Below are 226,316 nucleotides of genomic sequence, written 5' to 3' on the forward strand. Positions count from 1 at the left end.
TTAACCGGCCTGGAAACGATGCAGAACGGCGCCCGCAACGTGCTGATCAACGGCGGTATCTCGCGCAAAGAAGGCCGCGATGCGCTGGACATGCTCGACCGCAACATGCTGGCGCTGAATGCTTCTCCGGGTGGTGCGGCAGATTTGCTCGCCGCCACGCTTCTGCTGGACTGCATCGCTAACGATGCCACCCCGCTTCACTCACTTATTTAACGAGGGCGTTATGGAACACATTACGTTGTCATTTCCGGCAACCCGCACGGTCACAGGTAAAGCTCTGGCTGGCGTGGTGGGCTCCGGTGATATGGAAGTCCTTTTTTCTGCCGCACAAGGGCAGACCCTGACCATCGACATCACTACTTCCGTCGATAACAGCGAAAAACGCTGGAAAGCACTTTTCGATCGCCTGGCCGCGCTGAGCAGCCTGCCCGCCGGGCAGCTAAAAATTCATGATTTTGGTGCGACGCCGGGCGTGGCGCGTATCCGTATCGAACAGGTCTTTGAGGAGGTGGCTCATGCGTGATGACAGCAGCTTTATTGAATTAAGAGCCCGCGAGCGTGCACGCCTGCTGCTGGATGAAGGCAGCTATCGTGAACTGCTCGACCCATTCGACGGCATTATTTCGCCCTGGCTGGGGCTGCAGGGCATCGTGCCTCAGTCCGACGACGGGATGGTCGTTGCCAAAGGCACGATTAACGGTGGCCCGGCGGTGGTGATTGCCATCGAAGGTGCATTCCAGGGCGGCAGCATGGGCGAAGTGTCCGGGGCGAAAATGGCGGCCGCGCTTGAACTGGCGGCAGAAGACAACCGCAGCGGCATTCCTACTCAGGCTGTGCTTTGCCTGGAAACCGGTGGCGTGCGCCTGCAGGAGGCCAACCTCGGTCTGGCGGCGATTGCCGATATCCACGCGGCGATTGTCGATTTACGTCGCTACACGCCGGTGATTGGCGTCGTGGCCGGCACCGTGGGCTGCTTCGGCGGGATGTCGATCGCCGCCGCGCTTTGCAGCTACTTGATTGTGACCCGTGAGGCACGTCTTGGCCTCAACGGCCCGCAGGTTATCGAGCAGGAGGCGGGCATTGAAGAATACGACTCCCGCGATCGGCCGTTTATCTGGGGCATGACTGGCGGCGAAGTTCGCTATCAGAGCGGGCTGGTGGATGCGCTGGTTGGCGACGGCATTCATGCCGTGAAGCAGGCGGTCAACGAAGCCATCGCCAAAGGCGTTCCGGCTCAGCACCGCACCGATAACTACGCGTGGTATCTGGATCGCCTGACCCATTTTGACACCAGCCAGCAGGCTGATGCCGAACAAATCAAACAGCTTTTTGGGGAGAAACGCTAATGAGCCAGAAACTGAATCGCGCCGCCGTTTGGCTGGACACTTTGGTCCCGGATGCACCACGTATGGCGGGGCTGTGCGCCTCCGTACAGGTCGCCGACGGCAACGTTGACGGGAAACCTGCACGCTTTATCGCCGTGGTGCCCGATGCCAATAACCATTATCCCCGGGCGGCTGGCGGCGAAGTAGGGCTGTTAGAAGGCTGGACGCTGGCAAAAGTGGTCAGTGAAACCATCGCTGAAGATGCCGATAAGGCTGAAAAGCGCGCCATCGTCGCGGTGATTGATGTCCCAAGCCAGGCCTATGGGCGTCGCGAAGAGGCATTCGGTATTCACCAGGCGCTGGCAGGTGCCGCAGGCGCTTACGCCAATGCCCGCCTGGCCGGGCATCCTGTTGTGGGCCTGATTGTCGGCAAAGCGATGTCCGGGGCGTTCCTCGCCCACGGTTACCAGGCTAACCGGCTGATTGCCTTTAACGACAAGGGCGTGATGATCCACGCGATGGGAAAAGAGTCCGCCGCGCGTATCACCTTGCGCACCGTGGAGGCGCTGGAAAAACTGGCCGCCACCATTCCACCGATGGCCTACGACATCAGCAACTATGAAACCCTGGGTCTGCTTTCCGCGCTGCTGGATATCAACAACCCGGATGCTCCGCAAAGTGACGATGTGGCAAAAGTGCAGGCAGCCCTGAGCACAGCGGTGAAAGAAGCACGTAGCGAGACTTCGCTGAAATGCCGTCTACTGGCGAAAAATCGCCACAGTTCGGCGCTGGTTCGTGAACGTATGCGCGCCAGCTGGTAATAAAAAAGACAAACCTGCCGGACTCTATAACCGGGCACGGTAAGCCGTGCCTGAGTAAAAAAAACGTCCGAAAATAATAAATATCGCGACCGTGCTAACTCTCTTTATTGACTCAAGGTGAAGTTATGACTTACGTGATCGTTCATGCTCTGGCCCCTATTTTTGTCATCATGCTGCTGGGATTTTTCGCCGGCAAAGCGAAAATGGTCGATAACAAAAATGTCTCGCTGCTTAACATTTTTGTGATGGACTTTGCTCTACCCGCCGCGCTGTTTAGCGCGACAGTTCAAACGCCGTGGCTTGGCATTGTTCAGCAGTCTCCACTGATTGTGGTGCTGGTGCTTGCGATGTGGATTACCTACGCGGCGATTTACTTCCTTGCGACCAACGTATTTAAAAAGTCGCCGCAGGATGCCGCCGTGTTAACCCTTACCGTGGCGCTGCCTAACTATGCTGCGCTCGGCCTGCCAATATTAGGCAGCGTGCTCGGGGAAGGCTCTTCGACTTCACTTTCCGTGGCGGTATCTATTGCCTGCGGTTCCGTCCTGATGACGCCGTTCTGCCTGCTTATCCTTGAGCGTGAAAAAGCGCGTGCGGCCGGTGAAAACAGCGGCTCTACGCTGGCTATGCTGCCGGTGCTGATGTGGCGCTCGGTGAAAAAACCTATCGTCTGGGGGCCGTTGCTGGGGGTTGTGCTGTCGGCTATCGGTATCCGTATGCCTGACCTTCTGCTGGCTTCGATTAAACCGCTGGGCCTGGCCGCTACCGCCGCCGCGCTGTTCCTGACCGGGGTGATCCTGTCTGCCCGTAAGCTGCAGATCAACACCATGGTTATCTCCGCGACCGTCACCAAGCTGCTTATTCAGCCGTTTATCGCCTGGGGGATCGTGCTGGCGTTTGGTCTGACCGGCCCGGTGGCGATCACTTCCATTCTGATGATTGCTCTGGCTGCTGGTTTCTTTGGCGTTGTTTTTGGTAACCGCTTTGGCGTGCAGTCGCCGGATGCAGAAGCCGTGTTGTTGCTGAGCTCGGTACTCTCTATCCTGTCGCTACCGCTGTTTATTACGCTGACTTCAGGACTTTAAATTATGCCGACATTACGCCCCCACGATCTCCTTTGGCTCACCGACCGCGAAGCGCTGGAAGGGGTGAGCGAAGAATGGGTCACAAGCCAGTGGCGACCTGCGCTGCCGGTGGTGGTACGGCGTGATGTCGAGCGTGAAGGCCGTGTGCCGGTAGGCGTGCGGGGAATGCGGCGCGACCAGCGCGCGGCGGGCTGGGTGCATCCGGCGAGCGTAAAGAGCGTTGTTAGCCCGGAGATGTTATCCAGCCGCGAGCTGCTGCTCAATTCTGCTTTTGTTTCCATGCCACCGGTGCAGGCGGCTATTCAACTGGCAAGTCGCCCGTGGACATGGTGCTGGGGTATTACCGGGAGCGTAGGCTACGCGCTGGCAACAGAAGTGCCGGTAATGCATGCCGCGAGCGACCTGGATTTGCTGATTCGCAGTCCGCAGCCCCTGGCAAAAGAGGTGCTGGCAGAGTGGCAGAGCCTGACCGACAAACTGCTTTGCCGGGCCGACACGCAAATCGAAACGCCCTATGGCGCATTTGCGCTGGCGGAATGGCTAAGGGAAAAACGCGTGCTGCTGAAAACCAACCAGGGGCCGCAGCTCGTGGCCAACCCCTGGCAGCCGGAGGATAACGGATGAAGATACTTTTTACTTTTCCCGGGCAGGGAACGCAGCGCGCTGGCATGCTGCAACATTTACCCGAGCGTGATGCCATCATGGCGCAGGTGAGGGTGGTTTTAGGGGATGAAACCGACCAACTGGATAGCGTTGCCGCGCTGAAACACACTCGCGCCGTGCAGCTTTGTCTGCTAATCGCTGGCGTGGCCTGGGCGCAGGAGCTTGAGCGTAACGGCGTGAAGCCGGACATGGTTAGCGGCCTGTCTATTGGTGCATTTCCGGCGGCTGTCGTCGCCGGGGTAATCAGTTTTTCCGATGCCCTAAGACTGGTGGCACTTCGCGGCGACCTGATGGAGCAGGCTTATCCCGAAGGTTACGGCTTAACGGCCATCGTCGGGCTGCGCCTTGAGCAGGTTGAAGCCCTTGTCGCGGGGAGTGGAACCTATATCGCGAATATCAATGCCGAGCAGCAAATCGTCATTGCCGGGAGCGAGCAGGCTATGGCGAAGGTGGCGCACAGAGCGCTGGAGCAGGGCGCGCAAAAAGCTCGCCCACTGGCGGTTAGCGTGCCGTCCCATTGTGTGCTGCTGAACGAACCTGCTCAGACGCTTAAGCAGGCGTTTGCCGATGTAGCCTTGAACCGCCCGTCCTGCGCTTATCTCAGCGGTAGCACGGGCCGCGTGCTTTGGTTACCCGAACAAATTGCGGAAGATCTTGCGCTCAACATGGCGCGCACGGTGCGCTGGCGAGAGGCGATGGTTGCTGCCAACGAGCGGGACGTGCGTCTGGCCATTGAAATGCCGCCGGGCAGCGTGCTTTCGGGGCTGACGCGACAGGCGTTTCGGGAGGGAATCACCGTCTGCCGCGAACAAAACAGCGTGGCGGCTATCGTTCATCTTGCGGAAAAAACTAAGGTGGCGCGTTAGGCGTATCGATAAACGAGCGGGCGTACATGCGCCCCTCGGCGGCCAGCGCCAGCAGGTTCGGATCGAGTTCGCGATTACGGGCGAAGACGATAGCGATGGTCTGCTTCATCTGGTATTGCTCGGCGAGTCGTAAAAGCTGCACCGAATTTTCATACACCTTCTTCATTCTTCCGGGCATCAACGTGAGCCCGACGCCCGCCTGTACCAGGCTGACCATCGAGAAAATGTCGTTTACCCGGGTGACGATTTCCGGTTCGAAACCGGCGACGCTAAAGGCTTCCTGAAAGCCCGCGTAGGTCGCAAAGCCTTCCGCCAGAGAAACGAATTTCTCACCGTGGAATTCGCGCAAATCTGCCGGATGGCTGGTGTCGAGCGGGAAGCTGGTCGGTGCCGCCAGGAAAATATCGTCCCGGAACATTGGCAGGACTTCCAGCCTTGAGCGATCGACTTCGCCTTCGGAAATAGAGATCAGGATGGCGTCCAGCACGCCGTCTTCCAGCATATTTAGCAGCACCTGATTTGAACCCATAGTGAGATCCATTTCCAGCTCTGGCCGCCTGAGTTTCATGCCCATGATCAGTTTTGGCACGGTTTCGAGCGTCAGGGAATAGAGGGTGCCGATGCGCAACCGTCCCTGGCCTACACCCGCAGCCTGACGGGTTTCATCGATGCCGCGCGTCATCAGCGCAACCACCTCTTTGCTGTGCTCCAGAAGGGTAAACGCAGACTCTAGCGGCACCAGGTTGCGCCCTTTATGGATAAACAGCGGGCAGCGCACACCCTCCTCCAGGGTATGCAATGCGCGATGCACGCTAACCCCGCTGATACCTAGCGCTTCGGCGGTGCGCGCAATGTTCCCTTTCTCCATAAACTCCATGAATATCTCAAGCTTACGGAAGGTGATTTCAGCGTCGATTTTCATTACCCGGCGATAACCCCAGTCGGAAAAATTATGCCATTAAGGTATAGCAAACGAGACCGAACGGCACTGATGAGCCGCAATAAGCAGCAGGATTTACTGTTACACCACGAACGTATCCGTCATAAGCAACGCCAATGATGGCGGTAAAACGGTCCTTTCATCACACTTTCAAACAAAAAACGCCGCTGGAAAAACGGTCTTTTATCACCTGGTTATGTGAGCCATTTCACGGTAAGCCAGCGGAAAAGCGTCATTCCGGCTCTTTATGTGGAACAGATCACTATTGCAGCTGCGATTTCCACTTCGAAGTGGAAAACAACTCGCTACAAACCTTTCCCCCCGCCAGGTAGCTTAAAAAACAGATTAGTTAACGAGGTACCCAGGGTGAATAACGGAGCGGTAATGGTTAATGAAGCCGAGGAGTTAACGGCGCGTATTCAGGGTTTTATTGACGCGCTGTTCAAAAGTAAACACATCACGCCTAACGCGGTACAGGAACAAATGCTGGCCTCTCACGTGAAGGCGATGATTCATCGCTCTCTGACCGGAGAGCCGTTACCAGAAGTGGAAGAGAGCTTGTTCGAGGAGATCTCCGCGGAGTCGATGGAAATGGCGCAGGCGGTGGTCGATCAGTTCGGGAATCTGCCGGTAGAAGAAGCGTGGTTGCTGTCAGTGCATTTCGAAGTGGCGAAAGACAATCTTTGAATAATCAGGAGAAAACAATGGAACAAATTACCGTAGTCATTGGTGACCGTCTGGGCAAAGGCCAGAAAGTTGCAGCAGGGATCGAAAAAGCGGGCGGTCGCGCCGTGGTTATTCCAGGCGTTGCCGCCGACATGAAGCTGGGCGACGTGATGAAAGCAGAAAATGCCACCTTTGGTATCTCCTTCTGCGGCAGCGGCGGCGCGGGTGCCATCACCGCACAAACCAAACATGGCTACAAAGCGAAGTACGGCATGCGCTCCGTTGATGAAGGTGTGACGGCGATTAACGAAGGCAACAACGTGCTTGGCTTTGGCTTTATGGACAAAGAAGAGCTGGGTGAGCGCCTGGTACAGGCGTGGAACAAGAAGTACGGCAGTTAAGTATGAAAGAAAAATTCGCTACCACGGTGCGAGTTAGCGGGCGCGGCGATACCAAAGCCAAAGCCTTTTCCGACGCCCTGAATCACGTTCAGGGCACGGTGCTTAAATCCACCAACCACATTCTTCTGCGCATTGAGCCACAGGACGTGCAGGTTGTTCAGGCGCAGGTCAGGGTGCGCAAAGAAGCTTTTCTGTTCTTCTTCCTGCGCCGGGAAAGGCGGAGCTACAGCGTGGAGCTGGATGTTTCCGTCAACGTGACGGCTCTTAACCTCGATGAGGTGGATTTCGTCTCTAATTAATTCAAACATTTATACCCAATTAGCTGGTGTTGTAGTTCACGCGTCTACAGCGACAGATAAGCAGGGTAGAAAAGGGCAGATACATGTTCTTAATCATACTATTCAAATCACTCATTATCGGCGGCCTCGTCGGTGTGGGCGTTGGTGCCGGGGCCGCGCGTATGTTCCATGCGCCAACCTCTCAGGGCATGGGCGCATTTCGTACACTCGGCGAGCTGAACTCCTGCGAAGGGGACCCGGCTTCTCACTTCTCCTTTGGGCTTGGCTTCTTCTTTAACGCCTGGGCATCTTCCGTCGCGGCGGGGGCATTCACCCAGGACGTTGACCACCGCATCATCCCTAACTGGGGCGCGGCGGCACTGATGGTGAAGAACCGTAACGTGGCGGAAACCCTCCACGACCCGAAAAAAATGGCTATCGCCTGCGGCATCATCGGCATGATCGTGGTGGCGTTCCTGAACTCTACGGCCTCTGCGGTGCCAGCGGCGCTTCAGGTCACGGCAGTCAAAGTGCTGGTGCCTGCGGCTAATTTGCTGGTGAACACTGTGATGCCGGTTATTTTCTGGCTGGCGGCTATCGATGCCGGTAAAAAATCTGGCTTCTGGGCAACCATTTTCGGCGGCGCAGCGCAGCTGATCATGGGCAACGCCGTGCCGGGGCTGGTGCTGGGTATCCTGATCGGTAAAGGCGTTGAAGAAAGCGGCTGGCACCGCGTCACCAAAGTGATGATGACGGCTATCGTGGCCCTGTTTGTGCTGAGTGCCTTCTTCCGCGGGTTCGACATGAAGATGATCGAGTCTTTCCACATGACCGTGCCGAACTGGCTGGATCTGCTGCATAACTCGCTGAGCGGCAAATAAGGGGATAACGCATGGAACAGAATAAAGGCTTTTGGTACGCGGACTGGTCATTCCCGATCTTTGTCGGCCTGCTCTCCTCCGGCGTGTTTGCCGGGACACACATGTACTACCTGTACGGTATCGGCGCGTTTAACGAAGTGGCCTTCGTGGCGATGCTGAAGTCCGGGATTGATACCGGCGTTTACGGCGCGGTGGCGGCGTTTGGCGCCAGCTTCCTGTTTGCCCGCATCATCGAAGGCTCTCTGGTCGGGATCCTGGATATTGGTGGGGCGATTCAAACCGGCGTAGGCCTCGGCGTTCCGGCGCTGCTGCTGGGCGCGGGCTTTGTCTTCCCGGTGGCAAACTTTGCCGCATCGCTGGTGACCGGCCTGGTGATTGGTCTCGCCATTGGCTACATCATCATCCTGGCACGTAAGTTCACCATCAATCAGAGCGACTCGACCTACGGGGCGGACGTCATGATGGGCGCGGGCAACGCCTCCGGCCGCTTCCTTGGGCCGTTGATTATCCTCAGCGCCATGACGGCTTCGATTCCTATCGGCATCGGCTCGTTGATCGGCTCTCTGCTGTTTTACCTCTGGGGCAAACCGATTACCGGCGGGGCGATCCTGGGCGCAATGATTTTAGGTTCCATTTTCCCGGTAGCGTTGTAAGTCGTATTTCCAGGGCGGACGGGCTGCGGCTCGCCCGCCAGTTAAGGAGAAAGATATGTTTGACCTGATCCTGCGCCAGGCGCGGCTGGTGGACGATACCGTGATCGATATCGCCCTGAAGGACGGCAAGATTGCCGCCTTAGGCAAGATAACCGGCGAGGCAACTGAAGAGCGCCAGCTGAACGGCAGGTACTACGTCAGCGCCGGCTGGATTGACTCCCACGTTCACTGTTATCCCAAGTCCCCTATCTACCACGACGAACCTGACAGCGTAGGGATTCATACCGGCGTGACCACGGTCGTTGATGCCGGAAGCACCGGGGCCGATGACGTCGACGATTTCTATCAAATCACCCGCAGCGCCGCGACGGAAGTTTATGCGTTGCTCAACATCTCCCGCGTGGGCCTGATTGCCCAGAACGAACTGTCCAATATGGCGAATATTGACGCTGACGCCGTGCGCGGCGCGGTGAAGCGCCACCCGGACTTTATCGTGGGCTTAAAAGCGCGGATGAGCAGCAGCGTGGTGGGAGACAACGGAATTACGCCGCTGGTGCGCGCTAAGGCTATCCAAAAAGAAAACGGTGACTTGCCGCTGATGGTGCACATCGGCAACAACCCACCGGACCTCGATGAAGTGGCCGAGCTGCTGACCAGCGGCGATATCATCACCCACTGCTATAACGGTAAGCCGAACCGCATTCTTAATCCGGCCGGGCAACTGAGAGCCTCCGTGGCGCAGGCGATTCAGCGCGGCGTGCGTCTGGATGTCGGGCACGGCACCGCCAGCTTTAGTTTTGACGTGGCGCGTGTCGCTATTCAGCAGGGCATTCTGCCGCACAGCATCAGTTCGGATATCTACTGCCGCAACCGCATCAGCGGCCCGGTGCATTCACTTGGCGCAGTGATGTCGAAATTCCTCTCCATTGGCCTGTCGTTGCCTCAGGTTATCGACTGCGTGACCGCTCACGCTGCCGATGGATTACGTCTGAAAAATAAAGGTCGCCTGGCCGTGGGGCTTGATGGCGATCTGACCGTCTTTGAGCTGCGCCGCCAGCCAACGGTATTTACCGACGCAGAGCAGCAAACGCTGACGGGTGACCAGGCGCTGGTGGCGTTGGCCGCAGTGCGCGCCGGGAAATGGTTTACTACCGAACAAGGGAAAGCTGAACATGTCTTCGATCTATGAAAAATACAATTTAAAACAGGTGATTAACGCATCTGGCCGCATGACTGCCCTCGGTGTGTCTACGCCTCGCCCGGAAGTGGTGGACGCGGTCACCACCGGCATGAATCACTACTTCGAAATGAAGGATCTGGTCAACAAGACCGGCGCCTACATTGCCGGGCTGCTCGACGTTGAAGCGGCGACCGTGGTGTCCTGCGCTTCTGCCGGTATTGCCCAATCTGTAGCTGCGGTGCTGGTAAAAGACAATCAATGGCTGATCGAGAACCTGCATGCCGCCCCGCTGGAGAACAACGAGATTGTGCTGCCGAAGGGCCACAACGTTAACTTCGGTGCGCCGGTCGGCACTATGGTGAACCTGGGCGGCGGCAAAATCGTTGAAGCGGGCTACGCCAACGAATGTTCAGCAGACCAGCTGGCTGCGGCCATTTCTCCACGCACGGCGGCCATTCTTTACATCAAATCCCACCATTCGGTGCAGAAAAGCATGCTCAGCGTTGAGCAGGCTGTTGTCGTGGCACGTAAGCACAACCTGCCGCTGATTGTTGACGCTGCAGCAGAAGAAGATTTGCAGTGCTATTACCGCGCCGGGGCTGACCTGGTGATTTACAGCGGGGCGAAAGCCATTGAAGGCCCAACCAGTGGGCTGGTGATCGGCAAAGAGCAGTACGTCGAGTGGGTGAAGCTGCAAACTGGCGGCATCGGGCGTGCGATGAAAGTCGGTAAAGAAGGCATTCTCGGCCTGACCTGCGCGATTGAGCATTACCTGAGCGCGGCCAAAGAGAGCGGGGCCGAAATGGTCGCCAAAATGACGCCGTTTATCGACAGCCTGAACACGCTGAACGGCGTTACCGCGCGCGTGGTGTGGGACGCCGCTGGCCGTGATATCGCCCGCAGCGAAATCAAGTTCGATGAAGCGACCGTTGGCATCAGCACCGGCGAACTGGTCAGCAAGCTGAAACAAGGCGAATACGCCATCTACTTCCGTGGCTACAAGGCTAACGAAGGCATTATTGAAGCGGATGTGCGCAGCGTAAGTGCGGCACAGCTGGAGATTATTTACCGCTGCATCAAAGCGCTGGTAAGCAAGGAGAAATAAGCATGAAACTGACCCCGAATTTTTACCGTGACCGCGTGTGCCTGAACGTCCTGGCCGGCTCCAAAGAAAACGCCAAAGAGATTTACCAGGCGGCGGAAGGCCATGTGCTGGTCGGCGTGTTATCTAAAAACTACCCGGATGTAGCAAGCGCGGTCGCCGACATGCGTGATTACGCGGCGCTCATCGACAACGCGCTGTCCGTTGGCCTTGGTGCAGGCGACCCGAACCAATCTGCCATGGTGAGTGAAATCTCCGGCCAGATTCAGCCCCAGCACGTCAACCAGGTGTTTACCGGCGTGGGCACCAGCCGCGCGCTGCTGGGCCAGAATGACAGCGTGGTCAACGGCCTGGTTTCACCGACCGGCACCGTCGGGATGGTAAAAATCTCCACCGGCCCGTTAAGCTCTGGCGCTGCAGACGGTATCGTGCCTGTGGAGACCGCGATTGCGCTGCTGAAGGATATGGGCGGCAGCTCAATCAAATATTTCCCGATGGGTGGGCTGGACTGCCGCGAAGAGTATCAGGCGGTAGCGGAAGCCTGTGCGAAGCATGATTTCTGGCTGGAGCCGACCGGCGGCATCGATCTCGAGAACTACGAGGAGATCCTGAAGATTGCGCTGGATGCCGGCGTTAGCAAAGTGATCCCGCATATTTACAGTTCGATTATCGACAAGGCCAGCGGCAATACGCGTCCGGCAGATGTTGCCACGCTGTTGGCGATGACGAAGAAGCTGGTGGGGTAAAGCGCTCGCTGTTTCCCCTCTCCCAAAGGGGCGAGGGGGAAAATAAAGACTGATGTGACTAAGAAAGATCCCCTCTCCCTTTTAGGGAGAGGGTTAGGGTGAGGGTATAATCCTCATCAACCACACTTCGAGGACAAACGCATGTCTGCACGCACTCTGCTTGTTGCTTCATTTGCCTTACTCGCCGCTGGCAACAGCGCGGCGCAAAGTCATTACGCTTGGGTGGGAACCTACAACCCGAACGGCGAAGGACTTTACCGCTTCCAGGTTGACACCAAAACCGGCGCGCTTAGCGAGAAAACGCTGGTCAGCTCGCTGCCGAACGCCGCACAGCTCACCGCGTCGCCGGACGGTAAAACGCTGTATGTGGCCAGCGAAGCCGAGAAAGGCGTGGTAGCGGCATTGCGCGTGGGCGATGACGGAAGTGTGACCGAACTGAATCAGGTATCTTCCGGGGGCGCGGGCCCGGTTTATCTGTCTTTAACGCCGCAGGGCAAGCACCTGCTGGTGGCTAATTACGTGAGCGGCTCAATCTCCGTGCTGCCGATTAATGCAGATGGCAGCCTGCAGGAAGCCAGCGACAAGCATCAGGACAGCGGTGAGCCGGGGGCGGCGAAACCAGAAGCTGCGGTAGAAGGCAGCTTTGCCGCCAGCGATCATAACGGCCCGCATGCCCATATGATTGCCGCCGATCCGAGCGGCAAGTTTGTCTTCTCCACCGATCTTGGCCTGGATCGGATCTACCAGTATCGCTTTGATCAAAACAAAGGTGTGCTGGAGCCAAACGATCCGCCGTTTATCGCCGCCTCTTCAAAAGGCGCAGGACCGCGCCACTTTGTCTTTGCCGCAGACGGCGCGAGCCTGTGGTTGATTAACGAAGAAGCTTCTACGCTTACCCATTACAAGCTTGACCGAGAGAAAGGCACGCTGACCGAAGGAAAGACGATTTCTTCCCTGCCAAAAGGCTATAAGGGCACGAGCTTTGCCGCGGGCCTGGTGCTGAGCCACGACGGCAAGCAACTGTATGTGGCCAACCGCCTGCATAACAGCATCGCGCATTTCAGCGTGGGCGCTAATGGCGAGCTTACGCACCAGGACGATATCTGGACGCGAGGCGACTATCCACGAGGCCTGACGCTGGATAATACCGGCAAACATCTTTATGCCCTGAACCAGCGCAGCGATAACATTACTCGTTTTAGCGTGGCACCGGGCAACGGTAAATTAACTTTTATCGAGGATTATACGGCGGTGGGAAGCCCGTCACAGATGGTCTTCACCCCGTTTAAGTAAAGCAGGACGGGGCGCTTAAACGCCCCGATAACCAAAGGAAGCGGTAGTGAGATTCCCCAATCAACGGCTGGCTCAGCTTTTTGAGATGCTGCAAAACGAAACGCTGCCCCAGGATGAACTGGCGCGGCGTTTGTCCGTTTCTACTCGTACGGTTCGGGCCGACATCACGGCGCTTAATGCGCTGATGTCAGGCTTCGGGGCTCAGTTTACGCTTACCCGCGGTGCGGGCTATCAACTGAATATCGAGGATACTGAGCGTTACGGCGAGCTGGTGCAGCATCGCCCGCGTCAGCTTCGTATTCCTCGCACTTCGCCAGAACGCGTGCATTACCTTGTGGTGCGTTTTTTGACGGCGGCGTTTTCACTGAAGCTGGAAGATCTGGCCGAAGAGTGGTTTGTCAGCCGGGCCACGCTGCAAAGCGATATGGCCGAAGTGCGGGAGTGGTTTAACCGCTATCACCTGACTATTGAGACACGCCCGCGCCACGGCATGAAGCTGTTCGGCAGCGAAACGGCTATTCGCGCCTGCCTGACCGATCTGCTGTGGCAGTTAGCCTTAGAGGACAGCGAAAATCCGTTATTGACGGAAGAAGCGCTGAACGCGGGTGTCCCGGAGTTGCTCGCCGGTTCGCTGCACGATTGCTTTACCCGCTGCCACATCCGCCTGACCGATGAAGGCGAGCAGTTTATTCGCCTCTATTGTTCGGTGGCGGTTCGTCGCATCAGCGAAGGCTATCCGCTCCCGGAATTTACGGCGGATAACGTTGATGTCCAGGTGAAAGAGGCGGCCAGACAGATTGCCGCTCTTCTTCAGCAACTGGCGGGTAAGCCGCTTTCCGAAGCTGAAGAGCAGTGGCTGCAGGTGCATATCGCCTCGCGGCAGGTGCAGGAAGTGGCGCCGAGCGCGATCAGCGCCGACGATGACGAAGCGCTGGTTAACTACATCCTGCGCTACATCAACACCCACTATAACTACAACCTTCTTAGCGACGAGCAGCTGCACGCCGACCTGCTGACCCACATCAAGACGATGATCACCCGGGTGCGCTACCAGATAAACATCCCGAACCCCCTGCTGGCTAACATCAAACAGCATTATCCGCTGGCTTACGACATGACGCTGGCGGCGGTCTCAAGCTGGGGAAAATATACCCCTTACGCCATCAGTGAAAACGAAATTGGTTTTCTGGTGTTGCACATCGGCGTGGGTCTGGAACGCCATTACAACATTGGTTACCAGAGGCATCCTCGCGTGCTGCTGGTTTGCGATACCGGGAATTCGACGGTGCGTATGCTGCAGGCGATGCTGCTGCGTAAATATCCGCAGGTGGAAGTGACCAACATTATTTCTCTGCGCGACTACGAGCAGCTCGAAACCGTGGATGAGGACTTTGTGATCAGCACGGCGCGCATCAATGAGAAAGAAAAGCCGGTGGTGGTGATGGCGCCGTTCCCGACGGACTATCAGCTCGAACAGCTTGGCAAGCTGGTGCTGGTGGACAGAACAAGGCCTTACATGCTGGAGAAATTCTTCGATGCCAGCCATTTCCGCATTATCGATCGGCCTATGACTCAGCAGCAGCTGTTCCTGACACTCTGTGAGCAGCTGGAGCGGGAAGGCGTGGTTGATGCAGATTTTCATCCGTCGGTGGTGGAGCGCGAGGCCATCGTCAGTACCATGCTGGGCGAAGGCATTGCGCTGCCGCACTCGCTGGGCCTGCTGGCGAAAAAAACGGTGGTTTACACCGTGCTGGCGCCGCACGGTATTAGCTGGGGGGATGAGACGGCACACGTGATCTTCCTGCTGGCGATTAGCAAAAGCGAATACGAAGAGGCGATGGCGATTTACGACCTGTTTGTGACGTTCCTGCGTGAGCGAGCGATGGTTCGGCTGCGCGAGAGTAAGGATTTTGACAGTTTTAAAGCGGTGGCGATGGAGTGCCTGAGTAAGCTGTAATTGCAGTTGACCCTCACCCCGGCCCTCTCCCTGGAAGGGAGAGGGGGAATTCAGTGGGCGAATTTATCCCAGCTTTAAGGAATATTGGGATTAAATGGGCGGGCTTTTTTATCCCCTCTCCCCTGTGGGGAGAGGGTTAGGGTGAGGGGCCGTTATTTCAGGATCGTGAACGCGGTGGTGACGTGCTTCACGCCGCTAACCCGGCTGGCAATATCCGCCGCGGCTTTACCTTCACGTTCGGTTACCAGACCAAGCAGGAACACTTCGCCATTCTCCGTAGTGACCTTCACGTTAGACGATTTCACCTGGTCGCTGGTGAGCAACTGAGAGCGAACTTTTGTGGTGATCCAGGTATCGCTAGACGCAACGCCCAGGCCGACCGGAGCCATAATTCGAATCTCGTTATAGACTTCGGTTGCGCCGTCTACGCCCAGCGCAATTTGCTTCGCGCGAGAGGCGAGATCCGGATTAGGAGACTGACCGGCCAGTAACACTTTGCCCTGGTAAGCCGTCACGTTAATACGCGCTTCTTTCTTGATTTGCTCATCCTTGTTGAGCGCGCTGTTCACGCGTAATTCAAGCGTGCCGTCATCAACCTGAGTCCCAACGGTGCGTGGGTCTGTCGCAGTTTTTGTCGCTACGGCGGCGCTTCCCACAACAACGGCACCGACGCAGCCCTGTAGCAACAGCGCGGAAATAAGAACTGCGACTGGCGTAATGGCCTTCATGTTCATTCCTTCTCCTTTCTCAAAATTAGCTATTAGCCATCCTGGTGGGGAAATAGCGTATTGTCGATCAGATCGCATAAACAGTTTACCGTCAGCATATGCATCTCCTGGATGCGGGCGCTGCGATGAGAAGGGATTCGGATTTCAACATCCTGTGGCCCCAACAGTCCTGCCAGTTCGCCGCCGTCATAGCCCGTCAGCGCGACGATGGTCATGTCGCGGGTGACAGCGGCCTCAACCGCTTTGACAATATCACGGCTATTGCCTCGGGTGGAAATCGCCAGCAAAACGTCCCCGGCGTGGCCCAGCGCACGGACCTGTTTGGCATAAACTTCTTCATGCAGACGGTCGTTAGCGATCGCGGTTAAGACCACATTATCTGCATTAAGTGCAATGGCCGGTAAACTAGGGCGCTCTGTTTCAAAACGGTTGATCATGCTGGCAGCAAAATGCTGTGCGTTGGCGGCGGAGGTACCATTGCCACAACAGAGGATTTTGTTGCCGTTCAGCAAAGACTGAACCAGCGTCATCGCGGCACGGGAGATGGCGTCCGGCAGGGCTTCCGCTGCGGCAATCTGAGTTTGAATACTTTCCGTGAAGCAGACTTTGATTCTTTCGAGCACGTTGATTCTACCTGGAGTTTTTTAGATATCGGCGGCAAACGCGTTGGTCAGCCACGCTATTTCATTGCCGGTGAAAGCTAACACATCGAAACGGCAATCTACAGTATCAAAACTTTGACCTTTGCCGCTAAGCCAAACCTGAGCGGCATGCAGCAGGCGCAGTTGCTTGCTGCGCGTTACGCTGGCGGCGGCTCCGCCGAACTTATCGTTACGCCGAAAACGCACTTCCACAAAAACGATAACCTGCTGCTGTTGCATGATGAGGTCGATTTCGCCGCCGCGAACATGCACGTTCGCGGCCACAAAGCGCATTCCTTCGCGCTCAAGATAGCGACGCGCCTGCTGTTCATAGTGCGCGCCGCGTTGCTTGCGGTTCAGGAGACCGGAACGATCTGGCCCTGACTGAATTGCAGCCAATTTAACTTCCTGTTAATGACGCAGTCCTGGCTGGCGGTGAGCTGCCCGGTGTTGCCGTTGACCTGGTAGCCCGGCACCTGGCGTATCTGCGAGAAGTGGCTGGCCAGCGTCCAGGCATCAACGCCCATGGCATACAGACGCGCTAGAGAGTAGTCATTATTGACGCTGCTTAACGCCTGCTGCATCAGCTGTGGATTGCCGCCGGAAAGCATCGGGATTTCGCTAAACTGCAAACCTTCCATTTCCAGGCGGTAGTCCGGGCCGTTCACGCCCTGCGAGCTGCGCGAGCTGGCATACAGCTGAGCGCTGCTGCGGCTGCCGGTGCGCATCGCAATCATCGGTTTGATCAGCGCCACTTCTTCAGAGGTCGCAATGATATAGACCGCATCGACGTTGCCGCTGCTGCCTGCAGTGATTTGCGCATCAGTAGGTGCAGCCGGAATAGTCAGCCCGCCAATGGTGACGCCTGGTGGCGTATTGGACGGCGTACTTACCGGGGTGCCAGTCAGGGCAATCCCGGAACCGCTGTTAATGCCGCGCTTCAGGTCGCTCACTGAACCAAATTTCTGCTGCAGTACCAGACCGCCGCCGAGTTTCTGCCATTCGGTAGCAAAGGCTTTCGCCACCCGGTCGCCCAGAGCGTTTGAAGGGATCAGCATCAGCGGATTGCGGTGGCTTTGCTGCCAGATGTGATCCGCGGCGTCGCGGGCTTCATCCTCTGGAGACAGCGCGAAATAGCAGATGTTAGGGCGATTCTGCACGTTTTCAGGCTGGTTAAGCGCCAGAATATTTAACGGGCTGTTGGTGCTGGCCAACTGGTCAACATTGTTTTTTAGCAGCGGGCCAACGACCAGCGTGGCGCCGTCCTGCTGTGCCTGGGCCAGAACTTGAGAGAGCGGCTGGCTGCTAGTGTCGTAAATCTTAATTTCTGCCGACGGGTTCGCGGCAACAGATGGTGCGGTTTGCGCGTCTGGCTGGGCAACCGGTGCGGCAGGTGTTGCGGTTTGCGGCGTTGCGGCCTGTGCCTTCTGGTCTGTCAGATCGCTGACGGACGCGCTTGCCGGACTCACTGCAGCATTAGGATCTGCGGGGGCCTGAGGCTCTTGCGGCTGAGGCTGTTCTTGAGGCTGAGCAGACTGTTGTTGCGCATTAGGATCTACGGGCTGAGCGGCAGGCTGAACGGCTGCAACCGGTGCGACGCCGTTGTTTTTTGCCGCTTCAAACCCTTGTTCAATCGCGCGGCCAAACACTGCAGCCTGGCCGTTGAGCGGCAGCAGGAGAGCGATTTTACCAGTTGAGGCCGGTTTGAAGTTTTGAACATTCACCAACTGAGTCGGCAGCGTTTTTGAGCCTGGATTATTCGGGTAGCGCGTTTGCCAGTCCTGAATCCCGGCTTTCAGCATGTTAGGATCGTTACGGTTATCGCTCCAGACGTGCTGCAGATCCAGCCAACCCTGCAGGGTATTTTCGTCGGCGTTAATTACCAGGCTGTTCATTTGCTCTGGGGAGAACTGCGACAGAACCTGCCAGGTGCCATCAATGTTCTTTTGATGTGCATCGCCTTTCAGCAGCGGTTCCTGAGCAATGTACGCGCGCAGCAGCGCTAAAGACGGGCGTCCCTGAGAAGCGTCAATCACAGCCTGGTAATAACGGCTCTGTTGGCCCTTGTCGAGTGCGCTCGGATCAATCTTTTCCAGCAGGGCAGAGGCGGCGCTGAAATCTTTCTGCGCAATCTTCACTTCCGGCACCAGCAGTTGTTGTTCACGAGCTTGAGCATCGTTGAGCTGCTGCGGCAGTTGGTTATACAACGCCACGGCCTGCTGAGGTTTGCCTTCCTTTAGCAGGGAACGAATGGCGAGTAATTGCCAGTTGGTCTTGCTATCATCTGCACTTTGCTGCATTTGCTGCAGATAGTAAGCGGACCCGGCGGTGGTGTCGCCCTGCAGCAGCGTGGCGGACTGATCCGGCGCCTGGGTTGAACAGCCGGCAAAAATCAGCGCCGCGAGCAACACAGGCAGGCAGCGCCCGGCTTTTGAACGATTCAAGGTTGAGGGTAGCATTCTGTATCCAGTGGTTTTATTTCCCAATGTACAATATTAAATCGGCAATACGGATGAAACAATGAAACAACACGAAACGGCGGCGATTTCAGCCAGTACGCTCTACATCGTCCCGACGCCTATCGGCAACCTCGGGGATATCACCCAGCGGGCCCTCTCGGTGTTGCAAAGCGTTGATCTGATTGCCGCAGAAGATACCCGTCATACCGGACTTTTGCTGCAGCATTTTGCGATTAATGCGCGACTCTTCGCACTTCACGATCACAATGAGCAACAAAAAGCTGAAACGCTGCTGGCGAAGCTGCAGGAAGGCCAAAGCATTGCGCTGGTGTCCGACGCCGGTACGCCGCTGATTAACGACCCGGGTTACCACCTCGTGCGCACCTGTCGCGAAGCGGGAATTCGCGTCGTGCCGCTTCCTGGCCCATGCGCCGCTATCGCTGCACTCAGCGCCGCTGGCTTGCCGTCTGACCGCTTTTGCTATGAAGGTTTTCTGCCTGCAAAATCCAAAGGCCGCCGCGATGCGCTGAAGGCGATTGAGCAGGAACCGAGAACGCTGATTTTCTATGAATCCACCCACCGCCTGCTCGACAGTCTCGATGATATCTGCACGGTGCTGGGCGAATCCCGCTACGTGGTGCTGGCGCGCGAGTTGACCAAAACCTGGGAGTCGATCCACGGCGCGCCCGTAGGCGAGCTGTTGGCATGGGTGAAGGAAGATGAAAATCGCCGCAAAGGCGAAATGGTGCTGATTGTTGAAGGCTTTAAAGTCCAAAGCGATGACGAACTGCCCGCCGAAGCGCTACGTACGCTGGCGTTGCTGCAGACAGAGTTGCCGCTGAAAAAGGCGGCAGCGCTTGCCGCTGAAATTCACGGTGTGAAAAAGAATGCCTTGTACAAATATGCGTTAGAAAACAGCGAGAAGTAGTTTTCTCGAGCCGGCTCCTGGTTTTCACATCGCAACGCGGTTAGCGTTTAAAAAACGAACTCCCTGGTGTTAATTTGTGCATGACTGAATGACTTTAAGGGAGTTAAAGTTTATGCCGGTATTGATACCAGGAGATTCAAGGATGGTCGTTTACCCCATCAGTTACAGCCCTGCAGCATTAGAAAGAGCATTCGAGATTTCTGGAACCACGGAAATTCTTGGTGAACCCGCTTTAATCATTTTTCGCAGAGATAAAACTGCGGCGGCGATTATCTATGCTGAACCGACTCTTGATGACAACAACGAACTTCGCCATCTCGTGGTAGCTAAGTTGGATCTTGTTCCTCGTAAAAGCACCAGGCAGGAAGAATCTATTGTTGCCGTGAAGCGCTACTGGGAAGCGAAAGCCGTGACTCAGGTTGAGGGGGTGGTTGTGGAGAGCCCGGCACGTGATACGCGAGTCGCAACTACGCTTTATGAGCATCTTATCCTGGCTAAGGATCTGATCTTAATGAGCGATCATGAGCAGTACTCTGGGGGGCAGGGAATTTGGCGGCGTATTGCACGTTCATCGAAGCACGTTAAGGTGTTTGTGCTGAATACCGAGAATGGGCACTTCTATCCCTATGACGGAGAGCGTGTTTGCTATGACGGTGAAAGCATTCCTGAATCTGAGATTTGGAGCCTGTCTCCTGATGAATCCCGCCGTGGTATTGTGCTGGTGGCAGAGAAGGCTTGTGAATAACAGCGTGAATAAGGCCCGATATATTCGGGCCTTATGATTTTGTTAGTTTACCGGCGTTGCCTCAATCACCAGCGTTTCCAGCGGTTTCAGCGTCACAACCAGCGGCTTGCGGTAGTCGTTGGTTAATGTTCCGTTCTTGCCGTAAACCTGCTTCAGCGTAAAGCGCGTGGCCTCGCCGTTCGGCACTTCAAAGCTCTTACTCAGGTCGAGATAGTAGCTTTGCGGCTTATCCGACGGGTTCCGCAGGCCCAATATCGCTTTCTCTTTACTCCACGATGCCCAGCCGTAAACCTCAAGCTGCGTCGGGTCGCCGCCAACCCAGTGGCTGTCGACCAGCACGCTGCTGTTCGCCCTTGACCACTTCGCCGCGTCGGCAAGCGTGTCCCATTTGGCGTTGTTCAGCATTGACGGCGTGATGTACAGCTCCTGCAGCTGCGTGCCGGTGGCGAAGTAGCTCCAGGCCTGGTCCGCAAAATCCTGGTCCGTTTGTACTTTTTCCAGCCCAAAATAAGCATGTTCGGCGCTGACGATACCGTGATACATCAGTGAGTTAATCGGGAACAGTGGACCTTTACGCACGATGGAGCGATAAGTTTCCGCGTCGCGATAGGTTATCCACTGTTGCACCGGCGAACCTTTGCCATAAACGTTGATGTCATCGCCCTGGCGCCAGATGGAGTCGGCGTAGAACAGCCAGGAGGGGCTGGCATTGGTACCTGTTGTCAGGTTTATAAACAGGTCTTTGTTGGCGGCGCGCATGTTCTTGATAAGCTCGATAGAAGCATCAAAATCAGAGGCGTAGGGGCTGCCCTTGATGTACGAGTTGGCGTTGCCCATGCCGTCGAGCTTAAACGAGGTGATATGTTCGTTTTTGATAAGCCCGATGATTTGCTGATTAAAATTGCGGAAGTAGTTGGGGCCTGAGAGGGCAAATTTGCCGTCCACGGTTTCAAAGCCGTTCTCTTTGGCGTGTGAAACGCGCACGTCGCGTGGTTTGTTATAGCCACCCCATGGTGAGAGCCACAGCCCAACGGAAGTATGCAAACTGTCTGCTTTTTCTTTGATAACACCAAATCCGTGCTTAAACGCCGGGCCAAATAGCCACTTCCCGGTCAAATCGTCCCAGCCGTCATCCAGCAGGAAGCCGTCGAGCTTCACGCTCCGCTTGCTTATCAGTTCGCTGGCGTATTCATCCATGCGGGTCAGCACGTCCTTCTCGGTGTAGGGCGTAAAGAAACCGATGTCCATCCAGCTGTTGTAGTGCAGATAGGGCTGGTAAGGGCGCGGGCGCATGGCGTTGATAAATTCATTAAAGCTACGGCGAAGCTGGTCTGTTGCTTCAAACGTGCCGAAGTAGACCGTATAGGTCACCGGGGCATCGGTTTTAATCGGCGTTTTGAGTTCAACATTCAGATTAGTGGTGGTTTCGTAGGCGTAGGTATTCACGATCGGTTTTTGCGGCAGCATATAGAAACTGTCCGCCACGATGGGGGAACTGTTGATGGCGCCGCTGACATAAGGTGCCTGAGCCTGGCCTTTGGTTGGGAAGAAGGTGATCTTCGCGACTTCTCGAGGCTGGCCTTTGGCCTGCAGCGTATAGTCTACCGCCGCGTATTTGCCCTTCAGCAGCTTCAGGGTCACGTTGACCGAGAAATCGTCCCGCTCGTAATCAATCTGAATGGCATCTGCGGTTTTGCTGACGTTTTTGATTTTAAAGTCGGCGGTATGGATAACTTTTTCGTCCGGCAGCGTCAGGAAAAATAGCTCGATGGGTGCCAGTTTATGGTCGGACAGCTGGTCTTTCACCACTACCGCCGAGCCTGAATCGTCGAAAGAGACGGCAAGGTTGGTGTTTTCCAACTGGTACTGAGCCGCCAGCGCGGCGTTGCTCATGAACATAATAAGCAGGGAGCTTTTTATTATTGTCTTCATCAGAGGTCCTTACGTCAGAGAGTTAAAGCGCCGCTGCTGATTCCGGCAGCAACTTATTCGCCGAGCCGCATACAGCGACTTTGCTACGCACCACTTCTTTCATCGCGTCCATGCCGACGCGCATGTAAAAGCGTGGGTCGTTGCCTTCCGGGTTAGCGCCAAACCATTCTTTCACCGCTGCGGCGAAGGCGATTTTTAATTCCGTGGCGACATTCACTTTGCAGACGCCAAGCTCGATGGCGCGGCGAACAAACTCGTCAGGCACGTCACTCGCGCCGTGCAGCACTAGCGGGATGCTGACGATGTCGCGGATCTCGCCCAGCCGTTTGAAGTCTATTTTCGGGCGTTTGGTATACAGGCCGTGCGCGGTGCCGATGGCAACCGCCAGGCTATCGACGCCGGTGAGCTCGACAAAACGGCGGGCCTCTTGCGGATCGGTCAGAAAAGCGCTTTCTTCATCCACATCCATGTCGTCTTCCACGCCGCCCAGACGGCCCAGTTCGGCCTCGACGCTGCAGTCGTTGCGGTGGCAAAACTCGACTACGGATCTCACCAACTTCACGTTGTCAGCAAAGGGGAAGTGGCTGCCGTCAATCATGGCGCTGCGCACGCCCGCGTTAACTTTGCGGCTGATGTCCGCCAGGCTTTCGTGATGATCGAGGTGCAGCGCCAGTGGTATGCCGTAGCTTTCGGAATAGGCGTGGCACAGCGCGTAAATCTCTTCGAAAGCGATATGTTTAAAAGTGCCCGGTGTACCGGCGAGGATCACCGGGGAATGCAGTTCTTTGCATACTTCAAGAATCGCCTGGATGGTTTCGGCATTGTGGATATTAAACGCTGGTACCGCATAGCCTCTGGCCTGCGCGTCCTGAAGCAGATACTTCGTGGAGATAATGCTCATGATGAACCTCTCAGCCTTTCCAGGGATGAATGACGACGCCTTTAACTACGCGGTTAACCGTGCCGCTGGCGGAGGGCGTGTCCGGCGTAATGCCTGCTTTAACAGAGGAGGTGAGGGCGAAAACCTGGGCATACATCAGGAAGCAAAACGCCTGCTCAACATCGAGGAACGTGCGATCTGCCGCAGGCATCAGGATGTGAGGACCTGATGTGATTTCAGGGCTGATGGAGGCTGAAATGGCGATCGTTTGCATGGCCAGGCCGTCGCGGCGCAGCTCCGCCAGAAGATCCAGATCGTACTGGCGAGTGTACGGATCGCTTGAGACCAGCACGATCGCCAGCGTTTTATTATTGACCAGGGATTTTGGACCGTGCCTGAAGCCGGTGGGTGTGTCATAAAACGCCGCCAGCTTGCCAGCAGTGAGCTCAAGCACCTTCAAAGAGGCTTCTCGCGCCACGCCCTGCAAGCCACCGCTGCCAAGGTAGACCACGCGTTCGTAGGGAAGATCGCCAAACGGGATTTCGCTGAAATCGCCTTGTGAATGAATGATTTGGGCACAGCGGTGAGCGACATCCTGAAATGACTGCGTGTTGATAACGTCCGGGGCGAAAACCCCAAGGCAGCTGGCCATCATGGTCGTGATGCTGCTCGTCATAGCAAAACCACGATCGTGAGTTTCCGCAGGCATCAGCAGCGGCAGTGAACGGTTGTCCTCCAGCGCGCTGCGGTAGAGGCTACCGCCCTCGTTACAGGTGATGGTTATGTGATAGCAGGATTTCACGAGCTGGTTGGCAAGTTCCACCGCCGCCACGCTCTCGGGGCTGTTACCGGAGCGAGCGAAGGAAACCAGCAGCGTGGGCTGTTCAGGGGAGAGATAGTCCAGCGGATTGGTCACCAGATCCGTAGTCGGCACGGCAACAAACTGTTTGCCGGTGTGACGAGACAGCCACGGTGCAATGATGTCGCCGATAAATGCCGAGGTCCCAGCACCAGTAAGGATAATTTTTAACTTGTCGTTCGCAAGTAGCGGATTAAGGAAGGCGGCGATCTCGTCGCGCGTGCGGTCTATCTGTTGTAGGGAACGGATCCAGCTCACGGGCTGCTGGCGGATCTCTTTTTCAGTCCAGGTCGTGTGGCTGCGATCTGTGGCCGTGGAAGTTTCACTCATGACTCAGTCCTTAGCATTACAGCGTCAGATGTCGGCTTTTTATCGCCATAATCTTTCGTTTTGTTTCATTTGATGGTTTACAGTGCTTTATGAAAATTTATAGAAAGGAATCGACAAGATCAACATGCAAAATGAAATAAAACGAAAATCATGACGCAGATCTTCGTTTGTGTCTAACATATTGTTTTTAATGATTTTAATTGAAAATAAAACAATTAAGAAAAGAAAAAGAAAGGCCCGTAGCGGATCTCGCCACAGGCCAAAGTGATGCATAATGAAAGCAGCAGGAGCCGCCGCCTGCATTAAACGGGGGGCGAAACTGGAGATGAGCAATCCGATCTTTTACTTCAGATGCCTTCTTCGCTGGCTTCCGTTGCCCGGTGGCGCGCCATCTCGTCGACCAGGCTGGTCAGGCCGCGATGCCCGCATTCCAGCGCCATCCGGCGAAACTCGCTGCCGTTTAGCCCTTCGCGCTCCAGTACCATCTCCAGCAGTAGCTGCAGATTGACGCCTGTAACGACCTCGCGTCCCGGCTTCTCAAGCGCCAGCGTCGAGGCAACACGAAAAGGCGTGCCACCCAGCAAATCCGTCAGAAAGACCAAACCTTCGCGTTCATCCAACTGGCCGATAGCGGCTTGAAATTGTTCCGTCAGCCGTGCGGTGGAGGAGGTTTCTGGAAAGTCGATGGCAATAATCTGCGGCTGCTCGCCGAGGATCTGCTTCATTGCCTGCTCCATCCCACTGGCAAAGCCTCCGTGGCCGCTCAAAATGATGCTTAACATCTGCTTTTCTCCTCAGAGGAAGTGAAGGAACTTCCCAACAACGGCTAAAACGACGGTGATGCAAATCAGACGCAAGGGGCTCCAGCCACGGCGCACCAGGGCGTACATTGCCAGGGTATAGACCAGCGGCAAAAACGCCGGCATCAGTTTGTCGATGACGTCAGCCTGAAGCTTAACTACCGCATCCCCGGCCGTAATTTCAAGCGTAGTGGATAGCCGAACATAGGTTGCCACGAGGGCACCGATAACGGTCATCCCGACGATGGAAGCGGCATGCCCGACCTTACGTGTATTGGCCTTAATTAACGGAATGGCCGCCACGCCCATGCGGTAAGCGTAGTGCGCCAGGCCGAAACGCAGACCCAGATGCACCACGTTAAACAGCACGATAAACACGATGGCACCGAGTATCGATCCCTGAAGCGCCAGGCTGGCGCCGATGCCGCCGCAAATTGGCAGCAGCGTCAGCCAGAACATTGCATCCCCGATGCCGCCGAGCGGAGCACCAACGGCAATTTTTGTGCTCTGGATGCTGTTTACATCCTGCTTCGAGCGTTCCATCGCCAGAATAATGCCGATCACAAAGGTGACCAGGAACGGATGGGTATTGAAGAACCCCATATGCCCCTGCATCGCCCGCGCCAAATCGCGTTTGTTGGTGTGGATCTTTTTCAGGGCAGGCAGCAGGCCATACAGCCAGCCACAGGCCTGCATACGCTCGTAGTTAAACGAGGCCTGCAGCAACATTGAACGCCATGCCACGCGGTTGATGTCTTTCCGGGTTAGCTCCGCGCCAATCTTCTGATCTTCATAAATATTATCGTTTGCGATGATGTTATCAGACTCAATGGCCTGTGAAAGCGTTTGGGTATCAGATGCCATCTTCGAATTCCTCTTTCTGGACGCGAGCGGGCTGCGGGGGAGTAGGGTCTTTACGCATCAAATCCATCAGGGCCAGCGCTAGCGCGGCGGCGGCAATCGCCAGCACCGGTAATTTCAACCAGGCTGCGCCAACAAAGCCGATGATGAAGTAGGGGATATAAACGTTTTTCATCATGATTTTCAGCAGTACGGCGAAACCGATAGCCGGCATGATGCCTCCGGCGACGCCAAGCCCGTCAATCAACCGCGCGGGCAGCATGTCGATGGCCGTTTTGGCATGTTCAGCGCCAAAATAAATGGGTAAGAAGGCACACATAAAATAGAAGATGCCGAGTGCGAGCATCGCCAGATAGTTAATGCGCTCGATGCCATTGGTGTCGGCGTTTGCTGCCATGCGGTCGGCACGCGCCATGACGCCGGACATCACGGAGAACAGGAAGGTGATGCCCATCTGCACCGCAACTGCAAAAGGCACCGCGACGCCGACGGCGACTTCGGGCTTCACGCCGGTGGTAATGGCAAAAGTCGTGCCGACGATGGTGCCGATAATGACGTTAGGCGGCTGCGCGCCGGCGAGCGGAGCCAGGCCCATCCACACCAGCTCCAGAGTGCCGCCGGTGAGAATACCGGTGTGTAAATCGCCAAGAATAAGGCCAACCAGCGGGCCAAGGACGACGGGACGGTGCATATGGGTCAGGCCGTTGAACATATCCAGACCGGCGATAAAGGCCAGCAGGCCCAGGGCTATCGCTTGCAGTAAGCTGATTTCCATAGCAAATACCTCAGAGAAGTTTATAGAGATCCTGAGCTGATTCCGTCGGTACACCCTGCACAAAACATTCGACGCCGGCCTGTTTCAGGCCGGAGAAGGCGGCAATGTCCTGTTCATCAACCGACACGGTTTTAGCCACCTGCTTTTTGCCTTCGACGTAGTGCATGTTGCCCACGTTGATGCGCGTAACCGGCACGTTGCCGTTTACCAGGGTGAGGAAATCCCGCGGATTTTTGCAGACCAGCAGGATCTTCTGGCGATCGGCAGCACGATGAATGTTGTCGATGACTTTTTGCAGCGGCCAGAAGCGCACCGCAATTCCTTCTGCCAGCACCATCTCCATCAGGTTCTGCTGGATGGGATCTTCCGCCACCTCATCATTCGCGACCAGAACCAGGTTTGCGCCGGAAAACCCGACCCACTGCACGCCAACCTGACCGTGGATCAGGCGCTCATCAATGCGGCTTAAGACAATATTTGGCATGGTATTTCCCTTATTATCATTGTGTTAATGAGGATTTTGCTCACCGTGACAGGCCGCGTGATACTGGCGCAGCACATCCTGAATATGGTCGATAATCAGTTCATGAGGTTTAGCCGCCAGCTGTGCTTCCCGCACTTTGGCGTACTGAAGCGGCAGGTACTGGCTGATTAACGGCAGTGGAATAGGCTCGTGGGCAAGGTTCCTGACTAGCACATCGTAAGCCTCATCGATATCGCGATCCGGCCAGTAGTAGCGTACGCGGTCAGAGTAGCTGTAGCCGCGTGCCAGACGTAGCGCATCGCCGTTGCCGTGATAGTGCTGCTGCCAGTGCTCCGGGTGATCAAGCATCACGCTTTCCAGGACGTCCCTCAGGCCGGAGCATTTGTGTGCCGGGAGCAGTTCTCGCTCAATGGCTGATAGGGAAAAAAGGGCTTCACGCAGGGCAAAAGTCAGGGCCGGGCCGACTTTTAGGATCGCAAAGTGATCTTCCACTAACTGATGCAGCGCCTGAGTGGTCTGGTAATCCGTTGAATGCGCTTCAAAAACCATCGTTGGTGAATCTGCGATGAGTTTGCTTAGTGCCCGGGCTTTTTCCGGCTGATAATCAATCACCTGGGTGTGGTCGAACTCGACGCCGGGTTGAACAACAAGGCCAATAATTCGCGGCCAGATCTGACTCAGCCCTTGTTCTGCAAAAGCCTGGCGGTGAGCTTCCAGCGTGGCGTCTGCGGCCTGCGGCGTGGTGACGGCGAGCTCAGCGAGAGTTTCATGGGCACCGCCAGGGACTGGCACTTCAGTACCGATGATGTACACCAGATCGGCATGGCCAAAGTGGTCGATACAGGTTTGCTCGGCAATCAGCGCCAGTCTGGCTGCTCGCCCGGCAACGACGTCATCCGTGAGCGGCACGGGATCGTCTGCACAAGACATGCTGCAGTCGAGGTGTATTTTCTTGAAGCCTGCGGCGACATAGCTACGGATCAGCTCTTCGGCATGGGACATTGCCTCTTCGGCTGGCCGGGTTTGCCAGCGGTTTGGCCCAAGATGATCGCCGCCGAGTATCAGGTTGGCATAAGGAAAGCGGTGTTGTTCCGCGAGTTGATAAACGAAACCGCAGAAATCCGCAGGTGTCATCCCCGTATAGCCGCCGTACTGATCTACCTGATTAGAGGTCGCTTCAATAAGCAAGCTGGTGCCGGCTTCACGAGCGTGGCGCATGGCGGCCTCAAGCACCAGCGGATGCGCGGAGCACACCGCAAAGATCCCGCACTGGTTGTTCCGTTTATGGTTAGCGACAAATTCGATCAACTGTTTCACTTTCCTCTCCACGGCGATGGGTTAAAACATTTTCTTTCGATTCATTTCATTTAATCGTGCCTGAATGACGTTTGAGAATAAAAAGAAAGATACTGGAATTGCGATCTGTTTCGCAAAAGAAACATAGTGAAAGTCGATGGTGTGCTTACAGCACCTTTTGAACGAAGATTCCTGGGGCTTGCTTTCTGCTAAAAGAAAGGTGTTAATAGGCAAATAGAAATGAAACGAAAGATATATTGAAAGGTTACCCTATGAGCAACAGCGATACCGCAACGGACAAACGTATTCCGGGTACCAGCGAAAGGCGCGAGCAGATTATTCAGCGCCTTCGCCAGCAGGGAAGCGTGCAGGTAAATGATTTATCTTCTTTTTTTGGTGTTTCTACCGTCACCATTCGCAACGATCTCGCGTTTCTTGAAAAGCAGGGCATTGCGGTTCGTGCCTACGGCGGAGCGCTGATTTGTGAGCCCGGCAGCGTGGTAGCAGAGCCTTCGGTGGAGGATAAAAGCTCGCTGAATACGTCTCTGAAGCGCAGCATCGCGCGTGTGGCTGCGGACTTGATCCAGCCCGGCGACAAGGTGATTCTTGACTCCGGCACCACGACATATGAAATCGCCCGGCTAATGCGCCAGCATAAAGAAGTGATCGCCATGACCAACGGTATCAACGTGGCTAATGCGTTGTTAGAAGCTGAAGGGGTTGAGGTGCTGATGACCGGCGGGCACCTGCGCCGCCAGTCGCTATCGTTTTACGGCGACAGCGCGGAACAGTCGCTGCAAAATTATCATTTCGACATGCTGTTCCTCGGGGTGGATGCTATCGACCCGGAACGCGGTGTGAGCACCCATAACGAGGATGAAGCGCGCCTCAACCGCAAGATGTGCGAAGTCGCCGAGCGTATTATCGTGGTGACAGATTCCAGTAAATTTAACCGCTCCAGCCTGCATAAAATCATCGATATCCAGCGCATTCACCGGGTAATCACCGATATAGGCATTCCTGCAGATAGCCTGAGCGCGCTGCGTAAGAGCGGGATTGAGGTTGTGCTGGTGGGCGACTAGCTTTTCGTTTCTGGCGGGCCCGCGTGACAGGGGAGATGAAACCCTCTATACTGCGCGCCGAAGCTGACCAGACAGTCGCCGCTTCGTCGTCGTCCTCTTCGGGGGAGACGGGCGAGGGGGAGGAAAGTCCGGGCTCCATAGGGCAGGGTGCCAGGTAACGCCTGGGGGGGAAACCCACGACCAGTGCAACAGAGAGCAAACCGCCGATGGCCCGCGCAAGCGGGATCAGGTAAGGGTGAAAGGGTGCGGTAAGAGCGCACCGCGCGGCTGGTAACAGTCCGTGGCACGGTAAACTCCACCCGGAGCAAGGCCAAATAGGGGTTCACATGGTACGGCCCGTACTGAACCCGGGTAGGCTGCTTGAGCCAGTGAGCGATTGCTGGCCTAGATGAATGACTGTCCACGACAGAACCCGGCTTATCGGTCAGCTTCAACTCATTCATATCGAAACGCCCCGTACAGTGAAAGCTGGCGGGGCGTTTTGTTTTCAGAAACAACAAGATGAATGACTGTCCACGACGCTCTTCATAGAAAGAAAGCGGCTTATCGGTCAGCTTCAACTCCTTAATAAACGCCCCGCAGGTGCAAGTTTGCGGGGCGTTTTGTTTTCAACACAGCCTATTTCAGCGTTTTAAGCATGCAGATCTCACAGCTGTTGTGGCCGGTGTTGCCCAGGTTGCCGTCCAGATGCTTGAAACCGAACGCTTCGTAGAGTGAGACCGCCGAGCTGAGTTCATTTAGCGTTTCCAGGTAGCAGTATCGATAGCCGAACGCTTCGGCTTGCTCTATCGCCAGCGCCATCAGGCGTCTTCCCAGGCCCATGCCCGTCACGCTGCTGTCCAGATAGAGTTTCTGCAATTCACAATATTCTTCACCTGCGCCCTGCAGCGGGGCGATGCCAACGCCGCCTAAAATCTTGCCCTCGTGTTCAACTACCCAGTAGCCGGAACCGGAGTTTTGGTAGGCGCTGGTCAGGTCATTCAGCGCCGGATCGTGCAGGCTCACGCCTTCGAGATGATCGATTTTGTTATCGCGAAAGCTTTGGCGGATCACGTCAGCGATAGCGAGATTGTCCTCTGCGCGAATGGGCCGGATCTTAACCTGAAGATCCCTCTGGCTGCGGGCATTGACCAGCGCGCGAGTCAGCGATTTGACCGACTGATAGATCTGCTGCTTTTCGCTGTCTGATGCCAGAGAAAGGGCCTGGGCCGTGAAGTCGTTAGCGTGTTCGGTAAGATCTTTCAGTGCGGCAATGCCCTCCTGGCTAAGGTTGAACACAGTGGCTCTCCCGTCGCTTTCATCCTGCGTTCTTGCCAGCAGATGGGCACTTTCAAGACCGCGAAGCGTTCTGCTAATGCTGGATTTTTCCACGCACAGGCGGCGGGCAAGCTCCGTTACCCCGGCAGGCTTGCGATCGAGTTCGATCAAGATATGGCTTTGTAACGGCGACAGATCGGTCCCGCTGCTTTTCCTGTTCAGCATGCCCAGCTCGCGCACCATCTCGCGCAGCGCGGCGCGGAATTCTTCAATTTCGTTGGTCTGCATAGTAACTCACATCAATGAGGGAAATGTATTTGGTTAACACTGTTAACTAGTTTGTGTATCATACCGAAATTAAACAGGCAGACAAGTGACCAGGAGGGGCAGGATGCAAAACAGAGAACCGGATGCAACGGACAGAAGGATTGTGATCGGCACGATCGTTGCCGTGCTGTGCTTTTACATTGCGGTTGCGGTGGGATCGCTTTGAGCCTCTGGCGGCAAACAAGTGCGCTTTGGCGGGTATTTGTCATAATGCTCCTCAAGTTTCACTGTGGCGAAAAATGATGATCAAATCCCTGTACATCGACAACTACCGTTCTGTGCGTAAGCTTTCCATTGATTTGGGCAGGTTGAATGTGGTGTTTGGGCCAAACGGGTGCGGTAAGTCTAATATTTATAAGGCGATCCATCTGATCCACGGCGCGGGGAGTGGGCAACTGTCTCATTGGCTTTCTGATGAAGGCGGGATCCAGAAAGCAATGTGGGCGGGCGATCGTGCCCGCGGCTACGCCAGCGCGCCGCGCAGGCTGACGCTGGCAGTCGAAACCGACACGTTTGAATATGAACTGCAGGTGGGCTTCCCTGAACCGCTGCCGTACCCGACGATGTTTGGCCTCGATCCTATCGTCAAAGAAGAGCAAATCTGGCTCAGCGGCTACCGGCGTCGCCCTTCATCGTCGGTCATGCAGCGCCGCAACCAGACGGTCTTTCTTAATAACGTCAACGGCGAAAAGGTCACTCACGCCGCCACGCTGTACGAAAATGAATCCCTCTTTGGCCAGCTTGGCGAGCCGCATTTGTACCCGGAAGTCTCCAGCGCCAGGGAGACGCTGCGTAACTGGCGCTTCTACCACGAGTTCGATATTTCCAAAGGCGCTGGCCTGAGGCTGCCGCAGGTGGGCTATCGCTCTCCGGTGCTGTCCGGCGATGGCTTAAACCTGGCCGCCGCATTTCAGACCATCGTCGAAATTGGCGACAGCGAGCTGATGTTTACCGTGCTGGAGCAGGCTTTCCCGGAATGTACGTTTTTCTGTGATAACAGCGGCGGGCGCTTTCAGATGATGATGAACCGGCAGGGGATTAATCGCCCGCTGGAGTCCGCGGAGTTTTCAGACGGCACGCTGCGCTTTCTCTGCCTGACGGTGGCGCTGCTCAGCCCGAGGCCGCCGCAATTTATCGCGCTTAATGAGCCTGAGAATAGCCTGCATCCGCAAATGCTCCCGGCGCTTGCCCGCCTGATTGCCGAGGCAAGCCGTTACACGCAAATTTGGCTCACCAGCCACTCGCCTGAACTGGCAACCCTTATTGAAAAACATACGGCGTTTACGCTGTACGAGTTAGGCATTGAGAAAGGGGAAACCACGATGACTCAGCTGGCCTGACGTCGTTTCCCTTCCCCGTAAGGAGAAGGGAAACGTAAGGTTACAGGCTACCGGCGATGGTGATGTAGTCGGTATAAAGTTGCGGGGCACCAGAGAACGAAGCCAGTTCGCGCCATTCGTCGTACATTCTTTCGCTTTCCTGATGATCCTTCACAAACTGCAGCGATTTCTCCGTGGAGACGTCCAGTTCCGGGTGGAATGAGTTCAGCGAGGCCAGGCTTTCTATCTCGAGCATCACCAGATATTGCTCGATGCGGTTGCCGCCGGTGCCTTTCAACATATGGAATTTCCAGCCTGGGTAGTCGTCAATACGGTGAACGTTGTCGCGGATAAATGCATCGAAAGTCTGCGGGGAAACACCTGAACGCAGCGCCAGATTGTGTAACCCGACGACACGTTTAATCGGTTCCTGCCCGTCGCGTAGCTGGTAGTTTGGCCCTTCTGCCAAAGAGCTATGTTCGTTTTCAGCGAGCTGCTGATAGGTGGAGAAAATTGTTGGCAGCTCGCCAAACGTCGCGAAGGTTTTCCAGGTGTTGATAAGCTCAATGCCCGCAGGATGATCGCGCCAAAAAGCACGAGCCTGCTCCGTTTGTTCCCCCTGGCTATCGATATAGCGCGCGTAGCTGTCGGCATTTTCTGCTTCGTACAACATCAGGTATTGGTTCTGACGCTCTCCGCGCAGGCCTTTCAGCAAGGTCCAGCGCCAGCCCGGATAGGCGGGGATATGCACGCCTTTGGCTTGCACAAAGGCTTCGAACGTCTCTTCGGTGACGCCCTTTTTCAGGTTAAGGCCCACATAGTGAAGACTGAATACTGCCGGTGATGACTGACTCATACAAACTCCTGTTTCGTTAACGCTGGCGAGAAATAAATGGCGAACCTGAAGCCACAAACAAAAGCAGCAACAGGGCACCGCTGAAGGTCAAACTGAGCCCAATGTGATGGGCGATAAAGCCAATCAACGCAGGCCCTGCGAGCAGGCCGCTGTAGCCAAAAAGCGTGACGGCAGGGATGGAGAAATCTGCTGAAACTCCCGGCTGGTTACCGGCAGAGGTAAAGAGAATGGGAATAATGTTGGCGAGCCCGGCTCCAACCAGGATAAACCCCGGCAGGGTGCCCCACTGGGTAAAGACGAGCAGGACAATCCCGGTGCCAGCAATGGCGCAGCCGAGGAGCAGCACGAGCTTGCCGCCCAGGGCGCTGACCAGGCGATCGCCGCTGAGCCGCCCAAGCGTGACGGTAATGGAATATAAGGTGTAGCCGAAGCCCGCTAGCGAAGCACTCATACCGCGCTCCGAGGTCATAAATACTGCCGACCAGTCCAGCATGGCGCCTTCAAGCATAAAGACGAAAAAGCAAAGAACCGCGATGACCAGCACGGGCGGATGGCTCAGCACTTGTAACGTCTCGCCTTTGCCGCTCGTGGCTTTATTCTGTTTAGGCAAAATGTTGCGGGAAGAAGCGAAGAGCAGCAAAGCCAGAAAAATGGCAATAGCGGACACGGCAAGCAGCGGAGTCGCCCCCAGCCACAGAAAGAAGCTGACGCTACCCGCACCGGCAATGCTGCCGATGCTGTAAAAGCCGTGAAAGCCGGACATTTTTGCCTGCTCACTTTCCTGTTCGACTACCACTGCGTGGGCGTTCATGGCAACGTCGAGCAGACCGTTGAAGGTGCCGAAGAGCAGCAAAGCCAGCGCCATGGCTTCGCGCTGGTCAAACAGCATCAGCAGCGGTAAATCCGCGGCAAGCCCCAGCACGCTGAGGATCATCAGGCGGCGGCCACCAAATTTTGTGATCAGGCGGCCGGTAAACGGCATGACGAGCATTGAGCCTGCGGCGATGCAAAAGAGCAGTAGCCCTAAAGCGCCGTCGTTAATATCGAGCCTCGCTTTGGCGAAAGGAATTAACGGGGCCCAGGACGACATGGCTAAACCGGCCATAAAAAATATGGCACGTGTGGCGTGCTGTTCCCGCGACTGTACGTCCGCCAGGGTTGGGGTTGAGTTAATCGTCATAGTAATTTCGTGACTCAGTGTGTGGATTCACTCGCGTGAATGCGTTGTGCCCGGTCCTTCGGGCACGCGCGGCGGTAAGCGTTAATTGAGGCTTTCTGCTACCGAGAGGTAATCTGTATAGATTTGCGGTGACCCGGAAAACGAGGCGAGTTTTTTCCATTCCTCGTACATTTGTTTGGTATCGCGGTGCGCTTTGGCGAATTTGGCCGCTTCGTCGGTGGCGATATCCGGCTCGGGGTAAAAGACATCCAGCGCCTTCAGGCTGGCGATTTCCATCAGCACCACATACTGATCGAGCCTGTTACCCCGCTCCCCTTTCAACAGCCGGAATTTCCAGTCAGGGTAATCTTCAATCCGGTGATGGTTACCCTCGATAAAACTTTCAAACTGTTCGGCACTGACGTTGGGGCGCAACGCCAGGTTGTGAATACCAATCACCCGAGCAACCGGGGGCTGCTGCTGATAGCGGGGACCCGGCTGGACGGTGCTTTTCTTATTTTCCGCCAGCAGGCGATAATCGGTGAACAGGGTTGGCAGTTCGCTGAACGTGCCGTAGCTACGCCATTCTGCCAGCAGCGCTTCGGCTTCAGGATGCTGCCGCCAGAACTCACGAGCCTGTCCGGTCTGGTTGCCGTCTGCGGCCATATAGCGATCCCGCATTGCCGCATTTTCGATTTCAAACAGCATCAAATATTGCCCGGCACGTTCGCCGCGCAGCCCGCGAAGCAGCGTCCAGCGCCAGCCTGGATAGCAGGGAATATGCACGCCTTTGTTTTGCACAAAGGTTTCAAATGCCTGCTGGGTAATGCCTGCTTCGGTGTCGATAGCGATGTAAAACAGACTGAAAACCGGCGTAGTTGAAGAGTGGCTCATGGGTTACTCCTGCTCTGCGTCGGCTGAGATAAATTGGGTGTTAATGATGGCTTCAACCAGCGTGACGCCAATGGGCGTCAGCGTGACCACGCCTTGCTCAATCACCACCAGTTCTTTTGCCTGCAGTTTTTCCAGCGTCGGCTTGATGATGCGGTTTTCAAAAAAACTGTTGCCGTTGAAGCGGGTTGCGAACACGGCGTCGTCCACCGGAATCAGCGTGGAGAGGGCCATTTTGAAGGCGTTAACTTCGCGCTGTTCCGGTGAAATACCGTGGCTTTCTTCGATAGGCAGACGGCCTTCGTCGAGGTACTGCTTATATTGCTTATAGCCGGTGATGTTGATGGCTTCGGCGCGGGTGCATTTCGAACTACCACCCAGGCCAATGGCGACCTCAGGATATTGCTTGTCCAGATCGGTGATCAGCCCTTTCCACTTTTCAGCTTCCAGGTGGTTCTGGTGGAAATACATCGTGGGGTGTTCGCGATAGCCCTCGGTGAGGTATTTCTCGACCAGTTCACGCATTTGGTATTGCTTGCCCAGCCCCGGGAACGTCATGTTGTTCATGTTGATCAGCCCTTTTTTCTGCCACAGGCTTTCACGTTCGCCGGATACGCCGGTGCGCGTTTTCATGAACTCTTCCATGTGCAGCTTGGTGCAGACGACGTGGGAGAGATCCAGCTCCAGGGTGCGCTCCATGTCGTACTTCACGTCATCCACGGTTTGGCCCAGCATGCCGTAGATAAGATCGACGCTGACCCACTCGATGCCCTGTTCCCGCGCGCTGCGGATGGTTTCTTCACACTCGTCGGCGGTGTGCTGGCGGCCACAGGCGGCAATAATGGCGTCGTTGAAGGATTGGGTGCCGAAGCTGATTTTGCTGAAACCCAGCTCTTTCAGAATGCCGATGTATTCGCGGTTTAATGTCCCGGGTTCGCCTTCAAAGCGGAGCGTTGCCGCCGAGAAATTAAAGTGCGTGTAATAGAAGTCCATCAGCCGGCGCAGTTCCGGTTCCGGGAGCAGGGAAGGCGTGCCGCCAAAGATGTTGAATTCGCCAATTTCCGCTTTTGACAGACTCGGCACTTTTTCCAGCCACATCTTCGCTTCTTTAATGTTGTAGTCCACCAGGTCCCGGAAGACGCCTTCCGCCGAAGGTGATTTCGGGTTGAGGATCACCGTTGGATACTGACAGAAGTGGCAGCGGTAACGGCAGGTGGGAATATAGGCCCACAGATGGATCTGTTTCGCAGCCCGGATGTCGTGCTCCATATCGGCAAAAAACGACTCCAGCGGGTAGTGCTCAATGTCACCGGGAAAAACATGGCAGCCAAAAGGATCTTTATGGACGTAGTCCAGAAAAGCCTCGTTCTCCGGTTGGGAGAGGAAGCCGTAAACTGCCGGAACCGGATAGGCCGGATCGAGATCTTTTAAGGACGCGAGAGCTTCGGTATTCATCAGAAAACACCTCCGTTGGCAAAGTAGTTGTGGGCTTCACCGGACTCGCGATCTTCACAGAAGTACCAGACAAAGCGTTCGAAATCTTTTTCCGCGACGCTGTCAAAGCAGGCCGGAAGCGGTGGCGCAAAACCAATATCCTCCCCGACGGCGTTACGCAGCGCGGTGAATATCTCGTGGCGGAACTCGAAATAGAGCCGGTAGGCCGGCGTTTTGTAGCTATGGATCGGCTTGAAGTCGATGATGCTCATCTCACGCTTTATCGCGTGAATGCGCTGGTAAAGCCGCTCAGCAACCTGCGGCGAGAAAAAGGCTCGTACCCGCTCGTTCTCCAGCAAGATGTGCGGATTCAGCAGGGCCGGAAGAACGATGTTTTTCGGGATGTAGTCTTTGATGGAGTATTCCCAGCCCTGCCTGGCCTGCTCCTCGGTGAGGTCAATCAGCGTGTTTTTTTGGATTGAGACATCCGGGCGCACGTCTTTCATGATGATGATGCCGTCGCTGCCGTAGGCGATGCCGTTGATCACATCGTCAATAATGGTGTCCACGCGGCGGCTGTTGATCTCCACAAAGGATTCTTTGGCGTAAACCGGCTTGCCGCCCCAGGCGATGATCTTGATGCCGAAATCCCAATCGTCCGAAAGGTGTTCCACGAAGCGGCCTTTTTCCAACTGGTAGAAGATCTCGATGCCGCCAATTTTTTCGTACAGGCTGCGCTCCACGGCGAAGCCTTTGCCATCCGGGAAGCCACCGAACAATGAGAACGACACGTCGCGGCAGCGCAGGGTTTTTTGAATTTCACGGAAGAGGTTAGGGCGCTGCTGGAAAGCCTCACGGTCGTAGTAGTAATTGCAGGTCCCAAGATCGCCGTCGTCGGCAATCATTTTTTCTATCAGAGTATGCAGCCAGTAAGGATCCACGGTGCAGTCGGCATCGGCGGAGACAATATAGTGTTTATTGCTTTTGCCCAGCCTGGCATCACGCGCTCTTGAGCGCAGGGCGGCGTAATCCATACCGCATTTACGGGCCGAAGATACGCCCTGAATCTTCTCCTGGATAATGTGCACATCCATCGCCGGATGTGTTTCTTTGAAGCGGTTTATCTTTGCCACGGAATCATCGCGGGAGTTGTTATCCACGATGATCACTTCATAAGCGTCATGGGTTACCAATCGGCCATGCGTTTGTTGGCCAAATAATGAGGCTAAAACTTCATCAATTCGGTCGCTTTCATTGTAAACAGGCAGCACTACCGAGACGAAAATGTTATCGCGCATATCTACTCCTGGGGCGGTGATATTCAGAATGTCCATCACGTTGTTAGAAAGGATGTTTTTGCCGATGGCGAAGTTCTTTGCGGCTATACGATCCATTTCAGGTTTATTGGTCAGCAGCAAAAAGACTTCGTTGATAAAGGCTTCGTCAGGCAGGCCGTCCTGCCCGTCCGAGATAGGCATCACCGGGGCTTCAAAGCCGTGCTGGCCGTAGACTTCCGGGTAGTATTCGTAGCGGGTAGTGATGTAGCAGCGCTGGCTGCTGATCGCCTCACCAATGGGATTGCCGTAGCTGTCGTAGTCCCACGAGGTCAGGAACGACACCAGGTCGCAGGAATGGTAGAGATCCTCGATGGTGATTTTTCCCAGACTCATGGGCATGAAGTTATGGTGTAGCGGGCCAAGAAACTTCACATAAGGGGCAATGTCCAGTTCCTGTGCCAGCTGTTCCAGCTCGCCAGTATGCGTGGCGTGCTCACGGGTATCACCGGCGATCAAAAGCCAGACGGTTTTATCAATATTGTGCTTTCTGAACAGGTGGTTAAGGCGTTGTACCAGCAGTACGTCACGGTCCAGGCGCTTCTGCGGAATGATGCGCGTCGTTCGGGCAATGACTATGTCATCGGCGGAAATATCCAGGGATGACCGGATGTTTTTCAGCGCCTGTTGCCCGGTAAAGCTGTAGGTATTTTTCACTACGTGAATATCGACTTCCCGCTGGCACCAGTGTTCCAGCTTTTCTTTGAGATCGTTATTCAGCGTAACGTAGCTAATAAAAGGGGATTTGACAGGTTTAATGGCATGGTTATACGGCGGTAAACCATACTTCATGATATTTTTCTCGCTGTTCCACATGAGGTCGTGATCCCGCCAGATAACAAAATTTCCTAACTGGTGACGGTGGCCGTATTGTTCGATAGCGAGATAAAGTGCGCGGGTGTAAATAATATTCTCTGGCAGTGTGCCGTTTTCGACAATCACAGTGCAAATTCGTAGTTGTTCCCATTGAAGTAAAATTCTTTCGGCCAGGCTTTGGGCGGAATATTCAACGGCACGGATTATTTCTTCTTTTTCTTCAAATGAAACAGAAAGCCTTTCACTGATAAGTACGGCGTGTGCTTTTTCAATAAACGCTGGGGAGTAATGGGGGACAGATGTAATCCCACTGATGCGCGTTAAGGTAAATGCATCGCGATAAATTTCGGGTTCATGATCGTAAGGCTTATTAAAGTTGCCTTTGTCAACTTTAATGTCATACCCAAGATCGAGATAAGAATTGATGCCTTTTTGTTTAAGGCTTTGCGAGACTTTTAATGCTTCTACCGTAATACCCGAGACGGCAACAGCATCAAAAGAGATAAACATGGCATATCTTTGACCATAAACGTCCATGGCGACTACCCCTTTTAAGCGAAACTGCTACGCTTATTTGTTGTAAGCAATTGATACATCCCGAATGACTGCGTTTTCGATAACGCCCGAAGCCATTCAGAACCGGCAAATTCAGAAAACATCGCCAGCAGCCGTGTCGGCGCTGACTTTCAAGTGCTGTATGTATCAAAGTGCCTGCAAGAATAAGCTTGCGGGATAGCTAAACGCTGTGGCGTTTATCAGTGTTATATTTTATTTATTTTTAGGCCGAGAGCGTTCGCCGGTTTTCTTAATTTTTCCGGTTCGCTTTGTCTGGCATTTTTCTGATTTTGTAATTGTCAGTTTTTTGATTTTTTTAGTGTTATTGGATTCCGAAAAAAGTTGTTCAAAAGACCACGCAATCTTAAACATCTCTATTTTTTACCGTAAAGCGGGAACGTTCCAGTTGGTGAGCGTTATCACACATTCTGTTTTTGTTTTTAAAGCTGAATTTTTAATAACTAGATGAGCGTTAATATCCATTTTAGGCCTTTGAAATAATGAACTACGTAAACGTGTAGATACTGATTTTAAAAAATGACAAAAATTGGGAATGTTCCCAATGTGGTGCGAATTTGCTGCTTCTGTGTCTACTGTTCCGACTGTCACAAGGCTGACATCTGCGAAATATAAAAGGAAATTTACCGCTTTACCCTAATAAAAGAGCGCTCTCAGATATAGCGAACCCTTAACTTTGGTATGGGAAGAGCAAAATTCCCATACGGTATTCGTAACTCATTATAAATATTAGGTTATTATTTAAATCATGATAAATAGTAAGTGTTAGATGAAACGCAACCGCTAAATATTTACTTACCATATGGGGCTTTTACAGAATTGGAATCGATAGTCTACGCGCGCGCTGGTTACAAGGTTGAATAATAATTTATCGAAATATTTGAATGAGTTAACGGTTGCATCGATCATGCTGGTGAGGATTAACCAAAGTAATAAAGCACCAAAACCAATGAGAATATATCGGGGATGTTATTCGTAGGCGTGACAATATTTCGCCGCATGCGGCTTGTGTCCTGGATGAGACGGTTTTCTACAGAATGAATGTTGTGGAGAAATACCCAGGGATCGAGGGATGCTGCCCCTTTCAGGACGAAAGAGGCAGGCGGTAGGTTAGACCGGCAGGTCGATCAGCAGGCCGCGCAGCGGCGTATCGGCGACCAGGGTGATATTGGCTTCATCGCGAATAAACGCGCCATCGCCGCAGGTCAGTGCTTCCTTCTCTTCTGATGGCGTCACCGCATGCACCGTGCCGTGAATCGACTGCAGATAAGCTCGTGGGCCGTGAAGCTGGAAGCTTAGCTGCTCGCCTTTTTCCATCTCAATGTGGTGGATCCACACTTGTTGACGCAGCTGCAGGCTGTGATTGCTGCCGTCCGGCGAGGCAATCAGCTGATGTGATGCTCCCGCTAACTGGATCTTTTGCACCAGCGGATTTTCGCGATCCGGGCAGGCATCCAGCCACAGCTGCATGCGCGTCAGCGATTTCTCTTTGCTGAGGTTGTGCTCGCTATAGCTGATCCCCGGCTGGGTGGAAAGCAGCAGGACTTCACCGGCGCTGGCCTGGATATGGTTGCCTTCGCTGTCGCGGTATTCCGCTTCCCCTTCCAGAATCAGGTTGAGGATGTCTACTTTCGGGTAGCCGCGCGGTTGAAACGAGGCTCCAGGGGCCAGTACTTCCTGGTTGAGCACGCGCAGAGAGGCGTAGCCCAACAGTTTAGGGTCGAAGTAGTGTCCAAAAGAAAAGGTGTAGCGAGCCTGCAGCCATCCGTAGTCAGCTTTACCACACTGTTTGGCTGTTCTTGTCGTAATCATAATTCTTGACCTCTCTTTACACTAAACCCATGTTAAGGGTCTGGACGCTGCATTGTTAGCCAGTTAATCTGCTCGGTATGTTCAAATTTCCTGAATGAGAACGAAATGGCGAAAGAAAGGGCGTTGACGCTGGAAGCGTTAAGGGTCATGGATGCGATCGACAGACGCGGAAGCTTTGCCGCTGCGGCCGACGAGCTGGGACGTGTACCGTCCGCGCTCAGCTACACCATGCAAAAACTGGAAGAAGAGTTGGATGTGGTGCTGTTTGACCGCTCGGGGCATCGCACCAAATTTACCAACGTGGGACGTATGCTGCTGGAGCGAGGGCGCGTGCTGCTCGAGGCGGCGGATAAGTTAACCACCGACGCGGAAGCGCTGGCGCGGGGCTGGGAAGCAAACCTGACTATCGTCACCGAAGCGCTGGTGCCGACGGAAAAACTGTTCCCGCTGGTGGATAAGCTGGCCGATAAAGCCGACACCCAATTATCTATTTTCACCGAAGTGCTGGCCGGGGCCTGGGAGCGCCTGGAACAGGGCAGGGCGGATATCGTTATCGCGCCAGATATGCACTTCCGCAGTTCCTCGGAGATTAACTCCCGCAAGCTTTACAAAGTGATGAGCGTTTACGTTGCCGCACCGGATCACCCGATTCATCAGGAGCCGGAGCCGCTTTCTGAAGTGACCCGCGTGAAGTATCGTGGCGTGGCCGTGGCGGATACCGCCCGTGAAAGGCCGGTGTTAACGGTGCGCCTGTTGGACAAACAGCCGCGCCTGACGGTGAGCTCTATCGAAGAGAAGCGGCTGGCGCTGTTGGCCGGGCTTGGCGTGGCCACAATGCCGTATCCGCTGGTTGAGCAGGATATCGCCGAAGGCCGCCTGCGGGTAGTGAGCCCGGAATATACCAACGAGATTGATATCATCATGGCGTGGCGGCGCGACAGCATGGGCGAGGCCAAAGCCTGGTGCCTGCGCGAGCTGCCTAAACTGCTGAAATAAAAAAACGCGTTGGTTTTTGCCAACGCGTTTTTTCCCTTCCTTAAAATTACAGGCTGCCGGGCGTTCTGGCGGCTCTGCCCGCGGATTTAATCGTCTTACTGCTACGCTGCCCGCCGAGGCTCTCCAGACGCATCTGGAACGGTGGGAACGGCATTTCGATGTTGTGCTCGCGGAAGCCCTGCAGAATCAACTGGTGGATTTCGTGGCGCAGCGGCATGCGGTGGCCCATTTCCGCCGCGTGAATACGCAGCTCGAACACCTGGATACCTTGCTGGAGATCAACCAGGAAGGCTTCCGGCGCTGGCGTATCGAGCACCAGCGTGCAGCGGTGCGCGGCTTCCAGCAGGACCTGGGTGACCTCTTCTGTATTCGCTTCTGACGGGGCCGGAATGGTGAGCACCACGCGCGTGACCGAGTCCGAAAGCGACCAGTTGATGAACTGTTCGGTAATAAAGGCCTGATTCGGCACGATGATTTCTTTGCGGTCCCAGTCGCTGATGGTTGTCGCGCGGGTGTTGATTCGCGTGATGGTGCCCGTCAGATCGCGGATGGTGACCGTGTCGCCGATGCGTATCGGCTTCTCGAACAGAATAATCAGGCCGGAGACGAAGTTGGCAAAGATTTGCTGTAAACCGAAGCCTAAGCCTACGCTGAGTGCCGCTACCAGCCACTGCAGTTTAGACCACTCAATCCCCACCATCGAGAAGCCAACCAGTCCGCCAATCAGCAGCAGCAGGTACTTCGTGATGGTCGTGATCGCATAGCCGGTGCCGGGAGTTAAGTTCAGGTGCTGGAGAATAGCCAGCTCCAGCAGTGCGGGCAGGTTACGCACCAGTTGGGTGGTAATAATCAGCACCAGAATGGCAATCAGTACCGCGCCAAGCGTAATCGGCTCGATGCTTTCCACACCCTGAACCGTGGAGGTGACATCCCACAAGGTGATGTTACCGAGGAAGCCAAACGCCGAGTGGATTTCCGACCACAGAACGATCACCGACAGCAGGGCGATCAGCGTCAGAATCGAGCGAACCAGACGCAGGGACTGGGCGCTGATGGTATCCAGATCGACTTCCGGTTCGTCCACGGTTTCGGCCGATCCTTCAGTGCTGTTGGCATGCGCAGTTTCTTCTTCGCCACGCGCTCGCTGGGCAAGGATTTCAGCCCGACGGTGTTTGGCACGGTCAAAGGCCAGTCGGCGGCGCTGAATCAGCATCCAGCGGCGAATAATGTGGTAAATCACCAGCAGCAGGAACCAGATAGCCACGGAGGTTTCCAGGCGCGCCAGTAGCGCCTGAGCCGTCGCCAGGTAGCCAACGATAGCCGCCAGAATGGCCATCAGCGGGGCGCAAAGCAGCAGGTTCCAAAGGATGGTGTTGACGATGTTGTCGCCATCGCCCTGCTTGTCGAGATAGAGCGGCAGTCCGGCGCGTTTCAGGCTGAGGGTGACGATGGCCAGCGCGCCGCAAATCATGATGAAGCAAAGTCTACCCAACGAGGCTGAAAATTCCCGGTCGTTGAGATTATCGAACATAATCAGCGCCATGATCAGCGGCACAATCAGGCCGATGCTCATGATGTAGTAGCGCATGGCCCGGCCTACACGCTCGCGCGGCCAGCCGAAATGCACCACAAACAGCCCGGTAGGGCGCGCGAAGGTCGCACAGATCATCACCCCCCAAAGCAGGGGAACCGTCGCGGTAACGCCGTCGCCAATCGCCACTGCGATAGGGTAAGGCCATGCCTCCTGCAAACCATAGCCGAGCGTCGCCCACAGCACGGGGAGCGGAGAGGCGACCAGAATCGACCAGAACACGGTGCGCAGCGTCAGGCGGAAGTGATCCTGGGTCACTTTACCTACTTTGGCGCTGGAGCGTTCGAGGAAGGCCGTGAAGTGGCGGCGAGAGCTAATGCTAAACCCAACCAGAATCAATGCGCCAAAGAGCGGCAGCAGGGTCTCTTTGCTGGTCACCATCATGATCGCAGCCTTACCCAGCTGGCTAAAGGTATCCAGCGACACCAGACGCCGCAGATCCTGGACGATTTCCAGTGGCCAACTGATGCCTATTGGGCTGACGTCCGACGTCCAGAACAGGTAGCGGTGGGTCGCTTCGTTCACCTCTTTCAGGGCATCTTCCAGCTGGCTGTTGGCGACTTTCAGCTTGGTGAGTTCAAGGATCAGGGTATCACCACCCTGCAGCAGTGAATTCAGTAGCTCACGCTGGGTGCGAAGCTGGGCCTGCAGGATCTTATTTTGTTCCGACGTTAACGGGCTGCCGTCTGCCTGGCGAACCTGCCGCAGTTGAGCATGCTTATTGAGCAAATCTTCATAGTGCAGTCGCTCTACGCGCAGCTGAGCCAGCTCGGTATCCAACTGCTGCGGTTTGGGCATGTCCGGCAGGCGGGCGACCTGGGCACGTAGCGCTTCACCCAGTACGTTGGAAACGCCGAGCCACTGAGACTGCTCGCGTAGCGTATTCAGCGCCTGGCGGACCTCCAGCGTCTGGTTATTGGCCTGACGCTGCTGCGAGGCGACCAGATCCATACGCTGAGCTTGCTGATTAAGGGCCTGGGAGAGTTCGCGGTTATTTTTGAACTGCTCGACGATTTCCGGCGGCAGGTTAGCGCTGGTTTCCGCCAGCAGTTCGGTACTTTCCAGCGCCTGTTCCGCCTCACGCTGGCGCTGGCTATTGAGCTGATTTCTCAACGCCTGGAGATAGGCATCCAACTGGGTGCTTTGCTTTTGCGCCAGTTCGGCGCGCATGCGCGAAAGCTCCTGGCGGTTGTTAGCGGAAAGCTGAGCCAGTTCGAGTTCATCAACCTGCGCTTTCAGGCGTGCTGATTCAGCCTGCAGCAGGAAGTGCTGGGCTTGGGCAAGCGGGGTACTGCCGCTTTGCTGGGCACCGGCGCGGCGCTCGATATCGTTCAACTGGCGGCGTGCATCCGTTTGCTGCTGAGGGAGCTGGCTTAACGAATCGCTGATGTCCCGGGTTCTTTCCTGTTCCTGCTGAGCAAGGCGGCTTTTGTCCAGAAGCTGGCTGCTGACCTGCAGGATTTCCTGGTTCAACGCATCGCTGCTCATGCCCGGGGAAACCTCCTCGGGTTCATCACGCAGGTTGGTCAGTTGTTTACGCAGGGTTTGCGACAGTTTAGGGAAATTATCAATGACTTGTTGGTATTGTTCGGCGCGTTCGAGCGAGGCTTTACGCTCGTCCAGCGCATTCAGCGCCGACTGGAGTGCTTCTACAATTTCCGCCTGGTTAGGCGTGTTTTTGGCGGCCTTAGCCTGCTCCAGTTCCTGCGAGATTTGTTTTGCGTCGGGAGCTGTCGCTGCGTATGCCCCCAGGCTGAGGCACCAGGCCATCAGGAAAGTGATAATCAGGCGCACGTCAGTTACCTATAACGTTGCTGGGAAAGAGGGAAAACTATGTTTCCCTCCTGGATGTTTTAGCAGAAAATCAATGGGTTGATTTTCGTGGTTAAGTGCTGTGAGCTTTCAGGCTTCGGGGTGACCCGTCGCCTGATTTTAGACGTTATTCTGCGGTTTTTGGCGCTTCGGATTCGTCTGCTTTGGTGTCCAGTACCTCGGCAGGGATTTCGCTCACCGGCACTTCAGGCTCAATGACAGGTTCGCTTGAGACAGCCAGCACTTCGCCGATTTTGGTGGCCGACAGGTTTTTCAGCTGTTCTGCCAGGTTTACTTTGCCTGGCGCAAACAGGTTAATTACTGTCGAGCCCAGCTTGAAGCGGCCCATTTCCTGGCCCTTCAGCAGCGCAACGGCACCTTCACTTTCGCCTGCAGGCCATGTCCAGCGTTTAATCACACCTTCACGCGGTGGCGTAATGGTGCCCGCCCAGACGGTTTCGATGCTGCCAACAATGGTAGCACCAACCAGAATCTGCGCCATTGGGCCAAATTCGGTGTCGAACAGGCAGATCACGCGCTCGTTACGGGCAAACAGGTTCGGGACGTTTTGCGCCGTCAGGTGGTTGACGGAGAAAAGGTCACCCGGAACATAGATCATTTCACGCAGAATGCCGTTACATGGCATGTGCACGCGGTGGTAGTCGCGAGGTGAAAGGTAAGTTGTGGCGAAGCTGCCGTTACGGAACAGGTCGGCCATCAGGTAGTTACCTGCCAGCAGCGCTTCCAGACTGTAGTTATGGCCTTTTGCCTGCAGGATTTTATCTTCTTCGATGCGGCCCAGCTGGCTTATCACGCCGTCAGCAGGCATCACCAGCACGTTAGGGTCGGTATTTACCGGGCGCACGTCATCACGCAGCGGACGCACAAAAAAGTCATTGAAGGTGCGGTAAGCGGCGGTGTCCGGCTTTTGCGCTTCATTCATGTCGACTTTGTAGTATTTGACGAACAGATCGATGACCAGTTTGGTCAGCCAGCCAGCACGTTTGCTTGCGCCCCAGCCCGCCAGGCGAGTCAGCCACAGTTTTGGCAGAATGTACTGCAGCGAAAGTTTAATGTTGTCTAACAAAATAGCCTCCTGGCTAAATGCCCTGCATGTGGGCCGATACAGAAAAGGGGCGATTCTAGCGACGCCCAGCTTAATTGTCAGTTGTCAGTATCAGAAAAGCTTTTACGCGTTTTTACCTGCGCCATGCTTTCCAGAATACGGTGGTAGTTTTCGAAACGTGTTTCAGCGATCTGGCCTTGTTCCACGGCTTCACGCAGGGCGCAGCCTGGATCGTTGTCATGGCGGCAATCGCGGTATTTACAACGGCCTAAATAATCATGGAATTCGACAAACCCGTGGGTGATTTGTTCAGGCTCGAGGTGCCAGAGACCAAACTCACGCACGCCGGGGGAGTCAATGACATCGCCGCCGCCAGGGAAGTGATAAAGTCGGGAAGCCGTGGTGGTGTGCTGACCAAGCCCGGAGACGTCGGAAACGTCATTCACCAGAATTTGCTTGTCGGTGAAGCCTAACAGGTGGTTCAGCAGGCTTGATTTGCCTACGCCGGACTGGCCCGCAAAGATACTGATGCGGTCTACTAGCTCGGCTTCGAGCTCTTTAAGCCCTTCTGCTTTGTAGCTGGAAACCATCAGCACGCGATAGCCAATTTTGCGGTAGATATCCATCTGTTCGTTAACGAAGGCCCGGCCTTCATCGTCCAGCAGATCGGTTTTGTTGAGCACCAGCAGTGGCTCAACGTCGAGGGTTTCGCAGGCGACAAGATAGCGGTCAATAATGTTCAGTGACAGCTCCGGCAGGATGGCCGAAACGATAATGATTTGGTCGATGTTTGCCGCAATCGGTTTTACGCCGTCGTAAAAGTCTGGGCGGGTCAGAACGGAGGTGCGCTCATGCACGGCCTCGACAATCCCTTTTTTCGAGATGCCTTCGGCGGCCTCTTTCGCTAAGCGCCAGACTACCTTGTCGCCGGTAACCAGCGAACGAATGGTGCGACGAATGTTGCAGCGGTGTACCGTGCCTTCATGCGACTCGACGTCCGCATGCTGGCCAAAGCGGCTGATGACCGTGCCTTCGCGCGGTTCACCAAACTGGGCATCGTCATAATCGGCTTTCTCCACGGTTTTTGTCAGACGACGCTGGTGGTTCGCGTTGACGCGGCGCTGCTGCCCTTTGGAGAGTTTATTTTTGCTCAAGCGTACTGGCTCCTGGTCGCCCCTGGTGGGCAAAACCTCTATGATACACACTATTTTATACGAATTAACCCATCGTCAAGGGTGGGCGACGCACAAGAAGGGTGGAAAATAGCATGAGTGGAAACGAAAACAATCTGATTTGGATTGATTTAGAAATGACCGGTCTGGATCCCGAGCGGGATCGCATTATTGAGATTGCTACCCTGGTGACCGATGCCAACCTGAACATTCTGGCAGAAGGGCCAACCATCGCGGTACATCAGTCCGATGAACAGCTGGGGCTAATGGATGACTGGAACGTTCGTACCCATACTGCAAGCGGGCTGGTTGAGCGCGTGAAGGCAAGTACGCATGACGATCGCGCGGCTGAGCTGGCGACGCTGGAGTTCCTGAAGCAGTGGGTGCCGGCGAATACTTCTCCGATTTGCGGGAACAGCATTGGGCAGGATCGCCGCTTTTTGTTTAAGTATATGCCCGAGCTGGAGGCCTACTTCCATTATCGTTACCTCGACGTGAGCACGTTGAAAGAGCTGGCGCGCCGCTGGAAACCGGAAATTCTGCCTGGCTTCAAAAAGCAGGGGACTCACCAGGCAATGGACGATATTCGCGAGTCCGTAGCGGAGCTGGCTTACTATCGCGAGAATTTTATTAAGCTTTAAAAACAGTCCCCTTACCGAAAGGTGAGGGGAAAATAACCAATTTCGACGATAAAATAATCATCATGGCGATTTAACCAGCAGTCAGACGAAAAACGTGAAAAAAAACGTTTGAGGGCTTGCGACAAAAACGAATTCTCGTATAATGCGCCTCCCGTACCGATGCAGAATTTGCAGCGTTACACAGAGCGGGAATAGCTCAGTTGGTAGAGCACGACCTTGCCAAGGTCGGGGTCGCGAGTTCGAGTCTCGTTTCCCGCTCCAAAATTTGATTTGGCTTTTACAGCCATGCACCACCCAAGCGGGAATAGCTCAGTTGGTAGAGCACGACCTTGCCAAGGTCGGGGTCGCGAGTTCGAGTCTCGTTTCCCGCTCCAAAATTTGATTGGCTTTTACAGCCACGCACCACCCAAGCGGGAATAGCTCAGTTGGTAGAGCACGACCTTGCCAAGGTCGGGGTCGCGAGTTCGAGTCTCGTTTCCCGCTCCAAATTTTCCTTTCAAGAACAAATTATCCACAGCGCTTAACAGGCGTTGCCGGTGGCTTTTTGCTGTCTTGCAATACAACTATGAACAGACTTATCCACAGCCTTCTCCCTTTCCACACGCCTTCTACAAATGTAATATTTATTACATCAATATTTTAACTTATTGATAATTAATAAGTTAATTTAGTGTCGAAATATTAATGTAATGCTTGCAGAAATTTTGACACTTGAATGACAACGTGTTTTTGAATGTTATGCACACGCTGTGGACATATCATGCGTCGCGCGGAAGCCCTTTCTCAATCACCCTCACCAGGCGCTGTTTCTTCGGTAACTGAACCTCAACGGCCTGCTCGCTTCGTCTGGCTAATTGTTGCGCAATCGCCCATTCAATGTGTTCATCCAGAAGTGGGTGCTCACCTTGTCTCTGTTCAAGCGCGGCCAGATTCGCTTCATCCCAGGGGGCGTTGCCCAGCGCAACGGCGATATTACGCAGCCAGCGAAGGTGGCCGATACGGCGGATCGCTGAGCCTTCGGTCACGCGCAGGAAATGCTGTTCACTCCAGGCAAACAGCTCAGTCAACGGCGGCGAATGGAGCGCCTTACGTGGGCTGAAGTCATCTTCTTCGCTAAGCTGCGAGTAGCGGTTCCATGGGCAGATGAGCTGGCAGTCATCGCAGCCGTAGATACGATTGCCGATAAGCGGCCTGAATTCTTCCGGGATTGCGCCTTCAAGTTCTATGGTCAGATAGGATATACAGCGTCTGGCGTCCACCGTGTAGGGCTCGACGATGGCATTGGTCGGGCAAATGGTCATGCAGGCTACGCAGCGGCCGCAGCCCTCCTCAACAGGGGAGTCAATTGGCAGCGGAATATCGACCAGCAGTTCGCCAAGAAAGAAGAACGAACCTGCCTCGCGATTAAGGATTAGTGAGTGCTTACCTGTCCAGCCCAGCCCGGCTTTTTCGGCCAGCGGGCGCTCAAGAAGCGGCGCGGAGTCAACAAAAGGTCTAAAATTCAGCGTGGAGCAGTGGGACTGAATCATTTCTCCCAGCTTTTTTAAGCGGTTACGCAAGACTTTATGGTAGTCACGGCCCAGCGCGTAGCGGCTGACGTAGCCCAACTGTGGGTTTTTCAGCGTTGAGGCAAAGGCGGCATTGGTGGGAAGGTAGTTCATGCGAACGCTAATGACCCTGAGCGTACCGGGCACCAGCTCGTGTGGGCGCGCGCGCATCATGCCGTGCCGGGCCATCCAGTCCATTTCACCGTGATATTGCTTGTCGAGCCATTCCTGCAGCTGCGGCTCGCTGGCGGTGAGATCGGTATCGGTTATACCGACCTGCTGGAAGCCAAGATCTTTGCCCCATTGTTTAATGTTTTGCGCTAACTGATTGTAATCGAGGGGCTGTGACATGACGGACCATAACCTGGAAAAGTACGGCAAAAGTATACCACATTCGGTCTGGCCAGCAGACTGGCTGCGTAACGCTGAAAAAGACGCAGCCGATAGCCTGGGCATCACGCTGTATGAGCTGATGCTGCGCGCCGGTCAGGCGGCATTTCAGATTGCCTGCACGCGTTATCCTGACGCTCGACATTGGCTGATTGTCTGCGGGCATGGGAATAACGGCGGGGACGGGTATGTCGTTGCCCGGCTGGCGCAGGCGGCGGGTTTTCAGACAACGGTGCTGGCTGTAGAAAGTGAAAAGCCTTTACCCGAAGAAGCCGGTCAGGCGCGTGAAGCGTGGCTTAATGCAGGCGGCGTTCCGCACGATCCCGATAAATTCTGGCCTGCTGATGTTGATTTAATTATCGATGCCTTGCTGGGCATTGGTTTAAACAGCGCGCCGCGCGAAGGCATTGCCCGGTTGATTGAGCAGATGAACGTTCACCCTGCGCCGGTTATCGCGTTGGATATCCCTTCTGGCCTGATGGCAGAAACGGGCGCTGTGCCCGGCACGGTGGTTCAGGCGGCGGATACGGTGACGTTTATCGCACTCAAGCCTGGTTTACTCACAGGGAAGGCGCGGGATGTGGTTGGCAGGCTGCACTTTGCCGCTCTGGGGCTTGAACCCTGGCTCGAAGGGCAGGCCGCACCCATTTCCCGGTTTGATGTTCAGCAGCTTGCCGGGTGGATTAAACCGAGGCGGCCGACGTCGCATAAAGGGGATAACGGGCGGCTGGTACTGATTGGTGGCGACAGCGGCACTGCCGGAGCCATTCGTCTGGCCGGTGAAGCTGCATTGAGAGCGGGGGCTGGTCTTGTTCGGGTACTTACTCGTGCTGAAAACGTTGCGCCACTGCTTACCGCTTGCCCCGAGCTAATGGTTCATGAGCTGACGCCGCAATCGCTTGATGATGCTCTGGAGTGGGCCGATGTGGTGGCCATTGGGCCAGGGCTCGGGCAGCAGGAGTGGGGTAAAAAAGCGCTGCAGAAAGTCGAAAACAGCCGTAAACCGATGCTTTGGGACGCGGACGCGCTTAACCTTCTGGCAATCAACCCGGATAAACGTCAGAATCGCGTGATTACGCCTCATCCCGGCGAAGCGGCAAGGCTGCTTAATTGCGCTGTGTCACAAATTGAGAGTGACCGCTTACTTGCAGTAAGGCGGTTGGTTAAACGTTATGGCGGAACCGTGGTCTTAAAAGGTGCCGGCACGCTGGTTGCCAGCCACGATCGGCTGGGCGTTATCGACGTTGGCAACGCCGGGATGGGAAGCGGTGGAATGGGGGATGTGCTGTCGGGGATCATTGCCGCATTGCTGGCACAGAAGCTTAACCCTTATGATGCTGCCTGTGCAGGTTGCGTAGCTCACGGCGCGGCGGCTGATGTATTAGCCCGCCAGCGAGGCATGCGCGGTATGCTGGCAAGCGACCTGCTTTCAACGCTTTACCTGTTTGTTAACCCGGATTTGAATACCTGAAGCCATGATGAATCGAGTTATTGCATTACCTGAAGAAGCGGCAACGTTAGCGCTGGGCGAGCGCCTCGCAAAGGCCTGTGAGGGCGCGACGGTGATTTACCTTTATGGCGACCTCGGCGCGGGTAAAACCACCTTTAGCCGCGGCTTTTTACAGGCGCTGGGGCACAAGGGCAACGTTAAAAGCCCAACGTATACATTAGTTGAGCCGTATCAACTTGATAACCTGATGGTTTATCACTTTGACTTGTATCGCCTGGCTGACCCGGAAGAGCTTGAGTTTATGGGGATCCGTGACTACTTCACCAACGATGCAATTTGCCTGGTGGAATGGCCGCAGCAGGGGACAGGTGTGCTCCCGGACCCGGATGTCGAAATTCACCTGAGCTACGAGGCGCAAGGTCGCGAAGCGCGCATTGCCGCCGTTTCCTCATCTGGTGAAGCGTTACTGGCGCGGTTAGCCAAATAGCAAGGATGACGGGATGATCTATCGCGTGAAAGGTTGGTTGATGGCCGGATTCCTGCTGCTGTGCTCTGTACAAGCGGGAGCGGCAGCACTGTCGGATATTCAGGTTTCTAACGGTGAGAATCAGGCTCGTATCACTTTTAGTTTTATGGGCGACCCGGAATACACTTTTTCACAGGATAATAAGCGAAGCGTTGCGCTGGATATCAAACAAACCGGCGTGATTCGCGGGCTTCCCTTGCAGTTTAGCGGCAGTAATCTGGTGAAAAGCATCAGCGCCGGGCAGCCAAAAGACGATCAATCTTTGCGTCTGGTCGTCGATTTAACCCAGCCAGGCAAAACCCGTGCCGTGAAACAGCAAAACGGGGCCAGCTATACCGTTATCTTTACGATCAATGCTGATGCTCCACCGCCTCCACCTCCGCCGCCAGTTGTGGCTAAGCGCGTTGAACCAGTTACCCCCGTTCAGGCTCCTGATCCGGCTCGTAATCCCTTTAAGCCTCAGCAGGTCACCGGCGTGATAGGTTCTAATACCGTGACTCGCCCGGCGGCTCGTGCCAAAAACAGCGGCCCGTCGGATACCGTTGTGGTTGCCATTGACGCCGGTCACGGCGGTCAGGATCCCGGTGCGATTGGCCCTAGTGGTACGCAGGAAAAGAACGTCACTATTTCTATCGCGCGGAAGCTGAAAGCCTTGTTGAACGATGACCCGATGTTCCGTGGTGTGCTGACTCGCGATGGGGATTACTTTATCTCGGTCATGGGGCGTTCAGACGTAGCGCGTAAGCAGAATGCAAATCTGCTGGTGTCTATTCATGCGGATGCAGCGCCGAATCGCGATGCCACTGGCGCATCCGTCTGGGTGCTTTCTAACCGCCGTGCGAACAGTGAAATGGCGGGCTGGCTGGAGCAGCATGAGAAGCAATCTGAGTTGCTGGGCGGAGCGGGAGATGTGCTGGCAAACAGCCAGGCCGATCCCTACCTGAGCCAGGCTGTGCTGGATTTGCAGTTCGGTCATTCTCAGCGGGTCGGGTATGATGTGGCGACTAAAGTGCTGGCTCAGCTGCAGCGTGTAGGCTCTTTACATAAGCGCCGCCCGGAACACGCGAGCCTGGGCGTGCTGCGTTCACCGGATATTCCTTCTCTGTTGGTTGAAACTGGCTTCATCAGCAACAGTTCCGAAGAGCGCTTGCTTGGCAGCGACACTTACCAGCAGCAAATAGCTCAGGCCATTTATGAGGGGCTGCGGAACTATTTCCGCGAGCACCCGCTGCAGTCTGCTCCATCGAATGAGCAAACTGCCCATAGCCAACTGGGTTCGCCGCAGCAGGTCGCGGTGACCAACTAAGGAGATAACATGCCGATTCAGGTTCTGCCGCCGCAGCTTGCGAACCAGATCGCCGCTGGCGAGGTTGTAGAGCGTCCTGCGTCGGTAGTGAAAGAGCTGGTTGAGAACAGTCTTGATGCCGGGGCCACACGCATAGATATCGACATTGAGCGTGGTGGCGCGAAGCTCATTCGTATTCGGGACAACGGCTGCGGCATCAAGCAGCAGGAGCTGGCACTGGCGCTGGCTCGCCATGCCACCAGTAAAATTGCCTCGCTTGATGACCTGGAGGCCATTATCAGTCTCGGGTTTCGCGGCGAAGCGCTGGCAAGCATCAGCTCCGTTTCCCGCCTGACCCTGACATCGCGTACCGCAGAACAAAGTGAAGCCTGGCAGGCCTATGCTGAAGGGCGTGACCAGGCTGTGACGGTCAAACCAGCCGCGCACCCTGTCGGGACGACGCTTGAAGTGCTCGATCTGTTTTACAACACGCCCGCGCGCCGTAAGTTCATGCGTACCGAAAAAACCGAATTTAATCATATTGATGAAGTGGTGCGCCGCATCGCGCTTGCGCGGTTTGACGTTTCTATCACGCTCAATCACAACGGCAAAATGATCCGCCAGTACCGTGCCGTTCAGGAAGGTGCGCCACGCGAGCGTCGCCTGGGGGCCATTTGCGGTACGCCATTTCTCGAACAGGCGCTGGCCATTGAGTGGCAGCACGGTGATTTGACGCTACGTGGCTGGGTTGCTGAGCCTTCTGCAACCACTTCGGCCCTGGCGGAGATCCAATATTGTTATGTTAACGGGCGCATGATGCGCGACCGCTTAATTAACCATGCGATTCGCCAGGCCTGTGAAGACAAATTGGGTGTGGATCAGCAGCCGGCCTTTGTGCTGTATCTGGAGATCGATCCGCACCAGGTGGACGTTAACGTTCACCCGGCGAAGCATGAGGTGCGTTTCCATCAGTCACGGCTGGTGCATGACTTTATCTATCAGGGTGTGATCAGCGTATTTCAGCAGCAGGGTGAGAACGCCCTGGCGTTGGAAGAAACGGCGGAAACGCCCGTTGAACGTTGGCAGCCGGAAAACCGTGTTGCCGCAGGGCGCAATCAGTTTGCCACGCCAGCCGTCGCGCGTGAGCCCCGTGAGGCTGCGACAAGGCAGAGTTCGCCTACATCGGGCAGCGGTGGCCGTCCAGCCGGGGCCGGAGTCACACCGCTTTGGCCACATGCAGCACCTGGCTATCAAAAGCAGCAGGGTGCCCTTTATCATCAGTTGCTTGAGACGCCCGACGTCGAGCCCAAACCTGCCGATCGTGCTGAAGAGCCGGCTGCGTTAGAGGGACATTCGCAAAGTTTTGGCCGGGTGTTAACGGTTTTACCGCCGGATAAAGCTTTGCTGGAGCGACAGGGCAAACTTTCGCTGCTTTCGCTGGTGGTTGCTGAACGGTGGCTAAAACAGGCTCAACTGGCGCCGGGGAGTGAAGGTCTGCGTGCTCAGCCGCTGCTGATTCCGCTGCGGCTGAAAGTCAGTCGCGAAGAACATGACGTATTGGTTAAATATCAGGCGCTTTTGAAAGAAATGGGCATTGAGTTTGATACTGATGCCCGGCAGATAACAATTCGCACGGTACCTTTACCTTTACGCAAACAAAATTTACAAATCTTGATTCACGAACTGCCAGGATACCTGGCGCAACAGGCGGACGTTTCGGCGGGCCAGCTGGCTTTGTGGATTGCTCGTCATTTGGCAAGCGATCACGAACAGTGGAGTCAGGCTCAGGCGATCACCCTGCTGGCAGACGTAGAACGTCTTTGCCCGCAGTTGGTGAAATCCCCCCCCGGCGGTTTGCTGCAACCTGTTGATTTACAATCGGCGATGAACGCCCTGAAAGATGACTGAAGATAAAAAAAGGCCACAGGCGATTTTTTTAATGGGGCCAACGGCCTCAGGCAAGACGGCACTTGCTATTAATTTGCGTAAAACTTTGCCGGTAGAGTTGATAAGCGTGGATTCGGCCCTCATCTATCGTGGAATGGATGTCGGTACCGCTAAGCCAACGGAACAAGAGCTCGCCCAGGCGCCTCACCGGTTACTGGACCTGCTTGACCCGGCTCAGGCGTACTCTGCGGCAGATTTTCGCCGCGATGCGCTGGCCGAGATGGCTGAAATTACCGCCGCCGGGCGTATTCCGCTGCTGGTCGGCGGGACTATGCTCTATTTTAAAGCGCTGCTGGAAGGGCTTTCGCCACTGCCGTCGGCGAACCCGGAAGTCAGGGCAAAGATAGAGCAACAGGCGGCAGAGCAAGGGTGGAATGCGTTGCATCGTCAACTGGAAGAAATCGATCCCGTTGCCGCTGCCCGGATTCATCCAAATGATCCGCAAAGGCTTTCCCGGGCACTGGAAGTTTTTTTCATTTCGGGTAAAACTTTAACGGAACTGACGCAAACGTCAGGAGAAGCTCTGCCGTATCAGGTGCATCAGTTCGCCATCGCCCCGGCGAGCCGTGAACTGCTCCATCAGCGAATTGAGCAGCGTTTTCATCAGATGTTAGCTTCAGGTTTTGAAGCAGAAGTGCGGGCGCTTTTTGCTCGCGGAGATTTGCATACGGAGATGCCTTCCATCCGTTGTGTGGGCTACCGCCAGATGTGGTCTTATTTGGCCGGTGAAACGTCATACGATGAGATGGTTTATCGAGGTATTTGCGCGACGCGTCAATTGGCTAAGCGCCAGATGACCTGGCTGCGTGGCTGGGAAGGTGTTCACTGGTTAGACAGTGAAAAACCAGAGCAGGCATACAGCGAAGTGCTACAGGTTGTTAGTGCGAAGCATGGGTGAATGTGTACAATTGAATCGTCAGCGTGCGCAAATTTTTACGCAGTTTTTCAGAGCTAATCGCTCTTGAGTGACAAACAACAAACATATAAGGAAAAGATAGAATGGCTAAGGGGCAATCTTTACAAGATCCGTTCTTGAACGCACTGCGTCGTGAACGTGTTCCAGTTTCTATTTATTTGGTGAATGGTATTAAGCTGCAAGGGCAAATTGAGTCTTTCGATCAGTTCGTGATCCTGTTGAAAAACACGGTCAGCCAGATGGTCTATAAGCACGCGATTTCTACCGTTGTTCCGTCTCGTCCGGTTTCTCATCATAGCAATAACACCGGCACCGGCGGTTCTGGCGGCTACCATCACGGCGGCAGCGCTCAGGCTGGTTCTGCGCCGCAACAAGACAGCGAAGAAACCGAATAAGGTTGCTTGCTGTTTTCCCGGTCGGGGGACCAGTTCAGCTGCGTTCCCCGCTGGTCTTTTTGAGAGGTTATACGCTTGTTTGACCGTTATGATGCCGGTGAGCAGGCGGTACTGGTTCACATCTATTTTTCGCAAGACAAAGACATGGAAGACCTGGCGGAGTTTGAATCCCTGGTCTCTTCAGCCGGTGTCGAAGCACTGCAGGTGGTAACCGGTAGCCGCAAGTCCCCGCACCCAAAGTATTTCGTAGGTGAAGGCAAAGCCGTTGAGATTGCCGAGGCCGTTAAGGCCACTGGGGCGTCGGTTGTGCTGTTTGATCATGCGTTATCCCCCGCCCAGGAACGTAACCTGGAAGCCCTGTGCCAGTGCCGTGTTATCGATCGCACCGGGTTAATTTTAGATATTTTTGCCCAACGTGCACGTACCCATGAGGGTAAATTGCAGGTTGAGCTGGCCCAGCTTCGCCATTTGGCTACACGCCTGGTACGCGGCTGGACCCACCTTGAGCGCCAGAAAGGCGGGATCGGTTTACGCGGTCCGGGGGAAACCCAGCTCGAGACGGACCGTCGTCTGCTGCGCAATCGTATTATGCTGATCCTCTCGCGTTTAGAACGCGTGGAAAAACAGCGCGAGCAGGGGCGGCGTTCACGTAATAAAGCAGATGTGCCAACGATTTCATTGGTGGGCTACACCAACGCCGGCAAATCTACGCTATTTAATAGAATTACCGCGGCCGATGTTTATGCCGCGGATCAGCTATTTGCCACACTCGATCCTACACTGCGCCGTATTGACGTCGCCGATGTGGGCGAAACCGTGCTGGCAGATACTGTCGGTTTTATTCGCCACCTGCCGCATGATTTGGTAGCGGCGTTTAAAGCCACTTTGCAGGAGACACGTCAGGCCACGCTGTTGTTACACGTGATTGACGCGGCCGACTTCCGGATGCAGGAAAACATTGCAGCAGTCGATACCGTACTGGAAGAGATTGAGGCGAATGAAATTCCTACGCTGTTGGTCATGAATAAAATCGATGCGTTGGATGAGTTTGAGCCGCGTATTGACAGGAACGACGAGAATGTGCCGATCCGGGTCTGGCTTTCCGCACAGACCGGTGCCGGTGTCCCACTGCTTTTCCAGGCTCTGACGGAGCGTTTGTCTGGTGAAATTGCGCAGCATACGCTGCGTTTACCCCCTCAGGCAGGGCGTTTGCGGAGCCGTTTTTATCAGCTTCAGGCAATAGAAAAAGAGTGGACAGAGGAAGACGGCTGCGTGGGGTTAGAAGTCCGTATGCCTATCGTGGACTGGCGTCGCCTTTGTAAACAAGAACCGGCACTCGCGGATTACATCGTTTAGATGTCATCAGACTGGTTCATATACCCTAAATAATTCGAGTTGCAGGCAGGCGACAAGAGCGAGAGTCCCAAGGAGCATAGCTAACTATGTGACTGGGGTGAGCGGGCGCAGCCAACGCACCTGCGGCTTTAAGTATGACGGGTATAAATGTCCTGAAGACTATTTCCCCCTCGGGGGATATCACCGCACAACAAATATGGAGCATAAACATGGCGTGGAATCAGCCCGGTAATAACGGACAGGACCGCGACCCGTGGGGAAGCAGCAAGCCTGGCGGCGACTCTGGGGGTAACAAAGGAGGGCGTGATCAGGGGCCACCTGATCTGGATGATATCTTCCGCAAACTGAGCAAAAAGCTCGGCGGCCTTGGCGGCGGGAAAAGCGGTGGCAGCGGCGGTGGTAATGCATCGCAGGGGCCGGGCAATCCTATTGGCGGTCGTGTGGTCGGTATTGTTGCCGCTGCAGCGGTCATTATCTGGGCTGCAACCGGGTTCTATACCATTAAAGAAGCCGAACGCGGTGTTGTGACCCGCTTTGGTAAATTCAGTCATCTGGTTGAACCGGGTCTGAACTGGAAACCGACGTTTATCGACAGCGTTCAGGCAGTGAACGTTGAGTCGGTACGTGAACTTGCAGCGTCCGGTGTGATGCTGACTTCTGACGAAAACGTCGTGCGCGTTGAGATGAACGTGCAGTACCGCGTGACCGATCCACAGCGCTATCTGTTCAGCGTGACCAGTGCGGATGACAGCCTGCGTCAGGCCACCGACAGCGCGCTGCGCGGCGTTATCGGCAAATACACTATGGATAAGATCTTGACAGAAGGTCGTACCGTGATTCGTAGCGATACCCAGCGTGAGCTTGAAGAAACCATCAAGCCTTACAACATGGGTATCACGCTGCTGGACGTAAACTTCCAGACGGCACGTCCGCCGGAAGAAGTTAAGGCCGCCTTTGATGATGCGATTGCCGCTCGTGAAAACGAACAGCAGTACATCCGTGAAGCGGAAGCTTACAGCAACGAAGTACAGCCGCGTGCAAACGGCCAGGCTCAACGTATTCTGGAAGAAGCGCGTGCTTATAAAGCACAGACCGTTCTGGAAGCGCAGGGTGAAGTGGCTCGCTTCGCGAAGATGCTGCCAGAATATAAAGCCGCACCGCAAATCACCCGCGAGCGTCTGTATATCGAGACCATGGAAAAAGTCCTTAGCCACACCCGTAAAGTGCTGGTTAACGATAAAGGTGGCAACCTGATGGTGCTGCCGTTGGATCAGATGTTGAAGGGCGGCGCTCAGCAGCCGGCCGCAAAGAGCGATAACAGCGCAGCGAACAATTTGCTGCGTCTGCCGCCAGCGTCCAGCTCAAGCAGCAGTGCCAGCACCTCTTCGTCCTCCTCGAGTGGCGATATCATGGATCAGCGTCGTGCTAACGCACTGCGCAACGATACCCAGCGCGTAGGGAGTGAATAACGATGCGTAAGTCTTTTGTTGCAGTAATTATCATCGTGCTGGTCGTGATCTACACCTCGCTGTTCGTGGTGCATGAGGGCGAGCGCGGCATTACATTACGCTTCGGCAAAGTTCTGCGTGATGACGAAAACAAACCGGTCGTGTATGAGCCGGGTCTGCACTTCAAGATCCCGTTCATTGAGACCGTGAAAACCCTGGATGCTCGTATCCAGACGATGGACAACCAGGCCGATCGCTTTGTAACCAAAGAGAAGAAGGACCTGATTGTTGACTCCTACATCAAGTGGCGTATCAGCGACTTCAGCCGTTACTACCTTGCTACTGGCGGTGGTGATGTTTCTCAGGCAGAAGTGCTGCTGAAACGTAAGTTCAGTGACCGTCTGCGTTCTGAAATTGGTCGTCTGGATGTGAAAGACATCGTGACCGATTCCCGTGGTCGCCTGACGCTGGACGTCCGTGACGCTTTGAACTCCGGTTCTGCGGGCACGGATGATGAAGTTGCTACGCCGGCAGCGGATGATGCTATTGCGTCTGCCGCAGCGCGCGTAACTCAGGAAACCAACGGCAAAGTGCCGGTGGTTAACCCGAACAGTATGGCGGCGCTGGGTATTGAAGTTGTGGACGTGCGTATCAAGCAGATTAACCTGCCTGCTGAGGTGTCCGAGGCGATTTACAACCGTATGCGCGCAGAGCGTGAAGCGGTTGCCCGTCGTCACCGTTCACAGGGCCAGGAAGAAGCTGAGAAGCTGCGTGCAACTGCAGACTACGAAGTTACCCGTACGCTGGCAGAAGCCGAGCGTGAAGGGCGTATCTCTCGTGGTGAAGGTGATGCTGAAGCCGCGAAGCTGTTTGCTGATGCGTTTAGCCAGGATCCAGACTTCTACGCCTTTATCCGTAGCCTGCGCGCTTATGAAGCCAGCTTCCAGTCTAATCAGGATATTATGGTGCTGAGCCCGGACAGCGACTTCTTCCGCTACATGAAAACGCCAGCAAATAGCGCACGCTAATTGCTGAGTAATTTGAAAGAGCCGGTTTACCGGCTCTTTTTTTATGCCCGCAAAGGATGATTATGAATTCAACAATCTGGCTGGCGCTTGCGCTGGTTTTGGTACTCGAAGGCCTGGGGCCAATGCTGTATCCGCGCATTTGGCGGCGAATGATTCTGGCTATGGCACAATTGCCGGACACACTACTGCGTCGTTTTGGCGGTGGTCTTGTGGTTGCTGGCATCGTGATCTACTACATGTTGAGTCGCGCAAGTAGCTGAGTGAAATTTATCCGGCAGAAACTGATTTTGTATACTAAAAGGGCTGTTCATCTGAGAAACCGATGGTAGAATCCATTTTTAAGCAAACGGTGATTTTGAAAAATGGGTAACAACGTCGTCGTACTGGGCACCCAATGGGGTGACGAAGGTAAAGGAAAGATCGTCGATCTTCTGACTGAACGGGCTAAATATGTTGTGCGCTACCAGGGCGGTCACAACGCAGGTCACACTCTCGTAATCAACGGTGAAAAAACCGTTCTTCATCTTATTCCATCAGGCATTCTTCGCGAAAACGTCACCAGCATCATCGGTAACGGCGTTGTGCTGTCTCCAGCTGCGCTGATGAAAGAGATGAAAGGTCTGGAAGACCGCGGTATTCCAGTACGTGAGCGTCTGCTGCTGTCAGAAGCTTGCCCGCTGATCCTTGACTACCACGTTGCGCTGGACGTTGCGCGTGAAAAAGCACGCGGTGCAAAAGCTATCGGTACTACCGGTCGCGGCATCGGGCCAGCTTACGAAGACAAAGTGGCCCGTCGTGGCCTGCGCGTTGGCGACCTGTTCGACAAAGCCACCTTTGCAGACAAGCTGAAAGAAGTGATGGAATATCATAACTTCCAGCTGGTGAACTTCTACAAAGTTGAAGCCGTTGACTACCAGAAAGTGCTGGACGATGCGATGGCGGTTGCCGACATCCTGACCAGCATGGTTGTTGATGTCTCTGACTTGCTGGATCAGGCGCGTAAACGCGGCGACTTCATCATGTTTGAAGGTGCCCAGGGTACACTGCTGGACATCGACCACGGGACCTATCCGTACGTAACCTCCTCTAACACCACCGCAGGTGGCGTTGCGACTGGCTCCGGCATTGGTCCGCGCTATGTGGATTACGTTCTGGGTATCATCAAAGCTTACTCCACTCGCGTGGGGGCAGGTCCGTTCCCAACTGAGCTGTTTGATGACATCGGCGAATTCCTGTGCAAGCAGGGTAACGAATTCGGTGCGACCACCGGTCGTCGTCGTCGTACCGGCTGGCTAGATGCGGTTGCCGTGCGTCGTGCGGTGCAGATCAACTCCTTGTCCGGCTTCTGCCTGACCAAGCTGGACGTCCTGGACGGCCTGAAAGAAGTGAAAATCTGCGTCGGCTACCGTATGCCGGATGGTCGCGAAGTCACTACGACCCCAATGGCTGCGGATGACTGGGAAGGTATCCAACCGATTTACGAAGTGATGCCTGGCTGGTCTGAAACCACTTTCGGCGTGAAAGAGCGCAGCGGTCTGCCGCAGGCAGCGCTGAACTACATCAAACGCATTGAAGAAGTGACCGGCGTGCCGATTGACATTATCTCAACCGGCCCAGACCGTACTGAAACCATGATTCTGCGCGATCCGTTCGACGCATAATGATGTCGCGGGGTGTGGTATCACACCCCGTATTGCTTTCTTCCCGCCGCTTTATTCATCATTCCAATCAAATAAATTAGCTGGCAACCATATGGCTGGTTTATCATCAATATGTACCTGCTTTAAGGTGCAACTTGCCTTGCGCAAAGCGTTTCCCCTCCCACCCATGAGGTTGATGTGCAGTTAACGAGTTTTACTGATTACGGTTTACGTGCTTTGATTTATATGGCTTCTCTTCCCGAAGGGAGAATGACCAATATCTCTGAAGTCACAGAGGTGTACGGCGTGTCCCGTAATCACATGGTGAAAATCATCAATCAACTCAGCCGCGCGGGCTATGTCATGGCCGTGCGAGGAAAAAATGGCGGCATTCGTCTTGGTAAGCCTGCGGAAACGATCCGCATTGGCGACGTGGTGCGCGAGCTGGAGCCGCTCTCATTGGTGAACTGTAGCAGTGAGTTTTGTCATATCACCCCCGCCTGCCGACTTAAACAGGCTTTGGCTGAGGCGGTGCAGAGTTTCCTTCAGGAACTGGACAAGCACACGCTGGCCGACCTGGTGGACCAAAACCAACCGCTCTACAAATTACTGCTGGTGGAATAATCACGATTTCACCTGCGGATGACAACGGAGGACCCGAAATGTCAAAAGATCCTTTTCAGGAACGAGAAGCCGAAAAATACGAAAACCCGATCCCAAGCCGGGAGTTTATTCTCGACCATCTCTCAAAACGTGAAAAACCGGCCAGCCGCGAAGAGCTGGCGGAAGAACTAAAAATCTCCGGTGAAGAACAGCTTGAAGCTTTGCGCCGTCGCCTCCGTGCGATGGAGCGTGATGGCCAACTGGTCTTCACTCGCCGCCAGTGTTACGCGCTGCCGGAACGTCTGGACTTACTGAAAGGTAAAGTGATCGGCCACCGCGACGGGTTTGGTTTCCTGCGCGTCGAAGGGAGTAAAGACGATCTCTATCTTTCATCTGAGCAGATGAAAATGTGCATGCATGGCGATCTGGTACTGGCGCAGCCGCTCGGTGCTGACCGTAAGGGCCGCCGCGAAGCACGTATTGTGCGCGTACTGGAGCCAAGAACCGGGCTGATTGTTGGCCGCTACTTTACCGACGCTGGCGTAGGTTTTGTGGTGCCGGACGACAGCCGTCTGAGCTTCGATATTCTGATCCCGCCGGAAGCGCTGATGGGCGCCCGTATGGGCTTTGTGGTTGTGGTCGAGCTGACTCAGCGCCCAACGCGTCGTACCAAAGCGATCGGTAAGATTGTTGAAGTGCTTGGCGACAACATGGATACCGGCATGGCCGTTGATATGGCGCTGCGTACCCATGAAATCCCGCACGTCTGGCCGAAAGAAGTTGAAGCCCAGGTTGCAAACCTGAAAGAAGAAGTGCCGGAAGAAGCCAAAATCGGCCGCGTTGATCTGCGCGATCTGCCGCTGGTGACTATCGACGGTGAAGATGCGCGTGACTTTGATGACGCCGTCTTCTGCGAGAAAAAACGCGGCGGTGGCTGGCGCCTTTGGGTGGCGATCGCCGACGTAAGCTACTATGTTCGTCCGCCAACGGCGCTGGATAACGAAGCCCGCAATCGTGGGACGTCAGTTTACTTCCCGTCGCAGGTAGTACCGATGCTGCCGGAAGTGCTTTCAAACGGCCTTTGTTCCCTGAACCCGCAGGTTGACCGCCTGTGTATGGTCTGCGAGATGACCATCTCCGCAGCGGGGCGTCTGACGGGCTATAAATTCTATGAAGCGGTGATGAGCTCCCATGCGCGCCTGACCTATACCAAGGTCTGGCATATGCTGCAGGGCGATCAGGAACTGCGCGAGCAATATGCACCGCTGGTTAAGCACATTGAAGAGCTGCATAACCTCTATAAAGTGCTGGAAGTTTCTCGTGCCCAGCGCGGCGGGATCTCGTTTGAAAGCGAAGAAGCGAAGTTTATCTTCAACGCTGAGCGCCGCATTGAGCGTGTTGAGCAGACCGTGCGTAACGATGCACATAAACTTATCGAAGAGTGCATGATCCTCGCTAACATCTCGGCGGCGCGTTTTGTCGAGAAGAATAATGAGCCAGCGCTGTTCCGCGATCACGATCGCCCAAGCAACGATGCGATCACCGCGTTCCGTTCTGTGCTGGCGGAGCTGGGCCTGGAATTACCCGGTGGGCAAAAACCAGAGCCGCGTGATTACGCCGATCTGCTGGAATCTATCGCCGATCGCCCTGATCACGAAATGCTGCAAACCATGCTGCTGCGCTCGATGAAACAGGCGATTTACGATCCGGAAAACCGTGGTCACTTCGGCCTGGCGCTGCAGTCCTACGCGCACTTTACTTCGCCAATTCGTCGCTACCCGGACTTGTCGCTGCACCGCGCCATTAAATACTTACTGGCAAAAGAGCAGGGGCATACCGGCAACAGCACCGAATCCGGTGGCTGGCACTACAGCATGGAAGAGATGCTGCAGCTGGGTCAGCACTGCTCAATGACAGAACGCCGCGCCGACGAAGCGACTCGCGACGTAGCGGACTGGCTGAAATGCGACTTCATGCAGGATCAGGTCGGCCAGGTATTCAACGGCATTATTGCCAGCGTAACTGGCTTCGGTTTCTTCGTGCGTCTGGACGATTTGTTTATCGACGGCCTGGTTCACGTCTCGACGCTGGACAACGACTACTACCGCTTTGACCAGATTGGTCAGCGCCTGATTGGCGAATCCGGCGGGCAGACTTATCGTCTGGGCGACCGCGTTGAGGTCCGGGTGGAAGCCGTGCACATGGACGAGCGTAAAATCGACTTCGCGCTTATCTCAAGCTCACGTGCGCCGCGCGGTGCAGGCAAAACGGCAAAAGACAAAGCGAAGCGAGGCGGAAATGGTGGCGCACCGTCTAAACGCCGTCAGGCAGGCAAGCGCGTAAACTTCGAACCGGACAATGCTTTCCGTAAAGAGAAAGACGGAGCGAAAGCGAAAAAAGATAAGGCTGGAAAGAAACCGAAGAAAGCCAAAGCGCCGTCGGATAAAACCCGTAAAATAGCCGCAGCAACCAAGGCGAAGCGCGCCGCGAAGAAGCAGGCGAGCTGATATTACCTTCACCCTGACGTATTCCCTCCCGAAGAGGGAGAGGGAGCAAACAGAACGATAATGTATGCTTTTATCGTTTTCTCCCTCGCCCCTTTGGGGAGAGGGTTGGGGTGAGGGGCAAATCCAGACCATGAACAAACCAACACGGGCGAACCTTCGTCCGCAATGAGTGATATCGATGAGTGAAATTATTTACGGCATTCACGCCGTCCAGGCCCTGCTTGAACGTGCTCCGCAGCGTTTTCAGGAAGTTTTTATCCTGAAAGGTCGCGAAGACAAGCGCCTGCTGCCGCTGATCCACGCTATTGAAGCACAAGGGATCCCGGTGCAGGTGGCAAATCGCCAGTGGCTCGACGAGAAAGCCGAAGGCGCGGTACACCAAGGCATCATCGCCCGCGTGAAACCGGGCCGCCAGTATCAGGAAAACGATCTGCCTGATCTGATCGCTGAACACGAACGTCCGTTCCTGCTGATTCTGGACGGTGTCACCGATCCGCATAACCTTGGTGCCTGCCTGCGTAGTGCAGACGCGGCCGGTGTGCATGCGGTTATCGTGCCAAAGGATCGTTCCGCGCAGCTGAATGCGACGGCAAAAAAAGTTGCCTGTGGCGCAGCGGAGAACGTGCCGCTGATCCGTGTTACCAACCTGGCCCGTACCATGCGTCTGCTGCAGGAAGAGAACGTCTGGATCGTCGGCACCGCCGGTGAAGCAGACCATACTCTGTTTCAGAGCAAATTCACTGGCCCGATGGCGCTGGTGATGGGTGCAGAAGGTGAAGGCATGCGTCGTCTGACTCGCGAGCACTGCGACGAGCTGGTCAGCATTCCAATGGCCGGGACCGTTTCTTCTCTGAACGTGTCCGTTGCCACCGGCGTTTGCCTGTTTGAAATCGTGCGCCAGCGCGGCTAAGCCGCATTATTTGAATGGGGTGGAAACACCCCGTTTGTGATCCCCCTCCGCGCAGAACCCGCATCTCCGTCCATACTTACCGGCATTGCCAAAGATGGAGGGAACAGCATGCGCTGGCAAACTCATACCGTTTTTAATCAACCCAAACCTCTCAGCAACAGCAATCTTTTTCTTTCAGACATCCCGCTGCGAGAAGCCGTCGCCCGGGAAGGGGCGGGCTGGGATATTGAACTTCTGGCCAGCATTGGCCAACAGCTGGGATCTGCCGAATCTTTGGAGCTGGGCCGACTGGCAAATATCAATCCGCCGGAGCTGCTGCGGTTTGACGCCAGCGGAGAGCGCCTGGATGACGTTCGCTTTCACCCGGCCTGGCATTTGCTGATGCAAGGCCTGTTTGCTAATCGGGTTCACAACCTGGCCTGGCAAGAAGATGCGCGACAGGGCGCTTTTGTTGCCCGTGCGGCGCGGTTTATCCAGCATGCTCAGGTGGAAGCGGGCACGCTTTGCCCGATTACGATGACGTTTGGGGCAACGCCGCTGCTGCTACAGCACTTACCCAAGGCATTTGAAGCGTGGCGTAAGTCCTTGCTGAGCGATCGCTATGACGCACATTTACTGCCGGGTGAACAAAAACGTGGTTTGCTGATCGGTATGGGAATGACCGAGAAGCAGGGTGGCTCTGACGTGCTGAGTAACACGACTCGCGCGGAACCGCTGGCTGGTCGAGGGGCCGGTGAGGCTTACCGGTTGGTGGGGCACAAATGGTTTTTCTCCGTGCCGCAAAGTGATGCGCATCTGGTGCTTGCTCAGGCTAAGGGCGGGCTGTCGTGCTTCTTCTTACCTCGTATTCTGCCGGACGGCCAGCGCAACGCCGTTCGCCTTGAGCGGCTCAAGGACAAGCTGGGCAACCGTTCAAACGCCAGCAGTGAAGTCGAGTTCTGTGATGCCACCGCCTGGCTCATTGGTGAGGAAGGTGAGGGCGTGCGCCATATTCTGAAGATGGGCGGGTTTACCCGTTTCGACTGTGCGCTGGGCAGCCACGGCTTGATGCGGCGCGCGCTGTCGGTGGCCTTGTACCACTCGCTGCAGCGGCAGGCTTTTGGCAAGACGTTGATTGAGCAGCCGATGATGCGCCAGCTGCTGGGGAAAATGGCGTTACGGCTTGAGGGGCAGACAGCCTTCCTCTTCCGCCTGGCGCGAGCGTGGGAGTCCCCGGGCGATGCTCTACAGCTGGCCTACAGCCGTTTGTTTACCCCGGCCGCGAAATTCAGCATCTGCAAAGCAGGGATCCCATTTGTGGCCGAAGCGATGGAGGTTCTGGGCGGGGTAGGCTACTGCGAAGAGAGCGAGCTGCCTCGGTTATATCGTGAAATGCCTGTAAACAGCATCTGGGAAGGCTCGGGCAATATTATGAGCCTTGATGTTCTGCGTGTGCTCGCCAAACAGCCTGCGGCGATGGAAATGCTGTGCGGCGAGTTTGATGAGGTTAAAGGGCAAAACCGGCATTTCGATCGCAACTGGCGGCAGCTACAGCAGCGTCTGCACAAGCCTCAGGAGGAGAGAGGCAGAGAAATTACGCAGCAGCTGGCTACTCTCGCCTGTGGGGCACAATTGCTTAAATCACTTTCACCCCCGGCAGCAGAAGCCTGGTGCCGCATGATGCTGGATGAACGGGGAGAATCGCTTTTGCCCGAGCAGGTCATCAATGATGTGCTGCTGCGGGCAACGGGAGGCGTGGCGTAATAAAGTGATGGGACTTTATGCGTAAAGAATGGCCTGCGCGCGCCAGCTATCGGCCAGAGAGTTTTCCTGCATCTGAATAATGCGGTACCAGGAAGCACCTTGCTCGTCAGCTTTCAGCGCGATCATACGTTCGACGTCCTGTGGGCTGCCAGCAATGTCATTGACCGAAATTAATCCGATTTCATTAAGGCCCGTTACGCAGTCCGCGCTGGCAAACTCGGCGGACTGCGCCAGAGTCGGAATGAGGCCAACAGATAACAGCAGTGTCGTTAAGGCAAGAGATCGTTTCATTGTCAGTTCCTTATCATTTTACCCCGAAGTGACAGGGCAATCCTTCGCTTACTCAAAGCTGACCCCGCTTCCTGAGGGCGAGGTCCATTGTGCATAAGAAACGATCAAGCGGCGAAAAGCTGTGTAAATATCAATAAATAACGGCTATCGGCCCGGACTATTTTCGATACAAAATAGCCTGCGAATACCACTGGCCTGGGATAACCGTCTCATCATTCATAATGATGAGATAATAATCGGCTTTTGCTGCTGCGGCTTTCTTCTTAATAATGGCTTCTGAGTCCATCGGAGAGCCACGTACCACGGCGGTCACGGTGCCTATTTTTGTTAATGCCGCAGTCTGAGAACGCTGCACTTCCTGCGGATAATTCGTCGGCGACGGTGCTGGCTGCGGTGTACCCTGAAGCACGCTGCAGGCGCTGAGTAAGGCCGCCAGAATCAGTACGGATAGCCGTGGCATGATGGTTTCTCGTTTCTTGACGATCATAGTGTAGTTCCGGGTTTGGCCGTGCAAAGGGGGAATGTTCCCGATTTGTTATCTCTGGCGCGCTTTTGGCTGACTTTCGAATGAAAATCGCTAGCTAGATCTCACCGTTACAATAATCCCTAATCTGCGTTACTTTCCCTGATATTTCACCGGAGGAGAAGAGAAGATGATCGAAATTTATAATGAGCGATTCGCCGATGTTGAAGTGTTGCATGCGGTACCTGCCGGAATGAAGCAGTCCCCGCTGCCGACGGTGATTTTCTATCACGGGTTTACCTCTTCAAAGCTGGTATATAGCTATTTCGCTGTGGCGTTGGCGCAGCAGGGATTTCGTGTTGTCATGCCTGATGCGCTCGATCATGGCGCTCGATACTGCGGCGACGCTCATGCTCGCTTGCAGCAGTTCTGGCCGATTTTAAAAAACAGTATTGATGAATTCCCGGCTCTCTATCAGGCATTAATCAACTCCGGCGGTGTTGCCGAGGGCAGACTTGCCGTGGGAGGGGCTTCTATGGGGGGCATGACGGCGCTGGGTATCATGTCGCGGCATCCTGAAGTGCGCTGCGTCGCCAGCCTGATGGGATCGGGTTATTTTACGACGCTCGCGCAAACGCTATTTCCACCTCCGGCGGAGGTGCGTGAAAAGGTTATTGCCAGCCTGAAGTATTACGATGTTAGCGAGAAGCTTGAGGCGCTAAGCAACAGGCCGCTTCTGCTCTGGCATGGTGAAGAAGATGATGTTGTGCCCGCCGTCGAAACGTTCAGATTGCAACAGGCTTTGGAGGCTAACAAGCTGGATAAAAACCTGACTTGTGTATGGGAAGCGGGCGTCAAACATCGCATAACGCCCGAAGCGTTAGACGCCACAAGCCAATTTTTTGCCCGATACCTGTAAGCGAAAAAAGCCCCCGCAAGCGGGGGCAAGTCAAACATGGATTTTTAGGTCGTGGTGTCTTCTCTGGTGTTTACGCGTACTCTCAAACTACCGGTAGATGTCAGCGCTGACGTGCATATTGCCGTTGCTGCCCGGTTCTCTCATGATTATCGTGTGATAAAACTTCGCGTTGTGCTGGTCAGCATCCTGTTGAATGGCCGATTCCGCTTCAGAAACGGTGGCGAAGTTATGGTTGATGTAAATAACGCCCAGGCTCTGAACATCGTCCATATTTCTGGCCTGGCGGGCGTCGATTTTTATAGCTGCGGCCGCATTGGCGCTAAAGAGCAGCACAGCGGCGAGGGCAATAACGATATTTTTCATGATGCGCTCCACTACAACAAACCTGAAATCCGTGGTCGTCGCTCCTGTTAATGGCTGTGGCGGCCTGTTACCAATAAGTGTAATTCCTGATGGCTGAATAAAAAGTGACCATTTCTGATGGTCTCTTTCAAAATATTTTGACGATCTACTGCTTTGTTTTGAAATTCACAGGCTTAGCCATTCCCCCTGTCATAAAGAGAATTTATTTGCCTGCGGCCTTGAGTTTAGCGGCTTGGGTAAGTATGATTACGCGTCAATTTTTCAGCCGCAATTCAAACACGTTCCTTGCTTCCATGGGCCGCGGCTGACCCTGACAGGAGGCTGAATAATCCGTAAGGAGCAATTCGATGCGTCATTACGAAATCGTTTTTATGGTCCATCCTGACCAGAGCGAACAGGTTCCGGGCATGATCGAACGTTACACTGGTGCAATCACTGCAGCAGCAGGTACGATCCACCGTCTGGAAGACTGGGGCCGCCGTCAGCTGGCTTACCCGATCAACAAACTGCACAAAGCTCACTACGTTCTGCTGAACGTTGAAGCTCCGCAGGAAGCGATCGATGAGCTGGAAACTAACTTCCGCTTCAACGACGCCGTTATCCGCAGCATGGTTATGCGCGTTAAGCACGCGGTTACCGAAGCATCTCCAATGGTTAAAGCGAAAGACGAGCGCCGTGAGCGTCGCGATGATTTCGCTAACGAAACCGCTGATGATGCAGATGCTGGGGATTCTGAAGAGTAATTCTGATGATGGCCAACCGCCTGGCGTTGTCTGGCACTGTGTGCAAGACGCCCCTTCGCAAGGTCAGCCCCTCAGGAATTCCTCACTGCCAGTTCGTGCTTGAGCACCGTTCTGTGCAAGAGGAAGCCGGTCTTAACCGGCAGGCATGGTGCCGAATGCCTGTGATTGTTAGCGGGCACGCGAACCAGGCCATTACTCACAGTATAACGGTCGGTACGCAAATCACGGTTCATGGGTTCATTACTTGTCATCAGATGAAAAATGGCCTGAACAAAGTGGTCTTGCATGCCGAGCAGATTGAATTGATAGATTCTGGAGACTAGCCATATGGCACGTTATTTCCGTCGTCGCAAGTTCTGCCGTTTCACCGCGGAAGGCGTTCAAGAGATCGACTATAAAGATATCGCTACGCTGAAAAACTACATCACCGAAAGCGGTAAGATTGTCCCAAGCCGTATCACCGGTACCCGTGCAAAATACCAGCGTCAGCTGGCTCGCGCTATCAAACGCGCTCGCTACCTGTCTCTGCTGCCGTACACTGATCGTCATCAGTAATCGGTCACGGTCCATTAATACGACTTTGAGAGGATAAGGTAATGCAAGTTATTCTGCTTGATAAAGTAGCAAACCTGGGTAGCCTGGGTGATCAGGTTAACGTTAAAGCGGGCTACGCTCGTAACTTCCTGGTACCACAGGGTAAAGCTGTTCCTGCTACCAAGAAAAACGTTGAGTTCTTCGAAGCACGCCGTGCAGAACTGGAAGCTAAACTGGCTGACGTTCTGGCTGCTGCTGCAGCTCGCGCTGAGAAAATCAACGCACTGGAAACCGTAACCATCGCGTCCAAAGCTGGCGACGAAGGTAAACTGTTCGGTTCCATCGGTACTCGCGACATCGCTGACGCTGTAACTGCAGCTGGCGTTGCTGTTGCTAAGAGCGAAGTTCGCCTGCCGAACGGCGTTCTGCGCACCACCGGTGAGCACGAAGTGGACTTCCAGGTTCACAGCGAAGTATTCGCTAAACTGACTGTAAACGTTGTAGCTGAATAAGTTTTTATTCACTGCTCGTAAAAACGCCAGCCTCGTGCTGGCGTTTTGCTTTTCTGAAGCTGGGTCCGTTTACTGCGCGCGAATAAAGCTGCCATTCGGCTGGCGGGTAAACAGCACCTGCTGATCGTTACCGATATCGATGGTTAAGCCCGTTACCACGCCGTTGGCGTTTTGTCTTATCTGCACCATTTGCCCGGTTTGCAGGTTGCTCAGCGGCTTGCTGTCACCTTCTACCTGCGCCATCGCGTAAACGTCCGCTGGTGGCAAATTATGATCGCGGAACAGCTGGGCCATCGTCTGGCCGGCGGCTACACGATAGGAGCGCCACTGCTGCTCGATATCATTGTTGTCGTGGGGAACGGGAGCCTGGGTTTGCTCCTCCACGCGTGGAGGCTCAACCGGTGTCGCGGGGACGTTGGAAGGCGTCAGTTCGGCCTGCATCGGTGACTGGGATTGTACGGAGAGCTGCGCATCGCGCGTGACCGGGCGGCTGTCGTTATCTGCCCCAGGCAGGAGAAAGCCGAGAATCACGCACGCAAAGCCAAGAATAATGCCTCGGCGGTGCAGGGGAGGTAACGGATCCAACAAGCGGATATGCTCAGGTGCATGCCAAATCCGCGTAAGCCATGGTTTAACAGCGAATTGCATGGGCAACCCTCCTCAAAAGAATACTTTCCAGTATAGACACGTCCTGCTTCAAGCTGCCGATGTTGGCTGCAACTCGAATTATTTAGAGTGTAAACGCTAACTGTTTGATGCCTGTAACAATCCCGGTTTCCGTGATGGTGAACCACAGTTTTGCGCCTGCTTAAGCTATTGTTCCCGTTTCGTTTGCATTTGTCACCTTTCCTCCATTGTCATTTACCCTGCGGATTGACGCTGTTATGCTTCGGGCTTGCTTTTAAACATCATGAAAGGAAAATCCATGACAACCCCTTCTTTTGACAGCGTCGAAGCACAAGCAAGTTACGGTATTGGTCTGCAGGTAGGCCAGCAGCTGAGCGAATCCGGTCTGCAAGGTTTACTGCCAGAAGCGCTGGTCGCTGGCCTCCGTGACGCGCTGGAAGGGAATGCCCCTGCCGTGCCTGTTGACGTTGTACACCGCGCACTGCGTGAAGTTCATGAACGTGCAGACGAAGTCCGTCGTGAGCGTCAGAAAGAGCTGGCGGTAGAAGGCCAGAAATACCTGGCTGAGAACGCAGAGAAAGAAGGCGTGAGCAGCACCGAATCCGGCCTGCAGTTCCGCGTTATCACTCAGGGCACTGGCCCGATTCCTGCCCGTAAAGATCACGTTCGCGTGCATTACACCGGTAAGCTGATCGACGGCACCGTTTTCGACAGCTCCGTACAGCGTGGCGAGCCGGCAGAGTTCCCGGTAAGCGGCGTTATCGCTGGCTGGATCGAAGCGCTGACCCTGATGCCGGTAGGCTCCAAATGGGAACTGACCATTCCGCACAACCTCGCTTACGGCGAGCGCGGTGCCGGTGCTTCTATCCCACCATTCAGCACCCTGGTGTTTGAAGTCGAGCTGCTGGAAATCCTGTAAAGCGCTCAGAACCCCGCCTGGTGCGGGGTTTTACATTGCCTAATAATAAACTAACGTGATTTTATCTTGCATTAACCTGTTTTACGGGTATTTTTGTGAGCTATATCGCGCTGTGAATGCGATTTCACACTCAAATTAAACAAAAAATTAACATTACCCTTGTGCTTATTATTTATCCCGCCGATTCTTACCTCGTATCACACAAAACAACATCACGTAAAAACAGTTCACGGGCCAGTAGAGCCTGAAAAAACAGACAGGTACAGGAAAATACAAACATGGTAGATCAGGTCAAAGTCGCGGACGACGCTCAGGCGCCGACCGAGCAGTCGCTGCGGCGTAATTTAACAAACCGCCATATTCAGCTTATTGCCATTGGGGGTGCCATCGGCACCGGCTTGTTTATGGGGTCAGGGAAAACCATCAGCCTTGCGGGGCCATCCATCATCTTCGTCTACATGATCATCGGCTTTATGCTGTTCTTCGTGATGCGTGCGATGGGCGAGCTGCTGTTATCGAATCTGGAATATAAGTCGTTCAGCGATTTTGCCGCGGATTTGCTGGGGCCGTGGGCCGGGTATTTTACCGGTTGGACATATTGGTTCTGCTGGGTAGTGACCGGCATGGCGGATGTCGTAGCGATAACCGCCTACGCCCAGTTCTGGTTCCCAGGACTTTCTGACTGGGTCGCCTCGCTGGCCGTTGTGCTGGTGCTGCTGAGCCTGAACCTGGCCACCGTGAAAATGTTCGGTGAGATGGAGTTCTGGTTCGCGATGATCAAAATTGTCGCTATTGTGGCGCTGATCGTCATCGGCCTGGTGATGGTCTTGACCAGCTTCCATTCTCCGTCCGGCGTTGAAGCCTCGTTCAACAACCTCTGGAACGACGGCGGCTGGTTCCCGAAAGGCATCAGCGGATTCTTTGCCGGGTTCCAGATAGCGGTCTTTGCCTTTGTGGGTATTGAACTGGTGGGCACCACGGCTGCGGAAACCAAAGATCCTGAAAAATCACTTCCGCGAGCGATTAACTCGATCCCGGTGCGCATCATTATGTTCTACGTCTTCTCGCTGATTATCATCATGTCGGTGACGCCGTGGAGCTCCGTGGTGCCGAACAAGAGTCCGTTCGTTGAGCTTTTCATGCTGGTCGGCCTGCCGGCTGCGGCAAGTATCATCAACTTTGTGGTGCTGACTTCTGCGGCTTCCTCCGCGAACAGCGGCGTGTTCTCCACCAGCCGTATGCTATTCGGCCTGGCGCAGGACGGCGTGGCGCCTAAAGCGTTCGCTAAGCTTTCCAAACGTGCGGTACCGGCGAAAGGGTTAACCTTCTCCTGTATCTGTCTGCTGGGCGGCGTGGTGATGCTTTACGTAAACCCGAACGTGATTGCCGCTTTTACTATGATCACCACGGTTTCCGCGATTCTGTTCATGTTCGTCTGGACCATCATTCTTTGCTCGTACCTGGTGTACCGCAAACAGCGTCCTCATCTGCACGAGAAGTCCATCTATAAGATGCCACTGGGCAAGCTGATGTGCTGGGTGTGTATGGCGTTCTTCGTCTTTGTGATTGTCCTGCTGACACTGGAAGATGATACCCGTCAGGCGCTGATCGTGACGCCGCTGTGGTTCATTGTGCTGGGAGCTGGCTGGCTGTTCATCGGTAAGAAACGTCTGGCAAATATCGGCAAGTAAGCGGGCAGTATAAATGTTAAAAAACCTCTCCTTTTCGGAGAGGTTTTTTGTAGGGCGAAGTGCTTATTTTTCTCCGCCCAATGCGCGAGGAAACAGAACGTTATTCTCCAGGCTGATGTGGTTCATCAGGTCTTCAATCAGTTCATTAATCCCGTTATACATCGCTTTCCACGTCGTGCAAGCTTCCGGCGGCGGCGTCACGTTATTGGTGGTGTGCTTGATCACTTCCAGCAGTTCGCCCGCATCATCATGCTCGCTCTCCATCACGCTGATCGGGCCTCCGGCCTGCGTACCCATGCCCTGCTTAATCATCGGGAACAGGATTTGTTCCTCTTTCATCATGTGGCTGCTGAGTTCCTGATGCAGCATGGTGAGATACTTCGCCAGCCCTTTTGGCACGTTGGGCTTATCGGCATGGACGCGCTCGACTTTGGTCGCCTGCAGAATCAGTTCCGGCAGTTGCTCGCGGTGGCGGTCGTGGAAGCGCACAATAATGTGGTCGATGATTTCTGCCAGCGGCGCAGCGCGCCAGTCTTTCTCTGCTGGCTCTGTGGCTAGTGCGGCCAACTGAGCTTCAATCTTTTCGAGATCCAGCTCCTTACGCGTTGCTGCCCGCAGCAGCGTCTGTTTTCCGCCGCAGCAAAAATCCAAATCCAGTTTACGGAACAGTGCAGAAGCGCGTGGAATAGTCAGCGCCAGTTCACCTAAAGGTTGATCGCGGTAGGCCATAGCTTGATTCCTCATCATAAAATATAAGATGTATTTTAAATGCATCTTTATGTGAGCACTATAACCCTTTCGGGGCAGCGATCATAGCGAGATGTGGATCACAAAAAATGTTTTCCACTTAACATACTGAATGATTACAAAAAATCCCCAAAAATGGTGGTTTGTGGGTAGACGAAGCATAAATAACCAGGAGGTGCTGCCGATAGTTAGACGTCGGACAATATCTGCATAAGAAAAGGCTATACATGTTTAAAAGAATGAAAGTTATCACCTTACTGGTTACCGTGTTGATTGTGCTGGGGCTCATGCAGCTGCTGTCAGCCACGGTTTTCATCAATGCCCTCAATAACGATAAGAACAACTTCACTGTCTCCCAACTTTCCAGCCAGAACGTGGCTGAATTTACCGATGCCTGGATCGGCCTCAACCAGGCTCGCGTCACGCTGAACCGCGGCATGCTGCGTATTCAGGGCAGCATGGCGAATCAGATCAACGGTGGGCAGCTCCAGGAATTAGTCGCCACGGCTAATTCACTGCTGGCGGAAGCGCAAAACCATTTCGAAAAGTACCAGGCGTTACCCGATACCCCTGGGCTGCGTCCACACCTGAGCGATGAGCTGGAAGCGCAATACCATAACTACGCTTCAACGCTTGCCAAAATGAACACCTTCCTGGCCCAGGGCAACCTGGAGCAAATGTTCAAGCAAAATGCGGAACAAAAGCAGGTAGCGATGCAGAAGGTCTACCGCGAATGGCGCGATGAGCAGGCCGAGCTTTCCAGCCAGGGCGTGCGCGATAATCAGGCTGACTACCAGCGGATTTTGTGGATCCTCAGCGTCGTCATGCTTGGCGTCATCGGCGTGATTGTAGTGAGCTGGGTCGCGATGCGTCGTGTCCTGCTGATGCCGCTGCGTGAAGTGATGGATCATATTCGTGCCATTGCCGCAGGCGACCTGACCAGGCCTATTGAGGCCGAAGGTAAAAACGAAATGGCCCTGCTGGCTAATAGCGTGAAAGAGATGCAAACCGCCCTGGCGAATACCGTCAGCGTAGTGCGCGACGGGGCCGACACCATTTATACCGGCGCCGGTGAAATCTCTGCCGGCAGCAACGATCTCTCTTCCCGCACCGAGCAGCAGGCAGCTTCGCTGGAAGAAACGGCGGCCAGCATGGAACAGCTGACGGCCACCGTGAAGCAAAATGCCGACAACGCACGGCAGGCTTCTCGTCTGGCGCTGGACGCTTCCACCACCGCGAAAAAAGGCGGCAATGTGGTCGAAGGCGTTGTGCGGACGATGGACGAAATCGCCACCAGCTCAAGCAAAATCGCCCAAATCACCAGCGTGATTGACGGCATTGCCTTCCAGACCAATATTCTGGCGCTTAACGCCGCAGTCGAAGCGGCCAGAGCGGGTGAACAAGGTCGCGGGTTTGCCGTGGTTGCGGGTGAAGTGCGTACGCTTGCCCAGCGCAGTGCTCAGGCGGCAAAAGAGATTAAAGCGCTGATCGATGATTCCGGCGAGCGCGTTAACGCAGGCTCAGATCTGGTGAATGAAGCCGGTAAAACGATGGCGGAAATCGTCAGCGCTGTAACCCGGGTTACCGATATTATGGGTGAAATTGCATCCGCGTCGGACGAGCAAAGCCGGGGTATAGATCAGGTTGGGCAGGCCGTGGCGGAGATGGACCGCGTTACCCAGCAGAATGCCTCGCTGGTCGAAGAGTCCGCGGCTGCAGCGGCGGCGCTTGAAGAGCAGGCTTCACGCCTTAATGAAGCGGTAGCGGTTTTCAAAATCAGCCGCCGCGCACCGGCTCTCGCAAAAGCAGCTCACCTAAAAACGCCGCAGTTGAAAACCAAACAGGTAATGCCGGTTTCGGATGCGAACTGGGAAACCTTCTAAAAAAATCCCGGCGATCTTAAGCCGGGATCTTCTTTTAAAGCCGGGCTAAGTCCCGGCTTTTTTACGCTTCGGAAACCTGAACCACCGTTACTTTCTCCGGTTTGGAGCGCACCGCCAGCACCACGCCAATCGTCAGGCACAGCACCCCGCCTAGCGTTAACAGCGGTGGCCAGCTCTGGCGAATCATAAAGGTATAAGCCAGGCCCGCTAAAGTCTCAAAAACAATCAACGGGCCGACAATGACCGTCGGCAGGCGCTGGCAGGCGATGTTCCAGCACAGATTGCCCAGCCAGGAACAAAGCACGGCGATGGCCAGCATCAGGGTGATAAAGACTTCCGGGCGCGGGCCGAAGGGGAGGGTAAAGCCTGAATCATGGTGCCCCATCCAAATGCACACGGCGATATAACCGAGAAGCGAAAAAGGCAGCGTGGAAAGCCCCTGAACCGTGGCCCACATCATCGGGTTTTTATCCGGGTTCTCCCGCAGCCAGCGGGCATTACGCAGGGCATACCACGCCCAGCAGGCCACCGAAACAAAGGCCAGCAGAATACCGCTGGCGTAGCGCCACCAGCTGAAATCGGCCTGCTCTCCGCGAAGCTCGGCGGTATTTACCATGATGAGCCCGGCGGCAATCACCACCAGCGCCGGGGCAAGGCGTCGCCACGGCAGCTTGCCGTCCCTTTTGCTGTACAGCAGGTTAGCAAAAATGGGGATAACGACCGGCAGCGTGCCGATGATCATCGTCGCGATAGGCGCGCCAGTACGCTGAATGGCGCTTGCCAGGCAGACGTAATAAATCAGGTTCCCGACGCTAGAGAGCTTCAGGGCGGTAAACCAGTCCTGGCGGCTCAGCTCACGCAGGCGCTTACGCCCAAGCCACGCAATAGGAATCGCAATCAACCCAAGGGCGAGATAGCGCCCGGTCGACTGCAGGGCCGCCGGATAGTCCGGGACGATAATCGGCCCTACAAAAATTAATCCCCACATTAGCCCCGCCAGCAGGGCGTACAGCACACCACTTAACATCTTTATTTCCTGCAACAACACAATTTAGCGGCAGTGTAGAGGCACCGTGCTGTGGCGTATTGTACGAAGTTGCTGTCTTGTTAGCGGGTAACCTGCTTTTGGTAACGCACGGGAGTAATGCCATAGCGCTGGGCAAACGCACGGGTCAGATGCGCCTGATCCGTCAGGCCGCTGGCGGCGGCGACCTGGGCGGCCGGCATGCCGTGGGTGAGAAACTGTTTGGCGTGCCACAGACGAATCGCCATCAGCATCTGGTGCGGGGTCACGTGGTAGCAGGCTTTGAACTGCCTTTGGAAATGGTAAGGGCTAAGGGACACCAGTGCCGCTAAATCTTCAAGGGTGATGGTGTGCATATAGTTGTCGTAAAGGTATTCGCGCACGAGGGCGAAGCGGTTTGCAGCCTCGTGAAGCCCCGGAAGGTGGCGAGCGTAAGGGCGAAACGCCTCGACGAGATTCAGCAGAAGCCCCTGCTGGGTGAGCGTATCCTCGGCCTGCCAAAGGCCCGCAATAAATTGCGAAACCTGGCGGGCGCGGGCGGGATCGTGATTCACGGCGGCGTTAAACCACCAGCTTCTTTCCCCGGTCAGCGACTCCAGCAGGTTAGGATCCAGGTAAATCATGCGGTACTGCCAGCCATCTTCGCTGGCGGCTTCGCCGGTATGCAGCTCGTCCGGGTTCATCAATACCAGCGAGTCAGTGGGGGCAACCAGTTGCTCGCCCCGGTAACGAAAGCGCTCTGCGCCCCAGGTGATGGCGCCGATGCCGAAGGCTTCGTGAGTGTGTGGCTCAAAGGCGTATTTCGCAATATGGGCGTGATAAAGCTCAACGCCCGGCAGCTGCGGCAAATGCCGAAACTGGGCGCTGTCTCTCTCATCGCTGAACTGCTCGGGAACTCCCTGCACGCTTTCTCTCCACGCGGATCCTCCCGTTATTATAGAGATGTCCGCGTGCAGGGCTAGTTATTAACCAGCTTTTAACAATTAAAGAGCGCCTTTCACGCTGTCGCGAAGCGGTGTGGTTGGGCGGCCAATCAGCTTGCTAAGCTGGTGGCTGTCGTCAAAAAGACCGCCTTTTTCCGCGCCTGCATCGGAGTTTGCCAGCAGCGCGGCAAAACCTTCCGGCAGGCCAGCGCCCTGAAGTGCCGCTTTAAAATCGGCCTCGTTCAGGTTCTGATAAACCACGGGTTTGCCGCTTTGCTGGCTGACTTCCGCCGCCAGTTCTGCGAGCGTCCAGCCGTGGTCTCCCGCCAGTTCATAAACTTTACCTGCCTGATTATCCAGCGTCAGGACTTTAGCGGCTGCGGCCGCGTAATCAGCCCGCGTTGCAGAGGCGATTTTGCCTTCCCCGGCGCTGCCGATAAACACGCCGTGCTGAATCGCTGGCGGCACGCTGGCCAGGTAGTTTTCGGTGTACCAGCCGTTACGCAGCAACACGAACGGAACGCCGGAGGCTTTGAGCTGTTGCTCAGTAACGATGTGTTCTTCGGCAAGGGCCAGTGGCGATTTGTCGGCATGCAGCAGGCTGGTATAGGCGATGAGTTTCACGCCAGCCTGTTTAGCTGCCGCAATAATATTGTTGTGCTGGGCGGCGCGCTGGCCAACCTCGCTGGAGGAGATCAGCAGCACTTTTTCCACGCCGGAGAACGCTTTTGCCAGCGCAGAGACATCGCCGTAATCCGCCGCGCGAACCTGTACGCCACGGTTGGAAAAATCGTTAACTTTGGCCGGGTTGCGCACAACGGCCACGATCTCTTCGGCTTTCACGGTTTTCAACAAATCTTCAATAACAAGGCGGCCCAACTGGCCGGATGCGCCGGTAATCGCAATCATGATCAATCTCCTGAGTGATGTTTCGAACAAGTTGTGCCACACTAGCACCCTAACTAACTTTTAGTAAGTACGTACAAAAAGGTAAGTGTTAAATGAGTGAAATCATCGAAGCGCCCATGACGCTGAGCGAGCAGCTGCGTAACGGCAATCTGTTTAGCGACAAATGCCCCTCGCGGGACGTGCTGAAACACGTGACCAGCCGCTGGGGTGTCTTAATTTTAGTGGCATTACAGGACGGCACTCATCGTTTTAGCGATTTAAGGCGCAAGATGGGCGGCGTGAGCGAGAAAATGCTGGCGCAGACGCTGCAGTGGCTGGAGGCGGACGGTTTTGTGGATCGCAAATCTTACCCGGTTGTGCCGCCGCACGTGGAGTACACGCTGACGCCAATGGGTCATGAAATTGCCGAGAAGGTGGCCGCGCTGGCCGACTGGATCGAGGGGAATTTGCCGCAGGTGATGGCGTCCCGGGAGAAACGGGACGCCTGAGGATCTTATTTGCTTAAATCAAGCTGATAGACAGCAAAACCAATGTCGTCGTTAGCGACTTTTTTCATTGGGTACTGACCTTTTTCTTTGATAAAGGCGGCGGCTTTGTCGGTCGGCGAGGTTTCAAAGCGGATATCCAGCGGCTGCTTGCTGGCTATAGGCGCCAGACGCCAGTTGTTGTCCGCCGCAGGGTGAATTTCGCCCTGAGCGCCGATCCAGTTAGCCAGCACCGAGCGGTTCTCATCCGGGGAAGCAAACGCGATGTGGCTGTCGCCGGTCCCGGCAAATTTGCCGCCGTAAGCGCGGTAGTTATTGGTTGCGACCAGGAAGACGGCATTCGGGTCGATAGGTTTGCCCTTGAAGGTGAGATCTTTGATGCGCTCGGCCTTCGGGTTCACCATCTGGCATTCACCGTCGTAGCGAGCCGGCTGGCTGACGTCTATTTGGTAGTTCACGCCGTCGATGACGTCGAAGTTGTAGGTACGGAAGCCGTCCCAGTTGATCAGTTCCTGAGGCTTAGTGCTGTTCACGTCGATCTGATTGAACTGCCCGGCGGAACATTCCAGCCACTCTTTAACTTCTTTTCCGGTCGCTTTCACCACCACCAGCGTGTTCGGGTAAAGGTAGAGATCGGCGGCGTTGCGGAAGGTCAGTTGACCTTTTTCGACCTCAACGAAGCTGGCCGGATCGTTTTTACGTCCGCCCACTTTGAACGGTGCGGCGGCGGAGAGCACCGGCAGATTCGCAAGGTCCGGGTCGCCCTGAATGTATTTCTCGACGTAGGCCTTCTGCGCGTTATTCACCACCTGAACGGTTGGATCGTCCTGCACCAGCGCCAGATAGCTATACATGTTGTCGGCGGATTTACCGACCGGCTTGCTGACAAACTCGCGAGTTGCGGCGTGATCGTGCTCCAGCACTTTTTTCAGGTTCTGGTCTTCTGCCGCCAGCGATTTTTTGGCTACGCTGTCATAAATTGGCCGTGCTTCGGCTTTGCTGCTGGTGATTTTCCAACTGCCGGAATCGTTGTTCAGCACCAGATCCACCACGCCGAGGTGGTCGCCCCACATGCCCGGCATTACGGCAGGCACGCCGTTCAGGGTGCCTTTTTCGATATCGGCCCCTTTAATATTGGCAAAGTCTTTCCCAGGGAATACGGCATGGGCATGCCCGAACATAATGGCGTCCACGCCTGGCACCTGGCTGAGGTAATAAACGGAGTTTTCGGCCATCGCCTGATAAGGCTCGCTGGACAGCCCCGAGTGGGCAATCACGACGACTACATCAGCGCCCTGTTGGCGCATTTCCGGCACGTATTTTTTGGCGGTTTCGGTAATGTCGTTCACCGTCACTTTGCCGCTCAGGTTGGCTTTATCCCAGGTCATGATTTGCGGCGGCACGAAGCCGATGTAGCCGATGCGCAGCGTCTGGGTTTTGCCGTCTTTGTCTTTGACTTCGGTTTCTTTAATCAGGTACGGCGTGAACATTGGCTTCTGGGTTTTCACGTCGATGATATTGGCGTTCACGTACGGGAATTTGGCGCCAGCGAGGGCTTTGTGCAGGAAGTCGAGGCCGTAGTTGAATTCGTGGTTGCCCAGGTTGCCGACCGTATAGTCGAGCGTATTCAGCGCCTTATAAACTGGATGAATTTCCCCGGCTTTTAGCCCTTTTGCGGCCGCGTAATCGCCGAGCGGGCTGCCCTGAATAATATCGCCGTTATCGACAAGCACGCTGTTGGTGACTTCACCGCGCGCGGCATTGATCAAACTTGCGGTGCGTACCAGACCGAACTTCTCTGTCGGCGTATCTTTGTAGTAATCGAAGTCCATCATGTTGCTGTGCAGATCGGTCGTTTCCATGATCCGCAGGTCAACGGTGGCCGCATTGACGCTGGCGGCTATCAGCGTCGCCAGAAGCGTTGCGCTAAACTTAATCATGTTTAAATGTCCTTTTTAGAGGTACGCCACAAAGGGCAATGTATATACAGACTGTTGCTTACAATTTTGTGAAGTCTGCCAGAATTTAAGTCCGGTGAACCAGAAATGCTTCACAGATAGCGCATCGGGGTGCAATGAGATATAAGTAAAACAATAAGTTATTCGCTCGATGTAGCGCAGAGACACAACACGAGGTGGAGAATGTTAGAACAAATTTGCCAGCTGGCCCGCGAGGCCGGGGCCGCGATCATGCAGGTTTATGAGGGAGAGAAGCCGCTTCAGGCGACGCATAAGCTTGATGACTCTCCGGTGACGGCGGCGGATCTTGCCGCCCACGACATTATTCTGAAAGGGCTGAAAGCGTTGACGCCGGACATCCCCGTGCTGTCAGAGGAAGATCCCCAGTCGTGGGATACCCGGCAAAGCTGGCAGCGCTACTGGCTGGTCGACCCGCTGGACGGCACAAAAGAATTTCTGAAACGTAACGGCGAGTTCACCGTGAATATCGCGCTTATCGAAGGTGGAAAAGCGGTGATGGGCGTTGTCTATGCGCCCGTGCTGAAGATTATGTACAGCGCAGCGGAAGGGAAGGCCTGGAAAGAAGAGTGTGGCGTACGCAATCAGATTCATGTGCGGGATGCCCGTCCACCGCGCGTGGTGGTCAGCCGGTCTCATGCCGCCAACGATAGCGAGCTGAAAGAATATCTCGAACAGATGGGGGAGCACCAGACCACTGCGATAGGCTCGTCGCTGAAGTTCTGCCTGGTGGCCGACGGTCAGGCGCAGCTCTATCCTCGCTTTGGGCCAACCAATATCTGGGACACCGCCGCAGGGCATGCCGTGGCGGTTGCTGCCGGGGCGCACGTTCATGACTGGCAGGGCAAGCCGCTGGACTATACCCCGCGCGAGTCGTTCCTGAACCCCGGCTTCCGGGTTTCTATTTACTGAGTAACCCTTGCAGCAGGCTAATCACCTGCTGCACTTCCTGCTGGGTTAACGGGCCATCTTTGGCGAATTGAATTCTGCCTTCTTTATCCAATACCACGATAGCTGATCCGCCCTGTTGCAGCTGCCACGCTTTCGCCGCTACGCCGTTACTGTCGACGATAAACTGTGACCACGGGAACTCTTTCTTATTACTTTCGATGCTGCTGCGCACGAACATGCCGGTGCCCACAATCGCGTCGTCGGTGTTCACAATGGTGGTGGTCTGGTACTTATCATGCGGGAATTTTGCCGCTTTGATAGCTTCGACCATGGCCGCATTTTCTTCTTTGGCGCTTGAGCGACCGGCAATATGCTGCAGAACTCTCACTTTCCCAGGCAACTGCGCGCTATTCCAGTTTTTATAACTAAACTTATCGTTATCCAGCACCAGCTCGCCCTTGTCGGTAATACCAATCGGGGACACTCGCTGATTATTTTCAAAGTTATGGGCTGAGGCCATGAGCGGCAGCAGCAGAAGAGACAGCGCCAGCGTTTTGCGCAGGGTCATCGGTGACTCCTTATTGTTGTTAGCAGGTGATCCGACCACTTGGGTCGATGTTTTAAGCATATGTGCTGAATAAGCATCTGTCCCGCAAGCAAAGTGCCAGTTTGCGGGCTGACGCACATAACCCTGAAATTTGAAGGCTTACGCTGCCGTTTTTTACATTTAAAAATATTGTTCTGCAACTTTGTAATCTTTTAGTAAAAAAACTTCTACACACTAGGTGACCTTCGATATCTGGACTATAGTTTTCGAGCACCAAACTTTTTCGCCTCATTTTGTCGGGCCAAATGTAGCTCGCAGAGGCGTTAACATGCAGGAGTAAAGAAGAATGAAAATTTTCCAACGTTACAACCCCCTTCAGGTGGCGAAGTACGTGAAGATCCTGTTCCGTGGACGGTTGTATATCAAGGACGTTGGCGCTTTCGAATTTGATAAGGGCAAAATCCTTGTCCCGAAAGTTAAGGATAAGCAGCACTACTCGGTGATGTCCGAGGTCAACCGCCAGGTGATGCGCTTACAGGCGGATATGGGCTAAGCCCAAAAATTGTAAAAAAAACGGCCCCGAAGGGGCCGTTAGTGTTTATAGAGCTTGCTTACTGCTCCTGAGGCTCTTCACCGTCAGGCAGCTTTGGCGTCAGCGCGACAGGCTTATTGTCGATACGCGTTACCAGCAGCTGATCGATGCGGTAGTTATCAATATCCACCACCTCGAACTTGTAGCCGGAGAACTTTACCGAGTCGGTGCGTTTCGGGATCTTACGCAGCATAAACATCATGAACCCACCGATGGTTTCGTAGTTACCGGACTGCGGGAACTCGTCGATATCCAGCACTCGCATGACGTCGTCAATCGGCGTGCCGCCTTCCACCAGCCATGAGTTTTCATCACGGGCAACGATTTGCTCTTCCATCCCCTGGCCGACCAGGTCACCCATCAACGTCGTCATCACGTCGTTCAGGGTAATGATGCCCACCACCAGCGCGTATTCATTCATGATGACCGCGAAGTCTTCCCCGGCGGTTTTAAAGCTTTCCAGCGCTTCGGAGAGCGTCAGGGTGTCCGGCACAATCAGGGCGTTACGCAGATGCACACCGCTATTCAGCGCCATGCTTTGGTTGCCCAGTACGCGGTTCAGCAGCTCTTTGGAATCAACATAGCCAACGACGTGGTCGATATCGCCGTTACACACCAGGAACTTGGAATGCGGATGTTCAGCGATGGTGGACTTCAGGCTTTGCTCGTCGGCGTGCAGGTCGAACCAAATCACGTTTTCGCGTGAGGTCATGGAAGACGGCACGGTACGCGATTCCAGCTCAAAGACGTTTTCAATCAGTTCATGTTCCTGCTTACGCAACACGCCCGCCAGCGCACCGGCCTCAAACACCGCATAAACGTCGTCAGAAGTAATGTCGTCTTTACGCACCATCGGCAGCTTGAAGATGCGGAAGATAACGTTAGCCAGGCCGTTGAAGAACCACACCAAAGGTCTGAAAACAAACAGACAGAAGCGCATCGGGTTGATAATACGTAAAGCAACCGTTTCGGGAGAAATCATACCGATGCGTTTCGGGGTGAGGTCTGCGAACAGAATGAACAGGCTGGTGACGAGGGTGAATGAGATAATAAAGCTGAGCTGGTCGGCGAGTTCCGGAGCCAGAAAACGCTCCAACAGAATTTTAAACGCCGGGGAGAAAGCCGCATCGCCGACGATACCGCCGAGAATTGCCACGGCGTTCAGGCCAATTTGTACGACGGTAAAGAACATGCCCGGCGTCTCTTGCATCTTTAGCACGCGCTGGGCATTGACGTTGCCTTCATCGGCCAGCAGCTTAAGTTTGATTTTACGAGAGGCGGCAAGCGAGATCTCAGAGATTGAGAAAAAGGCACTAATAGCAATAAGGATAAGTATTATCAAAATACTGTTTAACATAATTTATCTGGCTGTTGTGGCCAGGTCCTCGGAAGGGAAAAGTGGATAAATCTCAGGGGTCAAACACAAGAAATGCTGGCCGCTTTTGTGAACGAGCCAGCAAATTCAAGGAGTAGTATAGCGTAAGGATGGGATGTGCTACCAGAGGCTGTAATTTAACCGGCGGTAAGCCGGGTTTTTAGTGATGTGTTTTTTGATTAATGGGCTTAACGTTTGGCGCATTGTATAAGCAGCTTTTCTTCTTTTTATCCCCGGAACTTTTCTTCTCTTTTTGCCACTCACCCGATCGGTTAGCCCACTATCAGGAGAGCGTTCACATGGTCAATTCCGTTACTTCCGTGCACAGACATGCGGCGGAACTTCCTCCCTTACCGGAACACAGCGGCCAGCGACCGGCGTCGATCGCTTCGGGTTCATCGGTGGCCACTTCTGCTGCCGTCAGCGCGCATGAAAGCCTGCATTTTGTGGGGGACAGCGTTTATGGCTCGGCCAATGAAGCTGCTATTCATCACCAGCTTGGCGCGCTGTTTGGCAAGCACATTAACGGTGATAACCATGCTGAAATGCATGCCCTGATTGAGTCGAGAACCCGTGAATTACACAAAATGGGAGAAACGCCAGCCTCTGTTGAAGCCGTGTTGACCAAAGGGCATCAACTGGACAGGCTAGGGCAAGTTGCGCGAGGTGCCGCACGCGCTATTCCCTTTGCTGCTGCGTCTGTTGCCTACGATAAAGTCCCGCTGCTGAGCGCTTTTGCCCATACGGCGGCGGAAATTGGCCTCCATGCTGGCCTGCAGTCCAGCATCGCCGACACTATTGGCACCACGTTGCTTAACCGTGCCACGGCAACGAATCCGTGGCTGTCCGCCAAAGACAGCGACCTGCATCCGGTCATGCGCGAAGCTGTAAAGGAGGCAAAAGCTAGCTTGCTGACGACGGTGGCAGAAACCGGGGCAGCCATTCAGACCTATTCGGCACGTAACCTTGCGCGCCTGGCGATGGCGGCAACGCTGACGCATTTTGCCGGGGCGAAAGTGGCCGGTGAAGTCGATACGTGGCTGTCTGCTGCGGGCGGGGTGGTGGCTGGCGGCGCAATGAGCGCGATTCTCCACGCGGTGGACGAAAACAAAGGCCGAACCGGGCCGGAGTATTTGCTGGGGCGCAACGACTGGCAGCAGCGGTTCACTGAATTGAAAAATACGCACGTGGTGAGCGATACGCTTAAGAACGCTGCTCAGCGCGTGGCAAAGCTGCCCCTGGACATTGCAACAGACAGCCTGAAAGCGACGGCAAGCGTTCTTTCTGCGCCGAGCCTTGGGAAAACGGCGATGCTGGCCGGCGGCTTTGCCGGTGTGATTAGTCTACGCAGCGCGATTGGCGCTGCTGTCGCCAGCGCCTTTCCGAGAGTGAATGCCGCTTCGCTGAGCGCCATCAGCCATGCGACCAACGTCGTGGCCTCTGCCCCGGTGTTCTTCGCCGTACCTGCGGCTGAGATTCTCGCTGACGCCGTGGCGGACAAAATGACGCAAACGCTGCAGGAAAAGGTCCCGGCGGCCGTGAACTCGGCGGCAGGCTGGGTCGGGCATCAGCTGCAGGCGGCGTTAAATCGTCAGCCAGCAACCACCCTTAATGCCGCAGAGCAGCAGGTGTAAAGGAACCGAAAGGGGAGCTACGTCCACATACTGGCAGTCTATTTTTGGAGCCTGATTATGCATATTAATTCTACGGTGACGCGGCCAGCCGGTATGCCGTCGCTGACCAATACATCTTCAACGGCAGCGGTGAAAGCCGCTTCCTCTGGCCTGCACGCCAGTGATTTACACGGCGATCTCAAAAATTGGGCCGCTGCGGCTCCTACAGTGGAAGAAGGCAAAGCCAGGGCGGCCGCGAGCAGTGAAATAATGAATAACTTTCAGTGCCGGGGGGAAACATTAGATCTGAGCGAGCGAGGTCTGACGGCACTACCTGACTCACTGGGCGCGCTGACGCACCTTAAACATTTGAATCTGTCCGGCAACCCGCTGCAGACCTTCCCGGCCAAAGCGCTTTTACAGCTGGGCTCCCTGCAAACGCTGCAACTGGCGATGAATCAGCACAACCAGGGCGTACCGTTTCGTCGCTCGCATGAACGTTTTGCGGATGAAGGGTACAAACTGCAGTTTTTTGCCCAGGGCAATAACCGCGCGCAGGTGATTCATCAGCCACCCAGACAGAAAACTGCGTTGTTCACAACCGACCTGGCACCCTGCCTGGCGGCGATGATTGTTCAGGATGGCAAAAGCCTGGCGTTGCATATGGATAACCCGCAGCGCAGTGGCTCAGGAGGGATGCCTCTGGAAGAGATGCTGTCCCGACATTTGCATCCGTCAGCGCGTAAAACCGAAGTGTTCCTGGTCGGGGCTAACGATCAGGGTTCGGCGGGTAACGTGCGGGCGATGCTGGCGGCGCTGAACAAACATGGTGTGGCAAATAACATCAGTATGGCCAGCCTCGGGAATGGACATACTTCCGCGACGCTGGATGTGAATAATCAGAAAGCGTGGGTTGGCTTTGGTTAACAAAGCTAAAGAAAAAGCCAGTCGATGACTGGCTTTCAGGGAGAGTTTACTGAGGCGGCAGGCAAACGCCGATGCCACCAATGCCGCAGTAGCCGTGCGGATTCTTGTACAGATACTGCTGGTGGTCGTCTTCCGCGTAGTAGAACGGGCCCGCGTTGGCGATTTCAGTGGTGACCTGGCGTTTATCACCGGCGGCATTCATTGCGGCCTGGAAACGCTCAAGGCTGGCGCGGGCGGCTTTGTCCTGTTCCGGCGTGAGCGGGTAAATTGCCGAGCGGTACTGGGTGCCGACGTCCCCGCCCTGGCGCATTCCCTGAGCCGGATCGTGATTTTCCCAGAACACCTGCAAAAGCTGCTCATAGCTAACCACTTTCGGATCATAAACCACGCGCACGGCTTCAGCATGGCCGGTCTGGCCGCTGCAAACTTCGCGATAGGTTGGGTTGGGCGTATAGCCACCGCTGTAGCCGGCTGCCGTGCTGTAAACGCCCGGAATCTCCCAATACAGGCGTTCTACGCCCCAAAAGCACCCCATCGCAAACAGCGCGATTTCCATTCCATCGGGTACATTTGTCATTGAGTGTTCGTTAACCGCGTGAAGCGTGGCCACCGGCATCGGCGTGTTGCGGCCTGGCAGAGCATCGGCCTGCGTCACGGTGTGAGTTTTGTCGAAGAATGACATGGTGTTGGATCTCCCGAAAATCGGCAAAAAAGCGAGCGGTTGTCATCAGACCTGCAATTGCAGACAATACATCCGAGTTACAGACTACATTACATATAAGAAAGATTTAGGCTAGTGAGTTATTTTCAACCCTCGATGTTAGGGTTTTGTTAATCCGCGGAGCGGGAATGACGTTTCCTTCCAGGGGTGGGAACAAGGATATTCAGGAGAAAACGTGCCAGTAATCCGTACTTTATGTATTACAGGCCTGTGTGTCGCGAGCACATGGGCTAACGCCGCGAGCGTGCGTTTGCAGGTTGAGGGACTCAGCGGCGAACTGCAAAAAAACGTACGTGCTCAGCTTTCCACCATCGAAAGCGATGAAGTGACGCCGGATCGTCGCTTCCAGGCGCGCGTCGATGACGCCATTCGTGTAGGGTTGAAAGCGCTGGGTTACTACGAACCCACCATTAATTTCACGCTTAAACCGCCGCCGCAGAACGGAGGGCGTCAGGTTCTGCTAGCGCAGGTTGACGCCGGGCAACCGGTGTTAATTGGCGGCACCGACGTCATTTTACGTGGTGGCGCGCGGACCGATAAAGACTATCTCGCGCTGCTGCCCAAGCGGCCCAAAATCGGCACCGTGCTCGACCACGCTGACTACGATAACTTCAAAAAAAGCCTCTCCAGCATTGCGCTGCGTAAGGGCTACTTCGACAGTGATTTCCGTAAGAGCCAGCTTGGCGTCTCTCTGGAAAGACATCAGGCGTTCTGGGATATCGACTACGACAGCGGCGAACGGTATCGCTTCGGCGCGGTGACCTTTCAGGGCTCCCAGATTCGCGAAGAGTATTTGCAAAACCTTGTGCCTTTTAAGCAGGGAGATTACTACCAGTCGAGCGACCTGGCCGAGCTGAACCGCCGCCTGTCGGCTACCGGCTGGTTTAACTCCGTGGTAGTGGCACCTGAGTTTGAAAAATCACGCCAGACAAAAGTGTTACCGCTACAGGGCGTGGTGACGCCGCGCACTGAAAACACCATTGAAACCGGGGTGGGCTACTCCACGGACGTAGGGCCGCGCGTGAAGGCCAGTTGGAAAAAACCGTGGATGAACTCCTACGGCCACAGCCTGACAACCAGCACCAGCCTTTCCGGCCCTGAGCAAACGCTCGACTTCAGCTACAAAGTGCCGCTGTTAAAAAGCCCGCTGGAGCAGTATTACCTGGTGCAGGGCGGTTTTAAGCGAACCGACCTCAACGACACCAAATCGGACTCCACTACCGTGGCGCTGTCCCGCTACTGGGATATGTCCAGCGGCTGGCAGCGTGCCGTTAACCTGCGCTGGAGCCTCGACCACTTTACCCAGGCAGATGTTACCAACACGACCATGCTGCTTTACCCCGGCGTCAGCCTGAACCGTACCCGCTCGCGCGGGGGCCTGATGCCCACCTGGGGTGACTCACAGCGTTACTCGATTGATGTCTCTAATACGGCCTGGGGTTCTGGCGTCGATTTCGGCGTGTTCCAGGCACAAAACGTTTGGATCCGTTCGCTGTATGAAAAACACCGCTTTATCGTGCGCGGCAATGTGGGATGGATCGAAACCAACGACTTCAAAAAAGTGCCGCCGGATCTGCGTTTCTTCGCCGGCGGCGACCGCAGCATTCGTGGCTATAAATACAAATCGATATCGCCGGAGGATAGCAACGGTAAGCTGACGGGGGCCTCCAAACTGGCGACCGGCTCGCTGGAGTACCAGTACAACGTGACCGGAAAATGGTGGGGCGCGGCGTTTGTTGACTCCGGTGAAGCGGTGAATGACATCAAACGCAGCAACTTCAAAACCGGTGCGGGCGTTGGCGTGCGCTGGCAATCCCCGGTTGGGCCTATCAAGCTCGACTTCGCCGTACCGGTGGGTGACAAGGAAGAGCACGGTTTACAGTTTTACATCGGTTTGGGGCCTGAACTATGAGTCGCTGGAAGAAAATAAGCCTCGCGGTGCTGGCTGTGATTGTGCTGCTAATCGCGGCGGTCGGTTTCCTTGTGGGGACGACGCCGGGCCTGCATTTGCTGTTTAAAGGCGCTAATCGCTGGGTACCGGGGCTGAATATCGCTCAGGTCGACGGCGGCTGGCGTAATCTGACGTTAAAGAACTTGCGCTACGAGCAGCCGGGCGTCGCGGTGCGTGCGGGAGAGATTCACCTCGCGGTGAAGCTAAACTGCCTGTGGCACAGCAGCCTTTGCGTGAATGATTTCTCGCTAAAAGATGTGGATGTTGCGGTCGACACGAAAAAAATGCCGCCGTCAGCCCCGGTGCAGGAAGAGGACAGCGGCCCGCTGAATCTCTCCACGCCGTACCCAATTACCCTTAGCCGCGTGGCGTTGAACAACGTTAACGTGAAAATCGACGACACCACCGTTTCGGTGATGGATTTCTCCAGCGGCCTGACCTGGGAGCAGCGCAACCTGACGCTAACCCCGACATCGCTGGAAGGTTTGCTGATTGCGTTGCCGAAAGCCGCGCAGGTAGCCAAAGAAGAGATTGTTGAGCCGAAAATTCAAAACCCTCAGCCGGAAGAAGCGCCGCTCGGGGAAACGCTGAAAAAGTTGTTTGAGAAGCCGCTGCTGCCGGAAATGACCGACGTTAATTTGCCGGTGAATCTGAATATTCAGGAATTTCGCGGGGCGCGTCTGCGCCTGACCGGCGATACTGATTTGCTGGTCAACTCGCTGCTGCTGAAAGTGAGCAGCGTCGACGGCAACCTGAAGCTGGATGCACTGGATGTGGACTCCTCGCAGGGGCTGGTGAACGCCACCGGTAGCGCTCAGCTGCGCGACAACTGGCCGGTTGATTTAACGCTTAACAGCACGCTGAACATCGACCCGCTGAAAGGCGAAAAGGTGAAGATGACCGTGGGCGGTGCGCTGCGCGACGAGCTGAAAGTGGGCGTCAATCTGTCAGGGCCGGTGGGGATGCAGTTGAATGCCCAAACCCGCCTGGCTGAAGCAGGGCTGCCGCTCAACGTCGAAATAGACAGTAAGCAGCTTTCCTGGCCGCTGACCGGCGAGAAGCAGTATCAGGCTGACAATCTGAAACTGCGTCTGACCGGCAAAATGACCGACTACAAGCTGGCCTTTAGCACCGCCGTGAAGGGCGATCAGGTTCCGCCTGCCACCATCACGCTGGATGGCAAAGGCAACGAGCAACAGTTTAGCCTCGATAAACTGCGCGTGGCTGCGCTGCAGGGCAATACGGATCTGAAAGCGCTGGTGGACTGGAGCAAAGCTATCAGTTGGCAAGGTGAATTAACGCTGGCCGGCATCAACACGGCGAAGCAGTTCCCGGACTGGCCCGCCAAGCTGGACGGCAACATTAAAACGCGCGGTAGCCTGTACGGCGGCAGTTGGCAGCTGGATATTCCCGAGCTGAAGCTTGCCGGCAACGTGAAGCAGAACAAGGTCAACGTGCAGGGTACGCTGCAGGGCAACAGCTATATGCAGTGGAAAGTGCCGGGTCTGCATCTGGAGCTGGGCCGCAATACGGTGGACGTGAAAGGCGAACTGGGCGAAAAAGATCTCAACCTGGACGCCAATATTAATGCCCCGAATCTGGATAACGCCTTGCCTGGTTTAGGCGGAACGGCGAAGGGTATCGTGAAGATTCGCGGCGACGTGAAAGCACCGCAGTTGCTGGCTGACCTGACGGCAAACGGCCTGCGCTGGCAGGAGCTGACGATTGCCCGTGTTCTGCTGAAAGGCGATGTGAAATCGAGTGAGCAAATCGCTGGTAACCTCAACCTGCGCGTAGAGCGCGTGGCTCAGCCGGGTGTAAAAGTTGATTTGGTCACGCTGGACGCGAAAGGTGATGAGAAGCAGCACCAGCTTCAACTGCGTATTCAGGGTGAACCCGTTTCCGGGCGTCTCAACCTGAGCGGCAGCTTCGACCGTAACGAAGAGCGCTGGCGCGGCAAGCTAAGCGACACCCGTTTTGATACGCCGGTAGGGCCGTGGGCGCTCAACCGCGAGCTGACGCTGGACTTCCGCAATAAAGAACAGAAAATCGCCATTGGCCCGCATTGCTGGGTGAACCCGAACGCTGAGCTTTGCGTGCCGCAAACTATCGACGCCGGGGCGAAAGGCCGGGCGCTGGTGAATCTCAACCGTTTCGATCTTGCCATGCTGAAACCGGTGATGCCGGCGGATACCCAGGCCAGCGGCGTCTTTACAGGTAAAGCTGACGTGAGCTGGGACAGCGAGGCCGGTGGTTTACCGCAGGGGCAGGTGACGCTCAGCGGGCGCGGCGTGAAGGTGGCGCAGGTAGTGAACGGCAATACCTTGCCGGTTGCCTTCGACACGCTGAACCTCAACGCCGAACTGAAGAATAACCGCGCCCAGCTTGGCTGGCTGGTGAAAGTGGCGAATAACGGGCAGTTCGACGGCCAGGTTCAAATCACCGACCCACAGGGGCGGCGTAACCTTGGCGGCAACGTCAATATTCGCAACTTCTCCCTGGCGATAGCCAACGCCATTTTCTCGAAAGGTGAAAAAGCGGACGGTACGCTGAACGCAAACTTACGCCTCGGCGGCAACCTTGAGCGGCCGCAGATGTTCGGGCAAATGCAGCTTAATGGCGTGGATGTCGAAGGCAACTTTATGCCGTTCGAGATGCAACCGAGCCAGATTGCCATGAACTTCAACGGGATGAACTCCACGGTGCAGGGCGTGGTGCGCACGAAACAAGGCCAGATTGTGTTAAGCGGCGACGCCGACTGGACGCAAATCGACAACTGGAGGGCGCGCATAGCCGCGAAAGGCAGCAAAGTACGTATTACCGTGCCGCCGATGGTGCGCCTGGACGTTTCCCCGGATATTGAATTTGTGGCCACGCCAAGTCTGTTTACCTTGAACGGGAACGTCGATGTGCCGTGGGCGCGTATCGTGGTACATGATGTGCCGGACAGCGCCGTGGGCGTCTCCAGTGATGAAGTGATGCTGGATAAAGATCTGAAGCCGGTTAACCCTAAATCCGCCGGGATCCCGATCAACAGCAACCTGACGATTCACGTCGGCAACAACGTGCGTCTGGACGCTTTCGGCCTGAAAGCGCGCCTGACCGGCGATCTGAAAATGGTGCAGGACAAGCAGGGACTCGGCCTAAACGGCCAGATCAACATTCCTCAAGGCCGTTTCCACGCTTATGGGCAGGATCTTATCGTTCGCAAAGGTGAATTGCTGTTCTCCGGCCCGCCGGACAACCCGTACCTGAACATTGAAGCTATCCGTAACCCGGACTCGACCGAAAACAACGTCACGGCCGGTGTGCGTGTGACGGGGCCGGCAGATGAACCCAAAGCTGAAATATTCTCTGACCCGGCGATGTCCCAGCAGGACGCCTTGTCCTACCTGCTTCGCGGTCAGGGTTTAGATACTTCCGGCAACGACGGCGACGCAATGACGTCGATGCTTGTGGGCCTGGGGGTTGCACAAAGTGGTCAGGTTGTGGGTAAAATCGGCGAGACGTTTGGCGTAAGTAATCTGGCGCTCGACACCGCGGGGGTGGGTGATTCCTCTCAGGTGGTGGTTAGCGGCTATGTACTGCCGGGTCTACAGGTTAAATATGGCGTAGGTATTTTTGACTCTCTGGCGACGTTAACGCTACGTTATCGTCTGATGCCTAAGCTGTATCTGGAAGCGGTGTCTGGCGTAGATCAGGCACTAGATCTGCTCTATCAGTTTGAGTTTTAGCAATGCGAATATTTGTTTACGGCAGTTTACGACGCAAACAAGGCAACAGCCACTGGATGACCAACGCCCAGTGGCTGGGCGACCACACGCAGGAAAACTACGTGTTGTATAGCCTTGGGCATTATCCAGGCGCCGTGCCGGGTGATGGCGTGGTCTCCGGCGAAGTTTACCGGATAGACGCCTCTACGCTTTCTGAGCTGGACGCGCTGCGCACCAAAGGGGGAGAGTACAGCCGCCAGCTGATCCAGACCCCTTACGGCGGCGCGTGGATGTATGTCTATCAGCGTCCTGTCGAGGGGTTAACCCGTATCGACAGCGGGAACTGGCTGGATCGAGAAAAGTATTAAACAGACCTAAGCGGCCACGCCAACACGTGGCCGTTTTTTTTGCCTGTCTGCCTGATGAGGTGGGGGGCAGAAACAAAAACACCGCCCTGGGGCGGTGTTTTTTCTTTCAGGCGGGCTAACTTACTTCTTAGCAGCGCGTTCGAAAGAGGCGATGATTTCAGCTTTAGCCGCTTCGGCGTTATCCCAACCGTCAACTTTCACCCATTTGCCTTTCTCGAGATCTTTGTAGTGCTCGAAGAAGTGAGTGATCTGCGCTTTCAGCAGTTCTGGCAGGTCGTTCACATCTTTGATGTGATCGTACTCTTTGCTCAGTTTGGTGTGCGGAACCGCAACCAGTTTTGCGTCTTCGCCAGACTCGTCGGTCATTTTCAGAACGCCAACTGGACGGCAACGGATCACGCTACCTGGCTCCAGCGGGTATGGGGTTGGGACCAGCACGTCAACCGGGTCACCGTCCAGAGACAGAGTGTGGTTGATGTAACCGTAGTTGCACGGGTAGAACATCGCGGTAGACATGAAACGGTCAACAAACAGCGCGCCGCTCTCTTTGTCTACTTCGTATTTGATTGGATCGGCGTTAGCAGGGATTTCGATAACAACGTAGATGTCTTCCGGCAGATCTTTACCCGCTGGGACGTTGAGTAAGCTCATGTCTGTTTCCTTTAACCTGGTGTATTTCAAGTGCCCGATATTATAGCCAACTGCGATTAAATGTCTTTTGCTGTTTTTTGACCGCTAACCCCCATATGGGCCAAATGTCCCGCTTCAGGCTACTCAAATCTTGAGTCATTTCATTGTCATAATTGAGTTAAACATCATGGCAACAAGCACTTAACGAACGTAAATAACGCAAATTGATTAAACATTTTCCGAAAATTGCCGATAACACGCTCACTACTTTATTCATGAGCCATCGTTAAACCGGGAATTAAGCATGTTGAGAAATTTGTCGATTCGCACGGGGCTGCTAACGCTGTTAGCGGTTATGACGTTCTTGCTGTTGGTTGTAAGCGGCATCGGCATTTATGCCCTGCAGCAAAGTTCTGCTTCTCTTGAGCGCATCAACCGCCTTCAGGGCGAGCAAATGGTGCGTATTAGCGATGGCTATATTCTGCTGCTTCGTGCCCGCAATGAGGCAAGCCAGGCGGTACGCCAGATGGAAATTGGCATGCTGGACGACGCGACAAAAGCCACGCAGAAGATCGTGGGGGAAGTTGGGCTGGCGCAGAAAAACCTGAAGTCCGTCATCGACAGCGGCGTGAACGACGACCAGGGCAACGCCTTGCTTACCGGCCTGGCGCAAAGCTTTGGTACTTATCAGACGCAAGGTATTACGCCGATGCTGGCCGCGCTGCAAAAGCAAAGCCCGGACGACTATTACGATCTGCTGGAAAAAAGCCTGATCCCGCTGGGGCAGAAGTTTGATAATGACGTGCAGGCTTTCCAGCGCTGGGGTGAAACGCGCGGAAACAGCGAAGTGGCTGCCGTTCAGCTGCACAAAACTATTGTGCTGGGCTTTATTATTTTTGCCGCGCTGCTGACCGCCGCGATTATTGTGCTGGTCTGGTTGGCGCTGCGCCACCTGCTGTTGAAGCCGCTGGATGAGGCTATTCATCAATTGGAGTACGTGGCCGATGGCGACCTGACCCAGCCGCTCCCGCAAACGGGCAGAAACGAATTTGGCCGCCTTGCCAGCGCGATTGTGGCGATGAGAACCTCGCTGGTTGAGTCGGTCAGTCGCGTGCGGGATGCTTCTTCCCAGATTGATACCGGCAGCCGTGAGCTGGCGGCAGGTAACCTCAATCTTTCCCAGCGCACGGAGTCTACGGCAACTTCGCTGGAGGAAACGGCAGCCAGCATGGAGCAAATCACCGCGACGGTGAAGCAAAACGCCGATAACGCCGAGCAGGCGCACAAGCTGGCGAAAGTCGTCTCCGATACCGCCGACCGCGGCAGCGAAATGGTTTGCTACGTGATTGAGAAAATGCGCGATATTTCCGGCAGCGCAGGACGTATTGCCGACATCCTGAGCGTTATCGATGGGATCGCTTTCCAGACCAATATTCTGGCGCTTAACGCTTCGGTGGAAGCCGCCCGCGCGGGTGAACAAGGCCGTGGTTTTGCCGTGGTAGCCGGTGAGGTTCGTACTCTGGCAAGCCGCAGTGCTGAAGCGGCAAAAGAGATCCGCACGTTGATTTCTGATTCGCAAACTCACGTGGGTGAGGGCAGCGAACTGGCGCAGCAAGCCGGGGAAACCATGGACGAAATCGCCGAAGAAATTATGCGCATGACCAAACTGGTTCGCGAAATCGCCAACGCGTCTAACGAGCAAAGCCACGGTATTGAGCAGGTGAATATTGCGGTAAGCCAGATGGATGAAGCGGCACAGCAGAACGCGGCTTTAGTTGAGCAGTCCACTGCGGCAACGCATTCTCTTGAAGAACAGTCGCAGCAGCTGGTCGCCGCGATGGCTTCCTTCCGCTATTAATCTCGTCACGCCTCTCCCTGAAAGGAGAGGCGTATTGTGCAGGGTAAATCAGGCGTCCGGGTATTCGCGAATAAAGCGCTCTACGTCATCGACCATGTGTTTCGTGCCGACGAAGAACGGGCGGCGCTGGTGCAGCGTAGTTGGGATGATATCCAGAATTCTCTCTTTCCCGTCGCTGGCTTTCCCGCCGGCCTGTTCCGCGAGGAACGCCATTGGGTTGCCCTCATACAGCAAACGCAGCTTGCCTTCCGGGTGGCTGGCGGTGCTTGGGTAGAGATAAATCCCGCCTTTCAGCAGGTTGCGGTGGAAGTCCGCTACGAGAGAGCCAATGTAGCGCGAGGTGTACGGGCGCTTGCTGGCGGCATCTTCTTCCTGGCAGAACTTGATGTACTTCTTCACGCCGGTCGGGAATTTAATGTAGTTGCCTTCGTTGATGGAGTAGGTATTGCCTCTCTCCGGGAAGCGCATACGTTCCTGACTCAGGCAGAACACGCCGAGAGAAGGATCGTAGGTGAAGGCATGTACGCCGCAGCCGGTGGTGTAAACCAGCATCGTTGATGAGCCGTAAACCACGTAACCTGCGGCAACCTGCTGGTTACCCGGCTGGAGGAAGTCTTCCTCGGTGACCGGCGTGCCGACTGGCGTAATGCGGCGGTAAATAGAGAAAATGGTGCCAACGGAGACGTTGACATCGATGTTAGACGATCCGTCAAGCGGGTCCATCAGCACGACATATTTTGCCTGCTCGGCGCCTTCAAAGACCACGATTTCGTCTTCTTCTTCGGAGGCGATACCGGCCACAATACCGCGCGCTTTTAACGCTGCCTTCAATTTTTCATTCGCGAACAGGTCGAGTTTTTGCTGCTCTTCGCCCTGCACGTTTTCGGCACCGCTCGCCCCCAGGATATCGACCAGACCGGCCTTATTGATATCGCGGTGGATGATTTTAGCGCCCAGCTTTATTGCCGACAGTAAAGCCGTGAGCTCACCGGTAGCATGGGAAAACTCATGCTGCTTTTCGACAATAAATTCACCTAACGTTTTCATAACACTTTCCCTGCATCATTATGTTGGATAAAGCGATCGCAACAATCTTAACAAATTTTCAAATTGTCGCGCACAGGTGAATCGCGCCAGCAAGATAAGGAATATCCTGAAATGCGTTTCGCCTCCGCAGCCATGCGGTTAGAATGTGCGCCAAACAAAGAAAGGATAGTTTCGTATGCGCATTCATATTCTAGGGATCTGTGGCACCTTTATGGGCGGCCTGGCGATGCTGGCACGCTCTTTAGGGCATGAAGTGACGGGCTCAGACGCCAATGTTTATCCACCGATGAGTACGCTGCTCGAAGAGCAGGGGATCTCGTTAATCGAAGGTTATGACGCCAGCCAGCTCGACCCACACCCGGATCTGGTGATCATCGGCAACGCGATGACGCGCGGTAATCCGTGCGTGGAAGCCGTTCTGGAGCAGGGCATTCCGTATATGTCCGGCCCGCAGTGGCTGCATGACTTTGTGCTGCGCGACCGCTGGGTGATTGCGGTCGCGGGGACGCACGGAAAAACCACGACAGCCGGAATGGCCACCTGGATTCTGGAAGCCTGTGGCTACAAGCCAGGCTTTGTTATCGGTGGCGTACCGGGTAACTTTGAGGTCTCTGCGCGCCTGGGCGATAGCCCCTTCTTTGTCATTGAAGCCGATGAATATGACTGCGCGTTCTTCGACAAACGCTCCAAATTTGTCCATTACTGCCCACGGACGCTGATCCTCAACAACCTGGAGTTCGATCACGCGGATATCTTTGACGATCTGAAAGCGATCCAGAAGCAGTTCCATCATCTGGTTCGCATCGTCCCAGGGCAGGGCAAAATTATCTGGCCGGAAAACGATGTCAATCTGAAGCAAACCCTGGCGATGGGCTGCTGGAGCGAGCAGGAGCTGGTGGGCGATCAGGGCCACTGGCAGGCGAAGAAGCTGACGACCGATGCTTCGCAGTGGGAAGTTTATCTGGACGGCGAATGCGTGGGTACCGTGAACTGGCAACTGGTCGGCGAACACAACATGCATAACGGCCTGATGGCCATTGCCGCGGCCCGCCATGTTGGCGTTACTCCGGCGGACGCAGCTCAGGCGTTAGGTAGCTTTGTGAACGCGCGCCGCCGTCTTGAGCTGCGCGGTGAAGCGCATGGCGTCACCGTTTATGATGACTTTGCTCATCACCCGACGGCGATTCTGGCCACGCTTGCTGCCCTGCGCGGCAAAGTGGGCGGCACCGCCCGCATTCTGGCCGTGCTGGAGCCTCGTTCTAACACCATGAAAATGGGCGTCTGCAAAGACGATCTGGCACCCTCTCTGGGGCGCGCGGACGAAGTGTTCCTGCTTCAGCCGCAGCACATTCCGTGGCAGGTTGCAGAAGTGGCGGAAGCCTGCGTGCAGCCAGCGCACTGGAGTGCAGACGTAGACACGCTCGCGGAGATGGTAGTGAAAACGGCGCAACCGGGCGACCATATTCTGGTCATGAGCAACGGTGGTTTCGGCGGCATTCATCAAAAATTGTTGGATGGTCTGGCGAAGAAAGCTGAACAGCAGAGTGAGCAAGCGTTTTAAGCGCAGAGTCTGATGAGAAAAAGGGCGCCCCTGTTGGAGCGCCCTTTTTGTTTAATAAAGCTCAGGGGCTTTAGGATCTGGCCCGAAGCGGTTGGTTGCAGGCGTGCCGTCCTGGCAGTTGAATGCCAGAATAATCAGCCAGCCAACAATCGGGATTAACAGCAGCAACAGCCACCAGGCTGAGCGGTCGGTGTCGTGCAGGCGACGAAACTGGACTGCCCAAAGCGGCAGGAAAACCAGAACGGTATAAATCGTGGTGAGCGCCCCTTCATCTTTGGCGATGTGTAGTCCAAGCATTTTATCCAGCACGCTCAGCACGCCCGCCAGAATGAAGTTCACCAGATGAAACATCCAGTACTCTTTGCGGCGAGCACGCCCGCCGAACCCAATGTAATTTCTTAATACTTTGAAATACCAATCCATTTAAGGCCTGCCTTGATTATCCGACAATCACCTGAACGGTAAGCGATCGATTCAAGAATAGTCGTGAATGCATAGGCCGTAAATCGTTGTTGTGCTGAATATTCTTAACTCTTCCTAAACCGCTCATCTCGCCCGTGCGGCTCGTCTAAATCTTGAGCAGGGCCGATGGAAATAATGCCGGTTGGGTTGATCGTTTTGTGGCTGCGATAATAGTGAGTACGAATATGCGGGAAACTCACCGTTTCACGAATGCCGGGTATTTGATAAATATCGCGAAGGAAGCCGTAAAGATTAGGGTAGTCACTGATGCGGTATTTATCGCACTTAAAGTGGGTAACATAGACCGGGTCAAAGCGGACCAGGGTCGTCCACAGGCGAATGTCTGCCTCGGTTAGCTGTGGGCCGGTTAAGTAGCGATGCTGACCAAGAATCTGCTCCAGGCGTGCCAGGGAGATAAAGACTTTTTCAACGGCTTCATCGTAGGCTTCCTGAGATGTGGCAAAGCCCGCTTTGTACACGCCGTTGTTCACCGTGTCATAAATCCAGCCGTTCAGCTCATCAATCTCGCTTTTGAGCTCTTCAGGATAATAATTTCCTGCTCGCGCACCGAGGGCATCAAAGGCCGTATTAAACATACGAATGATTTCTGCGGACTCGTTGCTGACGATTGTCTGATTTTTCTTATCCCAAAGTACAGGTACCGTCACGCGGCCGGTGTAATGGGGATCGGCCTGCAGATAAAGCTGATACAGGAAGTCATGGTGATAAAGCGTGTCGCCGGTAGCCTCCGGGAAATCCTCCGCGAACGTCCAGCCGTTTTGCAGCATCAGCGGGTTTACGACGGAAACGGAGATAAAGGGCTCGAGGCCTTTCAGCTTACGTACAATCAGCGTGCGGTGCGCCCAGGGACAGGCGAGAGACACATACAGATGATAGCGGTCTTTCTCTGCGGCGAATCCTGCTTTGCCGGAGGGGCCCGCTGCGCCGTCGGCAGTCAGCCAGTTGCGGAAGGCGGATTCCGAACGTTTAAAGCGGCCGCCGGTCGATTTGGTGTCGTACCAGACGTCATGCCAGACACCGTCGATGAGTTGTCCCATTTTTTCTCCTCCTCAATAGCAAAAAAGCGAAGACGGTGTCTTCGCTTTCTCGGTGTTCATCAGTATAGAACGCTTACCATTTTTTATTCAGGACGCGGTCAAGGCTGATTGCGCCTGGGCCGAAGACTGCCAGCAGCAGGTAGCCACCCGCAATGGTGAGGTTCTTCATAAACATAATGGAGTTCACGCCTTCCGCGAAGTTGCTGTGGAACAGGAACGCGGTCAGTACGGTAAACAGCGCGGTGATCAGCGCGGTTGTACGGGTCAGGAAACCGAACAGGATGGCCAGGCCGCCGCCGAACTCAAGCAGAATGGTCAGCGGCAGCAGTGCACCCGGCACGCCCATGGCTTCCATGTACTGCTGTGTGCCTGCATAACCGGTGATTTTGCCCCAGCCTGCGGTAATAAACAGGATTGGCATCAGAATACGAGCAACCAGTACGCCAACATCTTCTAATTTTTTCATTTTACTCTCCAGCGGTTCTTCTTTTCCGGCTTACTCGGCCAGGGCTTAAAAGGTGCGCAAACTCCAGTAATTACCGATGTTTGCTGTCGATGGGGAGGATGATAGACGGGGTGGAAAAAGATTGTTAGCAAGGAAAACTGTCTAACTTCTTCAAATATCCTGAGGAAACTAAGTCAGGAAAGTAAAAATACCCGGTATTGAAGCGTCGGGGCAGAAATAAAAAAACACCGCCAGAGGCGGTGTTTTAAGGTTAACGCGAGGGGAGGTTCAGCGTATTACGAATAAGCCGCCAGGTACTCCAGGCGCCAAATCCTCGTTTTGCCCAGCGCATAAATTTACCGGGATGCTTCACCGTCCAGATTGCCAACACGCTGCTGGCGATCATCGCGTAGCTACGCAGGCTGACTAAGGTATTCCAGCCGCGATCGTAGGGGCTGGTGACCTGCAGCCAGTCGCGTTTTGCGGCGCTGAGATCGAGTCGCTGTTGCTGAACCTGGCTGAGCAGATAGGCTTTACGTTTATCACGTTCTGCATCGCTCATCGCTTATCCTCTTCCAGCAAGGCCCTGTCGTTATCCAGCTCGCGCCGAGTGTGGCGCAGCAGGGTTGATTGACGGGACTTTCGCAGCGTCCAGATTCCGCCGATCAATGCCAGCGACAGCAGGACGACCGTGGTAGCAATCATGGCGTTAAGACGATACTGCGGATCAACGGCCCAGATAACCAGCACCATCAGGCTCATTAAGCCAAAGGCGGCGAACAGCATGGTCAGGCCGAGCATCAGCAGCAGCTGGACGATATGTGCTTTTTCCTCTTCCAGCTCAACGACGGCAAGACGCACACGAGTTTCGACCATGCCGACCAAAATCGTCACCAGCCGCTGGCCAACGCCGAGCACGCTTTTGCCCGGCCCCTGGCTTTGGTGAGAATCCGCCATATTAGCGACGTGCCAGCAGCACACCCAGCACGACGCCGACCGCCGCACCAATGCCTACACCGGTCCACGGGTTCTCGCGGACATAATCATCCGCTTTGGCAGCCGCTTCACGGGTTTGTTTGGCGATGGCTTCGCTGGTTTCACCCAGGCGATCGCGGCTCTCTTTTAGCGTTTTTTCCGCTTTGGCACGCAGCTTGTCCAGTTCAGTTTTTGACTTATCCGTGGACGCACTCAGGACTTCTTCAAGCGTATCTGCCAGGGATTTCAACTCAGCGCGTAAATGTTCTGACGTAGTATCTTTTGACATAGTTCTCTCCGAGTGTTTGAGATGGATCCTTAAAGTCTGCGACTACACAATCAGTAATCACGCTTCTCTAAAGCTTTGAGGCTATCTTCTGCTTCCGCAAGTTTCTTCTCGCGTTTGGTGATTTTTTCCGGGTCACCCTTCTGACGGGCTTCGATGAGATCGGCTTTACGCTCTTCGATTTCAGCTTTCTGCTTTGCGATTTTCTTTTGATGTTCAGCGCGCAGGCCTGCGTCGCTGCAGTTTTCACGCACTTCGCTCAGAGCCTTTTTCAGGCCATCAATACGGTGCTGGTTATTGTGTTTTTCCGCATAGCCAATCTCGCGTTGAATATCCTGCTCTTTTTCGCTGCACAAAGTATTTGCCTGTGCGGCGGAGGCGAGCGTGAGTAAAGCCAGTGCCAGTACGGTGCGGTAATTCATGGTTAAACCTTCCATTGTTTGTTAAGACGAATCATAAAAGTATCAGGCGATCATACTCCATGCGTCGTTCCATTGTGGTGAAAAACACTGATAAATAGCGATGAAAACGGGTAAAGCATAGTCATGAATCGGCTAAAAACCCAGAAGATGGTAGCAAATTCAGACTGAAGGAAAGGGATCAGCCGAGATGATTGTGGTCAGGGCGCAGAATAGAAAGCCAGGCCAGAGCGTCTTTGTCTCCATCCTGTTGAGCAATGACATAGCCCTGGGGCAGCGTGCGGTTGAGGACTTCTTTTGCCGCCTCACTCTGTGCACTGGAATCAAACGTGACCAATAGGGTGTTATTGAGCGGCGTAATACTTTTAAAACGAATGCCGTTGGCATCCAGGTGGTGCCAGACATAGAAGCCGTCGGGAATACTCCCGCCCTGCCGTGAGGCACGGATCTCAAGGGTGGAATCCTTATTCTGCATGCCGGACCACACCATCAGCGACGCAATGGCCAGGGCACCAACAAGCAGCGCCGCCCTCAGGCGGCGAGTGAAAGCTAATTTCATCGAATTCCTCTAGCGACTTTGGCTACGTTTTTTACGCCAAAGCACGATTAACGAACCGACCAGACCGATAACCAGGAGCACCACTGGGATCAGCATCAGGCACGACATCAAAGCGTCTTCGTACTTAAGGAAGACCGGTGTTTTGCCCAGCAAATAGCCCAGGGTCGTCAGAATCAATATCCACAGCAGGCCGCTCATCCAGTTGAAGAACTGAAAGCGTGCGCTATTAAGACCCGATAATCCGGCAATAGTTGGCAGCAGGGTACGAACAAAAGCAATAAAGCGCCCAATGAGCAACGCAGACAGCCCATGTTTATGGAAAAGCTGGTGTGAACGCTGGTGATAATGGGCCGGCAGGTGTGACAGCCAGTTTTGGACGAGGCGGGTATTTCCCAGCCAGCGCCCCTGGATATAACCCAGCCAGCTGCCGAGGCTTGCGGCGATGGTCAGCAGTGCGACGGTTTCGGGAAAACCCATTGCGCCTTTAGCAATGAGAACGCCAACCAGCACGAGCAAACTGTCGCCGGGTAAGAACGCCGCCGGCAGTATGCCGTTCTCAAGAAATAAAATCATGAACAGCACAAAATAGAGCATGCCAATCATCGACGGATTGGCGAGTGTTTCAAAATCCTGGCTCCAGAGTGCGGAGAGCAGTTGAGTCAGTAGTTCCATTCAGGGTTCCTGGCACTTCGTTTAGGTCGCCGGTGTAAACGGATGAGCAGAATGCAGCATGGTTGTTATTATCATTTGCTGGCTACAACTCACCGCCCGCGCCGCTGAGTCGAAACAACATGACCTGAAACGACAGCGAGGGGGCATAAAACCCACACAGACGGTGAAATTGCATCTAATTGTAACAAAACTACGCGTTATACGTCACAGTATTTGCAGTTCGTTGAGCAATGATTTTGCTTACTGGGGGAGAGGCTGGCGAGGGTATTTACAAACGCTGACACTATTTATGGTTTGCTTACCCTCGGCGGGAAAAATGACTATTTTTGACCGTTTGCGGCTGTATCAAGGTGAATGACCGGATTTTCTGCAAAGAAATAGCGGTCGGCATTGAATTCAAAATCATCGCTGGTGGCGTTAAATAGCATTTGGCGAGTATTTTCAAGATGTTGCCACATTGCCAGTTTTGCGGCGTGAGGATCTTTACGTATCAGGGCTTTAAGAATCTGATCGTGATCATCGCACCAGTTGTCGACCGGCCGCATATCGATGTGTTCGTGCAGTTTCTTCCAGTACGGGTTGTAAATGCGGTGGCTCCACATTTTTTCAACGATGGTCGCCAGTGCGCCGTTTTGTGTCGCCAGCGCAACCTGGACGTGAAACTGAAGATCCCACTCAGAATCACGGTAAGTTTGCTCTTTTCGCGCTTTTTCCTGGATCTCCATCAGTTTCATAATATCTTGCTTGGTGACCTGGGTGGCGGCGAATTCCGCGATATTACTTTCGATAAGCTGTCTCGCCTGCAGCAGCTCGAAAGGGCCATAATTGGCAAACTCAAAGCGCTCATCCGGCACGGTCATGGATTTTGCCTGGTTAGACATGACGTGAATGCCTGAACCCTTGCGAACTTCAACGTAGCCTTCCACTTCCAGCATGATGATCGCTTCACGAACGACGGTACGGCTGACGTTTTTTTCTTCGGCGATAAACCGCTCCGCAGGCAGTTTTTCTCCGACCTGATAAACACCGCTTTCAATACGTTGTTTTAATTCGGCGGCAAGCTGCTGGTAAAGGCGGCGGGGTTCTACGGCATCCATAAGTTGCTCCGGAAGAGGGCTGTAGGTGAATGAATTTGTTATACCACTTTTCCCGGCGCCGCTCTAGCAACCAACGTGAGAATTGCCGCCCGAAGGCGGCGGTTTTTACATCAAGACTGTGTCACGGCCTCCGGGGCGGGAGCAGCGGCTGCGAGTTCGCTGGCCGACTGGTTTTTCAGTACCGTCCAGATAACAATCGCGCCGAGAAGATCGAACACGGCAAGCGCCGCGAAAAGCGGGCTGAATCCCATTGTGTCGGCCAGAGCACCGACAACCAGGGCAAACAAGGTACTGGCGGTCCAGGCTGCCATGCCAGTCAGTCCGTTCGCCGTGGCGACTTCGTTTCGGCCAAAAACGTCGGAAGAAAGCGTAATTAACGCCCCGGACAGTGCCTGATGAGCAAATCCACCCACGCAGAGCAAGGCAATCGCCACGTAAGGGCTGGTAAACAGGCCTATCGTGCCAGGCCCAATCATCAGGATGGCCCCCATAGTGACCACCAGCTTGCGCGAAACAATCAGGTTAACGCCAAACCAGCGCTGGAACAGCGGCGGTAAATAGCCCCCAAGAATGCAGCCAAAATCGGCGAACAGCATGGGCATCCACGCGAACATCGCGATCTCTTTCAGGTTGAAGCCATAGGCTTTAAACATGAACAGCGGTATCCAGGCATTGAACGTGCCCCACGCGGGCTCAGCGAGGAAGCGCGGTAAGGCGATACCCCAGAACTGGCGGTTACGCAGGATTTTCCACGCCGACATCTTTTTCGTGTTATCGGTCTGGTGCTGGGCTTCCTGGCCGCTAATGATGTACTCGCGTTCTTCGCTAGTGAGTTTTTTCTGGTCGCGGGGGTTTTTGTAGAACCACAGCCAGATCATGGCCCAGATAAAGCTAAGTGCGCCGGTTATCATGAACGCCATCTGCCAGCTGTGCATCACAATGGCCCAGACCACCAGCGGGGGGGCAATCATGGCTCCAATGGAAGAGCCGACGTTGAAATACCCCACCGCAATAGAGCGCTCTTTGGCGGGGAACCACTCGCTGCTGGCCTTTAGCCCTGCGGGGATCATCGCCGCTTCGGCGGCACCGACTGCGCCACGGGCAAGAGCGAGACCTCCCCAGCTGCCCGCCAGTGCGGTTGCGCCACAGAAAATAGCCCAGGCGACGGCGAACACCGCGTAGCCTACTTTGGTGCCCAGCACGTCAAGCAGGTAGCCCGCGACAGGCTGCATAACGGTATAACAAGCTGAATAGGCGGCGATGATCCACGAGTATTGCTGCGTGGTGATATTCAGTTCGCTCATCAGCGTGGGAGCCGCGACGGCCACCGTGTTGCGGGTCAGATAGCCCAGCACGGTGCCCAGCGTCACCAGCGCTATCATGTACCAGCGTAAACCTTTTATTTTTCGCATTTCTAACCCCATCCCGTCTTTATTGTGAACGTTGTTCCCGATAAATCGGCTTCCGTTCCTGCTCTTGTCACCCATGGGCCGCGGCAAGCGTTGCCCGGCAAGAGGTACTGCGACGGTTTGAACGATAACTTGTCATACACCTTTATAAGTTGAGTGATATCACAAAAGCATTTTCACGTAACGTTGGGCTATATCTTGCTCTCAGGTCAGTATCGGCGCGGGATTTAGTCCGTTTTATGCACATGAAGATGGAATTTATGTGTTTGTTTTGTGACCACCGACGCAAATTTGAGGTCGTTGCATAAAAATTGGTGTGATAACTTTGTGCCATCATGATGCGAATACATAGCACCGTTATCTGCAGAGGAAACCTCCTATGACCCCTTTTATGACTGATGACTTTCTCCTTGATACTGAAGTTTCCCGCCGTCTGTACCATGACTACGCAAAATCACAGCCCATTTTTGACTACCACTGTCATCTGCCGCCGCAGCAAATTGCCGACAACTATCGCTTTAAAAACCTGTATGACATCTGGCTGAAAGGGGATCACTACAAGTGGCGTGCGATGCGGACTAACGGCGTGGCTGAGCGGCTTTGCACCGGTGATGCCAGCGACCGTGAAAAGTTTGATGCCTGGGCTGCCACCGTGCCGCATACGCTCGGTAACCCGCTCTATCACTGGACGCATCTGGAGCTGCGCCGCCCGTTTGGCATTACCGGCAAACTGCTCTCGCCGGCAACGGGTGAGGAAATCTGGCAGCAATGCAATGCCTTGCTGGAGCAAGATTCGTTCACCGCCCGCGGCATCATGCAGCAGATGAACGTGAAAATGGTCGGCACCACTGACGATCCGGTGGACTCTCTGGAACACCACGCCGCCGTGGCCAGGGACGGCAGCTTCGACATCAAAGTGCTACCGAGCTGGCGGCCGGACAAAGCCTTTAATATCGAGCAGGCGACGTTTACCGACTACATTTCGACGCTGGCCGCCGTGTCCGACACCGATATTCGCCGTTTTAGCGATCTCCAGGCGGCGCTGAGCAAAAGGCTCGATCATTTTGCTGCCCACGGTTGCAAGGTGGCCGATCACGCGCTTGATGTGGTGGTCTTTGCCGAAGCGGATGAAACAACGCTGAATGCCATTCTTGCCCGTCGCCTGGCGGGTGGTGCGGTTAACGATACCGAAGTAGCGCAGTTTAAAACGGCGGTGCTGGCCTGGCTTGGCACGGAATACGCCCGTCGCGGCTGGGTGCAGCAGTACCACATTGGCGCGCTGCGCAACAATAACCAGCGCCAGTTCCGCCTGCTGGGGCCGGACGTTGGCTTTGATTCCATCAACGATCGCCCGCTGGCTGAGCCGCTGTCAAAACTGTTAAGCAAGCAAAATGAAGAGAACCTGCTGCCGAAAACCATTCTCTACTGCCTCAACCCGCGAGATAACGAGGTGATTGGCACGATGGTCGGTAACTTCCAGGGCGAAGGGATGCCAGGCAAAATGCAGTTTGGCTCCGGCTGGTGGTTTAACGATCAGAAAGACGGCATGGAGCGGCAAATGACTCAGCTCGCCCAGCTTGGGTTGCTGAGCCGCTTTGTCGGGATGCTGACCGACAGCCGCAGTTTCCTCTCCTACACGCGCCACGAATATTTCCGTCGCATTTTGTGCCGCATGCTTGGCCACTGGGTTCAGGCGGGCGAAGTGCCTGAAGATATGCCGCTGCTGGGGGAGATGGTGAAAAACATTTGCTTCAACAACGCCCGCGACTACTTTGCCATTGAGCTGAACTGAGGCCGCTATGCGATATATCAGGATCCATGCGCTGGATAACGTTGCTGTCGCGCTGGTGGACCTGCCGGAAGGCGAAGAGGTAGGCACTCCGCCAGAAGCTATCAGGCTACGCCAGCCGGTCGCACGCGGACACAAGTTTGCGCTCCAGGCGATTTCCGAAGGCGCAAACGTCGTGAAGTATGGCTTGCCCATTGGCCACACGCTTTGCCATGTTGCCGCAGGTGAACATCTTCATTCCCATAACCTGCGCACCAACCTTAATGACGTCGATGAATACCGTTATCAGCCGGAAGTCGTGCCAGCGGCGAGGCCTTTTGGCGACCGGGAAGTCAACATCTATCGCCGCAGCAACGGCGCGGTCGGCATTCGTAACGAGTTATGGATCCTGCCGACCGTTGGCTGCGTGAACGGCATGGCTCGCCAGATGTTGAGCCGCTTCCTGCAGGAAACCAATAACGCCCCGGATATCGACGGCGCCTGGCTGTTCAGCCACCAGTTTGGCTGTTCCCAACTGGGGGACGACCATCTCAACACCCGCACCATGCTGCAAAATATGGTGCATCACCCGAACGCGGGCGCGGTGCTGGTGGTGGGGCTGGGCTGTGAGAACAATCAGATCAGCGCATTCCGAGAAACCTTAGGGGAGTACGACTCCGAACGCGTCCATTTCATGGCGCTTCAGCAGCAGGACGATGAGGTTGAAGCCGGGCTTGAGCATCTCCACGCCTTGTATGAAGTCATGCGCCACGACAGGCGCGAGCCGGGCAAACTGAGCGAGCTGAAATTCGGACTGGAATGCGGCGGCTCGGACGGCCTCTCCGGTATTACCGCCAACCCGATGCTGGGCCGATTCTCTGACTATATGGTGGCGAACGGCGGTACCACGGTGCTGACGGAAGTGCCGGAAATGTTCGGCGCGGAGCGGCTGCTGATGAGCCATTGCCGGGATGAAGCCACGTTTGAAAAAACGGTAGCGATGGTTAACGACTTCAAACGCTACTTCATCGAACACCAGCAGCCCATCTACGAGAATCCGTCGCCGGGGAATAAAGCGGGCGGGATCACCACGCTTGAGGAGAAATCCCTCGGCTGTACGCAAAAAGCCGGTGAAAGCCAGGTGGTTGATGTCCTTCGCTACGGCGAAAGGCTAAAACAGGCCGGTTTAAACCTGCTGAGTGCGCCCGGCAACGATGCGGTCGCCACCAGCGCGCTGGCTGGAGCTGGCTGCCATATGGTGCTGTTCAGCACCGGGCGAGGGACGCCGTATGGTGGCTTTGTGCCGACGCTAAAAATTGCTACCAATAGCGAGTTAGCCGCGAAGAAACCACACTGGATAGACTTTGACGCGGGCAGGCTGCTGCATGGCAGCACGATGCCCGAGCTGCTGGCGCAGTTTATTGAGACGATCGTTGAGAAAGTGAACGGCGCGCCAACCTGCAACGAGAAAAATGATTTTCGCGAGCTGGCGCTATTTAAAAGCGGCGTCACATTATGAATTCCCGGTCCTCCCCTCACCCCGGCCCTCTCCCCAAGGGGGCGAGGGAGAAAACAAGCTGAGGGATTCAGGGTTTAACCACTCTCCCCAAGGGGGTGAGGGAGAAAACAAACTGAGGGATTCAGGATTTATCCCCTCTCCCTTTTAGGGAGAGGGTTAGGGTGAGGGTAAAAACCAGAAACGATGCTGCGGTCTAAGTCAGTGCCGAACACCCAGCGTGGCTCGTTAATATTAACCGCGTAACAAATCGGCCTTCGCCAGACGAGCATCTTCTGCCTGGCAAACGGCGGCAGTAAAGATAACTTCGGTAGAAGAGTTCAATGCGGTTTCGCAGGAATCCTGCAACACGCCAATGATAAAGCCGACCGCCACCACCTGCATGGCAATCTCGTTCGGTATGCCGAACATGCCGCAGGCCAGTGGGATCAACAGCAGCGAACCGCCCGCCACGCCCGAAGCCCCACAGGCGCAAAGTGAAGCCACCACGCTCAGCAGCAACGCAGTCGGCAGATCCACCGGCACGCCCAGGGTATGAACGGCCGCCAGCGTCAGCACCGTAATGGTGATGGCCGCCCCAGCCATATTGATCGTTGCCCCCAGCGGAATCGACACCGAATAAGTATCGCGATCCAGGTTCATCTTCTGGCACATGCTCATGTTAACCGGAATATTCGCCGCGGAGCTGCGGGTAAAGAATGCGGTCACGCCGCTTTCGCGCAGGCAGGCCAGCACCAGCGGATAGGGGTTACGGCGAGTGGTAATAAACACCAGCAGCGGGTTGATGATCAGCGCCACGCCGAACATACAGCCCAGCAGCACCAGCAGCAGCTGGGCATAGCTCCAGAGCGTAGAGAAGCCGGTGGTGGCAAGCGTGGAGGCGACCAGGCCAAAGATCCCGATAGGGGCGAATCGGATCACTACCTTCACGATAAAGGTCACCGCGTCAGACAGGTCATTCACCAGGTTTTTAGTGGTTTCGTTCCCGTGGCGCAGCGCAAAGCCGAGGCCTACTGCCCACACCAGAATACCGATGTAGTTAGCGTTCAGCAGGGCGTGTATCGGGTTGGCGATCACGCTCATCAGTAAACCATGAATCACCTCAACGATCCCGGACGGTGGCGAAATATCCGTGGCGCTGCTGGTCAGGTGGAGTGTGGAAGGGAACATAAAACTCACGACGACCGCGGTCAGCGCGGCGGAGAAAGTCCCCAGCAGATAGAGTACCAGGATAGGGCGAATATTGGTTTTTTGGCCGTGCTGGTGGTTAGCAATAGAGGCTATTACCAACGTGAGCACCAGCACCGGCGCCACGGCTTTCAGCGCACCGACGAACAGTGTGCCGAGCAGGCCGGTTGCGATAGCGGCAGGTTTTGAGACCAGCGCGAGCAGAATGCCCAGCACCAGGCCAACGAGGATTTGTTTTACGAGGCTGCCGCGGGCAAAGCGCTGCAGTAGTCCAGAAGCTTGCGAACTCATGAATACCTTCCTGTGTTTCAGTGATGTCGTGCTGTGCCGCGTGCGTAGTGAGCTACGTCTTTGCGGTTGTAAGAAAATGTGTTTGCCCGGTGAGTATAAGGAAAAGCGGGGAAGGAAAAAGCATTTCAAGCTGGAATTGCGTTCAGTGTTAGGTTTCGCAACTGATCATTAACATTCATGTGACATATTCAGCAATTTGAAGCGATGGCAGATTGCCAGAACGTAAAAGGGGCATTACGCCCCTTTTACGTTTTCGAACGGTGGATTACTCCGCCGACTTCTTCCGATCGTTACGGTGGTTAACCCAGGCGTTGATAATCAGCGTTCCTGCCAGGATACCGCCCACCACGCCCAGCGAAACGGCGATAGGAATATGGTAGAAATCGACGATCAGCATCTTGATACCGATAAACACCAGGATCACTGACAGACCATATTTCAGCATCGAGAAACGCTCTGCCACACCCGCCAACAGGAAGTACATGGCGCGCAGGCCGAGGATCGCGAACAGATTCGACGTCAGCACAATGAACGGGTCGGTGGTCACCGCGAAGATTGCCGGAATGCTATCTACCGCGAAAATTACGTCGCTTAGCTCGACCAGAATCAGCACCAGCAGCAGCGGCGTGGCGTACAGCAGGCCGTTCTGGCGCACGAAGAAGCGCTCGTTCTCAATTTTGTCCGTCATGCGCATGTGGCCGCGCAGCCAGCGAACCAGTGGCTTATCGCCGATGCCGGTATCGTCCTCTTTTGCCAGCGCCATTTTCACACCGGTGAAGAGCAGGAAAGCGCCGAACACATACAGCAGCCATTCGAACTGGGTAATCAGCCAGCTGCCGCCGAAGATCATGATGGTTCTGAGAATGATGGCGCCCAGCACGCCGTAAACCAGCACGCGTCGCTGCAGCGCGGCAGGCACGGCAAAGTAGCTGAACAACATCAGCCAGACGAAGACGTTATCGACCGCCAGTGCTTTTTCAATCAGATAACCGGTGAGGAAGGCTAGCGCCTGGGTATCGGCGACTTCACGCCCGGCAGTGCCGCTGAGATACCACCAGAAAGCAAGGTTAAACAGCAGGGAAAGTGAAACCCAGACCAGCGACCAGACGGCCGCCTGTTTCATTGACATGGTGTGCGAGCCGCGGCGGCCCTGAACCAGCAGATCGATCGCCAGCATGATGGCGACCACGACGGCGAAGCTGCCCCAGAGCAGCGGGGTACCGACAGTATGCATAATGAGATTCCTTGAAAACAAAAACGGCCAACATCAGAAGACGCCAGCCGCTTTCGCTTGCAACAGGGATCTCGCCTTCCGGCAAGGTCTCACTTACGACGTTTTCACGTCGCCCGGCAACCGGATGCTTGCGCATCGTAATGACGATTAACCGGCAATGAAGTTACTCCCCTTTGCAGGTAACAAAATATGACAGCGCGTTGCTGACGTCAATTGTCTTCCCGCTAAAGTTTACACAGATTTACGCGTTTACTCGCTGAACAGTACTGAAGTCTGTAATGCAACGCGCGCAACCCCTTCAGCATCGGCCGCCGGGTTGGTGATCAGCGCGGTGATGTCCGCCCAGTCGCAGATCTTAAACAGGCTGCTGCGCTGGAACTTGGTGTGATCGCCGAGAATGTATTTCTTTTCGGCATGGGCAATGATCGTCTTATCCACAAAGGCGTCGGACGAAGAGGGCGTGGAAGGCCCGCTCAGATTGCTAAAGCCGTCAGTGCCGAGGAAGCATATGTCGACCTTCACATCCTGAATCATCGACACCGCCCAGCCGCCAAATACCGACGAGCTTTTCTTACGCAGCTCGCCGCCGAACAGGAATACCTGGTTGTCCGACTGCAGCAGTACGCTGGCAACGGGCAGTGAATCGGTGAAGATCTTAAAGCCCGATCTCAGGCTTAGCAGGTTGGCCAGTTCCAGCGTGCTGCTGCCGGTGCCCACGATCATCGAGCTGCCCGCAGGAATCAGCTCCAGCGCTTTTTTAGCGATCGCTTTCTTGTAGCTGATGTTCTCTTTTTCACGCACGTGGAACGGGTTTTCGATAGCGCCCTGCTTCAGCGTGGCGCCGCCGTGGCTTTTAATCAGCAGCCCTTTTTGCTCCAGATAAGTGAGATCTTTGCGGATCGTTTCGTAGGTCACGTCGTATTGCTTTGCCAGCTTGCTGACATACACGGTGCCTTCGGTAACCAGCTCTTCAAAAATCAGCTTTCGCCTCTCATCAATCAGCAACATTTCGATCCTCGTAAGTGGCCAGCCGGAGACGGGCGCGTAAAAAATGATATGGCTCAATCATATATGTTGCTCTACGAAGCTTGCAACATATCGGGTTTGTTTTGATTGGTAATGCTTGTATTTTAAGGCATGCAAGCCTGGATTCTACTCGATTAAAATGCCTGGTAGCGGCGTAATGAGTGCTTTTTTTGCGATATAAATATCATTTTGTTTGTTTTTATTGGCTTTTAATTTCATTAAAATCAATTTGTTATGATTTTTGTGATTTGAATCACAATTGACAGCCAATATTTGCCAACTTAATAATTGGCTTATGTTGAGGTTGAAGAGTGAAATGAAGATGAAAACCAAAATTGCTATCGCTTGTGATGATATTGGCTTTGAACGTAAAGAGGCGATCAAGCGCTACCTGGAAGAGGAGAAGCAGGCCGAAGTGGTCTTTGATCCGGTGAAAACGCCGCAGGATGGGGTAAACACCTTCGCCTCTCTGGCGGATGAAATGGCTGAATTGATCCAGAAAGATGCCTGTCGGTTGGGAATTTACATTTGCGGCACCGGCATCGGCTTCACATGCCAGGCCAACAAACACTGGGGGATCCGTGCGGTGGCGGTGACCAACCCTTACTCAGCCAAACGGGCGCGGTTAAGCAACAATGCGCAAATCATCGGCCTGGGTTGCCGGGTTAACGATCTCGAATACACCAAAATGATCGTCGACGCCTGGTATGACAACGCGTTTGATTTTGCCTCCGCCCGTGAAAACTCAAAGAAAAACCTGCTGGAAGCCGAACGCAGCGATAACGCTTTACTGACCAGGCCGTCGTTTGTTGCCTGGAACATGGGCTTCAAACCCGATACTGACAACCCTGGGACACGCTAATCATGGAAATGATAACGCAATTTATCAATGATTTAGGGAACTTCATTTTTATCCCGGTGATTTTCCTCGGGCTAATGGCGCTGCTCGGGCGCCCGCTGTCGGAATGTATTTCATCGGCGATCAAGGTCGGGATCGGTTTTATCGCCCTGACCATGACCATCAAATTTATGCTGGAGAAGATGCAGCCTGCGGTCACGGGCCTGGCTGAGGCCACCGGCTCATCGCTCAGCGCCATTGACGTGGGCGGGGCCGCCACCGCAGTGATGGGCTTCGGCTCCAGCATGGGGGCGATCATTATTCCACTTTGCGTGGCGGTCAACGTCATCATGCTGATTGCCCGCCTGACCGACTGCGTCAACGTGGATGTTTTCAACCTGCACCAAAATGCCTCAATGGGCGCGATTGTTGCGGCTTACTCCGGCAACTTCTTCTACGGCGTACTAACTGCCGCGCTGTTCCACGTTTGGGCGCTGATCGCCGCGGATATCGGCGCGAAGAATAACGAACAGTTCTTTAATCTGCCAAAAGGCGTGGCGATTTCACACCCGGTGGCAAACACCTACCTGCTGTTCGCTTATCCCTTTAACTGGGTTTACGACCGTATTCCCGGCTTCCGTAACCTGAATGTGACCGCCGAATCCATCCAGAAGCGCTTTGGCGTGCTGGGCGACCCAACGATTGTCGGCTTTATTATTGGCATTCTGTTGGGCTTCTGCGGCTACGGCTGGGAAAGCCCGTATCACACCATCATCGCCAGCCTGCAGCTGGGGATGTACCTGGCCGCCGTGATGCTGCTGCTGCCGCGCATGACCTCCATCATGATGGAAGGGCTGGTTCCGCTCTCCAACGTTGCGCGTAAAAAACTGGTCAAACGCTTCCCGAATCGCGAAATCACGGTGGGCATGGATACGGCGCTTATCGTCGGTCATCCTTCGGTTATCGCCCCGGCGCTGCTGCTGATCCCGGTGATTGTCATTCTGGCAGTGATCCTGCCTGGCAACCGCGTGATGCCGCTTGGCGACCTGTCGCAGTTTGTGTTTTTCATCGCCTGCATGGTGCCGGTATTTAAAGGCAACATTATCCGCACCTGGGTGACTTCCATCTTCCTGTTTGGTGGCGGCCTGTACATTGCGTCCTGGATGGCGCCGGCGACCAACGAAGTGTTCCAGAAATTCGGCACCAACCCGGATGCCAGCGTGATGTACACCTCCCTGAACCCGTCAGCGAACCCGTTCACTGGCCTGTTCGCTGCCATGAGCCACGTCGGCATCGTCGGTTACGCGCTGGTTGGCGTGCTGTTGATTTCGGTGGGCTATTTGCTGAAACAGAAATCCCGTCGCCAGCTTCAGGCGGGCGCAGAATAAACAGTTAAAAACTGGAGATAACCAATGAAAAAGATCCTCGTTGTTTGCGGGAACGGTATTGCCTCTTCGTCCATCATGGTTTCCATCCTTCAGGACTTCCTGAAAGAGGAACGCATGGACGCGCAGGTGGATAAATCCTCCCTGATGGCCTGTACAGCCGACACGTTTAACAGCTACGACCTGGTGGTTTCCTCCACCAAGCTGGATAACCCGGAAATCACTACCCGCGTCATTGTGGGGGCCGGGCTGCTCACGGGCCTTGGCGAAGATGAAATTTTCGCGGCAGTAAAAGAAGAGCTGGAAAAACAGGACGCATGATGAAGTTTGAAATTCTGGTCAATGACGTTGGGCAGGAGATTGCCACCTGGGAACAGGCGATTACCTTTGCTGGAAACCAACTGCTCGAGCGCGGGTACATTCAGCCGGAGTACATCGCCGCCTGCCTGACCCGCGAAAAAAGCTACCCAACCGGGCTGATGATGGCTAATGGCGAAGGGCTCGCTATCCCCCATGCGGATTACCAACTGGTCAATACCAACAGCATTAGCATCGTGCGGTTTGCAAAACCCGTCGCGTTTGGTCAGATGGAAGATGCGGATCTCACGGTGGAGTGCGGCGCGCTGTTTAACCTCGCTTTCGCGACCAGCGATCAGCATATGGCTATTCTGCGCAGGCTGTTTACGCTGTTCCAGGAAGTGGAGTTTGTCAGCCGCTGCCGAACGCTTGACGAGCAGGCGACCGTCGTTTTTATTAAGCAGCAGCTCAACATCGAGTAATTTAAGGGGTGCGTGCGCCCCAAAAAGGTAACCCGTGTGATGACTAATCTTGCAAAGATAGTGAAGGAAATTACCGCGCTGCAGCAGGCGATTGACGAAACGCAACTCCAGGCGCTGGTGGCGGAGATCAAACCGGCGAGCCACATTTTTCTTGCGGGAGCAGGGCGTTCGGGGCTGATGATCAATGCCTTTGCCAATCGGCTGATGCATCTGGGTTTTTCGGTCAGCGTTATCGGCGAAATCAGTTCCCCGCACTCGAAACCGGGTGATCTGATGATCGTTGGCTCAGGCTCGGGCGAGACGCAGCGTCTGGTCAATCAGGCGAAGATCGCGCGGCAGAACCAGGTTCGGCTGGCGCTGATCACCTGCAGCGCGGGTTCTACGCTTGAGCAGCTTGCAGATTGTGTTGTCACGCTTCCTGCCGGGGCGGGATCTGAGCAGCCGATGGGCACGCTGTTTGAACAGGCTTCGCTGCTGGTTTATGACAGCATAGTGCTGACTTTGATGAACGATCTGGGGGAAAGTGGGCTAGGCATGAAGCGGCGCCACGCTGATATTGAGTAAAAAAAAACGGCTGAATTATCAGCCGTTTTTCCATTATGCCGTGGCCTGCTGGCCCACGTCGTCCGCCGGGAACTTCACCCCGGTCTGGCGGCGGATCTCAGTCGCCAGCGCTGAGGTGATGCGCGATGTCACCAGCCCGGCGTGATTAACCTCATTCTCTTCCACCAGGCGCGCGAACGTCTCCGCTTCGTACAGCATGGTATTGATATGCTGCGGCAGACTCAGATCCTGCGGTTTGCCGCCGCGTGGGATAAACGTCACCCGCTGGCATTCAGAGATTTTTTCGATCACCAGCGATCCGGCTTCACCCTGAATTTCGCTTGGGATCGTCGAGTCGCTCACTTTGGAATGCAGCAGGGTCACGTCAAAATCGCCGTAGTTCAGCTGCACGGTGCCGTGCGCGTCTACGCCGCTGTCCAGCAGGGAAGCCGTGGCATGAACCGAATGCGGCTCGCCCCACAAGGCCGCCGCTGAAGCCAGCACGTAGAAACCGATGTCCATGATCGAGCCGTTAGAAAACGCCGGATTAAAGGTGTTCGGGTTTTCACCGTCCAGGTAACGCTGGTAGCGGGAAGAGTACTGGCAGTAGTTGAGCAGCACCTTGCGAATTTTGCCCACCTTCGACAGCGCCTGCTGCAGGGCAATAAAGTTCGGCAGGCTGGCGGTTTTAAACGCCTCGAACAGCACCACCTGATTTTCGCGGGCGCAGGCGATGGCGGCTTCAACTTCGGCCAGATTAGACGCCAGCGGCTTCTCGCAAATAACGTGCTTTTTGTGGCTCAGGAACAGCAGACTCTGCGGGCCGTGCAGCGAGTTCGGGCTGGCGATATACACCGCGTCGATAACATCGCTCTTCGCCAGCTCATCCAGCGAAGTAAACAGATGTTCCACCGGATAATCGTTGGCGAAGCTTTGCGCCTGTTCGAGGCTGCGGGAATACACCGCAGTCAGCTTATATTTGCCGCTCTCATGGGCGGCATCCACGAACTGGCGGGTGATCCAGTTGGTTCCAATCACAGCGAAACGTATCATAAACGGGTGCGTTCTCCGGAAGTCGATAATCAATAAATCGGGGCTTTATCAAGCCGCGCCGCTAAGCGCCAGCTGGGTAAGCCAAAGTCGTGTATCGAATTCTAACTGGTGATACTGCGGTTCCATATGACAGCACAAGGAGTAAAACGCTTTGTTGTGATCCTTCTCCTTAAGATGCGCCAGCTCGTGAACCACAATCATGCGTAAAAAAGCTTCTGGGGCGGTGCGAAACACGGTCGCCACGCGAATCTCCGCCTTAGCTTTTAATTTGTTGCCCTGCACGCGAGAAATCGCGGTATGCAGCCCCAGCGCGTTATTCAGCACGTGGATCTTATTGTCATAAGCGACTTTATTTATCGGGGGCGCATTGCGCAGAAACTGGTTTTTCAACTCCTGAGTGTAAGCATAAAGCGCTTTATCGGTCGCGATGTTGTGCCCCTGCGGGTAGCGTTTTTCCAGCACCGCGCCCAGGCGCTGCTCGCTAATCAGGGTGCGCACCTGCGAGAGCAAATGCTCCGGATAGCCGCTTAAATAAATCAGTTCGCTCATGCTTGTCTCAGGTTTAAGGAAAAAAAGGTATACTCTCGCCCCCGCTATGGGGATATCACCAAACTTTACCATCCAGGAGGGCCGATGAGCCAATTAGACAACGGTTTTCGTTCACTGACGCTGAAGCGTTTTCCGGAAACGGACGACGTAAACCCGCTGCAGGCGTGGGAAGCGGCAGATGACTACCTGTTGCAGCAGGTAGACGAACTTGAGCCAGTCGGCCCCGTTCTTGTTTTTAACGATACCTTCGGCGCGCTGGCCTGCGTGCTGGCCGAACACAAGCCTTACAGCATTGGCGACTCGTACTTAAGCGAGCTGGCCACGCGGGAAAACCTGCGCGAGAACGAAATCCCGGAAAACAGCGTCACCTTCCTCGACAGCACCGCGGCTTACCCGCAGGCGCCGGGGCTGGTGCTGATTAAAATTCCTAAAACGCTGGCCCTGCTTGAGCAGCAACTGCGTGCGCTGCGCAAAGTCGTGACGCCGGAAACCCGCATCATTGCGGGCGCGAAAGCGCGGGATATTCACAACTCGACGCTGGAGCTGTTTGAAAAGATTTTAGGGCCAACCACCACCACGCTGGCGTGGAAAAAAGCGCGTCTGATTAACCCGACCTTCACCAAACCAGATCTGGCAGATGTGCCGGAAACACTGAGCTGGAAGCTGGAAGGCACCGACTGGACGATTCATAACCACGCCAACGTCTTCTCCCGCACCGGGCTGGATATCGGCGCGCGTTTCTTCCTCGAAAGTCTGCCGTCGGATCTGGAAGGCGAGATCGTCGATCTGGGCTGCGGTAACGGCGTGATTGGCCTGACGCTGCTGGAGAAAAACCCGCTGGCGCAGGTGGTGTTTGTGGATGAATCGCCGATGGCGGTGGCTTCCGCGCGCCTGAACGTTGAAACCAACCTGCCGGGCGACATCGACCGCTGTGAGTTTATGATTAACAACGCGCTGTCCGGCGTGGAGCCTTTCCGCTTTAACGCCGTACTGTGCAACCCGCCGTTCCACCAGCAGCATGCCCTGACGGACCAGATCGCGTGGGAGATGTTCCACCACGCTCGCCGCTGCCTGAAAATCAACGGCGAGCTGTACATTGTGGCCAACCGCCACCTCGACTACTTCCGCAAGCTGAAGAAGATCTTCGGTAACTGCACCACGGTGGCAACGAACAACAAGTTTGTGGTGCTGAAAGCCGTGAAGTTAGGTCGTCGCCGCTAAATCTCCAGCGCTAAACGGGTGCCCTGCGCAATCGCGCGTCGGGCATCCAGCTCCATTGCCACATCGGCCCCGCCAATCAAATGCACGGTTTTGCCCATAGCCTCTAAAAGCTCAGCCAGCTCGCGGCGCGGATTCTGCCCGGCGCAAATAATCACGTTATCCACATCCAGCAGCTGTGGCTCCCCGCCCACGGTGATATGCAGCCCGGCATCATCAATGCGATCGTAGCTCACGCCAGCCATCATTTTCACGCCGCGCGCGGCAAGCGTAGTGCGGTGGATCCAGCCCGTTGTTTTGCCCAGGCCTTCGCCCGGCTTGCTGGTTTTACGCTGCAGCAGGAAGATAGTGCGCGGGCTTTTGTGCAGATGCGGCCCTTCCGGGCGCAGGCCGCCCGACGTTTGCAGGCTGGTATCAATCCCCCATTCCACGCAGAACTCGGCGATGCTCTGGCTGGTGGACGCCCCTTCCTGGCTCAGGTACATCGAAGTATCAAACCCTATCCCGCCCGCGCCAATCACCGCCACGCGTTCGCCCACCGGGGCTTTGTCGCGCAGCACATCAACATAGCTCAGCACCTTCGGATGCCCGATGCCGTCAATCTCCGGCAGGCGCGGCTCAATCCCGCAGGCCAGAATCACTTCATCGTAATCGTGCAGCATCTCCGGGGTAACGTACTGATTCAGGCGAACGTCCACGCCGGTGAGGGCCAGCTTCCGGCGGTAGTAGCGCAGCGTTTCGAAAAACTCCTCTTTGCCGGGGATTTGTTTGGCGATATTAAACTGCCCACCGATCTCCGCCGCAGCGTCAAACAACGTGACGCTATGGCCACGTCCGGCGGCGTTGACCGCAAAAGCCAGCCCGGCGGGGCCAGCACCTACCACCGCAAGGCGCTTCGGTTGTGAAACGGGCACAACCGGCATTTTGGTTTCATGGCAGGCGCGCGGGTTGACCAGGCAAGAGGTGACTTTGCCCACGAAAATCTGATCCAGGCAGGCCTGGTTACAGCCGATGCAGGTATTAATTTCATCGGCGCGATTCGCAGCGGCCTTAGAAACAAACTCGGCGTCAGCCAGGAAAGGGCGCGCCATCGACACCATATCCGCATCACCGTCGGCCAGGATCTGCTCGGCGGTTTCCGGGGTGTTGATGCGGTTGGTGGTCACCAGCGGCAGCGCGACGTGGCCTCTCAGTTTTTTGGTTACCCAGCTAAACGCGCCGCGCGGCACGGAGGTTGCGATGGTAGGAATACGGGCTTCATGCCAGCCGATGCCGGTATTAATCAGCGTCGCACCGGCTTTTTCAATCGCTTTGGCGAGCGTGACCGCCTGATCAAAGTTGCCGCCGCCTTCAACGAGGTCGAGCAGCGACAGGCGGTAAATAATAATAAATTCTTTGCCAACGCGAGCTCTTACGGCACGCACGACTTCAACGGCAAAACGCATTCTGCGTTCGTAGTCCCCGCCCCATTCATCGTCGCGCTGATTGGTACGGGCGGCCAAAAACTGGTTAATCAGGTAGCCTTCTGAGCCCATGATTTCCACGCCGTCATACCCGGCTTCACGCGCCAGACTTGCACAATGGGCAAAGTCCTCAATCAGCGTTAACACTTCTTCGTGGCTCAGTTCGTGGGGTTTAAACGGGTTGATCGGCGCCTGAATGGCCGACGGAGCGACCAGCTTCGGCTGGTAGCTGTAGCGCCCGGTATGCAGGATCTGCAGGGCAATCTTGCCGCCTTCGCGGTGAACTGCATCAGTCACAATCTGATGATGCGCCAGCTGGCTTTTGTCGTTCAGCACCGCGCCGTGGGCAACGGTCACGCCGGAAGCCGACGGGGCGATCCCGCCGGTGACAATCAGCGCCACGCCGTGTCGGGCGCGCTCGGCATAGAAAGCGGCAAGCCGCTCAGCGCCATCCGGCAGCTCTTCCAGCCCGGTGTGCATCGAGCCCATCAGCACGCGGTTTTTCAAAGTGGTGAAGCCAAGATCCAGCGGGGTAAGCAGCGACGAGTAGCTCATGATTGTGTCCAGAATGTAATTTTATTGTTATGTGGTCGGATGAGTTCTAATTTAGCCGCCGCGGGGCAAAAGGGAAAAGGGGAGTGCGGCGAATGTGATGAGGGTCATATTCCCGCCTCCCCGGAAGGCAAATCAGGCACGAGCCTCCTTCAGTAGCTTCTGAATAACCTGCTCCTGCTGCTCGTAGTTACCTTCGCCGAAAGAGACATTGCGCAGCTGTCCGCGAGCGTCGAAATAGTAGTGTGCAGGCCAGTACTGGTTACCGAAGGCATTCCAGATCTGGTAGTTATTGTCGGTGACGACCGGGTACGGCAGCTGCCACTTGCCTACCGCCTTTTTCACCGAATCCAGATCTTTCTCCCACGGGTACTCCGGCGTATGCACGCCAATCACCACCAGGCCCTGATCTTTATACTTGTTGGCCCACTCCCGAACGTGCGGCAGCGCATGCTGGCAGTTGATGCAATCGAAAGTCCAAAAATCGACAAGCACGACCTTGCCTTTCAGCGCCTCTGGCGTCAGCGGTGGGCTATTAATCCATGCGGTTCCCCCGGAAAGCGGCGGCATTGCGCTGGTGGGCGCGGTATCCACAATAGGCTGCAGCTTAGGCGCTGGCGCGGTGGAAGGGGAGAAAGCCAGCAGGCGTTGCTCCAGCTTCGCGCCGAAACCGTTGGCATTTTGCAGCACCGCCGTGGTGCCGGAGGCGATAAACGCCACGGTAGCCAGCATTGCCACCCCAGCCGCGCGACGCAGCTGTGCCATCAGCGCCATTTTCTCACGCAGGCGAGCCAGCAGCCGGTGACCGCAGAGCCACAGCAGCGCCAGCATCAGCGCGCAGCCGCTGCCGTAGGCCGCCAGTAGCAGGCCGGTGGTGACAGCCGAAGAGCCGGACAACCCGAGGCCGAGAATGGCCCCCAAAATCGGCCCCGCACAGGGCGACCAAAGCAGCCCCACCGCCAGTCCTGCCAGAAAAGCCGACAGCGTGCCGCGTGCACGGTAGCTTTGGTTATTGATGGCATTCCCCATTTGCACCGCCGGGCGCATCAGCCGTTCGGCAAGCGCGGGGAAGATGAGCGTGAGCGCGGCAAGCGCCAGCATCCCCAGGGCTACCCAGCGGCCAACCAGCGTGGCGCGCACGATCCACTCTCCGGCAGCACCGACCAGCAAAGCCACTGCGGTGAACATGGTCACCATGCCGGCAAGAAGGGCGATGATTTGGCGTTTTTTGCCGCGAAATGCAGCGAAAAGCAAAGGAATAACGGGCAGCGTACAGGGACTTAATAAACTGAGCATACCGCCAAGAAAGGCAATCAGAACGGGCATAACACACCTCACGGTTACAGGATGATTTCGGGGTATTTAACCCGCCTGATGTGTTCGTGATGTGTGGGGAAACCGGCCTGATTGTCAGTTTGTTTGTCGGCGACTCAGCCGCATACAGAGCGATACAATCAGGCTACAGGCAGCGTGATGCTGGCCTGTAAACCGCCCTGTGGCCGGTTGCTCAGCGTTAACTTTCCGCCTAACTGGCCGACAAGCTGGGCGGCTATCGCCAGCCCAAGCCCGGTGCCGCCGGTGTCACGGTTTCTGGAGCTTTCCACTCGGTAAAAAGGCTGCAACACGGCGTCCAGCTCCTCTTCGGGGATCCCAGGGCCGTTATCGCACACTGCCAGCGTTATCTGGCTGGCTCCCGCCGTCAGGCTGACTTCAGCGGCAGAGCCAAACTTCAGCGCATTATCCAGCAGATTAGTCAGGATGCGGCGCAGCGCCTGGGGGCGGGTTGAAAGCGGGAGTGACACTTCCGGCGCGGCAAACGTCACTGCTTTGCCGACGTCCTGATAATCGCAGGTAATACTGTCCACAAACGCCCTCAGCTCGATACGCTGAGGCGTTTCTTCCAGACTTTCCGACGACCGTGCGTAGGCGATGCCTTCGCGGACGAGGTGCGTCATGTTATCCAGATCCTGCATCAGCTTGTCGCGCAGTTCCGGCTCGTCGCTCATCTCCAGGCGCAGCTTCATGCGGGTAATCGGCGTCTGTAAATCATGCGAAATGGACGCCAGAATTTGCGTGCGTTCTTTCAGGTGCCCCTGGATTCTGGCCTGCATCGCGTTAAACGCTTTGGCTGCGTGTTCCACTTCCAGCGGGCCGCTTTCCTGCATGTCCACGGGGCTTGAGCTGGCGGGTTCCAGCGCTTCAACGGCGCGAGTAAAGCGGGTAAACGGCAGCACCACCTGGCGCACGGCAAACCACGCGCAAAGCGCGAGCAGGACAAGCTGAATGGCAATCACTACCGGCAGCCAGGTTTCAATCGGCGGCATGCGCGGTGTGAGATCGATGGTCAGTGGCGAGCCGTCGGCCAGCGTCAAATGCGCCTGAATATGGGACCGCATACCGGGAATGGCGGTGAACTCGAGCTGATAATGCTCGCCCAGCGCCTCTTTCAGGGACGCAATGGCGTCTTTCGAACGTTCATCGGCTGGCGGCTTACCCGGTGTGCCTGGCCCAAGAAGGTAGTGATAATTCTCCCGGGCGAGCCGGTCCAGCCAGGCCGGGCGCTCATTGGCAGGTAGTTTGTCGAGGATGGCGACGCTGGTGGAAACGTTGTTTTGCAGGTTATCCAGCATCACGTTGCGGGCGCTGTTCATCCTCTCGAGCGTGGTGAGCGCCAGGGTCAGGCCGTTAGCCAGCAGCAGGCCGACGAGAACGATAAGAAACAGCCGGGAAAGCAGAGTTCGGGGCCAAAGCCTCATTCTCGCGCCTCGACGATCGTCACGGGAACGGAAAGCACGTAGCCTTCGCTACGCACGGTTTTGATGTAGGCCGGGGTGCGGGCATCTTCGTTTAAGCGCTGGCGCACGCGGCTGACCAGCAAATCGATCGAGCGTTCAAATAACTCTGCATCGCGGCCTTGAGTCAGGTTCAGCAGCTGATCGCGCGTCAGAACACGCTGCGGATGATCCAAAAACACGCGCAGCAGGCGATATTCCGCCCCGCTCAGGGCAACGATCGTACCCTGGAGATCAATCAGATGCCGGGCAGAAGTATCAAGCTGCCACTCGCCAAAAGCGATGATCCTGCCCGCTTCGGTCACCTGCAAATTGGGGGGTAACGCGCGGAAGCGACGTAGGATCGCCTTGATCCGCGCCAGCAGTTCACGGGCAACAAAAGGTTTTACCACGTAGTCGTCCGCGCCCATTTCGAGGCCGAGGATCCGGTCGCTGTCTTCGTTTCTGGCGGTCAGCATCAAAATGGGCAGATCTTTGTGCTTATCGCTGCGCAGCTGGCGGCACAGCGTCAGCCCGTCGTCGCCGGGCATCATCACGTCCAGCACTACTAAATCGACGTGCTGCTTATCCAGAACGGAACGCATCTCCTTGCCGTTGGCCGCGCCGCTGGCCCGGTAGCCGGATTTTTCCAGATAGCTGACGATTAGCTCGCGAATGTCGCGGTCGTCGTCCACCACGAGAATATGATCGATATGTTCCACCTGGGGCTCCCGGCGCTAAAAGTGAAGGCTAAAACTAGCATAGCCGCTTGTTAGTGAACGGCTATGCTTCTTTTTACTACAGCTTACCCGCATCGACCACTGCCTTCACAAACGCTTCTGGCGCTTCTTGCGGTGGGTTGTGGCCAATGTTTCCGCTGAAGGTTCGGTGTTCATATTTGCCGGTAAATTTCGCCGCATAGGCTGCGGGGGCAGGATGTGGCGCGCCGTTGTTGTCGCCTTCAATGGTGATAGTTGGCACGGTGATGTTCGGTAGCGTGGCCAGTTTTCTCTCATCCGCCGCATACTTCTGCTCGCCGTTTTCCAGCCCCTGGCGCCAGCGATAGTTGCTTAAGGTAATCGCGACGTGGTCCGGGTTATCCAGCGATTTGGCGCTGGTGTTAAAGGTCTCATCGCTGAACTTCCAGCCCGGCGAAGCCTGCTGCCAGATCAATCTGGCGAAGTCATGGGTGTTCTTCTCATAGCCTGCCGCGCCGCGCGGAGTCGCAAAATAGAACTGATACCACCACTGCAGTTCTGCCTGCGGCGGAAGCGGTTTTTTCCCGGCTTCCTGGCTGCTAATCAGATAGCCGCTGACCGACACCAGTGCTTTTACACGTTCAGGGTGGAGCGCTGCCACGATATCCGCCGTGCGTGCACCCCAATCGTAGCCAGCGAAAATGGCCTGTTTGATGTGTAACGCGTCCATCAGCGCCACCGTATCCTGAGCCAGCGCCGCAGGTTCACCATTACGAGGTGTGGAAGGGGAAAGGAAGCGGGTGCTGCCAAAGCCGCGCAGGTTAGGCACGATAACCCGGTAACCCTGCTTTGCCAGCTCAGGCGCTACTGTATCAAAGCTGTTGATATCGTAGGGCCAGCCGTGCAGCAGAATTACCGGCTGCCCGTCTTTCGGGCCGAGATCGACATAGCCGACGTTCAGCACGCCCGCGTTAATCTGTTTTATCTGATTAGCATCGAAACCCGCCGCTTCTGCCTGGCAGGCGAAAACCACTGAGAGGGAAAGAGGGGCAATCAGCGCAGACAGGGTCAGTTTGTTGAACATGATGTTTTCTCCAAATCTATTAGAAAATGTTCGGCTATCACATCACGGGATTGTAGGCGGCGTGTTTTCCAAACCGCCTTTTTTGCATGGCGGCGTATCTGGCGGGGGCGTGGATACAGTGTGATACAAAGTGGCTTGTTTTACCCTCTCCCTAACCCTCTCCCTGGAAGGGAGAGGGGATAAAAGATATTCCGTGTTGCTTGTTTTCTCCCTGGCTTTTAGGGAGAGGGGATAAAAGATATTCCGTGTTGCTTGTTTTCTCCCTGGCTTTTAGGGAGAGGGGATAAAAGATATTCCGTGTTGCTTGTTTTCTCTCTGGCTTTTTGGGAGAGGGGATAACAAACCACTCAGTTCTGAATTCCCCCTCTCCCCTTTGGGGAGAGGGTCGGGGTGAGGGGAAAATTACCCTGCGACCCTCGGCGCAAGCCCCGGCGCCTGCCACATCGACGTCGTCAGGCCGCTGTCCACCAGCGTTAACTGATCGGCATACACTTTTTGCCACTTGCGCTTCATCTCGTCGTAAAGCTCGCGGTGCGCCGGGTTCGGCGTGAACTCCCGCTGCCACTGCACCAGACGCTCGCCGGTATTGGCCAGCGAATCGAAAAGCCCGGCACCCACGCCTGCGGCAATGGCGCAGCCCAGCGCCGTTGCCTCTTTGACCACCGGCACACGCACCGGCAGGCCGGTGACATCGCTCAGGATCTGGCTCCACAGTGCGCCTTTTGAACCTCCTCCGGCGAAGACGAGCGAGTCGAACTTCACGCCAGAAAAGCCGGAAATCTGCTCCAGATTACAGGCGGAGACAATCGCCGCGTTCTCCTCTAAGGCGCGGAATAGCGTCGCTTTGTTGCATTTCTCAGGGTCAATGGAGAGGTTAATGAACGACGGCGCGGCGTGATACCACTGTTTGAAATGCATGGCATCAGAGAAAATGGGCATCACCCCGTGGGAGCCCGCAGGTACACGGCCCGCCATCTCTTCCATCAGCGCATAGGTATCCACGCCGAGGCGCTCGGCCAGCAGCTTTTCTTCCGCGCAGAAGGCGTCCCGGAACCAGCGCATCGTCAGGCCGGTGAAGAAGCTAATGGACTCCGCCTGCACCATGTTGTAGATGACGTGCGGGTTAATGCGGATGTTCATGTCGGGGTCGGTTTTGATTGCCGGCAGGTTTACCACCTGCTGCCAGAATGTGCCGCCCAGCACCGCCGTCTGCCCGGGCCTGACGATGCCCAGTCCCAGGCAGCCAAGCTGGACGTCACCGCCGCCCATCACGACCGGTGTGCCTTTCCGCAGTCCGCTTTCTTCGGCCGCCTGCGGGGTTATGCCGCCCAGCACGGTGCCGGTTTCTTTGACCGGGGAAAGTATGTCGGCGCGCAGCCCGGCCATATCCAGCAGAGCTGGCCGCCAGTCGCGGGTTGCCAGATCCAGCATGCCGGTTGTACCGGCGTTAGAAGGATCAACCGCCAGCTCGCCGGAAAGTTTAGCCGCCAGCCAGTCGCTGATCATGGTGATGGTGGCGGCTTTGCGGTAGATGTCCGGCCGATGGTGCGCCAGCCAAAGCAGGCGCGGCATGGCGCTCAGCGCCAGCGTCTGGCCTGAAACCTGGTACACCTCGGACTCAAACTGGAAGTCGTGGATCTCTTTCAGCTCGCTGACTTCGCGGCTGGCGCGGGCATCCACGTTTGCGCAGGCCCAGATTGGCTCGCCGTGGCGATCGTAAAGCACAATCCCTTCCCGCATAGAGCAACAGGCAACGGCGCTAATCGCTGAAGAGGAGAGGTTGGCCTTGTGCAGGGCTTCGCGGATGCAGCGGCAGGCGAGCTGCCAGTTAACGGCGAGATCGAACTCCATCGATCCCGGCACGTCGGTCACGCTTAAGTGCTTCCATTCGGCCTGGCCAACGGCTATTTGCTGGCCAGAAGTATCGAAGATCACGGCGCGGATACTGCCCGTTCCGGCGTCCAGTGCAAGTAGATAACTCATCGCCTCTCCTCATTGTGAGCGCGGTCGGCGACGCGTTAAAACAAACTCGCCAGGTTCAGCACCGCCCGCGCGGTTTCTTCTTCCGTCACCAGGCCGTTAATGTGGCGGCCCAACAGTGCGGCGTAAATCGCCTCTGCTTTATCCTCCCCACCCGCAACGCCAACGATGGTGGGTAATTGCGCCAGATCGTTAAGGCGAACCCCAAGCAGCTCTCGGTGGATCTCCAGGCCTTCGACCATTTCGCCATTGGCCTGCAGGAAGTAGCCGAGAATATCGCCGACGGCACCTTTGCGTGAGTACATCAGCTGTTCGCCTTCACTGATGTAGCCGGAACGCATGATGGTGGCGTCGCGCTTCTGGTTGATAGCGCCAATCCCCACCACCGCAACATCTGCCGCCATCGCCGCAAGGATCACGTCCCTAACGCTGGATTCCATCCTTAAAATCTCGGCAACCTGCGGGGAAGACACGCGCAGCGGCGCCGGGATCATGCTGACGTTACAGGCCGCATCTAACTGCCCGATGCCCGTCATATACGGCCCTACGCCGCCTGAGAGCGTGACCAGGCCAATCTGTTGAGAACTGATAAAGCCGCTCAGGTGCTGCAGGCAGCTCATGGTGGTTTCACCGAATCCAACCGCTAACAGCTGCCCTGGCGTTAACAGCCCCATCAGCGACTGCGCGGCACCTATGCCGAGGCGCGTGCTCATCGGCGGTGCGCTGTGGGCCGGCAGAACGCGCGCTAACTTCAGGCTAAAGCGCGACTGCAGCGCCGTTTCCAGCGCCAGGCAGCCTTCATAGCGGGAGTTTATCTGGACGCGAATCACCCCAGACTGACGCCCTTTCTCCAGCAACCGTGAGACTTTGAGCCTCGGTAGCCCTAGCCGCTCACCGATATCATTCTGAGTCAGGCCGTCGTGGTAATAGGACCAGGCCACTCGCGCCAGCAGCTCTTCTTCCGCCATCGGCAGCCCGGAGAACTGACTTTCTTCTGTCGAACGTTTCTCGCTCATAGATGAACTCTTATTAAAATTTAGATCAGATGTTCGCGGTTACTCGTAAATAAAATGTGAAGCGCCCGGCAAAAAAGATCATTTATTACTCCCGAATGATTTAGCCGATCTATTTAAAATTTTGTGATCGCCGCCCGGTTGTAATCATATATCCCCGTCTACGCTTTTGAACATTATTAATTCAATTTCTCTTTTGTTCAAATGTGGAGTCCAGATGCTAAACGCCACGCCGCTGCTGCAGGTTCATCAGATCCGGAAACAGTACTCCGGCGTTAGCGTATTGAAAGGCATCGACTTTACGCTGCTGCCCGGCCAGGTACATGCCCTGATGGGAGGTAACGGCGCGGGCAAATCGACGCTGATGAAAATTATCGCCGGGGTTGAAACGCCCGACGGCGGTGAGCTTGAGCTGTACGGCAGGCGTTATGACAGGCTGAAACCCGCTCAGGCGCATGAGCTGGGGATATACCTGGTGCCGCAGGAACCCATGCTGTTTCCAAACTTAACCGTGCAGGAAAATATTTTGTTCCGCCTCCCGCGCACGGGCAGCTTACTGGCTAAGCTGGCGGAAAAGATGCAGCAACTGGACTGCACCATCTCCCTCTCTGCCGCTGCGAATACGCTGGAAGTGGCAGATCAGCAGATGGTGGAGATCCTGCGCGGCCTGATGCATGAAGCCAAAATATTGATCCTCGATGAGCCCACGGCGTCATTAACGCCGGGAGAAACGGCACGTCTGTTCCGTCAAATCAGCGCCCTTCAGGCGCTGGGAGTGGGCATTATTTTCATCTCCCACAAGCTGCCGGAAATCCATCAGATCGCCAGCAATATCTCCGTGATGCGGGATGGCGCGGTTGTGCTGCAGGGAGAAACGCTGGCGTTTACCGACCACGAACTGATTACGGCAATGACGCCGGGGAGCCGCGAACACACGCTGAGCGATACCCAAAAGCTTTGGCTGTCATTGCCCGGCAACCGCCGTACTCAGCCACAGGACTTTCCGGTATTGCGCGTGGATGGGCTAACCGGAGAAGGCTTTATCGACCTGAGCTTTGAGATCTATGCCGGAGAAATCGTCGGCCTGGCGGGGCTGGTTGGCTCCGGACGAACCGAGCTGGCAGAAACGTTATACGGCCTGCGCCCACCGAGAGGGGGGAGAGTTTTTCTCGAAAACGCTGACATCACCGAAAACAGCACGAAATCCCGGCTCGATCGTGGGCTGGTTTATTTGCCGGAGGATCGGCAGGTTTCCGGGTTATTTCTTGACGCACCTATTCGCTGGAACACGGTGGCGTTAAATGCACCCGGCCTTTGGCTTCAGCCTAAGCGTGAGGCAGCCGTGGTGGAGCGTTACCACCGGGCGTTGGGGATCAAACTGCACGACGTCGATCAGGCCGTGCGCACGCTGTCCGGGGGCAATCAGCAAAAGGTGCTGCTGGCCCGATGCCTGGAGGCTAATCCTCTGTTGTTGATCGTGGATGAACCGACGCGGGGTGTGGATGTGGCGGCGAGAGCGGATATTTACCAACTGATCAAAAGCGTGGCGCAGCAAAATGTGGCGGTGCTGATGATCTCCAGCGATCTGGACGAGTTCGCGCCGCTGGTGGATCGCGTGCTGGTGATGCACCAGGGGGAAATCGGCGGCGAAATTCGCAGCCCGGCGATTAGCGTGGATCGTATGATGAATATGGCATTTGGCGAGGGGAAACCATGAGAAAGCTGCTGAAAAACCGCGAACTAAGCGCGCTGCTGGCGATTCTGGCGCTGTTTGTGGGGCTGGTAGCGCTAAACCACGACTCTTTTAGCCTGCAAACCGTCAGCATGATCTTCACCAGTGCGCAGATCCTGATCCTGCTGGCGATGGGAGCCACGCTGGTGATGCTGACGAGAAACATTGACGTTTCCGTGGGATCTACCGTGGGGCTTTGTGCGATTGCCGTGGGTGTGGCGTTGAATGCCGGTTACAGCCTGCCGCTGGCTATCCTTTTTGCGCTGGCGATGGGGGCGGCGGCAGGTTTCTTTAATGGCATGCTGGTGGTCTGGTTACGTATTCCGGCGATTGTTGCCACGCTCGGCACGCTGGGGCTTTATCGCGGGGGCATGCTGCTGTGGACGGGCGGGAAATGGATTGAAGGGCTACCGGCGACGCTCAAATCTTTGTCCGAACCGCTTGTTCTCGGCGTTTCTTTCTTTGGCCTACTGGTGATTGCTTTGCTGGCGTTTGGCTCGTGGGGGCTGGCGAAAACCGCATTCGGGCGTGATTTCTATGCCGTGGGCGACAATCTCGCCGCCGCCCGGCAACTAGGCGTATCGGTGAACCGTACCCGGCTGCTGGCCTTTACCTTCAATGGGCTGCTGGCTGCGCTGGCCGGGGTACTTTTTGCCTCGCAGATAGGCTTTGTGCCCAACCAGACCGGCAGCGGCCTTGAAATGAAGGCCATTGCTGCCTGCGTTTTAGGGGGAATTTCGCTGCTCGGCGGCACAGGCACGCTGGTAGGCGCCTGTTTGGGGGCTTTCTTTCTGACCCAAATCGACACCGTGCTGGTGCTGTTTAAGCTCCCGGCCTGGTGGAATGATTTTATCGCCGGGCTCGTACTGCTGGGAGTACTGGTGCTTGATGGTCGCCTGCGGCAGGCGCTGATGCGCCACCAGCGCGCACAAAAATATGCGCGATTTGTTCCCCCTCAGCACGGGGGCAAAAATGTGGCTCCCTTTCCTCCGCGTAAAAAGAAAGAGGTCGCTTAAATGAAGCTGCGTCTTAACTGGGAAAGCGTTTTACTCCTGTTGCTGGTGGCGGAAATTCTGCTGTTTGGCGCTCTGAACCCGCGCATGTTGGACATCAACATGCTGCTGTTCAGCACCAGCGATTTTATCTGCATTGGCATCGTTGCCTTGCCGCTCACGCTGGCTATCGTCAGTGGCGGAATTGATATCTCTCTCGGGTCAACCATCGGGCTTTGCGCTATCGCGCTTGGCGTGATGCTGCAGGCGGGGCTGCCCGTGCCGGTCGCCGTGGTGCTCACGCTTGCGCTGGGGCTGCTGTGTGGTGCCCTGAACGCGGCGCTGATCCACTACACCGGTATTAGCCCGCTTGTTATCACGCTGGGCACCCTTTACCTCTACGGTGGCGGGGCGCTGCTGCTTTCCGGTATGGCAGGCGCAACAGGCTATGAAGGCATTGGCGGTTTCCCGGATGCTTTTACTAACTTCGCCAACCAAACGTTGTTCGGACTACCGGTGCCGCTGGTGTTATTCGCGGTGATTACTTTGCTGTTCTGGCTGCTTGCGCACCGCACTCGCTTTGGCCGTCACGTGTTCTTAATCGGCCAGAACCCACGCGCGGCGCGCTATGCGGCTATGCCGGTCAACGGCATGCTGTACGGCGTTTATGGGCTGGTTGGGTTGGCCTCGGCCATCGCGGCGGTGGTGCTGGTTTCCTATTTTGGCTCTGCCCGTTCCGATCTCGGACGGGATTTGCTTATGCCGGCCCTGACGGCGGCGGTTTTAGGCGGCGCGAATATTTACGGCGGGTCAGGATCGATGTTGGGTACCGCCCTGGCCGCGCTGCTGGTGGGATATTTGCAGCAGGGATTACAGATGGTTGGTATCCCCAATCAGGTATCGAGCGCGTTGTCCGGTGCGTTGTTGATTGTGGTGGTGATTGGCCGTTCGCTGAGTTTACACCGTGAAATGATCCGGGCGACCTGGCGTCGCCTGCGCGGGCAGAAAAAACTAACGGGGGTTTAAGTATGAAGCATGCAACAACACGCATCCTGCAGCTGAGCGCGCTGGCGCTGGTGCTTAGCGCCGCTGCGGCTCAGGCGGCAGACCGTATCGCTTTTATTCCAAAACTGGTTGGCGTGGGCTTCTTTACCAGCGGTGGTAACGGCGCCCAGCAGGCCGGAAAGGATCTCGGCGTGCCGGTGACCTACGACGGCCCGACTGAGCCCAGCGTGGCGGGGCAAGTACAGTTGATCAACAACTTCGTTAACCAGGGCTATAACGCCATTATCGTCTCCGCCGTTTCGCCGGATGGACTTTGCCCGGCGCTGAAGCGCGCGATGCAGCGAGGCGTGAAAGTGCTGACCTGGGATTCAGATACCAAGCCGGATTGCCGCAGCATCTATATCAATCAGGGCACGCCTCAACAACTCGGCGGCATGCTGGTTGAAATGGCGGAAAAACAGGTCACGAAACCGGCGGCGAAGGTGGCCTTTTTCTATTCAAGCCCGACGGTGACCGACCAGAACCAGTGGGTGAAAGAGGCGAAAGCGAAGATCGAAAAAGAACATCCGCAGTGGCAAATCGTGACCACGCAGTTTGGCTATAACGATGCCACCAAGTCCCTGCAAACCGCCGAAGGAATTTTAAAAGCTTACCCGGATCTGGACGCGATTATCGCGCCGGATGCCAACGCGCTGCCCGCCGCAGCCCAGGCGGCAGAAAACCTGAAACGGAGTGATGTCGCTATTGTTGGGTTTAGCACGCCAAACGTCATGCGCCCGTACGTTGAGCGCGGCACGGTAAAAGCGTTTGGCCTGTGGGACGTGGTACAGCAGGGCGAGATTGCGGTCAACGTTGCCAATGCGCTGCTGAAGAAAGGCGATCTTAACGTTGGGGACAGTGTGGAAGTGGCGAAAATCGGCCCGCTAAAAGTTGAGCCAAACAGCGTGCAGGGCTACCAGTATGAAGCGAAAGGCAACGGAATTGTGCTGCTGCCGTCGCGCGTGGTGTTCACAAAAGACAATATCGGCAATTACGATTTCTGAGGGAGGAAATTATGGCAGATCTGGATGATATTAAAGACGGGAAAGACTTCGGTATTGACCAGCCGCAGGAAAACCGGGCGTTTTACCTGAAAGGAAGCGGGGCGCTGGACTGGGGCATGCAGTCGCGGCTGGCGAGGATCTTTAACCCCAACACCGGGCGCACCGTGATGCTGGCCTTCGATCACGGCTATTTTCAGGGGCCGACCACCGGGCTGGAGCGTATTGACCTCTCCATTGCGCCGCTGTTCCCTGAAACCGACGTGCTGATGTGTACCCGCGGTATCTTGCGCAGCGTGGTCCCGCCTGCGACCAACAAACCTGTTGTGCTGCGCGCCTCCGGCGGCAATTCGATCCTCAGCGAACTCTCGCGCGAAAGCGTCGCCGTGACGATGGAGGATGCTTTGCGCCTCAACGCCTGCGCGGTGGCCGCGCAGATTTATATCGGCAGTGAGTATGAGCACCAGTCGATCAACAACATCATCAAGCTGGTGGATGAGGGGACGCGCTACGGTATTCCTACGCTTGCCGTCACCGGCGTGGGCAAGGAAATGGCCCGTGACGCGCGCTATTTCTCGCTGGCAAGCCGCATTGCCGCCGAACTTGGGGCGCAGTTTGTAAAAACCTACTTCGTTGAGGAAGGTTTTGAGAAAGTTGCCGCCAGTTGCCCGGTGCCGATTGTTATTGCCGGAGGTAAAAAGCTGCCCGAGCAGGAGGCGCTGGAGATGTGCTTTAAAGCGATAGACCAGGGCGCATCCGGCGTAGATATGGGGCGCAATATCTTCCAGTCTGAAGCGCCACTGGCGATGCTGCAGGCGGTGAAGAAGGTGGTGCACGAGAAAGCATCTGCCCGCGAAGCCTATCAGTTCTGGCTTGAGGCGAAACATCAGGGAGGTAAGGCATGAACGTCACGCTGGTGGAGATCAACATCAAGACAGAGCGCGTCGACGAGTTTCTGGACGTGTTTCGGTCGAATCACGAAGGTGCCATCAAAGAGCCCGGTAACTTACGCTTTGACGTGCTGCAGGACCCGGAGGTTTCAACGCGATTTTATATCTACGAGGCTTATCAGGATGAGGCTGCGGTGCTGGCGCACAAGAAGACCCCGCACTATCTCGCCTGCGTTGAGAAGCTGGATGAGATGATGTCTGAACCGCGTAAGAAGCAGAGTTTTATTGGGCTGCTGCCGTAGGGTATGCCCCTCACCCTGACCCTCTCCCCACGGGGGAGAGGGGATAAAAAAGCGATCAGCAGACACGGATAGCTCCCTCTCCCCACGGGGGAGAGGGGATAAAAAAGCGATCAGCAGACACGGATAGCTCCCTCTCCCCACGGGGGCGAGGGGGTAAAAAAGCGATCAGCAGACACGGATAGCTCCCTCTCCCCACGGGGCGAGGGGATAAAAAAGCGATCAGCAGACACGGATAGCTCCCTCTCCCTGCGAGGGAGAGGGGATAAAAAAGCGATCAGCAGACACGGATAGCTCCCTCTCCCTGCGGGGGAGAGGGGATAAAAAAGCGATCAGCAGACACGGATAGCTCCCTCTCCCTTCCAGGGAGAGGGTTGGGGTGAGGGTCAATCAGCTTTCCTGCGCCTCTGCCGTCTCATCCTGTGTCACTCTTAGCCTGTAAAGCGCGCGCTTCGCGCACTCAAGCACATGCTCGCACTGCTCAATAGTCAGCGTCAGCGGCGGCTCTACCCGAATGGTTTTTGAGTTATTCAGCGTGCCGGCCACCAGCACCTGCTGGCGGAACATCTGGCTGGCAAAGTCGTAGCCGATGTCGTTATCGCGGAACTCAATCGCCATTAACAGCCCCTGGCCGCGCGCCTCAACAACCAGATCCGGGAACTCACGGGCCAGCGCCCGGAAGCCATCCAGCAGCAGTTGGCCTTTTTGCGCCGCCTGAGCAGGCAGATTTTCTTCCAGCAGATAGTGAATCGTCGCCAGCGCCGCAGCACAGGCCAGCGGGTTGCCGCCAAACGTGGTGGTGTGCAGGAACGGGTTATCAAACAGGACGGAAAACACCTCTTCCGTCGCGACCGTGGCGCCAATCGGCATCACGCCGCCGCCCAAGGCTTTCGCAAGGCAGAGAATATCCGGCTGCACGTTTTCGTGCTCGCAGGCAAACATTTTGCCGGTGCGGCCCATCCCGGTTTGCACTTCATCCAGAATCAGCAGCACGCCGTACTCGTCGCAAAGTTGACGTACCGCAGGCAGGTAGCCTGGCGGCGGCAGGATCACGCCGCCTTCGCCCTGAATTGGCTCTAGGATCAGTGCGGCCACATCATCGCCGGTTTTACGGCATTCGCTGAACTGAGTGCGTAATGCCTCAATATTGCCAAATGGTACATGGCGGAAGCCCGGCAGCAGCGGCATAAACGGTTTGCGGAAAGTGGATTTCGCCGTGGCGGAAAGCGCACCCAGCGATTTACCGTGAAACGCGCCGCTGGTGGCAATAAAGGTAAATTTGCCTCGCGGTGATTGGTACGCTTTGGCCAGTTTTATCGCGGCTTCCACGGATTCGGTACCGCTGTTGCTAAAGAAGCTGTATTTGAGTTTGCCCGGAGTCAGTGTGGCAAGCGTTTTGGCAAGCATCGCCCTCAGAGGGTCGAGCAGTTCCTGGCTGTGCAGGGGCTGCTTTTCAAGCTGATGCTGGACGGCGGAAACAACGACTGGATTACGGTGCCCCACGTTAAAGATGCCGAACCCACCCAGACAGTCGATATACTCTTTGCCCTGGGTGTCGACAAGCGTATTCAGACTGCTCGCTTGCCACTCTACGGCTCCGTAATCCCCGCCGGCGGTAACGGACTTGCGGTACTCAAGAAAACCCGGATTAACATGCTGCTGGAAGCTATCAATCACCTCCCGGTTTAGCGCCTTCATCTCCTCATGGCTAAGTGACTTCTTTTCGATAATGTTCAGTGCGTGCGCCGTACAGGCAAGGGCCGAGGCGCTGGAAGGTAACCTGTTCAAAATGTGCTCCTGGGTGTGGCGTATCACGCGATACACAAAATAAGTATTGCAGGGATTGCGCCAGGTAGCGCGCCGTAAGTGAAATCGGGATAAACGCCCGCAGGAGTGTGTTTGCGCAATAATTAATCACAATAGATTACATTTTGCGTGTTTTAATGCTGAAGGCCGAGTGAGCGATCATGACCTTGAGATAAGAGATTTGCACCATTTTGGGGCGGCATGTTTCCGTATGGCGCAAAAAGGAAAATAAAGACGAGGCTTATTATTGTTTAGCATTTCTTAATGGTTAATAGATGCTTATTTATTCTGAAATACCGTATGACAATAAATGTCCTTATTCGTAAAGTTTTTAATATGGATTCATCGTTTAGGCTTTGTTTAAGTTATGATTCGGCATGAAAATTAACCCGCGATATTCGTTATCATCAGGTGGTGGATATTAACTGACCCGTTAAACACAAGGTGTGCACAGCGTGACTATCAATATAAAGGACATCGATAGCTCTTTATCAGAGCTGAATATTGCCATCCGCGATCATTATAATTGGGCAAATAAATGCCTGCGCCTCAGCCTGCTGGGCGGTGAACCCGATAAAGAAATCAACGATCGGCATTCCCATCATCATTGCCGTTTCAGCCGCTGGCTGGGCCAGCGTTTACAAGGTGTGAGCCTGGACCGGGAGCTGATTCTGCTGATTGATAAGCACCATACCGCTATGCACGACGCCGCTCGGGCATTAATGTTATCTATTATCGCCAGACAGGTTAGTGAAGAATTGCTGAATCATTACAATGAAGCGCAGCAAAAGTTTATTTCCAGTATCGACCAATATAAAGAGTACCTTTTTTCCTACCGTAATTTGTATGACGCTTTAACCGGCCTGCCGCTACGCCATTTAATGTATCAGGAATTTCCGCTGATACGCTCTCGCTGCGAACGTGCGGAGCGCAGCCTTTATTTACTGATTATGGATATCGATCGTTTTAAAACGATCAATGACACCTGGGGGCACAACGCGGGGGACGATGTCCTGCGCAGCGTCGCGTCCATTCTTAAAGGGGCTACGCGCAACGAGGAGCGCATTTATCGCTTTGGCGGCGAGGAGTTTATTATGCTGCTGGAAGCAACCAGCCGTGAGCAAGCCGAGCAGGCCGGGCAGCGCATTTGCCAGCACTTAGCCAGCCACCCCGTCAGCGTGGATGACCAGGCAATCCGCGTGACGGTAACCGGGGGACTAACGCTTGTCAGCGCGGATGATTCCCTGCACAGCGCGATTGGTCGCGCAGACAAAGCCATGTATTACGGCAAAAACACCGGCCGCAATCGCTGCATTCTGGCTTTGTCTGACGAAGAAATGGTCACGCTGGCATAACGCGTTACGCGTGCGCCATCCTGTGTTCGCCATTCACCAGCGCAGCGCGATCGAAGCTGCGCTCAATCACCCCGTTGGCCATAAACGCCGCGCGGTCGGACATATGCGCAATCACGTCGGCATCATGGCTGACCAGCAGATAGGTCATGCCATGCTGCTGCTTCAGGCGGTTGAGCAGGTTGAGGATCTCAGCCTGGACCGACATATCCAGCGCGGAAGTCGGTTCGTCGAGCAGCAGGATTTTCGGGCGTAGCAGCAGTGCACGAGCAATCGCCACGCGCTGGCGCTGGCCGCCGGAAAGCTGGTGCGGATAGCGTTTTGCGGCGTCTGCAGGCAGTCCAACCTGCTCTAAAGCTTCCGCCACGCGGGCTTCAATCTCGCTTTCACCGTGGATTTTCAGCGGCTCGGCCAGCGTGCGCCAAATCGTGTGGTTGGGGTGCAGCGAGGCATACGGATCCTGAAACACCATCTGCACTTCGCGGCGCAGCGCGCCCTGGAAGCGCTTCCCTGCCGCAATACGATTGCCCAGCAGCTCTACGTCACCTTTCCAGTCACGCTGTAGCCCGGCCAGCACGCGCAGGATGGTAGATTTCCCGCAGCCGGAGGCGCCAATCAGGCTAAACGTCTCGCCTTGTTCAAGGGCGAAACTGGCCCCGGCGACGGCGGTTTTGATCCCGCCTTTGGCGGCAAACTGCACGCTCAGATTATCAACCTTAACGATCGCCATAGGTTTCTCCTGGCTGGAATTCACTGCGGTTCAGCGTCGGCAGCATCTGCCCATAGGTATCGGCATTTGGACGGCAGGTCCAGAGCGTGCGCGTATAAGGATGGGTGGCCTGCGGCAGCTCGCTTGCCGCCATTTCGTCGACTTTTTGGCCCTGGTACATCACCAGCACGCGGTGGCAGTGTTCGGCAACCAGCGGCAGATCGTGGCTGATTAACAGCAGCGCCATTTGCCGCTGTTCGCACTGCGCCACCAGCAGCTCAAGGATTTGGTTGCGCAGGCGGGCGTCGAGCGCCGATGTGGGTTCGTCGGCGATCAGCACTTTGGGATTATTGGCGAGCGCAATGGCGATCATCACGCGCTGGCCCATGCCGCCGGACAGTTCGCCAGGGTAACGCTGCAGCACCGCGTCCGGCAAGCCAACGGATTGCACCAGTTCACGGCAGCGATCGCGGCGTTCGGCTGAGGAGAGCTTCTGGTGCAACCTTAGCGCTTCGTCAATTTGCTGCTGTACGCTTTTGACCGGGTTCAGCGCATAGCGCGGGTCCTGCAACACCATGGCGATATCGCTGCCGCGCAGCTGGTTCCAGCTTCGGGCATTCATGTCGAGCAGGTCGTGCCCCATCACGCTGAGCTGCTCTGCGCTCACTTTGCCTGGTTTACGCACCAGCCCCATCAGCGCGCGAGCCGTCATGGATTTTCCTGAGCCGGATTCGCCGACCAGCGCCAGGCGCTCATTGCCCAGCGTGAAGGAGAGGTTGTTGACTACCCGGCTGCCTGGGTAGTCGATATTCAGCCCGGACACGGTAATTCTGTTAGTCATGTTGCGGCTCCAGCACGTCGCGCAGGCCATCGCCCAGCAGGTTAAAGGCCAGGCTGCTCAGCAGAATGGCGGTGCCCGGAATGGCGGCAATCCACCATTGGTCGAAAATGACCTGCATTCCGTCGGCAATCATCGCACCCCATTCGGACATCGGCGGGCGGGCGCCTAAGCCGAGGAAACCCAGACCGGCGGCGGCAAGAATAATCCCGGCCAGATCCAACGCCAGGCGCACGATGGCGGAAGGCAGGCACAGCGGCAGAATATGGCCGACCAGCAGCCGCAAGCCTTTGATGCCCATCATTTCTGCGGCGGCGAGATAATCGCTGTGGCGCAGGCGCTGTATTTCACTTCTTGCCTGGCGAGCGTAGGCGGGCCACGTGGTCAGCGCCAGCGCCAGCGCGCCGTTAACCAGCCCTGGGCCGAGCATTGCCACAAAGGCAAAGGCCAGGATCAGGCGTGGCATCGACATCACCACGTCGGTAAAGCGCATCAGAATACGCTCCAGCCAGCCGCCGTAATAGCCGGACAGAATGCCAATCAGCAGCCCAACCGGCAGGGTAATAACGGTCACCAGCAGCACAAGGCCCAGCGCCGGGCGAGTGCCGTAGAGCAGGCGAGAAAGCAGGTCGCGGCCATAGCTGTCGGTGCCCAGCAGATGTTGAGCGTTGGGCGCCTGCAGGCGCGCGGCGGCATCCTGCCAGTTAGGATCAAACGGAGCCAGCAATGGCGCAAACAGAGCGATAAGCACCAGCCCGGCAATGATAATCAGCCCGCTAAGGGCAGCCGGGGAGCGCAGCATGCGTCGCAGAAAAAGAGAAGACGGCATCAGCGGATCCTCGGGTCGGTGGCACGCACCAGTATGTCGGTCAGGTTATTGATCAGCACAAAAGATACGCCAATCAGCAGCGTACCGCCCATGATGGCGGTGGTATCCCCGGCAAACAGCGCGGTAGTGAGATAGCGGCCAATGCCCGGCCAGGAGAAGACGGTTTCTGTCAGCACGGCACCTTCGAGCATACTGGTGTAGGCCAGGGCGATCACGGTGAACAGCGTGCCGCGAATATTGGGCAACACATGGCGCAATAGAATCGCCATGTCGCCTGCGCCTTTCGCGCGGGCAAGCGTGATGTACTCTTTGTTCATTTCGCTCAGGCAGGCCGTGCGGGTCAGGCGGGTGATGCTGGCGAGAGAATAATAGGCCAGCAGCAATACCGGCAGAATCAGGTGGTTAATGGCGTTGAGAAACGCGCCTTTATCGCCGGAAAGCCAGGTATCGATCAGCACGAAGCCTGTTTTAGCCTCGACGCTGTACTGGTAAATATCGTCGAGCCGCCCAGGCCCGGCGCTCCACTGCAGACGAGCATAAAAAAGCGCCAGCATCAGCAAACCTAGCCAGAAAATAGGCACGGAGTTGCCCAGCAGAGTGAAAGTGCGCACCACGAGATCCAGCGGCGAACCGGCGAATCGGGCGCAAAGCACACCAAAAAGTACGCCAAGGACGCTGCCGACGATGAGCGCGAGGGTGGCTAGTTCCAGGGTGGCGGGGAAAGCTGAAAGCAAATCATGCAGCACCGGCTGGCCGGTTGAGCTGGCTATGCCCAAATCGCCGTGGGCGAGATTGACCAGATAATGCCAGAACTGCACCGGCAGCGACTGATCCAGCCCGAGCTGATGGCGAACCTGATCGTAAGTTGACTGGCTGGCGTGGTCGCCGACGATTTGCAGCACTCTGTCCACCGGAGAAAGTGCAGACAAAGCAAAGGTAATCAGCAGCAGGCCAATCAGGGTCAGGGCAAGGGTAAATATTCCCTGAAGCAGGGTGAGCAGCGGACGCCGCAGACGCTGCGACGAAGGCGAGACTTCGGACATGGGTAACTCTTTTATGCGCTAATGGTGATTAACCCCCCGACCGGCCTCTTTCACGACGGAAAGGGCGGGGCGAGGGGCCGTTCAGTTATTTCGTGACGTTATCGTAATACACCATATCCGCATTCAGGCCCTGCTGGTAGCCTTTGATGTTATCGCGCACCACAACCTGAGTTTTACCCTGGTCAATAAACACATACGGAGAGCTACGCTGCAGCTCTTCCTGCAGTTTGGTATAGAGATCTTTGCGTTTAGCCGGGTCAGCTTCTGTGACGGCAGCCAGCGTTTGTTTGTTCAGTTCCGGGATCTGCCAACCGTTCAGTCCGGCCACGGTACTGGCTTTGCCGTCGTTATAGGCGAACGCGCTGGCGTTGGAGTGGGCGTCGAAGTAATCCGGGATCCACAGGCGAATGGCGGCCTGGTGCTGTTTCGCGCGCACGCGGGCATACACCTGGCTACCGGCGGCTGGCAACAGATCCACCTTCACGCCGCCCTGGGCAAAGCTTGCCTGCATGGACTGAGCGATGGTGATAAATGGCGGTTTGTTTTCCACATCCAGCGAGAAATGCGCGTCTTTGATGCCCGCTTTCGCCAGAATTTCTTTCGCTTTCGCCGGGTCAAATTTGAACGGGGTGTTTTCCAGCGCGCCCGCGAAGCCGACCGGCAGGAAGCTCTGGTGAACGAAGTACTGGCCCTTCAGCAGATCCTTGGTAATGCCCTGGTAATCCACCAGGTAGCGAGCCGCTTCCCACAGCGCCGGGTTTTTCAGCAGCGGGTTGGCGTTGTTGCCGACGTTAAACACTAAATAGTTCTGCTCGGCGGAAGGGATGCTCAGCACCTTCACGCCCGGTTTGCCTTCCAGCGCGCTGGTCTGGTCAGACCCTAAATCGCGGGCAATATCGGCGTCACCCTGCTGAATCAGCAGGCGGCGAGCGGCCGGATCGGGCACGTTTTTAATAATAATGTTTTTCACTTTTGGCGCGTCGCCCGGAGAAGTCGGGTTGGCATCCAGCACGATAGCCTGGTGCGGCTGATAAACGCGCATTTTGAACGGGCCGCTGCCGGCAGAGTGCATTTTCAGCCATTCGTTGCCGAAGTCACCGGCTTTCACGTTTGGCTCAACCGCTTTTTCATCCACGATAGATGCGATAGGCGTGGAAAGAATATTCAGGGCAACCGCCGGGCTGACGTCCGCGGTCCAGTGCACTTCCAGCGTGTGGTCATCCACTTTCTTCAGCTGGCTGGCGATGTTGTCCGGCTGCCAGCCCAGTACGTTCAGGATAAAGGCCGGGGATTTGTTCAGCGTGACCGCGCGGGTGTAGGAGAAGATAACGTCTTCCGGGCGCAGCGGGTTACCGGAGGCAAATTTAGCATCCGGGCGCAGCTTGATGGTCAGCTTCTTATTGGCCGCATCACCCTGCCAGCTTGCCGCCAGAATCGGCACGACTTTGGCCGGGTCGGTGCGGTCTGCCTGCACCAGGCGCTGATAAAGGCTTGGCACGGTTTGAATACTTGAGAGTTCGTTGGCTTCAGCCGGGTCAAGGCTGACGATGTCATCCAGCCCTTGAGCAACCACCAGGGTATCCGGCGGCGTGGCAGCGTGGGAAGCGGCAGACAGCGCCGCCAGCAGCAGTAATGGCAGAACTTTTTTTTGCATGTGTGTACCCTGTAATTGTGTTTTTTATCGACTTTTCTCTGTGTATTTACGTTAGGTGAGTTATCTCAATTCACAAAGTCAAAATTGCGCTTTGCATATAAATATACGATATATCCAATGCGATAAAGTGATGAAAACTTGGGAGCGGATTCGCCTTCTGGAAGGATTACTCCGTTTCTAGAAATGCTCTCGATTATGTAGAGGTAGCTAAGTTTCCGTTCACTTCCAGTTCTGTTTTATCTGTGGCTACTGTACCGGTGAACGTCTTAGGGGAGTCACCGTCACTCCCCTAAGAACCCGGACTCCCGGCAAAATAAATCGACCGCTGAAGCGGCAGACCTCCGTTTTATCTCCCAGTCCTGGGTCGGCTGAGATGCGTTCCCGACGCTCTCAGCCTCCGGCCGTTCCCGACGGCCGGACCCTGGCCAGTCGGAGAGAAAACGGAGGCGATTTAAGCCGGAACCGTGCCTCGCTTTATGTTCAGCACTGACTCTAACCGCAGCGTCGCTTCTGGTTTTTACCCTCACCCTAACCCTAAAAGGGAGAGGGGATAAACCACGTTCCCCGTAACTTGTTTTCTCCCTCGCCCCTCTGGGGAGAAGGCCGGGGTGAGGGGTATAACACGTGCACTGTGCTTCGAACGTGCCGGGGAAACAGATCTATGGGTGAACGGAAACATTTCGGCGTAACAGACTTCGTTTAAACGCTGGCTTGAAGAAGCAAGGCCAAAAAAAAGCCCCCACCAAACGGTGAAGGCTTTCTCTATTTTCCCCATAGCCACTCGGGGAGAAGGATTAGAATAATAACTACTCGTTTATCCTTGGATGCTGCTGCACCAGCAGCGTTCTCTTCGCCTGCAGCTCTTCGATTTCCTTATCCAGATCCTCGATTTTCTGCTCGATATTGTCGTGATGCTCCTGCACGATTTCACGCGCTTCGGCAATATCGGACGCCGCTGGCGTCGCGCCTTTCAGCGGTTTGTTCGCCGTTTCTTTCATGGTCACGGCGGTAATCAAGCCGATAACCGCCACCACCATCAGGTAGTAAGCCGGCATCATCAGATTTTGCGTACTCTCAACCAGCCATGCGGCAAGCGTTGGCGTCAGGCCGGCAATTAACACCGAAATGTTAAAGGCGCTTGCCAGGGCGCTGTAGCGAATATGGGTGGGGAACATCGCCGGCAGGGTCGAAGCCATCACGCCGATAAAGAAGTTCAGCACCACGGCCAGCACCAGCAGACCGGCAAAAATAAGCCCAATGGCACCGCTGTTGATCAGCATAAAGGCCGGGATAGAGAGTAAGAACAGGCCAATACTGCCGAGGAACACGAACGGGCGGCGGCCAAAGCGGTCGCTAAGCAGGCCAATCATCGGCTGCACGAACAGCATCCCCACCATAATGGCGATGATGATCAGCACCCCGTGTTCTTCCGAGTAATGCAGGTTGTGGGACAGGTAGCTCGGCATGTAGGTCAGCAGCATGTAGTAGGTCACGTTGGTTGAAATAACCAGACCAATACAGACCAGCAGACTGCGCCAGTGCTTAGTGGCGATCTCTTTGAACGAGACTTTGGGCCCTTCGGCCAGGCCTTCGCGATCGCCTTGCTCCATTTTCTCAACATGCTGCTGGAACGCCGGGGTTTCTTCCAGCGCATGGCGCAGATAAAGCCCGATGATGCCTAACGGCAGGGCGAGGAAGAACGGAATACGCCAGCCCCAATCGAGGAAGTTTTCTTCGCCGACGATGGCGGTAATCAGTACCACTACGCCCGCGCCGCAGACGAACCCGGCTATCGAACCGAAGTCCAGCCAGCTGCCCATAAAGCCGCGTTTGCGGTCGGGGGAGTACTCGGCCACGAAAATAGACGCCCCGGTATATTCCCCTCCGACCGAGAAGCCCTGGGCCATTTTTGCCAGCAGCAACAGGATAGGTGCCCAGATGCCAATAGTGGCGTAGGACGGGATAAGCCCGATAGCAAACGTACTGAGCGACATGATGACAATGGTGATAGCCAGGATTTTCTGACGACCGTATTTATCCCCTAGCATCCCGAAGAACAGCCCACCGAGCGGACGGATCAGGAAAGGAACAGAGAAGGTCCCCAGGGCGGCAATCATCTGCACGCTAGGGCTGGCGTCCGGGAAGAAGACTTTACCCAGCGCGTAAGCAACAAAACCGTAAACACCGAAATCAAACCATTCCATCGCGTTGCCCAGTGAAGCGGCAGTGATGGCTTTTTTCAGACGCGCATCGTCAATGATAGTGACGTCACTGACCTTGATCGGTCTGACTTTCTTTTTCCTTTTTAGCATTCTTTATCCTCGTGTTTTCCTTGCGGGGGTAAAAATTCCCTCTGTAAGTGTAGTGCGCCGCGCAATAAGCGCTGGTGAAAACTGCAGCACTCAGATGAGGCGGCAATGAAGCGAAGTGAAAAGTAATAACCTATTGAAACTATGTGAAATGCAATGCTTAAACTAGTCTCATAAATTATGTGGCTAATACTTAGAACTGTGATCAATATCAAATTTTTTAACTAAAGTAAAATTTCGCTACGCCGAAATAACATGCATACCACCAAAGAGTTAACATCTGGATAACCTCTCAAAGGGAGTTGCTATGTCCGCCCATGTGCCGGTCACCCAGCGTGAATACACGCTTGATGACGATACGACCCTGATGTCCACCACCGATCTGAAAAGTTACATTACGCACGCGAACGATACCTTCGTACAGGTCAGTGGCTACTCGCTACATGAGTTAAGTGGCGCCGCACACAACCTCGTGAGACATCCCGACATGCCTAAAGCGGCCTTTGCCGATATGTGGTTCACCCTGCAGCAGGGCGAGCCGTGGACGGGCATCGTGAAAAACCGCCGTAAAAATGGCGATCACTACTGGGTTCGCGCCAACGCGGTGCCGGTGGTGCGTCACGGTAAAACTACCGGCTACATGTCTATTCGCACCAAAGCCTCGCCGGAAGAGGTTGCCGCCGCTGAGCCGCTCTACAAAGCGCTGAACGAAGGCCGCAGCAACAAGATCGTTTATAAAGGTCTGGTGCTGCGTAAAGGGTTGTTCGGCAAGCTGCCGACTCTGTCGCTGCGCTGGCGTATTCGTGGGTTAATGAGTGGTTTGTTCGTCCTGCTGATGGCTTCGGCGTTTGCCCTCGGACAAAGCCCGCTGCAAATGTTAGCCATCGCGGCATTCACCGCCTTCGCCTGCGCATTGCTGGAGTGGCAGATTGCTCGACCGCTGGAGAACGTGGCTCGCCAGGCGCTGGAAGTAGCTACCGGCAACAGCCACCGCGTGAAGCATCTCCAGCGCAGCGATGAAATCGGGGTGATTTTGCGCTCCATCGGCCAGCTTGGGCTGATGTGCCGCTGGCTTATCAACGACGTCAGCAGTCAGGTGGCGAACGTGCGCAGCGGCAGCGAGGCGATGGCGAAAGGGAACGACGATCTGAACGAGCGTACCCGCCAGACGGTGGTTAACGTACAGCAAACTGTGGCGACCATGAACCAGATGGCGGCATCGGTGCAGACCAACTCGGAAACCGCCTCGGCGGCAGACAAACTTTCCAGCTCCGCCAGCGACGCGGCGGCGCAGGGTGGCCAGGCGATGGAAACCGTGGTCACCACCATGGACGACATTGCCGACAGCACGCAGCGCATCGGTTCTATCACCAGTCTGATTAACGATATCGCCTTCCAGACCAATATTCTGGCGCTTAACGCGGCGGTAGAAGCGGCTCGCGCCGGCGAACAGGGTAAAGGGTTTGCCGTGGTGGCGGGGGAAGTGCGTAACCTGGCGCAGCGCAGCGCCAGTGCGGCCAATGATATCCGCAAGCTGATTGACGCCAGCGCCAGCAAGGTGCAGTCGGGCACGGTGCAGGTGCACGAGGCAGGGCGCACCATGCAGGATATTGTGGCACAGGTGCAGAACGTCACCCAGCTTCTGGGGCAGATAAGTCATGCCACGTCAGAGCAGGCCGATGGCCTGGCGGACATCACCCGCGCGGTAGCGGAACTGAACGCCATCACGCAGAAAAACGCTGCATTGGTGGAAGAGAGCGCGCAGGTATCGGCGATGGTGAAGCACCGCGCCACCCGCCTGCAGGATGCGGTCACGGTTCTGGGTTAAGGTGTTTCCGGCGGTTAGCCAGCACTATCCGGCTGGCTCCGCTTATACAGGCGTCGAGGATGACCAATCTTGCCGTACAGCATTTCGACGCTGAGAAAGCCTTTCTCAACGCAGTGCTCAAGGTAGCGGCGGGCGGTGGTTTTGCTGAGTTTGGTTTCGCTAACTACATCGTCTACCGAGAAACAGCGCTGGGCCTCGGCCTCGCGAAACAGGCGCTGGACCAGCTCCAGCGTATTCTCCTCGATTCCTTTGCTGCCCGCATCCAGCGGGGCGTTGCGTGCCTGCAGCTCGTAAAGCTTATCGACGTTCTGCTGATCCACCACCTTCCATTCACGCTGCTGCTGGCTGAACTGCACGAAGCGCTCCAGCGAATGACTCAGGCGTTTCCACGAGACCGGCTTGAGGATGTAGTCGAACGCGCCGCTGCGAATCGCCTGGCTGCAGGTGTCCATATCGCTGGCGGCAGTGATGAAGATCACCGAGCAGGCGTGCTGTTTTAAAAGGTCGCTGCCAAACAGCGTGATGCCTTTTCCGTCCGGCAGATAGTTATCCAGCAGGATAAGCTGCGGCTGTTTTTCCAGCATCAGGCGCTGGGCGGCCGCCAGGCTGTTGGCTATCCCCACCAGGTGAAGGTGGGGGTGCTTATCAATCAGCTCCGCGTGAAGTTCGGCCAGCTCGCTCTCATCCTCCACGATAAGCACGTTAATCATTTCATTTTGCATACTCAAAAGCCTTACGTTGGGCTGAGGTCGCTCCCCGGAACGACAACATCTGGAATAAATACTGAGAACACGGTGCCGCTTGGCAGGTTATCGGAAACCTCCACGGTGCCTTTCGCCAGCGCGACGTAGCTGGCGATGAGGTGCAGGCCGAGCCCGTGGTCGCCGTGGGTTTTGGTGGTGACGCCCGGTGTGAAAATGTGGTCACGCAGCTCAGGCGCAATGCCGACGCCGTGGTCGGCCACTTCTATCACCAGCTCCCGGTCGTTTATCACGATATAGACTTCCACCGGCTGGTGCTCGCCTTCGGCGCGCTGGGTAGCTTCGATGGCGTTATCCAGCAGGTTACCAATAATCGAAATTAGCTCGGATTCCGGCACGTTGGTCGGCATCCTTGTCATGCTGCAGGCCGGATCGAACGCCAGCGACACGCCTTTCTCGCGCGCTCTGGCGTATTTCCCCAGCAGCAGGCCGCACAGCGTGGCGGAACAGAAGCGCGCGGAGACAAAATCCAGCACTTCTTGCGCGTGCTCGGACTGCGCTTTGATATAGCGTTTGGCGTCATCGTAGCGGGCCATATGCAGCAGCCCGGCGAGCGTTGCCATGCGGTTAAGCTGCTCGTGCCGCATGATACGCAGGTTGTCCACGTAGCGTTTCACCTGGCTGAGCTGGAAGCTCAGGCTATCAATATCTTTGCGGTCGCGGAAGGTGATCACCCAGCCCTGCAAAACGCCCTCAAGCTCGATGCGAACCCGGCTGGCAAGCACGCTGAGATCGTTAAAGGCGCAGATTTCATCGTGGGTATCTCGCGCCAGCATGACTTCGGGATCGAAGAACGTCACCGGCTGGATCACCTCGGCAATTTGCTTCCCGCGGATCTCGCGTGAAGGCTGTTCCAGGCCCAACAGTTTCTTCGCCGCCTTGTTGATCACCTCGATCTGCGAATGGCTGTCGATGGCGATCACGCCTTCGTAGATCGACTCCATCATCGCTTTTTGCTGGCGTACCAGCAGGCTGATCTGCCGCGGCTCCAGCGAGAACATCTGCCTTTTGATACTGCGGGTGAAGTACCAGGAAAAGATAAACAGCGCCAGCAGCAAGATGATCGCCGCCAGCAGGATGTTGATCACCTTGCCGGACGTGACGTCATCCAGGTAGCTCTTCAGGTAGCCCACCGACACAATGCCAATCACCTTGCCGTGCTGGTCGAAAATGGGGGCTTTGCTGCGCAGCGACAGGCCGAGGCCGCCTTTGCGCAGCGTGGTGATGCTTTTGCCCTGCAGCACTTCCTCGTTATCGCCGCCGACCAGCGTTTTGCCCACGCGGTCGGCATGCACGGAATGATAAAGATGAATGCCGTGCTCATCGCCGATGACGATAAAGCTGGCATCGCTATGCACGACCAGCTTTTGCATAAAGTTGTGTATTGCCGGAATATCTTTTTTTTCCACCGACTCCTGCAGGGTAGGAATTAAGGCAATCTCTTCCGCCTGAATTCTCGCTCGGGTGCTCATTTCCTGATAAAGCTGGCGGCCAACGTCAAAATAGTAATAGGTTCCGAGCATGGCAAAGAGCACGGAAAAAAAGGCAACCAGGTAGATAAATAAGCGTATCTGAAAGGAAACTTTCATAGGCCAGGCGTGTGTTCACTGAGGCAAAACGGCAGCTTAACACCGATGGCCCGCTGGCTGCGCGGCTTTGAACGAAAGTTTGAACAACCTCACGCAACGGCACTTTTCGTTAATTTCAGCGAATTTTTCGTACTCTCTTAAGGTTTGTCTAAGCCTGGAATAAAAACCATAAAAACCACGGAAGAATAAAAACCATTAACGTCATAGATGCCTTTAAATTAACGGTTTTAATCTGCTACCCCTCACATTACAGGGGTATTTAATCTTTTAGTCTGCCCCGACAAATTAAAAAAAGGGGCTTGATATGAGCACGACCGATGATTCCTACAACATCATTCCTGAATCCATTGATATTAATAAGCCGACGCTTAAAGAGCGCTGGTGGCATATTCTCGACAGCTGGAAAGTGGGGATCATCCCGCTGCCGCTGTTTGTACTGGCAGGGGCGCTGATCGCCATCGACTGCCTCGGCGGCAAACTGCCGAGCGATATCGTGGTGATGGTGGCGACGCTGGCCTTCTTCGGCTTTGCCTGCGGCGAGTTTGGTAAACGCCTGCCGGTGATCGGCAAAATGGGCGCCGCCGCTATCTGCGCCACCTTCATCCCGTCCGCACTGGTTTATTACGGCCTGCTGCCGGACGTGGTGGTGGAGTCCACCACCAAATTCTATAAATCCACCAACATCCTTTACCTCTACATCTGCTGCATCATCGTCGGCAGCATCATGAGCATGAACCGCACCACGCTGATTCAGGGCTTCCTGCGCATATTCTTCCCGATGCTGTGCGGCGAAGTGGTGGGCATGATTGTCGGCATGGGCGTTGGCCTGGCGCTGGGCCTTGAGCCGTTTCAGATCTTCTTCTTCCTGATCCTGCCGATCATGGCCGGGGGCGTTGGCGAAGGGGCGATCCCGCTTTCCATCGGTTACGCCACGTTGCTGCATATGGATCAGGGCGTGGCGCTGGGCCGCATTCTGCCTATCGTGATGCTGGGCAGCCTGACGGCGATCGTTATCTCCGGCTGCCTGAATCAGCTGGGAAAACGCTTCCCGCACCTGACCGGCGAAGGCGAACTGATGCCGGGCAAAACCAACGGCGGTGAAAAAGAGCAAACCGCCGCCCTGTTCAACGGTAAAGCAGACGTCACTACTATCGCGTCCGGCGCGCTGCTGGCGGTGCTGCTCTACATGGTAGGCATGCTGCTGCACAAACTGATTGGCCTGCCGGCCCCGGTCGGGATGCTGTTTGTCGCGGTGCTGATCAAGCTTTGCCACGGCGTTTCCCCCCGCATGCTGGCGGGCTCGCAGGTGGTTTATAAATTCTTCCAGACCGCGGTGACCTACCCAATTCTGTTTGCCGTGGGCGTTGCCATTACGCCGTGGAACGAGCTGGTTGACGCTTTCACGATTACCAACCTGCTGGTCATCGTCAGCACCGTCAGCGCGCTGGTGGCGACCGGTTTCTTCGTCGGTAAAAAAATCGGTATGCATCCTATCGATGTGGCCATTGTGTCCTGTTGCCAGAGCGGGCAGGGCGGCACCGGCGACGTCGCTATTCTGACCGCCGGTAACCGTATGTCGCTGATGCCGTTCGCCCAGATTGCAACCCGCATCGGCGGGGCGATCAACGTCTCGGTGGCGCTGCTGGTGCTTGGCAACTTTCTTGTCTGACTTTTGATTAACCAGGAACTGTTATGAAACTCGCAAGTTATGTACTTCAGGGCCAGCGGAGCTACGGCGTGGTAACGCCGGAAGGTATCGTTGACCTGGGCCGCCGTTTAGGCTCGCGTTTTGCGGACTTAAAGGCTTTGCTGGCTGCGGACGCGGTGCATGAAGCGCTGGCGTTTGCCGGGCTGAAGGCCGATGTGGCGGCGTCAGACGTCCGCTGGCTGCCGGTCATCGAACGCCCGGAAAAAATCCTCTGCGTCGGCATGAACTACGCCGACAAGCGCAAAGAGTTCGACCAGCACAACCCGGCCCCGACCCTGTTTGTGCGCTTTGCCGACTCCCAGACCGGGCACGATTCTCCGGTGGTGAAACCGCATCACTCCAGCGAGTTCGACTATGAAGGCGAGCTGGCGGTGATCATCGGCAAAGGCGGGGTAAATATTTCTGCGGCGGATGCCCTGAACCACGTCGCGGGCTACAGCTGCTATATGGACGGGTCGGCGCGCGACTGGCAGCACACCTGGTTTACCGCCGGGAAAAACTGGCCGCAGACCGGGGCTTTTGGCCCGTGGATGACCACGTCGGATGAAATTCGCGATCCGCACGATCTGGCGATCCGCACCTGGCTGAACGGCCGCATGGTGCAGGAAGACAACACCAGCAGCATGATCCACAAGGTCGCCGAGCTTATCGAATACATCTCGACCTTCACTTCGCTCAGCGCGGGGGACGTGATCATTACCGGATCTCCCGGTGGCGTGGGTAAAAAGCGCACGCCGCCGCTGTTCATGCAGCCGGGCGACCGCATCGAAGTTGAAATCGAGCGTATTGGCCATCTCAGCAACGTGATCGTCGCGGCCCGCGAGCCTCTGGCTTCCGGGGCGGTGGCGCACTAACGCTATGTTCCAGCCCAACCCGATCGAGTTCAGTACCGTCGATCCGCTGCGCCAGCCGCAGGCGCTGGCCGCCATCCGGGATCTGCTGGAGCGGAACCAGCTCGGGCTGGACGGCGACATTCAGCTGTTCGTCGTCGCCCTTTCAGGGACAAAAATCGTCGGCTGTGCCGGGCTGGCGTGGCGCACCATCAAATGCGTGGCGGTGGATGAAGCCTGGCGCGGGGACAACCTTAGCGTGCGTTTGCTGGGGGAAATCCAGCATATCGCGATGGAGCGTGGGCAGGCGCATTTGTTCCTGTTCACCCGCCCCTACAACCTCGACAGGTTTCGCCAGAGCGGCTTCTGGCCGCTGGTGCAGGTGGATGAGGCGGCGGTGTTGATGGAAAACACGCCCATCGGCATCAGCCGCTACTGCGCCGGGCTGGAGAAGCTGCGGAAACCGGGCAACCGGATCGGCGCCATAGTGATGAACGCTAACCCGTTCACCCTCGGACACCGCTATCTGGCCGAGCAGGCGGCGCAGCGCTGCGACTGGTTGCATCTGTTTGTGGTGCGTGAGGACGCTTCATTTTTTCCGTTCGAGGAACGGTGGGAGATGGTTCGCCAGGGAGTGGCCCACTTGTCTAACGTGATTGTGCATCCGGGGTCCGACTACCTGATCTCCCGAGCCACCTTTCCGGGCTATTTCCTGAAAGAGAGCGGGCTTATCGACAAAACCTGGAGCGCAATGGATTTGATGATTTTCCGTGATTACGTTGCCCCGGCGCTGGGCGTGACGCACCGCTTCGTCGGCAACGAGCCGTTCTGCGCGGTGACCCGGGAATATAACCAGGCCATGCGCTACTGGCTGGAAGTGCACCGCCACCACAGCGCGGCGTCGATCCAGGTGGTCGAGCTGCCGCGAAAATGCCATGCCGCCGGACGAGAGATTTCTGCCTCTGAAGTGCGAGCCTTACTCAAGAGCCAGCAAATGGCCCGCATCCGGGACATAGTCCCGGACAGTACCTTTAGCCATCTCCAGCGGCACTACGCGCGGGATGTGGCCTGAATTTTTTAACCAGGACAAAGCCTTATGAGAATCGTAAAGCAAGCCTTAGCCGGGACGCTGGAGTCCAGCGATCTACTGGTCAGAGTCGCCCCCGCCGAAGGTGAGTTCAGACTGATGATACACAGCGAAGTACAAAAGCAGTTTGGCGACCAGATTCGCCGCGTGGCGGAGCAAACGCTCGCTCAGCTCGGCGTGAAAGAAGGGATTTTTATTCTGGAAGACAAAGGGGCGCTGGACTGCGTGATCCGCGCCCGTCTGCAAAGCGCGGTACTCCGTGCCGCCGATGCCGAACAGATTGACTGGGGAAAACTACAATGAAAAAACTCCGTCGCAGCATGTTGTTCCTCCCCGGCGCTAACGCCGCCATGCTCTCAACCGCTTTTATTTACCGCCCGGATTCGATCATGTTCGATCTGGAAGACGCCGTGGCGCTGCGTGAGAAAGACACAGCCCGCGTGCTGGTGTTTCATGCTCTGCAGCACCCGATGTACCGCGACATCGAAACCGTGGTACGCATTAATCCGCTTAACACTCCGTTTGGCCTGGCCGATCTCGAGGCCGTTGTACGAGCAGGAGTGGACGTGGTGCGTCTGCCAAAAACCGACACGCCAGAAGATATCTTCCTGCTGGAATCCCATCTCGAACGTATTGAGAAAGAGTGCGGACGCGAACCGGGCTCCACCAAACTGATGGCGGCGATTGAATCCGCCGTGGGCGTGATCAACGCCGTCGCCATCGCGCGTTCTTCCCCGCGTCTTATCGGCATTGCGCTGGCGGCGTTTGACTACGTGATGGATATGCAAACCGAGCGCGGCGACGGTACGGAGCTGTTCTATGCCCGCTGCGCGGTGCTGCATGCCGCGCGCGCCGCCGGGATTGACGCGTTCGACGTGGTTTGGTCTGACGTGAATAACGAAGCCGGGTTCCTGCGGGAAGTCGAGCTGATCCGCAAGATGGGCTTCAACGGTAAATCGCTGATCAACCCCCGCCAGATTGAGCTGCTGCATAACGCCTATGCGCCAACCCAGGACGAAGTCGATTATGCCCGCCGGGTGATTGCCGCCGCCGACGAAGGGGAGCGTAACGGCCTGGGAGTGGTGTCGCTCAACGGCAAGATGATCGATGCGCCAATTATTAACCATGCGCAGGTGGTGCTTGAGCGCGCCGCGGCTTCCGGCGTGCGCCGTTAAGGACAAAACAATGAGCAATATGACCGAACTTTTACACCTTGAGTATCCGCATCTGGCCCATCTGCGAAGCTTCGACGGGGCGCATCAAACCACGCCGTGGCTGGCGGATGCTGAAGCGAAGAAAACCCGCAAGCTTTGCGACACGCTGGAGCAGGCGATTGCTCAAAGCGGGCTTCAGGACGGGATGACCATCTCCTTCCATCATGCTTTCCGGGAAGGCGACAGGGTGATTAATCACGTGGTTGCCACGCTCGCTCGCCTTGGGTTTAAAGATCTGACGCTGGCCTCAAGTTCGCTGATGACCTGCAACGAGGCGTTGATCGAGCCGATTCGCAACGGGGTGATTACCCGAATTTACACCTCCGGGATGCGCGGCAAGCTTGCGGAGGCTATCTCTTACGGCCTGATGGCCGAGCCGGTACAAATCCACTCTCACGGCGGGCGCGTGAAGCTGCTGCAGGACGGCGAGCTAAAAATCGACGTGGCGTTTCTCGGCGTGCCGTGCAGCGACGAATATGGCAACGCCAACGGCACCCACGGTAAATCCTGTTGCGGCTCGCTGGGCTACGCCAAAGTAGACGCCCATTTTGCCCGCAAAGTGGTGCTGTTAACCGAAGAGCTGGTGCCGTTCCCCAATATGCCCGCCAGCCTGATGCAGGATGAGGTGGACTACATCGTTCAGGTCGACACCGTGGGCGATCCGGCCAAAATCAGCGTCGGGGCGGCACGCGTCACCAGCAACCCGCGTGAGCTGATGATTGCCCGCACCGCTGCGGAAGTGATTGAACATTCTGGCTACTTCCGCTCCGGCTTCTCCATGCAGACCGGCTCCGGCGCGGCGGCAACCGCCTGCACGCGCTTTATGGAAGAAAAAATGGAGCGCAATGGCGTCGTCGCTCGCTTTGCCCTCGGGGGGATCACCGGTAGCCTGGTGGATCTCCATGAGAAAGGGCTGATCGAAAAACTGCTCGATACCCAATGCTTTGACGGTCAGGCCGCGGCCTCGCTGGCGCGTAACCCGAACCACGTCGAGATCTCCACCAATGTCTATGCCAACCCCGGTGCGAAGGCCACGAGCTGCGACCAGCTTGATGTGGTGATCCTTAGCGCGCTGGAGATCGACATCGACTTTAACGTCAACGTGATCACCGGATCCGACGGCGTAATGCGCGGCGCTTCTGGCGGGCACTGCGACGTGGCGAGTGCGGCAAACCTGACCATTGTGGTTGCACCGCTGCTGCGTACGCGTATTCCAACCGTTGTTAAGCGGGTGACCACGCGCGTTACGCCGGGTGAAAGCATTGACGTGCTGGTGACGGATCACGGCGTGGCGGTGAATCCCGCTCGCCCGGAGATCCGCGAACGGCTTGAAAGCGCGGGAATGAAGATCGTGAGCATAGAAGATCTTTACCAGCGCGCTATTTCCCTGACCGGCGAGCCGAAGCCGATCGAATTTACGCCGCGCATCGTCGGCGTGATCCGCTACCGCGACGGCAGCGTGATCGACGTGGTGCGTCAGGTCAAAGAGGAGTAAGCAAAATGAGTGAAACGCTTGTGGAAGCGGAGGGCGTTACCCTTGAGGCTCTGCTTGAGGCTCTGCTTGAGGCGAGAGAGCGGCGAGCGCACCGGCAGCATGAGTGGCTGGTAAAGCACCGCCAGCCGGTACTTTCCCTGACGCTGGTGACGCCCGGCGCGGTAAAGGACAGCATTCGCTACCGCAACTGCATGGCGGTAGCGCTGCAGGCCTGCGACCAACTGCTGTGGGGCAACCGCTGGCCGGTGCTCGAGCGGCAGGTACTGTGGCTGCCGACCGGGGCCGAAGCAATGTGGAGCGTGGCGCATTCGGCCAGCGAACTCAAGGCGGCCACGGTCGGGCTGGAGCAAACCCATCCGCTTGGCAGGCTGTGGGATGCGGATGTGATTTGCCCGGACAATGGCCCGGTCGGGCGGACTTCGCTGGACCTGTCTGGCCGACGCTGCCTGGTGTGCAACGAGCCCGCGCACGCCTGTGCTCGTTCCCGCCGCCACCCCATGGATGAAGTGACCGCGCGCGTTGAGAGGCTGATAGATGGCTGGTTTGCCAGGGATTAAGTCGAGTTCTGCCGCCGCCCCGGATGTGCCAGCCCTGGCGCGTCAGGCGCTGCTGGACGAGGTGTGGCTAACGCCAAAGCCGGGGCTGGTAGATGCCGCCAACAACGGCTCGCATCGGGATATGGATCTGCCGATGTTTCTCGGCAGCATTGCGGCCATTGGCCCCTGGTTCAGTACGTTCCACGGGCTGGGGCGGGAGCATGCCGGGCGAGGTACCTGTGAGATGCTGCGGCTGATCCGCCCGGCAGGGATCGCCTGCGAACAGGCGATGTACCAGGCCACTCAGGGCGTGAATACGCACAAAGGTGGCGTGTTCTCGCTGGGGCTGCTTTCTACCGCTGCTGGCCGCCTGCAGGGGCAGGGCAAAGCGCTAACTGCCTCGGCGGTATGTGCCACGGTGAGTGAGATCTGCAGCGGGATTGTGGAAAGAGAACTGGTCGCGGCCCGGAAGTCTTCTTCAGTTGGCGAAAGGCTGTATCAGCAGTTTGGCCTGACCGGCGCACGCGGCGAGGCGGAAAGCGGATTCCTGACGGTGCGCCAGCATGTGCTGCCCTACTGGCAGACGGAGAGCTGCCCGAAACGCCGCCTGCTTGCAGCGATGTTACGTCTTATGGCCGCCAACCCGGACACCAATCTTGTGTCGCGCGGCGGGCTAAACGGACTGCGCTATGTGCAGCGTTACGCTGCGCGCCTGCTGCAGCAGGGCTGGCATGAGGACGATTTGCGGCAGATGGATGCCGACCTTATCACCCGTAACCTCAGCCCAGGCGGAAGCGCAGATCTGCTGGCTGTTAGTGCCGTTTTAGCGGAAATTGCGGTGTGAAGGCTACGCAGCACGAATTTCATGCTAATTCGGCACGTTTTTGTCTAGTCTGAGGTTTTCACTCTTGATAATAAAAGGAGTACCTCATGGCTCAGACCGCAGAGAAAAACCGTCGTTTTGTGCTGGCGAAGCGCCCGCAGGGAATGCCGACCCGCGAAGATATCCATCTGGAAGAAGTTGCTGTTCCCACGCCGGTAAAAGGCGAAGTGCTGCTGCGCACGCTTTTCCTGTCCCTTGACCCGTATATGCGCGGGCGCATGAGTGACGCCAAATCCTACTCGGCGCCGATTGCCATCGGTGAAGTCATCGTGGGGGGAACTGTCAGCCGCGTGGAAAGCTCACAGCATCCTGATTATCAGCCTGGTGACCTGGTGCTTGCCGACTCTGGCTGGCAGGACTATTCGATTTCCAACGGGGAAGGCCTGCAGAAGCTGGATAAAAATATGTCTCACCCTTCCTGGGCGCTGGGGCTGCTCGGCATGCCGGGCTTTACCGGTTACATGGGGCTGACGGACATCGGTAACCCTCAGCCGGGTGAAACCGTGGTGGTTGCTGCGGCCAGCGGCGCGGTAGGCTCGGTTGTGGGGCAAACGGCTCGCCTGCGAGGGGCGAGAGTTATCGGCATTGCCGGCGGGGAAGATAAGTGCCGCTATGTGAAAGAGACGCTGAAGTTTGATGAGTGCCTCGATCACCGCGCCAGCGATTTCGCTGAACAGCTTGCCAAAGCCTGCCCGAACGGCATCGACGTCTATTTTGAAAACGTAGGCGGGGCGGTGTTTGACGCCGTCTTCCCGCTGCTGAATACCAAAGCGCGTATCCCGGTTTGTGGCGTGATTAGCCAGTACAACGGCAACAACAGCGCCTTTGAGCACGATCGTCTGCCGGAGCTAATGGCGACTATCCTGAAAAAACGTATGCGTGTGGAAGGGTTTATCATCAGCCAGGACTACGGCCATCGCTATCCCGAATTCTACAAGCAGATGAGCGAGTGGATCGCCGCCGGAGAGATTGAGTTCCGCGAGGATATCGTGGATGGGCTGGAAAAAACCGTGGAGGCATTCCAGGGGCTGCTGGCCGGGAAGAACTTCGGCAAGCTGATTGTGAAGGTGGCGGAATAAGATTGACCCTCACCCCGGCCCTCTCCCTGGAAGGGAGAGGGGGAAATCAGAGATGGTTAGATTGTTTGTTCCCTCTCCCCTGTGGGGAGAGAGGGCTGTATGAAATGGTTTGGCTCTTTACTCCCTCTCCCCTGTGGGGAGAGAGGGCTGTATGAAATGGTTTGGCTCTTTACTCCCTCTCCCGTGTGGGGAGAGGAGGCTGTATGAAATGGTTTGGCTCTTTACTCCCTCTCCCGTGTGGGGAGAGGAGGCTGTATGAAATGGTTTGGCTCTTTACTCCCTCTCCCTTGTGGGGAGAGGGGGCTGTATGAAATGGTTTGGCTCTTTATCCCCTCTCCCCTGTGGGGAGAGGGTTAGGGTGAGGGGAAACCACGTTCCCTTAATGAGAATTTTTTTTATTTCCCCGCTGTACTTGCTAAATGACGGCGGACGTGAGAGATTAGCACCCGGTTTGGAACACAGACCTTATGAAAGCAGTTTTAGTAAAGCAGTCCTCAGTTCAAGCGCTATCTTAGATATCCCTTCTTCTCGAGTCTCCTCCTAAGTGCCCGAATAAGTCCAACTCTGCTGAACAGACCATGTTCGCCGCGTTTAGTGGCTCAAGAAACTGAAAAGGTAATATCTATGTCTAACAAAATGACTGGTTTAGTAAAATGGTTCAACGCTGAGAAAGGTTTCGGCTTCATCTCTCCTACCGATGGCAGCAAAGATGTATTCGTACACTTCTCTGCAATCCAGAGCGACAGCTTCAAAACCCTCGACGAAGGCCAGAAAGTTGAGTTCTCTATCGAGAACGGCGCTAAAGGCCCAGCTGCTGCTAACGTTGTTGCGCTGTAATCCAGCCTGACGTTTCAGAAGTGAAGAAACCCGCTACGGCGGGTTTTTTTGTGCCTGTAGTTTATAGATGTCCTATATCTTTTTCCCTTCATTGCGCAATGCTGTGTGTTAAATTGTGATTTTGGTTAACCAATTATCCCTTCCTGATTGACACGCTTGCTGAATTGGCTGAACTTAGACGCTATATCACGCACCTAAAGAGGTGCTTAATCATCAGTGTTTATTGGTCAACCAATTTGAGTTGTGAGGGGATATTATGAAGCAAACCTGGCGCTGGTATGGTCCAAACGATCCGGTCAGTCTGGCCGACGCCCGGCAGGCGGGGGCGACAGGGATTGTCACCGCGCTGCACCACATTCCTAACGGTGAAATCTGGCCGGTCGAAGAAATACTGAAACGCAAAGCCGTGGTGGAAGCCGCCGGGCTGGTCTGGTCGGTAGTGGAAAGCGTGCCTATCCACGAAGAGATCAAAACCCATCGCGGGCAATACGATTTATGGATCGAAAATTACTGCCAAAGCCTGCGTAACCTGGCGGAATGCGGCATTTACACCGTGTGCTACAACTTTATGCCGGTGCTGGACTGGACGCGCACCGATCTCGAATACCAGCTGCCGGACGGCTCCAAAGCGCTGCGCTTTGACCAAATCGAATTCGCTGCTTTTGAGCTGCATATTCTGAAGCGCAAAGGGGCAGAAGCTGACTACAGCGCGGAAGAAATCGAACAGGCAAACCGGCGCTTCGCGGAAATGCGTGAGGATGAAAAAGCGCGGCTGACCCGCAACATCATCGCTGGCCTGCCTGGTGCGGAAGAAGGCTACACGCTCGACCAGTTCCGCGCCCAACTGGACACCTACAAAGATATCGACAAAGCGAAGCTGCGCGAAAACTTTGCCTACTTCCTTGAGGCCATTATCCCCGTTGCTGAGCAGGTTGGCATCAAAATGGCGGTTCACCCGGACGATCCTCCGCGCCCCATCCTTGGCCTGCCGCGTATTGTTTCGACCGTGGAGGATATGCAGTGGATGGTGGATGCGGTCAACAGCCCGGCGAACGGCTTTACTATGTGCACCGGCTCTTACGGCGTGCGGGCCGATAACGACCTGGTCGGCATGATTAAACGCTTCGGGCCTCGCATCTACTTCACGCACCTGCGCTCAACGCTGCGGGAAGACAATCCTAAAACCTTCCACGAGGCCGCGCACCTTTATGGTGACGTGGACATGTATGAAGTGGTGAAGGCCATTGTGGAGGAAGAGCAGCGTCGGAAAGAATCAGGGCAAAGTGAACTGATCCCGATGCGCCCGGATCACGGCCACCAAATGTTGGATGACCTGAATAAAAAGGTGAATCCAGGCTATTCGGCGATTGGCCGCCTGAAAGGGCTGGCGGAAGTGCGCGGCGTTGAGATGGCCATCCAGCGCGCGTTCTTTGGTAAATAGCCCTCGCCGGGCCAGGGAATGGGTCAACCAGTTATGCTATAGTCCGGCTCATTCCCTACCTGCCGTGAGTAAAGATGAAACCGCAAATCCAGGACAAACCTGCCGCGCAGCCGCAGCGGCCTTATCAGGAAGTTGGTGTGATGCTGCGCGACATGATTGCGCGGCAGCAATACGCCCTGGGAGATCGTCTTCCGCCCGAGCGTGAAATCGCGGCGCTGCTGTCGGTGAGCCGCACCGTGGTGCGCGAAGCGTTAATCATGCTGGAGATTGAAGGGCTGGTGGAAGTCCGCCGGGGGGCGGGTATTTTTGTGGTTGCCATGCCGGATAAACTCGTTAATCCCCCAGTCAGTACGAGCCAGTGCAACGATGCCGGGCCGTTTGAGCTATTGCAGGCGCGCCAGCTGCTGGAAAGCAATATCGCGGAGTTTGCCGCCCAGCAGGCCACGCGGGAAGATATTCTCAAAATGCGCCAGGCCTTGCAGATAGAAGAACAGGAACTGGCTGCCGGGGATAACGAAAGCGGCGACAGGCAGTTCCACCTTGCCGTGGCCGAGGCCACCCACAACAGCATGCTGGTGGAGTTGTTTAAACAGTCCTGGCAGTGGCGTGAAAACAACCCGATGTGGATCCAGCTGCACAGCCATCTGGAGAACAACCACTATCGGCAAGAGTGGCTTGCCGACCATAAACAAATTTTGGCGGCGCTGATTAAGAAAGACGCCAAAGCGGCCAAACACGCGATGTGGCAGCACCTTGAAAACGTCAAAAACCGGCTGCTGGAGCTGTCCGACGTCGATGATATTAACTTCGACGGTTATTTGTTCGAGTCCTGGCCGCTGAACGAGCCTGGACGTTAATTTTCGATAAGGCCAGCTAATTTGCTGGCCTTTTTTATATCCGGATCTATGTCTTATTAAAAATAAGAGTTTTCGACGTTTTTAAAATAATAAAGACAAAGTTTCTCAAGTTCACGGAAAATTGCTAAATAAGCATGTTCCGACGAAGATGGCAATATTTACGTAACTAGTCCGTTGACCGGATTGATACTAACTTTCAGTGTACGGCTGTATTGGGTTTCATTGACGAATAAAAATAATAATTTCATATTGTTATTGATTTTTATGTGCCTTGTTTACATATGTTTACATAAAATCATTTTTCATGACACTTTGTATGTGGGATAACCAAATAGCACTTTATGCAAAACCAAAAACATACACACAACAAACATACATAGAGGGATTTTATGTCTGAGATCAAAGAACTGAGCTTTGAAGAAATCGCCATGGTCAGCGGCGGCAATGCAAATAGCAACTATGAAGGTGGAAATTCACGAGCAGGTAATTCTCACGGTCGTAATTCTGGTGGAGCACCTGCGACTACAGCAAATAATGCAGGATTTGTCATTATTGGAGGGGTGCTGACGGGTGTAGCAACAGCTCTTGGAGGTCCTGTTGCTGGAACCGTTGTGGGAACGGCATTTGCGGCTGCTGGTCAGTCCTTACCTAACGATAACAATAATAACAGAGGTGGCGGTTCCTGGCATGATACAAACCCAGGTGGCATGATTGGTCAATGCCGTTGGTAAATAATTTAAAAAAACTGCCGCTGTCCGCGGCAGTTTTCTGATTTTGTGAAAAATTTTCCGCAGTGCCTGAATCAATTCTCACATCTCTGTATTAATAATATATGATGACTTAACATGTAGAGACAGGGACAGTGTTATAAATAAAGAGGGAGATATATGCTGGTTTATCTATGGAAAGAGTTCTTTACTGGCTGGAAAAAAGAAAAGCTCTCTCGTTTAAGGGCGCTTTGCTACCAGGCTCTGGTATTTTCTTTTCAATTATTTATTGCATTTTCATCAGCTAAAACCATGAAAATTTCTGCAACAGGAGAGTTGTCAACTTGGATGGTGATGAGTATATTTTTGTTATTGGCAGTATTACTCATTATGACTGTGTATTGCAGCATTCTGATCATGGTGAAGAGAATCAGGGATTTAGGCTTTAAGTATTGTCTTACAATTACCATATTTACTTTCTTTGCCAACTTATGTGCGTTTAAATTAATGAGCATCATCACAGCCTTGGCCAATAATGATCACAGCCAGCATATGATACAATATATTATATACATTATGATAATAATCTGGAATCTATATCTAATTACAGGAAAGTCCAGATAAAGTGACTGACTTAAAGATTGCATTTGACTTTATGCATAGTTTCAAGTCAACTTTGCATTTGTTTTCATTTCATCAATCACGTTTGTTAATCTCAAACAGTATTAATACATAGCAAAAAACAATAGTACAATAAAAATTTGGAATAACCCGATTCTATAAAATTACACTTTTAGTTCCCCCTGTTATAAATAACGAGGTTTTTTATGAAAATGATCACAGAATTATCGATAGATGAAGTTGCACTGGTAAGTGGCGGCGGAAAAAATTCTGAGCCTTCTGATCGCCGGGATGCTAACAGAGGAAGTAATAATGGGCGCTCTGGAAGTGCGCCTGCCACTACCGCTAATAATGCCGGATTTGTCATCATTGGTGGGGTGCTGACGGCTGTAGCTACAGGTATTGGTGGTCCTGTTGCAGGAACTGTAGTCGGTACGGCATTTGCGGCTGCTGCTCAGTCTTTACCTAACGATGGTAACAATAACAGGGGAGGTGGGTCCTGGCATGATACAAATCCCGGTGGCATGGTTGGGCAATGCCGCTGGTAAGCGCAAACTGGTTAAGCAATGAGATTAGTGGCCACTTATTTTGTGGCCACATACTAATATGAGACGTGGAGATTTCATGAACTATTCATCTTCTGAGTCAGAATCAAAAAAGAAAGAAATTATCACTCAAACTTTTGCCTATTTCATAGCCATTTTATTAATTACCACACTTTTTCATTCAACTGATCAGTCATGGGGTTTACTATCTATACCCTCTCCCCTGGCAAAGATATTTATTAGCATGTGTGTTATTTATTCTTGCTATCGGGCATCATTGTTTCTAGCAAGGAAGATCGTTGGTTTATTTAAAAGATAGAGCTATTGGCTACTTTTCTGCTTAATTAATTTTTAACATGGCGCATTGTATTCGATGCGTAATTAAATCACTATGGTATGAGAGAATTCAACAAGAACAGTACTCTAACCATTTTTATTCGATATCATATCAGGGTTATGAACATATTCAGAAAGGAAGCTGTAGAGCACCAAAATGACACCGCACTGGGCGAAATTATTATTCCCACGTCTGCCGGGTTCACATTAAGTGCTCTGCTGACTATCGGTTTACTGACGCTGATTTTTATTTTCCTCAGCAGTAGTCAGTACACCCGCAAAGCCCATCTGTCCGGTATTGTTATGCCGTCTTCAGGTTTGATAAAAGTTATCCCACAGTATTCGGGGTATGTCACTGCGTTAAAAATCGCTGAGGGGCAGCATGTGTCTGCCGGCAGCCCGCTCTATTACATAAGCGGTGAGCATTACGATGGGCAGGGGGGGGGGACGTTGGCGGCGATGAGCCTCTCGCTGAACACACAATTCCAGATGCTCGAATCTCAGCAACGACTTGAGGCTCGCGATAACAGCCAACAGCAGCAGGGGATCCGACAACGTCTGTCCTCTCTTGAACCCCAGCTTCAAAGTGCCAGCCAGCGGTTGACGCAGGCGGAGCATCAGGCGCAGCTTTCCGTTTCGGTGATGAGCCGCTATCGCGATCTGGTCTCCCGCCATTATGTTTCAGATATTGAATACCAGCAGCGGCAAATGGCCGTTTCTGCGGCGAATGAAAATGTGGAGGAGCAGCGTCTGGTCCTGTTGCAGCTCAGGGCGGCGAAAGAAACGGCTGAGGATGAGCTGGAGCATCTTGTTGCTCTTGGGGAAAGCCGTAGGAAGGAGCTCGACCGGCAGCTTCAGGGGATCAGGCAACAACAGCTTGAGCTGGCAGGCCAGGAGAATTTTATGCTAACAGCACCGGTCACTGGAACTGTGGCTGCCATCCTGGTTAAAGAAGGCCAGCCCGTCAGGGCCTCTGAACCCGTGATGACACTGGTGCCGGACAATGCTCGTCTGCAGGTCGAGCTCTACGCGACCAGTCAGAACGCCGGTTTTATTCAGCCAGGGCAGCGGGTGGCTCTGCGTTTCAGCGCATTCCCTTACCAAAAATTTGGCGTGCAGTACGGCACTATTCGCGACATCAGCCGGACTACGCTCACGCCTTCCGATCTGCTCTCAGTCTCGCCGGTCACCTGGAAAGAGAATGAGGGGCATTACCGGGTGATTGTTGAACCAGAAAACACATTTATACGAGCCTATGGCAGGCAGGAGCCGTTGCGCCCGGGTATGACCCTTGAAGGCGACGTCAGCCTCGACACCCGCTATCTGTGGGAGTGGCTGACCGAGCCACTCTGGAGTGTGAAAGGAAAACTGTGATGGGATCACTGAATTGGAGCGGCAGGAAACACCTGCCCGTGATACGCCAGGCGGAGTCTGCCGAATGCGGCTTAGCCTGCCTGGCGATGATAGCCTGCTGGCACGGACTCAACACCGATTTACCAACCCTACGTGAGCGCTTTACGGTCAGCACACAGGGAATGACTCTGCAGAGGCTGACGCAGTGTGCCTCAGGTCTTCACCTGTCTTCACGGGCTGTAAGGCTCGAACTTGCGGATCTGAGGGCGCTTGCCCTGCCGTGCATTCTTCACTGGAATATGAATCATTTCGTCGTGTTGCATAAAGTTCGAGGCAACCAGCTCACCCTGCACGATCCTGACCGGGGAAAGATTAGGCTCTCCCTGCAGGAGGCCGGGAAACATTTTACTGGCATAGCGCTGGAGTTGACGCCCACCACAGATTTCATGCCCCGGGATGAACGACAAAAAATAAACCTGCGCCAGCTAACCGGAAAAACGCCGGGGCTGGTGCCAGCGATGGTGCGTATTCTTATTTTTGCTCTGGCGCTGGAAATACTGGCGCTGGGGACACCGTTGCTTAACCAACTGGTGATTGATGAGGTGCTGGTTGCCGCCGACAGAAACCTCCTGACGCTGGTGATTGCAGCGCTATTGTTGCTGGCTGTGACGCAGATGCTGCTCTCCCTGGCCAGGCAGTGGGCGACCATCACCCTGTCGGTAAACTTCAATATGCAGTGGGCTGCCCGGGTCTTTCATCACCTGGTACGGCTGCCGCTGAGCTGGTTTGATGCCCGCAGCCGCGGCAGCATCAGCGCCCGTTTCAGCGCGGTGGACAGTATTCAGCATGCACTGACCACTCAGGTACTGGAAGGCATTCTCGATGTGCTGCTGGTTGCCACTTCGCTGACAATGATGCTGCTGTATAGCCCGGGCATGACGCTGATTGCCGTTATGGCCGCCGTTATTTACGGACTCCTGAGAGCGCTCTGGTACCCCTCTCTAAAGCAGGCTGCAGAAGATGCCTGGGATGCTGAAGCGCGTGAGTCCGGTTATTTTCTAGAAACACTGGGTGGGATCCTGAGTCTCCGGATCAACGGTGTCATGCCGCACAGGGAGGCTGCATGGCTCAATCTCAATGTTATTCGCAGGAATACCCAGTTGCGTCAGAGTCGCCTGATGATGGGGTATGACATCGCACACACCCTGACGGGCAGCGTGGTTACCGCGGTAATACTCTGGAAAGGTGCAGGTGAGGTACTGGACGGGACTTTTACCGTGGGAATGCTGGTCGCCTATCTGGCCTATCAGGGACGTTTCTCAGGAAGTATCAGCAGCCTGACGGATAAGTTTTTTTCCTGGCGTATGCTGGATATCTATAATACCCGACTGGCAGATATTGTGCTCAGCCAGACAGAAGAGCAGCTGCACCAACCCTTTTCAACGGATGACATCCATCGGAATTATTCCCCCGTTATCTGTGATGCTCTGCCGAAAGAGGTAGGGGCACCGCTGACGCTGGCGGGTATTTCGTTTCGTCATAAAGGCGCCGGTGAAAATGTTCTCAGTGATATATCGCTGACGGTGAATCCTGGGGAAGTGGTGGCCATTACCGGGAAATCAGGCTGTGGGAAATCCACGCTGGTTAAACTGATACTGGGGATCCACACGCCTGAAGCCGGAGAAATTCGCACTTTTGGCGTGGCACATACCCACACCAACTATTTTCAGGTACGCCAGCAAATTGGGACTGTCTTGCAGGAAGATCAGCTTTTCCGGGGCTCAATTGCTGACAATATTATTTTCTTCAGTGATGAGAGAGATCAGGTTCGAATGGCCTGGTGTGCGAGGATGGCGCTGATTGACGCAGACATTCTGGCTATGCCAATGGGGTACCAGACCCTGGTCGGTGAAACGGGAGGCACACTTTCCGGAGGACAAAAACAACGGATCCTGCTGGCCAGAGCATTGTACAAGCAACCCAGATTTTTACTGCTCGATGAAGCCACCAGTCACCTGGATGTGGAGAGTGAAATTATCATCAGCCAGACGCTCAAGGATTCGGGTATTGCTGTACTGCTGATAGCTCACCGCCAGGAAACACTGGCCTCGGCCGATCGTGTTCTTTTCATGGAGGGGGGTAAATTTGTGCGTCAGATAGAAGCGCATGGCGAGAGCTGGTGCACCCTGAGCTGAATTAAAAACAACAGCTGGAAAACGTTAAAAACCGGCTGCTGTAACTGTCCGACTTTCAGCGGTTATTTGTTCGGATCCTGGCCGTTTAGCGAGCCAGGGCGTTAACCGGGTCTTAATTCAAACTACCTGCCGCTGTAGTCGTTCCCCGCTTTGCTGTAAATCCTGCTGCGGATTGCGGCCTATCAGCACATATTCATACCCTTTGCTGCGCCACCAGACCAGGTTGAGGCCGCGGCGGACTTCGTGTTTCAGCTCGGGGCTGTCATCCGCTTTGCTGCGGGAAATACAGAGCGCCATCGGCCCGTAGCTGGCGTGAAGATAAGCAATTTGCGCGATAGAGGTGCTGTCGTAGCGCAGCATCCTCACGCTTTTTAGCTCGGCTTCCGGCAGCTCAACTTCACCTTGCTGCAGCCTGAGGCCTATGTCCTGCTGCAAACGGTTCAGGCCGTTTTGCAGCGCCTGAGGTGTGACGTTGATGTCCGCCAGCGTTTCGGCGCTGTAGAGCGACATGTACTGTGCAATCAGGTCGCGAATTTCAGGTTCCCCACTGAGCTTTTGCTGGCCGGGGCGAATAAAGTGCCCGGCAAGTACGCCGACGGCGAGGAAGCTGAGGGAGGCGGCTATCAGGCTGCGACGGCTGACGCCCTTCGCCTGCGGCTTCACGTTCACCGGCTGATGCAACAGCACGTTGAGTTTGGCCTGCATTCTATCGACTGGCGCTTCTTCCAGAAGCGGGGCGAATGCCTGTTGCCAGGGTTGATTGCTTTGCATGAGGGGCTCAACGCGGGCGGCCAGAGCGGCATCGTCATTTAACTGCTGCTCAAAGGCGTGACGCTCATCCTCGCGCATTTCGCCGTCCAGCCAGGCCAGGATAGCCTCATCGCTCCACGGAGCGGAGAAGGATTGACGTGTCATTTGAGCTCCTTCTTCATCGTCGGCATCAGGTGTTTGGCCAGCGTCAGACGCGCGGCGGCCAGGCGGCTCATCACGGTGCCGATGGGAATGGCCAGCGTGTCGGCTGCTTCCTGATAGGTAAAGCCTTCGACATACACTAAAAACACGGTATTACGCTGGGCTTCAGGCAGCTCGCTGACCTGCTGCAGCAGCGCGTGATACTGATGCTTATCTTCGGTGCTTTCGCTGTCTGCCAGTTGGCTGAGTTCGTCGCTGTCGACAAAACCCTGGCCCTGGCGAACGCGCAGGGCGCGGATTTCGTTGATCCAGATAGAGTACAAAATCGCAAACAGCCAGCGGTCGATCCGCGTGCCGGACTGAAACTGGCTGCAGCGCTCCAGAGCGCGCACGCAGGTGGACTGAACCAAATCTTCAGCCACATCTCGATTGCGGGACAGCACCATGCCATAACGCCAGAGGCGGGCAAGGTGCTGTGCCAACTGTAAACGAACTTCGTTGACGGTGATTTTTATGTCCTCAACTTAGGACTCCGGGTGTCCGTCAATGGCGGCTTTCAAATCGCGATACTCCTCGCAGCCGGTTCCGCAGAGCGTTTTAATGGTGGCCAACTGGGCTTTCGCCAGGTCTGGGCGCCCTTTAATCATCCACGCTTCACCGAGGTATTCACGCACTTTGGCGTAGTGCGGATCCAGGGCGATGGAGCGCTGATAATAGCCGATTCCTTCGTCGGTGCGCCCCAATTTTCTTGTGGCGTAGCCCCGGTAGTTCCAGGCTTCACGCGTGTTGGGCTGCTGCAGGGTATCCAGCAGGTTTAACGCTTCCTGGTAACGGCCAGATTTTGCCAGATGGTAAGCATATTGCGTTTTATCGCCGTCGCTTAACATGCTGCTTTTTTCCACGGTACAGGTTTTGGTTTTGCTGTCGTACACCTGGCCTTTCGGGCAGTCCGGCGTTTTGGAATCATCGTCGCCCATGGCGCTGGCGGTGGCGGAGTAGAAAAGCCCGCTGGTCACCAGGCACAGCAAAGGCAGCAGTTTACGGGTTGAAGGCATGTTCATGGTGTCGTCCTGTAGGTTAGCGAGAGTTGCCTTTGCAGGCGGGGAGCATGCGGCGCAGCGTGCCGTCACGCAGAACATAATGGTGAAGCAGGGCGGCGACGGCATGTGCACCCGCCAGCAGGATCAGCGCCCAGGCCACGTTGTTGTGCAGCATCGCCAGGGTATGGCGCAGCGTCGGATCGATGTTAAACACGTCCGGGACTTCAAAGAGGTTAAAGAACCAGAACGGTTCGCCCTGCGCCCAGCGGAACAGGAAGCCGAGCGTGGCCTGGGTTAGCAGCAGGATGTAAAGCACGCCATGCGTGGCATGAGCGGCGATGCGAAATGCGCCGGGCATAGGTACTTTTTCCAGCTTTCTCGACGGCGAAAAAGCGGCGCTAATGCGCCAGATCAGCCGGACGACAATCACCGCGCCAAGCAGGATGCCAAAGGAAATGTGTAGTGATTGCAGGCCTTTACGCAGTGGCGTGCCGCGTTCAAGGACTTCCCAGACGTGCGCGCTGGCAAACAGAAATATGACGCAGAAGGCGGTAACCCAGTGGAGGGCCATGCTAAAGGCATCGTAGCGCTTGCGGAGCGGCGCAGCTTCGGGGGGCAGGTAACTCATGATTGTCTCTTCCTCAGGTTCTTGTAAGGAGTAAACAATCGGGGCGGGGATTTTATTCGGTGAAAACGAAAAAAAAAGCCAGGCACTCCGCAGAGGCCTGACTTGATAGGGGCCGAAGGGCTGCTTACAGCGCTTTTTCCCACACGGATTGCGGCAGCAAATAAACCGCTTTTTCAGCGTGCTGGCCGTCGGTCACGATGTGTTTGATGCCGCTTGCCATCACGGCCAGCGTCACGTCGAAGGCGTTCAGGCTGTCGCCGAAGCCCGCGGTCAGGTTCAGCATTGAGCCGTTCGCCATCAGGTAAAGCGTTTTGCCGTTAAGCTGGTAGGCGTTGATAAACGGCATTACTTCTTCGGTCGGGTATTGCTGCAGGTAGCCGCAGTCGATCTCTTCGGCGACGTGGCCCACGTTCAGCACGAACACGCCGTCTTTGGCTTTATCCAGTACCGCTGCGCTGACGACTTTTTTTGCCCCGGTGGCGGTGGCGACAACGTCGGTGGTGGCAATCACGTCATGAATATCAACCACATGCCAGCCATCATAGGCGGCCTGCAGGCGGCGAGCCGGATCTAACTCGGCAACCATCACCTGGCCGCCGTAGGCTTTGGCAGCGGCGGCAACGCCCTGGCCGACCAGGCCATAGCCAATCACCAGCACTTTCTTTTCGTGCAGGGTGAGGTGGGTAGTCTGGAAGAAGGTTTGCCAGGCGGTGAGGCCAACCATGTGGCGGTTATGCAGGCCTTCTTTTACCGGCAGATCGTCCCAGTTAAAGATCGGGTAGCCAGGGCGCAGATCCGCGAGGCGGTTGACGCCGGAACCAGTGGCTTCGAGGCAGGCGACTACATCGCCAAATTCGCCACGCTGATGCAGCAGCGTAGTGATGTCGGCACCCATTTCGCACAGATGCGTTGGGCGCCAGGCAATGGCTTTTTCCCATGAGTCGTGCCAGTCGGCGTCGTTCATATTGCGCCATGCGCTGGCTTCCGCCCCGGCGGCGACCAGGTAAGCGACAACGTCATCCTGCACGGTGGTAGGGTTGCAGGTGGTGAGGAAGACTTTGGCATTTTTCTTCAGCAGGCCTTCAACCAGCGGGATCATTTTCAGGTCGAGATGCATATTGCAGGCGATGCGAACGTGGCTTAAGTCGGGCAGTGCCTGAACCTGTTTGAGGGTGCGAACCATGTGGCGGGTAGACCATGCAATCTCTTTGTTAAACATCTCGCTCTGGGTGCTCACGTCTTTTCCTTATTAATTGTTTTTACTGGTTTTTATAAAATATATCATCACGTTAACGGGCGTCAGAATAGCAAAATGATGGCCGGTTGTTAATCGCTGAAACCGACGCGGCAGGTGTGACGTCTGCTTACCAATGTTTTGTTTTTTTCCCCGCTTTCTTCTCTATAGTAAAAGCTTCATCCCCTGATAAAAACGAGAAAAATATGATCAAGAAAGCGCTTGTTGTGTTGCTAAGCAGTGCCTTATTGACCCCGATGATAGCGAAGGCCGACAGTACGATAGTGTTCCTGCGTCACGGTGAGAAACCGGCGAATAACAGTGGGCAGCTCACCTGCAAAGGGCTGAATCGCGCGCTGCAATTACCGTCGGTTCTGTTGAGCCAGTACGGCAAACCGGATGCCATCTACGCCGCCGCGCCGAAAGAGAACAAAACTGGCAGCTCGCTGCGCCCGTTAACCACCATCACGCCGACCGCGATCCGCCTTTCTCAGGCCATCGATCTGAATTACCACGCCGAGCAGACGGACGAGCTGGCGGATGATTTACTGAAAACTCAAAGCAGCGGCCGCCTGACTTTTGTTTCGTGGGAGCATAAAAACCTGGTGATAGCGGCGCAAAAGCTGGTGAAGGAAACCGGCGGCGACCCAACCGTGGTGCCTAAATGGCCGGGCAGTGATTTTGATTCGCTGTACATCATCAAACTGGACGATCAAAAGCGATTTAAATCTTTCACCCACGGGGCTGAAGGGCTGAATAACGTGCCGGACAGCTGCGCAGGCGCGAGCTGACAGAAGAGAAAAACCCGTCTGGAAGACGGGTTTTTTTATGCACTTAGCAAAAGAGGATTACCACCACACTTCAGCCTGAACGCCAGCCATAAACTCGTTTTTGCTGTTTTCGTTAAAGCGGAAGTTTGACAGCTCGTTGTCCAGAATATTCAGGTACGTGCCGTAGAAACGAATTTCAGGCCGCGAGCCGAGCAGGCTTGGGCCAACCTTAAGAGCATGATAGAGCGTGGTTTTGTAGCCCGACTCTTTCAGGTTAACCCCTTGCTCGGTTTTGTTTTTCTGGGTAAACCAGCTCAGCTCCAGGCCGGTCTGGTTCCAGGTATCCCAAATCCACGCCGGGCGAATCACGGCCCGAATGCTGCTGAAGTCGCTGTGGGCGCCGCTCTCATAGCTATAAACATCGCTACCCTGGGAGTAAACCAGCGCGTTAGCCATGATAATTCTGTCTGCGAGGTACATCTCGCCCTGCGAAATCAGACGCCAGGCCACGCCGTCCGTCTGGTCGCCGTAGTAATAGCGACCCGGTGCCATTGAGTTGCTGGCCCCGGAGAAGTTCGCAAAGCTGCTGGCGTAAGAGTTATTGGCCACCTGCAGAGTGAACTCGTTGAAGGTGTCGCGCGGCAGATCCTGGCGCACAATGGCGGTCGCCATCCAGGTATCCTTCAGCTTAAAGAAGGAGCCGTTATTTTCGTTGTCTTTCTGGTCGTCGGTCTTATTGGCAAAGGCATATTTGCCCATCAGCGACAGCGAACCTTTTTCCCACAGCGGAATGTTGCGGTAGCGCAGGTCAACCGAGTTGGTGTTCATCTGCGTGGTGTGGCTGAAGTCGCGGGAGTAAACGTCGACGTCGTTGCGGCTAAGGGAGGCGTCAAGCTGGCCGACGCCCAGGTTCCAGTTTTGGATCCCGACGGCCGCCGCCACCTGGGTGGTTAATGATTTCCAGTCGAGCATCTGGATTTCGTACTCAGGCAGTTTGTGCTTCCCGACCCAGAAGTCCGCTTCCGGCGCAAACGGCAGGAAGCCTCTGGTGGTCAGGAAAATATCGCTGAACTGCATGATGTTTTCGTTGCCGTTGTTATCACCAAACCAGGCGTCGTTATACTGCTCGCCGACGTTGCCGTCGTAGGTCACGATGGCGTTGGCGGTTTTACCGTCCTGGTTATAGACGCGCTGGTTCAGCGTTAAGTCGAACCAGCCGCTCATTTCGTTACCGAAACGGCCAAGCGACCCGGCGGCGTAGGTTTGGGCCGACCCGCGGTTTGCCGCAGCCCAACCGGAGCGGAAATACCCTTCGTAACTAAAGCCAATATCATCTTTAATGTATTTGCTGATGTCTTTCAGGGTGACGTTTTCTACGGTAGTTTTGCCGCCTTCGTTATTGACCACGGTCACTTTTTGCGTGCCTTTCACCGGCGTTGGTGCCGGTTTAGTATCGAGATGATTATTTTCATTCTCGATGTTGTCGGCTACCGGAGAATAAACCGTCTGATTGACCGGTGTCGTTCCAGACTGCACGTTGTTACCGGCTGGCTGCAGTTGGGCGACCTTGTCTTTATATATGGCCAACTCTTTCTGCGTTTTATTTAATTCTGATTTGTTTTCTGATAATTGTCTTTCAAGTAATTCCAGACGCTGCTCAACCGTTAATTTAGCTGCCATTGCGTGGGTTGAAGATAACGCCAGAAGGATGGATGAAGACAATAAGCTAACCTTCAATAAACTTGAATTCATAGAATGTCCCAGAAGTATAATTATTATTTGCCTCCGGTTTTAATAACCGGAGGCGGGTGGAAATTAAATTGCTATCATCGATTTATTTATTACTGCGCCGCCTGTGCTGCATTTACCTTATTGGCGGCAATAACGAACGGTAAATAAATTAGCGTGGAGATGGCCAGGCACAGCAGCCCGACAATCAACGCCATCCAGTTCCCCCCGGTGCCGAAGAAGGCGATGAGCGGTCCCGGCGTTGTCCACGGTACGGCGTAGGCAATCGGCGGAATAATCTCCAGGGTGATAAAGGCGTAGCCCACCAGAGAGTTAACGAACGGCACCATGATAAACGGAATAATCAGGATCGGGTTCAGCACGATAGGCAGGCCGAAAATCACCGGTTCGTTGATGTTAAACAGGCCCGGCACGAAGGCCATTTTGGCCAGATCGCGATAGTCGGCGCGACGGGAGGCAATAAAAATAGCCAGCAGCAGGCCGAGCGTCATTCCCGAGCCGCCGTAGTTGGCAAAGGCGTCGTTAATGCTGGTCCAGGTGATAGGGTACGGCGCGCCCCACGTGGTGCCGTTGGAAGCGGCAAAGGAGAGGTTTTCGAGGTTAGCTTCGGAGAAGATGGTCTCGCGAATCGCCGCCGTGGTGTTCGGCCCGTGAATGCCCAGCACCCAAAGGAAGTTGGTGACCACGCCAAGCACCAGCACCGCGACAATATTGGTGCCCATGTTTTTCAGCGGCGCCTGAATCAGGGTATAAATCAGTTCGTTCAGGCCATTCGGGGAGATTTTCGTCAGGCAGTAGTTCAGCACCGAGAAGAAAATCATCACGAAGAAGATAGGAATTAATACCTTAAATGAGCGTGCAACCGCCGGCGGTACGGCGTCCGGCATGGTGATGGTGATCTTCGGGTTGCGCGCCAGGCGGCAGAAGATTTCCCCGGTAATCAGCGCAACAATCACCGCCACAAAAAGCCCCTGTGGCCCCAGATATTGCGTCGTCAGATACGACTGCCCGCCCATCATTTGATAAGGGGTATAGACCACAAAGAACGCGCCGATAGCGGTCAGGCCGCACAGCAAATCGTCCTGCTGATAGCTGATGGCGATATTACGTGCGACCAGGAAAGCAATCATGATCGACATGATATTCACCGACCCGTTCATTACCGGGGAGAATATATTTTGAGCTTCGGCTAAGTTAGGGAATAACACGCCGAGATGCAGCAGTGAAGCAATAAAACCATCCGGTGAAAGGATGGCAAAGTTTATCAGCACGATCAGCGAACTGGCCATGACGATAGGGAATGACAAAATAAAAGCATCGCGGATGGCCGACACGTGTATCTGAGAGTTTAATTTAATCGCAATAGGAACAAGGAGCTTTTCCATACCGCGCTCAAAGGCATTCATTATACTCATGATGCGCCCTTTATCATTAGAGAGATATTGACTGGGGATTTAAGTTTATCGGCGAGATATATTTGCAATATTTAGCCGCGTGATGATAAACCAAATCAATGACCCATTGGGTTATTATTTCGGCTGGAAAGGATTAATGGTCGCCAAGTAAATTCAGTGCTGAATCAAGAACTGATTTTCCGTCCATTTGCCCGTAATACTTCATGTCGATCACCGCTACCGGAATTCTTCCCTGGGCGATTTCTTCTATTTCACTTTTTTGGAAGCGAACCTGAGGCCCCAGCAGAACAACATCTGCTTCATTTCTTTTAATTCTTTCTTTCGCCTCGGCAATCGCCAGTGCGTTAATATTGACCGAAATATTTCCTGCTTCGGCGTGATCCTGCATTCTTTTCACCAGCATGCTGGTAGACATCCCGGCGGCACAAACTAATAATATATTCTTCATTTTTACCCTTAACGCTTTGTAGATAATCAACCTGCGGCTAACTTAATGAATATCAATGCCTTCATCTGCCATTTCGATCACAGTTAGTCACCGCCGAGTGGTGCAAAAAATAGAGTGAAAGTGAACGTATATTGGACTTTTAATAGGAATAGCAGGGTAATTGACTGTTTTTAAATGAATTAAGGAGGTTCAAAAGTGGTATACAAAGATGTTGTTAATTTACTAAAAAGCAGGATCAGCAGCCCAACCTACCATATCGGCGACATCCTCCCTTCGGAGAAAGAGCTGGCTGAGTTCTATAACGTGTCGCGCAATACCTTGCGTAAGGCATTGAAAGTTCTGGAAGATGAGGCGTTGATTGAGCGCAGGCACGGGTCTGGCACCTATGTGCGAAACAAACATTTTCAGGCTTCGGTTACGCATCTGGACAGCTTCACCGAGATTGCCAGAAGTGAAGGGAAAAAACCGTCCAGCCAGGTGCTGAGATTTGAGCTGCAGCAGGCGTCGGAAGAGATTGCCAGCCGCCTGCAACTGGCCATCGGCGAGCCGGTCTATTACGCCAAACGACTGCGCCACATCGACAACGTGCCGATGCAGCTGGAAGAGACCTGGCTGTCGGTGAACCGCTTCCCTGACCTGACGGTCAACCACATGAAGCGTTCGAAATTTTCCTACATCGAAGATGAATGCGGAGTCAAAATTCACGGCTGCTACGAGGCGTTTCAGCCCATTCTGCCGTCAACCGAGATTGCCAAAATGCTGCACATCAGCACTCGCGATCCGATTATCCGCATGGAAACCCAGTCCGTTGACGCCAGCCACAGCCCGATTGATTACTCGATCCTCTACACCAACGTGTTCGAGTTCCAGGTGAAGTACTTTTTGCCTCGCAAGGCGGGCTAAACGCTGTGGCTGGCCTTGCATTCGCAACGTCGGTCACAGTTCTGCTTTAAAAAGAGGTTCAACAATGTTCATGAAAGTGAACCTGTCGCTTATGAAAGGGGAATATCAGCGTTAACTCACTGTATATCATCTCTTTTAACAGGTTTAAAAGTTGTTCAATGTGTTATTCCCCTTCTATTGCCTGATGCACCTCCCATTGATTAAGATTTTCTTCGTTTTCAGAACCGATAATTAAAAATTGAACTCGTCAATTTTTGTATTCCTTTTACCAGGCATGAATATGACCGGTGCGAAATAATTTCCTTGTTTCAGTGGAAATAAACGATGAGCCGGAAATATGCAGGAGGAATTAGCGTATGAATATCGCCGCATTTGATATCGGTGGTACGGCTTTAAAAATGGGGATCGTCAACTCGCAGGGCGAGATACTGGCAAAAGGCAAAGAGACGATCGACGACAGCAATGGCGAGCAAATTTTACAGGCCATTTTAGCGTGGATTGCCGCGCATCCCGGCTGTGAGGGCGTGGCGATCAGCGCCCCTGGCTATGTCAATCCGCACACCGGCTTTATCGAAATGGGCGGGGCCATCCGCCGCTTCGACAACTTTGCCATCAAAGAATGGCTGGAAGAGCGCACGCAGCTGCCCGTTGCCATCGAAAATGACGCTAACTGCGTCCTGTTGGCCGAGCGCTGGCAGGGGAAAGCGGCGGGGATGAGCAACTTCCTGGTGCTAACCATCGGCACCGGCATCGGTGGGGCGATTTTCTGCAATAACCAACTGGTACACGGCGCGCGCTTCCGGGCGGGAGAATTTGGTTACATGCTGACCGAACGCCCCGGCCCGCGCGATGTTCGCCGCTACACGATGAACGATACCTGCACCCTGAGAACCCTTCGCAAAGACTACGCGGAGTATGTCGGCAAGCCGCTTGAGGCCGTCAGCGGAGAAGAGATTTTCGACCGCTTTGACGCCGGTGACGTGGCCTGCCAGCGCATGGTGAATGCGTTCTTCAACGATCTCGGCACCGGCCTTTATAACCTCGTCAATTTGTTCGACCCGGAAAAAATCCTGCTCGGCGGCGGCATTGTGGAACGCCCTGGCTTCCTGGCGCTGCTGCGCGAACACCTGGCCTGGTTCACCATTGACGACTATATCGATACCGTCAGCCACGGCAACGATGCCGGACTCATTGGCGCGGTCTACCATTTTAATCAGCACTATCGGTCGCAGCATGCGATCTCTAAGTAAGGGAGAGAATATGTCTGGATTCAAAGAAGGTTTTCTGTGGGGCGGCGCGGTTGCGGCGCACCAGCTGGAAGGTGGCTGGAAAGAAGGTGGCAAAGGCGTTAGCGTTGCGGATGTGATGACGGCCGGTGCTCACGGCGTCCCGCGTGAAATTACTGACGGTGTACTGCAGGGCAAAAACTACCCTAACCATGAAGCGATTGACTTCTACCATCGCTACAAAGAAGACATCCAGCTGTTTGCCGAGATGGGTTTCAAATGCTTCCGTACCTCCATCGCCTGGACGCGTATATTCCCGCAGGGCGACGAGCTGGAGCCGAACGAAGCTGGCCTGCAGTTCTATGACGATCTGTTTGACGAGTGCCTGAAGCACGGCATTGAGCCGGTGATTACGCTGTCGCACTTCGAAATGCCTTACCATCTGGTCACCGAATACGGTGGCTGGCGCAACCGTAAGCTGATTGATTTCTTCCTGCGCTTCTCGAAAGTGGTCTTCACTCGCTATCAGCACAAAGTGAAGTACTGGATGACCTTCAACGAGATCAACAACCAGGCCAACTACCACGAAGACTTTGCGCCGTTCACCAACTCGGGCCTGAAGTATCAGCCGGGTGAAGATCGCGAGCCGGTGATGTACCAGGCGTCGCACTATGAGCTGGTTGCCAGCGCCCTGGCGGTGCGTGCGGCCCGTGAAATCAACCCTGCGCTGCAGGTTGGCTGCATGATTGCCATGTGCCCAATTTACCCGCTGACCTGTGCACCGGGCGACATGATGATGGCGATGAATGCTATGCACCGCCGCTACTGGTTCACCGATGTGCACGTGCGTGGCAAGTACCCGCAGCACCTGTTGAACTACTTTGAGCGCCGTGGTTTTGAGCTGGATATTACCGACGAAGATCTCGCGGCGCTGGCAGAAGGCTGCGTTGATTACATCGGCTTCAGTTACTACATGTCGTTTGCCACCAAAGCCAGCGCCGACAACCCGCAGTTCGACTACGACGAATCAAAAAGCCTGGTCTCTAACCCGTACGTGCAAAAATCCGACTGGGGCTGGCAGATTGATCCGGTGGGCCTGCGTTACTCCCTGAACTGGTTCTGGGATCACTATCAGCTGCCGCTGTTTATTGTGGAAAACGGCTTCGGGGCGATTGACGTGGCGCAGGCCGACGGCTTCGTGGACGACCAGTACCGCATCGATTATCTTTCGGCGCACGTCGCAGAAATGAAAAAAGCAGTAGTGGAAGATGGCGTTGACCTGATGGGCTACACCCCGTGGGGCTGTATCGACCTGGTCTCTGCCGGAACGGGCGAAATGAAAAAACGCTACGGCTTTATCTACGTCGATAAAGACAACGAAGGCCACGGCAGCCTCAGCCGCAGCCGTAAGAAGTCCTTCCAGTGGTACAAAGACGTGATTGAGAGCAACGGCGAAAAGCTCTGATAGCGCCTGTGGCTGACTGAACGAACGCTGGTTTAAACACCAGCGTTTTTTCTTTGAATGTGTTTAACCTCTGAACTGAATGCACTCGGCCACCAGAATGAATCTATTCCTGGATTTTTAGAATAAAGCGTTAAGCTAAATTATGGCTATCACCTCCTGTATTTAGTTTGTTTTGTTCTAAAATATTCTTTTACCGTTTAATAACAATCAAAGTTAGCCAGTATTGAAATACCCGTCTGGATGTTTTTTTCACTCCACATTTTTTCTTTATATATATTTAATTTATTAATTAAATAAACTGATCGTGCGTGATATTGACGAAATTGATTGCCTCTGGTGTACTAACCTGGAACTTTGTTATGGTGATTTATTCCCCGGGAAAGTGCTGGCTGAAATTAACTCTGGACACGATTATGAAAAAAATAACACGGCTTATGTTGGCCACCACAGGTTTGCTTGTTTCAATGTTTGGACATGCCGAAGCCACAAAAACAGATACCAACGAACACCGAATTCCGGCGATAAAATTGATTAACACGGCTGATAATCACTCTGCGTTTGTAAAAGGTTCAATTCCCTCTCTGGCGAAAATTTCTTCTGATAATCTCTATTTCAGTAATACCTTTGAAGAGTGGCAGAAAGGGGTGCATCCGGCACCGAAAAAGCAGTATGTGGTTACCCTGAAAGGCAAGCTGAAGTTTAAGGTTAGCGACGGCTCCACGTTCATCATCGAGCCAGGCACAGTGCTGCTTGCGGCCGATACCGCTGGTGAAGGACACAGCTGGGATATCGTTGATGGAAAGGAGTGGGTGCGTGTTTATATCCCGGTGGGTGACGACGATCGCTTCATCGCAGATAAATAATTCCTGCACAGATAAAACGTTAATTTCAGCCCCGTTAACCACAGAATGGGACGGGGCTGCCACCCCTAAAAATAGTAGTTTTGATTTTATTTAAAAATATTAATCCGTTCATTATTTGTCATCTCCTTGTCATTATTGTATGTGGCCAGACCATTATAAATAATGGTAAAGAAGTCTCTCAGGCTGCCGATAAAAAATCGATAATTCAAAAAAACACCGTCGCAACCGTTGATGTGATTTCTATCGATTACCTCCTCTTATTGCCTGCGATATAACCATTAAAGCTCAGAGGGATTTATGAACAAACTGAAGAATATGCACCTCAGTACCATGCTGGGGGCTGGCTTTGCGCTGGTCATTGCCATTGGATTCTTTGTCGCATTATTTGCCAGAATGCAGTTGGTTTCTGTTGGAAATAACCTTAATTACGCCGCCAATGTTCGCCTGGTGAATTTGCTGCTGATCGTAAAGATTAAAGATAATATTACGGACAATGCCCACGATATTCGTGATATGGCGTTGTTCACCACGCTGCCGCATACCGAAGCCGAGAGTCGGGACTACATTACAAAAACTAACCAGGTACTCGAAAAGCGTATCGTGGACAACAACGCCCTCTTGAAGCAGCTGGATAAGGCGCTGAGGCTTAAGCGTTCTCGCGAACTGTTCGACAACCTGAACAATGTTCGCCCGGCATACTCCCAGGCGCTGCGCAAGGTGATGAGCGTCAGCGCGGCCGGGCAGTATGATGCCGCCCGTGCGTTAGTCATCAGCGAAGTGGTTGGCCCGCAGGCCAGGGTGCTCGATGCGCTCAGCGAGATGATCAGCGATCATTCCGGTAGCACGGTAAACATGGCCCGAGGCTATGTTGAAGAAGCGCATTTTGCCGGTAACCTGCTGTTGATTATTACGATTATCAGCGCCGTGATTGGCTCTTTGATTGCCTGGGGCATCGGGCGAGCGGTGAAAGGCCAGCTTGGCGGCGAGCCAGTTTATGCCGTCTCCGTGGCCAAACAAGTTTCTGAGGGGCAGCTCAATACCGCCGTTGAACTGAAGCAAGGGGACACCAGAAGTCTGCTCGCGGCTATGGATGAGATGCGTAGCCGTCTGCTTGGGGTTGTGCGTGAAGTACGAGACAGCAGCCATTCTATCTCTGTGGGTGCCAGCGAGATTGCGGCTGGCAGCACCGACCTCAGTCAACGCACCGAAGAGCAAGCGGCCAGCCTGCAGGAAACGGCCGCTTCGATGGAACAAATGAGCCAGACAATTCAGCAGAATGCCGAGACGGTGCGTACTGTGACTCGCCTTGCCAACTCTGCCAGCGAAACGGCCACGCAAAGCGGCAATGCCGTCAATAATTTGGTGCTGACGATGCGTGAAATTAGCGAAAGCTCACAGAAAATTGGCGACATCATTAGCGTTATTGACGGCATCGCATTCCAGACAAACATTCTGGCGCTGAATGCTGCCGTGGAAGCCGCTCGTGCAGGGGAATCAGGACGTGGTTTTGCGGTTGTTGCCGGGGAAGTTCGCTCGCTGGCACAGCGTTCTGCTTCTGCGGCCAGCGAGATCAAAGCTCTGATTGAGGACAGCATGCGTACGGTAACAAAAGGATCGGATATGGTGAGTTCGGCGGGAACGACGATCGATGACCTGGTGCAGCAGTCCCACCGCGTGGCCGGGCTGATCTCTGAAATCGGCGTGACGACGGAAGAACAGGGGCAGGGGATTGCTCAGATCAACGTGGCCATTACTCAACTGGATCAAGTCACCCAGCAGAATGCAGCGCTGGTGGAGGAATCTGCCAGCGCAGCTGAGAGCCTCAGCGATCAGGCTACTCGTCTGGTGCAGTTGATGAGTATCTTTAATACCGGACAGGTCATTGCCGCGGCAAACGCCCGCCAGGCTAAGCCCGTACCGTCTTCTGCCACTCGCAGGCCTGAGCTTGCCACGAACGGTGGCGGTGCAGATAACTGGGAACAGTTCTAATCTTCATTGGCTGCCTGCAGGACGCAGAGCAGCCAAATCCGAATATGGGTGAGGCGAGAAGAGGCCTTAAACGTGACTGACCCTGAAAAAATGAATCAAAATTGGTGGTACATTGAATATCGCGATCTAGAGTCTTATTAATTAAGTGCTTAATTTTAAGGATAAATTATGCAAGCAGCGATTGATAAAGCATTAGACTTCATTGGCGGTATGAACACTTCGGCCTCCGTGCCACACCCTATGGATGAGAGCACCGCGAAGGGAATGTTTAGGTATCTGAAGCAACTGGGCGTCCCGGCAAGCGCTGCCGACGTTACGGCTCGTGGTGTTCAGGAGGGATGGAACACCGACTTCACGAAAAAAGTTGCCGGTTGGGCGGACAAGGTTGAGTCCGGTAACCGCCTCGTGATTAAAAACCCTGAATACTTTTCTGCCTATATGAAGGAAGAGCTGCGGGCGCTGGTGTGAGCTGGCTACTTCGTCATCATGGTAAGCAAAAAGGCTGACGACTGAATATCCGAAAATCTAAAAAAGTGGGTGAAACTAAAACAGTTATGTTTACAGTCAAGCCCGCTCTGGATGTAAAAGAACCCGCCTTGTGCGGGTTTTTTATGTCTATCAGGGAAGTTGCGCTAAATATCTATCGTCATTTCAGCGCCACTGAAAAACAGAAACAAAAAAGCCACTTCGTTAAAAGTGGCTTAATCATATGATTTTAAAGCTAAAATTTGGTGGCCCCTGCTGGACTTGAACCAGCGACCAAGCGATTATGAGTCGCCTGCTCTAACCACTGAGCTAAGGGGCCGTGGCGCTGAATTATAATGTAACTGGCGGTGACGATCCAGCGCTTAAGTGACGTGTGCTTGTTTTATAAACAATGGCTAATCAATCCCTTATACTTCCTACTCCATTCATTCAGCTGAGAAATACAATGGTTAGCGATATCCTTCAGCCTGACCTTCGGGTCGTGTTTTGCGGTATTAATCCGGGAAAATCATCCGCTCATCTCGGGCTGCCTTTTGCGCATCCTGCCAATCGCTTCTGGAAAGTGCTTCACCTCGCGGGATTTACAGACCGACAGCTTAAGCCTGAGGAGGCGCAATTGCTTCTTTCCTACGGCTGCGGCGTGACGAAACTGGTTGAGCGGCCAACGGTTCAGGCAAGCGAAGTGGCGCTACAGGAGCTGCGTGACGGTGGGCGAGAGCTGATCACGAAGATGCAGGAGTACCAGCCGGGAGCGCTGGCGATCCTGGGCAAGCAGGCGTTTGAGCAGGCTTTCCGGCAGCGTGGTGCGAAGTGGGGAAGGCAGGAAGTTACTCTGGGTGATACCGAGGTATGGATTTTGCCTAACCCGAGCGGCTTGAGCCGCATCACGGTGGATAATCTGGTGGAGGCTTATAGAGAGCTGAATGAGTCGCTGACGGTGCGTGGGCGGTAAATAAGGTGTTGCCGTTTTCCCTCACCCCGGCCCTCTCCCAGAGGGAGAGGGGGAATTAAAAGAAGCTCCCAGAGGGAGAGAGGGAATGAAAAGAAGTGTCCGGAGGGAGACTGGAAAAAGCGCTTTGAAAAACGACAGCGCCCAGAAATTCAAGGCAAAAAAAAGCTCCCTGGCGGGAGCTTTTCAATTTTGGGCAGCGATTAATCGTCCAGGAAGCTACGCAGGACTTCAGAGCGGCTTGGGTGGCGCAGTTTGCGCAGCGCCTTCGCTTCGATCTGACGGATACGTTCGCGGGTAACGTCGAACTGTTTACCCACTTCTTCCAGCGTGTGGTCGGTGTTCATATCGATACCGAAGCGCATACGCAGGACTTTCGCTTCACGCGCTGTCAGGCCAGCCAGAACGTCGTGCGTTGCGGAACGCAGACTTTCGGAGGTGGCAGAATCCAGCGGCAGCTCGAGGGTGGTGTCCTCGATGAAATCACCCAGATGCGAATCCTCATCGTCGCCGATTGGCGTTTCCATGGAGATAGGCTCTTTGGCAATTTTCAGCACTTTACGGATTTTGTCTTCCGGCATCAGCATACGCTCGGCTAACTCTTCCGGCGTTGGTTCACGGCCCATCTCCTGCAGCATCTGGCGCGAAATACGGTTGAGCTTGTTGATGGTCTCAATCATGTGCACCGGAATACGGATGGTACGCGCCTGGTCGGCGATGGAGCGGGTGATAGCCTGACGGATCCACCAGGTTGCATAAGTCGAGAACTTATAACCACGGCGGTATTCAAACTTATCAACGGCTTTCATCAGGCCGATGTTGCCTTCCTGAATCAGGTCGAGGAACTGCAGGCCACGGTTGGTGTATTTCTTCGCGATAGAAATAACCAGACGCAAGTTGGCTTCAACCATCTCTTTCTTCGCACGGCGCGCTTTCGCTTCACCAATGGACATGCGACGGTTGATGTCTTTTACTTGCTCGATGGTCAGGCCGGTCTCTTCTTCGATCTGCTGCAGCTTCTGCAGGCTGCGGTGAACGTCTTCGGACACTTCATGCAGCTTCTCAGACCACGGCTTGTTCATCGCAATGGCCGCGTTGAACCAGGTTTCGCTAGTTTCGTTGCCGGTGAACAGCGTGATGAAGTTTTTCTTCGGCATTTTGCACTGCTCAACGCACAGCTTCATGATGATACGTTCTTGGGTACGAACGCGGTCCATCATGACGCGCATGCTGTTGACCAGGTAGTCGAACTGTTTTGGCACCAGGCGGAACTGTTTGAACACTTCAGACAGCTGCAGGATCTCCGCGGCGGCGTCAGCGTGGCTGCGGCCCTTCGCTTTGATGGTGTCGCGAGTCAGTTCGTACTGCTTACGCAGCTCACCAAATTTTTCGCGCGCCAGTTCCGGGTCGATGCTGTTGTCATCGTCGGAGCTGTCGTCGTCAGACTCTTCGTCTTCGTCCTCATCATCGTCCATCTCTTCCTGAGAGAGTTCGGAGCCGACGTGGGTTGCGGTTGGTGCAAGATCTTCTTCCGCGTTCGGGTCAACAAAGCCGGTGATAAGGTCGGACAGGCGCGCTTCTTCAGCTTCGACGCGATCGTACTGCTCCAGCAGATAGGTGATCGCTTCCGGATACTCGGCAACCGAGCACTGTACCTGGTTGATACCGTCTTCGATACGCTTCGCGATATCGATCTCACCCTCACGGGTTAACAGTTCAACGGTCCCCATTTCGCGCATGTACATACGCACAGGGTCGGTGGTACGTCCGATTTCGGATTCCACGCTGGACAGTACCTGAGCAGCCGCTTCTTCCGCGTCTTCATCGGTGCTGTTTGAGTTTTCAGCAAGCAAAAGATCATCGGCATCAGGGGCTTCTTCCATCACCTGAATGCCCATGTCGTTGATCATTTGGATGATGTCTTCGATCTGATCGGAGTCGACGATATCTTCCGGCAGATGGTCATTGACCTCGGCATAGGTCAGATAGCCTTGCTCCTTACCACGTTGGACAAGAAGCTTGAGCTGTGACTGCGGGTTTTGCTCCATAAGACGGTATCCACACTTCAGTATTAGGGTTGTGTCGGTAGGCGTTGCCGCCAACAATAACGTACGAGGGCTGATTTATTTTTATGCCGCAGCCCGTCCGTGCGGCGTTCGGGGGTGACCCGATCAATGTTCGGCAGTTAAGCCGCGAATCTATTTTTTGGCGCGCGACTGCGTGATCACGCGAACTTCTTCACGCTCCGCCGGGGTCAGCCCGGTCGTTCTGGAACGTGCCATTAATTCTTCAAACCTCAGCTCCAGCGCGGACTCAAAAAGATGGTCCAGCGAGTCGGTGAACGTTTTTTCAGCAATGTCCTTATCTGCTATATCGTCCCACGCCGAGAGTTTTTCAAGGGTCGTGGCCTCATTTGTGCCACGATATTGTTCCAGTAGCTGCCCGGTTGTCAGCCCCGGATGCGCCAGACAGGCGTCAACCAGGCCGCTAAACAGCGTTAAACCCGGCAACTTTGCGGCATCCAGCCCGCTTAGTGGCGGGACCAGCGGAGCCAGTTCCGGATTCTGTACCAATAACCCTATCAGTATACGCATGGTTGTGCGTTTTAGCTGAGGCGCCGGACGAGGTGTCGCACCTTCGGCCTGTTTAGGCATCAGCTTTTCAAGCTGGCTGTCGTCCAGAATACCGAGCTTATTGCCCAGCTCCTGGCGCAGATAGATACGCAGCGTTTCGCCGGGTACCTGGCTAATCAGCGGCAGAGCCAGCGTGCTTAGCCGCGCTCTTCCGTCTGGCGTACTCAAATCAACCTGCGGCAGCAGGCTGTTAAACAGGAACGTGGAGAGCGGCTGAGCCTGCTCCATCCGCGCTTCAAACGCGTCCTTTCCTTCTTTGCGCACCAGCGTATCCGGGTCTTCGCCGTCGGGGAGGAACATAAACCGCAACTGACGACCGTCCGTCATATAAGGTAGCGCAGTTTCCAGCGCTCGCCATGCCGCGTCTCGTCCTGCGCGATCGCCGTCATAACAGCAGACGACGTTATCCGTAACCCGGAACAGCAACTGAATATGATCGGCGGTTGTGGAGGTGCCCAGAGAAGCGACGGCGTAAGAAATGCCGTACTGCGCCAGCGCCACCACATCCATATATCCTTCGACTACCAGGAGGCGTGCCGGTTCCGGCTGACTCTGCTGGGCTTCATACAGGCCATACAGCTGGCGGCCCTTGTGAAAAATGTCGGTTTCCGGGGAGTTCAGGTACTTCGGCAGGGCATCGCCCAGCACGCGTCCACCAAACCCGATGACCCGGCCACGTTTGTCACGAATCGGGAACATCACCCGCTCGCGGAAGCGGTCATAACTGCGGCCCTGATCGTTGGTGACCAGCATGCCCGCGTCCGTTAGCGCCTGGCGGTTTTCGCTGTTGCCACCAAAACGTTTAAGCGCATTATCCCAGCCGGGCGGCGCATAACCGATGGCGAAATGGCTAATGACTTCGTCGCTCAGGCCACGCTTGCCCAGATACTGGCGCGCCGGTTCTGCGGCGGGCTGCTTCAGGGACTGCTGATAAAAGGCGTTCAGGCCATCCATCAGTTGATACAGACTTTGGCGCTGGTGTCGTTCGATCTGGCTTGGGCCATTGCCCGCTTCGTACGGCACTTCAAGGTTGTGCATGGTTGCCAACTCTTCAACGCTTTCGACAAACTCGAGCTTGTCGTAGTTCATCAGGAAGTCGAGGGCGTTACCGTGTGCGCCACAGCCAAAGCAGTGGTAAAACTGTTTATCACCGTTCACGGTGAAAGAGGGGGTTTTCTCGTTATGGAATGGACAACATGCGTGGTAGTTCTTGCCCTGCTTTTTCAGCTTCACGCGAGCATCGATCAGGTCGACGATGTCGGTGCGAGCGATCAGGTCATTGATAAAAACACGCGGGATTCGTCCAGCCATAGGCCCCATGCTATATCCGTCATCTCTCAGGCGGTGGCCTAAAAGCTCAGGGATATGTCAGTTTATAAACGAGAATAAGCCGCGCATTCCTTTCGGAAGCACGGCCTTATAACTACTACTCAGTCTGAAGTTGAGGAGTGAATCCTCAGAAGATTAGTACAGACGAGTGCGGCGTGCGTTTTCGCGAGCCAGTTTCTTCGCGTGGCGTTTCACAGCAGAAGCTTTAGCGCGCTTACGTTCGGTCGTTGGTTTTTCATAGAACTCACGACGACGAACTTCCGCCAGAACGCCTGCTTTCTCGCAGGAACGCTTGAAGCGACGCAGTGCTACGTCGAACGGCTCGTTTTCACGTACTTTAATTACCGGCATGTAACTCTCACCTTTAATAATTCGGTTTGCCGCTGGCATACAGGCCAGCTTAATTCAAAATGGTGCGGAATTTTACTGCAACTCTTGCTGCTTTGTAAAGCACCGAACGACCAGAAACCTGGCTTTTAGGGCCGGTATCTTCCAGGGCCGCAGATTATACACCATTAGTCCCGCCCAGGGGCAGCAAAGTTTTACTCCCCGTCATCCTTTGAGCCGCAACTGCACCGTCTGCACTCCCTTACCCCAGTCACTTACCTCAGTAAGCTCCTGGGGATTCAGTCCCTGGCCGTCTTGCTGCAACTCAAATGCTATAGGGTATACAAAGGAAGCCACCGGGATTAAACTTCGCGCCGGGCCAAAGAGGTAAAACAAGCCATGCGTGTACTGGGAATCGAAACATCCTGTGATGAAACCGGCATCGCCATTTATGACGATGAGAAAGGGTTATTAGCCAACCAATTGTATAGTCAGGTGAAACTTCACGCTGACTACGGCGGCGTGGTGCCGGAGCTGGCCTCCCGCGATCACGTTCGCAAGACCGTGCCGCTTATCCAGGCTGCCCTAAAAGAGGCTGGATTAACCGCCAAAGATATCGACGGCGTGGCGTACACCGCCGGGCCGGGCCTGGTTGGCGCGCTGCTGGTTGGTGCAACCATTGGCCGCTCGCTGGCGTTTGCCTGGGATGTGCCTGCCGTGCCGGTCCACCACATGGAAGGCCACCTGCTGGCCCCGATGCTGGAAGACAATCCACCAGAATTCCCTTTTGTCGCGCTGTTGGTTTCCGGCGGCCATACCCAGCTCATTAGCGTTACCGGCATTGGTAAATATGAACTGCTGGGCGAGTCTATCGACGATGCGGCCGGTGAAGCTTTTGATAAAACCGCCAAGCTGCTGGGGCTCGACTACCCGGGCGGGCCGCTGCTCTCCAAAATGGCGGCGCAGGGCACGGAGGGACGTTTCACTTTCCCACGTCCAATGACCGATCGCCCTGGCATGGATTTCAGCTTCTCTGGCCTGAAAACCTTCGCGGCAAACACCATTCGTGATAACGACGCGGACGATCAGACTCGCGCGGATATCGCCCGTGCTTTTGAAGATGCGGTGGTGGATACGCTGGCCATTAAATGTAAACGTGCGCTCGAACATACCGGCTTTAAACGTCTGGTGATGGCGGGCGGCGTGAGCGCCAACCGCACTCTGCGCGCTAAACTGGCCGAGATGATGACTAAACGTCGTGGTGAAGTGTTTTACGCGCGCCCGGAGTTTTGCACCGATAATGGCGCGATGATCGCCTATGCCGGAATGATTCGTCTGAAAGCCGGCACTTCTGGTGAGCTGAGCGTTAGCGTTCGCCCACGCTGGCCGCTGGCAGAGTTACCCGCCGCCTGACAAGCAAACTAAAAGGAGCGTTTAACCGCTCCTTTTTTGTTTCTGAACTGCCTTCCAACGAGTCATATTCTGCAACAAACGAAAGCGAAATTAGCCCGGTACTTTCGGCGCACAATCCGGCACTCTATCGCGATACCCGACTGAACCTGGAGAATGTTGTGTCCGATATCCTCAGCAAAATTATCGCCGTTAAGCATGAAGAAATTGCCGCCGCCAAAAAAGCGATTTCCCTGAGCCAGCTCGCCGAACAGGCCGCTGCACAGAATCACCGCGATTTTGTTGCCGCACTCCGTCGCAAGCGTGATGCGGGCCTGGCGGGGGTAATTGCCGAAGTGAAAAAGGCCAGCCCTTCGAAAGGCTTAATCCGCGAAAATTTCAATCCTGCGGAGATAGCCGTTTCTTACCAACAAGGCGGGGCTGCCTGTTTATCGGTACTGACCGACGAACAGTTCTTCCAGGGAAGCGCTGCATATCTTCAGCAGGCTCGAGCTGCCTGTGAGCTGCCGGTTTTACGCAAAGATTTTATGATCGATCCGTGGCAGGTTGTGGAAGCCCGGGCGATGGGGGCGGATTGCATCCTGCTTATTGTTTCTGCACTGGAGGATGGTCAGATGCAGGAGCTTGAGGCGCAGGCTCACGAGCTGGGTATGGCGGTACTGGTAGAGGTGCATGATGCCGATGAGCTGGAACGTTCGCTCCGGTTGACCACGCCGCTTATTGGCGTGAATAACCGTAACCTGCGCACCTTCGAGACCACGATAGAAACCACCATCAGCCTGTTGGCACAGCTGCCGGCAGATCGCATGGTTGTTACCGAGTCAGGCATCGCTACGCGCGAGCATGTCATCCGTTTGCGCGAAGCCAACGTGAATAATTTCCTTGTGGGTGAAGCTTTTATGCGGGCAGAAGAGCCAGGCAAAGAATTAGCCGCGATGTTTTTCCCCGAGCGCTAAACGTCTGAACGTTTGTTAAACCACGCCTAAAGCCTGCTGAGATAGCGGGCTTTTTTATTGATTTTTGCCAGGATTATGTTGATAAATGTCGTGCACTTAAGGTGCATAAAAAATGCAATTTATACAATAACGATAATGAGTGGGACAATATGAGCGATAAATGGTTAACAACGCTGATCACTGACGATCCGCAGGCAGGATATGAACTGGCGGTGACGCTAAGCCGTCGCGGAGTCAAAACCGTGCAGCCAGATCCGGAGGTATTGAAAAAGCTGCGTCCGGTTTACGCCAATGACGCAGATGCGCTGATTGCCTCATCGCAGGTCATCGCGATTCATTTCCAGACGATTGCTGCGGCGAATAATTACTGGAAGGTTTAGCGCTTAGCTGATTTACCTAAGAAAAAGGAGTGATTTATCACTCCTTTGTTGTTTCTGCGAGGTTCAAAGAAGACAACGTTATTCAGGCTCGTCTTTTTTCTTTTTCTTTTTGAATCGCGCCCAGATTTTCGTTTCCTGGCCCCGCCACAGGCGCTGAATATTGTCGTGATGGCGCATCAGGATCAGGCAGGAGAGCATCGCCACCGGGAAGGTAAACTGCGGCTTGAACCACCAGACATAAAATGGGGCAATCAGGGCGCTGATAATGGCACCGAGGGAAGAATAGCCGCTTAACAATACGCTCAGCAACCAGGTTCCCGCCATCACGCCGGTTAAGTCCCAGCCAATGGGGGCAATAGCGCCAAACGCAGTGGCGACACCTTTACCGCCTCGAAACTTAAAGAACACTGGCCAGATATGGCCCATGCAGGCGGCAATAGCAATCAGGCCAAGCCAGAAGGGCGTCACACCCAGGGCCCAGGCCGCCCAGACCGGCAGCATGCCTTTCAGCACATCAAAAATTAGTACCGCTACGGCTGCACCTTTACCGCCAATGCGTAACACATTGGTTGCTCCTGGATTACCGGAGCCGCTCTCGCGTGGATCGGGGAGACCGGCAATGCGGCACACCAGAATGGCGCTAGAAATCGAGCCGCAAAGATACGCGAGGAAAATCATACCAGGCGCGATTGCACTCATAACGCTGTTCCATGTTGAAAGTGTCGAAGTCTTCTTTGCATCTGTGGATAATACGCATATTTCGCCGGAAGTGGTATCCGGCATGACTAAAAACCGGGCAGGGCGTGATGGACATTGTATTTATAGAGCAACTTTCGGTAATCACCACCATCGGTGTTTATGACTGGGAACAAACCATTGAACAGAAGCTGGTGTTCGATATCGAAATGGCCTGGGATAACCGCAAAGCCGCGAGCAGTGACGACGTTAAGGATTGCCTCAGCTATGCGGATGTCAGCGAAGCTGTTTTGCAGCACGTCGGCGGCGGGCGTTTTGCGCTGGTGGAGCGAGTGGCTGAAGAGGTTGCGGAACTGCTGCTGAGCCGCTTTAATTCTCCGTGGATTCGGTTAAAGGTGAGCAAGCCTGGCGCCGTTGCACAGGCTGCTAACGTCGGCGTTATTATCGAGCGTGGCAGTAATCTGAAACAAAGCAAATAATGGCCTGAGCGTTAAACCAAACGACGACGCGCTGGTCTTATCATCGTATCTTTTGCGGCAGACGTAATTCGTGTGCCGTTTTTTGTGTTCGTTTTTCGGGATGAGGGGTAAGTGATGAGCGATTTACCAACGTTGGCGATTGCCGCCATTCTTGGCGTTGTGGAAGGATTAACGGAGTTTTTACCGGTATCGTCTACCGGGCACATGATCATCGTAGGGCATCTTTTAGGTTTCGAAGGGCAGACCGCGGAAACCTTCGAAGTGGTTATTCAACTGGGTTCTATTCTCGCCGTGGTCGTGATGTTCTGGCGTCGTCTGTTTGGTCTGATTGGCATCCACTTTGGTCGCCCTCCCGAGCATGAAGGGGTAGGCACCGGCCGTCTTTCTCTGATTCATATTTTACTTGGCATGATACCGGCGGTAGTGCTGGGCCTTCTTCTGCACGATGCCATCAAATCGCTGTTTAACCCGGTTAACGTGATGTATGCCCTGGTGGTGGGTGGCGTACTGCTGATCGCCGCCGAATGCCTGAAACCAAAGGTGCCGCGTGCCGTAGGCGTGGATGACATCACCTATCGTCAGGCGTTTATGATTGGGTGCTTCCAGTGTCTGGCGCTGTGGCCGGGATTCTCTCGTTCCGGGGCAACGATTTCCGGTGGGATGCTGATGGGCGTTAGCCGCTATGCGGCCTCTGAGTTCTCATTCCTGTTGGCGGTGCCGATGATGATGGGGGCGACAGCGCTTGATCTCTATAAGAGCATCGGCTTCCTGACTATGGGCGACCTGCCGATGTTTGCCGTGGGCTTTGTCACGGCGTTCATCGTGGCGCTGATCGCCATCAAAACCTTCCTGCAGCTCATCAAGCGAATTTCGTTTATTCCGTTTGCGATTTACCGCTTTATTGTTGCCGCCGTGGTGTTCTTTATCTTCACCTAGTAACCCTTGCCCTCAGCCTTGTGGCTGGGGGCAATGTGCTTCCTTCCAGGCCGCAACGGCCTTAATTCTCCGTTTCGTTAATTCTTCACGAATCGCCGGGCCGCTGAAGCCTGCTTCAATCACTTCTTTATTGGTTACGCTCTGCGCCGCAACCCAGGCCGAGCGTAGCATTCTGCCCTGCGGATAATCGCTGGCCTCAAAGCCGGTGCGCCCGCGCGCATCCGCTTCGCTGGTTAAGGCGATTTGCTCCACGCGTTGCGGCTTGCGCCAGGCATCAATGGCGTCGAACAGCTTGATCACCGTTTTGGGCTGCAAAATCGGGAAGGTGTGGATTAAGTCGTGGAATTCGGCGACCAGTTTGGCCAGATCCCGAATTTCGTTTGGCACGCGCAGGCGGGCACAAAGCTGCTCCACAAGCTTAACGCCCGCTGGCCCATGGCCGTGGTGGCTTGGCCATTTTTCCTTTGGCGTCAGCCCTTTCCCCAGATCGTGACACAGTGTGGCGAAACGCACATCTACCGTCGGGCTAAGCTGCGCGGCCATAGACAGAGTCATCAGCGTATGAATGCCGGTGTCTATCTCCGGGTGCCATTTTGCTGGCGCGGGGACACCGTAAAGCGCGTCAATTTCCGGGAACAGAACTTTCAGGGCGCCGCATTCGCGCAGTACGGCAAAAAAGACCTGCGGATTACGACTGGTTAGCGCATTTTCCGTCTCTTTCCACACGCGTTCGGCGGTGAGATGGGCAATTTCGCCGTTATCCGTCATGGATCGCATCAGGGCGAGCGTTTCTGGCGCGATCTGGAAATTAAGATGGGCGTAGCGTGCAGCAAAACGCGCTACGCGCAGGACGCGCAGCGGGTCTTCATTGAAAGCCGGTGAAACATGGCGAAGCAGGCGACGCTTAATATCGGCAAGGCCGTTATACGGGTCGATTAGTTCGCCATTTTCGTCCTGGGCAATCGCGTTGATCGTCAGGTCTCGACGCAGGAGATCCTGTTCAAGCGTGACGTCGGGTGCCGAATAGCAGGTAAAGCCGGTATAGCCCTGGCCCGATTTTCTTTCGGTGCGGGCCAGCGCATACTCTTCGTGGGATTGCGGATGCAGAAACACCGGGAAGTCTTTCCCGACCTGTTCGTAACCTTCGTCCAGCATTTGCTGAGGCGTCGCCCCAACCACAACCCAGTCTTTATCCTTAACCGGCAGTTTTAATAACCCGTCACGAACCGCACCACCGACAAGATAAATCTTCACGCTTTACACCCCAGGCACCGTAATTGAACCACGAATGGTAAGTGTAGATGCGAGGGGGAATCAACGGCTAATCTGCCGCCTTTAGTTCATCCAGCGATCTTTCTTCTTGCGGCTTGGGATCATGTGCGGAAGCAGCAGGCCAATCAGCAGGCCAAACCCAGCCACGCCGCCGCCGTACATAAACCACTGCATGATGATGGCACGCTGTTTGTCATCAAGCTGGACGTTGGCGGCATCCACCTTTTTCTTGGCGACGATAAGCTGGTTTTTGAGCTGCTGATTCTCGTCCTTCAGGCCTTTAATCACGCCATCACTCTGGGCCACTTTCTGCTGCATTTCAGCGGTACGCTGGTTCCAGGTCGTGTCGATGTTATTCAGCTTGTCGGTCAGCGTTTTGACCTGGTTTTCCAGATCAGGAACGCGGGTACGCAGGCTTGGCGTGGTGCTTAGCTGCGCGAGGGGGATCCAGGAGGTACGCCCGTTGCTGTCGCGTACCTGGCCGTATTTGGTTTCTTCATTGCTTTGCAGCAGCGTGACTTGTTCCCCTGCGTTGACTGTGCCAACCAGGCGGTAGTTATCGCCCGGGCCGCTGCGGACCCAGGTGTTTAATTCATCAGAGACATAACGTTTTTCTTCGGCATGAGCCACGACGGAAACGCTAAGGGAGAGCAAAGTGAGGCAAATCAGGCGTAATTTCTGCATTATTTCGTCGTTATTTTCATAAAGTGTGGAACGATAGTAGTGGCAACAGTCTGACGGCGCAATCCGTAAACCTGAATGAGAATCATCCTGATGTCAATTTGACCACCTGGTGTTCCCGCCCTACCGCAAATTCGCTACCCGACGGGGTATTTTGTCGTACTATTACAGACCTAATCGACGCTATTTAGTTCGCCAGGCGATCGCCTGGTGTGACGTAAACATAAGTAAAGAAGACATGGCCCAGGAAATCGAACTTAAATTCATCGTTAACCCCGCTGCGCTTGACGCGCTGTGCGAAAAATTAAATGCCCTGCCGGGTGAGCACAGCGACCCGCGTCAGTTGCTCAATATTTATTATGAAACGGCGGATAACCTGCTGCGTCGCCACGACATGGGGCTGCGTATTCGCGGGGATGCCGGGCAATACGAAATGACGATGAAAATCGCAGGCCGCGTGACCGGCGGGCTGCATCAGCGCCCTGAATACAATGTGGCGCTAAGCAAGCCCGAGCTGGATCTCGCTTTGCTGCCAGCAGAAGTTTGGCCGGAAGGGCTGGACGTGGCGACGTTACAGGCCGACGTGAAGCCGCTGTTCAGCACCGATTTTGCACGTGAAAAGTGGGTAGTTACTCACGGTGAGAGCCGCATTGAACTGGCGTTGGATCTGGGTGAAGTGAAAGCCGGTGAGCACCAGACTCCCATCTGCGAGCTTGAACTTGAGCTGCTGAGCGGTGAGACGGCGGATTTACTGGCTCTGGCGGAAAGCCTGGTCACCGAACCTGGCCTGCGTCAGGGCAGCCTGAGCAAGGCGGCACGGGGCTATCACCTGGCCCAGGGCAATGCGGTGCGCGAAGTGAAACCGCTGGGCGTGCTGTACCCGCCTGCCAAAGCCACCGTTGAACAAGGTCTGGAAGGGTCCCTGGAACTGGCGCTCGCCCACTGGCTTTACCATGAAGAACTCTGGCTTAGCGGCGTGAAAGCGGCCAAACAGCAAGTGATTGATGCCGTAGGTCTGGTGCGCCATGCTCTCGCGCTTTTTGGCGGCATTATTCCAAGAAAAGCGAGTACCCACTTACGTGAGCAACTGATTGCGCTCGAAGCACGCTTTGCCGGTGACGAAAAAGCCGAAGTGATTGTCTACAGCGCGCAGGCAAGCAGCGCTAAGCTGGCGCTGACCCGCTGGTTGGTAGAGCACCAGTGGCAGTCGTTTATTGATGAGAAAAGCCGTACGAAACTGGATAGCTCCTTCAAGCGTTTCGCGGATACGCATCTTTCCCGCCATGCGGCCGAGCTAAAAGACGCGTTCCAGCGCCCGCTGGGGGATGCATACGCAGACCAGTTGCCGCGGCTGGCGCGTGAAACGGATGCGATCCGCCTTCTGGCCGGGGTGTACAGCGATGCGCAAACCCAGCCGTGGCTGGAAAACTGGCAGGGGCTGCGTCACGCCATTGTTACCCGCCAGCGCATAGAAATTGAGCACTACCGAAACGAAGCGATCTCGCAGGCGCCTTTCTGGCTGCACAGCGGGAAATAATAGACTGGTAACGGATACCCACCATGATGGCGCTGACCCCTTTATTACAGCAGCACCTGCAGGCGTTTTTGCCGCGCCTGCCGCAAGAGATTGACTCCCTGACACTGAGCGAAGAAGCTCGCGCGGTGCTGGCGATAAGTGATTTTGTTGGTGACAGCGTGGTGGCGTATCCCGCCTGGCTGCAAACCCTGCAGCAGGACGCCCCCACGGCGGAAGAATGGCAGCACTATGCCGCCTGGCTCCAGCAGGATCTGCAGGATGTGCACGACGAAGCGGCATTGATGAAAGCGCTGCGTTTTTTCCGCCGCCGTATCATGGTGCGAATCGCCTGGGCGCAGGCGCTGGAGCAGGTAGATACGCAAAGCACGCTGCAGCAGCTGAGCGTGCTGGCGGAAACGCTGATTGTTGCCGCTCGCGACTGGCTTTATGCCGCCTGCTGCCGCGAATGGGGCACGCCCTGCAACGCCGCCGGTGAGCCGCAGCCGCTGCTGATCCTCGGCATGGGGAAACTGGGCGGTGGCGAACTTAATTTTTCTTCCGATATCGACCTGATTTTTGCCTGGCCGGAAAACGGCTCAACCCAGGGCGGGCGGCGTGAACTGGATAACGCCCAGTTCTTCACCCGTATGGGGCAGCGCCTGATCAAAGTCCTTGACCAGCCAACGCAGGACGGCTTTGTCTACCGCGTGGATATGCGCCTGCGCCCGTTTGGCGACAGCGGTCCGCTGGTACTGAGCTTTGCCGCGCTGGAAGATTATTACCAGGAGCAGGGGCGCGACTGGGAACGCTACGCGATGGTAAAAGCGCGGATTATGGGCGACAACGACGATGTCTGGAGCCAGGAATTGCGCAACATGCTGCGGCCATTTGTGTTCCGCCGCTACATCGATTTCAGCGTGATTCAGTCCCTGCGCAACATGAAAGGCATGATTGCCCGTGAAGTCCGTCGCCGTGGGCTAACGGACAATATTAAGCTCGGCGCCGGTGGCATTCGCGAAACCGAGTTTATCGTGCAGGTCTTCCAGCTTATTCGTGGTGGCCGGGAGCCTTCGTTGCAATCCCGCTCGCTGCTCCCCACCCTTGAAGCCATTCAACAGCTTCATCTGCTGCCAGAAGAAGATGCGCAGAAACTGCGGGCGGCTTACCTCTATCTGCGTCGGCTGGAAAATTTACTGCAAAGCATCAACGACGAGCAGACGCAAACCTTACCCGGCGACGATATTAACCGCGCCCGGCTGGCCTGGGCGATGCAGGCGGCTGACTGGGCCGAGCTGCAGCAAACGCTGCAGCTGCATATGAACGACGTGCGTCAGGTCTTTAACGATCTGATTGGCGACGACGAACCGGAAGCCGGTGAAGATAAAGTGGCTGAAGGCTGGCGTGAGCTATGGATCGACGCCCTGGATGCCGATGAAAATACGGCGGTTCTGAGCCATCTAACCTCTGAGGCGCGGGCCGAATTACTTAAGCAAGTTAGCCATTTCCGGCAAGAGATCGACAAGCGCACCATTGGCCCGCGCGGCCGCCAGGTGCTGGATCAACTTCTGCCGCACCTGCTGAGTGAAGTCTGTTCCAGGGCCGACGCGCCGCTGACGTTTTCCCGCCTGACGCCGCTGCTGTTTGGGATCCTCACCCGCACAACCTATCTGGAGTTGCTCAGCGAATTCCCCGGCGCGCTTAAGCACCTGATTACACTCTGTGCGGCCTCGCCGATGATTGCCGCGCAGCTTGCCAGCTACCCGCTGCTGCTGGATGAACTGCTCGACCCCAATACGCTGTATCAGCCCACGGCCATGGACGCCTATCGCGACGAACTGCGTCAATATCTGCTGCGCGTGCCGGACGAAGACGAAGAGCAGCAGCTGGAAGCGTTGCGTCAGTTTAAACAGGCGCAGATGCTGCGCGTGGCGGCGGCCGATATCGCTGGCACCTTGCCGGTGATGAAGGTCAGCGACCATTTGACCTGGCTTGCGGAAGCGATTCTCGATGCGGTGGTGCAGCGTGCCTGGGCGCAAATGGTGGCGCGCTACGGCCAGCCTCGTCATTTGCAGGACAGAGAAGGACGCGGCTTTGCCGTGCTGGGCTATGGCAAACTGGGCGGCTGGGAGCTGGGCTACAGTTCCGATCTGGACCTGGTTTTCCTGCATGATTGCCCGATGGAAGTGATGACGGACGGCGAACGAGAAATCGATGGCCGTCAGTTCTATCTGCGCCTGGCGCAGCGCATCATGCATCTGTTTAGCACGCGTACCTCGACCGGGATTTTGTACGAAGTTGACGCTCGCCTCAGGCCGTCCGGTGCGGCAGGTATGCTGGTCACTACCGCAGAGTCTTTTGCTGATTATCAAAAGAACGAAGCCTGGACCTGGGAACATCAGGCGCTGGTCCGCGCCCGCGTGGTGTACGGCGATCCGGCGCTAAACCGCCAGTTTGACGCTATCCGCCGTGAGATCCTGTGCACGCCGCGTGAAGGAGAAGCCCTGCAGGTAGAAGTGCGCGAGATGCGTGAAAAAATGCGCGCGCATTTGGGCAATAAGCACCGCGACCGCTTTGATATTAAAGCCGATGAGGGCGGGATCACCGACATTGAATTTATTACGCAATATCTGGTGCTGCGCTACGCCAGCGAAGCGCCGAAGCTAACCCGCTGGTCCGATAATGTGCGCATTCTGGAGCTGATGGCGCAGAACGACATTATGGATGAAGCCGAGGCCAAAGCGCTGACCCACGCCTATGTCACGCTGCGGGATGAATTGCACCATCTGGCGCTGCAGGAATTGCCGGGCCACGTTGCGCTGGACGCCTTCGTGAAAGAGCGCGAGCAGGTGCGTCGGAGCTGGCAAACCTGGCTTGGCGAGCCGCAAACGCACGCGGGAGAGTAATTATGTTATCATCCCGCGCAAAATTTTATCCCTCGCTGGAGAGTCAGGAATGAAAGTAACGCTGCCCGAATACAGCCGTGCAGGCGTCATGGTGGTTGGTGATGTGATGCTGGATCGCTACTGGTACGGCCCAACCAGCCGTATTTCGCCGGAAGCCCCGGTGCCGGTGGTGAAAGTCGATACCATCGAAGAACGCCCTGGTGGCGCGGCTAACGTGGCGATGAACATTGCTTCGCTGGGCGCGAATTCTCGCCTGGTTGGCCTGACCGGCATCGACGATGCGGCACGCGCGCTCAGCCAGAGCCTGGCCGGGGTCAACGTGAAGTGTGACTTCGTTTCTGTTCCGACTCACCCGACGATTACCAAGCTGCGCGTGCTGTCCCGCAACCAGCAGTTGATTCGCCTCGACTTCGAAGAAGGGTTTGAGGGTGTCGATCCCGAGCCGCTGCACGAGCGTATCAGCCAGGCGCTGCCGCAGATTGGCGCGCTGGTGCTTTCCGACTACGCAAAAGGCGCCCTGGCGACTGTGCAGCAGATGATTGGCCTGGCTCGCGAAGCCAAAGTCCCGGTACTTATCGACCCGAAAGGAACCGATTTTGAGCGCTACCGTGGCGCAACGCTGCTGACCCCGAACCTTTCAGAATTTGAAGCCGTGGTTGGCAAGTGCAAAACCGAAGCCGAGCTGGTGGAACGTGGCATGAAGCTTATCGCCGATTATGAACTGTCGGCGCTGCTGGTGACGCGTTCAGAACAAGGCATGACGCTCCTGCAGCCGGGCATTGAGCCTTTCCATCTGCCGACTCAGGCGCAGGAAGTTTATGACGTGACCGGGGCCGGTGACACGGTGATTGGCGTACTGGCGGCAACGCTTGCGGCGGGGAACTCGCTGGAAGAAGCCTGTTACTTCGCGAATGCTGCGGCTGGCGTGGTGGTTGGCAAGCTGGGGACGTCAACCGTTTCTCCGGTCGAGCTGGAAAACGCGGTGCGCGGTCGCGCGGAAACGGGTTTTGGCGTGATGACCGAAGCCGAGCTGAAAGTTGCGGTTGCCGCTGCCCGCAAGCGCGGTGAGCGTGTGGTGATGACCAACGGCGTGTTCGATATTCTGCATGCGGGTCATGTTTCCTATCTGGCCAACGCGCGCAAGCTGGGCGACCGCCTGATTGTCGCGGTCAACAGCGACGCTTCAACCAAACGCCTGAAAGGGGAAACCCGTCCGGTGAACCCGCAGGATCAGCGTATGATCGTGCTGGCTGCGCTTGAAGCGGTGGACTGGGTTGTGTTGTTTGAAGAAGACACGCCTCAGCGCCTGATTGGTGAAGTCCTGCCGGATCGTTTAGTGAAGGGCGGCGACTACAAACCAGAACAGATTGCCGGGAGCAAAGAAGTTTGGGCCAACGGCGGGGAAGTGATGGTACTGAACTTCGAAGATGGCTGCTCCACCACCAATATCATCAAGAAGATCCAGAATAACGGCTAAATTAGCCACTGATGGATTATTGCTTGATACTCTGCTTGTCCGATAGATTGTACGGGTAGAAAAAGAAAGGCCGGGATTTGGTAGTTTACCGAATTCCGGTTTTTTTTTAACCTATTATTCTACGAGAGTGAATACAACTATACAGAACATTCTCTTGCTTCGTTGGCACTTCATTAAAGGATATTTATGGATAAGAAAGTGATAGGGAAAACCCTCGCTGGGGCGATTGTTTTTGCGATTGTCGCTAAATTCAGTGCAGGATATTTTTCTAAGCCTGAGGTTCCGGTTCACAGGGATAATGTCATGCTGGATGAAGTGAATACCAATACGGAAGGCTACCAAAAACAAATTGACTATGCGGACAGTCTGTTGAGAAAAATACAGCGTCAAACATTCACTGCAGGCCAGAGAAAACTCTGTGATATTGATTGGCCTGAATATGCAGACACTAAGGCCAGAACATTTTTCGAAAGTGTTGGTATCAATAAAAAAGATATGGCACCAGACACAGAGCTAGGCAAGCAAATTGTTATCATCCGTAGCATGAACACTTTGAACTGTTATCTCGGAGCATCAGACAAAGCACATGGTAGTTATTCACAGGAGATAAAGGAAAAAAAGAGTGTTTATGCTGATGCTAAAAATAAGGCGACAACTGCGCGTGAAAGAGGCGGGGTGATGGGAATGGGATTAATGCTTGATGCCTATGATGCCGGCTTTAAAGCTAACTAAGAGATTAAATTGCCGACAATAACTTTATGCATTGAAAAAGCTCAATGCGAGCACTGAGCTTTTTCATTTCTACTGGTGGCTAGTTCAGTGCTTCACTAACGTGGCGAAGTAGTAAACCAGCGGAATAGCCAGCAGGTACAGCCCCACCGGAATTTCACGCCACTTACCGGCAATCACTTTAATGATGATATAGAACAGCAGGCCGCCGGCGATCCCGGTCCCGAAGCTGTTGGCGATAAGCGTAATCATCACCATCATCAGCACCGGCAGGCCTTCGGTGAAGTTGCCCAGATCCACTTTGCGCAGGCCGCTGAACATGTTCAGGCCGATAAGGATCAGCGCGGGGGCGGTAGCCTCTTTCGGGATCATCAATGCCACCGGGGTAAACAGCAGCATCAGCAGGAACATCACTGCGGCCGCCAGTGCGGTCAGGCCGGTTTTACCGCCCGCTTCTGCGGCTGCCGAAGACTCAATCAGCGCCGTAGCCGCCGGAATACCGACCCACGGACCAAGAGCGGCGGCAATGGAATCCACCATAAACGGGCGGTTGATGTGCGGCATGTTGCCGTGCTCGTCCAGCAAACCAGCTTCACCTCCCACCGCCAGCGTCGTGCCCATGGTGGAGAAAAACTCTGAGGCAAAGAACACAAACAGGAATGGCAGGAAGGCGATGTTCAGCGCGCCGAGCATATCCACGTGACCGAGTACCGGTGCCAGCGAGTGCGGCATCGCGATAAAGCTTTGTGGCAGGTGGGTGACGCCCAGCGGAATACCGACCAGAGTGGCAAACAGAATCGCCCATAAAATGGCCCCCGGCACGCGGCGAGCCTGAAGCGCAATGGCCAGGAACAGGCCGCACAGCGCCACGACAGCGCCAGCAGAAGTGAAGTCACCGAGCGCCAGCGCGTTAGTTTTGGCGTTGGCGAGCACCAGCCCGGCGTTGCGGAAGCCCAGCACTGCAACAAACAGGCCGATGGAGGCCGTCAGCCCAAGCTTGATTGACTGCGGTACCGATCGTGTGACCACTTCACGCAGGCCAAGGCGGGTAAGCGCAAAGAACAGAATGCCGGACCAGCAGGCGATACCCAGGCCAATCTGCCAGCCAATATGCTCACTCCCGGCCAGCGTCACGCCGACCAGTACCGAACCGCCGATGCCTGGCCCGACAATAAACGGCAGGTTGCCGTAAAAGGCCATCAGCAGCGTGCCGAGAACGAAAACGATGATCGTCCCGGTCGTTGCTGCGCCTTTATCCATCCCGCCCACGGCCAGCAGGCCAGGGATCACAACCAGCAAATAGGCGGCGGCGAGAAAGCCGGTGATGCCCGCGAGGCATTCGGTTTTCACTTTGCTTTGGCGGCTGCGAAGCTGGAATCGCCGCTCCAGCCAGCTTTCGCTGGCAGCCTGAGACACTGAATTTTCGGCCATTATTTGGCTCTCCGGATTAATGTGTTGTGTGTGCGTCTGCCGGGTGTTCGTGGCATTCAATAAGCGGGTCGACGATCTGGCGAGTGCTGCCGTCCGTCAGTCCCAGGTCGGTCAAATGTGGCCCGGCGTTACAGGCCAGGCAGGTGCCTTCGATGGCCTTGAACACGCGGTATGGCGGCTCCCAGTCGGCGACTTTATTGCTCAATTCACGGAGTTGAGCAAACTGCTGCGCCAGCTCGGCGGCGGGCAGGTCGGAGAGCATCCCGGCAATCGGCATTTCTACCTTCGCCAGCATCTGCCCGTTCTGGCTCAGCGCCATCCCGCCTCCGCAGGCAATCAGCTCGTTAGCGGCGAGCGCCATGTCCTGCGGATCTCTGCCGAGGACAACGAGGTTGTGCGAGTCGTGGGAATAGGTGGTGGCAATCGCGCCGCGCAGCTCACCCCAGCCTTCGAGCAGCGCCAGCTGTGGTTTTGCCTCATGGCGACCGTGGCGATGCTGAACCCAAATCAGGCTGAAGCCGTCCGGGATCTGAACTTCACCGTGCCGGACTTCTACCTCGACTTCGCTCCACTGTGTGAAGCGAGCTCCCTTGATGTGGCGCAGGCGCGCGCGACCATTATTCACTGGTACCTTGAGAACAAAATCGTTCGGACTCAGCGGCTGCAACTGAACCGTATCTCGAGGGGGAACGATGGCCGGTGCCGCGACGGGTTCCAGCATTTTTCCCTGCTCCGCGACGAGCTTACCGGCGACATAAACGGTTTGGGCGCTCAGTTTTTCCAGAGAATCGAAGACCACCAGATCGGCGGTGCGGCCCGCGGCAATCAGGCCGAGATCCGGACGTTGCAGGCGCAGCGAGGCGTTCAGCGTAGCCAGGCGCAAAGCATCCTCGGCCTTCATGCCGTGCTCAATGAGTAAATTCAGCAGGGCAACGATGCCGCCTTTTGCCAGCAGCATGTCTGGTGGCACGTCGTCGGTGCAGACGGTGACCTGCGATGAAAGATGAGGCAGGCCGTTCAGGGCGGCGACAATCTCCGGCAGCAGGTACGGATGCGACCCGCGTATCTCCAGAGTCAGCCCGGCACGCAGTTTTTCCAGCGCGTCGGCTGCGGAGGTCAGTTCATGATCTGACGTCACGCCAGCGGCAAGGTAGGCCTGCAATCCGGCACCGTTCAGGCCGCGAGCATGTCCTTCAATCAGTTTGCCGCTTTCCAGACCAGCATTAAGAATTTCGAGCATTCTTTCGCTGCCGTTAAGCACGCCGTGCATATCCATCACTTCTGCCACGCCCGCCACTTCCGGCCATGAAAGCAGGGTTTCCATCTCTTTTCCGGCAAAATCAGCGCCGGACATTTCCAGGCCCGGCGTTGAAGGCACGCTGGACGGGGCTGCGCAGATCACGCGCAGCGGCAGGTTGCGGCTGGCGTCAACGGCGTAACGCACGCCTTCAATACCGAGCACGTTTGCCAGCTCGTGCGGATCCCAAAAAATCGTTGTGGTGCCCTGAGCGACGACGATTTCCGCATAGCGCGCGGGCGGCAGGTGGGAGCTTTCAACGTGGACGTGGGTATCCATCAATCCCGGGCTGAGATAGTTTCCGGCGAGATCGTGAATCTGTTCGGCATCTTCGCGGCTGCCGCGTGGATGTACGCTGGCGATAAGCGTACCGACGATACCAACATCCGCCTCACGGATTTCACCGGTGGCCATATCCACGACCCGGCCATTGATGAGCAGCAGGTCGAAAGGCATTTCGCCGAGGGCGGCTTTTACCGCGCGGCGACGTAAATCAGCAGGCGTCATGACAGGTTCCAAAAAAGGGGCTCTGACGGCTACTCTAGGCAGGGGAATACACTTTGCCCAGATGATTTAATTTATCAGCCGATAAGAAACGTTTATCCTGTGGCAAACGTTTACCTGGCAACCCTGATACTCCAATGGCTGAACCTTGGCAGCGCCTTCCCGCACTCTCGTTAAAACAGATCCAGTATTTTGTGACGCTGGCCAAACTCCGTCATTTCACCGATACCGCCAACCGGCTGGCCATTAGCCAGCCCGCGCTAAGCAGTGCGTTAAGGCAGATCGAGTCCGTGCTGGGCGGGAAGCTGGTTAACAGAACCGCTGCGGCAGTGACGCTGACGGAGCTGGGCGCAGCGCTATTGCCCCATGCCGAACGCGTGCTCAACGTCGCGCAGCGCGCCTTTGACGACATGCAGCGCATTGTCCAGGACGGCGGTGACGGCACGCTTCGCATAGGCCTGGTGCCCTCGGTCGGCAGTCTTTTATTTCCCGATATCCCTCAACGTATCTCTGAGGCTTTTCCTCGCCTACGCGTGGAGTTTCACGACCGCACCAATGACGCGCTGATTGCCCAGCTTGAAAGCGGCCAGTTGGACTTTGGCCTGGGGGCGCTGGACAGTTCTGTGCCCAAAACGCTGGAGATCCATCCGCTGCAGGAAGATCCCTTCGTGGCGGTAGTCAACTGTCACGATCCTCTGGCAGAATCCAGCCACGCGCCGTGGCGAAGCCTGGTGAAGCGGGACATCGCGGTGTTTTCAAAAGGTAATATCAGCCGGCTGGTAGCGGCGATGGCGGAAAGCCAGCGCCTGACGCTCAATGCGCGCTATCAGGTTGATTTTATTGAAACCCTTTATGGGCTGGTGCGCTCTCAGCTGGCGGTGGCGATTCTGCCGCAGCTCTACACCACCTTTTTGCAGGACCCTGAGCTGAAAGTGATTCATTTGCAGCAGCCTTCGCTGAGTCGCACCGTGGCGCTGATGCGCAGCACCGAGCCGTTCGCGCCGCAAATAGAAGCCTGCTTCCAGCTTATTGTCCGCCTATTACAACAACGAAAAGTACTCTGACTTTACAAGGAAAACCTGACATGAAAAAGATCCTGCGCGTGGTGGTGGTGCTGCTGATTTTGCTGGTGGCCGCCGTCGCAATCCGCCTGTGGCTACTGCATCGTCACAGTGACGCTCTGTGGAATATCATCAGCCAGCAGTGCATTCCCAATCAGCAGCAGAACAACTCGCCTGCACCTTGCCTGAAAGTCGATCTGACCAGGCGCTATCTGGTGTTCAAAGATGCCAAAGGCCCACTGCATAATTTGCTGATGCCGACGGACAAAATCACCGGTATCGAGAGCCCGAAGATCCTCGAAAACGGCGCGCCAAACTACTTCCTGGATGCATGGGAGAATCGCCACTATTTGCTGGATGAAACCACAAAAGCAGTTCGTGACGATGATTTGGTGCTGGCGATCAACTCTCGCTACGGGCGTTCTCAGAACCAGCTGCACATTCACCTGTCCTGCCTGCGCCCTGAGGTGTATCAATCCATTAACCAGCTTGCCGATAAGGTCGGTGACCAGTGGCAGCCGTTTGGCGCGGAGATCCTCGGCCATAAATATCTGGCGAGAAAAGTCCCGGCAGAGGCGAATCCGTTTACCGTGCTGGCGGAGTACGTGAAGGCTCAGGGAGATGAGATGGAAAACTTTGGCCTGGCGCGGGTGGTGACGGCGAAAGGGGATGTGGTGCTGTTGGCTAACCCTCGCCAGCTGCTGGGCGGGAACCAGGGCTCGGCGGAAGAGATGCTGGACTACAGTTGCTCGCTGGCAAACTAAAGAAAAATGGCCTCGAATAAGAGGCCATTTTTTTATGCTATTACGACAGGTAATTCATGCCCTGTTTGAGCACCAGATCGCAGGCTTTGGTTTTCACCTTTTCAGCCAGCGGCGAGTTGCCGATGCTATTCAGATCCAGCTTCTGGCCGTTGGCCGTGTTCAGTAAGCCCATCAGACCCTGATTGTAGTCCTGCTTGTCGGCAGGCTTGGTGCTGCTTTCCAGCCCCAGCTTGGTCATCAGCTGGTTTTTAATGTTGTCGGTATTGGTGACGGAAGCCAGTTTGTTCTTCGCGCAGTATTCCATCACGCCAGCCGCATTGGTCATCGTACTTGAGCTGAGAGACTTGCTGTTGCCGTTCAGCAGGCTGGTCAGTGAAGAGAGAGACAGACCGCCGCTCTGAGCACCATTGCTGGTGGAGGTTGCGTTGCCGCTTTTAGTCAGCTCATTGGCGGCGCTGGAAAGTTGTTCCTGCCAGTTTGCTGCCGAAGCCTGGCCCGCGAAAAAGGCTGCTGCCAGCGCCATTGCGCAGAGCGTTTTATTCCTTGCTTTCATCTTGTGATACTCGCTTTGTTTGCCTGCGGTGCAGGAGATTTCAGGCGAGAGTATAGCGCTTTGGCCGGAAGCAGGGGGATTGAGAGTTGTCTTAAACCGTGGGGGCAGGTGAAAAAGCCGGGTTTCCCCGGCTTGTCATATCAGTTGATGATGTTCAGGGTCACATCGATGTTGCCGCGGGTTGCGTTGGAGTATGGGCAAACAATGTGTGCCGCATCGACCAGTTTTTTCGCTTCAGCAGCATCCATACCCGGCAGGTGGATGTTCAGCTTCGCTTCGATACCGAACCCAGTTGGCAGTGGCCCGATGCCGACTTCCCCTTCAATGAAAGCGTCAGACGGCATGGAGATTTTGTCGCGACCGGAGACAAACTTCATCGCGCCCAGGAAGCACGCGGAGTAGCCCGCAGCGAACAGCTGCTCTGGGTTGGTGACTTCGCCGCCCGCGCCGCCCATCTCTTTTGGCAGACCCAGCTTGACGTCCAGTACGCCGTCGGAAGAGGTTGCACGACCTTCACGGCCACCGGTAGCTTTGGCTTTTGCGGTGTATACGACTTTTTCTAAAGACATGGCAGGTTCCTCATCTTACATTTAGTTTGTGCTATAAAATAGCGTGCGATTTATATGGTGTTTTAAAAATCGCCGACAGTATCGACGATTAATTATTACGTATTTAAATTACTGCGCAAGGTTTCCAGCTGCGCCTTCAGCGCCAGCATGCTGTCCACGCTACAGGCGGAAGCGCAGCGTACGGAGTCTGGAATACCCAACGCTTTTTCCTGCAGCGCTTTGCCTTCCTGAGTCAGCGTCACTGCGACCTGACGCTCATCTTCTCGGGAGCGCTGGCGTAATAAGAGTCCGGCGCTTTCAAGGCGTTTAAGCAATGGCGTTAATGTGGCTGAATCTAAAAACAGCCGTTCGCCGATTTGCGAAACCGTGACATCGTCCTGTTCCCACAGCACCAGCATCACCAGATATTGCGGATAGGTAAGCTGCAGCGGCGCAAGCAGCTGGCGGTAGAGCTTGTTCACCGCCAGGTTGGCGGAGTAGAGCGCGAAGCAAAGCTGGTTGTCCAGCAGCAGGGCGTTCGTTTCGGTCGATGTCTTCTTCATGATTTCCAATATAGATAGTGCGCGATTAAATAGCAAATTTTATTTTGTACGTGTTTGCCTGCGCGATCATACCCGGGGCTTTTTGCGATAAAGCCACAGCCCCGGCAGCGAGAGCCCGATGGAGAGCGCCCCCACGATAAATGACGCTTTTAAGAAGTTGGTCACCAGTTGGATCATCAGCGGATCGCTGTAGCCAAAGTGTGTCAATTTTACCGCCGAGATCATCGCGGTGTAGGCGTAGATCCCCGGAAACATGGGAATGACGGCCGCAACGGTAAAGACCTTCGGATGAGCAAGATACCAGCGCGACCACTGAATACCAATGATACCGACCAGAATCGAAGCCAGAAAAGTGCTCCATTCGATGTTTAAACCCGCCGTCATCATCGCCATGCGTGAGCCGTGGCCGATGGCACCGAGCAGGCCGCAGTAAGGCAGGGCGCGCTGAGGCACGTTAAAGACTAATGCAAAGCCCACCGCCGGTACGGCAGACAGCGCCATGTCCTGAGCCAGAGCGAGAACAAACTCAATTATGCCCATCCTCTTAGCCCCCATACCGCCATCGCCATCACTACGCCAATGCAGGTGGCAAGCGTAAGCAGACTGGCCATCGCCCACCGGGCAAGCCCGGTGTTAACGTGGCCTTTGAACATGTCGGCCACGGCGTTAATCAGCGGGAAACCGGGGACGAGTAATAACACGCTTGCGGCCATCGCAATATTGGAAGTGGCGGCAAACGGGCCTTTGGCGATAAGCAGGCCTGAAACGGTAGTGGCGACAAACGCGGTGATGCAGAAGTTGATCTGCGGATGAAGCTGGCGGTGGGTGAGCAGCTGGCGGACATACATCGCCAGTGAGCTGGCGATAAAGGCGACAAACGCCCCGTCCCAGCCACCGTTGTTCAGTTTACAGAAGCAGCCGCAGGAAAGTCCCACCATCAGGACGACCAGCCAGCGCGGGTAGCGCAGCGGTTTGATGTGCTCGAAGCGTTTGAGAACGTCCCTGGCATCCAGCAGTTTGTGCTCGGTGAGGATCACGATGTGCTGAACTTCAGTCACGACGTGCATGTTGATCCCGCGATCGTTATTTTTACGGGTGGTCGTCAGGCACTGATTGTCTTTAATGGTGCTAAGCACAATGGCGTTAGCGGAGATTGAGCTTTCCACGCTGTCCATACCCAGCGCTTTGCCAAGGCGGGTTGAAAGCTCCTCTACCAGCGCGCTTTCTGCCCCGTGTTGCAGTAAAAAGAGCGCGCATTGAATACATAAACGAGTGACGTCCCGCTGGGAAGCAACATCTGGCTGCATGCTTGATCCTGACCAAAAAGAATGAAATACGCTTAACGTTTATCCATTTAACATGAGCGCATCGCTTCTTTAGCCGCGTCAGATCAAGCTTTGCGTCACTATCTCCGGCGATGAAACGTGATTATTTTTTCCAGCCATCGATTGCAACTCACGCAGACAATGCCGCCGATGACGAAAACCGATCCCAGCAAAAAACCGGCGTTTATCTTTTCATTCAGTAACCAGGCACCAAACACGACCCCGAGCAGCGGCGTGACAAAAGAAAAGGCGCCGAGCGCAGAAGCCTGGTAGCGGCGCAGTAAAGCAAACCAGATAAGCAAGCTCAGGAAGGAAACAATCACAGACTGAAAGACCATATTGGCCAGCAGCAGCGGTGTGGGGGTAAAGCGGGTTTGCCCCAGGAGGAACGACGCTGCAAGCAGCACAATAAAAGCCCCCGCAAGCTGAAACAGCGTCGTTTGGGCGGCGGAAACCTGGGCCAGGCGGGAGGTGCGAACCAGCACGGTAGTCGCGCCCCATGATGCGCCGGAAAGCAGGCAAAAGAGATCGCCGAAAAGCGATGAGTGCCCACCATCTGGCGCTGAAAATGTGACGATGACGCCAATAAATGCCAATACGATCCCAATCCATTGTACCGGCGTCAGGCGCTCAGAGAGCAGGGTAAAGTGTAGGCCCACGGCGGCAAACAGCGGTGCGGTATACAGAAAAACTACGCCGTGCGCGGCACTGGTATAACGCAGGCCGATGCCAAGAAACAAATACTCGAGTGCAAACAAAACCCCAGCTCCCGCGCCAGCAAGCCAGGGCAGGGAGGCGTACTGAATTTTCTCTTTTCTCAACAGCATATAAAGTGCGACCAGCCCTGCGCCTATACCAGAACGTAAGGCGATTTGTAGGATGGGGCTGGCGTCTTCAGCCGTGGCTTTCAGGCCGGGCTGTTGCAGGCTCCATATCAGGCAGAGGGTGATCATCCCGGCGACGGCCAGGCGGTCTATGGTCTTGTATCTGGACATGCGTTTTCTCCCGAAAAACGCATTATCAACTGGGTCGATATGCTTGATATAGTGAGAAACCGCCATGCCATTGTGCGTTTCGGTCAATGTTTTCTCGACGATCTTGAAGGTGGATATCCGTGCCAAAGAAAACGCCCAGTATCCTTACCGCGCCTTTTACCGGCGAGCTTCCGGCCACGCTGTACTTTCGCAGCGCGCCGATGCCTGCGCACGGTTTGTACCTGGAACACAGTCATCCGTGGGGAGAATTTGTCTCGGCGGTAAGCGGCGTTGTGGAGGTGCAATATGCCGGAGGACACTTTGTGGTGCCGTCCCAGTACGGTATCTGGCTGCCGCCGGACACCCAGCATCTTGCGCAAAATCGGATGGAGGCATGGCACAGCTCCGTATATGTCAGCCTCGCGGAGTGCGCAGCGTTTCCGCAGCAGGTGACCGTTATGGCTATCACGCCTCTCGTCCGGGCGATGCTCGAGCATTTACACCTTAACCCGCCGGGTATCCCTCCTTCTGAAGAGGAGTCGCGGTTCCTGCGCGTGCTGGTTGACAGGCTGATTAAGGCCGAACGTGTGGGGAACTATTTGCCAGGGGCGGACGATCCAGTGGTTCAGCGGGTGCTTAACCTTCTGGAACAAAACCCTGGGGATAGCCGCTCCGTGGCGGCGTTGGCGGCTTTGGCCAATACCAGTGAGCGAACGTTGATGAGACGTTGCCAGCGGGAGTTGGGTATGACGCTGGCGGAGTGGCGGCAGAGGCTAAGAATTGTGAAAGCGATGCCTTTGCTGGCCGAGGGATGGACCGTCGAGAATATCGCTTTTGAGCTGGGTTACGGCAGTTCATCGGCGTTTATTACGATGTTCCGCCGCTTAACCCAGGAAACGCCGGATGAGTATCGCAAGCGTGTCACCGGGCTGGAGCGTTAACTGAGCCGAAAGTCTTTTGCCTCCGGCTGCAGCAAACTTACTGGCAGACGTCGACCCATTTAGCGTGTGTGAGTTCGGCCATACGTTCAGGTGAAATGCGGACGGCGCTGTGGATAGCCCCTGCGGCGGGCAGCACTTCATCGTACTGGCGGAGTGAGATGTCGCAGAACACCGCCAGCGGGTTTTCCAACCCGAACGGGCAGACGCCGCCGACCGGATGCCCGGTCCAGTTCACCACTTCATCGCTGCTGAGCATTCGCGCTTTAGAGCCAAATGCTTCTTTAAGTTTCTTATTATCAAGACGTGCATCGCCCTTCGCGACGATCAGAATAATGTCGTTTTTGACCTTTAATGAGAGCGTTTTGGCTATTTGCCCAGGGGCCACATTGTGGGCTGCAGCGGCAAGCGCGACGGTAGCGGTGCTTTGGTTTAGCTCGATGATATCTATATCGGGGGCATGGTCGGCGAAGAATTGCCGCACGGACTGCAAACTCATGATTTTCTCCTGATCCAGGTGGCAAATAATTTCGCATAAGCTTGTGCTTTCTGTAAACCGCTTATACTTATCTCACACCCTCCTTGTCAGAAATTTCTGGATCTCCTTCACAATCACTGAAACCGGTTGCGGTAACCGGTTGCAGTAATAAATTCCGCGAGGAATACTGAACCCTGTAACCACCCCCTGTACCTAATAATAAGAGTCGTCTATGAAACGTATCCTTTTATGCTGTGCCGCTGGTATGTCTACCAGTATGGTCGTGAACAGGATGAAACAGGCCGCCCAGGATCAACAGATTGAGGTTGAGATCAAGGCGGTGGGTATCGAAGAGTTCACGGATGTTATGCCTGAATTTGATTGCTGTTTACTCGGTCCGCAGATCAAATACCGTCTGGAAGATTTTAAGGCTCAGGCCGCGCCCAAACGGATCCCGGTCACGGTCATTAACTCTATGGATTACGGAATGATGCGCGGCGACAGAATTCTCGCCGATGCACTCGCGTTGATAGCCTGACAGGAGAGCCACTATGTCTTCCAACCATGCTGCATTTAATTTAATTTTTCGGTTTGTTGAAAACTACGTTAGCCCGATAGCGGGTCGCATTTCTTCCCAGCGTCACGTGATGGCCATTCGCGACGGCTTTATTTCTGCGATGCCGTTTATGATTGTCGGCTCGTTCCTGCTGGTTTTTGCTTATCCACCGTTTTCGCCAACAACCACCTGGGGCTTTGCCCGCGCCTGGCTCGACCTGGCGAAGCAGTTTGAGGGGCAAATTCTAACGCCGTTCGATATGACGATGGGCATCATGTCTATCTACATTTGTGCGGCCATTGCCTACAACCTCGGCAAACATTACGTCAAATCGCACGGGCTTGATCCTTTCATGTGCGCGATGCTGTCGCTGATGGCTTTCCTGGTGGTTGCGGCCCCGAAAACCAAAGGCACGCTGCCGGTGGACAGCCTTGGCGGTACCGGGATCTTCACCGCGATTCTGGTGGCGATTTACTGCGTAGAAATGATGCGTTTCCTGAAGGCACACAACATCGGCATCAAGCTGCCTGACCAGGTGCCACCGATGATCAAAAACTCCTTTGATCTGCTGATCCCGGTGCTGGTTGTGGTGCTGACGCTGTATCCGCTGAGTCTGTTTATTCAGTCCCAGTTCGATATGCTGATCCCACAGGCGATTATGGCCGTGTTCAAACCGCTGGTGTCCGCGGCGGATTCCCTGCCGGCGATTCTGCTTGCCGTGTTGATTGCTCACCTGCTGTGGTTTGCGGGTATCCACGGGGCGGCGATTGTCTCCGGGATGCTGCAGATGTTCTGGCTAACCAACCTGGGCCTTAACCAGGGCGCGCTGGCGGCCGGTGCACCTCTGCCGCATATCTTTATGGAGGCGTTCTGGACCTTCTTCATCGTGGTCGGCGGTTCCGGGGCGACGATGGGGCTGGTTATCTGCTACCTGCGCAGTAAATCTGCTCACCTACGTTCCATTGGCCGTCTGAGCATTGTGCCAACCTGCTTTAACATTAACGAGCCGGTGATCTTCGGTACGCCGATTGTGATGAACCCGGTGTTCTTCATTCCGTTCCTGCTGGCGCCAATGGTTAACGCCGTGCTGGCCTGGGGCGCGATGAAGCTGGATCTGATTGGCCGTGTGATTTCCGTTGTGCCGTGGACCGCGCCTGCGCCAATCGGTGCTGCCTGGGCGCTGGGCTGGGACTTCCGTGCCGCTATCCTGGTGATTCTGCTGGCCTGCGTGTCGTCCATCATCTACTTCCCGTTCTTCAAAGTGTACGAGAAGCAGCTGCTGGAGCAGGAGAAAGAAGAAGCCCAGAGAGCGAGCGAGGAAGGAAGCCAACAGCTGGCTTAATGGTTTAGCTCAATGAAGAACGGCGGGGAAACCCGCCGTTTGCTATTTCAGGGTACAGTCGCCGCAACGTTGAACGTCAGGCAGCTTATAGCGCTGGCAGCAGGTGCGTCTGACCAGAGTGCCTTCACGCGAAATGACCGTGCGGTAGAGTGGATTATCCCGGCCACATGAAAGCTGTTTTTCAAAGAAACAGGTCTGTACCAGCGTTGCCAGGCTCTGTTCATCCAGCAGCGGTTTTAGCTCGCCGAAGAACCAGTTTACCAGGTAGCCGGTGTTGCTCCAGATAAGCCGGGCATTGATCTCTTCGCTGGCTTCCAGCGCCGCCACTACCGGCATCAACCCTTCGACGATGAATTTTTCCAGCCGCAGGTGGAGCGGCAGCTCGCTTGCCTGACAATCCTCAGACACATCAATCCAGAAGCATTTTGCCCGCTCCGTTTCGTGGAACTCCACCCGCACATGCTGAGGCGAAATGTTCAGCGCTTTAGGCTGAGTCAGCAGCGCCATCATCATCGGCGGCACCAGCAGGCCGATGTACCATTGCGCCCATAAAGACTTCAGCGGTTTGTGCTCGCGGGTAAGCTGAGGCTGGTGACGATAGATATGGTCGTCGTAGGCCGCCATCAGAGAGGTTAGCGTGGCGGGACGCTGCCACTCGCTTAGCGACATTGCTGCGGCGGGAGCCTGTTCGTTTAATTTGAGGATGTCGTTGAAGTAGGGGCGGTGCGTGGCAAAATACTCCCGCAGCGAATCTGCCAGTGGGCTTTCCGTTGGGGGCCAGGGAAGCACAAAGCAGCCGCTGTCGTCGCTGAGCTGGAGGGATTGAAGCGCCATACCTTTGTCAGTACTTAATCTAAATGATAATGATTAGCAATACTAACTGCGGGGGAAATCTCTGGCAAGGTGAATTCACCGCCATCGCTGAGAGATGGCGGTTTTTGCGATCCAGGGCGCGTCTCGCCGGGTTAACTCACGGCAAGCATTTCGTTCGTCAGGATGCTGTTTCTTCCGCGGTTTTTGGCCTGGTATAACGCTTTATCGGCAAGGCTCAGGGCATCGTCAATGCTGCCTTCAGTGAATGGCGCAAGCCCAATACTGACGGTAACGTTGGTCGCGACCTGGTTATTAAACATATGTGGAATGTCCAGATCGAAAACGCGCTGGCGGATCCTTTCCGCCGACTGCATAGCACGTTCAGCATCGATGTTGGTGAGCATAATCATGAACTCTTCCCCGCCGTAGCGCGTGACAAGATCCCTTGAACGCACGGCATCGCGAATCGCGGCTGAGACCCGAATCAACGCCTGGTCGCCCATCGCATGGCCGTAGTGGTCGTTGTAGGACTTGAAGTGGTCTATATCCAGCAGCAAAACGTAGTGGCTGCCGCTGCCAGAGGCCTGAATGTGCTCGAGACGGTTTTGAAAGCCGCGGCGGTTATACAGGCCGGTTAAAGGATCAAGCATGCTGAGATCGGTCAGCGTCTCTTTTTCTTCGAGCAGTTTATTCATCAGTCGCTGGGTGAAGCGGTCATTACGTTTCTGAATAATATGCTGAATAGCGATCCCGATAGCGGGCAGCGCAATGGAATAGATCACCCGCAGCCATTGATCAACGTTGCCCAGCCAAAGTACGACCAGTGCAACGGGGAGGCTGTGCAACAGGAAAGCCACAATATTATTAATAAATGCAATCGCGCCAATAAAAAGCACCGACATCAGGCTAATCACCAGAAATGAGGTGTCCAGATCCCCGATAGCCGCATTTTTAATGAAAATATGTATCGCCCATAATAACCCGAGAAATAAAGAAACAAAGTTCAGGTTAATCAATAGCTTTTTGTTCAGCATCTGCCAGCCAAGTAGCGCCAGGCTAATCAGCAGAATGGCGACAACGGGCGGCGTTATGCGCATTGTCGAATGGAGCGGAAAGAGCATCGAAAAAACGGCTGCCAGGGCATTGAGCAGCAAAAATAAACGTAAAGAAAGCAGCTGCTTTGCTTTGAGTAAGGCTCGCCAGGTTTGGGCTGTCATAGAACGATTGTATCTTGGGTAAACGCGTCAGGTGTTGTGTGTGTCGTATCAATGAAAAGCGAGTTATCGACTTTTCTGGCAACTATTGGAATTTTTATAAGGCAAACTAAAGCCGGCGCTCAATCTATCACCTTACTGAAAATCTGTCATTAAATGACACGTCAACCCTGGCTATTTCAGCCATAGGTCGCGCACGTTTTTACGCTGACAGTTGAGAAAATTTATCATATGATATTGGTTATCATTATCATGATGGGGCATAAAGATGCTGCAACGACGACTCGAAGGTGGCTGGAGTGTAATGGTGGCGGGGCTTGCCGTGGCGCTGCTTGCCTGCCTGGATCTCAGTTTCAGCCAGTGGCGCGTGCTGGTGGTTATCGGCCTGCTTGCAACGGCATTGATGCTCTATCACAAGACCTTGAGACACTTTGTTTTACTGCCATCATGCGTAGCATTTGCCAGCGGATTGCTGTTGATTGTGATGAATTTGGGGGCAATGAGATAAACAAGCTGAGGAGAAAAAGAAGGTCACTTCATAAGAAGTGGTGCGAAGAGAGGGACTTGAACCCTCACGTCCGTAAGGACACTAACACCTGAAGCTAGCGCGTCTACCAATTCCGCCACCTTCGCACAGTTTCCAGATTTGCATCTGAAGAGTTTTGATATCGCCTTCGCATTGGTGCGAAGAGAGGGACTTGAACCCTCACGTCCGTAAGAACACTAACACCTGAAGCTAGCGCGTCTACCAATTCCGCCACCTTCGCGCAGTGCGAACGATATCTTTCGTGGTTGTGTTGGTGCGAAGAGAGGGACTTGAACCCTCACGTCCGTAAGAACACTAACACCTGAAGCTAGCGCGTCTACCAATTCCGCCACCTTCGCATACCTGTAATACCGAAGTATCACAACCACGGAGGCGCATTCTAGATGTTTTCTGAGCTTCGTCAACACTTAATTTGGTGCCGCTTTCCCGACTGATGCAAAAAGCGGCACCTGAGTGCTTCTAGCGCTTTTTACCCGCTCGGGTCAGCACGGCGCGGTAAACTTTGAAGCGGCCGGTTTGAGCAATAACTTCATGGCTGCCAAACACTTCGTCCAGTACGTCCGGGTAGGCAAGGAAGGCGTTCGCTACGATGCGCAATTCGCCACCCATATTCAGATGGCGAGCCGCGCCGCGAATAAGCTGGTGCGCCGCATCGAGGCTGGTTTGCATCCCGTCATGGAATGGCGGGTTGGAGATGATCATGTCGAAACGGCCGTTGATTTCCGAGTAGACGTTACTGGCGATCACTTCCCCTTCAATGCCGTTAGCGGCAAGCGTTGCGCGGCTGGCGGCGACCGCCGGTGCGCTAACGTCGCTAAGCGTGAGGCGGACTTTTGGCGAGTGGCTGGCGAGAGTAATCGCCAGTACGCCTGCGCCGCAGCCAACATCCAGCACTTTGCCTTTGGTGTGTGGCGTCAGAGTGGAAAGCAGCAGTTTGCTGCCGGTATCCAGACCGTCGCGGCTAAAGACGCCCGGCAGGGTTTTCACGGTCATCCCTTCATGAGGGTATTCGCCCCACCAGCTGTTTTCATCAAACGCAGGTTGTTGCTCAAGGCGGCCGTGGTACAAACCGCAGCGGCGCGCGCTGTCGATTTTCGTCAGCGGGCAAACGTCAGCCAGCATTTGCTCTGCGCTACGCACGCCAGAGCGGTTTTCGCCGACGACAAAAACATCGGTACCAACCGGCATCAGCGACAGAATGTTCATCAACTGGAACTGGGCTTCCGGCTTGTTTTTCGGCCAGTAGTAGATAAGCGTATTGCTGTCGGCAACGTCATCCGCACCGGCCACCAGGCCATATCGTGCGTTCTCACCCATCTGCGCGCTTAATACCTGCCAGTGGTGGAATTGCTGGGTGTGGGCGCGGCTGGCGGCGGTGTCGAAACGCGCCGGCAGGTCGTCTTGCATGTCACCGGCAAACAACACACGGCTCTCGGTAAAATCATCGCTGTGGCGCAGCAGTACTTCACTCGCCGGGGTAAACGCACTCATCAAATTGCTCCTGGAAAATCAGAGCGTGGATTATAGAGCTTTAATGGCGTGGATTCGATGAATTTGCTATATTTGCCGCCCGAATTACGCTCTCAACAGGTTTCGCTATGACTTCCCCTTCCCGACGCGACTGGCAGTTACAGCAACTGGGTATTACCCAGTGGATGCTGCGCCGTCCGACGGCTTTACAGGGCGAAATTGCGGTATCTTTGCCTGCGGGCGTGCGTTTAGTGATGGTGGCAGAGACGCTACCAGCCTTGAACGATCCGCTGGTGAAGGACATTTTACGCAGCATAGCGTTAAGCCCTGAGCAAGTCATGCAACTGACGCCGGAGCGGGCTGCAATGATGCCGCCCGACAGTCGCTGCAATAGCTGGCGCCTGGGCGTTGAGCAGCCGCTGACGCTAAGCGGCGCGCAGCTTGCGTCCCCTGCGCTTGACGAGCTTTATCACAATGGCAACGCGCGACAGGCGCTGTGGCAACAGATTTGCGAACATGAACACGATTTCTTCCCTGACGCCGAATGATTTGGCGGACGCGTATGCCATTGAGCTGCGCAGTCATGCTTTTCCCTGGAGTGAAAAAACCTTTGCCAGCAATCAGGGCGAGCGCTATTTCAATTTACGGCTGGACGTTGACGGCAAACTTGCTGCTTTTGCGGTGACGCAGGTCATTCTCGATGAAGCCACGCTGTTTAACATTGCGGTCGATCCGGCGTATCAGCGTCAAGGGCTTGGAAAAGCACTGCTTGAGTATCTTATTGCAGAGCTTGAGAAGCGTGATGTCTTTACTCTGTGGCTGGAGGTTCGCGCCTCTAACGTCGCCGCCAGAACGCTGTATGAAAACCTGGGCTTTAACGAGGCGACGGTGCGTCGCAATTATTATCCTGCAAAAGAAGGTCGGGAAGACGCGATCGTGATGGCGCTCCCCCTCGGTTAATTTTTAAAAGGTGTGTGGATGAACTGGGACTGGATTTTATTTGATGCGGACGAAACGCTGTTTACCTTTGACGCGTTCGGCGGTTTGCAGCGCATGTTTCTCGATTACAGCGTGACCTTTACCGCAGATGATTTCCAGGAGTACCAGGCGGTAAACAAGCCGCTGTGGGTCGACTACCAGAACGGGGCGATTACCGCGCTGCAGCTGCAGCTCAGGCGTTTTGAGGACTGGGCCGGGCGACTGAATGTGCCGTCAGCAGAGCTGAACGATGCCTTTTTATCCGCTATGGCCGAAATTTGCGCCCCTCTGCCTGGCGCGGTTTCTCTTCTGAATGCGCTGAAGGGCAAGGCTAAACTTGGCATCATCACCAACGGCTTTACCGCGCTCCAGCAGATCCGCCTTGAACGCACCGGCCTGCGTGACTATTTCGACCTGCTGGTGATTTCGGAGCAGGTGGGGGTCGCCAAGCCAGACCGCCGTATTTTCGACTATACCTTTGAGCAGATGAAACAGCCGCCGCGCGACCGCGTTTTAATGGTTGGTGACACGGCAGAATCCGACATTCTTGGCGGTATCAACGCCGGGATAGCAACCTGCTGGCTGAACGCCCACGGGCGCACGGCGCCGGAAGGGATTGAACCGACCTGGCAGGTCACCTCGTTAAGTGAACTGGAGCAACTGTTGTGTAAGCCATGATTGTTGATTGTTAAACCCGCAATGATGGGTAAAATAGCCGCCAAATAACGTTCACTCGCCGCGTGGCTCAAGGCCGCGCGCACTTACAGAAGATGTAATTATGACTTTGTCTCCTTATTTGCAAGAGGTGGCTAAACGCCGCACTTTTGCCATTATCTCTCACCCGGATGCCGGTAAAACGACCATCACCGAAAAGGTGCTGCTGTTCGGACAGGCGATCCAGACCGCCGGGACGGTTAAAGGTCGTGGCTCAAGCCAGCACGCTAAATCCGACTGGATGGAGATGGAAAAACAGCGTGGGATCTCGATCACCACCTCGGTGATGCAGTTCCCGTATCGCGACAGCCTGGTCAACCTGCTGGATACCCCAGGGCACGAAGACTTCTCCGAAGATACCTACCGTACCCTGACCGCCGTTGACTGCTGCCTGATGGTTATCGATGCCGCGAAAGGCGTAGAAGATCGTACCCGTAAGCTGATGGAAGTTACCCGTCTGCGCGACACGCCGATCATCACCTTCATGAACAAACTGGACCGCGACATTCGCGATCCAATGGAAGTGCTGGATGAAGTTGAGCGCGAGCTGAAGATTGGCTGTGCGCCAATCACCTGGCCAATCGGCTGCGGCAAGCTGTTCAAAGGGGTTTACCATCTTTATAAAGATGAAACCTACCTCTACCAGACCGGTAAAGGCCACACGATCCAGGAAGTGCGCATCGTGAAAGGGCTGAACAGCCCGGAACTCGACGCGGCAGTAGGGGAAGATCTCGCTCAGCAGCTGCGTGACGAGCTGGAATTGGTGCAGGGCGCTTCCAACGAGTTCGACCATGAGCTGTTCCTGGCCGGTGAAATTACCCCGGTATTCTTCGGCACCGCGCTGGGCAACTTCGGCGTCGACCACATGCTGGATGGCCTGGTGGAGTGGGCGCCGGCTCCGATGCCGCGCAAAACCGACACGCGTCTGGTGGAAGCGGCGGACGAGAAGTTCACCGGATTTGTCTTTAAGATCCAGGCCAACATGGACCCGAAACACCGCGACCGCGTCGCCTTTATGCGCGTGGTGTCCGGTAAGTATGAGAAGGGCATGAAGCTACGCCAGGTGCGTATCGGCAAAGACGTCATTATTTCTGACGCGCTGACCTTTATGGCCGGGGATCGTTCTCACGTGGAAGAAGCTTATCCGGGCGATATCATCGGCCTGCACAACCACGGCACGATTCAGATCGGCGATACCTTTACCCAGGGCGAAATGATGAAGTTCACCGGTATTCCGAACTTCGCCCCGGAACTGTTCCGCCGCATTCGCCTGCGCGATCCGCTTAAGCAGAAGCAGTTGCTTAAAGGTCTGGTTCAGCTGTCTGAAGAAGGTGCGGTGCAGGTGTTCCGTCCTATTGCCAACAACGACCTTATTGTTGGTGCGGTTGGGGTTCTGCAGTTCGACGTGGTCGTCGCTCGTCTGAAGAGCGAATACAACGTGGAAGCGATTTACGAATCGGTCAACGTGGCGACGGCGCGTTGGGTTGAAGGGAATGACGTTAAGAAGTTTGAAGAATTCAAACGTAAAAACGAAGTTCAGTTGGCGCTGGATGGCGGCGATAACCTGACCTATATCGCCCCAACGATGGTAAACCTGAACATCACTCAGGAACGTTACCCTGACGTGACCTTCCGTAAAACGCGCGAGCACTAATTATCAGCCAGAGCACGGTGTTTGCCGTGCTCTTCCCACTTTCCCTGTCTTTTTAATCCCTTGCAGAATCCTCTTAATTTCCCGCGAATCCTGCGTCATTGCTGCTTTTTCCATCAACACGTCATGCACTTTTATGATTGTGATCTATATTTAACAAAGTGATGACAATTTTATTGGATGAAAGCTCCGGGAATTAATCATTTTCTGGTGTCTTGTTGGCGTTTCTCATGTCATCTCAATATTAATAGCTGATTTTTTTCAGCTTACGAGAAACGAGAAAGCTCAAATGATGAGCAAACCTACAGGAATTAATCGATGACTACGACTAAGATTTCAAAAACTCTGCTGGCGGTTGTGTTGGGCTCTGTACTGGCAAGCACCAGTGCCTTTGCGGAAGACACTCTGCTCAATAAAACGGAATCTACCGCTGATAGTGCAGGGAAAAAAATCGATAGCTCAATGACTAAAGTCGGTAATTTCATGGACGACAGCGGCATCACAGCGAAAGTCAAAGCAGCACTTGTTGACGATAAAAACATCAAAAGTACCGACATTTCGGTCAAAACCGACAATAAAGTGGTCACCCTGAGCGGTTTTGTTGAAAGTCAGGCGCAGGCGGAGCAGGCCGTCGCCACGGCGAAAAAAGTGGAAGGCGTGACCTCGGTGAGTGACAAGCTCCACGTTCGCGACGCGAAAACGCAGTCGGTGAAAGGCTATGCCGGTGATGCGGCCACGACCAGCGAGATCAAAGCGAAATTACTGGCCGACAGCATTGTGCCGTCGCGCCATATAAAAGTAGAAACCACTGACGGCGTGGTTCAGCTGTCCGGCGAGGTGAAGTCCGCCGCCCAGTCTGAGAAGGCTGAAAGCATTGCCAAAGCTGTTGAAGGCGTAAAAAGCGTTAAAAACGATCTGAAAGTGAAGTAAAGCAGCACCCGAAATGGCTTCCAGGGCTCGTGCCTGGAAGCGATAAGCACCACCTTTACACATTATCGCCTGCGGGTTAGCCATTCGGCGCCCGTGAAGAAGCGATAAGATTCACTATGGTTAAGGAGAGTCTATGTTTCGTTGGGGCATTATTTTTCTGGTTATTGCGTTGATCGCTGCGGCCCTGGGCTTCGGTGGTCTGGCCGGTACCGCTGCAGGTGCTGCAAAAATTGTCTTTATCGTCGGGATCATTCTGTTCCTGGTCAGCCTGTTTATGGGGCGCAGACGTCCTTAGCAACGCTCACTGAGTAACATGCCGATACAAAAGAAAAGCCAGTCCTCGTGACTGGCTTTATACTGGTGGCAACCCTCTGTCGATAGAAAAGAACTACCAGACGGCTCGTTAAAAAAACAGGAAAATCAATTCATTGATTTTCGGCTGCTCACCACAAAGAGGGAAAAACCACGCTTTTCCCCTCTTTGTCAGCAACCTTAAGCCAGTCCTTGTGACTGGCTTTCGCCGTTTTACTTAGCGCGCTATGGGTATAGGGTAGAAATTCACAACAACAGAATTCAGGAAAGCAGGGTGGGAAATCGTATACCCGTTACGCTCGGCAATATTGCGCCGCTGGCGACTAAATCTTTTCGTCCTGGAAAGCTCGCTCTGATTTGTGAAGGGGGTGGGCAGCGCGGGATCTTTACGGCCGGGGTTCTGGATGAGTTTATGCGCGCGGAATTCAACCCCTTTGATCTGTTCCTTGGCACCTCTGCCGGGGCGCAGAATCTCTCCGCTTACGTTTGCAATCAGCCGGGATACGCGCGCCGCGTCATCACGCGGTTTACCACGACGAGGGATTTCTTTAATCCACTCCGCTTTGCGCGCGGAGGACATCTGATCGATCTCGACTGGCTGATTGAGTCGACCGCCGCCAGGCTGCCGCTGTCGATATCCAGCGCCGACCCGCTGTTTGAGCAGGGAAAAGAGTTCTTTATGTGTGCCTGCCGCAGTGATGACTATACGGCGAATTATTTTTCGCCGACCGCAGATACCTGGCTAAATTTGCTGAAAGCCTCCAGCGCTATTCCCGGTTTTTATCGCTCAGGCGTGGATATTGACGGCGTGAGCTACCAGGACGGCGGTATCAGTGATGCGGTACCGGTGCGGGAGGCGGTTAATCGCGGGGCGGAAACGCTGGTGGTCATTCGCACCGTGCCTTCACAGATGTACTACACGCCGCAATGGTTCAAACATATGGAGCGCTGGCTGGGCGAAAGCAGTCTGCAGCCGCTGTTGAACCTGGTACAGCACCACGAAGAAAGCTACCGTGAGATCCAAAACTTCATTGAGAAGCCGCCAGGTAAACTGAGAATCTTCGAGATTTATCCACCTAAAGCGCTATTAAGCAGCGCGCTCGGCAGCCGCCTGCCTTCGTTGACGGCGGATTATCAAACGGGGCGCTTGTGCGGGCGCTATTTCCTGGCCACCATTGGCAAACTGCTGGTGGCTAAGCCGCCGTTAAGACGCCATTTGCCGCGTATTAATACGCCAGGCCCGTTGGTCATCCCCCCGGCGGCGGCGGCAAATGAATCGCTGGTTAAACCGATTAGCCCTGGCCTGCAGGCGAATGATGCGGCGTTTGATAATGAGGATCTTGCGTGAGTTTTACGTTCTACGACACCCATTGCCACTTTGATTTTCCCCCCTTTACCGGGGATGAAGAGCACAGTCTCGCGCTGGCCGCTGACGCTGGGGTTCGTAAAATCATTGTGCCTGCAATAGAAGCCGGGCGTTTCAATCGCGTACTCGCGCTGGCGCAGAGCTACCCTGCGCTTTATGCCGCTCTGGGCATGCATCCGATTGTGATTGAAAAGCACGATGAAACAGGGCTGGCCACGCTGGAAGATCTTTTGCGGCAAAAGCCGGAG

Annotated in this window: 215 protein-coding genes, 7 tRNA genes, 1 other RNA gene and 1 pseudogene (2 of these 224 only partly in view); 124 read left to right on the forward strand and 100 right to left on the reverse strand. The window is 55.1% G+C overall.

Going from position 1 to position 226,316, the window contains the following annotated elements; all coding sequences use genetic code 11:
* From LH23_RS07275 to mdcH, 7 genes are all read left to right on the forward strand, one after another.
* Positions 1 to 213 carry the final stretch of a triphosphoribosyl-dephospho-CoA synthase gene (locus tag LH23_RS07275; protein WP_039289565.1) on the forward strand. It extends 657 nt beyond the left edge of the window, so the window shows 213 of its 870 coding nt (coding positions 658–870); the start codon falls outside the window, past its left edge; it ends in the stop codon at positions 211 to 213.
* 10 nt (positions 214 to 223) lie between these two features.
* Entirely contained in the window at positions 224 to 523 is a 300-nt protein-coding gene (gene mdcC / locus LH23_RS07280; protein ID WP_039289567.1) for a malonate decarboxylase acyl carrier protein, read from the forward strand.
* Positions 516 to 1,346, forward strand: a complete 831-nt coding sequence (locus LH23_RS07285) for a biotin-independent malonate decarboxylase subunit beta (protein ID WP_039289571.1) — start codon at positions 516 to 518, stop codon at positions 1,344 to 1,346. Before mdcC ends, LH23_RS07285 begins: the two co-directional genes overlap by 8 nt.
* A complete protein-coding gene (gene mdcE, locus LH23_RS07290) occupies positions 1,346 to 2,146 on the forward strand; it encodes a biotin-independent malonate decarboxylase subunit gamma (RefSeq protein WP_039289574.1) in 801 nt (266 codons plus the stop codon). Before LH23_RS07285 ends, mdcE begins: the two co-directional genes overlap by 1 nt.
* A 125-nt stretch (positions 2,147 to 2,271) precedes the next feature.
* Positions 2,272 to 3,231: an AEC family transporter gene (locus LH23_RS07295; protein WP_039289577.1), complete on the forward strand. Its 960-nt coding sequence runs from the start codon at positions 2,272 to 2,274 to the stop codon at positions 3,229 to 3,231.
* A complete protein-coding gene (locus LH23_RS07300) occupies positions 3,232 to 3,855 on the forward strand; it encodes a malonate decarboxylase holo-ACP synthase (RefSeq protein ID WP_197062516.1) in 624 nt (207 codons plus the stop codon).
* Entirely contained in the window at positions 3,852 to 4,760 is a 909-nt protein-coding gene (gene mdcH / locus LH23_RS07305; protein WP_039289585.1) for a malonate decarboxylase subunit epsilon, read from the forward strand. The genes LH23_RS07300 and mdcH overlap by 4 nt, the downstream gene beginning before the upstream one ends.
* Here mdcH and LH23_RS07310 read toward each other — a convergent pair.
* Positions 4,744 to 5,682: a LysR family transcriptional regulator gene (locus LH23_RS07310; RefSeq protein WP_039289588.1), complete on the reverse strand. Its 939-nt coding sequence runs from the start codon at positions 5,680 to 5,682 to the stop codon at positions 4,744 to 4,746. The genes mdcH and LH23_RS07310 overlap by 17 nt on opposite strands.
* A gap of 402 nt (positions 5,683 to 6,084) precedes the next feature.
* Here LH23_RS07310 and LH23_RS07315 point away from each other — a divergent pair, with 402 nt between their 5' ends.
* The 10 genes from LH23_RS07315 to LH23_RS07360 all read left to right on the forward strand — a co-directional run bounded on the left by LH23_RS07315 (position 6,085) and on the right by LH23_RS07360 (position 14,857).
* Positions 6,085 to 6,387: a glycine dehydrogenase gene (locus LH23_RS07315; protein WP_039289591.1), complete on the forward strand. Its 303-nt coding sequence runs from the start codon at positions 6,085 to 6,087 to the stop codon at positions 6,385 to 6,387.
* Positions 6,388 to 6,404: 17 nt separating this feature from the next.
* Complete coding sequence (locus tag LH23_RS07320; protein ID WP_008453696.1) at positions 6,405 to 6,767, forward strand: SFCGS family glycine-rich protein; 363 nt, start codon at positions 6,405 to 6,407, stop codon at positions 6,765 to 6,767.
* Between the two features lie 2 nt (positions 6,768 to 6,769).
* Positions 6,770 to 7,066 carry a DUF4312 family protein gene (locus LH23_RS07325; protein ID WP_039289594.1) on the forward strand — a complete coding sequence of 99 codons (297 nt, stop codon included), beginning with the start codon at positions 6,770 to 6,772 and terminating at the stop codon, positions 7,064 to 7,066.
* 83 nt (positions 7,067 to 7,149) lie between these two features.
* Positions 7,150 to 7,926 (forward strand): DUF4311 domain-containing protein, encoded by a 777-nt coding sequence (locus tag LH23_RS07330; RefSeq protein ID WP_008453692.1) that lies wholly within the window; start codon positions 7,150 to 7,152, stop codon positions 7,924 to 7,926.
* Positions 7,927 to 7,937: 11 nt separating this feature from the next.
* Positions 7,938 to 8,579 carry a DUF4310 family protein gene (locus LH23_RS07335; RefSeq protein ID WP_008453690.1) on the forward strand — a complete coding sequence of 214 codons (642 nt, stop codon included), beginning with the start codon at positions 7,938 to 7,940 and terminating at the stop codon, positions 8,577 to 8,579.
* Positions 8,580 to 8,634: 55 nt separating this feature from the next.
* Positions 8,635 to 9,768, forward strand: coding sequence for an amidohydrolase/deacetylase family metallohydrolase (locus LH23_RS07340; protein ID WP_039289596.1), 1,134 nt, complete (start codon positions 8,635 to 8,637; stop codon positions 9,766 to 9,768).
* Positions 9,752 to 10,864, forward strand: a complete 1,113-nt coding sequence (locus LH23_RS07345; protein WP_039289599.1) for a DgaE family pyridoxal phosphate-dependent ammonia lyase — start codon at positions 9,752 to 9,754, stop codon at positions 10,862 to 10,864. The genes LH23_RS07340 and LH23_RS07345 overlap by 17 nt, the downstream gene beginning before the upstream one ends.
* Before the next feature lie 2 nt (positions 10,865 to 10,866).
* Positions 10,867 to 11,607, forward strand: a complete 741-nt coding sequence (gene dagF, locus LH23_RS07350) for a 2-dehydro-3-deoxy-phosphogluconate aldolase (protein ID WP_039289601.1) — start codon at positions 10,867 to 10,869, stop codon at positions 11,605 to 11,607.
* A gap of 141 nt (positions 11,608 to 11,748) precedes the next feature.
* Positions 11,749 to 12,900 carry a lactonase family protein gene (locus LH23_RS07355; RefSeq protein WP_039289603.1) on the forward strand — a complete coding sequence of 384 codons (1,152 nt, stop codon included), beginning with the start codon at positions 11,749 to 11,751 and terminating at the stop codon, positions 12,898 to 12,900.
* 46 nt (positions 12,901 to 12,946) lie between these two features.
* Positions 12,947 to 14,857: a BglG family transcription antiterminator gene (locus LH23_RS07360; protein ID WP_039289606.1), complete on the forward strand. Its 1,911-nt coding sequence runs from the start codon at positions 12,947 to 12,949 to the stop codon at positions 14,855 to 14,857.
* Positions 14,858 to 15,009: 152 nt separating this feature from the next.
* Here the strand turns inward: LH23_RS07360 and dolP are convergent, their stop codons facing one another.
* Genes dolP through LH23_RS07380 form a run of 4 tightly spaced genes read right to left on the reverse strand, consistent with a single transcriptional unit; the run spans position 15,010 to position 18,685 of the window.
* A complete protein-coding gene (gene dolP / locus LH23_RS07365; protein WP_008453679.1) occupies positions 15,010 to 15,585 on the reverse strand; it encodes a division/outer membrane stress-associated lipid-binding lipoprotein in 576 nt (191 codons plus the stop codon).
* Between the two features lie 32 nt (positions 15,586 to 15,617).
* The gene (diaA, locus tag LH23_RS07370) at positions 15,618 to 16,208 is read right to left on the reverse strand and encodes a DnaA initiator-associating protein DiaA (RefSeq protein WP_008453676.1); all 591 of its coding nucleotides are present in this window, start codon (positions 16,206 to 16,208) and stop codon (positions 15,618 to 15,620) included.
* A 21-nt stretch (positions 16,209 to 16,229) separates the two neighbouring features.
* Entirely contained in the window at positions 16,230 to 16,625 is a 396-nt protein-coding gene (locus tag LH23_RS07375) for a YraN family protein (RefSeq protein WP_039289611.1), read from the reverse strand.
* The gene (locus tag LH23_RS07380) at positions 16,583 to 18,685 is read right to left on the reverse strand and encodes a penicillin-binding protein activator (protein ID WP_039289615.1); all 2,103 of its coding nucleotides are present in this window, start codon (positions 18,683 to 18,685) and stop codon (positions 16,583 to 16,585) included. The genes LH23_RS07375 and LH23_RS07380 overlap by 43 nt, the downstream gene beginning before the upstream one ends.
* 61 nt (positions 18,686 to 18,746) lie before the next feature.
* Between LH23_RS07380 and rsmI the strand changes: the two genes are divergently transcribed.
* Positions 18,747 to 19,613 carry a 16S rRNA (cytidine(1402)-2'-O)-methyltransferase gene (rsmI, locus tag LH23_RS07385; protein ID WP_039289618.1) on the forward strand — a complete coding sequence of 289 codons (867 nt, stop codon included), beginning with the start codon at positions 18,747 to 18,749 and terminating at the stop codon, positions 19,611 to 19,613.
* 142 nt (positions 19,614 to 19,755) lie between these two features.
* Positions 19,756 to 20,358, forward strand: coding sequence for a hypothetical protein (locus LH23_RS07390; RefSeq protein WP_039289619.1), 603 nt, complete (start codon positions 19,756 to 19,758; stop codon positions 20,356 to 20,358).
* A gap of 42 nt (positions 20,359 to 20,400) precedes the next feature.
* Here LH23_RS07390 and LH23_RS07395 read toward each other — a convergent pair whose 3' ends face one another.
* From LH23_RS07395 to kbaZ, 8 genes are all read right to left on the reverse strand, one after another.
* Positions 20,401 to 22,290 (reverse strand): enterotoxin, encoded by a 1,890-nt coding sequence (locus LH23_RS07395; protein ID WP_039289622.1) that lies wholly within the window; start codon positions 22,288 to 22,290, stop codon positions 20,401 to 20,403.
* Between the two features lie 22 nt (positions 22,291 to 22,312).
* Complete coding sequence (gene kbaY, locus LH23_RS07400) at positions 22,313 to 23,191, reverse strand: tagatose-bisphosphate aldolase subunit KbaY (RefSeq protein WP_039289625.1); 879 nt, start codon at positions 23,189 to 23,191, stop codon at positions 22,313 to 22,315.
* Between the two features lie 10 nt (positions 23,192 to 23,201).
* Positions 23,202 to 24,359, reverse strand: coding sequence for an SIS domain-containing protein (locus LH23_RS07405; RefSeq protein ID WP_039289627.1), 1,158 nt, complete (start codon positions 24,357 to 24,359; stop codon positions 23,202 to 23,204).
* Positions 24,360 to 24,706: 347 nt separating this feature from the next.
* On the reverse strand, positions 24,707 to 25,141 hold the full coding sequence (agaF, locus tag LH23_RS07415; protein WP_039289633.1) for a PTS galactosamine/N-acetylgalactosamine transporter subunit IIA: 435 nt from the start codon (positions 25,139 to 25,141) through the stop codon (positions 24,707 to 24,709).
* Positions 25,142 to 25,153: 12 nt separating this feature from the next.
* Complete coding sequence (agaE, locus tag LH23_RS07420) at positions 25,154 to 26,023, reverse strand: PTS N-acetylgalactosamine transporter subunit IID (RefSeq protein ID WP_039289635.1); 870 nt, start codon at positions 26,021 to 26,023, stop codon at positions 25,154 to 25,156.
* Positions 26,013 to 26,795: a PTS N-acetylgalactosamine transporter subunit IIC gene (gene agaW / locus LH23_RS07425; RefSeq protein WP_039289638.1), complete on the reverse strand. Its 783-nt coding sequence runs from the start codon at positions 26,793 to 26,795 to the stop codon at positions 26,013 to 26,015. Before agaW ends, agaE begins: the two co-directional genes overlap by 11 nt.
* 10 nt (positions 26,796 to 26,805) lie before the next feature.
* Complete coding sequence (gene agaV / locus LH23_RS07430) at positions 26,806 to 27,279, reverse strand: PTS N-acetylgalactosamine transporter subunit IIB (RefSeq protein WP_039289641.1); 474 nt, start codon at positions 27,277 to 27,279, stop codon at positions 26,806 to 26,808.
* 24 nt (positions 27,280 to 27,303) lie between these two features.
* Positions 27,304 to 28,596, reverse strand: coding sequence for a tagatose-bisphosphate aldolase subunit KbaZ (kbaZ, locus tag LH23_RS07435; protein WP_039289644.1), 1,293 nt, complete (start codon positions 28,594 to 28,596; stop codon positions 27,304 to 27,306).
* A gap of 251 nt (positions 28,597 to 28,847) precedes the next feature.
* Here kbaZ and LH23_RS07440 point away from each other — a divergent pair, with 251 nt between their 5' ends.
* Complete coding sequence (locus tag LH23_RS07440) at positions 28,848 to 29,657, forward strand: DeoR family transcriptional regulator (protein ID WP_039289647.1); 810 nt, start codon at positions 28,848 to 28,850, stop codon at positions 29,655 to 29,657.
* Positions 29,658 to 29,716: 59 nt separating this feature from the next.
* Positions 29,717 to 30,093, forward strand: an RNA gene (rnpB, locus tag LH23_RS23160) — RNase P RNA component class A.
* A 182-nt stretch (positions 30,094 to 30,275) separates the two neighbouring features.
* Here the strand turns inward: rnpB and LH23_RS07445 are convergent.
* A complete protein-coding gene (locus LH23_RS07445; RefSeq protein WP_039289650.1) occupies positions 30,276 to 31,202 on the reverse strand; it encodes a bifunctional helix-turn-helix transcriptional regulator/GNAT family N-acetyltransferase in 927 nt (308 codons plus the stop codon).
* A gap of 281 nt (positions 31,203 to 31,483) precedes the next feature.
* On the opposite strand from LH23_RS07445, the gene LH23_RS07450 reads away from it, so the two are divergent.
* Positions 31,484 to 32,581, forward strand: coding sequence for an AAA family ATPase (locus tag LH23_RS07450; RefSeq protein ID WP_039289653.1), 1,098 nt, complete (start codon positions 31,484 to 31,486; stop codon positions 32,579 to 32,581).
* A 40-nt stretch (positions 32,582 to 32,621) separates the two neighbouring features.
* On the opposite strand, the gene LH23_RS07455 is transcribed toward LH23_RS07450, so the two are convergent.
* From LH23_RS07455 to LH23_RS07480, 6 genes are all read right to left on the reverse strand, one after another.
* The gene (locus LH23_RS07455) at positions 32,622 to 33,416 is read right to left on the reverse strand and encodes a hypothetical protein (RefSeq protein WP_039289655.1); all 795 of its coding nucleotides are present in this window, start codon (positions 33,414 to 33,416) and stop codon (positions 32,622 to 32,624) included.
* A gap of 16 nt (positions 33,417 to 33,432) precedes the next feature.
* The gene (locus LH23_RS07460; RefSeq protein ID WP_039289658.1) at positions 33,433 to 34,596 is read right to left on the reverse strand and encodes an MFS transporter; all 1,164 of its coding nucleotides are present in this window, start codon (positions 34,594 to 34,596) and stop codon (positions 33,433 to 33,435) included.
* A gap of 81 nt (positions 34,597 to 34,677) precedes the next feature.
* A complete protein-coding gene (locus LH23_RS07465; RefSeq protein ID WP_039289660.1) occupies positions 34,678 to 35,469 on the reverse strand; it encodes a hypothetical protein in 792 nt (263 codons plus the stop codon).
* A 3-nt stretch (positions 35,470 to 35,472) separates the two neighbouring features.
* Complete coding sequence (locus LH23_RS07470) at positions 35,473 to 36,921, reverse strand: radical SAM protein (protein WP_039289665.1); 1,449 nt, start codon at positions 36,919 to 36,921, stop codon at positions 35,473 to 35,475.
* On the reverse strand, positions 36,921 to 39,587 hold the full coding sequence (locus LH23_RS24260; RefSeq protein WP_039289668.1) for a glycosyltransferase: 2,667 nt from the start codon (positions 39,585 to 39,587) through the stop codon (positions 36,921 to 36,923). The genes LH23_RS07470 and LH23_RS24260 overlap by 1 nt, the downstream gene beginning before the upstream one ends.
* A gap of 1,146 nt (positions 39,588 to 40,733) precedes the next feature.
* Positions 40,734 to 41,435: a pirin family protein gene (locus tag LH23_RS07480; protein ID WP_039289671.1), complete on the reverse strand. Its 702-nt coding sequence runs from the start codon at positions 41,433 to 41,435 to the stop codon at positions 40,734 to 40,736.
* 105 nt (positions 41,436 to 41,540) lie between these two features.
* On the opposite strand from LH23_RS07480, the gene LH23_RS07485 reads away from it, so the two are divergent.
* Entirely contained in the window at positions 41,541 to 42,431 is an 891-nt protein-coding gene (locus tag LH23_RS07485) for a LysR family transcriptional regulator (protein WP_008453630.1), read from the forward strand.
* Positions 42,432 to 42,477: 46 nt separating this feature from the next.
* On the opposite strand, the gene mscM is transcribed toward LH23_RS07485, so the two are convergent.
* From mscM to rsgA, 3 genes are all read right to left on the reverse strand, one after another.
* Positions 42,478 to 45,816: a miniconductance mechanosensitive channel MscM gene (mscM, locus tag LH23_RS07490; RefSeq protein WP_039289674.1), complete on the reverse strand. Its 3,339-nt coding sequence runs from the start codon at positions 45,814 to 45,816 to the stop codon at positions 42,478 to 42,480.
* Positions 45,817 to 45,961: 145 nt separating this feature from the next.
* Complete coding sequence (gene asd, locus LH23_RS07495; RefSeq protein ID WP_039289679.1) at positions 45,962 to 46,921, reverse strand: archaetidylserine decarboxylase; 960 nt, start codon at positions 46,919 to 46,921, stop codon at positions 45,962 to 45,964.
* Positions 46,922 to 46,998: 77 nt separating this feature from the next.
* Entirely contained in the window at positions 46,999 to 48,054 is a 1,056-nt protein-coding gene (gene rsgA, locus LH23_RS07500; RefSeq protein ID WP_039289681.1) for a small ribosomal subunit biogenesis GTPase RsgA, read from the reverse strand.
* Between the two features lie 113 nt (positions 48,055 to 48,167).
* Here rsgA and orn point away from each other — a divergent pair, with 113 nt between their 5' ends.
* The 4 genes from orn (at position 48,168) to LH23_RS07520 (ending at position 49,199) form a co-directional block, all read left to right on the forward strand.
* Positions 48,168 to 48,713: an oligoribonuclease gene (gene orn / locus LH23_RS07505; protein WP_039289684.1), complete on the forward strand. Its 546-nt coding sequence runs from the start codon at positions 48,168 to 48,170 to the stop codon at positions 48,711 to 48,713.
* A 185-nt stretch (positions 48,714 to 48,898) separates the two neighbouring features.
* Positions 48,899 to 48,974 (forward strand) — tRNA-Gly (locus LH23_RS07510).
* A 37-nt stretch (positions 48,975 to 49,011) separates the two neighbouring features.
* Positions 49,012 to 49,087 (forward strand) — tRNA-Gly (locus LH23_RS07515).
* 36 nt (positions 49,088 to 49,123) lie between these two features.
* Positions 49,124 to 49,199 (forward strand) — tRNA-Gly (locus LH23_RS07520).
* A 272-nt stretch (positions 49,200 to 49,471) separates the two neighbouring features.
* On the opposite strand, the gene queG is transcribed toward LH23_RS07520, so the two are convergent.
* On the reverse strand, positions 49,472 to 50,611 hold the full coding sequence (gene queG / locus LH23_RS07525) for a tRNA epoxyqueuosine(34) reductase QueG (RefSeq protein WP_039289688.1): 1,140 nt from the start codon (positions 50,609 to 50,611) through the stop codon (positions 49,472 to 49,474).
* On the opposite strand from queG, the gene nnr reads away from it, so the two are divergent.
* From nnr to LH23_RS07600, 15 genes are all read left to right on the forward strand, one after another.
* Positions 50,610 to 52,121: a bifunctional ADP-dependent NAD(P)H-hydrate dehydratase/NAD(P)H-hydrate epimerase gene (gene nnr / locus LH23_RS07530; RefSeq protein WP_039289691.1), complete on the forward strand. Its 1,512-nt coding sequence runs from the start codon at positions 50,610 to 50,612 to the stop codon at positions 52,119 to 52,121. The genes queG and nnr overlap by 2 nt on opposite strands.
* 4 nt (positions 52,122 to 52,125) lie before the next feature.
* Positions 52,126 to 52,587, forward strand: coding sequence for a tRNA (adenosine(37)-N6)-threonylcarbamoyltransferase complex ATPase subunit type 1 TsaE (gene tsaE, locus LH23_RS07535; protein ID WP_039289694.1), 462 nt, complete (start codon positions 52,126 to 52,128; stop codon positions 52,585 to 52,587).
* A gap of 13 nt (positions 52,588 to 52,600) precedes the next feature.
* Complete coding sequence (amiB, locus tag LH23_RS07540; RefSeq protein WP_039289696.1) at positions 52,601 to 53,932, forward strand: N-acetylmuramoyl-L-alanine amidase AmiB; 1,332 nt, start codon at positions 52,601 to 52,603, stop codon at positions 53,930 to 53,932.
* A 9-nt stretch (positions 53,933 to 53,941) separates the two neighbouring features.
* Positions 53,942 to 55,819 carry a DNA mismatch repair endonuclease MutL gene (gene mutL, locus LH23_RS07545; RefSeq protein WP_039289699.1) on the forward strand — a complete coding sequence of 626 codons (1,878 nt, stop codon included), beginning with the start codon at positions 53,942 to 53,944 and terminating at the stop codon, positions 55,817 to 55,819.
* Positions 55,812 to 56,756 carry a tRNA (adenosine(37)-N6)-dimethylallyltransferase MiaA gene (miaA, locus tag LH23_RS07550; protein ID WP_039289701.1) on the forward strand — a complete coding sequence of 315 codons (945 nt, stop codon included), beginning with the start codon at positions 55,812 to 55,814 and terminating at the stop codon, positions 56,754 to 56,756. The genes mutL and miaA overlap by 8 nt, the downstream gene beginning before the upstream one ends.
* 101 nt (positions 56,757 to 56,857) lie before the next feature.
* Complete coding sequence (gene hfq, locus LH23_RS07555; RefSeq protein WP_008453608.1) at positions 56,858 to 57,169, forward strand: RNA chaperone Hfq; 312 nt, start codon at positions 56,858 to 56,860, stop codon at positions 57,167 to 57,169.
* 75 nt (positions 57,170 to 57,244) lie between these two features.
* Positions 57,245 to 58,525 carry a ribosome rescue GTPase HflX gene (gene hflX, locus LH23_RS07560; protein ID WP_008453606.1) on the forward strand — a complete coding sequence of 427 codons (1,281 nt, stop codon included), beginning with the start codon at positions 57,245 to 57,247 and terminating at the stop codon, positions 58,523 to 58,525.
* 209 nt (positions 58,526 to 58,734) lie between these two features.
* On the forward strand, positions 58,735 to 59,994 hold the full coding sequence (gene hflK, locus LH23_RS07565; RefSeq protein ID WP_008453604.1) for an FtsH protease activity modulator HflK: 1,260 nt from the start codon (positions 58,735 to 58,737) through the stop codon (positions 59,992 to 59,994).
* A 2-nt stretch (positions 59,995 to 59,996) separates the two neighbouring features.
* Positions 59,997 to 61,001, forward strand: a complete 1,005-nt coding sequence (gene hflC, locus LH23_RS07570; protein WP_039289706.1) for a protease modulator HflC — start codon at positions 59,997 to 59,999, stop codon at positions 60,999 to 61,001.
* A gap of 62 nt (positions 61,002 to 61,063) precedes the next feature.
* Positions 61,064 to 61,261 carry a DUF2065 domain-containing protein gene (locus LH23_RS07575; RefSeq protein ID WP_008453600.1) on the forward strand — a complete coding sequence of 66 codons (198 nt, stop codon included), beginning with the start codon at positions 61,064 to 61,066 and terminating at the stop codon, positions 61,259 to 61,261.
* Positions 61,262 to 61,363: 102 nt separating this feature from the next.
* A complete protein-coding gene (locus tag LH23_RS07580; protein ID WP_039289709.1) occupies positions 61,364 to 62,662 on the forward strand; it encodes an adenylosuccinate synthase in 1,299 nt (432 codons plus the stop codon).
* A 177-nt stretch (positions 62,663 to 62,839) separates the two neighbouring features.
* A complete protein-coding gene (nsrR, locus tag LH23_RS07585; RefSeq protein ID WP_008460383.1) occupies positions 62,840 to 63,265 on the forward strand; it encodes a nitric oxide-sensing transcriptional repressor NsrR in 426 nt (141 codons plus the stop codon).
* A gap of 38 nt (positions 63,266 to 63,303) precedes the next feature.
* Complete coding sequence (gene rnr, locus LH23_RS07590; RefSeq protein WP_039289713.1) at positions 63,304 to 65,751, forward strand: ribonuclease R; 2,448 nt, start codon at positions 63,304 to 63,306, stop codon at positions 65,749 to 65,751.
* Positions 65,752 to 65,929: 178 nt separating this feature from the next.
* Complete coding sequence (rlmB, locus tag LH23_RS07595; RefSeq protein ID WP_008460387.1) at positions 65,930 to 66,661, forward strand: 23S rRNA (guanosine(2251)-2'-O)-methyltransferase RlmB; 732 nt, start codon at positions 65,930 to 65,932, stop codon at positions 66,659 to 66,661.
* Between the two features lie 108 nt (positions 66,662 to 66,769).
* Positions 66,770 to 68,404 carry an isovaleryl-CoA dehydrogenase gene (locus LH23_RS07600; RefSeq protein WP_039289716.1) on the forward strand — a complete coding sequence of 545 codons (1,635 nt, stop codon included), beginning with the start codon at positions 66,770 to 66,772 and terminating at the stop codon, positions 68,402 to 68,404.
* 15 nt (positions 68,405 to 68,419) lie between these two features.
* Here the strand turns inward: LH23_RS07600 and yjfN are convergent, their stop codons facing one another.
* Entirely contained in the window at positions 68,420 to 68,695 is a 276-nt protein-coding gene (yjfN, locus tag LH23_RS07605) for a DUF1471 family protease activator YjfN (RefSeq protein ID WP_039289719.1), read from the reverse strand.
* A 157-nt stretch (positions 68,696 to 68,852) separates the two neighbouring features.
* The gene (bsmA, locus tag LH23_RS07610; RefSeq protein WP_039289722.1) at positions 68,853 to 69,182 is read right to left on the reverse strand and encodes a biofilm peroxide resistance protein BsmA; all 330 of its coding nucleotides are present in this window, start codon (positions 69,180 to 69,182) and stop codon (positions 68,853 to 68,855) included.
* Positions 69,183 to 69,348: 166 nt separating this feature from the next.
* On the opposite strand from bsmA, the gene yjfP reads away from it, so the two are divergent.
* Entirely contained in the window at positions 69,349 to 70,077 is a 729-nt protein-coding gene (gene yjfP, locus LH23_RS07615) for an esterase (RefSeq protein WP_039289725.1), read from the forward strand.
* 87 nt (positions 70,078 to 70,164) lie between these two features.
* On the opposite strand, the gene yjfY is transcribed toward yjfP, so the two are convergent.
* The gene (yjfY, locus tag LH23_RS23360) at positions 70,165 to 70,440 is read right to left on the reverse strand and encodes a DUF1471 family protein YjfY (RefSeq protein WP_008460405.1); all 276 of its coding nucleotides are present in this window, start codon (positions 70,438 to 70,440) and stop codon (positions 70,165 to 70,167) included.
* Between the two features lie 347 nt (positions 70,441 to 70,787).
* Here yjfY and rpsF point away from each other — a divergent pair, with 347 nt between their 5' ends.
* Genes rpsF through rplI form a run of 4 tightly spaced genes read left to right on the forward strand, consistent with a single transcriptional unit; the run spans position 70,788 to position 72,229 of the window.
* Positions 70,788 to 71,183: a 30S ribosomal protein S6 gene (gene rpsF / locus LH23_RS07625; RefSeq protein ID WP_008460407.1), complete on the forward strand. Its 396-nt coding sequence runs from the start codon at positions 70,788 to 70,790 to the stop codon at positions 71,181 to 71,183.
* Between the two features lie 8 nt (positions 71,184 to 71,191).
* Positions 71,192 to 71,506 carry a primosomal replication protein N gene (gene priB, locus LH23_RS07630; protein ID WP_008460409.1) on the forward strand — a complete coding sequence of 105 codons (315 nt, stop codon included), beginning with the start codon at positions 71,192 to 71,194 and terminating at the stop codon, positions 71,504 to 71,506.
* A 4-nt stretch (positions 71,507 to 71,510) separates the two neighbouring features.
* Positions 71,511 to 71,738 (forward strand): 30S ribosomal protein S18, encoded by a 228-nt coding sequence (gene rpsR, locus LH23_RS07635; RefSeq protein ID WP_000135199.1) that lies wholly within the window; start codon positions 71,511 to 71,513, stop codon positions 71,736 to 71,738.
* A 41-nt stretch (positions 71,739 to 71,779) separates the two neighbouring features.
* Positions 71,780 to 72,229, forward strand: coding sequence for a 50S ribosomal protein L9 (gene rplI / locus LH23_RS07640; RefSeq protein WP_008460412.1), 450 nt, complete (start codon positions 71,780 to 71,782; stop codon positions 72,227 to 72,229).
* Positions 72,230 to 72,298: 69 nt separating this feature from the next.
* On the opposite strand, the gene LH23_RS07645 is transcribed toward rplI, so the two are convergent.
* The gene (locus LH23_RS07645) at positions 72,299 to 72,883 is read right to left on the reverse strand and encodes an OapA family protein (protein ID WP_039289734.1); all 585 of its coding nucleotides are present in this window, start codon (positions 72,881 to 72,883) and stop codon (positions 72,299 to 72,301) included.
* A 271-nt stretch (positions 72,884 to 73,154) separates the two neighbouring features.
* Between LH23_RS07645 and fklB the strand changes: the two genes are divergently transcribed.
* Both fklB and cycA read left to right on the forward strand, forming a co-directional pair.
* A complete protein-coding gene (fklB, locus tag LH23_RS07650; protein ID WP_008460415.1) occupies positions 73,155 to 73,775 on the forward strand; it encodes an FKBP-type peptidyl-prolyl cis-trans isomerase in 621 nt (206 codons plus the stop codon).
* A gap of 278 nt (positions 73,776 to 74,053) precedes the next feature.
* Positions 74,054 to 75,466 carry a D-serine/D-alanine/glycine transporter gene (cycA, locus tag LH23_RS07655; RefSeq protein ID WP_039289735.1) on the forward strand — a complete coding sequence of 471 codons (1,413 nt, stop codon included), beginning with the start codon at positions 74,054 to 74,056 and terminating at the stop codon, positions 75,464 to 75,466.
* A gap of 63 nt (positions 75,467 to 75,529) precedes the next feature.
* On the opposite strand, the gene ytfE is transcribed toward cycA, so the two are convergent.
* On the reverse strand, positions 75,530 to 76,195 hold the full coding sequence (gene ytfE / locus LH23_RS07660; protein ID WP_039289736.1) for an iron-sulfur cluster repair protein YtfE: 666 nt from the start codon (positions 76,193 to 76,195) through the stop codon (positions 75,530 to 75,532).
* 245 nt (positions 76,196 to 76,440) lie between these two features.
* Here ytfE and LH23_RS07665 point away from each other — a divergent pair, with 245 nt between their 5' ends.
* Complete coding sequence (locus tag LH23_RS07665) at positions 76,441 to 78,096, forward strand: methyl-accepting chemotaxis protein (RefSeq protein WP_039289738.1); 1,656 nt, start codon at positions 76,441 to 76,443, stop codon at positions 78,094 to 78,096.
* Between the two features lie 61 nt (positions 78,097 to 78,157).
* On the opposite strand, the gene LH23_RS07670 is transcribed toward LH23_RS07665, so the two are convergent.
* The 3 genes from LH23_RS07670 to LH23_RS07680 form a co-directional block, all read right to left on the reverse strand.
* Positions 78,158 to 79,123, reverse strand: a complete 966-nt coding sequence (locus LH23_RS07670; RefSeq protein ID WP_039289740.1) for a DMT family transporter — start codon at positions 79,121 to 79,123, stop codon at positions 78,158 to 78,160.
* Positions 79,124 to 79,203: 80 nt separating this feature from the next.
* Positions 79,204 to 80,025: an AraC family transcriptional regulator gene (locus LH23_RS07675; protein ID WP_039289742.1), complete on the reverse strand. Its 822-nt coding sequence runs from the start codon at positions 80,023 to 80,025 to the stop codon at positions 79,204 to 79,206.
* Between the two features lie 78 nt (positions 80,026 to 80,103).
* Positions 80,104 to 80,952 carry an SDR family oxidoreductase gene (locus LH23_RS07680; protein WP_039289744.1) on the reverse strand — a complete coding sequence of 283 codons (849 nt, stop codon included), beginning with the start codon at positions 80,950 to 80,952 and terminating at the stop codon, positions 80,104 to 80,106.
* Positions 80,953 to 81,044: 92 nt separating this feature from the next.
* Between LH23_RS07680 and LH23_RS07685 the strand changes: the two genes are divergently transcribed.
* Positions 81,045 to 81,440, forward strand: a complete 396-nt coding sequence (locus LH23_RS07685; RefSeq protein WP_008460422.1) for a winged helix-turn-helix transcriptional regulator — start codon at positions 81,045 to 81,047, stop codon at positions 81,438 to 81,440.
* 5 nt (positions 81,441 to 81,445) lie between these two features.
* Here the strand turns inward: LH23_RS07685 and LH23_RS07690 are convergent, their stop codons facing one another.
* On the reverse strand, positions 81,446 to 83,377 hold the full coding sequence (locus LH23_RS07690) for a bifunctional 2',3'-cyclic-nucleotide 2'-phosphodiesterase/3'-nucleotidase (RefSeq protein WP_039289748.1): 1,932 nt from the start codon (positions 83,375 to 83,377) through the stop codon (positions 81,446 to 81,448).
* A gap of 201 nt (positions 83,378 to 83,578) precedes the next feature.
* Between LH23_RS07690 and cysQ the strand changes: the two genes are divergently transcribed.
* Entirely contained in the window at positions 83,579 to 84,325 is a 747-nt protein-coding gene (cysQ, locus tag LH23_RS07695) for a 3'(2'),5'-bisphosphate nucleotidase CysQ (RefSeq protein ID WP_039289749.1), read from the forward strand.
* On the opposite strand, the gene LH23_RS07700 is transcribed toward cysQ, so the two are convergent.
* Positions 84,315 to 84,872: a YtfJ family protein gene (locus tag LH23_RS07700; protein ID WP_039289751.1), complete on the reverse strand. Its 558-nt coding sequence runs from the start codon at positions 84,870 to 84,872 to the stop codon at positions 84,315 to 84,317. The genes cysQ and LH23_RS07700 overlap by 11 nt on opposite strands.
* A 325-nt stretch (positions 84,873 to 85,197) precedes the next feature.
* Between LH23_RS07700 and LH23_RS07705 the strand changes: the two genes are divergently transcribed.
* Entirely contained in the window at positions 85,198 to 85,404 is a 207-nt protein-coding gene (locus tag LH23_RS07705; RefSeq protein ID WP_008460430.1) for a DUF1107 domain-containing protein, read from the forward strand.
* 58 nt (positions 85,405 to 85,462) lie between these two features.
* On the opposite strand, the gene LH23_RS07710 is transcribed toward LH23_RS07705, so the two are convergent.
* Positions 85,463 to 86,800, reverse strand: a complete 1,338-nt coding sequence (locus LH23_RS07710; protein WP_039289752.1) for a hemolysin family protein — start codon at positions 86,798 to 86,800, stop codon at positions 85,463 to 85,465.
* A gap of 317 nt (positions 86,801 to 87,117) precedes the next feature.
* Here LH23_RS07710 and LH23_RS07715 point away from each other — a divergent pair, with 317 nt between their 5' ends.
* The gene (locus LH23_RS07715; RefSeq protein WP_052050146.1) at positions 87,118 to 88,452 is read left to right on the forward strand and encodes a hypothetical protein; all 1,335 of its coding nucleotides are present in this window, start codon (positions 87,118 to 87,120) and stop codon (positions 88,450 to 88,452) included.
* 57 nt (positions 88,453 to 88,509) lie between these two features.
* Entirely contained in the window at positions 88,510 to 89,358 is an 849-nt protein-coding gene (locus tag LH23_RS07720) for a leucine-rich repeat domain-containing protein (RefSeq protein ID WP_039289754.1), read from the forward strand.
* Between the two features lie 46 nt (positions 89,359 to 89,404).
* On the opposite strand, the gene msrA is transcribed toward LH23_RS07720, so the two are convergent.
* Positions 89,405 to 90,040, reverse strand: coding sequence for a peptide-methionine (S)-S-oxide reductase MsrA (msrA, locus tag LH23_RS07725; protein ID WP_039289757.1), 636 nt, complete (start codon positions 90,038 to 90,040; stop codon positions 89,405 to 89,407).
* Positions 90,041 to 90,254: 214 nt separating this feature from the next.
* Here msrA and tamA point away from each other — a divergent pair, with 214 nt between their 5' ends.
* From tamA to LH23_RS07740, 3 genes are read left to right on the forward strand one after another with little or no spacing between them, the layout of a single operon-like run.
* The gene (gene tamA, locus LH23_RS07730; protein WP_039289760.1) at positions 90,255 to 91,991 is read left to right on the forward strand and encodes an autotransporter assembly complex protein TamA; all 1,737 of its coding nucleotides are present in this window, start codon (positions 90,255 to 90,257) and stop codon (positions 91,989 to 91,991) included.
* Positions 91,988 to 95,764, forward strand: a complete 3,777-nt coding sequence (tamB, locus tag LH23_RS07735) for an autotransporter assembly complex protein TamB (RefSeq protein ID WP_039289763.1) — start codon at positions 91,988 to 91,990, stop codon at positions 95,762 to 95,764. The genes tamA and tamB overlap by 4 nt, the downstream gene beginning before the upstream one ends.
* Positions 95,765 to 95,766: 2 nt before the next feature.
* A complete protein-coding gene (locus LH23_RS07740) occupies positions 95,767 to 96,111 on the forward strand; it encodes a gamma-glutamylcyclotransferase family protein (protein WP_008460443.1) in 345 nt (114 codons plus the stop codon).
* A 120-nt stretch (positions 96,112 to 96,231) separates the two neighbouring features.
* Here the strand turns inward: LH23_RS07740 and ppa are convergent, their stop codons facing one another.
* Positions 96,232 to 96,762, reverse strand: a complete 531-nt coding sequence (ppa, locus tag LH23_RS07745; protein WP_008460444.1) for an inorganic diphosphatase — start codon at positions 96,760 to 96,762, stop codon at positions 96,232 to 96,234.
* A gap of 283 nt (positions 96,763 to 97,045) precedes the next feature.
* On the opposite strand from ppa, the gene LH23_RS07750 reads away from it, so the two are divergent.
* On the forward strand, positions 97,046 to 98,599 hold the full coding sequence (locus LH23_RS07750) for a methyl-accepting chemotaxis protein (RefSeq protein WP_039289765.1): 1,554 nt from the start codon (positions 97,046 to 97,048) through the stop codon (positions 98,597 to 98,599).
* 48 nt (positions 98,600 to 98,647) lie between these two features.
* Here the strand turns inward: LH23_RS07750 and fbp are convergent, their stop codons facing one another.
* Positions 98,648 to 99,646 (reverse strand): class 1 fructose-bisphosphatase, encoded by a 999-nt coding sequence (gene fbp, locus LH23_RS07755; RefSeq protein WP_008460446.1) that lies wholly within the window; start codon positions 99,644 to 99,646, stop codon positions 98,648 to 98,650.
* Between the two features lie 175 nt (positions 99,647 to 99,821).
* Here fbp and mpl point away from each other — a divergent pair, with 175 nt between their 5' ends.
* Positions 99,822 to 101,207 (forward strand): UDP-N-acetylmuramate:L-alanyl-gamma-D-glutamyl-meso-diaminopimelate ligase, encoded by a 1,386-nt coding sequence (gene mpl / locus LH23_RS07760; RefSeq protein ID WP_039289769.1) that lies wholly within the window; start codon positions 99,822 to 99,824, stop codon positions 101,205 to 101,207.
* Positions 101,208 to 101,258: 51 nt separating this feature from the next.
* Here the strand turns inward: mpl and LH23_RS07765 are convergent, their stop codons facing one another.
* The 11 genes from LH23_RS07765 to LH23_RS07815 all read right to left on the reverse strand — a co-directional run bounded on the left by LH23_RS07765 (position 101,259) and on the right by LH23_RS07815 (position 108,592).
* Positions 101,259 to 101,630, reverse strand: a complete 372-nt coding sequence (locus LH23_RS07765) for a DUF805 domain-containing protein (protein WP_039289772.1) — start codon at positions 101,628 to 101,630, stop codon at positions 101,259 to 101,261.
* A gap of 104 nt (positions 101,631 to 101,734) precedes the next feature.
* Positions 101,735 to 102,727, reverse strand: coding sequence for a glutathione S-transferase family protein (locus LH23_RS07770; protein WP_039289775.1), 993 nt, complete (start codon positions 102,725 to 102,727; stop codon positions 101,735 to 101,737).
* Between the two features lie 73 nt (positions 102,728 to 102,800).
* On the reverse strand, positions 102,801 to 103,193 hold the full coding sequence (locus LH23_RS07775) for a DoxX family protein (RefSeq protein WP_039289778.1): 393 nt from the start codon (positions 103,191 to 103,193) through the stop codon (positions 102,801 to 102,803).
* A 250-nt stretch (positions 103,194 to 103,443) separates the two neighbouring features.
* The gene (locus LH23_RS07780) at positions 103,444 to 103,734 is read right to left on the reverse strand and encodes a YqjK-like family protein (protein ID WP_039289781.1); all 291 of its coding nucleotides are present in this window, start codon (positions 103,732 to 103,734) and stop codon (positions 103,444 to 103,446) included.
* Positions 103,731 to 104,129, reverse strand: a complete 399-nt coding sequence (locus LH23_RS07785; protein WP_039289784.1) for a phage holin family protein — start codon at positions 104,127 to 104,129, stop codon at positions 103,731 to 103,733. The genes LH23_RS07780 and LH23_RS07785 overlap by 4 nt, the downstream gene beginning before the upstream one ends.
* 1 nt (position 104,130) lies before the next feature.
* Positions 104,131 to 104,436, reverse strand: coding sequence for a DUF883 family protein (locus LH23_RS07790; RefSeq protein ID WP_008460461.1), 306 nt, complete (start codon positions 104,434 to 104,436; stop codon positions 104,131 to 104,133).
* A gap of 50 nt (positions 104,437 to 104,486) precedes the next feature.
* A complete protein-coding gene (locus LH23_RS07795; protein WP_039289788.1) occupies positions 104,487 to 104,855 on the reverse strand; it encodes a DUF1090 domain-containing protein in 369 nt (122 codons plus the stop codon).
* Between the two features lie 178 nt (positions 104,856 to 105,033).
* A complete protein-coding gene (mzrA, locus tag LH23_RS07800; protein ID WP_039289791.1) occupies positions 105,034 to 105,411 on the reverse strand; it encodes an EnvZ/OmpR regulon moderator MzrA in 378 nt (125 codons plus the stop codon).
* 9 nt (positions 105,412 to 105,420) lie between these two features.
* On the reverse strand, positions 105,421 to 106,083 hold the full coding sequence (gene yqjA / locus LH23_RS07805) for a DedA family general envelope maintenance protein YqjA (RefSeq protein ID WP_039289794.1): 663 nt from the start codon (positions 106,081 to 106,083) through the stop codon (positions 105,421 to 105,423).
* 320 nt (positions 106,084 to 106,403) lie between these two features.
* Positions 106,404 to 107,180, reverse strand: a complete 777-nt coding sequence (gene exuR, locus LH23_RS07810) for a transcriptional regulator ExuR (protein WP_039289796.1) — start codon at positions 107,178 to 107,180, stop codon at positions 106,404 to 106,406.
* A 110-nt stretch (positions 107,181 to 107,290) separates the two neighbouring features.
* Positions 107,291 to 108,592, reverse strand: coding sequence for an MFS transporter (locus LH23_RS07815; protein ID WP_039289799.1), 1,302 nt, complete (start codon positions 108,590 to 108,592; stop codon positions 107,291 to 107,293).
* Positions 108,593 to 108,968: 376 nt separating this feature from the next.
* On the opposite strand from LH23_RS07815, the gene uxaC reads away from it, so the two are divergent.
* Together uxaC and LH23_RS07825 are read left to right on the forward strand one after the other, a co-directional pair.
* Entirely contained in the window at positions 108,969 to 110,381 is a 1,413-nt protein-coding gene (gene uxaC / locus LH23_RS07820; protein ID WP_039289802.1) for a glucuronate isomerase, read from the forward strand.
* 7 nt (positions 110,382 to 110,388) lie between these two features.
* Complete coding sequence (locus LH23_RS07825) at positions 110,389 to 111,876, forward strand: UxaA family hydrolase (protein ID WP_039289805.1); 1,488 nt, start codon at positions 110,389 to 110,391, stop codon at positions 111,874 to 111,876.
* Between the two features lie 231 nt (positions 111,877 to 112,107).
* On the opposite strand, the gene sstT is transcribed toward LH23_RS07825, so the two are convergent.
* The 3 genes from sstT to LH23_RS07840 form a co-directional block, all read right to left on the reverse strand.
* Positions 112,108 to 113,352, reverse strand: a complete 1,245-nt coding sequence (gene sstT, locus LH23_RS07830; RefSeq protein ID WP_039289808.1) for a serine/threonine transporter SstT — start codon at positions 113,350 to 113,352, stop codon at positions 112,108 to 112,110.
* A gap of 265 nt (positions 113,353 to 113,617) precedes the next feature.
* Complete coding sequence (locus LH23_RS07835; RefSeq protein WP_039289810.1) at positions 113,618 to 114,586, reverse strand: TerC family protein; 969 nt, start codon at positions 114,584 to 114,586, stop codon at positions 113,618 to 113,620.
* A 249-nt stretch (positions 114,587 to 114,835) separates the two neighbouring features.
* On the reverse strand, positions 114,836 to 115,594 hold the full coding sequence (locus LH23_RS07840) for a DeoR/GlpR family DNA-binding transcription regulator (RefSeq protein WP_039289813.1): 759 nt from the start codon (positions 115,592 to 115,594) through the stop codon (positions 114,836 to 114,838).
* Positions 115,595 to 115,934: 340 nt separating this feature from the next.
* Here LH23_RS07840 and LH23_RS07845 point away from each other — a divergent pair, with 340 nt between their 5' ends.
* From LH23_RS07845 to hxlB, 5 genes are read left to right on the forward strand one after another with little or no spacing between them, the layout of a single operon-like run.
* Complete coding sequence (locus tag LH23_RS07845; protein ID WP_039296443.1) at positions 115,935 to 116,474, forward strand: RpiB/LacA/LacB family sugar-phosphate isomerase; 540 nt, start codon at positions 115,935 to 115,937, stop codon at positions 116,472 to 116,474.
* A 2-nt stretch (positions 116,475 to 116,476) separates the two neighbouring features.
* Positions 116,477 to 117,838 (forward strand): PTS galactitol transporter subunit IIC, encoded by a 1,362-nt coding sequence (locus tag LH23_RS07850; RefSeq protein WP_039289816.1) that lies wholly within the window; start codon positions 116,477 to 116,479, stop codon positions 117,836 to 117,838.
* A gap of 24 nt (positions 117,839 to 117,862) precedes the next feature.
* Positions 117,863 to 118,156, forward strand: a complete 294-nt coding sequence (locus LH23_RS07855; RefSeq protein ID WP_039289819.1) for a PTS sugar transporter subunit IIB — start codon at positions 117,863 to 117,865, stop codon at positions 118,154 to 118,156.
* Positions 118,156 to 118,614, forward strand: a complete 459-nt coding sequence (locus LH23_RS07860) for a PTS sugar transporter subunit IIA (RefSeq protein ID WP_039289821.1) — start codon at positions 118,156 to 118,158, stop codon at positions 118,612 to 118,614. The genes LH23_RS07855 and LH23_RS07860 overlap by 1 nt, the downstream gene beginning before the upstream one ends.
* A 39-nt stretch (positions 118,615 to 118,653) precedes the next feature.
* Complete coding sequence (hxlB, locus tag LH23_RS07865; protein ID WP_039289824.1) at positions 118,654 to 119,178, forward strand: 6-phospho-3-hexuloisomerase; 525 nt, start codon at positions 118,654 to 118,656, stop codon at positions 119,176 to 119,178.
* Between the two features lie 33 nt (positions 119,179 to 119,211).
* Here the strand turns inward: hxlB and LH23_RS07870 are convergent, their stop codons facing one another.
* Positions 119,212 to 120,210 carry a Gfo/Idh/MocA family protein gene (locus LH23_RS07870; RefSeq protein WP_039289827.1) on the reverse strand — a complete coding sequence of 333 codons (999 nt, stop codon included), beginning with the start codon at positions 120,208 to 120,210 and terminating at the stop codon, positions 119,212 to 119,214.
* Between the two features lie 48 nt (positions 120,211 to 120,258).
* Entirely contained in the window at positions 120,259 to 120,759 is a 501-nt protein-coding gene (locus LH23_RS07875; protein ID WP_039289830.1) for a M48 family metallopeptidase, read from the reverse strand.
* A gap of 84 nt (positions 120,760 to 120,843) precedes the next feature.
* Between LH23_RS07875 and rlmG the strand changes: the two genes are divergently transcribed.
* The gene (rlmG, locus tag LH23_RS07880; protein ID WP_039289833.1) at positions 120,844 to 121,980 is read left to right on the forward strand and encodes a 23S rRNA (guanine(1835)-N(2))-methyltransferase RlmG; all 1,137 of its coding nucleotides are present in this window, start codon (positions 120,844 to 120,846) and stop codon (positions 121,978 to 121,980) included.
* Here rlmG and LH23_RS07885 read toward each other — a convergent pair.
* The 7 genes and pseudogenes from LH23_RS07885 to lsrR all read right to left on the reverse strand — a co-directional run bounded on the left by LH23_RS07885 (position 121,977) and on the right by lsrR (position 131,541).
* Positions 121,977 to 123,995, reverse strand: coding sequence for an NADPH-dependent 2,4-dienoyl-CoA reductase (locus tag LH23_RS07885; RefSeq protein ID WP_039289836.1), 2,019 nt, complete (start codon positions 123,993 to 123,995; stop codon positions 121,977 to 121,979). The genes rlmG and LH23_RS07885 overlap by 4 nt on opposite strands.
* A 132-nt stretch (positions 123,996 to 124,127) precedes the next feature.
* The gene (locus tag LH23_RS07890) at positions 124,128 to 125,318 is read right to left on the reverse strand and encodes a cytochrome c biogenesis protein DipZ (protein ID WP_039289839.1); all 1,191 of its coding nucleotides are present in this window, start codon (positions 125,316 to 125,318) and stop codon (positions 124,128 to 124,130) included.
* A 128-nt stretch (positions 125,319 to 125,446) separates the two neighbouring features.
* Positions 125,447 to 126,748 carry a sensor histidine kinase gene (locus LH23_RS07895; RefSeq protein ID WP_039289842.1) on the reverse strand — a complete coding sequence of 434 codons (1,302 nt, stop codon included), beginning with the start codon at positions 126,746 to 126,748 and terminating at the stop codon, positions 125,447 to 125,449.
* Positions 126,745 to 127,485: a response regulator gene (locus LH23_RS07900; RefSeq protein ID WP_008460492.1), complete on the reverse strand. Its 741-nt coding sequence runs from the start codon at positions 127,483 to 127,485 to the stop codon at positions 126,745 to 126,747. Before LH23_RS07900 ends, LH23_RS07895 begins: the two co-directional genes overlap by 4 nt.
* A gap of 76 nt (positions 127,486 to 127,561) precedes the next feature.
* Positions 127,562 to 128,545, reverse strand: coding sequence for an alpha/beta fold hydrolase (locus tag LH23_RS07905; protein ID WP_039289845.1), 984 nt, complete (start codon positions 128,543 to 128,545; stop codon positions 127,562 to 127,564).
* Between the two features lie 388 nt (positions 128,546 to 128,933).
* Positions 128,934 to 130,528 (reverse strand): annotated as a pseudogene (lsrK, locus tag LH23_RS07910) (autoinducer-2 kinase); the annotation flags it as partial.
* A gap of 35 nt (positions 130,529 to 130,563) precedes the next feature.
* A complete protein-coding gene (lsrR, locus tag LH23_RS07915; RefSeq protein ID WP_039289851.1) occupies positions 130,564 to 131,541 on the reverse strand; it encodes a transcriptional regulator LsrR in 978 nt (325 codons plus the stop codon).
* A gap of 214 nt (positions 131,542 to 131,755) precedes the next feature.
* Here lsrR and lsrA point away from each other — a divergent pair, with 214 nt between their 5' ends.
* Genes lsrA through lsrG form a run of 6 tightly spaced genes read left to right on the forward strand, consistent with a single transcriptional unit; the run spans position 131,756 to position 137,499 of the window.
* Entirely contained in the window at positions 131,756 to 133,255 is a 1,500-nt protein-coding gene (lsrA, locus tag LH23_RS07920; RefSeq protein ID WP_039289854.1) for an autoinducer 2 ABC transporter ATP-binding protein LsrA, read from the forward strand.
* A complete protein-coding gene (gene lsrC / locus LH23_RS07925) occupies positions 133,252 to 134,286 on the forward strand; it encodes an autoinducer 2 ABC transporter permease LsrC (RefSeq protein ID WP_039289857.1) in 1,035 nt (344 codons plus the stop codon). Before lsrA ends, lsrC begins: the two co-directional genes overlap by 4 nt.
* Positions 134,287 to 135,288: an autoinducer 2 ABC transporter permease LsrD gene (lsrD, locus tag LH23_RS07930; protein ID WP_039289860.1), complete on the forward strand. Its 1,002-nt coding sequence runs from the start codon at positions 134,287 to 134,289 to the stop codon at positions 135,286 to 135,288.
* Between the two features lie 2 nt (positions 135,289 to 135,290).
* Positions 135,291 to 136,310: an autoinducer 2 ABC transporter substrate-binding protein LsrB gene (gene lsrB / locus LH23_RS07935; RefSeq protein WP_039289864.1), complete on the forward strand. Its 1,020-nt coding sequence runs from the start codon at positions 135,291 to 135,293 to the stop codon at positions 136,308 to 136,310.
* Between the two features lie 11 nt (positions 136,311 to 136,321).
* Positions 136,322 to 137,212 (forward strand): 3-hydroxy-5-phosphonooxypentane-2,4-dione thiolase, encoded by an 891-nt coding sequence (gene lsrF / locus LH23_RS07940; RefSeq protein WP_039289867.1) that lies wholly within the window; start codon positions 136,322 to 136,324, stop codon positions 137,210 to 137,212.
* Positions 137,209 to 137,499: a (4S)-4-hydroxy-5-phosphonooxypentane-2,3-dione isomerase gene (lsrG, locus tag LH23_RS07945; RefSeq protein ID WP_039289872.1), complete on the forward strand. Its 291-nt coding sequence runs from the start codon at positions 137,209 to 137,211 to the stop codon at positions 137,497 to 137,499. Before lsrF ends, lsrG begins: the two co-directional genes overlap by 4 nt.
* Before the next feature lie 387 nt (positions 137,500 to 137,886).
* Here lsrG and ygjG read toward each other — a convergent pair whose 3' ends face one another.
* Positions 137,887 to 139,284 carry a putrescine aminotransferase gene (gene ygjG, locus LH23_RS07950; RefSeq protein ID WP_172744008.1) on the reverse strand — a complete coding sequence of 466 codons (1,398 nt, stop codon included), beginning with the start codon at positions 139,282 to 139,284 and terminating at the stop codon, positions 137,887 to 137,889.
* Between the two features lie 473 nt (positions 139,285 to 139,757).
* On the opposite strand from ygjG, the gene LH23_RS07955 reads away from it, so the two are divergent.
* Positions 139,758 to 140,657 carry a diguanylate cyclase gene (locus tag LH23_RS07955; RefSeq protein WP_039296448.1) on the forward strand — a complete coding sequence of 300 codons (900 nt, stop codon included), beginning with the start codon at positions 139,758 to 139,760 and terminating at the stop codon, positions 140,655 to 140,657.
* A 4-nt stretch (positions 140,658 to 140,661) separates the two neighbouring features.
* Here LH23_RS07955 and LH23_RS07960 read toward each other — a convergent pair whose 3' ends face one another.
* The 6 genes from LH23_RS07960 to proP form a co-directional block, all read right to left on the reverse strand.
* Positions 140,662 to 141,384 (reverse strand): ABC transporter ATP-binding protein, encoded by a 723-nt coding sequence (locus LH23_RS07960; RefSeq protein WP_039289875.1) that lies wholly within the window; start codon positions 141,382 to 141,384, stop codon positions 140,662 to 140,664.
* Positions 141,371 to 142,204, reverse strand: coding sequence for an ABC transporter ATP-binding protein (locus LH23_RS07965; RefSeq protein WP_039289878.1), 834 nt, complete (start codon positions 142,202 to 142,204; stop codon positions 141,371 to 141,373). Before LH23_RS07965 ends, LH23_RS07960 begins: the two co-directional genes overlap by 14 nt.
* Positions 142,197 to 143,030 (reverse strand): ABC transporter permease, encoded by an 834-nt coding sequence (locus LH23_RS07970; protein ID WP_039289881.1) that lies wholly within the window; start codon positions 143,028 to 143,030, stop codon positions 142,197 to 142,199. The genes LH23_RS07965 and LH23_RS07970 overlap by 8 nt, the downstream gene beginning before the upstream one ends.
* Positions 143,030 to 144,073, reverse strand: a complete 1,044-nt coding sequence (locus LH23_RS07975) for an ABC transporter permease (protein WP_039289883.1) — start codon at positions 144,071 to 144,073, stop codon at positions 143,030 to 143,032. The genes LH23_RS07970 and LH23_RS07975 overlap by 1 nt, the downstream gene beginning before the upstream one ends.
* Positions 144,074 to 144,158: 85 nt before the next feature.
* Positions 144,159 to 145,727, reverse strand: coding sequence for an ABC transporter substrate-binding protein (locus LH23_RS07980; RefSeq protein ID WP_039289885.1), 1,569 nt, complete (start codon positions 145,725 to 145,727; stop codon positions 144,159 to 144,161).
* Between the two features lie 806 nt (positions 145,728 to 146,533).
* Positions 146,534 to 148,039: a glycine betaine/L-proline transporter ProP gene (gene proP / locus LH23_RS07985; protein WP_039289887.1), complete on the reverse strand. Its 1,506-nt coding sequence runs from the start codon at positions 148,037 to 148,039 to the stop codon at positions 146,534 to 146,536.
* A 304-nt stretch (positions 148,040 to 148,343) separates the two neighbouring features.
* Between proP and LH23_RS07990 the strand changes: the two genes are divergently transcribed.
* Entirely contained in the window at positions 148,344 to 149,864 is a 1,521-nt protein-coding gene (locus LH23_RS07990) for a PAS domain-containing methyl-accepting chemotaxis protein (RefSeq protein WP_039289889.1), read from the forward strand.
* Between the two features lie 14 nt (positions 149,865 to 149,878).
* On the opposite strand, the gene LH23_RS07995 is transcribed toward LH23_RS07990, so the two are convergent.
* Both LH23_RS07995 and LH23_RS08000 read right to left on the reverse strand, forming a co-directional pair.
* Positions 149,879 to 150,586: a response regulator gene (locus LH23_RS07995; RefSeq protein ID WP_008460511.1), complete on the reverse strand. Its 708-nt coding sequence runs from the start codon at positions 150,584 to 150,586 to the stop codon at positions 149,879 to 149,881.
* An 11-nt stretch (positions 150,587 to 150,597) separates the two neighbouring features.
* Positions 150,598 to 152,214, reverse strand: coding sequence for an ATP-binding protein (locus tag LH23_RS08000; protein WP_039289891.1), 1,617 nt, complete (start codon positions 152,212 to 152,214; stop codon positions 150,598 to 150,600).
* A 304-nt stretch (positions 152,215 to 152,518) separates the two neighbouring features.
* Here LH23_RS08000 and LH23_RS08005 point away from each other — a divergent pair, with 304 nt between their 5' ends.
* From LH23_RS08005 to LH23_RS08075, 17 genes are all read left to right on the forward strand, one after another.
* Entirely contained in the window at positions 152,519 to 153,883 is a 1,365-nt protein-coding gene (locus LH23_RS08005; RefSeq protein ID WP_008460515.1) for a 2-hydroxycarboxylate transporter family protein, read from the forward strand.
* A 23-nt stretch (positions 153,884 to 153,906) separates the two neighbouring features.
* Positions 153,907 to 154,776 (forward strand): fumarylacetoacetate hydrolase family protein, encoded by an 870-nt coding sequence (locus LH23_RS08010; RefSeq protein ID WP_008460517.1) that lies wholly within the window; start codon positions 153,907 to 153,909, stop codon positions 154,774 to 154,776.
* 4 nt (positions 154,777 to 154,780) lie between these two features.
* On the forward strand, positions 154,781 to 155,824 hold the full coding sequence (citC, locus tag LH23_RS08015; RefSeq protein ID WP_039289896.1) for a [citrate (pro-3S)-lyase] ligase: 1,044 nt from the start codon (positions 154,781 to 154,783) through the stop codon (positions 155,822 to 155,824).
* 24 nt (positions 155,825 to 155,848) lie between these two features.
* Entirely contained in the window at positions 155,849 to 156,142 is a 294-nt protein-coding gene (citD, locus tag LH23_RS08020) for a citrate lyase acyl carrier protein (RefSeq protein ID WP_039289899.1), read from the forward strand.
* Positions 156,139 to 157,014, forward strand: a complete 876-nt coding sequence (gene citE, locus LH23_RS08025) for a citrate (pro-3S)-lyase subunit beta (RefSeq protein ID WP_039289901.1) — start codon at positions 156,139 to 156,141, stop codon at positions 157,012 to 157,014. The genes citD and citE overlap by 4 nt, the downstream gene beginning before the upstream one ends.
* A gap of 10 nt (positions 157,015 to 157,024) precedes the next feature.
* Positions 157,025 to 158,548 (forward strand): citrate lyase subunit alpha, encoded by a 1,524-nt coding sequence (gene citF / locus LH23_RS08030; RefSeq protein ID WP_039289904.1) that lies wholly within the window; start codon positions 157,025 to 157,027, stop codon positions 158,546 to 158,548.
* A gap of 5 nt (positions 158,549 to 158,553) precedes the next feature.
* Positions 158,554 to 159,105, forward strand: coding sequence for a citrate lyase holo-[acyl-carrier protein] synthase (gene citX / locus LH23_RS08035; RefSeq protein WP_039289907.1), 552 nt, complete (start codon positions 158,554 to 158,556; stop codon positions 159,103 to 159,105).
* Positions 159,083 to 159,928 carry a triphosphoribosyl-dephospho-CoA synthase CitG gene (gene citG, locus LH23_RS08040; RefSeq protein ID WP_039289909.1) on the forward strand — a complete coding sequence of 282 codons (846 nt, stop codon included), beginning with the start codon at positions 159,083 to 159,085 and terminating at the stop codon, positions 159,926 to 159,928. The genes citX and citG overlap by 23 nt, the downstream gene beginning before the upstream one ends.
* A gap of 86 nt (positions 159,929 to 160,014) precedes the next feature.
* Positions 160,015 to 161,046, forward strand: a complete 1,032-nt coding sequence (locus tag LH23_RS08045; protein ID WP_039289912.1) for an NADP-dependent oxidoreductase — start codon at positions 160,015 to 160,017, stop codon at positions 161,044 to 161,046.
* A 624-nt stretch (positions 161,047 to 161,670) separates the two neighbouring features.
* Positions 161,671 to 161,883 carry an RNA chaperone/antiterminator CspA gene (cspA, locus tag LH23_RS08050; RefSeq protein WP_008459989.1) on the forward strand — a complete coding sequence of 71 codons (213 nt, stop codon included), beginning with the start codon at positions 161,671 to 161,673 and terminating at the stop codon, positions 161,881 to 161,883.
* A gap of 256 nt (positions 161,884 to 162,139) precedes the next feature.
* Positions 162,140 to 163,324 (forward strand): mannonate dehydratase, encoded by a 1,185-nt coding sequence (gene uxuA, locus LH23_RS08055; protein ID WP_039289916.1) that lies wholly within the window; start codon positions 162,140 to 162,142, stop codon positions 163,322 to 163,324.
* Positions 163,325 to 163,398: 74 nt separating this feature from the next.
* Entirely contained in the window at positions 163,399 to 164,181 is a 783-nt protein-coding gene (gene uxuR / locus LH23_RS08060) for a Uxu operon transcriptional regulator (protein ID WP_052050149.1), read from the forward strand.
* A 389-nt stretch (positions 164,182 to 164,570) separates the two neighbouring features.
* Positions 164,571 to 164,912: a hypothetical protein gene (locus LH23_RS23920; RefSeq protein ID WP_156108015.1), complete on the forward strand. Its 342-nt coding sequence runs from the start codon at positions 164,571 to 164,573 to the stop codon at positions 164,910 to 164,912.
* A 156-nt stretch (positions 164,913 to 165,068) separates the two neighbouring features.
* Positions 165,069 to 165,512 carry a hypothetical protein gene (locus LH23_RS08065; RefSeq protein WP_039289919.1) on the forward strand — a complete coding sequence of 148 codons (444 nt, stop codon included), beginning with the start codon at positions 165,069 to 165,071 and terminating at the stop codon, positions 165,510 to 165,512.
* A 203-nt stretch (positions 165,513 to 165,715) separates the two neighbouring features.
* Positions 165,716 to 166,057 (forward strand): hypothetical protein, encoded by a 342-nt coding sequence (locus LH23_RS23925; RefSeq protein WP_156108016.1) that lies wholly within the window; start codon positions 165,716 to 165,718, stop codon positions 166,055 to 166,057.
* A 453-nt stretch (positions 166,058 to 166,510) separates the two neighbouring features.
* On the forward strand, positions 166,511 to 167,764 hold the full coding sequence (locus LH23_RS08070) for an HlyD family secretion protein (RefSeq protein ID WP_039289923.1): 1,254 nt from the start codon (positions 166,511 to 166,513) through the stop codon (positions 167,762 to 167,764).
* Positions 167,764 to 169,938 carry a peptidase domain-containing ABC transporter gene (locus LH23_RS08075; RefSeq protein WP_039289926.1) on the forward strand — a complete coding sequence of 725 codons (2,175 nt, stop codon included), beginning with the start codon at positions 167,764 to 167,766 and terminating at the stop codon, positions 169,936 to 169,938. Before LH23_RS08070 ends, LH23_RS08075 begins: the two co-directional genes overlap by 1 nt.
* Before the next feature lie 117 nt (positions 169,939 to 170,055).
* Here the strand turns inward: LH23_RS08075 and LH23_RS08080 are convergent, their stop codons facing one another.
* From LH23_RS08080 to LH23_RS08100, 5 genes are all read right to left on the reverse strand, one after another.
* A complete protein-coding gene (locus LH23_RS08080; protein ID WP_039289930.1) occupies positions 170,056 to 170,853 on the reverse strand; it encodes an anti-sigma factor family protein in 798 nt (265 codons plus the stop codon).
* Positions 170,850 to 171,332 (reverse strand): RNA polymerase sigma factor, encoded by a 483-nt coding sequence (locus tag LH23_RS08085; RefSeq protein WP_419672746.1) that lies wholly within the window; start codon positions 171,330 to 171,332, stop codon positions 170,850 to 170,852. Before LH23_RS08085 ends, LH23_RS08080 begins: the two co-directional genes overlap by 4 nt.
* Positions 171,333 to 171,374: 42 nt before the next feature.
* Positions 171,375 to 171,827 carry a tetratricopeptide repeat protein gene (locus LH23_RS08090; RefSeq protein WP_419672749.1) on the reverse strand — a complete coding sequence of 151 codons (453 nt, stop codon included), beginning with the start codon at positions 171,825 to 171,827 and terminating at the stop codon, positions 171,375 to 171,377.
* A gap of 100 nt (positions 171,828 to 171,927) precedes the next feature.
* Positions 171,928 to 172,518, reverse strand: coding sequence for a cytochrome b (locus tag LH23_RS08095; RefSeq protein ID WP_039289939.1), 591 nt, complete (start codon positions 172,516 to 172,518; stop codon positions 171,928 to 171,930).
* 124 nt (positions 172,519 to 172,642) lie between these two features.
* Complete coding sequence (locus LH23_RS08100; RefSeq protein ID WP_039296453.1) at positions 172,643 to 173,737, reverse strand: adenosylhomocysteinase; 1,095 nt, start codon at positions 173,735 to 173,737, stop codon at positions 172,643 to 172,645.
* Positions 173,738 to 173,958: 221 nt separating this feature from the next.
* Between LH23_RS08100 and LH23_RS08105 the strand changes: the two genes are divergently transcribed.
* Positions 173,959 to 174,543, forward strand: coding sequence for a histidine phosphatase family protein (locus tag LH23_RS08105; protein WP_039289942.1), 585 nt, complete (start codon positions 173,959 to 173,961; stop codon positions 174,541 to 174,543).
* 57 nt (positions 174,544 to 174,600) lie between these two features.
* Here the strand turns inward: LH23_RS08105 and LH23_RS08110 are convergent, their stop codons facing one another.
* The 3 genes from LH23_RS08110 to LH23_RS08120 all read right to left on the reverse strand — a co-directional run bounded on the left by LH23_RS08110 (position 174,601) and on the right by LH23_RS08120 (position 178,134).
* Positions 174,601 to 176,274: a carbohydrate porin gene (locus tag LH23_RS08110; RefSeq protein ID WP_039289943.1), complete on the reverse strand. Its 1,674-nt coding sequence runs from the start codon at positions 176,272 to 176,274 to the stop codon at positions 174,601 to 174,603.
* Positions 176,275 to 176,363: 89 nt separating this feature from the next.
* A complete protein-coding gene (locus tag LH23_RS08115) occupies positions 176,364 to 177,686 on the reverse strand; it encodes a PTS sugar transporter subunit IIC (RefSeq protein WP_039289947.1) in 1,323 nt (440 codons plus the stop codon).
* A 133-nt stretch (positions 177,687 to 177,819) separates the two neighbouring features.
* On the reverse strand, positions 177,820 to 178,134 hold the full coding sequence (locus LH23_RS08120) for a PTS sugar transporter subunit IIB (protein WP_039289950.1): 315 nt from the start codon (positions 178,132 to 178,134) through the stop codon (positions 177,820 to 177,822).
* Positions 178,135 to 178,329: 195 nt separating this feature from the next.
* On the opposite strand from LH23_RS08120, the gene LH23_RS08125 reads away from it, so the two are divergent.
* The 6 genes from LH23_RS08125 (at position 178,330) to LH23_RS08150 (ending at position 185,048) form a co-directional block, all read left to right on the forward strand.
* The gene (locus tag LH23_RS08125; protein WP_039289953.1) at positions 178,330 to 179,037 is read left to right on the forward strand and encodes a GntR family transcriptional regulator; all 708 of its coding nucleotides are present in this window, start codon (positions 178,330 to 178,332) and stop codon (positions 179,035 to 179,037) included.
* 356 nt (positions 179,038 to 179,393) lie between these two features.
* Positions 179,394 to 180,287, forward strand: a complete 894-nt coding sequence (gene bglK, locus LH23_RS08130; RefSeq protein WP_039289955.1) for a beta-glucoside kinase BglK — start codon at positions 179,394 to 179,396, stop codon at positions 180,285 to 180,287.
* Positions 180,288 to 180,297: 10 nt separating this feature from the next.
* On the forward strand, positions 180,298 to 181,728 hold the full coding sequence (locus LH23_RS08135) for a 6-phospho-beta-glucosidase (protein ID WP_039289957.1): 1,431 nt from the start codon (positions 180,298 to 180,300) through the stop codon (positions 181,726 to 181,728).
* A gap of 413 nt (positions 181,729 to 182,141) precedes the next feature.
* Positions 182,142 to 182,591 (forward strand): hypothetical protein, encoded by a 450-nt coding sequence (locus LH23_RS08140; protein ID WP_039296456.1) that lies wholly within the window; start codon positions 182,142 to 182,144, stop codon positions 182,589 to 182,591.
* A gap of 297 nt (positions 182,592 to 182,888) precedes the next feature.
* The gene (locus LH23_RS08145; RefSeq protein ID WP_039289960.1) at positions 182,889 to 184,580 is read left to right on the forward strand and encodes a methyl-accepting chemotaxis protein; all 1,692 of its coding nucleotides are present in this window, start codon (positions 182,889 to 182,891) and stop codon (positions 184,578 to 184,580) included.
* A 168-nt stretch (positions 184,581 to 184,748) separates the two neighbouring features.
* Complete coding sequence (locus LH23_RS08150) at positions 184,749 to 185,048, forward strand: DUF1889 family protein (protein ID WP_039289962.1); 300 nt, start codon at positions 184,749 to 184,751, stop codon at positions 185,046 to 185,048.
* Between the two features lie 261 nt (positions 185,049 to 185,309).
* Here LH23_RS08150 and LH23_RS08155 read toward each other — a convergent pair.
* Positions 185,310 to 185,385 (reverse strand) — tRNA-Ile (locus LH23_RS08155).
* Between the two features lie 126 nt (positions 185,386 to 185,511).
* Here LH23_RS08155 and mug point away from each other — a divergent pair.
* On the forward strand, positions 185,512 to 186,018 hold the full coding sequence (mug, locus tag LH23_RS08160; protein ID WP_039289964.1) for a G/U mismatch-specific DNA glycosylase: 507 nt from the start codon (positions 185,512 to 185,514) through the stop codon (positions 186,016 to 186,018).
* A gap of 200 nt (positions 186,019 to 186,218) precedes the next feature.
* On the opposite strand, the gene rpoD is transcribed toward mug, so the two are convergent.
* The 3 genes from rpoD to rpsU form a co-directional block, all read right to left on the reverse strand.
* Positions 186,219 to 188,063, reverse strand: a complete 1,845-nt coding sequence (gene rpoD / locus LH23_RS08165) for an RNA polymerase sigma factor RpoD (protein WP_008460031.1) — start codon at positions 188,061 to 188,063, stop codon at positions 186,219 to 186,221.
* A gap of 150 nt (positions 188,064 to 188,213) precedes the next feature.
* Positions 188,214 to 189,959, reverse strand: a complete 1,746-nt coding sequence (dnaG, locus tag LH23_RS08170; RefSeq protein ID WP_039296459.1) for a DNA primase — start codon at positions 189,957 to 189,959, stop codon at positions 188,214 to 188,216.
* Between the two features lie 153 nt (positions 189,960 to 190,112).
* The gene (gene rpsU / locus LH23_RS08175; protein ID WP_001144069.1) at positions 190,113 to 190,328 is read right to left on the reverse strand and encodes a 30S ribosomal protein S21; all 216 of its coding nucleotides are present in this window, start codon (positions 190,326 to 190,328) and stop codon (positions 190,113 to 190,115) included.
* A 375-nt stretch (positions 190,329 to 190,703) separates the two neighbouring features.
* On the opposite strand from rpsU, the gene tsaD reads away from it, so the two are divergent.
* The 3 genes from tsaD to LH23_RS08190 all read left to right on the forward strand — a co-directional run bounded on the left by tsaD (position 190,704) and on the right by LH23_RS08190 (position 193,050).
* Positions 190,704 to 191,717 (forward strand): tRNA (adenosine(37)-N6)-threonylcarbamoyltransferase complex transferase subunit TsaD, encoded by a 1,014-nt coding sequence (gene tsaD, locus LH23_RS08180; protein WP_039289971.1) that lies wholly within the window; start codon positions 190,704 to 190,706, stop codon positions 191,715 to 191,717.
* A gap of 158 nt (positions 191,718 to 191,875) precedes the next feature.
* Positions 191,876 to 192,670, forward strand: a complete 795-nt coding sequence (gene trpC, locus LH23_RS08185) for an indole-3-glycerol phosphate synthase TrpC (RefSeq protein WP_039289973.1) — start codon at positions 191,876 to 191,878, stop codon at positions 192,668 to 192,670.
* 149 nt (positions 192,671 to 192,819) lie between these two features.
* Complete coding sequence (locus LH23_RS08190) at positions 192,820 to 193,050, forward strand: hexameric tyrosine-coordinated heme protein (RefSeq protein WP_039296462.1); 231 nt, start codon at positions 192,820 to 192,822, stop codon at positions 193,048 to 193,050.
* Between the two features lie 78 nt (positions 193,051 to 193,128).
* Here LH23_RS08190 and plsY read toward each other — a convergent pair whose 3' ends face one another.
* Entirely contained in the window at positions 193,129 to 193,749 is a 621-nt protein-coding gene (gene plsY, locus LH23_RS08195) for a glycerol-3-phosphate 1-O-acyltransferase PlsY (protein ID WP_039289976.1), read from the reverse strand.
* A gap of 107 nt (positions 193,750 to 193,856) precedes the next feature.
* Here plsY and folB point away from each other — a divergent pair, with 107 nt between their 5' ends.
* Entirely contained in the window at positions 193,857 to 194,225 is a 369-nt protein-coding gene (gene folB, locus LH23_RS08200) for a bifunctional dihydroneopterin aldolase/7,8-dihydroneopterin epimerase (RefSeq protein WP_039289978.1), read from the forward strand.
* Between the two features lie 114 nt (positions 194,226 to 194,339).
* Positions 194,340 to 195,161, forward strand: coding sequence for an undecaprenyl-diphosphate phosphatase (gene bacA / locus LH23_RS08205; RefSeq protein WP_039289980.1), 822 nt, complete (start codon positions 194,340 to 194,342; stop codon positions 195,159 to 195,161).
* Between the two features lie 12 nt (positions 195,162 to 195,173).
* Here the strand turns inward: bacA and LH23_RS08210 are convergent, their stop codons facing one another.
* A complete protein-coding gene (locus tag LH23_RS08210) occupies positions 195,174 to 196,415 on the reverse strand; it encodes a multifunctional CCA addition/repair protein (RefSeq protein ID WP_039289983.1) in 1,242 nt (413 codons plus the stop codon).
* 81 nt (positions 196,416 to 196,496) lie between these two features.
* Positions 196,497 to 197,117: a TIGR04211 family SH3 domain-containing protein gene (locus LH23_RS08215; RefSeq protein WP_039289986.1), complete on the reverse strand. Its 621-nt coding sequence runs from the start codon at positions 197,115 to 197,117 to the stop codon at positions 196,497 to 196,499.
* 235 nt (positions 197,118 to 197,352) lie between these two features.
* On the opposite strand from LH23_RS08215, the gene LH23_RS08220 reads away from it, so the two are divergent.
* From LH23_RS08220 to LH23_RS08235, 4 genes are all read left to right on the forward strand, one after another.
* Positions 197,353 to 198,651 (forward strand): inorganic triphosphatase, encoded by a 1,299-nt coding sequence (locus LH23_RS08220; RefSeq protein WP_039289988.1) that lies wholly within the window; start codon positions 197,353 to 197,355, stop codon positions 198,649 to 198,651.
* A gap of 23 nt (positions 198,652 to 198,674) precedes the next feature.
* Positions 198,675 to 201,533, forward strand: a complete 2,859-nt coding sequence (gene glnE / locus LH23_RS08225) for a bifunctional [glutamate--ammonia ligase]-adenylyl-L-tyrosine phosphorylase/[glutamate--ammonia-ligase] adenylyltransferase (RefSeq protein WP_039289992.1) — start codon at positions 198,675 to 198,677, stop codon at positions 201,531 to 201,533.
* A 49-nt stretch (positions 201,534 to 201,582) separates the two neighbouring features.
* Complete coding sequence (gene hldE / locus LH23_RS08230; protein ID WP_039289994.1) at positions 201,583 to 203,010, forward strand: bifunctional D-glycero-beta-D-manno-heptose-7-phosphate kinase/D-glycero-beta-D-manno-heptose 1-phosphate adenylyltransferase HldE; 1,428 nt, start codon at positions 201,583 to 201,585, stop codon at positions 203,008 to 203,010.
* Between the two features lie 186 nt (positions 203,011 to 203,196).
* Positions 203,197 to 203,742 carry a hypothetical protein gene (locus tag LH23_RS08235; RefSeq protein ID WP_039289996.1) on the forward strand — a complete coding sequence of 182 codons (546 nt, stop codon included), beginning with the start codon at positions 203,197 to 203,199 and terminating at the stop codon, positions 203,740 to 203,742.
* Between the two features lie 84 nt (positions 203,743 to 203,826).
* Here LH23_RS08235 and LH23_RS08240 read toward each other — a convergent pair whose 3' ends face one another.
* Both LH23_RS08240 and LH23_RS08245 read right to left on the reverse strand, forming a co-directional pair.
* Entirely contained in the window at positions 203,827 to 205,170 is a 1,344-nt protein-coding gene (locus tag LH23_RS08240; RefSeq protein WP_039289999.1) for an NCS2 family permease, read from the reverse strand.
* A gap of 16 nt (positions 205,171 to 205,186) precedes the next feature.
* Entirely contained in the window at positions 205,187 to 206,974 is a 1,788-nt protein-coding gene (locus LH23_RS08245) for an adenine deaminase (RefSeq protein WP_039290002.1), read from the reverse strand.
* Positions 206,975 to 207,108: 134 nt separating this feature from the next.
* Here LH23_RS08245 and LH23_RS08250 point away from each other — a divergent pair, with 134 nt between their 5' ends.
* Positions 207,109 to 208,035, forward strand: coding sequence for a LysR family transcriptional regulator (locus LH23_RS08250; protein ID WP_039290005.1), 927 nt, complete (start codon positions 207,109 to 207,111; stop codon positions 208,033 to 208,035).
* Between the two features lie 20 nt (positions 208,036 to 208,055).
* Positions 208,056 to 208,796, forward strand: coding sequence for a CDP-diacylglycerol diphosphatase (locus LH23_RS08255; RefSeq protein ID WP_039290008.1), 741 nt, complete (start codon positions 208,056 to 208,058; stop codon positions 208,794 to 208,796).
* Between the two features lie 40 nt (positions 208,797 to 208,836).
* Here the strand turns inward: LH23_RS08255 and LH23_RS08260 are convergent, their stop codons facing one another.
* The 6 genes from LH23_RS08260 to LH23_RS08285 all read right to left on the reverse strand — a co-directional run bounded on the left by LH23_RS08260 (position 208,837) and on the right by LH23_RS08285 (position 212,780).
* Positions 208,837 to 209,349 (reverse strand): DUF2501 domain-containing protein, encoded by a 513-nt coding sequence (locus LH23_RS08260; RefSeq protein WP_039290011.1) that lies wholly within the window; start codon positions 209,347 to 209,349, stop codon positions 208,837 to 208,839.
* Between the two features lie 140 nt (positions 209,350 to 209,489).
* On the reverse strand, positions 209,490 to 209,918 hold the full coding sequence (locus LH23_RS08265) for an organic hydroperoxide resistance protein (protein WP_008460060.1): 429 nt from the start codon (positions 209,916 to 209,918) through the stop codon (positions 209,490 to 209,492).
* A 95-nt stretch (positions 209,919 to 210,013) separates the two neighbouring features.
* Complete coding sequence (locus tag LH23_RS08270; RefSeq protein WP_039290014.1) at positions 210,014 to 210,460, reverse strand: MarR family winged helix-turn-helix transcriptional regulator; 447 nt, start codon at positions 210,458 to 210,460, stop codon at positions 210,014 to 210,016.
* A 66-nt stretch (positions 210,461 to 210,526) separates the two neighbouring features.
* Entirely contained in the window at positions 210,527 to 211,000 is a 474-nt protein-coding gene (locus LH23_RS08275; RefSeq protein ID WP_039290017.1) for a threonine/serine exporter, read from the reverse strand.
* Positions 210,991 to 211,767, reverse strand: coding sequence for a threonine/serine ThrE exporter family protein (locus tag LH23_RS08280; protein ID WP_039290021.1), 777 nt, complete (start codon positions 211,765 to 211,767; stop codon positions 210,991 to 210,993). Before LH23_RS08280 ends, LH23_RS08275 begins: the two co-directional genes overlap by 10 nt.
* A gap of 98 nt (positions 211,768 to 211,865) precedes the next feature.
* Entirely contained in the window at positions 211,866 to 212,780 is a 915-nt protein-coding gene (locus tag LH23_RS08285) for a DMT family transporter (protein ID WP_039296464.1), read from the reverse strand.
* Positions 212,781 to 212,899: 119 nt separating this feature from the next.
* Between LH23_RS08285 and LH23_RS08290 the strand changes: the two genes are divergently transcribed.
* Entirely contained in the window at positions 212,900 to 213,700 is an 801-nt protein-coding gene (locus tag LH23_RS08290) for an AraC family transcriptional regulator (protein WP_039290023.1), read from the forward strand.
* Between the two features lie 37 nt (positions 213,701 to 213,737).
* Here LH23_RS08290 and LH23_RS08295 read toward each other — a convergent pair whose 3' ends face one another.
* Positions 213,738 to 214,196, reverse strand: a complete 459-nt coding sequence (locus tag LH23_RS08295) for a YbaK/EbsC family protein (RefSeq protein WP_008460069.1) — start codon at positions 214,194 to 214,196, stop codon at positions 213,738 to 213,740.
* Between the two features lie 211 nt (positions 214,197 to 214,407).
* Between LH23_RS08295 and LH23_RS08300 the strand changes: the two genes are divergently transcribed.
* Positions 214,408 to 214,713, forward strand: coding sequence for a PTS sugar transporter subunit IIB (locus LH23_RS08300; RefSeq protein ID WP_039290026.1), 306 nt, complete (start codon positions 214,408 to 214,410; stop codon positions 214,711 to 214,713).
* Between the two features lie 13 nt (positions 214,714 to 214,726).
* On the forward strand, positions 214,727 to 216,073 hold the full coding sequence (locus tag LH23_RS08305; RefSeq protein ID WP_039290029.1) for a PTS sugar transporter subunit IIC: 1,347 nt from the start codon (positions 214,727 to 214,729) through the stop codon (positions 216,071 to 216,073).
* A 42-nt stretch (positions 216,074 to 216,115) separates the two neighbouring features.
* On the opposite strand, the gene fhuF is transcribed toward LH23_RS08305, so the two are convergent.
* Entirely contained in the window at positions 216,116 to 216,907 is a 792-nt protein-coding gene (gene fhuF, locus LH23_RS08310; RefSeq protein WP_039290032.1) for a siderophore-iron reductase FhuF, read from the reverse strand.
* A gap of 131 nt (positions 216,908 to 217,038) precedes the next feature.
* Complete coding sequence (locus tag LH23_RS08315) at positions 217,039 to 218,103, reverse strand: GGDEF domain-containing protein (protein WP_039290035.1); 1,065 nt, start codon at positions 218,101 to 218,103, stop codon at positions 217,039 to 217,041.
* A 265-nt stretch (positions 218,104 to 218,368) separates the two neighbouring features.
* Here LH23_RS08315 and LH23_RS08320 point away from each other — a divergent pair, with 265 nt between their 5' ends.
* Complete coding sequence (locus LH23_RS08320) at positions 218,369 to 218,608, forward strand: DUF1435 domain-containing protein (RefSeq protein WP_039290039.1); 240 nt, start codon at positions 218,369 to 218,371, stop codon at positions 218,606 to 218,608.
* A gap of 38 nt (positions 218,609 to 218,646) precedes the next feature.
* Here the strand turns inward: LH23_RS08320 and LH23_RS08325 are convergent.
* From LH23_RS08325 to rsmC, 4 genes are all read right to left on the reverse strand, one after another.
* A tRNA-Leu gene (locus tag LH23_RS08325) sits at positions 218,647 to 218,733 on the reverse strand.
* Between the two features lie 47 nt (positions 218,734 to 218,780).
* Positions 218,781 to 218,867, reverse strand: a tRNA-Leu gene (locus tag LH23_RS08330).
* A 31-nt stretch (positions 218,868 to 218,898) separates the two neighbouring features.
* Positions 218,899 to 218,985 (reverse strand) — tRNA-Leu (locus tag LH23_RS08335).
* Between the two features lie 121 nt (positions 218,986 to 219,106).
* A complete protein-coding gene (rsmC, locus tag LH23_RS08340) occupies positions 219,107 to 220,138 on the reverse strand; it encodes a 16S rRNA (guanine(1207)-N(2))-methyltransferase RsmC (RefSeq protein WP_039290042.1) in 1,032 nt (343 codons plus the stop codon).
* 107 nt (positions 220,139 to 220,245) lie between these two features.
* On the opposite strand from rsmC, the gene LH23_RS08345 reads away from it, so the two are divergent.
* The 8 genes from LH23_RS08345 to LH23_RS08375 all read left to right on the forward strand — a co-directional run.
* Complete coding sequence (locus tag LH23_RS08345) at positions 220,246 to 220,665, forward strand: DNA polymerase III subunit psi (RefSeq protein WP_039290045.1); 420 nt, start codon at positions 220,246 to 220,248, stop codon at positions 220,663 to 220,665.
* Entirely contained in the window at positions 220,634 to 221,077 is a 444-nt protein-coding gene (gene rimI, locus LH23_RS08350; RefSeq protein ID WP_039290048.1) for a ribosomal protein S18-alanine N-acetyltransferase, read from the forward strand. Before LH23_RS08345 ends, rimI begins: the two co-directional genes overlap by 32 nt.
* An 18-nt stretch (positions 221,078 to 221,095) precedes the next feature.
* Positions 221,096 to 221,773 carry a pyrimidine 5'-nucleotidase gene (yjjG, locus tag LH23_RS08355; RefSeq protein WP_039290052.1) on the forward strand — a complete coding sequence of 226 codons (678 nt, stop codon included), beginning with the start codon at positions 221,096 to 221,098 and terminating at the stop codon, positions 221,771 to 221,773.
* 100 nt (positions 221,774 to 221,873) lie between these two features.
* Complete coding sequence (gene prfC / locus LH23_RS08360; protein WP_039290055.1) at positions 221,874 to 223,463, forward strand: peptide chain release factor 3; 1,590 nt, start codon at positions 221,874 to 221,876, stop codon at positions 223,461 to 223,463.
* Positions 223,464 to 223,778: 315 nt separating this feature from the next.
* Positions 223,779 to 224,390 carry a molecular chaperone OsmY gene (osmY, locus tag LH23_RS08365; protein WP_039290058.1) on the forward strand — a complete coding sequence of 204 codons (612 nt, stop codon included), beginning with the start codon at positions 223,779 to 223,781 and terminating at the stop codon, positions 224,388 to 224,390.
* A gap of 133 nt (positions 224,391 to 224,523) precedes the next feature.
* The gene (locus LH23_RS23370; RefSeq protein ID WP_007373037.1) at positions 224,524 to 224,685 is read left to right on the forward strand and encodes a DUF1328 domain-containing protein; all 162 of its coding nucleotides are present in this window, start codon (positions 224,524 to 224,526) and stop codon (positions 224,683 to 224,685) included.
* Between the two features lie 291 nt (positions 224,686 to 224,976).
* Positions 224,977 to 226,050, forward strand: a complete 1,074-nt coding sequence (locus LH23_RS08370) for a patatin-like phospholipase family protein (RefSeq protein ID WP_039290061.1) — start codon at positions 224,977 to 224,979, stop codon at positions 226,048 to 226,050.
* Positions 226,047 to 226,316 carry the start of a TatD family hydrolase gene (locus LH23_RS08375; protein ID WP_039290063.1) on the forward strand. Its footprint extends 507 nt past the window's final position, so the window shows 270 of its 777 coding nt (coding positions 1–270); it begins with the start codon at positions 226,047 to 226,049; the stop codon falls past the right edge of the window. Before LH23_RS08370 ends, LH23_RS08375 begins: the two co-directional genes overlap by 4 nt.

The organism is Cedecea neteri (genome assembly GCF_000758305.1).
Lineage (GTDB): Bacteria > Pseudomonadota > Gammaproteobacteria > Enterobacterales > Enterobacteriaceae > Cedecea > Cedecea neteri_C.

What these genes read in the sequence shown, in the direction of transcription:
- mdcC (WP_039289567.1), top strand. Translation starts at nt 224, where the DNA reads ATGGAACACATTACGTTGTCATTTCCGGCAACCCGCACGGTCACAGGT.
- LH23_RS07285 (WP_039289571.1), top strand. Translation starts at nt 516, where the DNA reads ATGCGTGATGACAGCAGCTTTATTGAATTAAGAGCCCGCGAGCGTGCA.
- mdcE (WP_039289574.1), top strand. Translation starts at nt 1,346, where the DNA reads ATGAGCCAGAAACTGAATCGCGCCGCCGTTTGGCTGGACACTTTGGTC.
- LH23_RS07295 (WP_039289577.1), top strand. Translation starts at nt 2,272, where the DNA reads ATGACTTACGTGATCGTTCATGCTCTGGCCCCTATTTTTGTCATCATG.
- mdcH (WP_039289585.1), top strand. Translation starts at nt 3,852, where the DNA reads ATGAAGATACTTTTTACTTTTCCCGGGCAGGGAACGCAGCGCGCTGGC.
- LH23_RS07310 (WP_039289588.1), bottom strand. Translation starts at nt 5,682, where the DNA reads ATGAAAATCGACGCTGAAATCACCTTCCGTAAGCTTGAGATATTCATG.
- LH23_RS07315 (WP_039289591.1), top strand. Translation starts at nt 6,085, where the DNA reads ATGGTTAATGAAGCCGAGGAGTTAACGGCGCGTATTCAGGGTTTTATT.
- LH23_RS07320 (WP_008453696.1), top strand. Translation starts at nt 6,405, where the DNA reads ATGGAACAAATTACCGTAGTCATTGGTGACCGTCTGGGCAAAGGCCAG.
- LH23_RS07325 (WP_039289594.1), top strand. Translation starts at nt 6,770, where the DNA reads ATGAAAGAAAAATTCGCTACCACGGTGCGAGTTAGCGGGCGCGGCGAT.
- LH23_RS07330 (WP_008453692.1), top strand. Translation starts at nt 7,150, where the DNA reads ATGTTCTTAATCATACTATTCAAATCACTCATTATCGGCGGCCTCGTC.
- LH23_RS07335 (WP_008453690.1), top strand. Translation starts at nt 7,938, where the DNA reads ATGGAACAGAATAAAGGCTTTTGGTACGCGGACTGGTCATTCCCGATC.
- LH23_RS07340 (WP_039289596.1), top strand. Translation starts at nt 8,635, where the DNA reads ATGTTTGACCTGATCCTGCGCCAGGCGCGGCTGGTGGACGATACCGTG.
- LH23_RS07345 (WP_039289599.1), top strand. Translation starts at nt 9,752, where the DNA reads ATGTCTTCGATCTATGAAAAATACAATTTAAAACAGGTGATTAACGCA.
- dagF (WP_039289601.1), top strand. Translation starts at nt 10,867, where the DNA reads ATGAAACTGACCCCGAATTTTTACCGTGACCGCGTGTGCCTGAACGTC.
- LH23_RS07355 (WP_039289603.1), top strand. Translation starts at nt 11,749, where the DNA reads ATGTCTGCACGCACTCTGCTTGTTGCTTCATTTGCCTTACTCGCCGCT.
- dolP (WP_008453679.1), bottom strand. Translation starts at nt 15,585, where the DNA reads ATGAAGGCCATTACGCCAGTCGCAGTTCTTATTTCCGCGCTGTTGCTA.
- LH23_RS07380 (WP_039289615.1), bottom strand. Translation starts at nt 18,685, where the DNA reads ATGCTACCCTCAACCTTGAATCGTTCAAAAGCCGGGCGCTGCCTGCCT.
- rsmI (WP_039289618.1), top strand. Translation starts at nt 18,747, where the DNA reads ATGAAACAACACGAAACGGCGGCGATTTCAGCCAGTACGCTCTACATC.
- LH23_RS07390 (WP_039289619.1), top strand. Translation starts at nt 19,756, where the DNA reads ATGGTCGTTTACCCCATCAGTTACAGCCCTGCAGCATTAGAAAGAGCA.
- LH23_RS07395 (WP_039289622.1), bottom strand. Translation starts at nt 22,290, where the DNA reads ATGAAGACAATAATAAAAAGCTCCCTGCTTATTATGTTCATGAGCAAC.
- kbaY (WP_039289625.1), bottom strand. Translation starts at nt 23,191, where the DNA reads ATGAGCATTATCTCCACGAAGTATCTGCTTCAGGACGCGCAGGCCAGA.
- LH23_RS07405 (WP_039289627.1), bottom strand. Translation starts at nt 24,359, where the DNA reads ATGAGTGAAACTTCCACGGCCACAGATCGCAGCCACACGACCTGGACT.
- agaF (WP_039289633.1), bottom strand. Translation starts at nt 25,141, where the DNA reads ATGTTAAGCATCATTTTGAGCGGCCACGGAGGCTTTGCCAGTGGGATG.
- agaE (WP_039289635.1), bottom strand. Translation starts at nt 26,023, where the DNA reads ATGGCATCTGATACCCAAACGCTTTCACAGGCCATTGAGTCTGATAAC.
- agaW (WP_039289638.1), bottom strand. Translation starts at nt 26,795, where the DNA reads ATGGAAATCAGCTTACTGCAAGCGATAGCCCTGGGCCTGCTGGCCTTT.
- agaV (WP_039289641.1), bottom strand. Translation starts at nt 27,279, where the DNA reads ATGCCAAATATTGTCTTAAGCCGCATTGATGAGCGCCTGATCCACGGT.
- LH23_RS07440 (WP_039289647.1), top strand. Translation starts at nt 28,848, where the DNA reads ATGAGCAACAGCGATACCGCAACGGACAAACGTATTCCGGGTACCAGC.
- LH23_RS07445 (WP_039289650.1), bottom strand. Translation starts at nt 31,202, where the DNA reads ATGCAGACCAACGAAATTGAAGAATTCCGCGCCGCGCTGCGCGAGATG.
- LH23_RS07450 (WP_039289653.1), top strand. Translation starts at nt 31,484, where the DNA reads ATGATCAAATCCCTGTACATCGACAACTACCGTTCTGTGCGTAAGCTT.
- LH23_RS07455 (WP_039289655.1), bottom strand. Translation starts at nt 33,416, where the DNA reads ATGAGTCAGTCATCACCGGCAGTATTCAGTCTTCACTATGTGGGCCTT.
- LH23_RS07460 (WP_039289658.1), bottom strand. Translation starts at nt 34,596, where the DNA reads ATGACGATTAACTCAACCCCAACCCTGGCGGACGTACAGTCGCGGGAA.
- LH23_RS07465 (WP_039289660.1), bottom strand. Translation starts at nt 35,469, where the DNA reads ATGAGCCACTCTTCAACTACGCCGGTTTTCAGTCTGTTTTACATCGCT.
- LH23_RS07470 (WP_039289665.1), bottom strand. Translation starts at nt 36,921, where the DNA reads ATGAATACCGAAGCTCTCGCGTCCTTAAAAGATCTCGATCCGGCCTAT.
- LH23_RS24260 (WP_039289668.1), bottom strand. Translation starts at nt 39,587, where the DNA reads ATGGACGTTTATGGTCAAAGATATGCCATGTTTATCTCTTTTGATGCT.
- LH23_RS07480 (WP_039289671.1), bottom strand. Translation starts at nt 41,435, where the DNA reads ATGATTACGACAAGAACAGCCAAACAGTGTGGTAAAGCTGACTACGGA.
- LH23_RS07485 (WP_008453630.1), top strand. Translation starts at nt 41,541, where the DNA reads ATGGCGAAAGAAAGGGCGTTGACGCTGGAAGCGTTAAGGGTCATGGAT.
- orn (WP_039289684.1), top strand. Translation starts at nt 48,168, where the DNA reads ATGAGTGGAAACGAAAACAATCTGATTTGGATTGATTTAGAAATGACC.
- nnr (WP_039289691.1), top strand. Translation starts at nt 50,610, where the DNA reads ATGACGGACCATAACCTGGAAAAGTACGGCAAAAGTATACCACATTCG.
- queG (WP_039289688.1), bottom strand. Translation starts at nt 50,611, where the DNA reads ATGTCACAGCCCCTCGATTACAATCAGTTAGCGCAAAACATTAAACAA.
- tsaE (WP_039289694.1), top strand. Translation starts at nt 52,126, where the DNA reads ATGATGAATCGAGTTATTGCATTACCTGAAGAAGCGGCAACGTTAGCG.
- amiB (WP_039289696.1), top strand. Translation starts at nt 52,601, where the DNA reads ATGATCTATCGCGTGAAAGGTTGGTTGATGGCCGGATTCCTGCTGCTG.
- mutL (WP_039289699.1), top strand. Translation starts at nt 53,942, where the DNA reads ATGCCGATTCAGGTTCTGCCGCCGCAGCTTGCGAACCAGATCGCCGCT.
- miaA (WP_039289701.1), top strand. Translation starts at nt 55,812, where the DNA reads ATGACTGAAGATAAAAAAAGGCCACAGGCGATTTTTTTAATGGGGCCA.
- hfq (WP_008453608.1), top strand. Translation starts at nt 56,858, where the DNA reads ATGGCTAAGGGGCAATCTTTACAAGATCCGTTCTTGAACGCACTGCGT.
- hflK (WP_008453604.1), top strand. Translation starts at nt 58,735, where the DNA reads ATGGCGTGGAATCAGCCCGGTAATAACGGACAGGACCGCGACCCGTGG.
- hflC (WP_039289706.1), top strand. Translation starts at nt 59,997, where the DNA reads ATGCGTAAGTCTTTTGTTGCAGTAATTATCATCGTGCTGGTCGTGATC.
- LH23_RS07575 (WP_008453600.1), top strand. Translation starts at nt 61,064, where the DNA reads ATGAATTCAACAATCTGGCTGGCGCTTGCGCTGGTTTTGGTACTCGAA.
- LH23_RS07580 (WP_039289709.1), top strand. Translation starts at nt 61,364, where the DNA reads ATGGGTAACAACGTCGTCGTACTGGGCACCCAATGGGGTGACGAAGGT.
- rnr (WP_039289713.1), top strand. Translation starts at nt 63,304, where the DNA reads ATGTCAAAAGATCCTTTTCAGGAACGAGAAGCCGAAAAATACGAAAAC.
- rlmB (WP_008460387.1), top strand. Translation starts at nt 65,930, where the DNA reads ATGAGTGAAATTATTTACGGCATTCACGCCGTCCAGGCCCTGCTTGAA.
- LH23_RS07600 (WP_039289716.1), top strand. Translation starts at nt 66,770, where the DNA reads ATGCGCTGGCAAACTCATACCGTTTTTAATCAACCCAAACCTCTCAGC.
- yjfN (WP_039289719.1), bottom strand. Translation starts at nt 68,695, where the DNA reads ATGAAACGATCTCTTGCCTTAACGACACTGCTGTTATCTGTTGGCCTC.
- bsmA (WP_039289722.1), bottom strand. Translation starts at nt 69,182, where the DNA reads ATGATCGTCAAGAAACGAGAAACCATCATGCCACGGCTATCCGTACTG.
- yjfP (WP_039289725.1), top strand. Translation starts at nt 69,349, where the DNA reads ATGATCGAAATTTATAATGAGCGATTCGCCGATGTTGAAGTGTTGCAT.
- yjfY (WP_008460405.1), bottom strand. Translation starts at nt 70,440, where the DNA reads ATGAAAAATATCGTTATTGCCCTCGCCGCTGTGCTGCTCTTTAGCGCC.
- rpsF (WP_008460407.1), top strand. Translation starts at nt 70,788, where the DNA reads ATGCGTCATTACGAAATCGTTTTTATGGTCCATCCTGACCAGAGCGAA.
- priB (WP_008460409.1), top strand. Translation starts at nt 71,192, where the DNA reads ATGGCCAACCGCCTGGCGTTGTCTGGCACTGTGTGCAAGACGCCCCTT.
- rpsR (WP_000135199.1), top strand. Translation starts at nt 71,511, where the DNA reads ATGGCACGTTATTTCCGTCGTCGCAAGTTCTGCCGTTTCACCGCGGAA.
- rplI (WP_008460412.1), top strand. Translation starts at nt 71,780, where the DNA reads ATGCAAGTTATTCTGCTTGATAAAGTAGCAAACCTGGGTAGCCTGGGT.
- fklB (WP_008460415.1), top strand. Translation starts at nt 73,155, where the DNA reads ATGACAACCCCTTCTTTTGACAGCGTCGAAGCACAAGCAAGTTACGGT.
- cycA (WP_039289735.1), top strand. Translation starts at nt 74,054, where the DNA reads ATGGTAGATCAGGTCAAAGTCGCGGACGACGCTCAGGCGCCGACCGAG.
- ytfE (WP_039289736.1), bottom strand. Translation starts at nt 76,195, where the DNA reads ATGGCCTACCGCGATCAACCTTTAGGTGAACTGGCGCTGACTATTCCA.
- LH23_RS07665 (WP_039289738.1), top strand. Translation starts at nt 76,441, where the DNA reads ATGTTTAAAAGAATGAAAGTTATCACCTTACTGGTTACCGTGTTGATT.
- LH23_RS07670 (WP_039289740.1), bottom strand. Translation starts at nt 79,123, where the DNA reads ATGTTAAGTGGTGTGCTGTACGCCCTGCTGGCGGGGCTAATGTGGGGA.
- LH23_RS07680 (WP_039289744.1), bottom strand. Translation starts at nt 80,952, where the DNA reads ATGATTGCGATTACCGGCGCATCCGGCCAGTTGGGCCGCCTTGTTATT.
- LH23_RS07685 (WP_008460422.1), top strand. Translation starts at nt 81,045, where the DNA reads ATGAGTGAAATCATCGAAGCGCCCATGACGCTGAGCGAGCAGCTGCGT.
- LH23_RS07690 (WP_039289748.1), bottom strand. Translation starts at nt 83,377, where the DNA reads ATGATTAAGTTTAGCGCAACGCTTCTGGCGACGCTGATAGCCGCCAGC.
- cysQ (WP_039289749.1), top strand. Translation starts at nt 83,579, where the DNA reads ATGTTAGAACAAATTTGCCAGCTGGCCCGCGAGGCCGGGGCCGCGATC.
- LH23_RS07700 (WP_039289751.1), bottom strand. Translation starts at nt 84,872, where the DNA reads ATGACCCTGCGCAAAACGCTGGCGCTGTCTCTTCTGCTGCTGCCGCTC.
- LH23_RS07705 (WP_008460430.1), top strand. Translation starts at nt 85,198, where the DNA reads ATGAAAATTTTCCAACGTTACAACCCCCTTCAGGTGGCGAAGTACGTG.
- LH23_RS07710 (WP_039289752.1), bottom strand. Translation starts at nt 86,800, where the DNA reads ATGTTAAACAGTATTTTGATAATACTTATCCTTATTGCTATTAGTGCC.
- LH23_RS07715 (WP_052050146.1), top strand. Translation starts at nt 87,118, where the DNA reads ATGGTCAATTCCGTTACTTCCGTGCACAGACATGCGGCGGAACTTCCT.
- LH23_RS07720 (WP_039289754.1), top strand. Translation starts at nt 88,510, where the DNA reads ATGCATATTAATTCTACGGTGACGCGGCCAGCCGGTATGCCGTCGCTG.
- msrA (WP_039289757.1), bottom strand. Translation starts at nt 90,040, where the DNA reads ATGTCATTCTTCGACAAAACTCACACCGTGACGCAGGCCGATGCTCTG.
- tamB (WP_039289763.1), top strand. Translation starts at nt 91,988, where the DNA reads ATGAGTCGCTGGAAGAAAATAAGCCTCGCGGTGCTGGCTGTGATTGTG.
- LH23_RS07740 (WP_008460443.1), top strand. Translation starts at nt 95,767, where the DNA reads ATGCGAATATTTGTTTACGGCAGTTTACGACGCAAACAAGGCAACAGC.
- ppa (WP_008460444.1), bottom strand. Translation starts at nt 96,762, where the DNA reads ATGAGCTTACTCAACGTCCCAGCGGGTAAAGATCTGCCGGAAGACATC.
- LH23_RS07750 (WP_039289765.1), top strand. Translation starts at nt 97,046, where the DNA reads ATGTTGAGAAATTTGTCGATTCGCACGGGGCTGCTAACGCTGTTAGCG.
- fbp (WP_008460446.1), bottom strand. Translation starts at nt 99,646, where the DNA reads ATGAAAACGTTAGGTGAATTTATTGTCGAAAAGCAGCATGAGTTTTCC.
- mpl (WP_039289769.1), top strand. Translation starts at nt 99,822, where the DNA reads ATGCGCATTCATATTCTAGGGATCTGTGGCACCTTTATGGGCGGCCTG.
- LH23_RS07765 (WP_039289772.1), bottom strand. Translation starts at nt 101,630, where the DNA reads ATGGATTGGTATTTCAAAGTATTAAGAAATTACATTGGGTTCGGCGGG.
- LH23_RS07770 (WP_039289775.1), bottom strand. Translation starts at nt 102,727, where the DNA reads ATGGGACAACTCATCGACGGTGTCTGGCATGACGTCTGGTACGACACC.
- LH23_RS07775 (WP_039289778.1), bottom strand. Translation starts at nt 103,193, where the DNA reads ATGAAAAAATTAGAAGATGTTGGCGTACTGGTTGCTCGTATTCTGATG.
- LH23_RS07780 (WP_039289781.1), bottom strand. Translation starts at nt 103,734, where the DNA reads ATGAGCGATGCAGAACGTGATAAACGTAAAGCCTATCTGCTCAGCCAG.
- LH23_RS07785 (WP_039289784.1), bottom strand. Translation starts at nt 104,129, where the DNA reads ATGGCGGATTCTCACCAAAGCCAGGGGCCGGGCAAAAGCGTGCTCGGC.
- LH23_RS07790 (WP_008460461.1), bottom strand. Translation starts at nt 104,436, where the DNA reads ATGTCAAAAGATACTACGTCAGAACATTTACGCGCTGAGTTGAAATCC.
- LH23_RS07795 (WP_039289788.1), bottom strand. Translation starts at nt 104,855, where the DNA reads ATGAATTACCGCACCGTACTGGCACTGGCTTTACTCACGCTCGCCTCC.
- mzrA (WP_039289791.1), bottom strand. Translation starts at nt 105,411, where the DNA reads ATGAAATTAGCTTTCACTCGCCGCCTGAGGGCGGCGCTGCTTGTTGGT.
- yqjA (WP_039289794.1), bottom strand. Translation starts at nt 106,083, where the DNA reads ATGGAACTACTGACTCAACTGCTCTCCGCACTCTGGAGCCAGGATTTT.
- exuR (WP_039289796.1), bottom strand. Translation starts at nt 107,180, where the DNA reads ATGGATGCCGTAGAACCCCGCCGCCTTTACCAGCAGCTTGCCGCCGAA.
- LH23_RS07815 (WP_039289799.1), bottom strand. Translation starts at nt 108,592, where the DNA reads ATGCGAAAAATAAAAGGTTTACGCTGGTACATGATAGCGCTGGTGACG.
- uxaC (WP_039289802.1), top strand. Translation starts at nt 108,969, where the DNA reads ATGACCCCTTTTATGACTGATGACTTTCTCCTTGATACTGAAGTTTCC.
- LH23_RS07825 (WP_039289805.1), top strand. Translation starts at nt 110,389, where the DNA reads ATGCGATATATCAGGATCCATGCGCTGGATAACGTTGCTGTCGCGCTG.
- sstT (WP_039289808.1), bottom strand. Translation starts at nt 113,352, where the DNA reads ATGAGTTCGCAAGCTTCTGGACTACTGCAGCGCTTTGCCCGCGGCAGC.
- LH23_RS07835 (WP_039289810.1), bottom strand. Translation starts at nt 114,586, where the DNA reads ATGCATACTGTCGGTACCCCGCTGCTCTGGGGCAGCTTCGCCGTCGTG.
- LH23_RS07840 (WP_039289813.1), bottom strand. Translation starts at nt 115,594, where the DNA reads ATGTTGCTGATTGATGAGAGGCGAAAGCTGATTTTTGAAGAGCTGGTT.
- LH23_RS07845 (WP_039296443.1), top strand. Translation starts at nt 115,935, where the DNA reads ATGAAAACCAAAATTGCTATCGCTTGTGATGATATTGGCTTTGAACGT.
- LH23_RS07850 (WP_039289816.1), top strand. Translation starts at nt 116,477, where the DNA reads ATGGAAATGATAACGCAATTTATCAATGATTTAGGGAACTTCATTTTT.
- LH23_RS07855 (WP_039289819.1), top strand. Translation starts at nt 117,863, where the DNA reads ATGAAAAAGATCCTCGTTGTTTGCGGGAACGGTATTGCCTCTTCGTCC.
- LH23_RS07860 (WP_039289821.1), top strand. Translation starts at nt 118,156, where the DNA reads ATGAAGTTTGAAATTCTGGTCAATGACGTTGGGCAGGAGATTGCCACC.
- hxlB (WP_039289824.1), top strand. Translation starts at nt 118,654, where the DNA reads ATGACTAATCTTGCAAAGATAGTGAAGGAAATTACCGCGCTGCAGCAG.
- LH23_RS07870 (WP_039289827.1), bottom strand. Translation starts at nt 120,210, where the DNA reads ATGATACGTTTCGCTGTGATTGGAACCAACTGGATCACCCGCCAGTTC.
- LH23_RS07875 (WP_039289830.1), bottom strand. Translation starts at nt 120,759, where the DNA reads ATGAGCGAACTGATTTATTTAAGCGGCTATCCGGAGCATTTGCTCTCG.
- rlmG (WP_039289833.1), top strand. Translation starts at nt 120,844, where the DNA reads ATGAGCCAATTAGACAACGGTTTTCGTTCACTGACGCTGAAGCGTTTT.
- LH23_RS07885 (WP_039289836.1), bottom strand. Translation starts at nt 123,995, where the DNA reads ATGAGCTACTCGTCGCTGCTTACCCCGCTGGATCTTGGCTTCACCACT.
- LH23_RS07890 (WP_039289839.1), bottom strand. Translation starts at nt 125,318, where the DNA reads ATGCCCGTTCTGATTGCCTTTCTTGGCGGTATGCTCAGTTTATTAAGT.
- LH23_RS07895 (WP_039289842.1), bottom strand. Translation starts at nt 126,748, where the DNA reads ATGAGGCTTTGGCCCCGAACTCTGCTTTCCCGGCTGTTTCTTATCGTT.
- LH23_RS07905 (WP_039289845.1), bottom strand. Translation starts at nt 128,545, where the DNA reads ATGTTCAACAAACTGACCCTGTCTGCGCTGATTGCCCCTCTTTCCCTC.
- lsrR (WP_039289851.1), bottom strand. Translation starts at nt 131,541, where the DNA reads ATGAGCGAGAAACGTTCGACAGAAGAAAGTCAGTTCTCCGGGCTGCCG.
- lsrA (WP_039289854.1), top strand. Translation starts at nt 131,756, where the DNA reads ATGCTAAACGCCACGCCGCTGCTGCAGGTTCATCAGATCCGGAAACAG.
- lsrC (WP_039289857.1), top strand. Translation starts at nt 133,252, where the DNA reads ATGAGAAAGCTGCTGAAAAACCGCGAACTAAGCGCGCTGCTGGCGATT.
- lsrD (WP_039289860.1), top strand. Translation starts at nt 134,287, where the DNA reads ATGAAGCTGCGTCTTAACTGGGAAAGCGTTTTACTCCTGTTGCTGGTG.
- lsrB (WP_039289864.1), top strand. Translation starts at nt 135,291, where the DNA reads ATGAAGCATGCAACAACACGCATCCTGCAGCTGAGCGCGCTGGCGCTG.
- lsrF (WP_039289867.1), top strand. Translation starts at nt 136,322, where the DNA reads ATGGCAGATCTGGATGATATTAAAGACGGGAAAGACTTCGGTATTGAC.
- lsrG (WP_039289872.1), top strand. Translation starts at nt 137,209, where the DNA reads ATGAACGTCACGCTGGTGGAGATCAACATCAAGACAGAGCGCGTCGAC.
- LH23_RS07960 (WP_039289875.1), bottom strand. Translation starts at nt 141,384, where the DNA reads ATGGCGATCGTTAAGGTTGATAATCTGAGCGTGCAGTTTGCCGCCAAA.
- LH23_RS07965 (WP_039289878.1), bottom strand. Translation starts at nt 142,204, where the DNA reads ATGACTAACAGAATTACCGTGTCCGGGCTGAATATCGACTACCCAGGC.
- LH23_RS07970 (WP_039289881.1), bottom strand. Translation starts at nt 143,030, where the DNA reads ATGCCGTCTTCTCTTTTTCTGCGACGCATGCTGCGCTCCCCGGCTGCC.
- LH23_RS07975 (WP_039289883.1), bottom strand. Translation starts at nt 144,073, where the DNA reads ATGTCCGAAGTCTCGCCTTCGTCGCAGCGTCTGCGGCGTCCGCTGCTC.
- LH23_RS07980 (WP_039289885.1), bottom strand. Translation starts at nt 145,727, where the DNA reads ATGCAAAAAAAAGTTCTGCCATTACTGCTGCTGGCGGCGCTGTCTGCC.
- proP (WP_039289887.1), bottom strand. Translation starts at nt 148,039, where the DNA reads ATGCTAAAAAGGAAAAAGAAAGTCAGACCGATCAAGGTCAGTGACGTC.
- LH23_RS07990 (WP_039289889.1), top strand. Translation starts at nt 148,344, where the DNA reads ATGTCCGCCCATGTGCCGGTCACCCAGCGTGAATACACGCTTGATGAC.
- LH23_RS07995 (WP_008460511.1), bottom strand. Translation starts at nt 150,586, where the DNA reads ATGCAAAATGAAATGATTAACGTGCTTATCGTGGAGGATGAGAGCGAG.
- LH23_RS08000 (WP_039289891.1), bottom strand. Translation starts at nt 152,214, where the DNA reads ATGAAAGTTTCCTTTCAGATACGCTTATTTATCTACCTGGTTGCCTTT.
- LH23_RS08005 (WP_008460515.1), top strand. Translation starts at nt 152,519, where the DNA reads ATGAGCACGACCGATGATTCCTACAACATCATTCCTGAATCCATTGAT.
- LH23_RS08010 (WP_008460517.1), top strand. Translation starts at nt 153,907, where the DNA reads ATGAAACTCGCAAGTTATGTACTTCAGGGCCAGCGGAGCTACGGCGTG.
- citC (WP_039289896.1), top strand. Translation starts at nt 154,781, where the DNA reads ATGTTCCAGCCCAACCCGATCGAGTTCAGTACCGTCGATCCGCTGCGC.
- citD (WP_039289899.1), top strand. Translation starts at nt 155,849, where the DNA reads ATGAGAATCGTAAAGCAAGCCTTAGCCGGGACGCTGGAGTCCAGCGAT.
- citE (WP_039289901.1), top strand. Translation starts at nt 156,139, where the DNA reads ATGAAAAAACTCCGTCGCAGCATGTTGTTCCTCCCCGGCGCTAACGCC.
- citF (WP_039289904.1), top strand. Translation starts at nt 157,025, where the DNA reads ATGAGCAATATGACCGAACTTTTACACCTTGAGTATCCGCATCTGGCC.
- citX (WP_039289907.1), top strand. Translation starts at nt 158,554, where the DNA reads ATGAGTGAAACGCTTGTGGAAGCGGAGGGCGTTACCCTTGAGGCTCTG.
- citG (WP_039289909.1), top strand. Translation starts at nt 159,083, where the DNA reads ATGGCTGGTTTGCCAGGGATTAAGTCGAGTTCTGCCGCCGCCCCGGAT.
- LH23_RS08045 (WP_039289912.1), top strand. Translation starts at nt 160,015, where the DNA reads ATGGCTCAGACCGCAGAGAAAAACCGTCGTTTTGTGCTGGCGAAGCGC.
- cspA (WP_008459989.1), top strand. Translation starts at nt 161,671, where the DNA reads ATGTCTAACAAAATGACTGGTTTAGTAAAATGGTTCAACGCTGAGAAA.
- uxuA (WP_039289916.1), top strand. Translation starts at nt 162,140, where the DNA reads ATGAAGCAAACCTGGCGCTGGTATGGTCCAAACGATCCGGTCAGTCTG.
- uxuR (WP_052050149.1), top strand. Translation starts at nt 163,399, where the DNA reads ATGAAACCGCAAATCCAGGACAAACCTGCCGCGCAGCCGCAGCGGCCT.
- LH23_RS23920 (WP_156108015.1), top strand. Translation starts at nt 164,571, where the DNA reads ATGTCTGAGATCAAAGAACTGAGCTTTGAAGAAATCGCCATGGTCAGC.
- LH23_RS08065 (WP_039289919.1), top strand. Translation starts at nt 165,069, where the DNA reads ATGCTGGTTTATCTATGGAAAGAGTTCTTTACTGGCTGGAAAAAAGAA.
- LH23_RS23925 (WP_156108016.1), top strand. Translation starts at nt 165,716, where the DNA reads ATGAAAATGATCACAGAATTATCGATAGATGAAGTTGCACTGGTAAGT.
- LH23_RS08070 (WP_039289923.1), top strand. Translation starts at nt 166,511, where the DNA reads ATGAACATATTCAGAAAGGAAGCTGTAGAGCACCAAAATGACACCGCA.
- LH23_RS08075 (WP_039289926.1), top strand. Translation starts at nt 167,764, where the DNA reads ATGGGATCACTGAATTGGAGCGGCAGGAAACACCTGCCCGTGATACGC.
- LH23_RS08080 (WP_039289930.1), bottom strand. Translation starts at nt 170,853, where the DNA reads ATGACACGTCAATCCTTCTCCGCTCCGTGGAGCGATGAGGCTATCCTG.
- LH23_RS08090 (WP_419672749.1), bottom strand. Translation starts at nt 171,827, where the DNA reads ATGGGCGACGATGATTCCAAAACGCCGGACTGCCCGAAAGGCCAGGTG.
- LH23_RS08095 (WP_039289939.1), bottom strand. Translation starts at nt 172,518, where the DNA reads ATGAGTTACCTGCCCCCCGAAGCTGCGCCGCTCCGCAAGCGCTACGAT.
- LH23_RS08100 (WP_039296453.1), bottom strand. Translation starts at nt 173,737, where the DNA reads ATGTTTAACAAAGAGATTGCATGGTCTACCCGCCACATGGTTCGCACC.
- LH23_RS08105 (WP_039289942.1), top strand. Translation starts at nt 173,959, where the DNA reads ATGATCAAGAAAGCGCTTGTTGTGTTGCTAAGCAGTGCCTTATTGACC.
- LH23_RS08110 (WP_039289943.1), bottom strand. Translation starts at nt 176,274, where the DNA reads ATGAATTCAAGTTTATTGAAGGTTAGCTTATTGTCTTCATCCATCCTT.
- LH23_RS08115 (WP_039289947.1), bottom strand. Translation starts at nt 177,686, where the DNA reads ATGAGTATAATGAATGCCTTTGAGCGCGGTATGGAAAAGCTCCTTGTT.
- LH23_RS08120 (WP_039289950.1), bottom strand. Translation starts at nt 178,134, where the DNA reads ATGAAGAATATATTATTAGTTTGTGCCGCCGGGATGTCTACCAGCATG.
- bglK (WP_039289955.1), top strand. Translation starts at nt 179,394, where the DNA reads ATGAATATCGCCGCATTTGATATCGGTGGTACGGCTTTAAAAATGGGG.
- LH23_RS08135 (WP_039289957.1), top strand. Translation starts at nt 180,298, where the DNA reads ATGTCTGGATTCAAAGAAGGTTTTCTGTGGGGCGGCGCGGTTGCGGCG.
- LH23_RS08140 (WP_039296456.1), top strand. Translation starts at nt 182,142, where the DNA reads ATGAAAAAAATAACACGGCTTATGTTGGCCACCACAGGTTTGCTTGTT.
- LH23_RS08145 (WP_039289960.1), top strand. Translation starts at nt 182,889, where the DNA reads ATGAACAAACTGAAGAATATGCACCTCAGTACCATGCTGGGGGCTGGC.
- LH23_RS08150 (WP_039289962.1), top strand. Translation starts at nt 184,749, where the DNA reads ATGCAAGCAGCGATTGATAAAGCATTAGACTTCATTGGCGGTATGAAC.
- mug (WP_039289964.1), top strand. Translation starts at nt 185,512, where the DNA reads ATGGTTAGCGATATCCTTCAGCCTGACCTTCGGGTCGTGTTTTGCGGT.
- rpoD (WP_008460031.1), bottom strand. Translation starts at nt 188,063, where the DNA reads ATGGAGCAAAACCCGCAGTCACAGCTCAAGCTTCTTGTCCAACGTGGT.
- dnaG (WP_039296459.1), bottom strand. Translation starts at nt 189,959, where the DNA reads ATGGCTGGACGAATCCCGCGTGTTTTTATCAATGACCTGATCGCTCGC.
- rpsU (WP_001144069.1), bottom strand. Translation starts at nt 190,328, where the DNA reads ATGCCGGTAATTAAAGTACGTGAAAACGAGCCGTTCGACGTAGCACTG.
- tsaD (WP_039289971.1), top strand. Translation starts at nt 190,704, where the DNA reads ATGCGTGTACTGGGAATCGAAACATCCTGTGATGAAACCGGCATCGCC.
- LH23_RS08190 (WP_039296462.1), top strand. Translation starts at nt 192,820, where the DNA reads ATGAGCGATAAATGGTTAACAACGCTGATCACTGACGATCCGCAGGCA.
- plsY (WP_039289976.1), bottom strand. Translation starts at nt 193,749, where the DNA reads ATGAGTGCAATCGCGCCTGGTATGATTTTCCTCGCGTATCTTTGCGGC.
- folB (WP_039289978.1), top strand. Translation starts at nt 193,857, where the DNA reads ATGGACATTGTATTTATAGAGCAACTTTCGGTAATCACCACCATCGGT.
- bacA (WP_039289980.1), top strand. Translation starts at nt 194,340, where the DNA reads ATGAGCGATTTACCAACGTTGGCGATTGCCGCCATTCTTGGCGTTGTG.
- LH23_RS08215 (WP_039289986.1), bottom strand. Translation starts at nt 197,117, where the DNA reads ATGCAGAAATTACGCCTGATTTGCCTCACTTTGCTCTCCCTTAGCGTT.
- LH23_RS08220 (WP_039289988.1), top strand. Translation starts at nt 197,353, where the DNA reads ATGGCCCAGGAAATCGAACTTAAATTCATCGTTAACCCCGCTGCGCTT.
- glnE (WP_039289992.1), top strand. Translation starts at nt 198,675, where the DNA reads ATGATGGCGCTGACCCCTTTATTACAGCAGCACCTGCAGGCGTTTTTG.
- hldE (WP_039289994.1), top strand. Translation starts at nt 201,583, where the DNA reads ATGAAAGTAACGCTGCCCGAATACAGCCGTGCAGGCGTCATGGTGGTT.
- LH23_RS08235 (WP_039289996.1), top strand. Translation starts at nt 203,197, where the DNA reads ATGGATAAGAAAGTGATAGGGAAAACCCTCGCTGGGGCGATTGTTTTT.
- LH23_RS08240 (WP_039289999.1), bottom strand. Translation starts at nt 205,170, where the DNA reads ATGGCCGAAAATTCAGTGTCTCAGGCTGCCAGCGAAAGCTGGCTGGAG.
- LH23_RS08245 (WP_039290002.1), bottom strand. Translation starts at nt 206,974, where the DNA reads ATGACGCCTGCTGATTTACGTCGCCGCGCGGTAAAAGCCGCCCTCGGC.
- LH23_RS08250 (WP_039290005.1), top strand. Translation starts at nt 207,109, where the DNA reads ATGGCTGAACCTTGGCAGCGCCTTCCCGCACTCTCGTTAAAACAGATC.
- LH23_RS08255 (WP_039290008.1), top strand. Translation starts at nt 208,056, where the DNA reads ATGAAAAAGATCCTGCGCGTGGTGGTGGTGCTGCTGATTTTGCTGGTG.
- LH23_RS08260 (WP_039290011.1), bottom strand. Translation starts at nt 209,349, where the DNA reads ATGAAAGCAAGGAATAAAACGCTCTGCGCAATGGCGCTGGCAGCAGCC.
- LH23_RS08265 (WP_008460060.1), bottom strand. Translation starts at nt 209,918, where the DNA reads ATGTCTTTAGAAAAAGTCGTATACACCGCAAAAGCCAAAGCTACCGGT.
- LH23_RS08270 (WP_039290014.1), bottom strand. Translation starts at nt 210,460, where the DNA reads ATGAAGAAGACATCGACCGAAACGAACGCCCTGCTGCTGGACAACCAG.
- LH23_RS08275 (WP_039290017.1), bottom strand. Translation starts at nt 211,000, where the DNA reads ATGGGCATAATTGAGTTTGTTCTCGCTCTGGCTCAGGACATGGCGCTG.
- LH23_RS08280 (WP_039290021.1), bottom strand. Translation starts at nt 211,767, where the DNA reads ATGCAGCCAGATGTTGCTTCCCAGCGGGACGTCACTCGTTTATGTATT.
- LH23_RS08285 (WP_039296464.1), bottom strand. Translation starts at nt 212,780, where the DNA reads ATGTCCAGATACAAGACCATAGACCGCCTGGCCGTCGCCGGGATGATC.
- LH23_RS08295 (WP_008460069.1), bottom strand. Translation starts at nt 214,196, where the DNA reads ATGAGTTTGCAGTCCGTGCGGCAATTCTTCGCCGACCATGCCCCCGAT.
- LH23_RS08300 (WP_039290026.1), top strand. Translation starts at nt 214,408, where the DNA reads ATGAAACGTATCCTTTTATGCTGTGCCGCTGGTATGTCTACCAGTATG.
- LH23_RS08305 (WP_039290029.1), top strand. Translation starts at nt 214,727, where the DNA reads ATGTCTTCCAACCATGCTGCATTTAATTTAATTTTTCGGTTTGTTGAA.
- fhuF (WP_039290032.1), bottom strand. Translation starts at nt 216,907, where the DNA reads ATGGCGCTTCAATCCCTCCAGCTCAGCGACGACAGCGGCTGCTTTGTG.
- LH23_RS08315 (WP_039290035.1), bottom strand. Translation starts at nt 218,103, where the DNA reads ATGACAGCCCAAACCTGGCGAGCCTTACTCAAAGCAAAGCAGCTGCTT.
- LH23_RS08320 (WP_039290039.1), top strand. Translation starts at nt 218,369, where the DNA reads ATGCTGCAACGACGACTCGAAGGTGGCTGGAGTGTAATGGTGGCGGGG.
- rsmC (WP_039290042.1), bottom strand. Translation starts at nt 220,138, where the DNA reads ATGAGTGCGTTTACCCCGGCGAGTGAAGTACTGCTGCGCCACAGCGAT.
- LH23_RS08345 (WP_039290045.1), top strand. Translation starts at nt 220,246, where the DNA reads ATGACTTCCCCTTCCCGACGCGACTGGCAGTTACAGCAACTGGGTATT.
- rimI (WP_039290048.1), top strand. Translation starts at nt 220,634, where the DNA reads ATGAACACGATTTCTTCCCTGACGCCGAATGATTTGGCGGACGCGTAT.
- yjjG (WP_039290052.1), top strand. Translation starts at nt 221,096, where the DNA reads ATGAACTGGGACTGGATTTTATTTGATGCGGACGAAACGCTGTTTACC.
- prfC (WP_039290055.1), top strand. Translation starts at nt 221,874, where the DNA reads ATGACTTTGTCTCCTTATTTGCAAGAGGTGGCTAAACGCCGCACTTTT.
- osmY (WP_039290058.1), top strand. Translation starts at nt 223,779, where the DNA reads ATGACTACGACTAAGATTTCAAAAACTCTGCTGGCGGTTGTGTTGGGC.
- LH23_RS23370 (WP_007373037.1), top strand. Translation starts at nt 224,524, where the DNA reads ATGTTTCGTTGGGGCATTATTTTTCTGGTTATTGCGTTGATCGCTGCG.